This is a genomic window from Methylobacterium sp. UNC378MF (assembly GCF_900103195.1).
In the GTDB taxonomy this organism is placed as follows: Bacteria; Pseudomonadota; Alphaproteobacteria; order Rhizobiales; family Beijerinckiaceae; genus Methylobacterium.
In genome coordinates this window covers 57,414-266,826 of record NZ_FMWU01000005.1, presented here as the reverse complement: position 1 = coordinate 266,826, position 209,413 = coordinate 57,414, and the positions used below count along the sequence as shown (strand labels likewise).

Below are 209,413 nucleotides of genomic sequence, written 5' to 3'. Positions count from 1 at the left end.
TCAGTCGTTGATGGCGGCGACGACGCCGGCGCCGACGGTGCGGCCGCCCTCGCGGATGGCGAAGCGCAGCTTCTCCTCCATGGCCACCGGCACGATCAGCGCCACGTCCATGGTCACGTTGTCGCCCGGCATCACCATCTCGGTGCCTTCGGGAAGCGTGCAGATCCCGGTCACGTCCGTCGTGCGGAAGTAGAACTGCGGCCGGTAGTTGGTGAAGAACGGCGTGTGACGGCCACCCTCCTCCTTGGTCAGGATGTAGGCCTCGGCCTTGAACTTCGAGTGCGGCTTCACCGAACCCGGCTTGCACACGACCTGGCCGCGCTCCACGTCCTCGCGCTTCGTGCCGCGCAGCAGCACCCCGACGTTGTCGCCCGCCTGGCCCTGGTCGAGCAGCTTGCGGAACATCTCCACGCCCGTGACCGTCGTGGTCTGCGTGTCGCGGATGCCGACGATCTCCACCGTCTCGCCGACCTTCACGATCCCGCGCTCGACCCGGCCCGTCACGACCGTGCCGCGGCCCGAGATCGAGAACACGTCCTCGATCGGCATCAGGAACGGCAGGTCGATCGGACGCTCCGGCTGCGGGATGTAGGCATCCACCGTCGCCATCAGCGCCAGAACGGCCTCCTTGCCGATCTTCGGCTCCTTGTCCTCCAGCGCCATCAGCGCCGAGCCCTTGGTGATCGGGATGTCGTCGCCGGGGAAGTCGTACTTCGAGAGAAGCTCGCGCACCTCCAGCTCGACCAGCTCCAGAAGCTCCTCGTCGTCGACCATGTCGACCTTGTTGAGGAACACCACCAGCGCCGGAACGCCGACCTGGCGCGCCAGAAGGATGTGCTCGCGGGTCTGCGGCATCGGGCCGTCGGCCGCCGACACCACCAGGATCGCGCCGTCCATCTGCGCCGCGCCCGTGATCATGTTCTTCACGTAGTCGGCGTGGCCGGGGCAATCCACGTGCGCGTAGTGACGGTTCTGCGTCTCGTACTCCACGTGCGCCGTCGAGATCGTGATCCCGCGCGCCTTCTCCTCCGGAGCCTTGTCGATCTGGTCGTAGGCCGTGAACGTCGCCCCGCCCGTCTCAGCCAGAACCTTCGTGATCGCCGCCGTCAGAGACGTCTTGCCGTGGTCAACGTGACCAATCGTGCCAATGTTGCAGTGCGGCTTGGTGCGGGAGAACTTTTCCTTGCCCATGATTCCCATTCCTGCGGCCGGGACCACACGGGGGCCCCGAATCCTGGTCAGCCGCCCCGAAGTTCGGACAGGGGCGAAAAACGCGGTCCGCTTAGAGGGTCGGCCGCCAGGGATCAAGCTCCGTGGCGCGCGGGAGCCCGGCGACAGGTCCCGCTGTCAAGCCGCGGAAGAGAGTCTTGAACGCCGAAACATCAATGCTCCGCAGTAACGAAGACGCTTTGGCGCCACAGTGTGGCATCGCGGGCATAGCGGGATTCGCACGGCCGAGCTTAAGTGGCGGCAACAACGCATCACCTCGGACCCCCGCCATGATGAAGAAGTTCCTCCTCGCCACCGCCGCGACGGCCCTGGTCACGACGGCCGCCTCCGCCGCCGATCTGCCGCGCCGCGCCGCGCCGCCGCCGGCCTTCACGCCGGTGCCGGTCTTCACCTGGACGGGCTTCTACGCCGGTCTCGAGTCGGCCTACACCTTCACGGATCGCGAGCGCATCACGACCGTCGGCGTCCAGCCGGGCAACGCCGCCAACGTGGCGCTCGGCCGCCGTCCGTTCCTGACCTCGACCACGCAGGACGGCTTCGCCAACATCGGCGGCACGGCAGGCTACAACTACCAGTTCACGCCGGGCGCCGGCATCGTGGTCGGTGTCGCCAACAGCATCGACTGGACCGACATCACCAAGAACCGGGTCGTGCTCGGCACCGGCAACGTCGCGGGCGGCCCGCCGAACCTCAGCCAGTTCCGCCAGAGCCTCGACTGGCTCGGCACGCTCACGGGCCGCGTCGGCTACGCCTTTGACCGCGTCCTGGTCTACGGGATGGGCGGCCTCGCCTACGGCAACGTGTTCCACGACGCCAACTTCTTCACCCCCGGCGGCCGCCTGCAGTTCGCCGGCCGCTACGACGACTTCAAGACCGGCTTCGCCTACGGTGGCGGCATCGAGTTCGCGCTGCCGACCGACAGCTTCCTGAACACCTTCGCGCTCGGCCGCTACATCGGCATCAAGTACGACGCCATCACGGTGAAGGCCGAGTACCTGCATTACGATCTCGGCAGCCAGAACGTGCTCGTCGGCGCGATCCCGGGCGTCGGCAACGGCGGGTATATCTCGCGCTTCCGCACCGAGGGCAGCATCGTTCGCGCTGGCTTCAACTACAAGTTCGGCGGCCTCTAATCTTCCAAGTAGCGCCCGGGACAGGTGTCCCGGGCCGACCTGCAGGGCGCGTACCGGATCCGGTACGCGCCCTTTTTCATGGCCGAACGGCGCGTCCTATCGAGCACCGCCCTGTTCCCGGGTGCCGGCAGCGGCAGCACAGTGCGACCCGGCATCCAGTACAAGACGTCGTGAAGCACCCAACCTGATCGACCTGTGCCGTGGTGGGCTGCTTCCTGTGCCAGAGCCCGGATCGGGTTCCGCTTTGCTCCATCGGACCGGGAGAGAGCACGCGCGGCATGAGCCCGTACCGGCGGATCCCGCGGATAGCCGGCTCAGCAGCTGCGCAGATGCGCCACCAGACGTTCGGCGCCCGCCTCCGGAGCACCGGTGTTGAGGATCCTCAGATCCGCCTCGACCGGCACCTCCCGGGTGAGACGTGCTGCGAGATCGCCGTCCTGGGACCGGCCCCGGGCGGTGATGCGCCGCGCCAGGATCTCGGGCGGGGCCGTGACTTCGACGACGCTCACGCGCCGGCAGGTCCTCCGCGCCTCCGCGACGACCCGGCGCGAGACGTTGCAGATCACCACATGACCGTCTGCGGCGAGCCGGCCGGCCTCCGCAGGGAGGGCGTAGCCGAGGCCGTGGGCACGCCAGCTCAGGGTGAAGCGGGCCGCCGCGCAGCCCTCGGCGAAGGCGGCCTCGTCGATCTCGTCGTTGTCCTCGTCGGCCGAGGGCGGCCGGGTGACGAGGCGGCGCGGGAAGACGTAGCGCGGGTCGCCGGCCAGGGCCGCCCGGGCGAGCCGGATCAGCGTGTCCTTGCCGGCCCCGCTCGGGCCGACGACGAGGACGAGGCAGCCCGGCATCAGGCGACCCGCCGGCCGGCGCGCCAGACCTGGCGGACCACCGGCACCCCCTCGGCCCGCTGCACGCGCACGAGGTCAGCCCGCAACCCGGGCGCCAGGGCGCCGCGATCGGTCAGGCCGGTGGCGCGGGCGGGGTTGGCCGTGACGGTGGCGAGCGCCTGGGGCAGCGTGATCGCGGGCGCCTGTTCGGGCAGCAGGAAGGCCGCCATCAGCAGGCTCGCCGGCACGTAATCCGACGAGAGGATATCGAGGTGCCCGGCCTCGGCCAGCGCCAGGGCGGCGACGTTGCCGGAATGCGAGCCGCCGCGGATCAGGTTCGGTGCCCCCATCATCACGGTGATGCCCTGCCGGTGCGCGGCCTCGGCCGCCGCCAGGGTGGTGGGAAACTCGGCCAGCCGCACGCCCTCGCCGACCGCGAGGTCGACATCGGCCAGGGTGGTGTCGTCGTGGCTCGCGAGCGGGATGCCCATCTCGCGGGCGAACTGGACCAGAGCCGGCCGGTTCTTGGCGTTGAGCGCCCTTCCGTCGCGGATCTTGCGCTCGGTGTTGGCGTGGATCTCCTCCATGGGCCGGCCGCCCCGGGTGGCGTAGGTGTAGTACTTCTCCATGTCGCGGAACTGCCGCTGGCCGGGCGTGTGGTCCATCAGCGAGATCAGTCCGACCGGATAGCGGGCCGTGAAGCTCGCCACCGTGTCCAGCACGTCCGTGGAGGGCAACTCGCAGCGCAGATGGGTGAAGTGCTCGGCCCGGAACAGGTCGCCGGCCCGGGCGGTGGCGATGGCGCCGGCGAGCTGCTCCAGCTCGGAGCCGAGGCCGCTGCCGTCCGGGTCGCTGCCGGCGCGCAGCGAATCGAACACCGTCGTGATGCCCGAGGCGGTGATCTGCGCGTCGTAGGCGAGCACCGCGCCGAGCGGGTGCCAGCGCACCTTCGGGCGCGGCGCGTAATGGCTCTCCAGATGGTCCGTGTGCAGCTCGATCAGGCCGGGGATCAGGTGGTCGCCGCCGCAATCGAGGCCGCGCGCGGGCGGGCGCCCCTCGCCGATCTCGGCGATCGCACCGTCCGACACCGCGAGCCAGCCGCGTTGCACCCGGTCCGGCAGGACCAGGGTCGCGTTCTCGAGGATGAAGTCGTCCATCGTGAAGATCCTCAGGCTGCCCGGGCTTGCGGCGCGAAGCGGGTGACATCGACCACCCGGGTCGCCACAGCGTCGCGCATCTCGCTGTCGTGGAAGATGCCGAGCACGCCGGCCCCGGCCTGGAGCTTCTCGCGCACGAGCTCGGCCACCACGGCGCGGTTCTGCGCGTCCAGGGAGGCGGTCGGCTCGTCGAGCAGCAGCAGCGGCCGGTCGGCGATCAGGCCCCGGGCGATGTTGACCCGCTGCTGCTCGCCCCCCGAGAAGGTCGCGGGCGGCAGATCCCAGAGCCGCTCGGGCAGGTTGAGCCGGGCGAGCAGGTCCTTGGCCCGGGCGCGCGCCGCCTCTTCGGACAGGCCGCCCTCGCGGCCGGCCGCCTCGACCACGTCGAGGGCCGGGACCCGCGGGATGACCCGCAGGAACTGCGACACGTAGGCGATGACCCGCGCCCGCAGCGCCAGCACCACCCGCGGATCGGCACGCACCACGTCGACCACGGCCTCGCCGTCGCGGACCCGGATGGCGCCGGCATCGCAGCGGTAATTGCCGTAGGCCATCTTCAGGAGCGAGGATTTCCCCGCCCCTGAGGGTCCGCCCAGCACCACGCACTCCCCGGGCGCCACCGTGAAGCTGACGTCGCCCACCACCGGCAGCACGACACCGCCGCGCAGGTGCAGGGTGAAGCTCTTGGCGACGTTCTCGAAGGTCAGGAGCGCGGTCATGCGGCGAGCACCGAGGCGACGAGGAGCTGGGTGTAGGCGTGCTCGGGATCGTCGAGCACCCGGTCGGTCAGGCCGGTCTCGATCACGCGGCCGGCCCGCATCACGGCGATCCGGTGCGACAGCAGCCGCGCCACCGCGAGGTCGTGGGTGACGATGACCACGGCGAGACCGAGCTCCGCCGAGAGCCGCCGGATCAGGTCGAGGAGCCGGGCCTGGACCGAGACGTCGAGGCCGGACGTCGGCTCGTCCATCAGCACGAGGCGCGGCGCGGTGACGAGGTTGCGGGCGATCTGCAGGCGCTGGCGCATGCCGCCGGAGAACTGGCTCGGCGGGTCGTCCACGCGGCCAGCGTCGATCTCGACCCGGCCGAGCCAGTCGAGCGCCTGGCCGCGGATGCGGCCGTAATGGCGCTCGCCCAGGCCCATCAGCCGCTCGCCGACATTGCCGCCGGCCGAGACCGCCATGCGCAGCCCCTGGCGGGCGTCCTGGCGGACGAAGCCCCAGTCGGTGCGCATCAGCCGGCGCAGCTCCGCAGGGCCGAGATCGGCGAGGCTGCGCACCTGCCCGTCGCGCATCCGGTAGCGGATCTGGCCTGAATCGGGCGCCAGCTCGCCGGCAAGCAGCGACAGGAGCGTCGACTTGCCCGAGCCCGATTCGCCCACGATGGCGAGCACCTCGCCCTCCGTGACGTCGAGGTCGATGCCCGCGCAGGCGAGCCGGCTGCCGTAGGCCTTGGTCAGGCCGTGGGCGGAGAGGAGCGGCGGGCTCATCGGGCCGCCTCCGCGACGCGGGTCTCGCAGATGTCGGTGTCGGAGCAGATGAACATCCGGCCTCCGGAATCGTCGGTCACCACCTCGTCGAGGTAGTGGCCGCGGGCGCCGCACAGGGCGCAGGGCTGCGTGAATGCCTGCACGCGGAACGGGTGGTCCTCGAAATCGAGGCTGCGCACCCGCGTGTAGGGCGGCACCGCGTAGATCCGCCGCTCGCGGCCCGCGCCGAAGAGCTGGAGCGCCGGGCAGTCGTCCATCTTGGGATTGTCGAATTTCGGCGTCGGCGACGGGTCCATCACGTAGCGGCCCGCCACCTCCACCGGATACGCGTAGGTGGTGGCGATGTGCCCGTGGCGGCTGATATCCTCGTAGAGCTTCACGTGCATGGCGCCGTACTCGGCCAGCGCGTGGAGCTGGCGGGTCTCGGTCTCGCGGGGCTCGAGGAAGCGCAGGGGCTCGGGGATCGGCACCTGGTAGACCAGCGTCTGCCCCTCGGTGAGCGGCGTCTCGGGGATGCGGTGGCGGGTCTGGATCACCGTCGCCTCCGCGGTGCGGGTGGTGGTGGCCACCCCGGAGGTCTTGGCGAAGAAGCGGCGGATCGAGACCGCGTTGGTGGTGTCGTCGGCGCCCTGGTCGATGACCTTGAGCACGTCCGACCGGCCCAGGATCGCGGCCGTGACCTGCACGCCGCCGGTGCCCCAGCCGTAGGGCATCGGCATCTCGCGGGAGGCGAAGGGCACCTGGTAGCCCGGCACCGCGATGGCCTTGAGGATGGCCCGGCGGATCATCCGCTTCGTGCCCTCGTCGAGATAGGCGAAGTTGTAGCCCGGTTCGCTCTCCGGGCGCTGCGCGATCGCGGCGCTCATTCGGCGGCCTCCTGCATCTCGACGGCGTCGGATTTCCGCTCGAACTCGGCGCGTAGCCGGCGAACAAGTTCCAGCTCCGCCTGGAAGTCGACGTAGTGGGGCAGCTTCAGGTGCTCGACGAAGCCGGTCGCCTGGAGGCTGTCGCAATGGGCCAGAACGAATTCCTGGTCCTGGGCCGGGCTCGCCACCGGCTCGCCGAGCTCCTCCGCGCGGAGCGCCCGGTCGACCAGGGCCATCGCCATGGCCTTGCGCTCGCTCTGCCCGAAGCTCAGCCCGTAGCCGCGGGTGAATTGCGGCGGGGCCGCCCCCGAGCCCTTGAACTGGTTGACCATCTGGCACTCCGTGAGGCGCACCCGGCCGAGCGGCACCGCGAAACCCAGCTCCTCGGGCACGAACTCCACGGCCACCGTGCCGACCCGGATCTCGCCCACGAACGGGTGGGTGCGGCCGTAGCCGCGCTGCGTCGAGTAGGCGAGGCCGAGCACGAAGCCCTCGTCGCCGCGGGCGAGCGCCTGGAGGCGCAGGGCCCGGTCGGCCGGGTAATCCACCGGCTCGCGGGTGAGGTCGCCCACGGGCGTGCCGTCATCCCGGGGTGAGGGCTCGATCAGGCCGTCCTGGGCGAGCAGGTCGGTGACCCGCGGGCAGGTACCGGCATCCGCGCGGGGCTCGGCCTCGGCGGCGGGCTCGGACACGGTGTCTGCGGCGAGCGCGAAGTCGACCAGCCGGTGGGTGTAGTCGAAGGTCGGCCCGAGCACCTGGCCGCCGGGCAGATCCTTGAAGGTGGCGGAGATGCGCCGCTCGACCGCCATCGCGCCCGTATCGACCGGCGCGGAGGCGCCGAAACGGGGCAGCGTGGTCCGGTAGGCGCGGACCAGGAACACCGCCTCGACCACGTCGCCGCGCGCCTGCTTGAGCGCCAGCGCCGCGAGATCCGGATCATAGAGCGAGCCTTCCGTCATCACCCGGTCGACCAGAAGCGCCATCTGCTCGCGGATCTGCGCCACGGAGAGTTCGGGCACGGCTTGGTCGCCCCGGCGGGCCTCGGCGAGGAGTCGATGGGCGTTGTCGATGGCGGCCTCGCCGCCCTTCACGGCCACGTACATGAATCAGGCCTCCGTCACTGTCGTGGAGCGCGGGAGACCGGCCACGTGGCGGGGTGCGGTGAGGATCAGGTCGACTCCGAGGGGGAAACCGGCGCGATTCTCCGAGAGCTGCGCCACGAAGCCGTCCGGCAGAGGCGCCGGCGCGATCCGGGCGGTGCCCCGGATGCCCGGGCCGGAGAGGTGCAGCCCCTCCCCCTCCGTGAGCGCGTCGAGGGCGAGCACCAGGGTCGTGGCCGTGTCCGGATAGGCCGGCGTCCCGGGGGCGAAGCGGGCTAGCGGCGGGCAGCGCGCAGGCTCGCGGACCAGCGCGAAGGCCGCCTCGGCCGGGTCTTCGGTGAGCGGCGCGCCTGTGTGGAAGCGCAGATAGGCCGCGACCTCCGGCGCCGCGGCGAGGGCCGGATCCAGCCAGACCGGCGTGTCGGCGTCGGTGAGCGTCAGCGCGACGGCGGCCAGCTCCGGCGTCAGCGGCGCGGGCGGCGCGAGGTCGGCGACGAGCGGCCGGACGCGGCCGGGGCGGGCGAGCGCGTCCATGACGGCGCGGAAGGTGCCCTGCGCGTCGTGGACCGGATCGGCGAAGCCGGGGGCGAGCATGCTCAATCCTCTCCGCGGGCGAGGGTCAGGAAATCGACCCGGGTGGCGGCCGTGCGCCGGGCGGCCTGATCCCGGGAGGCCGCGAGCCGCCGGGCGGCGGGCTCCAGGGCAGCCTCGACCCGGGCGCGCCGCCCCGGATCCTGCCAGAGGGCGTCGAGGATCGCGGCGAGCCGCGCCTTCGCGCGGTCGCGGCCGAGGTGGTAGGCGAAGCCCGCCGGGCCGTCCGCGAGGCGGATGGCGGCCCGGGTCACGCTGACCTCGCCGACATTGAACGGGCGCCCGTCGCCGCCGATCCGGCCCGAGGCCATCACGAGGCCGGTCTCCGGCGGGCGCAGGTCCGCTGCCGCGGGCGCATCGAGGCCCGACAGGGCCGCCTCCAGATCCGCGCGGCTCGCCTCGGCACAGAGGGCCATGACGGCCTGGCGCGCCGCGGTGTCGCCCTCGGATCCCGGATCTCTCGGGGCCGTCGTCATCGCGAATCCCTCCGTCGCTCGGTTGTATAGGTGTATAGACAACTGGCGTGCGCCGCACAAATGAAGTTTGGATGACAGGATGGATGCGCAGGAGCAGGCGGCCGGCCTCGTCCGGGGGGAAGGGCTGACGGCGTGGCGGCAGATCGCCGACGCGCTGACGGCCGAGATCGCGGCGGGGCGCTACGCGCCGGGACAGCAACTCCCCGCCGAGGCCGCCCTGGCGACGCGCTTCGCGGTGAACCGGCATACGGTGCGGCGCGCCCTCGCGGCCCTCGCGGAGGGCGGCCTCGTGCGCGCCAGCCAGGGCCGGGGCACCTTCGTGGAGGAGGCGCCGCTCGCCTACCCGATCGGGCCGCGCACGCGCTTCTCCGAGATCGTCGCCGGGGCGGGGCGCGAGGCCTGGGGCGACCTCATCGCCTCGGCCACGATCCCGGCCGGGCCCGAGCAGGCGGCGGCTCTGGCGCTCGCCTCCGCCGCGCCGATCCTGGAGCTGCTGACGGTCCACCGGGCGGACAGCGCCCCGCTCTCGACGGCACTGACCTGGCTGCCGCTGCCGCGCTTCGCGGGCTTCGCGGAGGCCTATGCCGAGCGCGGCTCGATCACCCGGGCCTTCGCGGCCTGTGGCGTCCACGACTACACGCGGCTCTCGACACGCATCCGAGCCCGCCCCGCGGACGCCGCGGAGGCGCAGCGCCTCGACATCGCGCCGGGGCGGGTCGTGCTGGTCGTGTCGAGCGTCAACATCGATCCCGCCGGCGTGCCGATCCAGGCGAACCGCACCCTGTTCGCCGCCGACCGCGTGGAGCTGGTAATCGGGGGGTGACGCGGTGTCCGCTCGCCGGCCCCGGCACACCGTCCTTGCGAGCGGAGCGAAGTGATGACGGAGAGCCGAGGCGCCCGTCAGCGCGCCGCGGGCCCGATGATCGCCCGGCGCAGGCGGGTCGAGACCCAGTCGATCGCCGCCACGGTCACGAGGATCATCAGCACCAGGAAGGCGACCTGCTGCAGCTCCAGCACGCGGATCAGCTCGGTGAGGTACTGACCGATGCCGCCCGCACCGACGATGCCGATGATCGTCGCCGAGCGGGTGTTCGACTCGAAGAAGTACAGGACCTGGCTCGCCAGGACCGGCAGCACCCCGGGGATCAGCCCGAAGCGGATGCGGTGGAGCGCCGAGCCGCCCGAGGCGACGACGCCCTCGCCGGCGCGCTTGTCGCAGGTCTCGATCGCCTCGGAGAACAGCTTGCCGAAGGCCCCGAAATCCGAGCACGCGATGGCGAGCGCCCCCGCGAAGGGACCCAGCCCGACGACGTTGATCCAGATCAGCGCCCAGATCAGCACGTCGACCGAGCGCATCACGTCGAGGCCGCGGCGGACGGCGAACCGCGCGAACGGGTTCGGCACGACGTTCCGGGCCGCCAGGAACGCCACCGGGAAGGCGAAGATGGCCGCCGTCAGCGTGCCCAGGAAGGCGATGCCCAGAGTCTCGCCGAGCGCGTGCAGGAAGGTCCAGAACTGGCCCTCCGGCGACGGCGGCAGCATCAGCACCGCGAAGGAGCCGAGCCGCCCGAGACCGTGGACGATCCGCGCCACAGAGAAGTCGAGGCGCCAGTAACCGAGAGCCGCGAGCCCGACCAGGACGACGAGCAGGGCGGCGAGTCGCGCCCGCCCCGGCCAGTCGGTTCGGAACTGCGCCGGGTAGCGCGCGCGCAGGCGGGCGAGGTCGGCCCGGGCCGCCGCCCGCAGGGCCTCGGGACGCGCACTCATCGGGCCTGCTCCGGGCCGATCAGGCGGTGGCGGACCCGCTCGGTGGCGAGGTCGATGCAGAACACGGTCAGGATGATCAGCACGAGGATCGCGCTCACGTCCGCGTAGTAGAAGTTGCGGATCGCCACGAGGAATTCCTGGCCGATGCCGCCGGCACCGACGAAACCCATCACCCCGGCGCCGCGCACGTTGATCTCGAAGCGCAGCAGCGCGTAGGAGGCGAAGTTCGACAGCACCTGCGGCAGCACCGCGAAGCGCACCGTCTGGACCCAGGTGGCGCCGGAGGCCGACAGGCCCTCGACGGGTCGCATGTCGATGTTCTCGACCACCTCGGAGAACAGCTTGCCGAGCGCGCCCGTGGTGTGGATCGCGATGGCGAGGACGCCCACCATTGGGCCCAGGCCGAAGGCGATCACGAAGATCAGCGCGAACACCACCTCGGGGACGGTGCGGCACAGCTCCAGGAGGCGCTTGGCGCCGACGCGCAGCAGGCGCGACCGCACGAGGTTGGCGGCGGCCACGAAGCTGAGGACGAAGCCCGCCAGCCCCCCGAGCAGCGTCCCGAGATAGGCCATGAGCAGGGTCTCGCCCAGCAGGCCGAGCCATTTGGGCAGGCCCCAGTACCAGGCGCGGACGTCCTCGAGCGGGTGCTCGAGGCCGATCGGCGGCAGGATCTGCTGGATGTAGGCGGTGAACCTGCCGATATTCTCGGCGAAGACCAGCGGCCGCACCTCGGCGATCAGGCCGGCGACCACGGCGAGCGCCGCCGCAAGGGCGAAGCCCGCCAACGTGCGGCGGCGGGCGGCACCGGTCGCCGCCGCGTAGAGGCCGGAGAGGGCGGCTTCCCGCTCCGGCGACAGGGGTGTCAGACCGCGCAAGGCGGGCGGCTCCGGATCAGGACTTCCGGCGCTGCTCGTCGTTGAACCGCAGCATGTCGATGATCGGCTGGTAATCCTTGAGGGTCACCGGCGTGAGATCCTGGTCCTTGCCGTCGGAGAGCCGGTCGAACGCGGTCTTGTCGGCCTTCGGCAGGGCCACGAAGGCGTCGCGGATCTTGGCCTTCAGGTCGTCCGGCAGGCTCGTCAGCATGGCGAAGGGCCCTTCCGGCAGGAAGTCGGACTTGAACACGACCCGGAAGTCCGATTGCTGCATCGGCGTGCCGTCGGGCTTCTTGAGCATGCCCTTGGCGGCCATGCGGGTGACCATCGTGTCGGTCTCGGAATTCCACAGGTTGGCGGCGGCGTCGGCCGTGCCCTGAGTGAGCGCCAGGACGGCGTTCTCGTGGCTGCCGGCGTAGAAGATCTTGCTGAAGAACTTCTCGACGTCGTAGCCGGCCCGCTTCAGGAAGAAGCGCGGCGCCTGGTTGCCGGAGGTCGAGTTCGGATCGACCAGCGCGAGGTTCTTGCCCTTCAGATCCTCGACGGTCTTGTAAGGGCTGGAGGCCAGCACGTAGACCACCGAATAATAGCCCGAGGCGCCGGTCTCGTGCTTCTGGTTGACGATCGGCTCGATCTTCACGCCGGTCATCACGGCCCGCGCGAACGAGGCCGGCCCGTACCACGCGATCTGGATGTTGCCGGCCCGCTGGCCCTCGATCACAGCGGCGTAGTCGCTCGCGACCCGCAGCTTCACCGGCACGCCGAGGGTCTTGGTCAGGTAGGCGGTGAGCGGCGCCCAGCGGTCGGCGGTGCCCGAGGCGTTCTCGGCCGGGATCACGCCGAGCGTCAGTTCCGGATACTGGGCCTTCCAGTCCTGGGCGGCGGCCGGCAGGCCGAGGAGGGCGAGGGCCGCGGCGGCGCTGGCGAGGGTGCGTCGGGTGATCATCGTGTCGTCCTTCATGTCGGCGTAGGGCGGGAGTTCGGCCGGCCGCAGGCCGGTCGGGCGTTTCCCGTGTGGTGGTGTTGCGGCCCGGGGCCCGGATCAGGCGCCGAGGGCGGCCTCGCGGACCGGCCGCGCCGGCATGAGACCGGGCCGGCCCGGCATCGCGGCCCGCTGCTCCGCCTCGCGCTGCGCGGAATCGTCCAGCACCTCGCCGGCCTCCAGGCCGTAGAGCCGGCGCGCCACGTCCTCGGTCAGGTCGAAGGGGCCGCCCTCGAACACGACCCGTCCGGCCGCGAGGCCGACGAGGCGGTCGCAGTAGGCGCGGGCGAGGTCGAGGGAGTGCAGGTTGCACAGCACCGTGATGCCGTAGCGCCGGTTCACCTCGGCGAGCGCGTCCATCACGAGGCGGGTGTTGCGCGGGTCGAGCGAGGCGACCGGCTCGTCGGCGAGCAGGATCTCGGGCTCCTGCACGAGGGCGCGGGCGATGGCGACGCGCTGCTGCTGCCCGCCCGACAGGCCGTCGGCCCGCTGGCCGGCGAACTCGCCCATGTCGAAGCTTTCCAGGGCGGCGAGGGCCATGGCCCGGTCCTCGGCGGACCATTGCCGGAGCAGGGAGCGGTAGCTCGGCACGTGGCTGAGCCGGCCCATCAGCACGTTGGTCATGACGTCGAGCCGGCCGACGAGGTTGAACTGCTGGAAGATCATGGCGCAGCGGGTGCGCCACTCGCGCAGCGGGCGTCCCCGCAGGGTCGTGATCTCACGGCCCTCGTGGAGGATGCGCCCCGAACTCGGATCCGCCAGCCGGTTGATGAGGCGCAGCAAGGTCGACTTGCCGGCGCCCGACCTGCCGATCACCCCGACGAAGCTGCCGGGCTCGATCCGGAGCGACACGCCGTCGACGGCGCGCCGTTCGCCGTACCGGCGCGTGAGATCCTCGATAACCAGCATGCAACCATCCGCCGCGGAATGGGCGCACGTAAACGCCGGTTTCACGACGATTGGATGACGTATTACGGACAATTATATTTGCCGGCGCAACATTTCCGTTTTTCGATAGCCGACTTAATCTTCGTATCGCTCCAGGAATGCTTCGATGGGCAGGCCGCAGAAATCCGGCAGCGCCCGACGCAGCCGCTCGTGGTCCCAGTCCCACCAGGCGAGGCGCGTCAGGCGCGCGGCGATCGCCTCGGGAAAGCGGCGCCGGACCGGCCTGGCGGGATTGCCGACGACGATCGTGTAGGGTTCGACGTCGCGGGTGACGATGGCGCCCGCCCCCACCACCGCGCCGGTGCCGATGGTGCGCCCGGGCAGGACGACCACGCCGTGGCCGATCCAGACATCGTGGCCGATCGCCACCGGACTCGCCCGGCGCCGGTCGAAGAAGGCCGGCTCGTCCGCCTCCTCGGGCCAGTAGGCGCGCGCCCGATAGGTGAAATGCGCCTGCGCAGCGCGCTCCATCGGGTGGTTGCCGGGGTTGATCCGGACGCTGGCGGCGATCGAGCAGAACTTGCCGATCGCGGTGTAGATCACCTCGCCGTCCTGACCGATGTAGGAATAGTCGTCGAGGATTGTCTCGGTCAGGCGGGTGCGAGCGCCGACCTCGGTGTAGCGGCCGAGGCGGCTGTCGACGACCCGGGCGCTCGGATCGAGCGCGGGTTCGAGGCCGAGGGGGCGGTCAACCACGGGCATCTCCGAAGGGCAGGCGCGCCAGGAGCCGGAACGGCCCCGGCCCGTCCTGGGTGAGGAGGCTGACGGCGTCGATCCGCAGGGGCTCCGGTCCCACGGCGGCGTAGGCCTCCGACAGGCGCCGGTGCCAGAGGTCGCGATCCGCCTCCGGCAGGGCGTCGGTCAGGGTCATGTGGAAGCGGAAGGCCTCGAACACGTAGGGGTAGCCCCAGCGGTCGAGGAGCGCGCGGCCGCGCGGGTCGAGGCGCTCCGGCCGGCGCTTGGCGCGCTCGGCCTCCGTGAGCGGCGCCCGGAACGGGTCGAGGGCGGCGACGCACTCGGCGGCGAGGAGCCCGAGCTCCGGCGGCGGGGCCTCCGGCACCAGGGCGAGGAACGGCCCGAGGGCGGCGACCCGGAGCGGCCCCACCGCCACCGGCGGGTGCGCGGCCGCGAGGGCGCGGGTGGCGGCCACGAGGTCGGCCTCCCCGGTGCCCGGGGCGAGGCGCAGCGGCGCCTTGAGGGTGGCGTGGAACCCGTAGACCCGCGCGCCCGCCGTGACGGGTGCGAGATCGCCGAGCCCCTCCGGATGCGGCACCGGCGTCCCGGTCACGTTGTCGGTGCCGAGGATCGCCCGGCCGAAGGCCTCGAGGCGGGAGCCCGGGGCGGGCAGCCAGTAGAGGGCGTAGCGGCGCGACACGTCAGGGCCTCCGATCGTCGGGCGGTCAGGCCGTCGGCGCGTAGGAGCGCGCGTCGGCGGCCCGCCGCGGGCGCACGTCCATGGCGTTGCCCCGCCACACGATGGCGCTCCGCATCCAGGCGCCGACCCAGATCGCCGGGATCAGGACGTCGCGCGCCAGGAAGGCCGCCAGCATGCGGGGCGAACGGTGCCAGCCCGCGCGGAGAGCGAGCCGGTGCTCGGCGGCATAGCACAGGGCGGCGAGTCCGGCAGCGCCCGCGAGGCCCGCGAGGCTGCCGGCCCAGAGGGCGACGAGGAGCGCCGGCAGCAGGACGCCGCTGCCGATCTCGGGGGCGAAGAACAGCGGGAAGGTCACGCGGCGCAGCCGCGCCCAGCGCAGCTGCCGCGCCCAGACCTCCCGGAAGCCGCGCGGGCCGAGCGGCTGCTCGAACGGGCTCGCCACGAGGTGGACGCGCCGGCCGGCGGCGCGGACGAGCTTGGTGGCGGCCGCGTCCTCGGCGATCTCGGCCGCGAGCGCCTGGAGCCCGCCCTGCGCCTCCAGGAAGGGCTTGTGCCAGAGCATGCTCTTGCCCTGCGCGAAGCCCAGCCCGAAGGCCTCGGCGGCGTATTGCCAGCGGGCCTGCAGGGTATTGAGGAAGGCGCACTCCACCTCCGCCATGAAGCTGCCCGGGCGGGCGCCGGCCGGGGTGGAGCAGACGAGGCCGGTGTCGTCCCGCCACGCGGCCTGGAGCCGCTGGAGGTAGTCCGGCGGCATGGCCACGTTGGAATCGGCGAGCACCACCCAGTCGTGGGCGGCGGCACGCCAGCCACGCAGGCAGTTGTTGAGCTTCGGGTTCGCGCTGACGCGCTCGTCGCCGAGGATCAGGCGGGCGGGCACGTGCGGGTGGGCCTCGATCAGGCGCTCCACCATCGGGACGATCGGGTCCGCGGGGTCGGCGACGCAGAAGATCAGCTCGTAGGAGGGGTAGTCGAGGCGGAAGCTGCGAACGAGCATCTCCTCGCTGTAGGCCTCGACGCCGCGCAGCGGACGGACCAGGGAGACGGGCGCGCCGTCCGGAAACCGCGACGGCCCGTGAGTCCGCCCGAGGCGCCCGCCTGCCACGGCGATGCTGCCGATCTGGACGAGGGCCAGGAGCGCGCCGAGGGACAGGGCCGGCACCGTGGCGTCAATCATGCGGATCCCTCGTGCGATCGGGCGAGCGGTCCGGTCCGCTAGCGGCCAGACCGCGTCAGGCGTGTGACAGCGCCGCCGCCCGGCGCTCTCGGGCCGGGTCGCCGACGCGGGGCGTCAGGGTCCGTCGCGGCCCTGCCTTCGCCCGTCACCCAACCGTCACCGCTCCATTTTAATCCCGGCTCACCACCACGAAAAATTCCGCGAGGGTACATGTCCGATTCCGCCGTGATGCCGTCGGGGGCGGTGGGAGATCGGCCGGCGGGCGGCCCCCGCCTCGACCACGGGACGCATCTCGGCGGGGTGGTCGCGTTCCTCCTCGTCCTGGTGACGGGTCTCGGCTACGCGGTGGTGAGCCTCGTCGCGGACATGAACGCGGTCGGGGAGGCGCCCCTGGCCTACGGCGCCTTCGCGCTGCTCGGCCTTGCCCTGCTGATCGCCCTCGCCTTCGAATTCGTGAACGGCTTCCACGACACCGCCAACGCGGTCGCGACGGTGATCTACACCCACTCGCTGCCGCCGCTCGTCGCGGTGATCTGGTCGGGCGTCTTCAACTTCCTCGGCGTGATGCTGTCCTCGGGCGCCGTGGCCTACGCGATCGTGACTCTGCTGCCGGTCGAGCTGATCCTCAACGTCGGCTCGCATGCGGGCTACGCGATGATCTTCGCGCTCCTGTTGGCGGCGATCCTGTGGAACCTCGGGACCTGGGCCTTCGGGCTGCCGAACTCGTCGTCCCACGCGCTGATCGGCTCGGTGCTCGGCGTCGGCCTCGCCAACCAGCTGATGAACGGCGGCGACGGCACCGCGGGCGTCGACTGGAACCAGGCGCTCAACGTCTTCAAGGCGCTTCTGTTCTCGCCGGTCTGCGGCTTCGTGCTGGCGGCGCTGCTGCTGCTCGCCCTGAAATTCGCCGTGCGCCGCAAGGACCTCTACGAGGCGCCTAAGGGCGAGGCGCCGCCGCCCCTCTGGATCCGCGGCCTGCTGATCCTCACCTGCACGCTGGTCTCGTTCTTCCACGGCGGCAATGACGGGCAGAAGGGCATGGGCCTGATCATGCTGATCCTGATCGGCGCCGCCCCCACGGCCTACGCCCTCAACCGCACCATGGCGGACGACACGACGCCCGCCTTCGTGCAGGCCTCGACGGCGGCGAGCGGGGTGTTCTCCGCCCGAGCGCCGGGCGCAGCGGTGCCGGACGCCGCCGCCGCGCGCCGAACGGTGACCGAGGCGCTCAAGACCAAGGTCCTGAACGCGCCACCCGTCTACGCGGCGCTGGCGGCGCTCTCGGACGACATCGCCGCCAGCGTGAAGAATTACGGCGCGATCCGCACGGTGCCGGCCGCCCAGACCCAGAACCTCCGCAGCGACATGTATCTCGCCGCCGACGCAGTGCGCCTGCTGCCGAGCACCGGAGCCGATTTCTCGGAGGCCGAGAAGGCGGACCTGAAGCGCTACACGGGCCTGCTCAACGACGGCACGCGCTACATCCCGGGCTGGGTGAAGGTCTGCGTCGCCCTGGCGCTGGGTCTCGGCACCATGGTCGGATGGAAGCGCATCGTCGTCACCGTGGGCGAGAAGATCGGCAAGACCCACCTGACCTACGCGCAGGGCGCCTCCGCCGAGATCGTCGCCGCCGGTACGATCGGGCTGGCCGAACTCTACGGCCTGCCGGTCTCGACCACCCATATCCTGTCATCGGGCGTCGCCGGCACGATGGCGGCCAATGGATCGGGCCTGCAGATGGCCACCGTGCGCAACATGGCGCTCGCCTGGATCCTGACCCTGCCGGCGGCGATCACCCTCGCGGCCGTGTTGTTCTTCCTCCTGCGCCAGGTCTTCTGACGCGGGCTCCGCGTGTTCGGGCCGGAGACCGCGCTCCGTCCCCCCGGACAAAGCAACTCGGTCTCCGGCTTCCTGAGGCTCCCCCAGGCGCCTCAGGAATTTGCCATCGCCCGCACGAAGGCCAGGCAGGTTCGGCGCGCCGCCGAACTTTCAATCGCCACGAAGGCGGTGACCAGGTCGGCCGCCTGGGTGATGGCCGCGTCAGGCCGGTCGGCGTCCGGGAAGAAGCTCGCGACCGGCACGTCGAGGATTCCGGCAATGCGGCTCAGGGCGTCGGTTGCGCACGCGGCGCCCGGAGGCGGTTTGCGCGTCTGGGCCGAGCCCGCGGAGGTGTCGGGCCTCATCGCTCAGGCCGCCTTGTGGCCGAGCTGGATCGCCCTGGCGATCTCCGAGCGCCGCGCGGCGTAGCCCGGGGCGACCATCGGGTAATCGGCCGGCAGGCCGTACTTGGCCCGGTAGCGCTCGGGGGTGAGGCCGTGCGCGGTGAGATGGCGCTTCAGGGTTTGGTAGGACCGGCCATCAATGAAGCTGATCAGGCCCGTTTCCTGGATCGAGGCCTCGACCTGCGCGTCGCTCAGCCCGGCTCGGCCGAGACCCGACGGCGCGCAGCGGAGGACCGCGATGGCCGAGTGCACTTGGTCGATCAGTGCGGGCAGCGCCGTGACCTCGATCGCGTTGCGCGAGACGTAGGCTGCGACGATCGCGCCGACCTTCTCCAGCATGAAGGTTGAACGGTGGTCGGTAAGTTGGTCCATCTGAGACATCACTGTTGGAGGGCGTCCCACCATGCGGGCCTCCTCTTCGAAAGACCGGCGCGCACTGGTCTCGTGGAGAGGAAAGCCGAGCGACGGTTCAGCCGGCGGGACATTTCTACCTCAAGTTGATTTCGCTCCATTCCTTGAGGATGCAGATAATATACAATATGAGCGGGACGCGGTTTGTCTGGCGGCGAGAGGTTTCTTGCTCCGCCGCGCAACCGGCGCCATCTCCGGTTTGGTTACTGATGTGTTCACTGTTTTCGGCCGCGGAGATCGGCGCCAAAATCCGCCTTCGGGCGCTGTCGACTCCGGAGCTTCACGTCTGGAACGGCTGACCGGTACGGTCGTCCGGTGTGGGTGAAGGTCCCGCACAATCCGCGGGGCCCGGCGACGTTCCGCGGCCGGCCTCCCGTCTTCCTCCTCACCTCGGTGGCGCGGGGATCGAACCATGCAGACCCTGTTCTCGACCGCCGGCCTGCCGTCGACGGACAGCTTCCGACGCTGGAGGGAGGTCATCTCCGATCATCTGATGGCGGTGGAGCTTCGGTAGCTCCATGACGGCCCGTTCGCCGCCAAGCTGGAACAGGCGGTGATCGGCCCCCTCGTCGTGACGCATGCGGCGCGCGGCGCCACGCGGACCGCGGCGACGCACCGGACCGCCCGGAGGCACGACGGCCCCGATTCGCTGTTCGTGGTCCTGAAGCGCGCCGGCCGCTCGGTCATCCAGCAGAACGGCCGCGAGGCGGTGACCCAGTCGGGCGACCTCGTCGTGGTCGACCGGCAGCCGCTGGTGGAGATGACGGAGACGGACAGCCGCTGGATCGGAGCGCGTGCTCGGGCCGGCCCGCCTCTAGACGGCCCTGACCGTCGGCGCGGATCTCTCCTCCGCGAGCTTGGCGACAACCTTTTTCACCGAGCTGATGACCGTTCGCGACCGGCTCGGGGCGAACGCGGCCGCGCGCATGACGGGAAATCGTCATCGATCTGATCGTCGCCGGGCTCGCCGAGCGGATGGCCCCGGGAGGTGCCCCAATCGATCCACGGCAACGTCGTGGTTCAGCGCGCCAAGGCGTATGTCGAGGCCAACCTGAGTGATCCGCGTCTCGATCCGCCCCAGCTCCGGGCGCCCCGTAGGTCAGTCGACCCGGGACGCCCTGGGCGGGCCCGGTCAGGCCGCACGGTCGCTCCGGCGAAGGCTCGCCGGCATGGCAAAGAGCGCGAGCCCGGCGGCCACGAGGCACAGGACGCCGATGCCGTAGAGGGCGGGCGTGGTCGAGCCGGTGAGGTCCTTCACCCAGCCGACCATGACCGGGCTGACGATGCCGCCGAACTGGCCCAGCGTGTTGATCAGCGCGATCCCGCCCGCCGCGCCGACACCGGTGACGAGCTTGGCCGGCAGCGTCCAGAAGGTTGGGATGGAGGCGACGATGCCGGCGCCAAGCAGCGCAAGCGCGACCATCAGCGGCACGATATGCTTGTCGAATAACCCGGCGCCGAAGAAGCCGAGCGCGGCCGCGATGGCGAGACCGGCGACGAATTTCGGCCTCTCGCCCGACGCGTCGGAGAGGCGCCCGATCACCACCATGCTGATCGCCCCGCAGATGTAGGGAATCGCCGTGAGGAAGCCCACCGAGGCCGCTTGGCCGCCGCTCGCTGTCTTGATCAGGTCCGGCCCCCAGAAGTTCAGGCCGTAGGAGCCGATCTGGAGCAGGAAGTAGATCAGCCCGACCATCAGAAAGCCGGGCTGCCTGATCGCCCCGAGCAGCGAGTGGTCGCCGATCTCGCGGTTGTGGTGGGCGATGCGGCCCGACAGGAGCGCCTTCTCGGGCTCCGACAGCCAGCGCGCATCTGAGATGCGGTCGTCGAGGCGCGTCAGCACGAGCACGCCGAGCACGAGGCAGGGCAGGCCGCCGGCCAGGAACAGCCATTGCCAGCCGGCGAGGCCGCCGAGGCCGTTGAGGCCGCCGAGGATCAGGCCCGCCACCGGCGCGCCGAAGATGCCCGAGAAGGCCGAGGCCACGAACATGAAGGAGGTGATCCGGCCGCGATGCGAGGCGGGGAACCAGATGGTCAGGTAATAGAGGATGCCCGGCGCGAAGCCCGCTTCCATGGCGCCGATCAGGAAGCGCAGGGCGTAGAAGTGCCACTCGCTGCGGATGAAGATCATCAGCGCGGTGGCGATGCCCCAGGAGATCATGATCCTGGCGATCCAGCGCCGTGCCCCGACCCGGTAGAGGAACAGGTTCGAGGGCACCTCGAAGATCACGTAGCCGACCACGAACATGCTCGCGCCGAGCCCGTAGGCGACGTTGCTGAAGCCGAGGTCGCTCTGGAGCTGGAACTTGGCGAAGCTGATGTTGATGCGATCGAAGAACGCGAACATGTAGCAGATCATGATCAGCGGCATGAGCCGCCACGCGACCTTGCGAACGATTCCGTCCTCCGTCACCGCGCCGGCCTCGGCGGCCGCCGGTGAACCCGACAGGGCTGCGGTCATGGTTTCCTCCGTTTGGTGTTAGGGACTCGGATGAGCGGCGCCGCCTTCGGACGGGCGGCTTGAAGCGCTCGGCAATCTCGCATCGGCGGATCCGCGACGCTGGACGGCGATGCCGGCATCGCCGGACCAAGCGCGGGTCCCCTCTCCCGTGCGGGAGAGGGACAGGGTGCGGGGTGAGCGTTGTCCGGATCAGGCTCGCCTTGCGCCGCGATGGCGCGCGCGATCCCGAAGCGGCTGATCCCTCACCCCAACCCTCTCCCGTACGGGAGAGGGAGGACGGTGCATCTGTTCGAGACGACGGCGCCTCACTGTCGTGTACCCGCAGGTCGGGTCACCGTGAGCCTGCCCCATTCCGTCTCCGCTTCAGGCCGCTCTCGCGGGCGCCGGGTGGAGGTCACAGGGCCGGCCGGCCTTGGCGACTTGGCCGGGCACGTCGTGGCCGACGAGCCGCGGCAGGTCCCGCGACAGGCCGATCAGTGCCGGAAGGTCGAGCCCCGTCGGCACACCCATCTCGTGGGCCATACTGACGAGATCCTCGGTGCAGATGTTGCCCGTGGCGCCGGGCGCGAACGGGCAGCCGCCGAGGCCGCCGAGCGCCGCGTCGAAGCGGCGGGCGCCGGCATCATAGGCGGCCAGCACGTTGGCGAGGCCGAGGCCGCGAGTGTTGTGGAAGTGGAGCGTCAGGCGCCCGGGGCCGACAAGCGGCAGGATCCGCGCGACGAGGCGGCTCACCTGCCGGGGATTGGCCATGCCGGTCGTGTCGGCGAGCGTCACCCCGTCGATGCCGAGCGAGAGGTAGCGCTCCACCTGCGCGACGACTTTATCGGGCAGCTGGTCACCCTCGAACGGGCAGCCGAAGGCGGTCGCCACCGTGGCGTTGGTGCTCACCGGCGCGCCGCGCACCGAATCCATGATCCGGGCGAACCCGGCGATCGAGTCGGCCGGGCTCATGCCCATATTGGCGCGGTTGTGGGTCTCGCTCACCGAGGCCACGAGGTTGATCTCGTCGACCCGCGCGGCGAGCGCCCGCTCGGCGCCCTTCGGGTTCGGCACCAGGGCGACGTAGACGGTCCCGGGCCGGCGCCGGATCCCGGCAAAGACCTCGGCCGCGTCGGCCAGCGCTGGCACCGCCTTCGGCGAGACGAAGGACGAGACCTCGATCCGGCTGAGCCCGGTCTCCGACAAGGCATCGATCAGGCGGATCTTCTCCGCCGTCGGCACGAAGACCGGCTCGATCTGGAAGCCGTCCCGGGTCGCGACCTCCTGGACGATCAGCGTGTCGCCGCTCATGCCACGGCTCCCTTTTCGCGCAGGGCGGCGATGCGCGCCGCGTCGAGACCGAGTTCGGTGAGCACGGAATCCGTGTGGGCGCCGAGCGCCGGTCCCTGCCAGCGGACTTCGCCGGGCGTCTCGGAGAGCTTCGGCACGATGCCGGGCATCTTCACCGGGGTCCCGCCGGGCAGTTCCGCCTGCAGGATCATGTCGCGCGCCTGATAGTGCGGATCGGCCACGATATCGGCCACCGAGTAGATCCGGCCCGCGGGCACGTCGGCGGCGTCGAGCACGGCGAGCGCCTCCTCGACACTCTTGGTCTTGGACCAGCCGGCGATGAGCCCGTCCAGCAGGGCGGATTGCTTCGAGCGGCCCTCATTGGTGCGCAGCGCCGGGTCGTCCGCGAGGTCCGGACGACCGATCGCCGTCATCAGGCGGCGGAAGATCGGGTCGCTGTTGCCGGCGATGACCACGTAGCCGCCGTCGCGCGTCGGATAGGTGTTCGACGGCGTGATGCCCGGCAGGGCGCCGCCGGTGCGGGTGCGGACCTCGCCCAGCAGGTCGTATTCGGGGACGAGGCTCTCCATGACGTTGAACACGCTCTCGACGAGCGAGACGTCGATCACCTGACCGGCACCCTGCCCGGTCTTGACCCGCAGCAGCGCCATCAGTGCGCCGATCACGCCGTGGAGCGAGGCCAGGGTGTCGCCGATGCTGACGCCGACCCGGGCCGGCGGGGCCTCCGGGCTGCCGGTGGTGAAGCGGATGCCGCCCATCGACTCGCCGATGGCGCCGAAGCCGGGCCGGTCGCGGTAGGGGCCGGTCTGGCCGTAGCCGGAGATCCGGACCATCACGAGGTTCGGGTTGAGCGCGGAGAGGACGTCCCAGCCGATGCCGAGCTTCTCCAGGCCGCCGGGACGGAAGTTCTCGACCACGACGTCTGCGCTCCGGGCGAGCTGCTTGACGATCTCAAGGCCGTCCGGCGACTTCAGATTGACGGCGATCGACTTCTTGTTGCGCGATTGCAGGTACCACCAGAGCGAGGTGCCCTCGTGCATCTTGCGCCACTTCCGGAGCGGGTCGCCCTCGCCCGGGGGCTCGACCTTGATGACCTCAGCGCCGAATTCGGCCATCAGCCGCGTCGCGAAGGGCGCGGCGATCAGCTGACCGAGCTCGAGAACGCGGATACCGCTGAGCGGACCGGACACGGCTTTCCTCCATCGTTTGTTGCCCCGAGATAGGGCTCTTCCCGACGCGAAGTCCAAACGCGATGTACCAGCGTGCGTTCGCCGCCTGAGAACGCACGCTCAGCGCGCGGCGGCCCGGAGATGCTCCAGCAGGAGCGCCGCCGCCGGGGACAGCGCGCCCGGGCGGACGACAAGGCGGAGCGTGCGCACGGCCCAGGGATCGGTGAGCGGCACCGCGGCAAGCTGCATCGGCGGGCCCAGCAGGGCGTAGACGTGCTCCGGCACGGTCCCGAGGCCCAGCCCGACCTGCGCCATGCGGCAGATCGCGTCGAAGCTCGGCACGTGCATGCGCAGCCGCAGCGGCCGGCCGAGACGACGGGCCTCGTCGCGCAGGGCGGCGTAGATCGAACTCTCCGCATGCAGCCCGACATGGTCGTAGTCGAGGGTGTCGGCCAGCGCGACGGCGCCGCGGCCGCTCAGGGGATGGCCGGCCGGCATCACCAGGACGAGGCGGTCGCTCCGGTACGGGAAGGCGGTGAGGCTGCGGGTGTCGGTGTTGCCCGCGCAGAGGCCGAGATCGGCGAAGCCCTCCTCGACGCCGGCGACGACGCCGCCGCTCGGGCGCTCCTCGAGGTCGACCCGGATCCCATGCTGCGCCGCCAGGAAGGCCTGCAGGTCCTCGGGCAGGAACTCCACGATGGCCGAGAGGTTGGCGAGGACCCGCACGAAGCCGCGCACGCCCCGGGCGTGCTCGGCGAGTTCCAGGGCGATCTGCTCGGCGCTCGCCAGCATGCGGCGGGTGTGGTGCAACAGGGTCTCGCCCGCCGGCGTGAGGCGCATGCCGCGGGGCTCGCGGGTGAGCAGGGTGCAGCCGAGGGCGTGTTCCAGCTCGGCGAGCCGCTTGCTCACAGCCGACGGGGCGATCGCCGCCCGCCGCGCCGCGCCGTTCAGGGTCCCCTCCGCGCAGATGGCCGCGAATAGCCGGAGCGTCTTCAGGTCGAGGCGGCTCAGGGTCGCGGCCGCGGGCAGGTCGGCGGACATCCGGCGGCTCGGCTCGGGTGCGCCGTCAGTCGCGGGATCCGACCGGCTGGCCGTAGGTGCCGAGACCGGCCTTGGCCCCCTCCCGGTTGACGAGGCCGAAGCGCAGCACCGCCTGCTCCAGGTAGTCGATCGCGTCGACCAGATGGGCGCGCGCCTCGGCGATGCTCGCGTCCCCCTCCTCGGCCGGCGTCTCGGCGAGCTTCACGGCGGCGATCAGGACGCGGTCGCGCTCATCCTCGATCCGCGGATCGCGGGCGAGGTGGCCCCGGACCCGGACGTCGAACGTCTCGATGATCGACCAGGGCAGCGCGTCCTTGCCGGACGGCGCCCGGTACGCCAGGGCGTGACGGCGTGCGGCGGCGCTGGCGGCCCGGACGTGATCGGCGAGTGCTGCATCCATTTCCGGTCTCCGCGACGCCGCGCCGATGGGTCCGCTCGTTGGTCCGAACGTGCTCCGGCCCAGTCCGTTGCCGACGCCCATACCGGGCGGCGCCACAAACCTTCAAGGCCGCGGACACGGGGCCTTACCTTGGCGGTTCCGGCCCTTATCTCTCGTGTTCGTGATCAAGCGGCCGAGTCTCGGCCGGCAGATGGGGGACGATATGGGAACGACGCTGACGGCTGGCGCGGTGCGCCGCACATCGCCCGCGGTGCGCCTCCTCGGCGTGCTCTCGGTGATCCTGGTGGCCGCGGGTCTCTCCGGCTGCGGGGCGGTGAACCGGGTGCCGACGCTGCAGGAGCAGGCCAAATCCTCATGGAGCGAGGTGCAGAACCAGTACCAGCGCCGGGCCGACCTGATCCCCAACCTCGTCGAGACCGTGAAGGGCTACGCCCAGCAGGAGAAGGACGTGCTGATCGGCGTCACCGAGGCGCGCGCCAAGGCGTCGAGCGTTAAGGTCGATGCCTCGACGGTGAGCGACCCGCAGAAGTTCAAGGAATATCAGGACGCCCAGAACCAGCTCTCGGGGGCGCTCGGTCGGCTGCTGGTGACGGTGGAGAAGTACCCCGACCTCAAGTCGAACCAGAACTTCCTCGCCCTGCAATCCCAGCTGGAGGGCACCGAGAACCGCATCGCGGTGGCGCGGCGCGACTACATCACGGCCGTCCAGGCCTACAACACCGAGGTGCGCACCATTCCAGGGCGGTGGATCGCGGCGATCCTGTATCCGGACGCCAAGCCGATGGAGACCTTCACGGCGACGCCGAATGCCGACCGGCCGCCGAACGTGAAGTTCTAGGGTGCAACCGATGGGGCTGAGTTCGGGGCGGGCCACGGGCCGGGCCATGCCCGTCCGGGCGCGGCTTGCCCTGTCGCTCGCCGTCCTCGTCACCTGCCTGACGGTCTACGCGTTCGGGGCGCTGGCGGCCGAGCTGACCTTCCCGGCGCTGACCGACCGCGTGGTCGACGCTGCCGGCGTCCTCACGCCGGAGCAGCGCGGCACGCTCGAAGCCAAGCTGAAGGCGCACGAGGACAAGACCTCGGATCAGGTGGTCGTTGCCACGGTGCCGAACCTGCAGGGCACGACCATCGAAGACTATGCCAACCGCCTGTTCCGCGATTGGAAGCTGGGACAGGCCAAGACCAACAACGGCGTCCTGTTGCTGGTGGCGCCGAGCGAGCGGAAGGTCCGGATCGAGGTCGGCTACGGCCTCGAGGGCGCCCTCACCGACGCCCTGTCCAAGGTGATCATCGCCAGCGCCATCACCCCGCGCTTCAAGACCGGCGACTATTTCGGCGGCCTCAACGCCGGCATCGACGGAATCCTGTCGATCCTGGCCGGCGACGCGGAGGAATGGCAGCGCAAGCCCCAGGTGCGGACCGACGAGGTCGATCCCGCCCAGGTGGCGGTCTTCATCGCACTGTTCGTGATCGTGCTCTTCGTCGCCTGGCGCATGAGCCGGGGCGGAAGGGCCGGGCGTGGCGGCGGTATCGTGCTCCTGCCGGGCCCCGGCTCGGGCGGATGGGGCGGCGGCTTCTCGGATGGCGGGTCGTCGGGCGGCTTCGACGGTGGGTTTTCCGGCGGCGGCGGCTCGTCGGGCGGCGGAGGAGCCTCCGGTGACTGGTAGACGTGCGGATGTGCTGACTCCGGAGGCGCGGGACCGGCTCGCCCGCGCGGTGGCACGGGCAGAAGCCGGAACATCCGGCGAGATCGTCGTGATGGTGAGCCGGCGTGCCGGCGCCTATCGCTCGGTGGTCCTGCTCGCCACCCTGGCGGCGGCGCTGATCCTGCCCTGGCCGCTGATCGTCCTGACCGCCTGGAGCGCCGCGTCGATCCTGCTCGCCCAGGCGGGGCTGGTGGCCGCGATCCTCGTGGCGAGCCAGAACGAGCGGCTGCGCATGGCCCTGGTGCCGCGCAGCCTGCGCAGCGCTCGCGCCCGGGAGGCCGCCCGCCGAGCCTTCTGGTCCCGGGGCCTGAGCCTGACGCGCAACCGCACCGGTGTCCTGCTCTACCTGTCGCTCGCCGAACGGCACGCGGAGATCGTCACCGATCTCGGCGTCCTGCGGGAGATCCCGCCGACCGCCTGGGACGGAATCCTCGCCGAGCTGGTGCCGGCCCTCGGCCGCGGCGCCGTCGAGGCCGGCCTGACGGCGGCGGTCGAGCGTGTCGGGGCCTGCCTGGCGGAGCATCTTCCCGCGGGTCCGGGCGACCCCGACGAGTTGCCGAACCGGGTTGTCGTGGTCGACTGACAGCAGTCGCAACGCGTGATGGCCACCGGCACCCGACGCGCGACACCTGCAGCATACGACATTCCGATATTGCACCGTACCGCAACCGGATGCCATGGTGCGGTGCCGCACGAAGCATCCTTCGGTTGTGTAACTGTGCCGGACAGGCCGCGATTCTCCCTCTGAGTCCGGCGTGCCGGAGCCCCGGGGCACCTGCGCATGACGCCGCCGGGTTGCTGACCAGGGACGCCGCCGGCGCGACCGGCTGCGCGCAAGGAGGCCGTGATGAAGATCCTGATCGCCGCGACGCCGCTCACCGGCCACGTGAACCCGCTCCTCGCCATCGGGCGGGCGGCGGCCGCCCGAGCGGACGACGTCCTCGTGCTCACCGACCCGGCCTTCCGGTCGAAGGTCGAGGCGGCGGGCCTGCGCTTCACGCCCTACGCAGACAATCATTCGGCCGAGTACCGCGAGACCGAGCTGCCGGCCGGGCCGGAGCGCTACCGCCGCGAATTCGAGCGCCGGTTCGTGGATCCGATGGCGATCCAGGCCGCCACCTTGCGGGCGCTGATCGCCGCCGAGGCGCCCGACGTGATCCTGGCCGGCAGCATGTTCCTCGGGGTTCTGCCGCTGCTCCTCGACACCGCGCCGCGGCCACCCATCGTGACCGTCAATGTCAGCTTCCTGTTCCTCGACCGTCCCGACCACGCGCCCGTGGGCCTCGGCCTGCCTCCGGCCCGCGACCGGGAGGATCTGGTTCGCTATGCCGCCCTCAAGGCCGGCATGGACGCGGCCTTCGTCAATCCGGTGCGGGCCTATACGGACGCGAAGCTCGCAGAACTCGGCCGGCCGCCTCTGCCGGCCTCCCTCCCGCATTCCATCGTGATCCTGCCGGACCTGTTCCTGCAGCCGACCGTGCCAGGCTTCGAGTACGATTACGGCACCCTGCCGCCGGGCCTGCGCTTCATCGGCCTTCTCCAGCCGCCGACGCCACCCGCGCCGCTGCCGGACTGGTGGCCCGATCTGGAGCGGGCGAACGCGGCGGGCCGGCCCGTCGTGCTCGTGACCCAGGGGACGCTGGCCAACGCGGATTTCGGCGAGCTCGTCGAGCCGACTCTGACCGCCCTGGCCGACCGGGACGATCTGCTGGTTCTGGCCACCACCGGCGGGCGCCCGGTGGATGCGCTGACGGTTCCGGTTCCGGCCAATACCCGCGTGTCGTGCTTCCTGCCGTTCCGGGAGTTGCTGCCGCGCGTAAGCGTGCTCGTGACCAATGGCGGCTACGGGAGCGTCTCGCAGGCGCTCGCCGCCGGTGTTCCGATCGTCTCGGCCGGGCTGACCGAGGACAAGGCGGAGGTGAACGCGCGCATCGGCTGGTCCGGTGTCGGGATCAACCTCGGGACCAACGCCCCGAGCCCGGAGGCCGTCGGCACCGCGGTGGCGCGCGTGCTCGATGAGCCCGGCTTCCGGACGCGTGCCGGGGCATTGCGGGATGCCTTCGCGGCGCGCGACGCCATGGCCTCCATCCTGACGGCTCTGGACGATCTCGCGCGATCCGATGCCGAGGCCGGCGTCGCGCGCGCGCTGGCGAGGTCGGCATGAAGCCGGCTTCCGGCGCCGGGGTGCTCCGGGTCGTCGTGGATCTTAACCGCTGCCAGGGCTACGCCCAGTGTTGCTACGCCGCGCCGGACGCCTTCGCCATCCGCGGCCACGAGATCCTGTTCTACGATCCCGCGCCGCCGGCCGAACGGCGCGGCGCCATCGAGCGAGCCCTGCAGGCCTGCCCGGTCCGCGCCATCAGCCTTCAGGCCGGCCCCGATGACGGAGACGCTCCGTGACCCCCGAACCCGCCGGCATCGTCGTGGTCGGGGCCTCCCTCGCCGGCTTGCGCGGCGCCGAGGCACTGCGGCGGGGCGGCTATGACGGTCCGCTCACCCTGGTTGGCGCCGAGCCCTACCGCCCCTATGACCGCCCCCCCCTGTCGAAGCACGTGCTCGCCGGGGAACTTGCCGCCGACGCGACCCGCCTGCCGGAACTGACCGACCTCCGCGCACGCTGGCGCCTCGGGAGCCCCGCCGTTTCCCTCGACCGGGCTTCCCGCACGCTCCGGCTCGGCGACGGGTCCGTCCTGGCCTACGAGGCCCTGCTCATCACCACCGGCGCCGAGGCCCGGCCCTGGCCGGCCGAGACCGGCGGCGGTCTCGCCGGCATCTTCACCCTGCGCGGACGCGACGACGCGGCCGCCTTGCGGGAAGCCCTGGTCGCGCGGCCGCGCCAGGTGCTCATCGTGGGCGGTGGCCTGATCGGCTGCGAGGCGGCGTCCTGCCTGCGCGATCTCGGCCTGCCCGTGACCCTGGTCGATCCGAATCCGGCGCCCCTGGCCCGAGGTCTGGGAGGCTTCGTCGGCGGGGTGATCGCCGGGTGCCTGCGCGATTCCGGCGCCATGTTCCGCCCCGGCACGATGGTGCGCGCCTTCGAGGGCGATGCGGCGGGGCATGTGGCCCGGGCGCGGCTGGCGGACGGCAGCACCATCGAGACCAATCTCGTCATCGCCGCCCTGGGAGCGACCCGGGCGACGGGCTGGCTGCGGGGCGCGGGCCTGAGGGCGGATGCCGGTGGGGTGACCTGCGACGCGGCCTGCCGGGTCCTCGCCGCCGACGGGACGCCCTGCCCGGACATCTACGCCGCCGGCGATGTCGCCCGGTGGCCGATCGCGCTCTATGGCCATCGTCTGATCGCGGTGGAGCATTGGGGTAACGCCATCGAGCAGGCGGCCCATGCCGCGCGCAACCTGCTGGCCGGTCCCGGTGACCAGCGCCCCTACACGCATCTGCCAGCCTTCTGGTCGAGCCAGTTCGGGGTCAACATCAAGCTGGTCGGGCTCCCCGAGGGAGCCGATTCCGTCGCGGTCGTGCAGGGTTCGCGGGCCTCCCGACGCTTCCTTGCCGTCTATGGACGGGCCGGGCGCAGCATCGCGGCCGTCTCGTTCGATCAGGCGCGCTGGCTGCCCGCCTACGCGGAGGCAATCACAGCCGGCGCCCCGTTCCCGCCGATCAACGACGCCACCGACCGGCCCCGCATCGAGACGTCCGCCCCGGGCTTCCCGTCGCTGCGCACCGCCCCGGCACACCCCGCCGCCGAGACCGTCCATGTCTGACGATGCGCTGTTCGCAGCCGTGATGGATCCGGCCAACCGGGCCGATCCCTACCCGCTCTATGCCCGGCTGCGGGAGCGACCGGTCTCCCGCCAGCGCGACGGCAGCTACGTCGTCTCTACGCACGCGGCGATCCGCAGCCTGCTGTTCGATCCGCGGCTCAGCTCCGAGGACCTGCCGCCGCCCCGGCGCCCACGCACCGGCAACCCGCTCAAGGACCTGATCCTCAACCCGATCAAGAACCGCATCAGCGCGACGCACCGGCCGTTCATCTTCCGCGATCCGCCGGACCACGACCGGCTCCGCAGTTTGGTCATGCGGGAATTCTCCATCGCACGGGTGCAGGCGCTGCGGCCGCGGATCGCCCAGGAGGTCGACGCCCTGATCGACGCGTGCCGGGGACGCGGGGAGGTCTGCCTCGTCAGTGATCTCTCCTATCCCCTGCCGGTGACGGTGATCTGCGAATTGCTCGGCGTGCCGCGCGCGGACGAGCCGCGATTTCAGGCCTGGGCGACGCAGCTCGCCACCGCAGTGGAGCCGGACGCACGCCACGATGATGCGACCCGCCGCCAGATCGTCGGCGCCTTCGACGAGATCGCCGCCTATATGGGCGATCTCATCCGCGAGAAGCGTCGGCGGCCCACCGACGACATGCTGAGCGGTCTGGCCGCCCCCGGTCCGGGCGGCCGGAAGCAGATGAGCGACTTCGACCTCCTGTCCACGGCGGTTTTGCTGCTGGTGGCGGGTCACGAGACCACCGTGAACCTCATCACCAACGCCATGCTGACGCTGCTCCGGCACCCCGAGGAGCTGGAGCGGCTCCGGGCCGATCCGGAGCGCGCGCCGCGGCTGATCGAGGAGGTCTTGCGCTATGAGCCGCCGGTGCATTTTCGGACCCGGAAGGCGCTCGGCACAATCACCGTGGCCGGCGAGACGATTCCCAAGGGCGCGCCGGTGATCCTGCTCTTCGCCGCCGCGAACCGCGATCCATCCCGCTTCCAGGCGCCGGACCGCTTCGATCCCGACCGGGGCGACATCGAGCATTTCGGCTTCGGCGGAGGCTTGCATTACTGCGTCGGCGCCCCCCTGGCGCGGATCGAGGCCGAGATCGCCCTGGTGGCGCTGAGCCGCCGCCTCGTCGCCCCGCGCCTCGCGGTCGATCCGCCGCCTTACCGTCCGGGCGCGTCGCTCCGGGGGCCGGAGGAGCTGCGCATTGGCATCGACGGCACCGCCTGAACGGAATCGGCGCAACGGCGCGAGTCGTAAAGCGACGGTGAACGGAGCTGTTTCACGTGAAACAATTGTAAACCTCTGAGCCCGGGGGTGAGCGGACCACGCTCGGGCTGCCCCGCCCGACAGCCAACAGGCCGCAATCGGCCCTGGAACTTGGCCGTACCGGCGGGAGCTTTACGGGAGAACGGCCGAGGCGGCCGCAATCCCAAAAGCTCCTGGAGATCCTGCGATGAAGGCACTGTGCTGGCATGGCCGCAACGACATCCGCTGCGACACGGTCCCGGACCCGGTCATCGAGGATTCCCGCGACGTCATCATCAAGGTGACGAGCTGCGCGATCTGCGGCTCGGACCTGCACCTCATGGACGGGCTGATGCCGACCATGAAGAGCGGCGACGTCCTCGGCCACGAATTCATGGGCGAGGTGGTGGAGGTCGGGCAGGGCTTCACCAAGTTCAAGAAGGGCGACCGGATCATCGTGCCCTTCAACATCAATTGCGGGGAATGCCGGCAGTGCAAGCTCGGCAATTTCTCGGTCTGCGAGCGGTCGAATCGCAACGCCGAGATGGCAGCGGCGCAATTCGGCTACCCGACAGCGGGCCTGTTCGGCTACTCGCACCTGACCGGCGGCTATGCCGGCGGCCAAGCCGAATATGTGCGCGTGCCGATGGCGGACGTCGCGCCCATGAAGGTGCCGGACGGCATGGACGACGAATCCGTCCTGTTCCTCACCGACATCCTGCCCACCGGCTGGCAGGGCGCGGAGCATTGCGAGATCCAGGGCGGCGAGACCATCGCAATCTGGGGTGCCGGCCCGGTCGGCATCTTCGCCATCCAGTCAGCGAAGATCATGGGGGCTGAACGGATCATCGCCATCGAGACGGTGCCCGAGCGTGTCGCCCTCGCCAAGAAGGCCGGCGCCACCGACGTCATCGACTTCATGAACGAGGACGTGTTCGAGCGGATCAAGGAGATCACCAAGGGTCAGGGTGCCGACGGCGTGATCGACTGCGTCGGCATGGAGGCGAGCGCCGGCCATGGCGGTCTCACCGGCATGCTCTCCACCGTCCAGGAGAAGCTGACCGCCACCGAGCGCCCTTACGCGCTGGCCGAAGCCATCAAGGCGGTCCGGCCCTGCGGTATCGTTTCGGTGCCCGGCGTCTATGGCGGTCCGATCCCGGTCAATATGGGCTCGATCGTCCAGAAGGGCCTGACCCTCAAGAGCGGCCAGACCCATGTGAAGCGCTATCTCGAGCCGCTGACCAAGCTGATTCAGGAGGGCAAGATCGACATGACCTCCCTGATCACCCACCGTTCGCAGAACCTCGCGGACGGGCCGGACCTCTACAAGGCCTTCCGCGACAAGAAGGACGGCTGCGTGAAGGTGGTGTTCCACCTGAATTGAGACGCCGCGCGCCCCGGCCACGATCGGCTGGGGCGCATGCCGTCGGACCTGCTGGGCGCGGCGTCCCGGAAGCGTGTAGAGCCGGCTCCGTACTTACGAACCGTCCGGGACGTCCATGTGCAATCTCTACAGCCTGCGGACCGGTCCCGCGGCACTGCGCCAAGCCTTCGGGATCGCGCAGGACCATACCGGAAACCTGCCGCCGTTGCCGGCTATCTTTCCCGATCAGATGGCGCCGGTGGTCCTGAACGGCGAGGCCGGGCGGGACCTGGCGATGATGCGCTGGGGCATCCCGGGTCCGAAGGCGTTCGGCGCGCATCCGATCACCAACGTGCGCAACGTCGCGAGCCCGCATTGGCGGCCCTGGCTCGGCATCGCCCATCGCTGCCTCGTGCCGGTCACGGCCTTCAGCGAGTATGCGGATACCAAGCCGCGCAAGACGCCGGTCTGGTTCGCCCTCGATGAGGATCGGCCGCTCTTCGCCTTCGCGGGGATCTGGCGGTCCTGGACCGGCGTGCGCGGGACGAAGCGCGAGAATCCCGACCGGATTTCCGAGGAACACCGATTGTTCGCCTTCCTGACCACCGACGCGAACGGGGTCGTCGGGCCGGTCCATCCCAAGGCCATGCCGGTGCTGCTCACGAATCCGGACGAATGGGCGACCTGGCTCGAGGCGCCTACCGCGGAGGCGCTCCGGCTGCAGCGGCCGTTGCCGGATGCCGCGATGCGCGAGGTCGCCCGGGGACCGCGATCGGACGGGGCCGACACCGAGATTGGGGACTGACCGGCGTTACCCGCCCGCCGGGTCGCCGGAGGGAGAACCCACGGGGCCGGCCGTCACGCCGCGGGCCCGCCAGCGCGCCATCACGGCGGCGTTGAGCCGGGCGATCCGCGCCCGGTGAACCTCCCAGAACGAGCGCGGCGCGGCCGGGGCAGCGGCCACGCGCTCCCGGTGGACGGGTCCCGTGGGCCTGTCGACGAGGCGGAGCAGGGAGGCCGGGCGGGCGCTGACCCGAACAAGGCGTCCTTCGGGATCGGCCAGGACCGCCTGGGCGCGGGCGCAGTAGAGCTGCGACAGCGGTGACATCACCTCCGCCCCATGTCCGGCCCGGTACTTCATCAGGGCGCGACAGAGGTCGCCGTCGGCCCGGCGCCAGGCTTCGGCCAGGTAGCGCACGCCGTAGCGGACGTTCATCTCCGGCGCCGCCAGTTCCGCGAGGGTGCCGCGGAAGCCGAGCATCGCCGCGGTGGTCGGCCGGACCTGCATCAGCCCGACCTCGCCGACGCTGCCGACCACGGTGGGATCGTAGCCGCTCTCGATCCGCGCGACGGCATCGGCGACCGCGAGCGGCAGGCCGGTACCGGCAATCTCGCGGGCGATGAGCGGCAGGAAGCGGGCCCGCGCGTCGGCGGCGGGTGGCGCCGGCGCGGAAACCGGCGGGACCGGCGGCAGGGACGCCATGCCCAGCGCGTGCACTGCCAGGAAGGTGGCGGGCCGGGCCTGGGCGGGGGCCGCGCAGGTCAGCAGCAGGAGAAGCAACGGAGCGCGCATCGGCCGCCACGGGGAGGGTCCGCGAACCTGCTTACGCCCCTCGCCTCAACGAAGCCTTTCGCGGCGCCCGCTTCGCGATCGGGCGTTCACTGGACCGGGCCGCGGTCCCGCGCCTGCAGCAGCCGCAGGGCCTCGCCCAGGACGGCGTGGAGATCGGCCGCGCCCTGCGGGCTGAGCGGCAGGCCGATCCGCTGCCCGTGGATCGTATCGAGGACCAGCATGGCGAGATCCTCGCCGATCAGCAGGTTGGATCCCGGCAGGCAGAGCGGCAGGACGAAATCGCCCTCGACCTCGCCGAGGATATCGACCGCGTCGGCCGGCCGAAAGGGCGGTTTCCGATCGGTCATCGCTCCCCTCCTCGCGTTTCTCTCGTCACCGGCGGCCGGCAGCGGGGCTCAACCGCGGTCGCGGTCCGGCATCCGCACCGACCGCACCGTCAGCGTGTCGATCTCCAGCGTGCCAACCTCCAGGGAGCCGACGCGAGCGCGGCCCACCGAGAGGCGGCCGATCGCGAAGGCGCCCACCGCCACGACGCCGAGGGCCGCGGCCCCGAGGGCCAGCGCGCCCAGGGCCGACGCCCCGATTGTCCCCGCGCCGACAGCGCCCGAGCCGAGGATCGCGGCGTCGCGAGACGGATGGGGGCCCGCCCCGACCGCGCGGATCTCTGTCTCCGGAACCCTCAACTGCGCCATGCGGGCTTCACTCCGACCGGTCCATGTCCGGGACAGCTATACCCGACGTTAACTGCGTTTTCACGCCGCTTGGAGACGATGGCCCTCGATCCCGGCCGGCCCGGACAGCGGGTCCGCCGCCAGAGAGGACGTCGCCCGTGCAGCACCTGCTCCAGGCCGTCGCGATCTTCGCGTTCGGCTGCCTGCTGATCCATGTCGGCCGCGCCTATGCTCGGGCGACCACATTCCTGCTCTCGGCCACCGCGCTGATGTTGAGCGTGACTCTCGGCACCGTGCTCTGCCAGCGGATCGGTGTCCCCGGGCGCTCCGTCGCGCTCGCCCCGTCCTACACGGTGGCGCTCGGCCGGCCCGCTCAGTAAAGCCGCGTCCGGTAGGCATCGGCGATCGTGGCCTCGGCCTCCGCCACGTCGGCGGCCGCGGTCTGGTCGGACAGGATGCGGCCGAGGCTCGGGAAGGTGTCCCGCGCGACCTGGCCTGCCGGATCCCAGAGGCGGGAGCGGATCATCGCCTTGCCGCAATGGAAGAACGCCTCCCGCACCCGCACCACGAGGCCCGCGACCGGCACCTTGCCCTGGGCACGCAGGGGTTCGAGCAGCGCGGCGTCCTGCGTCATCGCCGCCGTGCCGTTCACCCGGAAGGTCTCGTCGATCCCCGGCACCAGGAAGATCAGCCCGAGTCCGGGCTTCTCGAGCAGGTTGAGAAACGTGTCGATGCGGTTGTTGCCGCGTCGGTCCGGGATCAGCAGGGTCCGGGAATCGACGACCGCGACGAAGCCCGGCGCATCGCCCCGTGGGCTGGCATCGACGTTGCCGGCCGCGTCCGCGCTCGCCACCACGAGAAACGGCGAGAGCGCGATGAAGCGGCGGCCGTAATCGTCGATGTGGTCGAGCACCTTGCGGGCCGCGAGCGGACCGATGGGACCGAACCGCCCGCGCAGCGCAGCGGCGTCACGAGACAGCGGCGTGTCGGCTTGCGCATCCATGCGAACCTCCTGGCCCTGGGCTGACGCGGTGGGCGCGCCGCGGTCAAGCGAGATCAGGGCCAGACGCGGATCGCCACCGGTCGGCGCAGCAGGTCCCGGTCGGACGTGATCGTGCAGCCCTCCGTGCGCAGACTCGCGTAGGTCAGCAAGGCGCGATCCCCGACATCGTCGAAGTTGCGACCCTGCGCATCCGGATCGAGCAGCGACGGATAGGCGATGAGCGGCGCCGTCGCCGTGCACGGGTCGTCGTAGAGGGTTGCACTCGCAAGGAGCAGCCGCGGGCTGTCCCAGGTGATCAGGTCGCGGGACGTCGTCCAGTAGAATCCGGATTGGGCGAAGCCTTCGCCCGCCTTGGCCATGAACACGGCGATCCAGACACCCGAGCCGCGGTGCCGGACCACGGCCCCGATCGGCCCTGGGAACGGTCCGACAGGTCGGCAGGTCGCAGGATTGGGGCGGGCGGCGCGATAGGGATCCGGGAAAGCGGCCGTGAAGCCGGTGCCCGTCCAGGCCCGCCAGCGGGTCGGGTCGGCGGGATCGTCGCTGCGGAACAGGCAGAGCCCCGCCTCCTGATCGCTGCCGGGCCGGGTCCAGCCCGTGGTCGAGGCGAGGAAATACCGCCAGCGCCCGACTGCCACGATGTTCGACGGGTTGAAGAAGCCCCGGTGATGGCCCTGATCGACCTCCTGCCGGAACGGGGCGCCGGCCACCACGACGGGTGGGTTCTGCCGCGTGAAGCTGCGCCCGCCATCCGTCGAGGCCGCCGCCGTAATCGTGTTGTACCAGCAGGCCATGTACGTCCCCGCCTTGCAGCGACCGGGATGCTCGTTGGCCTGGTACTCGTGGTGGAGGAGCGCGGCCACGCGGGCACCGTCCTCGGTCCAGGTGGCGGTGATCCAGGAGCGGTCGTCATAGGACGCCGGGTCGGGCTTCTCACCCGAATCGAGCACCACCGTGCAGTCGAGCTTGAGATGGCCGAGATCCGGACCGCGCAGCGCCCGGTTGCGGTAATGCATGCCGTAGAGCGCGACCGCACCGGAAACGTCCCGGAAGGCGCGCGCCGGCGCGTCCGGGACATCGGCCCCGTCGCAGGCGTCGCGGCCCGCCTTGAAGACGAGAGTGGGCGGACCGACGAGGGTCAGAGCGGAGAGGGGCGGCTCGGAGACGGCCGCCGCCGGAGGCGGCATGAGGATCAGGGCCGACAGACCGATCACGGATCCGAGGCGGGACGCCAAGCCCATCGTCGCTATCCAGCTGCGTCCCGGCCGCGCCTGGACAAACAGGCGGAGATTCGCTTGAGAACCATTACAGAGTGCTTGCCGCGGACTGGTCGCGCGCGGCCCGACTGAAAGTCTTCCATGGTTCTCCTGATCCTCGGGCTGGTGCTGTTCCTCGGCACGCACGCCTTCTCGATGGCCCGCACGAGGCGCGCCGCGATCGTCGGCCGGATCGGCGAGGGCCGCTTCAAGCTGGGTTACACCGCCCTGTCGCTTCTCGGGCTGGTGCTGATCGGAATCGGCTTCCACGATTACCGACTCAGCGGCTACATCCCGGTCTGGGATCCGCCGGTCTGGACCCGCCACCTCGCGCTGACGCTGGTCTGGGCCGCCTTCGTGTGCCTCGCGGCCGCCTACCTCCCGGGCCGCATCCGCGCCAAGACCAAGCATCCGATGCTGCTCGCCGTGAAGATCTGGGCGACGGCGCATCTCCTGGCCAACGGCGATCTCGGCTCGATCCTGCTGTTCGGGGGCTTCCTCGCCTGGGCGGTGGCGGCGCGGATCAGCGCCAAGCGCCGCGATCTTGCCCCCGGCGCCGTCGCTGCCCAGCACGGCGGCCCCGTGGCGGCCCCGCAGGGCTGGCGCAACGACATCCTGGCGCTGGTGATCGGGACGGCCGCGTGGTTCGTCTTCGCCCGCTACCTGCACTATCCGGTGATCGGCGTGCCGGTCTGGCCGGGCGCCGCCTGAGACGCCGCCTGAGCCACTGCCTGTCGCCAACCCCGCGCCTGTGTGTTAGGCGCGGGGCCCGATGGCGCTACGAGGTGGCCCGCTGACAGCATGCGGGCCGGGATAGAATGGCCGAGAACAACGAGTTCCTTCGCGAGGTCGACGAGGATTACCGCCGCGACCGGATCCTCCAGATCTGGAAGCGCTATAGCGGCGTGATCATCGCGCTCGCCGTGCTCGTGGTGGCGGGCGTCGCGGGCTGGCGCTACTGGCAGGCCCAGCAGCGCGCCGCGGCCGAACTGGCCTCGGTGCAGTTCGACGACGCCAACCGCCTCGCCAAGGACGGCAAGGCCGCGGAGGCCGACAAGGCCTTCGACGCCCTGGAGGCGCAGGGCCCGGCCGGCTATCGGCTGCTCGCCCGGTTCCGGGCGGCGGCCGAGACCGGCAAGCGCGACGCCGTGGCGGGCGCCGCGGAGTTCGACACGCTCGCCAACGATACCGGACTCGGTGACGGCCTGCGCGACCTCGCGCGCCTGCGCGCCGCGCTGCTGCGCCTCGACGGGCCGAACCCGGATCCGGCGCTGGCCAACCTCCAGGGCCTGGCCGCCGGGACGCCGTTCCGTCACACCGCCCGCGAGATGCTGGGCCTCGCCGCGCTGAAGAAGGGCGATTACGAAGAGGCCGGGCGCTGGTTCGACCAGATCGTGACCGATCCCGACACCCCGCGGAACCTGCGGGACCGGATCGAGGTCTACGCGGCAATCGTCGCGGGCGGTCCCGTGACGGTGACCGAGGCCAAGCCCGAGCCCGCCGCTCCGCCCCCGCCGATCACACGCTGATTTCTGTTCGGACTGTTTCGAGAACCACCATGGATATGCCGACCGTCGCGATCGTCGGGAGGCCGAACGTCGGCAAGTCGACCCTGTTCAACCGCCTCGTGGGCAAGAAGCTCGCGCTGGTCGACGACCGCCCGGGCGTGACCCGCGACCGGCGCGAGGGTGACGTGACCTTCGGCGGCCTCCAGTTCCGGGTGATCGACACCGCCGGGCTGGAAGAGGCCGACGCCGCCACCCTCACCGGCCGGATGCGCATGCAGACGGAGGCGGCCATCCTCGCGGCCGATGTGGTGCTGTTCGTGATCGACGCCCGCGCCGGGGTGCTGCCCGCCGACCAGCCCTTCGCCGAGCTGGTGCGCCGCGCCGGCTGCCCGGTGATCCTGATCGCCAACAAGGCCGAGGGCGGCAGCGGGCTCGCCGGGGCCTACGAGGCCTTCACCCTCGGGCTCGGCGACCCGATCCCGTTCTCCGCCGAGCACGGCGAGGGCCTGGGCGAGCTGCACGAGGCGCTCAAGGGCGCCCTGCCCCAGCGCGACGACGAGGAGGAGGACGCGGACGCCCCCGGCGGCCGCGCCCTGAAGGTCGCGATCGTCGGCCGCCCGAATGCCGGCAAGTCGACGCTGATCAACCGGATGCTCGGCGAGGAGAGGCTGCTCGTCGGCCCCGAGGCCGGCATCACCCGCGATTCGATCTCGCTGGATTGGGAGTGGCGCGGGCGCCGCATCAAGCTGCACGACACGGCCGGAATGCGCCGCCGCGCCCGGATCGACGACAAATTGGAAAAACTCGCGGTCTCGGATGGCTTGCGTGCCGTGCGCTTCGCCGAGGTGGTGGTGGTGCTCCTCGACGCCACGATCCCGTTCGAGAAGCAGGACCTCACCATCGTCGATCTCGTCGAGAGCGAGGGCCGCGCTCTGGTGATCGGCCTGAACAAGTGGGATCTGGTTGCCGACCAGCCGGGCCTGCTCAAGCAGCTGCGCGAGGATTGCACCCGGCTGCTGCCGCAGGTGCGCGGCGTCGCGGTCGTGCCATTGTCGGGTCTGGCCGGCGACGGCGTCGACAAGCTGATGCAGGCGGTGGTCCAGGCGTCGGAGGTCTGGGACCGGCGCATCTCGACCTCGCGCATCAACGACTGGCTGAACGAGGCGACCTCCCGCAACCCGCCCCCGGCGGTCTCGGGCCGGCGGATCAAGATCCGCTACGCCACCCAGGTGAAGAGCCGGCCGCCGCACTTCGCGCTGTTCGGCAACCAGCTCAACGCCCTGCCGAAATCCTACACGCGCTACCTCGTGAACGGCCTGCGCGAGGCGTTCGACCTGCCGGGCACGCCGATCCGCCTGTCCCTGCGGACCTCGCAGAACCCGTTCGACAAGGGCTGATCCACGCTCCGGTCGTCCTTGCGAGCGGAGCGAAGCAACCCAGTCGGCGCTACGTTCACGGATGTCGCGCAACCCTGGATCACTTCGCTGCGCTCGTGATGACGGCGCGGATGCGGCACCTCTCAGCGCGCCGCGTCGGCGATCCAGTCCACCGCGGCCGCCAGCGCGGCGCGCTCGTCCTGGGCCGCGGCGAGCGCGGCCTCGTAGGCCGCGATCTGCCCGTCGGCGCTGGTCCCGTCCGCCGCGATCGCCCGGGCCCGGGCCACGTCCGACGCGCAGCCGAGGGCGTCGGCATCCTCGGCCACGAGGGCGAGCACCGCCTCCAACGCCTCGGTGAACGGCACGGCCTCGCCCCGCGCCTCGTCGATCAGCGTCGCCTGCACGCCGCTGTGCTGGGCCCGCCACAGGTTCTCCGAGGCCAGCGCCCGCGAGACGCCGTCGAGACCGGCGTGAAGGTCAGGCCGGCGCACGCACAGGCGCACGAGGCAGCGGAACAGGGCGGCGATGCAGAGCGTATCGTCGAGCCGCGTGCAGGCATCGGCGATGCGCAGTTCCAGGGTCGGGAACTTGATGGAGGGGCGCAGCGACCACCACAGGAAGCTCGCATCCGCGATGGCCCCCGCGCCGGTCATGATGGCGACGAACCGCGCATGGGCGGCGGCGTCGGCGAAGAGTTCCGGCAGGCCGGTGCGCGGCAATTCCCCGAAGACGCTGAGCCGGTAGGCCCGCAGGCCCGTCGCCTCGCCCTGCCAGAACGGCGAGGAGGCCGAGAGCGCGAGCAGCAGCGGCTGGAACGGCAGCAGCCGGTTCATCAGGTCGATGCGGGCCTCCGGATCCGGCACCTCGACATGGACGTGCATGCCGCAGATCAGGGCCCGGCGCGCCGCGATGCCGACATCCGACAGGATGCCCTTGTAGCGTTCGCCGTCGGTGGCGGTCTGGCGCGACCAGCGGGCCAGGGGGTGCGTGCCGCAGGCCAGCAGCCTCAGACCGTTCTCGGCGGCGATCCCGGCGAGCCGCGCCCGCTGGCCGCCGAGATTGTCCCGGGCGGCCGCCGCGTCGGTAAGCGGCGGCGTGCAGACCTCGACCTGCGCGGCCACCAGCTCGCGGCCCGTCTCGGGCAGTTCCGCCTTCACCCGAGCGTGGAAGGCGGCGAGGTCGCCGCGCGGCGTCCCACGGGTCTCGGCATCGGCCAGGAAGTACTCCTCCTCGATGCCGAAGCGGTAGCTGGGGGCGCTCATCGTGGTCTCCGCAAAACGCGACGCGTGCGCGCCAACGCGCCGGCGGGGACGAAGGTGCCGCTCAGGCCGCGCGCAGCGGCCCGCCAACGAGCCATGCGGGATCGAACCAGCGGTCGGCCTCGCCGTCATAGGGCAGACGCGTGATGTCCCAGTTCTGGATGTACTTGGCGTAGACGTTCCACACCGCGATGCCGCCGCCGACGAAGATCCGCCGCCCGGGATAGCGCTTGAGCACCGCCTCCGGGTCCTCGTGGCTGCGGATCACGTCGATGGTGCGGTCCTTGAAGGCGAATTCAGGCACCGAGGCCACCGTCTTCGGCCCGGCGATCAGCACATGGCCCATGGTGAGCGCGAAGAAGCGCGTCACGTCCTCGACGAAGAGCGGGTCGGTGTTGCCCTCCCAGGGCAGGTGGCCATTGAGGCCGAGCTGGCCCCGCAGGCCGATCGCACAGATGCAGCGGACGTCGATCATCGTGAAGAACTCAGAGAGGAAGATCAGGCCCGTCCCATACAACCCCTCATCCTGAGGGGGGATGTGCGTTCGAATAACAGTGTACGGGCTCACTCGGGTGCGCGGAAACTCAGCACCCGGTCGGTGGGGAAATCGTAGAGCTTCCCGGTCTCGGCCCAGTCCGGGGACGCGAGCCGCACGAAATGGGGCGCGAGTTCCTCGGGCGTCCGGAGGGTCTCGGGGTCCTCGCCGGGCATGGCCGAGCGGCGCATGCCGGTTCGCAGGGGGCCGGGATTGAGCAGCATGGCCCGGATCGCCGTGGTCTCGTTCTCGGCCGCGTAGGTCCGCACCAGGGCCTCCAGCGCCGCCTTCGAGACCGAGTAGGGTCCCCAGTAGGGCCGGCATTTCGAGGCGGCCCCCGACGAGACGAAGATTGCCCGGCCGGCATCCGACATGCGCAGCAGCGGGTCGAGGGAACGGATCAGGCGCCAGTTGGCGGTGACGTTCACGTCCATCACCTGCCCCCAGATCTTCGGAGTGATGTGGCCGATGGGCATGAGGGCGCCGAGGATGCCGGCATTGGCGACCAGGATGTCGAGGCGCTTCCAGCGCTCGTTGATCGCCGCGCCGAGACGGTCGATCGCGTCGTAATCGGCGAGGTCGAACGGCACGAGGGTGGCGCTGGAGCCGGCCGCCCGGACGGCGTCGTCGAGCTCCTCCAGGGCGCCCACGGTCCGGGCCACCGCGATGACGTGCGCACCCGCCCCGGCCAGCGCCAGGGCAGCGGCGCGCCCGATGCCGCGGGACGCGCCGGTGACGACCGCGACGCGGCCTTCCAGGATTCTCTGAGACTCAGCCATGGCGAGGACCTAGCGCATTCTCGCCCGAAGGGTCGAGGAGGCTGGCTTCAGATAACCAGGGACCGGGCCCTTTCTTCCGTTCGCGGTTGATGACCTCGGCCGCACCGTCTTTGCGAGCGCAGCGAAGCAATCCAGGGATGCGCGAGGCTCGAAAACGTGGCGCATCTGGATTGCTTCGCTGCGCTCGCAAAGACAGCCGATGGGATCAACGGGAAGCAGCATCGCTGCTTTGCCGGGCGCGCCCGTCCGGCGCGGCTCAGTCCGCTTCGGCCAGCATGGCGAAGCGCTTCGGGCCGGCAATGGACAGGTCGGTCAGGCCGGTCGGGTAGTCGCCCGTGAAGCAATGGTCGGTATATTGCGGGCAGGCTGCGTCCCGCGCCTCCTCACCCATCGCCCGGTAGAGGCCGGGGATCGACAGGAAGGCGAGCGAGTCGGCGCCGATATACTTGCGCATCGCTTCGAGATCGTGGGTCGCGGCGAGGAGCTTCTCGCGCTCCGGCGTGTCGATCCCGTAGAAATCCGGATAGGTGATCGGCGGCGAGGCGATGCGGAAATGCACCTCCGCGGCGCCGGCCTCGCGCATCATCCGGACGATCTTCACCGAGGTCGTGCCGCGCACGAGGCTGTCGTCCACGAGGACGATGCTCTTGCCCTCGATCGCCGCGCGGTTGGCCGAGTGCTTCATCCGCACGCCGAGTTCGCGCACCGACTGGGTCGGCTGGATGAAGGTTCGGCCGACATAGTGGTTGCGGATGATCCCCATCTCGAACGGGATCCCGGTCTCCTGCGAGAAGCCGAGCGCCGCCGGCACCCCGGAATCCGGCACCGGCACGACGATGTCGGCCGCCACGGAGGCCTCGCGGGCCAGTTCCCGGCCGATCGCCTTGCGCACCGCGTAGACGCTCTTGCCGTTCACCACCGAGTCGGGCCGGGCGAAGTAGATGTACTCGAAGATGCAGGGCCGCATCGGCACGGCGTCGGCGAAGCGGATCGACTCGATCCCCTCCTCGGAGATCACCACGATCTCGCCGTTCTCGATGTCGCGCACGAACCGGGCGCCGATGATGTCGAGCGCGCAGGTCTCGGAGGCCAGCATGTAGCGGCCGTCGAGTTCGCCGAGCACCAGCGGGCGGATGCCCAGCGGGTCGCGGGCGCCGATCAGCTTCTTGTTGGTGAGCGCCACGATCGCGTAGGCGCCCTGGATCGCCTGCAGGGCGTCGATGAAGCGCTCGATGATCCGCGGCTTCCGCGAGCGGGCCGCGAGGTGCAGGATCACCTCGGTGTCGGAGGTGGACTGCGTGATCGCGCCGTCGCGCACGAGGTCGCGTCGGATCGACAGGGCGTTGGTGAGGTTGCCGTTGTGGGCGACCGCGAGTCCGCCGCTGGCGAGTTCCGCGAAGAGCGGCTGGACGTTGCGCAGGATCGTCCCGCCGGTGGTCGAATAGCGCACGTGCCCGATGGCGGCGCGGCCCTTGAGGCGGGCGATCGTGTCGCCGTCCGAGAAGGAATCGCCCACGAGGCCGGGCCGGCGCTCGGAATGGAAGACCGAGCCGTCGAAGGAGACGATGCCGGCCGCCTCCTGGCCCCGGTGCTGCAGGGCATGCAGGCCCAGGGCGACGATCGCGGAGGCATCGGGATGGCCGAAGATGCCGAAGACGCCGCACTCCTCACGGAGCGTGTCGCCGTCGAGATCGAAATCGGACAGGTCGGTGGAGGCGGCGGCGTGTGACATGAGGCTGTCGATCACTCACAGATCCCGGCGGCGACGGGCCGGCGCGCCGGTCGTCGCGGAAGCAATCCGTACACCACCGGAACCGCTATCTAGTCGTTCCGCACGACGAGACCTACGGCGAATACCGCAGATCAGCGTCGCGTCGGGGTCGGCGCGGTCTCGGTCCGGCGCTGGGGTGCCGCGTCGGTCTCGGCCGGGGCGTCGGCGGCCTCGTTCGGCGGCGTGGCGACCTTCGGCTTCTTGAACTGCTTCAGGAAGCCTTCCGGATTCTCGGGCAGCTGCGCCACCAGGGCGTCGCCGGACTTCTCCAGCATCGGGCGCGTGCGGGCCTGGGCGGCCCAGTCCGGCACCTTGCCCTGCACCAGCCAGGACAGGAACACCCAGCCGATCACGCAGATCAGGAAGCCGCGGGCCGCGCCGAACAGGAAGCCGAGGGAGCGGTCGACGGCGCCGATCCGCGAGTCGAGTACGACGTCGGAAATCTTCACCGTGATGATCGACACGATGATCAGGGTGCCGAGGAAGATCGCCGCGATCGAGGCGACGAGCGCCACGGTGTCGCTGTTCACGTGCTGCTTCACGGTGGGCAGCAGCATGGGGTGGAGCGTCCACGCGACGGCGGCAGCCGCCACCCAGGCGACAATCGCCAGGACCTCGCGGGTCACACCACGCACGGCCGCGAGCAGCGCGGAGACCGCGACGATGCCGAGCACGGCGAGATCCAGGACGGTAAACGGCATCGTTAAGCTTTTTGGTACCCGCGGGGATAGCGCGTCGGCCGTGCGGCTCCCCCGGACCGCGGTGGATTTATACCAAGCCCGACCTCGGCCGTCACCCTGGCGCGCCCGCCTGATCGCGCGGCTGTGCCGTCCGTGCATCAGCAGCGCCGCTCGCCGGGGCGCGTCCGGTGTTAACGACAGCCCGCGCTGCACCCGGGCGCCGTCCCGGTGCTATGGGTCCGGCCTGTGCTTCCGGGACTCCGGTGGCGAACAGATGGAGGCGGTCTGCGTGGCCGAGACCGGACCTGTGACGGAGATCGGCGCCCACGGCGCCCGGCTGACGATCGACCTCGGGGCGATCGTGGCCAACTGGCGGATCCTGGCGGCCCGCGGCGCGGGCGCCGGCTGCGCCGCCGTGGTGAAGGCCGACGCCTACGGCTGCGGCATCGGCCGGGTCGGACCGGCCCTGTGGGCCGCGGGCTGCCGGACCTTCTTCGTCGCGCACCTGTCGGAGGGCGTCGCCGCCCGGGCCGCCCTGCCGGAGGCGGAGATCTACGTGCTGAACGGCTTAGCACCGGGCGCCGCGGCGACCTTCGCGGCCCACGGGCTGCGCCCGGTGCTCGGCAGCGTCGAGGAGCTGTCGGACTGGGCGGCGTTCCCGGGGGACCGCCCGCCCGCGGCGCTCCACGTCGATACCGGCATGAACCGGCTCGGCCTGTCGGTGGACGAGGCGCTGGACCTCGCCGGGGATGCGCGGATCGCGGCCGCCGGGATCGACCTGCTGCTCAGCCACTTCGTCAGCGCCGAGAAGCCGGAGGACCCGGTCAATGCCCGGCAGATCGCCGATTTCGCCCGGGTCCGGGCCGCCTATCCCGGGCTCCGGGCCTCGCTGGCGAACTCGTCGGGAATCTTCCTCGACGGGGCCCGGCACGATCTCCTGCGGCCGGGCTACGCCCTGTTCGGCGGCAACCCGGTTCCGGGCACTGCGAACCCGATGCGCCCGGTGGTGCGGCTGGCGGCGACGGTCGTGCAGGTGCGCAGCGTCGCGGCCGGCGCCACCGCGGGCTACAACGGCCGCTGGACCGCCGCCGCGCCGAGCCGGTTGGCGACGCTCTCGCTCGGCTACGCCGACGGCCTCCCGCGGGCGATCAGCGGGCGCGGCCAGGCGCTGGTCGGGGGCGTCCCGTGCCCGATCCTGGGCCTCGTCTCCATGGACCTGATCATCCTCGACGTGACGGCGGCGCCCGCCGCCCGGCGCGGGGCGGAGGCGGTGCTGATCGGCGACAGCCTCGACATCGACACGGTCGGCCGCGCCGCCGGCACGATCGGGTACGAGATCCTGACGGGACTGGGTTCTCGTTATGTTCGAACCTATGTAGGGTAGCTCCCTCCCCTGACCGGAAGGCCGGTCGGCCGGCGCGCGGATTCGAATGGCTAAGATCCACCAGACCTTCGTCTGCCAGTCCTGCGGGGCGGTCTACAATCGCTGGCGCGGGCGCTGCGAGGCCTGCAACGGCTGGAACACGATCGTCGAGGAGGCGCCCTCGGCCCCCGGCCAGTCCGGCCCGGCCGCGACCCGGCCGTCGCGCAACCGCGGCCGGGTCTTCCCTCTCGAGGGCCTGACCGGCGAGGCCAAGGAGGCGCCGCGCATCCCCTCGGGGATCGGCGAGCTCGACCGGGTGACCGGCGGCGGCTTCGTGCGCGGCTCGGTGATCCTGCTCGGCGGCGATCCCGGCATCGGCAAGTCGACCCTGCTGATGCAGGCCTCCGCCGCCATGGCGGGCACGGGCGAGCGGGTCGCCTACATCTCGGGCGAGGAGGCGGTCGGGCAGGTGCGGCTGCGCGCCGAGCGGCTGGGCCTGAGCGCGCTCCCCGTGCAGCTCGCCGCCGAGACCAATGTCGAGGACATCGTCGAGACCCTGAGCCAGGGCCGGCCGCCCGCGCTGGCGATTATCGACTCAATCCAGACCATGTGGACCGAGACGGTGGAATCGGCCCCCGGCACGGTCACGCAGGTGCGCTCCTCCGCGCAGGCGCTGATCCGCTTCGCCAAGACCACCGGCACGGCGGTGATCCTGGTGGGCCACGTCACCAAGGACGGGCAGATCGCTGGCCCCCGCGTGGTGGAGCACATGGTCGACGCGGTCGCCTCCTTCGAGGGCGACCAGGGCCACCATTTCCGCATCCTGCGCGCGGTGAAGAACCGGTTCGGGCCTACCGACGAGATCGGCGTGTTCGAGATGACCGACGCGGGCCTCAGCGAGGTGCCGAACCCGTCGGCCCTGTTCCTGGCCGGCCGCGACCATCAGGCGGCGGGCACCGCGGTCTTCGCCGGCATGGAGGGGACGCGGCCGCTGCTGGTGGAGATCCAGGCCCTGGTGGCGCCCTCGTCGCTGGGCATGCCCCGGCGCGCCGTGGTCGGCTGGGACCCGAACCGGCTGTCGATGGTGCTCGCCGTGCTGGAGGCCCATGGCGGCATCCGGCTCGGCAGCCACGACGTTTATCTGAACGTGGCCGGAGGCCTGCGCATCACCGAGCCCGCGGCGGATCTGGCGGTGGCGGCCGCCCTGGTCTCGTCGCTGTCGGGGGCGGTGCTGCCGCCCGAGACGGTCTATTTCGGCGAGATCGGCCTGTCGGGGGCGATCCGGCCCGTGGCGCAGGCCGGCTCCCGGCTGAAGGAGGCCCAGAAGCTCGGTTTCGCCAAGGCGCTGATCCCGCAGGGCCGCGGTGAGGGCGAGAAGGCGCTCGCGGTGGAGACGCTGCGCCACATCGCCGACCTGGTGGCGGGAATCAGCGCGGGTGCACCCCGGCGGGGATCCGGCCAGCGCGGGCGGCAGCCGGCGCGCTACGCCGACGAGGAGATGTGACGCTCGCGTCTTTGCGAGCGGAGCGAAGCAACCCAGGGATGCGCTATATCCGGGAAGGGCCCGTGCCCTGGATTGCTTCGCTCCGCCCGCAAGGACGGGCGAGGCGTCAGCCCCCGGTCACGCTCATGTGCCGCGGCACGGCGGCCGGGCGCTGGCGCTCGATGACGAAGTCGTGGCCCTTGGGCTTGCGGGTGATCGCCTCGACCACCGCCTGCGCCAGCACCGCGTCGTCCGGGGAGGCGCGCAGGACCGCGCGCAGGTCGGCCGAATCCTCCTGGCCCAGGCACATGTAGAGCTGGCCCGTACAGGTCAGGCGCACCCGGTTGCAGCTCTCGCAGAAATTGTGGGTCAGCGGCGTGATGAAGCCGAGCTTCCCGCCGGTCTCCTCGACCCGCACGTAGCGCGCCGGGCCGCCGGTGCGGTCGGGCAGCGGCGTGAGCGTGTAGCGGGTCTCCAGGCGCTGCCGCGCCACCGACAGCGGCAGGAACTGGTCGGTCCGGTCCGCCTCGATCTCGCCGAGCGGCATGACCTCGATCAGCGTCATGTCCATGCCGAGGCCATGGGCCCAGGCGATCATGTCGGGGATCTCGTCGGCGTTGACGTCGCGGAGCGCCACCGCGTTGATCTTCACCTTCATCCCGGCAGCCCGCGCCGCCGCGATGCCGTCGAGCACCACCTTGAGGTCGCCGCGGCGGGTGATCTTCCGGAACTTGTCCGGGTCGAGGGTGTCGAGCGAGACGTTGATCCGGCGCACGCCGAAGCTCGCCAGCTCGGCGGCGTAGCGCGTGAGCTGGGTGCCGTTGGTAGTGAGCGTCAGCTCCTCCAGCGCCCCGGAATCGAGGTGGCGCGAGAGGCGGCGGAACAGGTGCATGATGTCGCGGCGCACCAGCGGCTCGCCGCCGGTGATCCGGAGCTTACGCACGCCCCGGGCGATGAACACGCCGCAGAGCCGGTCCAGCTCCTCCAGGGTCAGCAGGTCGCGCTTGGGCAGGAACTCCATGTGCTCGGACATGCAGTAGGCGCAGCGCAGGTCGCAGCGATCCGTCACCGAGATGCGCAGGTACGAGATCGCCCGCTGGAACGGATCGATCAGCGGCGCGGGCCCGGCGGGCGCGCCGAGCGCGGACGTCTGCGGCGTCAGGGAGCTGTCATCGAGCATCGTCCGGCATATGATGCCCCGGACGGTTGCGGGCAAGCCGGTCCCGCGCCGCAATCCCGGATTGCGTGAGGAGTGTGACCCGTGAGCGAGGATCTGTGGCCGACCGAGATCCGCCTGTCGGCCGACCGGCGGGTGCTCAACGTCGCCTTCGAGGACGGGGCGCGCTATGCCCTGCCGGCCGAGTACCTGCGGGTGTCGAGCCCCTCGGCCGAGGTGCAGGGCCACTCGCCGCTGGAGCGGAAAGTGATCGGCGGCAAGCGGTCCGTGGCGATCCTGGCGGTGCAGCCGGTCGGCAACTACGCGGTGAAGCTCGGCTTCGACGACATGCACGACACCGGCATCTACGGCTGGGGCTATCTCCACACGCTGGGCCGCGAGTACGAGACGCGCTGGAACACCTATCTCGGCGAGCTCGCCGAGCGCGGCCTCGACCGAGACACCGCGCGGCAGGCGCCCGTCAAGGGCAGCGGCAGCGGCGGCGGCTGCGGCTCGGGCTCGTGCGGCTGCCACTGAAGGGCAGCCGCTCCAGCTTACTCTGGGCCCGAGCCTCGTCTTTGCGAGCGGAGCGAAGCAATCCAGCGGCGCCACGATCTCAGAGGTCGCGTATCCCTGGGTCGCTTCGCTGCGCTCGCGATGACGGCACGGGTCGAACCGCGCCGTGGAGAAGGCCGGAGGCTTGCATCACGTTACGCGGGCATCTGCGCCCGCCCTCTCTGGAGCCGCCATGGCCTTCGCCTGCACCATCCCCGCCACGCCCACCGTCCAGCAGGACGACGCCGCCGTGCGCATCACGCGCTGGGATTTCCCGCCCGGCGGCGTGACCGGCTGGCACGAGCACGGCTGGCCGTATTTCGTGGTGATGCTGGTGGACGGGATCCTGCGCGTCCACGACGGCGCGGCGGTGAGCGAGACGGCGCTCGCGGCCGGCCAGTCGTACATGCGCCCCGCGGGCATCCGGCACGACGTGATGAACGGGTCCGACCACCCGATCGCGTTCATCGAGATCGAGGTGAAGCGCCCGGACGCCCTGGTGACCCTGCCCGCGGCCTGAACGCAGAAGGGCCGACCTCGCGGCCGGCCCTTCCGTCAAAACACCGAGCGGAGATTAGCGCTGGACGACGACCTTCGTGCCGACCTTGGCGCGGGTGTAGAGGTCCATGACGTCGTCGTTGGTCATGCGGATGCAGCCCGACGAGACGGCGGTGCCGATGGTCTCCGGCTCGTTCGAGCCGTGGATGCGGTAGATCGAGCCGCCGAGATACATGGCGCGGGCGCCGAGCGGGTTCTCGAGGCCGCCCTTCATGTAGCGCGGCAGGTCGGGGCGGCGCTTCAGCATGGTCGACGGCGGACGCCAATCCGGCCACTCACGCTTCATCGTGATGGTCTGCACGCCGCCCCACGTGAAGCCCGGCCGGCCGACGCCGACGCCGTAGCGCAGGGCCTGGCCGCCGCCCATCACGTAGTAGAGCCGCCGCTCGGCCGTGGAGACTACGATCGTCCCGGCGCCGTAGGGGCCGTTATAGGCCACGGTCTCGCGCGGGATCGCCGACATCTGCGGCACCGCCGCGTCGGCGCTCAACGGGTCGGCCGGGTTCAACGAGGCATTGGCCACCGGCACCGCGACGGTCTCGACGGCCTGCGGGCGGACGCGCACGGTGAGCGCGTCGTTCAGCGGCTGGCGGGTCAGCGGGTCAATCTCGTAGGCCAATGCCGGTGCGGCACAGGCAGCCGCGCCGAAAAGCCCGATCAGGGCGGGGAGGAAACGACGCATCAAAGCCTCTCGGGGCAGGCGCGGACTATGGCGGGAACGCGGCGAATACCGTGGCACGATGCCGTGCCGATCCTCGCCAAGGGGTAAACGCTCGCGCCTCAAATCCAAGCCTGAAACCGCCCCGCCGGGGCGGTTCCGCCCGCCCGTGACTCGATGGCAACACTGTGGCAGCTTGGCCGTTACACCCGGGATGTCGGGCGTGGGTCCCGGCCTTCGCGACCCGGGTCCGCAGCCGGTTCCGAGGACGGCGAGAAGGCCGTCCCGCGCCGCGCCGCGGCGCCCCGGGAGGGCCGCGCGGAGCCGCGTCAGGCCTCGTCGGCGGCGAGCCAGATGGCCGGCTCGCGCGGCGCCGGGCGGAGTGGGGCCGGCGCGGCGGGCAGGCCGCGCAGCTGGGCCAGTTCTGCGAGTTCCGGCGCCTGCTCGGTGTCGTCGGCGTTCAGGAACAGGCCCCGCGCCCGGGCGGCGCGGCCGAGATCGGCCCGGCTGGTCCAGACGCTCTGGGCCGGGCTCGTGAGCAGCGCCAGGGCGATCGGCGCCAGCCAGAGGGCGAGCCACGGGCTCCCGACGACGACCAGGGCGAACACCATCAGAGCACCGACCACCACAGCGTCGGCCTGGAGCCGGAAGGCCTCCGCCCAGGAGACCTGCCGGTCATCGCGATCCTGCGTCTCCCAGCGGACCACCCGGCCGAGGAAGGTCGAGACCACGGCGCCGGCGGTGAACAGGGTCAGGACCGGCCACAGGATCACCCACACCGCCTGCTCCAGGACGGCGCTCGCGAGAAGCGCCCGGGCACCGCCGAAGGCTGCCCGGCGCTCCGCGGAGCCGAGGACGTGGCCGAGGCTCAGGAGCTTCGGCAGCGCCTGCACGGCGACGCTGAGGGCGGCGAGCGCATGGGCGGCGGTGCCCTGCCCGGTCAGCCCGTAGGCCAGGAGGCCCAGATCGCCGGTCCGGGCGGCCTGCCAGGCGGCGAGGCCCAGGAAGGCGATCCAGAGCGGCAGAATTCCGTAGGAGAGGATGCCGACGAGGAGATGCCAGCGGCTCGCCGCGTGCAGGCCGGCCCAGGGCAGCACCCGCAGGTGCTGGAGATTGCCCTGGCACCAGCGGCGCTCCCGGCCGAGCAGGTCGATCAGGTTGGTGGGCATCTCCTCCCAGGTGCCGCCCATCTCGGGCAGGAGCCGCACCTCCCAGCCGGCGCGCACCATCAGCGCGCCCTCGACGATGTCGTGGCACAGGATCTCGCCGCCGAGCGGCTCCCGGCCCGGGAGCTTCGGGAGCTGCGCGTTCGCCGCGAAGGCCTCGATCCGCAGGATCGCGTTGTGGCCCCAGTAGCTGCCCTCCGGCCCCTGCCAGGTCTCCAGGCAGCGCAAAGCCAGCGGCGCGTAGAGGCGGACGGCGAATTGCTGGATGCGGGCGAACAGCGTGTCGCGGCCGGCCGCGTACGAGACGGTCTGGATCAGGCCGGTGCGCGGGCTCGCCTGCATCAGCCCGACGAGCCGGCTCATGGCCGCGCCGGTCATCAGGCTGTCGGCGTCCAGCACGATCATGAAGGCGTACTCGCCGCCGTAGGTGCGGCAGAACTCGCCGATGTTGCCGGCCTTGCGGCCGACATTCTCCGTCCGGCGCCGGTAGCGGATCCGCGGCAGCGCCGGGTCGGAGGCCGCCCAGGCCTGGATGCGGGCGTATTCGTGCTCCTCCACGGCGGCGATCGCACCGTCGCGGGTGTCGGAGAGGACGAAGATATCGATGCCCTGCGCCTCGGCGCGGGCGAGCGACCGGGCCATCACCCGCAGGCGGGCGAAGACCGCGACCGCGTCCTCGGCGTGGATCGCCACCACGGCCGCGGTGCGTCCGGCCTCGGTCGGCAGGGCGCCCGCCGCCTCGGAGCCGCGCTCCAGCACAGACTTCGCCCGGTCGCCCAGCAGGGCCGCGACGAACCCGTAGACGTATTGGCAGGCGACGAAACCCTGCCAGCCCATCACGAGGGCGAACAGCACCAGGACCGCCCAGGCGAGCGGGCTGGCGCCCGCCGGGTAGGCGAGCGCGGCGAGCCCCGCGAGGCCGCCGGCAGTGGCGAGGCTCGGGATGGCCAGGGCGAGACGCCGGGCGCGCAGGGCGCCGCGGGGCGCGCCGGTCCAGACTTCGCGAAGGGATGCGGCGACCGACGGATCGGGTATGGCGGGAGCCGCGTTCCGGTGCGACCGCTCGGCGGAGGAGGTGACGCGTGACGACATGGCGCGAGGAACTCGACCGTGGAAGGCTGCCGGCCGCCCCGCCGTCTAAGGCCGGGAACCGATGACCGTGGACACCGATATGCGGGGTGAGGATACGGAGCCGACCCGGCAGCCCAGGCCGCCGGAAGCCGAACGGATCAATCCCCCCTCCCGGCGCCGCATTCTTCGAACAGCTCTGGCCGCGGCTGCCGGCACGGTTCTACCTAGCGCGGCTGATCTGAATGGGTCCAGAACGTGGGCCGGGCCGGCGCTTCCGCCGCAGGGCGATGCGATGACCTTCGAAACCCTGTCTGCCCAGGCGGCGCAGCTTGCGGCCGCGCCCTACGCTGCACCGCCCGAGGATCTGCCGCCGGTGCTCGCCGGCCTCGACTACGACGGCTACCGGGCCATCATCTTCCGGCCGGACGCCAGCCTGCGCCTCGGCGCGCATTTCAGCGCCCAGTTGTTTCACCGCGGCTTTCTGCAACGCAAGCGCGTGGCGCTCTACTTCCAGCCGCTCCACGAGCCCGCACGCCTGATCCCGTACGAAGCCCGACTGTTCGATCTGGGCTCGCGGCTCGCCGGCCAGAGCTTCCCGGCGGATCTCGGCTTCGCGGGCTTCCGCCTGCACTACGCCTTCCCGGACATGCCGGTCTGGCGCCCGAAGGGCTTTCAGGAGGAATTCCTCGTCTTCCTGGGCGCCTCCTATTTCCGCCTGCGCGCGGCCAACCAGGAATACGGGCTCTCGGCCCGGGGGCTCGCCATCGGCACCGGTGCGCCCGAGGGTGAGGAGTTTCCCGACTTCGTCGCCCACTGGATCTGCGAGCCGGAGCCGGGCGCACGCACTTTGACGGTGCTCTCCCTCCTCGACAGCCCGAGCGTAGCCGGCGCCTACCGGTTCGAGATCGCGCCCGGCGACCCGGCCCGGATCGCCGTCACCGCGGCGCTCCATCCGCGCCGGGCGCTCTCGAAGCTCGGGCTGGCGCCGCTCACCAGCATGTTCCTGTACGGCCAGAACGGGCCCGGAGCGCGGGGCGCCGAGCCGTTCGACGATTTCCGGCCGCAGGTGCACGATTCCGACGGCCTCTGCGTCGCGGCCGGCGCCGATGCGGCGCAGGTCGATCGGATCTGGCGGCCCCTGGTCAACGGACGCAAACAGCCTCAGATCTCCGCCTTCGCGACCAGGCCGCTGGCCGGCTTTGGGCTGCTGCAGCGGGAGCGTAACTTCGCGGCCTATCTCGACGTGGAAGCGCGCCACGAGGCGCGGCCGGGCCTGTGGGTGGCCCCGGATTCTGACAGGGGCGCTTTCGCGGACGGCGCCGTGCAGCTCTTCGAGATCCCGTCGGACGAGGAGTACATGGACAACATCGTGGCGGCCTTCGTGCCGGCGGTCCCGGCGCAGCCCGGCGCGCCGCTGCACGTCGCCTACGGCCTGACCACCGTGGGGGCTGAGCCGGTGCCGGCGATCCCGGAGGCCGCCCTGGCCCGGGTGACATCGACGCGGTTCGGCTCGGCGGAGCGCCTGCGCCCGTTGAACCCGCCGAGCCCCCGGCGGCGGCTCTGCGTGATCGACTTCGCGGGACCGGCTCTCCCGAAGGATGCCGACGACGCGGTCGCCGCGGAGGTCTCGGCCAGCGCCGGCACGATGCACGATCCGGTGGCCAATTTCGTGCCGCAGACCGGCGGCTGGCGCATCTATGTCGAATGGCGCCCGCCGGACCCGGCGCCGCCGGGCGACGTCGTGCTGCGCGCCCGGCTGGTCCGCGGGACGGTCCCCCTCAGCGAGACCTGGGACGCCGCCGTTTAGATACGGTCCTCCGTCGCGACGGCGCGGGACGGTTCGGGCCGCTTCAGGCGGTCCGGCGCTCCTGCTCCAGGCGCCGCGCCAGACGGGTGGCGCCGTAGACCTCGCTCAGGCGGCGGCGGGCGGCGGAGATCGGCGGAGCCTGCCGTTCGACATGGGCGGCGGCGATGACGCGCAGGGCGGCCGCAACCGAACGCTCCAGGCGACGCTCGGCCTGGGCGGCCGCGTGCTGATGGTTGTCCAGCATGTGATGATCCCTCGTGCTGAGCCGTATCCGCCCTCTCGCGGGGCGGTGTCCGGCGGCACAGACAGATTTCACATCTGGCTTGACCGTATCAAGGCAGCTTGGCCGTAAGCCGCGGAACGTCGTTGCCGCATCTCCTCAGCGCAGCTCCTCGTGCCACGTGCGGCCGTCGCGCTCGATCAGCGCAATGGCGGCGGTCGGGCCCCAGCTCCCGGCCGGGTAGGGCCGGGGCGCCTCGGGCCGGTCGGCCCAGGCCTTGAGCACGCCATCCGCCCAGGCCCAGGCGGCCTCGACCTCGTCACGGCGCATGAACAGCGTCGCGTTGCCGCGGACCACGTCCATCAGCAGGCGCTCGTAGGCGTCAGGGTAACGCTGCTTGAAGGTCTCCTCGAAGGAGATGTCGAGGTCGGTCGGGCGCAGGCGCAGGCCGCCGGGTCCCGGATCCTTGGTCATCACCTCGAGCTTCATGCCCTCCTGCGGCTGCAGTCGGATCACGAGGCGGTTCGGCTCGCGGCCGAACGCCTCCTCGGGAAAGATCGAGAACGGCGAGGCGCGGAACTGCACCACGATTTCGGAGAGCTTCTGGGGCAGGCGCTTGCCGGTGCGCAGGTAGAACGGCACGCCGGCCCAGCGTCCGGACTGGATCTCAACCTTCATGGCCACGAAGGTCTCGGTCCGGCTCTCGTGGCCGAGTTCGGCGAGGTAACCCTCCACAGGCTTCCCGTCGACCGCGCCGGCCACGTACTGGCCGCGGACGGTCACGAGGGGGATGTCCTGGCTGGTGATCGGCTTGAGGGCGCGCAGCACCTTCAGTTTCTCGTCGCGGACCGAGTTCGCCTCGAGATTGAGCGGGCTCTCCATGGCGGTGAGGCAGAGGAGCTGCAGGATGTGGTTCTGCAGCATGTCGCGCATCGCGCCCGACGTGTCGTAGTAGCCGGCCCGGCCCTCGACGCCGACGGTCTCGGCGACCGTAATCTGGACATGGTCGATCACGTCCGACGTCCAGAGCCGCTCGAAGATTGTGTTGGCAAAGCGGAGTGACAGCAGATTCTGGACCGTCTCCTTGCCGAGATAGTGATCGATCCGGAAGATCTGCGATTCCGGGAAGACCTCGCCGACCGCGTCGTTGATCGCCCGGGCCGATTTCAGATCCTTGCCGATCGGCTTCTCCAGCACGACGCGGGACTTCTCGCCGACGAGCCCGTGGGCGGCGAGGTTGCGGCAGATCGAGCCGTAGAGGTCGGGCGAGGTGGCAAGGTAGTAGGGCCGGACCTGGTCGGGCCGCTCGTCGAGCTTGGCGACGAGGTCGGTCCAACCGCTGTCGCCGGCGCCATCGACCGCGACGTAATCGACGTGGTCGAGGAACCGCTCGAGCATGTCATCGGTCAGGTCGGCTGCGGGGACGAAACGCTTGAGCGCGTCGCGGGCGTGCTCGCGGAACGCGTCGAGGGACAATTCCGAGCGCGAGGCGCCGATGATCCGGCTGGTCTCGGGGATCTGGCCGTCGCGGAATCGGTAGAACAGCGCCGGCAGCAGCTTTCGCGCGGTCAGATCGCCGGTCGCGCCGAACACGACGCAGTCGAAGGAAGCGACGGGGATGATCGTGGCCAAGTGCGGCTCCCGGGTGTCGTGCGCTGGTCTCGTGCGGCGGCTGCGTCGCACTGACCTAGCCCGTGTGCAAGGGCTTCGCCAGACGAGGGGCGCAGGCCAGCGCTGTCCGGTTCAGGGGGCGGCTGGGACAGATCCGGGCAAGTCCACGCTGCCACGCTCCGTCCTTGCGAGCGCAGCGAAGCAACCCAGGGCAGCGCGGCGGCGCCGAAGGACAGCACGATGCGCGAGCCGGCCGTCTACATCATGGCGAGCCGCCGCAACGGCACGCTCTACACCGGCGTGACCTCGAACCTCGCCAGGCGGGTCTGCGAGCACCGGGAGGCGCTGCTTCCCGGTTTCACGAGCCGCTACGCTTGCGAACGCCTCGTCTGGTACGAGCGCTATCCGACGATGAATGAGGCCATCACCCGCGAGAAGCAGATCAAGGCGGGCTCACGGAAGAAGAAGCTCGCGCTGATCGAGGCGATGAATCCGGACTGGAACGACCTGTATCCCGATCTCGCGTGAACGGGTCCGGCGTCGCGGATCCCTGGATTGCTTCGCTGCGCTCGCAAAGACGGCGAACGCGGCATCCCGCGCAGTCACGCGACGGGTCTCGCTCCTCCGTCATCACGAGCGGAGCGAAGTGACCCAGGGCAGCGCGAGGCCGCGTGGGTCACCCCTCCATGTATCGCTTGAACGCCTCGGCATAGTCCGGATGCCAGCGCGACAGGGCGGGCCGGTTCTCGACGATGTCGCCGGCCGCCCAGGCGATCCGCTTCTGATCCTGGGCCCGCGTGGTCTCGTTGTCGGGGCAGAGGATGTAGAAGTCGCCGGCGGCGAGCCGCTCCAGCAGGAAGGCCACGGTCTCGTCGGGCGTCCAGGCCCCGGCGGGCTTCTCGGCGACGCCGCGCGCCTTCGTGAGACCCGTGTAGACGAAGCCCGGGATCAGCAGGTGGGCGGTGGTGTGGCAGCCCTCCCGGTTGCGCAGCTCGTGGGCGAGCGCCTCGGTGACCGCCTTCACCCCCGCCTTCGAGACGTTGTAGGGCGCGTTGCCCGGCGGCGTGGTGATGCCCTGCTTCGAGCCGGTGACGATGATCGCCCCGGGCTTGCCGCCTTCGATCATGCCGGGCGCGAAGGCGTGGATGCCGTTGACCACGCCACCGAGATTGGTGCCCAGGATCCGCGTCCAGGTGTCGGCGTCGGAGAACAATTTTCCGCCGGCCTCGATCCCGGCATTCAGCATCACCAGGGCCGGCGGTCCGGCCCGGCCGGCGGCGGCCGCCAGGGCCTCCATCGCTCCGCGATCCGACACGTCGGTGGGCACGGCCCGGACCTCGACGGCGGCGAGTTCGGCCACGGCGGCCCGGGCCGCGTCCAGGGCCGGCCCCGGCAGATCCGCGAGCCAGACATTCATGCCGGCCCGCGCGAAGGCCTGCGCGGCGGCGAGCCCGATGCCGCTCGCGGCGCCGGTGACGATCGCGCTGCGGCCCGGGCTGATCGCGGGGTGCTGGCTCATGACGGATCCTCGGCTGACTGGCGCCCTTCAGATGGGGCAACCCGACAGGAAGGCGAGTTGGCGGCCGGACCGCGCGCGCGCCGGCAGAACCAACGGATCGCCGCTGCGGCGGCTTCTGCTAGGGTGGCGGAACACCTCTCGGAACGAAGCACCCGGATGTCCCCTCCCCCGAGCCGCCGGTCGATCCTCGCCGGCGCGGCGTCCCTCGGCCTCGCCAACGCGGCGCGAGCGGCCGGCCCGGCGGGGTTCGGGCCCCTGGGACGGCCGTCCTGGTCGGGTGACAGCCTCCAGGCCGCCGCGGCCGCCAAGGGCCTGACGTACGGCTGCGAGGTGCCGTTCCACCGCTTCGACGCGACGCCCGCCTACCGTCAGGCGGTGGCGCGGGAATGTGGCATCCTCGTCTGCGGCACCGAGATGAAGATGGAGGAGGTCCTGCCGGCGCCCGGCAAGACCGACTTCGCCCGCGGCGATGCGATCCTGCGCTTCGCCAGGGGGAACGGCCAGCGCATGCGCGGCCATACGCTCGTCTGGCACGCGGCGCTGCCGCCCTGGGTCGGGCCGCTGCTCGGCCGGGCGAGCGCCGTCCAGGCCGAGGACTTCATGCGGCGCTGGATCGAGACGGTGGCGGGCCATTACCGGGGCCAGATCGTCGCCTGGGACGTGGTCAACGAGATCCTCGGCAACGAGGCCGACCCCGACCGCGGCGGCGGCCTGCGCGACTCCCCCTGGCTCGCCGCGATCGGCCCCGGCTACGTCGATCTCGCCTTCCGCATTCTGCACGAGACCGATCCGGCCGCCGCCGGCACGTGGAACGAGGACGCGGTGGAGCAGGGCGTCCCCTGGATGGAGGCCAAGCGCACCAAGGTGCTGCGCCGCCTGGAGGCGATGCGGTCCCGCGGCGTGCCGATCCGGCGTTTCGGGCTTCAGTCGCACCTCACCAGCACGATCCCGATCGACCAGGGCCAGCTGCGGCGCTTCCTGCGGGAGATCGGCCAGATGGGGCTCGGGATCGAGATCACCGAACTCGACATCGACGACCGCGCCTTCCCGTCCGACGTGGCGACCCGCGACCGGATGGTGGCCGATTACGCAAGGCGCTACCTCGACGTGGTGCTGGACGAGCCGGCCTGCCTCGACGTCCTGACCTGGGACATCTACGACCCGGACACGTGGCTGAACGACCACCCCTACCGCAAGCGGCCCGACGGCCTGCCGCAGCGGGCCCTGCCGCTCGACGCGCAGTTCCGGCGCAAGCCCCTGTGGCACGCCCTGAAGGCGGCCTTCGAGGCCGCGCCGGATCACAGGGCCGCCCGCGAGACGCTCAGGCGGGCGTGACCCCGGCTCGGCGGCCGCCCTCGGCCAGGCTCGGCTCCTGCGGCCGATCCGCCAGGAGGCGGCGGCGGAGGCGCGCGCAGGGGCGCTCGACGAGCCCGTACATCCCCCAGCACCACAGCAAGGTCACCGGGAAGGCCGCCAGCATCAGCCCGACGCCGTGCAGCCCGGGCCGCAGGTGCAGCACCAGGGCCACCACGGTCATGTGCGCGAGGTAGAAGCTGTAGGACCACAGCCCGAGCTGACGCATCGGCCGGCTCGCCAGCAGCCGCACCGCGGGCCCCTCGCCGTGGAGCAGGTACGCGAAGGGCACGAACAGGGCGGCGCTCTGGAGCGTGTAGCGCAGGCTCTCCCGGAACGCGGGATCGCGGATTGCCAGGGTCCCGAGGATGACCGCGAGGCTGGCCGCGACGTGCCAGAGCGTGGGGCGCCACGCCCGGTCGGCCGGGATCACCGGGTTGTTCCATAACCCGAGGCAGCAGCCGAACAGGATCGCGTCGATCCGGGTGTGGGTCCAGCTGTAGTTCAGGCTGTAATCCGGCAGCCGCCAGACGTTCACGCACCGGATCGCCAGGACCACCGCGCAGAGCCCCAGGCAGGCCAGCGCCGCACGGCGCGGCCGCAGGCGCCCGAGCCAGAGCACGAAGGCCAGCGGGAAAACGAGGTAGAAGTGCTCCTCGATGGCGAGGCTCCACAGCGGCACCGGCAGCACCGCCTCGGTGCCGAACAGGCCGGGATAGTTCGTCAGGAACGTCGCCTGTCCGAGGATCGCCGCCGGTTCAACCGGCATCCAGTCCAGCAACCCTGCGGCGTTGAGCGCGCCGGAGGCAAGCAGGGTCAGGTACATCGGCGGCAGGATGCGCAGGCTGCGCCGGAGGTAGAAGGCCGAGAGCGATACCCGGCCCGTCTGACCCCGCTCGATCCGCAGGAGCGTGGTGATCAGGTAGCCGCTGAGGAAGAAGAAGACGGTCACACCGAAGCCGCCCGGTACCAAGTGGCTGTAGCCACAATGGGCCGCGAAGACGATCAGGATGGCGACCGCCCGCACCCCGTCGAGCTGCGGCAGGTATGGCATCGTCTTCGGGACCAGGATTCCGGAATCCGGCATGGCGGAGGTCGATCTCGCGTCGCGCTTTGACCGCACAGCATAAGCGCGCTTTTCGCGCGCACCGACATCCGCACCGCCCGCTGAGCGCCTGAACCAGTGTCCGGATGGTGAATCCCTCCCTCGGAGCCCAAGAAAGACCGGAGGAGATTGGTAACCACGGCCGTCCATGATCCCGCCCGACCGCCCCGTCTCGGGCGCCGTCGGGAGTGTTGCGTATGGTCCCGGTCCAGCCCCGCCGTCACGCCCGCCCGCACGCCGCGCTCGGCGCGGGCCTGTCGCTGCTGGCGCTGCTCGGGGCACCGGTCGAGGCTCTGGCCCAGGGGACCGGCGCGGCCCAGGGCAGCCCGGTTCCGGTGCCGCCCCTGGCCGTTCCGGTCACCGTACCGCCCGCCGGCGCGGCGCTGGAGGCGGCCAAGGGGCAGGAATCTCGGACGCCGGAGGCGAAGGGCACGGCCGGCAAGGCGGGCGAGGCCAGGGGGGCCGATACCAAGCCGGCGGAATCCAAGGCGAGCGCGGCCGCCCCGGAGCCAAGCCCAGGGCAGGCCAAATCGCAGGATGCCAAATCCCAGCAGGCCAAGCCTCAGGAGGCGGCCAAGAAATCCCGCGAGCCGGCGCCTCTGGTCTACGCCAAGGTCTCCACCGATCCGAACCCGACGCTGACCCCCCGGACCTTCCTCGACACGCTCCGGGCGGCCGACCGCTACGCGGCCTTCGCGGAAGCCGGCGGCTGGGAGCGGCTGCCCGAGGATCTTGCACGCCTCAAGCCCGGTGAGCGCCATCCGGCGATCCCGGCCCTGCGCCATCACCTCACTCTCACCGGCGACCTGTCGGCGGATGCCCCGCCCAGCGACCGGCTCGATCCGCCTCTGGTGGCGGCGATCACGGCCTTCCAGGGACGCCACGGCTTGCCCGATAGCGGGATCCTTGGCCGGCTTACGATTAACGCGCTCAACGTGCCCGCATCAGTGCGCCAGCGCCAGCTCGCGGCCTCCGCGGCCAGGCTGATGGGCTCGAAATTCCCGTTCGGCGAGCGCTACGTCGTGGTCAACATCCCGTCCGCCGCCGTGGAGGCGGTGGAGAACGGGGCGGTGGCGCGCCGCTACGTCGCGGTGGTCGGCTCGCCCGACAAGGCGACGCCGGCGGTCGAGACGCGGATCACCGACATCAACTTCAACCCGACCTGGACCGTGCCGGCCTCGGTGGTGAAGAACGAGATCATCCCGCAGATGCGCAAGAATCTGGGTTATCTCGCCAAGAACCACATTCGGATCCTGGGGCCCTCCGGGGAAGTCGATCCGACCCGGATCGACTGGGCGGGCGAGAAGGCGGTCAACTACACGCTGCGTCAGGATTCCGGCTTCGACAATTCGCTGGGCCAGGTGCGGATCGACATGCCGAACCGCTTTGCCGTCTACATGCACGATACGCCGGCAAAATCGCTCTTCGCCGCGAGCGTGCGCTTCCACAGCCATGGCTGCGTTCGGGTCGGGCAGGTCAAGGAACTCGTGGGCTGGCTGCTGCAGGGCACCGATGGTCCGAACGGGCCGGGCACGAGCTGGGGACCGATCGAGATCGAGACCGGTATCGCCGATGGCGAGCGTCGCGACATCAAGCTCACCAAGCCGATCCCGGTGACCTTCGTCTATCTCACCGGCTTCGCCACGCCGGATGGGAAGGCGCATTTCCGCGACGACATCTACAACCTCGACACACCGGCTCCAGAACCGGCGGCCACCGGCGCGCTCCCGCACGTTGCGCCGGCGGGTGTCGATGCCGGCAGTGCGAAGCCGGCCCTCGCCAGTGCTCCGCCGGCTACGCCTCAGGCGGGCACCCCACACGACGCAAAAGCGGCTCCAGCGCGGGCAGCGTCGGCCAAGCCTGCGCCGATCCAACCTGCAACGGTCAAATCCGCGCCGGTGAAGTCAGCGCCGGCTCGGCCGGCCAGTGCGCCTTAGTTTGTCATCGCCGGATCGCCCCGCTGAGCCTGATCCGGCTCAGCGATTCTCGGAGCACCGGAACCTCACGGAGAGGCGGCGCGCCGAGCCATGGCATTGAACCGGCGGCGGCCTTGGACGGAGCGCCGCATCCCAAGCATACGTCCGAACAGCTCGACCGATCCCGACCGGAGCGATGTGCGGACGAACGCCGAGGGTCCGACGGAGCTGAATTCGGGCCTGTTCGCGCTCCGCGTCTGGACCAGGAACGTCCACCGGCACCGGACCGCATCTAGCTGGCGGCGAGATCGAGGTGCACCTTCACCAGACCCGGATCATCCGGATCGCGCCCCTGCGTGAAGCCCAGGCGCCGGCACACCGCCAGCATCGGTCGGTTCTCGGCCAGCACCGACCCCTCGACTCGCCCGATACCCTCGGAACGCGCCCAGTCGATCATGAGGCGCATCAACGCGAAGGCGAGGCCGGTTCCCCGGACATCGCGGCCCACCGCAATCGCGTACTCGCCGCTCTCGTGGTTGGCATCGGCGTGGAGCCGAACCGCGCCGAGCATGCGCTCGCCGCCGGCCGGTTCGATCTCCGTGGCCACGAACGCGATGGCGCGGGCATAATCGAGCTGCGTCAGACGGGCCAGGAAGGCGTGGCTGAACTCGCGCACCGGGCCGAAGAACCGCAGCCGCAGATCCTCCGGATCGAGTCCCTTGAAGAAGCTCAGGAACAGGCCCTCGTCCTCCGGACGCACCGGACGCACCCGCACGGTTCGGTCCTTGAGGTTGAGCGTCCGGACCCATTCGGCCGGATAGGGCCGGATCGCAAAGCGCGGATGGCCGCGGCCTTGGGCGCCGCGCTCGGCGCGGCCAATTCGGACCCGAGCGTCGAGGGCCAGCACGCCGGTCTCGTCGGCCAGGAGCGGGTTGATGTCGAGTTCGCGGACCTGCGGCAGGTCAGCGGCGAGCTGGGACAGCTTCACCAGCGTCAGCGCGATCGCCCCGAGATCGGCGGCGGGCACGTCGCGGTAAGCCTCGAGGCGCCGCGCGACCCGGGTGCGGGCGATGAGGTCGCGCGCCAGGGTCAGGTCCAGGGGCGGCAGGCCAAGGGCGCGGTCATCGATCACCTCCACGGCGGTGCCGCCCCGGCCGAAGACCACCACCGGACCGAACACCGCATCCTCTGCGAGCCCGGCGATTAGCTCCCGGCGCTGGCCGCGGCGGATCATCGGCTGCACGGCGAAGCCGGTCACCCGGGCGTCAGGCCGTTCCCGGCGCGCGCGCGACAGGATGCTGCGGGCGGCCGCCGCGACGTCGGCCTCGCTGGTGAGGTCGAGATGGACACCGCCGATATCGGATTTGTGCACCACGTCCGGCGAGACGACCTTCAGCGCCACCGCACCGCCTGCGGCGATGATCGGCCACGCGGCCGCCGCGGCCGCATCCTTATCGGGCGCCAGCGTGATCGGAACCGTCGGGATCCCGTAGGCCTCGAGGAGGCCGTTCACCGCCACCGGATCGAGCCAGGCGGCGCCCTGGCGCAGGGCGCCGGCGACGATCGAGCGGGCGCGCGCCGTGTCGGGGGAGAAGTCCCGCGGCAGCGAGTCCGGCGTGCGCATCAGGTCGTCCTGCGCCTCGCGGTAGCGCACGAGATGCAGGAAGCCCTCGATCGCCTCGGAATCGGTGGTGAAGTGCGGGATCCCGGCTTGCGCGAAGGTCTCGCGTCCCGCCTCCACGTCGCCCAGCGTGACCGCGAAGACCGGCTTCTTGCGGGTCTGGCCGGCGCGGGCAGCCCGGACGGCTCCGGCGATGGCCTCGGCCACCGCGCCCGCTTCCGAGCGGATGGTGGGCACGTGGATGGCGAGAACGGCGTCGCTCGTCCGGTCCGTCAGCAGCGGCGCCAGCGCGGCGGAGAAGGCGGGCCCGGCGGCATCGATGCCGAGATCGAGGGGGTTGCCCGGCGCGCGCCCCTCCGCCTCGGCCGGCGCCGCCAGGGTCCCGGCTCGCTCCATCAGCCGGTCCGCGGCAAGGAGGCCGATGCCGCGGCCGTTCGATACGATCGCCAGCCGGTGGCCTGGAAACGGCCGCTGGCGCCCCAGGGTCTCCACGGCGGAGAACATCGCGTCGAGGTCCGGCACGTCCAGCAGGCCGGCCCGGCGAAATGCCGCCGCATAGACCGCGTCCGGACGGGCCAGGGCGCCGGTATGGGTGACGGCGGCACGGGTGTCGGGGCGGTGCTGGCCGGCCCGCAAGACCACGACGGGCTTGGCCCGGGCGGCGGCACGGGCGGCCGACATGAAACGCCGGGCATCCGCGACCCGGTCCAGGCAGAGCAGGATCGCGCGGGTGCGATAATCGGCGGCGAAATGATCCAGGCAATCGGCCACGCCGATGTCGAGGACGTTGCCCAGCGACAGCACGGCCGAGAAGCCGGTCCCGTGACGGGCGCCCCAGGCGACGATGGCCGCCGCGACCGTGCCGGATTGCGAGACGAGGGCGAGATCGCCGGCCTTCGGCGCATGGGCGAACAGGCTGGCATTGAGCTTGGCACCCGGCACCGCGAGGCCGGCGCTGTCGGGTCCGAGCAGGCGCAAGCCGTGGGCGCGGGCGATCCGGTGGGCGACCGGACCGGGATCGTCCGGCCCGGAACCGAGCCGGGCCGTGAGGATCACGGCCGCACCGGCGCCGATCGCGGCCGCCTGCGCGACGACCTCTGGCACGCTCGGCGGCGGTACCGCGATCAGAACGAGGTCGGGGGCTGCGGGCAGATCCGCGACCCGCGGCACGCAGGGCAGCCCCTCGACGGTCGCGTGATCGGGCTGAACCGGCATGATCGCGCCGGGGAAGCCCGCGGCGCGCAGGCTGTCGAGCATGCTGCGCCCCAGCGATCCCTCGCGTGCCACCGCCCCGACCAGGGCGATCGAGCGGGGCGCCAGCAGCTTGTCGAACCGGTAGGTGCTCACGACCGGCGGCTCACGGTGCCGCCGTCACGGGATGAGGTCCCGCAAGCCGTTCGTGGCGGCACGCATCTGGTCACCCTTGCTCACGTTCGATCGGGCGAGGCCCATCGCGCACTCACCGCCCCCCCAGATGGCGCGATCCGGCACGCCTGCAACGCCTGAACGGCGCGCGACGACCGGAAATCGGATGGCAGGCTCGATGCAGCCGTCCAGACCGCCTTTTCTCCAATATCGATCGCCATTTATCCACTCTAAGACGACACTTGTGAGCGGGTGTAGATTGGTCTTGCTATTAAATTCACACCACCATAGTAACTGCGCCTTAACTACCCTGTATCGGGTTGAGCAGAAACAGATTCCGGCCGGCGCTGACGGTCGGCGGCCGGCTGGGAACGAGTGGAGGTTTTTGGGATGGACGCCACGGGTGAAGGGCAACCGGACTATCTCGCGCTGTCCGTCGACATCGTGTCGGCCTTCGTGAGCAACAATCCGGTCCCCGCGCCGGACCTGCCCGGGCTCATCGCGGCTATCCACGCGACGCTGCACGGTCTCGGCGAGCCCGCCGCCCCGCCGGCGGAGGAGCTGCGGCCGGCCGTGCCGGTCCGGCGCTCGGTCCAGCCCGACTTCATCGTCTGCCTGGAGGACGGCAAGAAATTCAAGTCGCTCAAGCGCCACCTGCGGACGCACTACAACCTGACGCCCGAGGAGTACCGGGGGAAATGGGGTCTTCCGCCCGACTACCCGATGGTCGCGCCGAACTACGCCGCGGCGCGATCCAGCCTCGCCAAGAGCATGGGCCTCGGCCACCAGCGCCGGAAGGGCTGACGCGCCGCCCGCATCCACAGCTTTCGGATCCGGGTTAGGCTTCGGGCAAGCCGCGCTTGCGAGGGTCAGGGGCCCGTCAGCGCCCCCGAGACCCGATGCCCGGCAAGCCCAATCCCGTCGCCCGCCTGTTCTGGACGGCCGTCATCGGCCTCCCGTTCGGGCTCTGGTACGGCCTGCCGGCGCTCGCCGCGACGGGACTTGCCCTCGTTCTCATCCTGCTCCGGCATCTCGGGCGCCCGCGCCGGTTCCGGTCCCGGGTGCGGCGGATCGCCCGGGCGCATGCCGACACCCTGGCGCTGCGGCGGCGTCAGGAGAGCTACTGCGATCCCTACGGCAACTGGATCGAGGACGGCTGGCTGCGCGAGCGGGACTACTTCCTCGACCGGACCGTCCTGCCGCAGCTCGGCCCCCGCTTCGCCGACCTCGCCGACGCGGAGCACGAGCGGATGCTGGCGATCATCGAGGCTGAGGCGGCCGCCGTCGCGCTACCCGATGAGGACGAGGCGCCCGGGGACGGGCTCGACTACGAGCGCTACTGCGCCGAGCGCCTGACCCGGGCAGGCTGGCGGGCGCACCGGACGCCTGCGAGCGGCGATCAGGGCGCCGACATCGTCGCGGTGCGGGACGGGCTGCGCCTCGTGGTGCAATGCAAGCGGCTGAGCAAGCCCGTCGGCAACGCCGCCGTGCAGGAAGTGGCCGCGGCGCTGCGCTACTGGGCTGGGGACCGGGCGGCGGTGGTCTCGAATGCCGGCTTCACGCCGGCGGCGCGCCGGCTCGCGACGGCCACCGGCGTACTCCTCCTGCATCACGACGCCCTCGAGGCGATCGACCTCGCGGAGGCGTGACGGCCGTCAGGCGAGCGGCCCGGGGATGGCGATCTCCGCCTCGTTGAGCAGGCGCGCCTCGTGGCGGCGCACGAAGAGCCACAGGGCCAGGCCGCCGAAAACCACGAGTGCCAGCAGCGTCAGCCCCACCGGGCCGACGATGTGCTCGATCTGGCGCCCGCAATAGTACGAGCCGATGCCCATGCTACCGGCCCAGACGATGCCGCCGAGGGCGTTGAAGGCGAAGAAGCGGCGGGCATCCAGGCGGTTCACCCCGGCGAGCAGGGCGGCGTAGGCGCGCAGCATCGCGGTGAAGCGGCCGAAGAACACGATCTTGCCGCCGTGCTGGCGGAACAGGTACTGGCCGAGCTTGAGCCGCCCGTGGTCGAGGGCGATGAGATGGCCGTAGCGCAGGAGCAGGGGCATGCCCCAGCGCCGCCCCGCCCAGTAGCCGACATTGTCCCCCAGGATCGCCGCCCCCGCGGCCGCGGCGATGACCAAGCCGATATTCAGGTTGCCGGTGCTGCCGGCATAGACGGCGGCCGAGATCAGCACCGTCTCGCCGGGGCACGGCACGCCGGCGCTCTCGAGGGTGATGATCACGAAGATCGCGATGTATCCGTAATTCGCGATCAGCTCGGCGATGGGCAGGTCGTTCAGGAAGGCCATGCGGTCCTCGGGGCCGGTCTCCGGGCAAAGCCCGGCGACACAAGCGGACGGAAGGTGGCCTTAAAAGGGCCGATCTGCGGCGCAGGGCGCCCTCAGAGGACCTTCAGCAGCGCCTCGGCACCCGAGGCCTCCGCCTTCGAGGGCGTCTCCTCGACGTTCAGGATCCGGACGACGCCGTCCTCGACCAGCATCGAATAGCGCTTCGAGCGGATGCCGAGACCGAAGCCCGTGCCGTCCATCTCCAGGCCAAGGGCCCTGGCGAAATCGGCATTGCCGTCGGCGAGGAATTCCAGCCCTTCCGCGCCGCTCGCCTTCGACCACGCGTCGAGCACGAAGACGTCGTTGACGCTCGTCACCGCGATGGCGTCGACGCCGCGGGCGAGGATCTCGTCCTTGTGGGTCACGAAGCCCGGGAGGTGGTTGCGGTGGCAGCTGGGCGTGAACGCGCCCGGCACGCCGATCAGGACCACGCGGCGGCCCTTGAACACGTCGTCGGTGGTGCGCGCGATCGGGCCCTCGGGGCCGATCACCCGGAAGGTGGCCTGGGGCAGGTGGTCGCCGACCTGGATCATCGCGGGTCCCTCGTTGTCGCGCGCTGGGATGGCACGCGTGAGCAGCGCGCCTGACCTAGCGTGGCAGGTGGTGCCTGTCGAGGATGCGGCCGATTCCGACGTACCGCGCCTTCAGGCTCCGAGGAGCTTGATGAAGGCTGCGCCGGCTCCAAAGAATGCCGCTCCTGCGGCCATGCCCGAGCGGGCGACGAGCGGCGCCGGTATTCTGGAGCATGGATTGGAACACGTACAAGCTTGAGGGAGGCTTGCTGCGTCCCTTTTGCCTGCTGGACAACCGGAGGACGGGGCGTAGCATGGATGCATGGCGCACCCTCCGCATCGCAGGCCCGATCGCTCATCGGCAGCGTCACCGCTCCGGACGGAGCTGTCGGGCCCGAATTTCCTCGACGGGCAGTTCCTTGTGGCGATGCCCGGCATGGCCGACGAGCGCTTCGCCCGGTCGGTGATCTATATCTGCGCCCATTCCGCGGACGGCGCCATGGGCATCATCGTCAACAAGGCGGCGACCGACATCAGCATGCCGGACCTCCTGGTTCAGCTCGATGTGGCGCCCGAGGCGGACGCGATTCGCCTGCGCGAGCGGGTTGGCCATATGCCGGTCCTGATGGGCGGCCCGGTGGAGGGACGGCGCGGCTTCGTGCTCCACAGCGACGATTTCCATATCCAGCAATCGACGCTGATCATCGACGACGGCATCTGCCTGACCGCGACGGTGGAGATCCTCCGTGCCATCGCCAGCGGCGAGGGGCCGGCGAGCGCCGTCCTGGCGCTCGGCTATGCCGGCTGGCAGGCGGGTCAGCTGGAGAGCGAGATCATGGCCAACGGCTGGCTCAACTGCCCGGCCGATCCCGCCCTGATCTTCAACGCTGACCTCGACGCCAAGTACGACCTCGCCCTGCGGGCCAACGGCATCGATCCGGCTATGCTGTCGATGACAGCTGGCCGGGCCTGATTGACCGGCCCGGCGCGTAGGCTCGGGCGTCTCCGCCTCCGCGAGCGGAGCACAGCAATCTGGCGGCACAACGCGTGCCGTCGTGGCGCGACCCTGGCTCGCCTCGCTGCGGGAGCGTCTATTCCGGCAGCGCGTCGCCGCCGCCCACCGCATCCGGGTTCATGCCCTCCACGGCCGGTTTGGGACGTGGCCTGCGGGGCACGACGGCCGCAGTGGGCGTCGCCGTGTTGGCGCCCAGCCGGGTTGCCAGGGCCAGGGCCCGGTTCTCCGTCACCCGCAGATGGCAGAACCCGTGCGTGCCCTCGCGCGCATAGGTGCGGCAGAGCTGCTCCCGGTCCGACGAGAAGGCCGCCTGCTCGCTGACGATCGGCCGCACGTCCTCGCGCCGGGCGCGCTGGGTCATCAGCTTGTAATTGTCCCGCACGGCCTTGTCGGCGACGCCGCGGGCCGTGTCGAATTCGCCGGCCCGCGGAAGCAGGGTAGCGGCAGCTGGCCCCCAGAGGCCCACCGGGGTCGTGGCGCAATCCGCCGCCGAGAAGGTGCAGACAGGTCCCGCGCCCAGGCTCGAGACCAGGATGCCCCCCTCGGTCACGTCGAAGCGCAGCGGGCATTCCGCCCCGGCGGCCTCGAAGCGCGGCACGCCTTCGGGCTTGCCCTCGGCGGTGAGCGTCACCGGATTGCCGCCGGCGAGCGGAACCGTGCAGGATTCCGCCGGCTGCGAGATCTTGGTCCCCGGCAGCTTGATCCGCGCCGTGACGGTAGTGCCGGACCGTTCCAGCTTCAGGGATCCGGCCAGGCCGTTGAGCTGGAGATCCTGGCCGATCACGCCTTCCTCGGAGGGCGTCTTCAGCACGACCGGGCGGGCCGGGGCCGGGGCCGGCCGGGGCGCCTCTGGGGCCGCGGGCGGACCCGGCTCGCCCGGTGCCGCTGGGGCGGGCGACGGCTCCGGCAGGCCGCGCGGCGGCATCGGCGGTCGCTCCGGCTTGATGCCGAACAGGCGCTCGAAGAAGTTCTGGGCCTGCGCCGGGGGCGCGGCGAGCATCCCGGGCGCCACGACGGCGACCGCCAGGAGCGGGAGCAGGAGGCTTCGGATCGGGCGCATCGGACTCTACGAAGGGGCACGAAGTGGCGGGGCCACGCGCAACCCCTTGTCGAAACGTTAACACGTCGTCGATGGCGCCGACGTGGCAGCGGAGCAACAAAATGCAGCCACGCCACCCGGCAGATGGGTGGCCTGCGGCGAGATCCTGCCGGAATGACAAGGAGATGGCGCGATTCCGGACGGCGCCCCCGCCGCGCAGGCTTCGCCTTGCGAGCCCGGAACGGGGTTCTTATATCGCCCTCGACGCGGGATTGCGCGCTGGGTTTCAGCCGTTCACGGCCCTTGATCCGGCCCGGGTCCCATACTCACATCACCCCCGTACACCGCCATGGGCCGAGCTGCTTCGGGGCTCGGCGGTCTGCTTGAACGCGACGAAAAGAGGGATCCCACCATGGGTAAAGTTATCGGCATCGACCTCGGCACCACCAATTCCTGCGTGGCCGTGATGGAAGGCACGCAGCCCAAGGTCATTGAGAATTCGGAAGGCGCGCGCACCACGCCGTCGATCGTCGCCTTCACGGATGACGGCGAGCGGCTCGTCGGCCAGCCGGCCAAGCGCCAGGCTGTCACGAACCCCGAGCGCACGTTCTTCGCCATCAAGCGGCTCATCGGCCGGACCTACGACGACCCGATGACCCAGAAGGACAAGGGCCTCGTGCCCTACAAGATCGCCCGCGGCGACAACGGCGACGCCTGGGTCGAGGCGGACGGCAAGAAGTACTCGCCCTCGCAGATCTCCGCCTTCACGCTGCAGAAGATGAAGGAGACCGCCGAGTCGCATCTCGGCCAGCCGGTCACGCAGGCCGTGATCACGGTGCCGGCCTACTTCAACGACGCCCAGCGTCAGGCCACCAAGGATGCCGGCAAGATCGCGGGCCTCGAGGTGCTGCGCATCATCAACGAGCCGACCGCGGCGGCGCTCGCCTACGGCCTCGACAAGAAGAAGTCCGGCACGATCGCGGTCTACGACCTCGGCGGCGGTACCTTCGACGTCTCGATCCTCGAGATCGGCGACGGCGTGTTCGAGGTGAAGTCGACGAACGGCGACACCTTCCTGGGCGGCGAGGACTTCGACAACCGCATCGTCGAGTACCTGACGGCCGAGTTCAAGAAGGAGCAGGGCATCGACCTGACCAAGGACAAGCTCGCCCTCCAGCGCCTCAAGGAGGCCGCCGAGAAGGCGAAGATCGAGCTGTCCTCGGCCACCCAGACCGAGATCAACCTGCCCTACATCACCGCCGACAACACCGGCCCGAAGCACCTCGCGCTGAAGCTCAGCCGGGCGAAGTTCGAGTCGCTCGTCGACGATCTGGTCCAGCGGACGATTGAGCCCTGCCGCAAGGCCCTCAAGGATGCCGGCGTCTCGGCCTCCGAGATCGACGAGGTGGTTCTGGTCGGCGGCATGATCCGCATGCCCAAGATCCAGGAGGTGGTGAAGTCCTTCTTCGGCAAGGAGCCCCACAAGGGCGTCAACCCGGATGAGGTCGTGGCCATCGGCGCCGCCGTGCAGGCGGGCGTGCTCCAGGGCGACGTCAAGGACGTGCTGCTCCTCGACGTGACCCCGCTGTCTCTGGGCATCGAGACCCTGGGTGGCGTGTTCACCCGGCTCATCGACCGCAACACCACGATCCCGACCAAGAAGTCCCAGACCTTCTCGACGGCCGAGGACAACCAGAACGCCGTCACGATCCGGGTCTTCCAGGGCGAGCGCGAGATGGCGGCCGACAACAAGCTGCTCGGCCAGTTCGACCTCGTCGGCATCCCGCCGGCGCCCCGCGGCATGCCGCAGATCGAGGTGACCTTCGACATCGACGCCAACGGCATCGTGAACGTGACGGCGAAGGACAAGGCGACCAACAAGGAGCACCAGATCCGCATCCAGGCCTCGGGCGGCCTCTCGGACGCCGATATCGAGCGCATGGTCAAGGACGCCGAGGCGAATGCCGAGGCCGACAAGAAGCGGCGCGAACTGGTCGAGGTGAAGAACCAGGGCGAGAGCCTGATCCACGCCACCGAGAAGTCGGTGTCCGAGTACGGCGACAAGGTGCCGGCCTCCGACAAGGGCGCGATCGAGACCGCGATGACCGCGCTCAAGACCGCGCTCGAGGGTGAGGATGTCGAGGCCATCAAGGCCCGCACCACGGACCTGATGCAGGCCTCGATGAAGCTCGGTGAGGCCATGTACGCCGCCAACCAGGCCGCCGGCCCGGATGCCGGTGCCGAGGCGGCCTCCGAGAAGAAGGACGACGTCATCGACGCCGACTTCCAGGAGGTCGACGAGAAGGACCAGAAGAAGCGCGCCTGAGGCGCGGTTCTGTTAAGACCGCGCGGGGCCGGAGCAATCCGGCCCCGCCTTTGCGTGGGCAGCGTATTCAGAAGCTCCGTCATTCCGGGAATGCGAAGCGGAGCCCGAAATCCACGATCGGCCGACAGATCGCGCTTCCGCGCCGTCGTCGCATCTGGATTCCGGGCTCGTCGGCCGCGCCCCGGAATGACGACTCGATGTTAGAAGCGTCGCGATCCGAGGTCGGGCCGGGACGAGAAGGCACCTGAGGGCGGGATGTCGAAGCGGGACTATTACGAGATCCTGGGGGTCACCAAGACCGCGTCGGAAGGCGAGATGAAGGTCGCCTTCCGCAAGCTCGCGATGACCTATCATCCCGACCGCAATCCCGGCGACAAGGACGCCGAGATCAAGTTCAAGGAGATCAACGAGGCCTATCAGTGCCTCTCCGACGGCCAGAAGCGCGCCGCCTACGACCGGTTCGGCCACGCGGCCTTCAGCCAGGGCGGGGGCGGCGGCCCCGGATTCGGCAACGAGTTCGGCGACTTCATGTCGGACATCTTCGACAATTTCTTCGGCGACGGCCGCAGCGCCGGTGGCGCCCGGGGTGGACGCGGCGGTGCGCCGGGGCGCGAGCGCGGGGCCGACCTGCGCTACAATCTCGAGATCACCCTGGAGGAGGCCTTCACCGGCAAGGCCGAGACCATCAAGATCCCGACTTCGGTGACCTGCGAGGCCTGCGACGGTTCCGGCGCCAAGCCCGGGTCGAAGCCGCGCACCTGCCCGACCTGCGCCGGCTACGGCCGGGTCCGGGCGGCGCAGGGCTTCTTCGCCATCGAACGCACGTGTCCGAACTGCCATGGCCGCGGCGAGATCGTCGACGATCCCTGCACGGCCTGCCAGGGCGCGGGCCGGGTCAACCGCGAACGCACCCTCTCGATCAACGTGCCGGCGGGTGTCGATGACGGCCTGCGCATCCGGCTCGCCGGCGAGGGCGAGAGCGGGCTGCGCGGTGGCCCGGCGGGGGACCTCTACGTCTTCCTGTCCATCAAGCAGCACGAGTTCTTCCAGCGCGACGGCGCCGACCTGTTCTGCCGTGTGCCGATCTCGATGGTCACCGCCGCGCTGTCGGGCGAGATCACCGTGCCGGTGATCGACGGCTCGCAGACCCAGGTGCGAATTCCCTCCGGCACGCAGACCGCCAAGCAGTTCCGCATCAAGGGCAAGGGCATGCCGGTGCTCCGCTCGCGGGAGGTCGGCGACCTCTACATCCAGGTCTTCGTCGAGACCCCGCAGAACCTGACCAAACGACAGCGCGAGCTGCTCCAGGAGTTCGATCAGTCCGCCTCTCCGGAGAATCATCCCGAATCCGCGGGCTTCTTCTCGAAGGTTCGGGACTTTTTCGGAAGCGCGGTCCGGCCATGAGGCCGGATCCGAAACCCGGGAAGACCTGTTATGCAAGCGGCCGGCGTGGCTTGCATACCCTAGGCGCGGCGCCGGCTTGACTGTAAGACAGCGCCGTTCTTTAGCCTTTCATTCTCATTCGGCATCAAGGAATCCAGGACTTGCCGCCGCTCCGCCGTCCCAACGCGAAGGCTCCTGCCGGCAGGAGCGCGATTTTCGGGCCGCGGCGCGACCCCCTGGAGGATGAAGCGCGGTTCCTGCGCTCGTGGTTCGAGCGTCCCCTCGTCACCGGCGCCGTGACGCCGTCGGGCAAGATGCTCGCGCGGACCATGGCCGCCTATGTCGACCCGCGGCTGGAAGGGCCGGTGGTCGAACTCGGTCCCGGTACCGGACCGGTGACCGAGGCGCTGATCCGGCGCGGCGTCGCGCCGGAGCGGCTGATCCTCGTGGAATTCAACCCCGATTTCTGCCGCCTTCTGACCCACCGTTTCCCGGGCGTCCAGGTGATCCAGGGCGACGCCTACAACATGCGCGCGAGCCTGAAGGACGTGCTGACGCAGCCCGCGGCCGCGACGATCTCGAGCCTGCCGCTGTTCACCAAGCCGCTGGAGCAGCGGCTGGACCTGCTCAACACCGCCCACGACCTGATGCGGCCGGGCGCACCGTTCGTGCAGTTCACCTACGCGGTCGTGCCGCCGATCCCGGCACGGTGCGAGGCCGGCAGCTACACTGCCGACCGTTCCAGTCGGGTCTGGCTGAACCTGCCGCCGGCGCGGGTGTGGGTCTATCGCCGTCCCTGAGCTGAACACGGCCTGAGCGAACAGCTCACAATTGCGTCAACTCAAAGGGCGCACACCTGAGACACGGCCGGATGCCCAGCGCGCCCGGCGTGGAACAGGAGAACGCCGATGTTCACCAAGACCGTACGGAATAGCCTGGCCGCCGCCCTGGCCTTCGGCGGCCTCGCCTTCGCGGCGCCCGCCATGGCCGCCCCCCTCAGCCGAGACGCCGGGCTGCAGCCGGGCTCCAGCGACATCCACACCGTCCAGTACGGGTACGGCCACGGCCACGGCCACGGCGGCTGGGGACATCGCGGCTTCGGCCCGCACCATCACCATCACGGCGGCTGGGGGCGCGGCCACCACTATGGCTGGCGCCACCACGGTTTCGGGCCGCGTCACCATCATCACGGTGGCTGGGGCCATCGCCACGGCCACGGCCGCTGGTGAGGCCGACGGGCACTCGCCCGCTTGTTGCCCCCGTAAAGGCGCCGACGTCCTGCACCGTCGGCTGAACGCCATCGACTTGCGCGCTCCTCCCCCCTCTGCGGGAGGGGCCGAACTGCCGCTCAGAGACGGATCTATGATCCGGCCACGCGCTCGATGACCGCCGGCCGGCCGACCGGCGCCTCGCCCATGCGGTAGGCAGCCCGCAACGCGGCCTCGGCGCGATCCGCGCCGGCCTCATCGGCGGCGTGGACGATCCCGAGCAGGCCGCCGGATGCGCCGGGAGCGGCAAGATCCGTGAAGCCGACGCGCGGATCGATCGGGTCCTCCGGCCGGGTTCGGCCGCCCCCGAGTCCGATCACCGCCAAACCCAGAGCCCGCGTCGCAACGCCCGCGACGGTTCCGTCCTGACGAACCGGACGCCGCACCGGCGCGGCGGGCAGATGTGAGGCGGGCTTCTTCAAAAGGTCACCCGGCCCGCCGAGAGCCGCGACCATACGGGCGAAACATTCGGCCGCCCGGCCCGACGCGAGGGCCTCCTCCAGTCGCTCCGCGGCGCTGTCGCGGTCCGGCGCCAGACCGCCGACAACCAGCATCTCCGCGCCCAGCGCCACCGTGACCGCGTGGAAGCGCGGCTCGCGGCGCGCACCCGTCAGGTAGTCGATCGCGTAGGCGACCTCGACGGCGTTGCCGGCCGCACTGGCCAGCGGCGCGTCCATGTCGGTGATCAGCGCGGCCGTCCGCAGGCCGGCGCCCTCCGCCACCGTGACGATGCTCTCAGCCAGCGCCCGCGCTTCCGCCACGCTCTCCATGAAGGCGCCGGAGCCCTGCTTCACGTCCATCACCAGCCCGTCGAGCCCGGCGGCGAGCTTCTTCGACAGGATCGAGGCGGTGATCAGGTCACGCGACTCGACCGTGCCGGTGACATCGCGGATCGCGTAGAGGCGCCGGTCGGCCGGGGCGAGATCGGCAGTCTGGCCGATGATCGCACAGCCGATCTCTTTGACGACCCGGCGGAACGCGTCGAGCCCCGGCGTCGCGTCGTAGCCCGGGATGCTGCCGAGCTTGTCCAGCGTCCCGCCGGTATGGCCGAGGCCGCGCCCGGAGATCATCGGCACGTAGCCGCCGCAGGCCGCCACCATCGGAGCGAGCGGCAGGCTCACCGCATCGCCGATGCCACCGGTCGAGTGCTTGTCGAGGACCGGCCCGGGCAGGTCCCAGGTGAGGACGCGGCCCGATTCCGCCATGGCGCGGGTCAGCGCCACCCGTTCCGGCAGCGACAGCCCGCGGAAGAAGACCGCCATGGCGAAAGCCGCCGCCTGTCCCTCTCCCACCCCGCCGTCGGTGAGGCCGCGGACAAACGTTTCGATCGCCTCCGGATCGAGGGCAAGCCCGTCGCGCTTGGCCCGGATTGTTTCCTGCGGCAGCCGCACGCTCACAGCTCCCGGGCCTGGATCAGGGTCTCGAACAGGCTGCTCGCCCCGAGACGAAAGGTCTTGGGGCTCACCCAGCCGGAGCCCATGATCCGGTCGGCCAGGGCGAGATAGGTGGCGGCGTCGGCAACGCTGCGCAGGCCGCCGGAGACCTTCAGGCCCGCGGGGCGACCGCTCGCGCGGATCTCGGTCAGCATCGCCTCGGCCGCCTCCGGCGTAGCCGAGACTGGGCTCTTGCCCGTGGAGGTCTTCAGGAAATCGGCGCCGGCCTCGAGGGCGATCCGGCAGGCCTGCCGGATCCGTTCGGGATCGGCGAGTTCGCCCGTCTCCAGGATCACCTTGAGGATCGCGGACCCGCAGGTGTCGCGCACGGCCTCGACCATGTCGCGGGCGATTGCCGCCTCACCCCGCAAAAGGGCTCGGTAGGGCAGGACGAGGTCGATCTCGTCCGCGCCGTCGCGCAGGGCCTCGGCGGTGTCGTCGGTGGCGCGGGCGCAATCCTCGTCGCCCTTCGGAAAGTTGATCACCGTGGCGGTCCGGATGCCGGTCCCGGCGAGCGCCCGCGCGCCCTGTTCGACGAAACGCGGCCAGACGCAGATCGCCGCGACCCCGCCGCGCTTCGCGTCCCGGCAGAGGACGTCGATCTTCGTCTCGGTGCAGGTCTCGCCGAGATCGGTGAGGTCGAGGAGCGGCAGGGCGCGACGGGCGATTGCGCCGGCTTCGGGGTCAGTCATAGGCTGTCTCTCCGTCGGGCAGGCCGGCCACGAAGGCCCCGACCAACCGGCCAAGATCCTCCGCGGCCCGGGCCGCCACCGCCTTCGTCTCCGCGTGGTGCGGCGCGCCGCCGGCGATGCCGGCCGCGAGGTTGGTCACCACCGAGACCGCCGCCACCGGCAGGTCGAGGAACCGGGCGAGGATCACCTCGGGCACCGTGGACATGCCCACGAGGTCGGCACCCAGGATGCCGGCCATCCGGACCTCCGCGGGTGTCTCGAAGCTCGGCCCCGAGAACCATGCGTAGACCCCCTCCTCCAGGGGCACGCCGCAGGCCTCGGCCGCCGCCCGGAGCCGCACCCGCAGATCCGGGTCGTAGGCCTCGGTCATCGGCACGAAGCGGGCGTCGCTCGCTTCGCCGATCAGCGGGTTCAAGCCGGAGAGGTTGATGTGGTCGGAGAGCAGCACGAGGCTGCCGGGCGCGGTCGCAGGCCGCAGCGATCCGGACGCGTTGGTGAGCAGCAAGCGCCGGGCGCCGAGATGCCGGGCGCAGGCGAGCGGCACCCGCATCACCGCCGGATCGCCCCGCTCGTAGGCGTGGGCCCGTCCCTCGAAGATCAGGACCGACCGCCCCGCGAGGCGGCCGCGGTGCAGCCGGCCGCCATGGCCGCTGACGCCCGGCCCGGGAAAACCCGGGATCGCCGCATAGGCGAGGGTGGCCGAATCCGTGAGAGCGTCCGCGATGCCGCCCAGCCCGGTGCCGGTCACAACCGCGCAGGAAAAGGGCCCCGCGAAACCGGCGGCGCGCAGGGCGTCGCGGGCGGCCAACTCACTCACCCAGCGTCTCCGGTCCGAAGGATTCCGGCAGCAGCTCCGCAAGGGTGAAGGTGCGGGCGACGCCGTCCGGTCCGGCGGCGTGGATCGGCGTGGCGGGCCCGGCGAATTCACGAATGCGCTGGCGGCAGGCGCCGCAGGGCGTCACCAGGCCGATGCCGTCGCCGCAGACCAGGATCGCCGCGATGCGCCGGCCTCCGGCCGCCACCATGGCGGCAATCGCGCCGGCCTCCGCGCAGGTCCCGACGGGGTAGGCAGCGTTCTCGACGTTGCAGCCGGCATGGATCGCGCCGCGCTCGTCGCGGAGTGCCGCACCGACCGGGAAACGGGAATAGGGTGCGTGGGCCCGCGCGCGCACCGCGCGGGCGGCCTCGAACAGGGCAGCGAGCCCGTCATCGTCCCGTGCTGAATCCGCGGCCCGCATGGCCGATCTTTCGCACCCGCCGGGGCGCCCTGTCGAGGGGCCCGAGGAGGCTTCAGCGCGCGGTCAGCGGATCGCCGGACCGGCGCCGAGCAGGCTCGCCGCCTGCCGCAGTTCCGCGTCGCTCCGCGGGCCGCTCAGGGCGTAGGCGGTGTCGCCCGCGTTCCACGCGACGACGTCGCCGTCATCCGAACCGGAAAGTGTCGTCGGCCCGCCGCGGATGCCGCGGGTGGCGAACAGCGACGCCTCGCCGAAATGTCCGGCCTCGAGGGCGACCTCGATCCCAGTGCCGTGCCGGGCGGGGAAGACCTGAATGTCGCGGACCCGCCAGCCGTCGGGCAGGGCCGGAAGATCGATCCCGGTCACAGAGCGGAGGCGCTCCCGATCGTAGACCGGTCCGTCGGCCTGACCACCGATGCTCTTGCGCAGCTGCGCCACGGCCCGAGCCTGCCGGGCATCCGCGATCAGTGCCGGATCCGGCGTTGCCGCCAGGGTATCGGGAACGCCGAACCGGCCGATCTCGTCATGGGCGAGCCAGCCCGCGCCCACGAGCACCGCGATGGCGGCGGCCCGCTTCAGGCGCGAGGCGACGCGGCGCCAGCGCAGGTTCCGGTCGAAGCGGCGCGCCAGGATCACGTTCCGGTCCGGCCCGGGCTCCGGAACGGGCTCGAAACAGGCCCGCAGGGCATCGCGATCGTGCATCTCGGCCATCACCCGGGCCGCCGCCTCGGGGTTGGCTGCCAGATGGGCCTCGACGTCGAGACGGCGCATCGGGTCGATCTGCCCGTCGACGAAGCCGATGAGATCGTCATCTGTGATCGGATCGATCATCGTGAAGTCCTCGAATCCAGCGTGCCCGGAGGCGATCCGCCGGTCGCAATCGTCAGTCGCCACCGGCGCCCTCGGGTGCCGGTCCTTCATCAACCTCGCCCTCAATCCTCTCCGACAGCGCGTCGAAGGGGCCAGGCGGACCGGCCCTTCGGTTCGTCGGACACGACCAGCCGAAGGGCGGAGGGCGGCCCGCGCCGCGTCTCGGATGTCCGCTCGGCTGGCCGGGGGGGCTCCGCCTCGCCGGAGGTCCGATCGGTTCGCGTTCCCTCCTCGAAGGCCCGCAGGGCCGCGCGGCCGCGGCCGAGACGGGACATCAGCGTGCCGATCGGGATTCCGAGCACGTCCGCCGCGTCGGCGTACGCCATGCCCTCCAGGGTGACGAGGTGGAGCGCGGCGCGCTGCTCCTCCGGCAGCCTGAGGAAGGCCTGCCGGATCTGGGCCAAGCGCACCTGTCCCTCCTGGGCCGGCGGCGCCATGTCCTCGGTCATCCGCACCAGTGTGTCGGCGTGCCGCGCCTCGACCTGCCTGCGGCGCTGCTCGTCGATGAAGGCGTTGTGCAGCACCGTCATCATCCAGGTGCGCAGGTTGGTGTTGGGCCGGAGCGTGCCCTGCATCTCCAGGGCGCGCACCAGCGTGTCATGGACGAGATCGTCGGCCCGCAGCGTGTCGCGGGTGAGCGATCGGGCGTAGCGCCGCAGCGGCACCAGCAGGTCGAGGAGGTCCGGGCGCTTGTTCTTGTCCGATGCCATAAGGTGCGAACGCGGGGCAGCGGCCCTTTAATCCCACGTGCCGGACCGGCGTCGACCTCAAGCTTGGTCGAGGGTCGTGGCGATGCCCGAAATGATCCGCGGATCGGTCGGCTCGACCTGCGTGGCGAAGGCCGCCGCGAGGGTCCCGTCCCGGGCGATCAGGTATTTGTGAAAGTTCCAGCGCGGCGTCTCGGCGGGCCGCTCGGCCGCAGCCCAGCGGTAGAATGGGTGGGCGCCCGGCATCTTCACCCGGGTCTTGGCCGTGAGCGGGAAGGTGACGCCGTGATTCTTCCGCGCAGCCTCCGCGATGGCCGGCCCGTCCAGCGGCTCCTGATTGCCGAAATCCGGGGATGGGACGCCCAGCACGATGAGCCCGCGATCGCCGAACCGCGTCCAGAGCGTCTGGAGCCCGGCGAGCTGCCCGGCATAGCCGCAGGCCGTGGCGGTGTTGACCACCAAGATCGGCTTCCCCGCATAGGCAGAGAGCGGCATGGGGCCGCCCTCCGGAGTGTCGAAGGCGAAATTCGTGGCCCGCATGGGTTCGGCGGCGCGGGCCGTACCGGCGAGGCCGGCGCCGATCAGGATCAGGGCTTCGCGACGCAGCAAGGTCATGACGGCAGCCTCGTCCGGGATACAACGCCCCGCAACGCGTCAAACGGGCCGGTGTTTCACCCACCGATCCGGTCGATTCGTCGCAGGCCTGCCTTGGACCGCCAGGGACGTTACCCTAAGCAGCCCGAACCGAATCGAGGAAGCGACGCACCTCCGCGTCGAGCCGTCGGGCCTCGTTGGACAAGCCGGCCGCCGAGCCCAGGAGCTGCGCGGCTGCAGCGCCGGCGCCCTCGGCGGCGCGGGCTACCCCCGCGATGCCGCCCGTCACTTGGTCGGTCCCGAGTGCCGCCTCCCCGACATTGCGGACGATCTCCTGGGTCGCCGCGCCCTGCTGCTCGACTGCGGACGCGATGCCGCCGGCCAGGACGCTGATCTCGTTGATGCGGCCCACCACCACCGCGATCGCGTCCGACGCCTCCCCGGTCCGGGATTGGATATCACCGATCTGCCGCGCGACCTCCTCGGTCGCCCTGGCGGTCTGGCCAGCCAGTTCCTTGACCTCCGTCGCCACCACGGCGAAGCCGGCTCCTGCCTCGCCGGCGCGTGCCGCCTCGATGGTGGCATTGAGCGCCAGCAGATTGGTCTGCGCGGCGATCCCCGAGATGAGGCCGACTACATCGCCGATCCGGGCAGCGCCCGCGCGCAGGGTCTGCATCAGGTCGGCGGATTTCCCAGCCTCCGTGACGGCCGAGCCGGCGAAATCCGCCGAGTTCTGGACCTGACGCCCGATCTCCGCCACCGTGGCACCGAGTTCCTCGGCCGCCGCCGCCACCGTGCTGACGTTTGCGGAGGCCTGCTCGGCCGCAGACGCCACCATGGTCGATTGCCGCGCGGTCTCGGTGGCGGCCGCGCTCATGCTCGCGGCTGTGGATTGCAGCTCGGTCGCCGCAGTCGAGACGGCGCGCACGACGCCGCCGACCGCGGTCTCGAACCCGTCGGCCATCTCGCGCATCGCGGCCTTACGCTGCGCCTCCAACGCCGCCCGCGTCTCGGCCGCCTCGGATTCCAGTGCCTTGGCTCGGGCGAGCCCATCCCGGAAGACCTGTACAACCTCGGCCATGGCGCCGATCTCGTCGCGACGTCCGACGCCTGGCACCGCGACCGACAGGTCGTCGGCGGCGAGGCGGATCATCGTCCCCGTTATGGCGCCGATCGGCCGGGCGATGCCGACCTGGAGGAGGAGCAGACTACCAAGCGCTGCGAGCACCATCAGTCCCAGCCCGACGTAGCTGGCAGCGCGCGACGAGGCGATGGCCGCCGCCGACGCGGCGGTGCGCGTCGTCAGCAAGTCCCGCTCGGTCGTCGCGATCTCGGTCGCCTTGGCACGCAGACCATCCATCGCGGCCTTGCCGACTCCCGAACTCTCGATGCGGCGCGCCTCATCCCGGGTCGCGGGATCCTTCATCAGAGCGATCTCGCGATCCGCGACGTTCCGGCTCCAATCCTCCGCCAGGGTGTTCAAGTCTGTCAGCCGCTGCTGCTGCGCGGCGTTGTCGGACGTTAGACTGCGCGCCACGTTCCAGGCCACCGCGAATGCCGCGCGGCCCGCTTGCTCGGGTTCGAGGAAGCGGGGATCCGCCGAGATCAGGTAGCCGCGCATGCCGGTCTCGCGGTTGATCATCGCGGCCGTCATCTGCTCGACCGCGGAGATCAGCTCGTGCGTGTGCGTCGCCCAGGCTTCCGTATCTTCGGTCAAATCGATATTCCGCAGTGAGATGACCGATACGCTGATCATGATGATCAGCATCACCGCCAGGATCAGCGCGATCTTCGCGCTGATCCTGAAATCGACCAATCGAACGCTCATGAACGACCTCTGCTCTGACGACGGAGCCCACCAGGGCAGCCATCTCGTCGGCACAAGTGGCCGGCAGAAGATAAAATCAAGATCAAAAAATTTCTGAAGATCCTCTCGGCGCGCCAATGCTGGAGTTTTATTTGCAGAAATCGGCTACTTATTCATGTTCAACTCCGTACTTGGATTACTTTTAGAAATTTTTAGCCCAAATATGTCGATAAGATCTAGAAAATACAAACGATCTACTGATATGCCTGCTGCAGGTCGATCGTGCAATCCTGGCCGATCCGCTCGTAATTCTCGGCGAGCCAAGCCTGCGCGGCGGCGCGGCCCTTGTCGCGCAGGCGCTTGAACACGGTCCAGCGGGCGTCGAGCTTGGACGCGGCGTTGTAATCCTCCAGCGCGTCGGTGCCGTCGATCCGGTGCACGAGAACCCGACGGTACTGGCCCTGGCCGAGAACGCCTTCCTCGATCAGCCCGTCGAGGAAATCGATCGCCCGCAATTCCCGCATCAGGTTGGCGTTGAAAGTGATCTCGTTGAGCCGGTCCCGGATCTCGCTCTCGGTGCGCGGGGTCTCGCGCCGCTCCACCGGGTTGATCTGCACGAGCACGATGTCGCGGGTCTGGGCGCCCCGGTGAAGCGGGTAGAGCGGCGGGTTGCCCAGATAGCCGCCGTCCCAATACGGCACGCCGTCGATCTCCACCGCCTGGAAGACGGTCGGCAGGCAGGCCGAGGCCATCAGGTGATCGACGGTCAGGCGTTCGCGCTCGAACACGGCGAGCTTGCCGGTCCAGACATTGGTGGCGGAGACGAACAGGCCCGCCGTGTCGGCCGCGCGCAGACGGTCGAAATCGACCTGCTCGGCCAGCGCCTTGCGCAACGGGTTGATGTTGAGCGGGTTCGACACGTAGGGGCTCGGCGCCAGCATCTTGGACCAGAACTCGGCAACCGGATTGCCCTTCCACAGGCTGAACAGGCCGCTGACGAGGTTGCGCTGGGCCGGCCCTAGGTCGCCGTCGAGGCTGACCTCGCGCCAGAAGCGCTCCAGACCCTCGCGCGCTCCGTCAGGACCACCCTTCAACCAGCCATCCACCAGGACGACGGCGTTCATCGCCCCCGCGCTCGCACCGGTCACCGCCTCGAAGCCGAGACGCCCATCCTCGATCAGGGCATCGAGAACGCCCCAGGTGAAGGCACCGTGCGCGCCGCCGCCCTGGAGGGCCAAGGCGACCGGCTTCTCGGCATTCGGCCCGGCCAGCATGTGGTTCGGCGCCTGCGCGGCCGGCACATCGATCGCATCCGAAACGGGCGCCTCGGGCACGGCAGTGACGGGATTGTGCGGCTCGGCGCCGCTGCATTGCTCGCTCATTTCGGCCTCCTGATCCGCGACAGAGATGGGATGCTGCAATGCAGCATCAACCGCGGACCAAGTTTGCGGGTGGCCTCACAGCTCGGATCCGCACCGAGCGAATCGGCAACAGACGCGGACGAAAACCCGCCAGCGGGGGCGGCGGCGCCTACGGGACGTGCAGAAAACTCGACATCTGCGCCCGGATACGACATGACAGCCGCGATGCTGTCATGCGCGATGCTGTCGTGCGCGGCGCCGGGTTGACGCGGCGCCGAGTCATCCGCAGCTAACCCGCGACAGCCCCGAAGTTCCGGCGAGGCGTGTCCCCGGGACCGGCCCGGCAGCCGTCACGGCTCCGGCACCCCGCGAGGCGCGCACGCGAAAGTCCACGATGGAAGTCATGGAAGCCACCCGTTCCGAAATCCCCGCCGAGACTCCGCTGGCCAGCGGCGGCCCGGAAATCGCAGGCCCCGCGCCGCGCCACCGCACCGTCGGCGTCACGGTCGGCGAGGGTGAAGGCGCGGTCACGGTCGGTGGTGGCGCGCCGATTGTCGTCCAGTCGATGACCAACACCGACACGGCCGACATCGACGCTACGGTGGCCCAGGTCGCCCAGCTCGCCCGGGTCGGCTCGGAACTGGTGCGGATCACGGTCGACCGCGACGAGGCGGCCGCTGCCGTTCCGAAGATCCGCGAGCGCCTCGACCGGATCGGCGTCCACGTTCCGCTGGTGGGCGACTTCCACTATATCGGCCACAAGCTCCTCGCCGACCACCCGGCCTGCGCCGAGGCGCTGGCCAAGTACCGGATCAACCCCGGCAATGTCGGCTTCAAGGACAAGAAGGACACCCAGTTCTCGGCGATCATCGAGCAGGCGATCAAGCACAACAAGACCGTGCGGATCGGCGCCAACTGGGGCTCGCTCGACGGCGAGTTGCTCACCCACCTGATGGACGAGAACGCCAAGGCGCCGCGGCCGATCGATGCGCGCGCGGTGATGCGCGAGGCGATGGTCCGCTCGGCGATCGGCTCGGCCGACCGCGCCGTGGAACTCGGCCTGCCGCAGAACAGGATCATCCTCTCGGCCAAGGTCTCGGCCGTGCAGGATCTCATCGCCGTCTACCGCGAGGTGGCGCGCCGCTCGGATTACGCGATCCATCTCGGGCTGACCGAGGCCGGGATGGGCTCGAAGGGTCTCGTCGCCGCCTCGGCCGCTATCGGCGTGCTGCTTCAGGAGGGTATCGGCGACACGATCCGCTACTCGCTTACCCCAGAGCCGGGCGGCGACCGGAGCGTCGAGGTGAAGGCAAGCCAGGAACTCCTGCAGACGATGGGATTCCGCACCTTCGTGCCGATGGTGGCGGCCTGCCCGGGCTGCGGACGCACGACCTCGACGACCTTCCAGGAACTTGCCCGCGACATCCAGAACTGGATCGTCACCTCCATGCCGGAATGGAAGAAGACCTATCCCGGCGTCGAGGGACTGAACGTCGCCGTGATGGGCTGCATCGTGAACGGGCCGGGCGAATCGAAGCATGCCGATATCGGCATCTCGCTGCCCGGAACCGGCGAGACTCCGACCGCGCCGGTCTTCATCGATGGCAAGAAGGCGATGACCCTCCGCGGCCCGACGCTGGCCAAGGATTTCGAGACGATCGTGATCGACTACATCGAGCGCCGATTCGGTCAGGGCGGGACGCGCACCGCGGCCGAGTGAGGGGCGCGGGGTCGGCACGGACGTCCTTCGACACCGAGGACTTGTTCGTCCGCACCGTCATTCCGGGGCGCCGAAGGCGCGCCCGGAACCCAGACGCACCGTCGGTGAAAGACGCCCCGCCTCGGCGGCTCTGGATCCCGGACTCCGCTGCGCGGGCACGGGATGACAGGGAAGCGGCCGCCCAGGCTGGCTCCGACGCGCCGCGTCAACGTCTATAGCCCAGTCCGTCGCGCCGAGACCCAGCTCCGCGATCTTCGCAGATGCACACGGTTTCCGGCTGCACGAGGGCATGATAGCAAGGCCGCACGATCCCGCGAGCGGTCGGCCCGGTGGCCGGCCCGCACGGTTCGGCGGAGTCTTCGCGTTTTCTGCCCGGCCCCGATTGGCCCCTGAGCCGAACCGCGAAGCGCCGGCCACGCCCGAGCTTCCGACATCCGCATGAGCCACACTTTCGCACCCGGCGTAGCCGCCCAGCCCGCGCCCGCAGCCCCCGACGCCGCGCGCGCGGCCGCACCGGCACCCGACGAGACCGGCGCCCCGGCGCCGATGCACGGGCCAGCCACCTCCGGCAGCCTCGACGCCCCCGAGAGGGGCGAGACCCAGCACGGTCATGCCGGCTTCTGGACGCTGCTGGTCGGCTCGGTCGGCGTCGTCTACGGCGATATCGGCACGAGCCCGCTCTACGCGTTCCGCGAGGCGCTTGTCCCGGCCAGGACCGACGGCATCCTGCTGCCCGAGGAGGTGATCGGCACGGTCTCGCTGATCCTCTGGGCGCTCTTCATGATCGTGACGGTGAAATACGTCGCGATCCTGCTGCGCATGGACAACAACGGCGAGGGCGGCATCCTCTCGCTGATGGCGCTGGCGCGAAAGGCGCTCGGCGGCTCGCGTATCGTGTTCATGCTGGGCCTGCTCGGGGCGTCGCTGTTCTACGGCGACGCGGTGATCACGCCGGCGATCTCGGTGCTCTCGGCGGTGGAGGGGCTGAAGCTCGTCACACCCGCCCTCGACGATTACGTCCTGCCGATCACCGTGGTGATCATCGTCGCGCTCTTCCTCGTGCAGAACCGCGGCACCGGGAAGGTCGCAGCCTTCTTCGGGCCGATGACCATCGTGTGGTTCCTCGCCATGGCGCTTGCGGCGCTGCCGCACATCGCCCTGCACCCGGAGGTGTTCCGCGCGGCCAACCCCGTGCACGCCGTGGTCTACCTCCTCGGTCATGGCACCGGAGCCCTGGTGGCGCTGGGCGCCGTGTTCCTGGCGGTCACCGGCGCGGAGGCCCTGTTCGCCGATCTCGGCCATTTCGGCCGCAAGCCGATCCAGGTGGCCTGGATCGGCCTCGTCTTCCCGGCGCTCGCCCTGAACTATCTCGGGCAGGCCGCCCTGGTGCTGGAGAAGCCCGACACTGCCGACCCGTTCTTCCAGCTGGTGCCGGCCTGGGGCCTGCTGCCGATGGTGCTGCTCGCCACGCTGGCCACCGTGGTGGCGAGCCAGGCGGTGATCACCGGCGCCTTCTCGCTGTCCCGGCAGGCGATCCAGCTCGGGCTGCTGCCGCGGCTGGAGATCCGCCACACGTCCGAGTCGCATGCCGGCCAGATCTACCTGCCGCAGATCAATTCGCTGCTGATGATCGGCGTGGTGCTGCTGGCGGTGCTGTTCAAGACCTCGTCGTCGCTCGCCTCGGCCTACGGCATCGCGGTAACCGGGACGATGCTGCTCACCGCCTCGCTGACCTTCCTGGTGATGTGGCGGATGTGGAAATGGTCGCCGGTGGCGGCGGCGGCCGTGATGCTGCCCTTCATCGTCCTCGAGTTCCTGTTCCTGCTGTCCAACCTGATCAAGGTGGTGGAGGGCGGCTACGTCCCTCTGCTGCTGGCCGGCGGCCTGATCATCCTGATGTGGACCTGGGTCCGCGGGGTGACGATCCTGTTCAACAAGACCCGCAAGACCGACGTGCCCCTGGTGGAGCTGGTCGGGATGCTGGAGAAGAGCCCGCCCCACCACGTGCGCGGCACCGCGGTGTTCCTGACCAGCGATCCCGAGATCGCCCCCGCGGCGCTCCTGCACAATCTCAAACACAACAAGGTGCTGCACGAGAAGAACGTGATCCTGACCGTCGAGACGGTGGACACGCCCCGCTCGAACGAGGCCGACAAGGTGCGCATCGAACCGGTCGGCCCGCATTTCTACCGGGTCGTGATGAAGTTCGGCTACATGGAGACGCCGAACATTCCGAAGACCCTGGTGCTGCTGCGCCGCCAGGGCTTCAAGTTCGACATCATGGCGACCTCGTTCTTCCTGTCGCGCCGCTCGATCCGGCCGGCGGCGCATTCGAACATGCCGCTCTGGCAGGACCGGATCTTCATCACGCTGGCCAAGAACGCCAACGATGCCACGGACTTCTTCCAGATCCCCACCGGGCGGGTGGTGGAGGTCGGGACGCAGGTGACCGTGTAGGTGGGCGACTTCGGTCAGACACAGTAAACCCGATTGATATTTCAGGCCAATGCCACTCGCTCACCGGAAATAATTACATAGACGCACGACACTACGAATCCATTTCTCCGAATTGACGTCTCGTCTATGCGCCTGGGTCTAGGCTGCGTCCAGGCAACATTGCGGCCTACGATCTGCGGAGTCGCCGAACGATTCCTTGCAGCATCGCGAGGTCGAGCCATGGTGATCGCGGAGCGGTCCCTGTCGATACAGGACGGATACGAGCCCAAGGCGTGCAAGATTACGATGCACGCACCTGAAAACGCGGACGGGATGTGGATCTGCCGCTATACGATTGGATGGCCGAATGCTCCGGAAGAGAGCTTCGGCGCTGGCGTGGATGCCTTTCAAGCGCTCCACCTCACGCTCCAGAAGATCGGCATCACGCTTTATGCCAGCGCCTATCACAAGGCGGGCATCCTGGTGTTCGACAAGCCCGGGAGAGGCTACGGCTTCCCCATGCCGAAGAACGGGCGTGACCTTCTGATCGGAGACGACAAGATCTTCGACGGGTGAGCACCGGACTCGCGTCGCTGCGGGATTGCTTCTCCCTCAGACCGGGATCCGGGCCTGTGATCGGCCGGTTGATCCTGCAACACTCGATGGCACGGCCTGACAGGCCGCGCCGGCTGAGCGGACACAATCTCCGGCTGTTCCCACAGCTACTCACCGCATGTGCGGCGCCGCACGCGGCATGACCTGAGCGCAAGCAAGCGAGGATGACCGGCCGTGTCCGTGCGTTGCGCCCGGCAGGGGGCCTGCTTTAGAATATTTATTATTCTGAGCTTGAGCGTTTGCCCGGCGATCTCCCCCGCATCGGCACGCGTGAGCCGGCACTGCCGGCCTTGGCCTCAGGCCCGGCTCGGACCCGACTGAACGCCGCTCCGGCGCCGCCAGACAGGACGCAACGATGATCAAACTCACCGTGAACGGGGCTGCGCGCAGCTTCGACGGCGACCCCGACATGCCGCTGCTGTGGTACCTGCGGGACGAGCTCGGGCTCACCGGCACCAAGTTCGGCTGCGGCGTCTCGCTCTGCGGCGCCTGCACCATCCATCTCGGCGGCGCGGCGACCCGCGCCTGCATCACGCCGGTCTCGGCGGCTGCGGGCCAGGAGGTCGTCACCATCGAGGGGCTGTCGCCGGACGGCAACCACCCCGTGCAGGTGGCGTGGCGCGACCAGAACGTCTCGCAGTGCGGCTTCTGCCAGTGCGGCCAGATCATGCAGGCCGCGGCGCTTCTGAAGGATACGCCGAAGCCGACGGACCAGGACATCGACGACACGATGAGCGGCAATATCTGCCGCTGCGGCACCTACCCGCGCATCCGCACCGCGATCCATCAGGCCGCCGGCCAGACGACGCCCGCCAGCAAGGGAGAGCGCCTGTGATTCACGACGCCAAGCTGAGCGCTGAGCTCGCCAAGACCAAGCCGGCCCTCGACAATGTCAGCCGCCGCGGCATTCTCGGCGGCGCCGGCGCCCTGGTGCTGGCCCTCTCGCTGCGCCCCGCCCGGGCCGACGAGACCCAGACCCAGGAGCAGAAGGAGCAGAAATTCGGCGCCGACGGCATGCCGCACGGCTGGCGCGACGACCCGAAGGTCTTTGTCGCCATCGCGCCGGACGGCACCGTCACGGTGACCAACCACCGCTCCGACATGGGCCAGGGCATTCGCACCTCGGTGGCCTTCACGGTGGCCGACGAGTTGGAGGCCGACTGGTCGAAGGTGAAGGTGGTCCAGGCCTGGGGCGACGAGACCCGCTTCGGCAACCAGGACACGGACGGCTCGCGCTCGACCCGCCACTTCTTCCAGCACTTCCGCCACGCCGGCGCCGCCGCGCGGCTGATGCTGATCCAGGCCGCCGCCAAGCAGTGGGGCGTGCCGGCCTCCGAGGTCACGGCCGTCAACCACACGCTGACCCATGCCAAGTCGGGCCGGAGCCTCGGCTACGGCGCGGTCGCCAAGGCCGCCGCCGAGCTGCCGGTCCCGACCGACGTCAAGCTGAAGGACCCCAAGGACTTCCGCTATATCGGCACCGGCAAGGTCGGGCTGATCGACAATTTCGACATCACCACCGGCAAGGCGATCTACGGCCTCGACACCAAGCTCGACGGGATGCTGTACGCGGTCGTCGCGCGCCCGCCGGTCTATGGCGGCAAGGTGAAGTCCTTCGACGACAGCGAGGCCAAGAAGGTCGCGGGCGTCGTGAAGATCTTCAAGATCGACGGCGGCGAGATCCCGTCCGAGTTCATGCCGCTCGGCGGCGTGGCGGTGGTCGCCAAGAACACGTGGTCGGCCATGAAGGCGCGCGACGCCCTCAAGATCACCTGGGACGACGGCCCGAACGCCGGCTACGACACCGACGCGTTCCGCAAGGAGCTGGAAGCCGCCGCCCGCAAGCCCGGCAAGGTCGTGCGCACGCAAGGGGACGTCGACGGCGCCCTGGCCAAGGCCAAGACCAAGGTCCAGGCCGAGTATTTCGTGCCCCACCTCGCCCAGGCGCCGATGGAGCCTCCGGCAGCGGTCGCCCGCGTGAAGGACGGGTTCTGCGAGGCCTGGGCCTGCGTCCAGGGTCCGCAGGCGGCCAACGACCGCCTGATGAAGGCGCTCAAGCTCCCCGACGACAAGGTCAAGGTGAACGTGACGCTGCTCGGCGGCGGGTTCGGGCGCAAGTCCAAGCCCGACTACGTGGTCGAGGCGGCACTGTGCTCGCAGGCCGTGGGCGGCGCACCGGTGAAGCTCGCCTGGACCCGCGAGGACGATCTCCACCACGGCTTCTACCACACGATCTCGGTGGAGCACCTGGAGGCCGGCCTCGACGAGAAGGGCATGCCGGTGGCGTGGCTGCACCGCTCGGTGGCGCCGACGATCGGCTCGATCTTCGCGCCGGATCCCAAGCACGAGCTGCCGTTCGAGCTCGGGATGGGGCTGGTCAACACGCCGCTCAACATCCCGAACATGCGGCTTGAGAACCCCGAGGCCGCCGCCCATGTCCGCATCGGCTGGTTCCGATCGGTGTCGAACATCCCGCACGCCTTCGCGATCCAGTCCTTCGTGTCGGAGCTGGCGCACGCCGCCGGCCGCGAGCCGAAGGAGTACCTGCTCGACCTCATCGGACCCGATCGCAAGATCGACCCGACCCAGATCGGCGACGTCTGGAACTACGGCGAGGATCCGAAGCGCTACCCGATCGAGACCGGCCGGTTGCGCGGCGTGATCGAGGCCGCCGCCAAGGGCGCGGGCTGGGGACGGCAGATGCCCAAGGGCACCGGTCTCGGCATCGCCGGCCATTACAGCTTCGTCACCTACACGGCGGTGGCGGCCGAGGTGGAGGTCGACGACAAGGGCCAGGTGAAGGTCAAGGTGATCGACATCGCGGTCGATTGCGGGCCGCAGGTGAACCCGGAGCGCATCCGCTCGCAGATGGAGGGCGCGGTGGTCATGGGGATGGGGCTCGCGCTCACCTCCGAGATCACCTTCAAGCAGGGCCGGGCGGTGCAGAACAACTTCGACGGCTACGAGGTCCTCCGGATCGACGCCGCCCCGAAGGCGGTCCGCGTGCACCTCGTGCCGACCGGCAACTGGGACGGGCCGCTCGGCGGCGTCGGAGAGCCCGGTGTGCCGCCGGTGGCGCCGGCCATCGCCAACGCGATCTTCGCAGCCACGGGCCGCCGGGTCCGGCAATTGCCGATCCGCGATCAGCTGAGCGCCTGAACCGTCACCCGTCGCGAGACGTTGGGGCCGTGGGGGAACCCGCGGCCCCATATTTTTGGAAAGTACTTGACCCGATGATGCGTCCCGCCCTGACGGCCTGCCTGACCCTGATCCTGACGGCGGCCCCCGCCCTCGCCTCGCCCTGCGGCGACCGGATCGACGGCGTGTCGAAGCGCGTCCAGTCCGAGGTGAGCCAGTCGATCTCGGCCAATACCAGCGGCCAGGGCAACGCCGCCAAGCGCGGCGGCGAAGGGCTGACCGGCACGGAGGGCCAGCGGGCGAACGAGTCGCCGCAGGCCCCGCCGGAAAAGGCGGCCCAGGCCGGCCAGGGGGCGGATGCCGCCCAGCAGGCCAAGGTCGCCCTGGAGGAGGCCCGCACGGCCGAATCCAAGGGCGATACGAAGGCGTGCGAGGCGGCGCTCAACCGCGCAGAGCAGCAGCTGAAGAAAGCGCCGTGAGGGGTTTGGCAGAACACGCCGAGGCTGGGTAAGCGCGCCTCGACATTTCCAGCGGTCCAACCCTCCACCCTCATCCTGAGGTGCCGGAGTGCAGCGGAGGCCTGGATGAAGCCCTTCAGAGGCCACGCGATCACTGGAACTCTCCTTTGAGGCCCGCTGCGCGGTCATCTCAGGATGAGGGGGAGGGTTGGACGAACGTCTGTCCGGCCCTGCCCCTATCGCTCCAGCGCGCTGATCTCGATCACGAACTTCCGCCGCAGCGCCCGCGAAAAATCGCCGTAGCCGGCGGCCGCCAGCAGGAACGCCCCCGGGCCGCCGAGGACGTGGGCGCGGTACCATTGCTCGAGGCTGGTGCGGTCCTTCGGCAGCGGCGTCGGAAGCAGGCCGTAGCCCGGCGCCCGGTAGGCGCCGGCCCCGACCACGTCGTTCTCGCCGGGCACGAGGATCGGCAGGCCGTTCACGGTGGCGCCGGTGGCGAGCAGCGCCGCGTGGGCCTCCGCGAGACCGTCAGCATCGGTGCAATTGTCGATCCCGTCCCCCGAGACGTCGATCACCACGCGTTCGGCCGGTAGTGGCAGAGCCGGCAGCACGCCGGCCGTGACCGTCCGGAACATCTGCCCGAGGCAGGTGAATTCGCCCGCCTGCCGCGGCGTGGCCCGGACCAGAGCGGCGACGGCCGCCGCGTCGTCCCGGCCGGCGATCCGCCGCCAGCCGACGGCGAGATGCGCCCGGTCCGCCCAGGTCACCATCGCGAACAGGATCCCGCCCGGATTTCCGGTGATCGCGCCGATCACCGACGGATCTTCGAGGGCCTCGGCGACGCCCTCCATCTGCAGCCGGAAGCGGACGTCGTCGACGGATTGCGACACGTCGACCGAGACGACCAGTGCGGTGGCAACACTCTCGGGTGCGGCTGCGGCCGGCGCGAGCCCGAGGAGCAGGATGCCGGCGAACCGCGGCACGCCGCGGCGGATCCATCCCGATCCCGTCCGCTTCATCGGCATCGGCGCCCCTGGAAGGCGCGGCCCTGCGGCCGTCGCGCATCCGTTAGGCCATGTTTCGGCATCGCGCGAAACCGGCCTTTTGGGGGGCCTCGCGAGGTCCCGCCGGTCGGGCCGACGCGCGGACGGAATCCCGAATGCGCGTCGGCAGGTCTCGATCGGGCTCGAAGCCCGGCCCCGGTGAGGAAGGAAGGTTCACTCCGGCGGCGATGTCCCGCTCATCTCGGAGGTGACCCGTCCGCCGGCCCCATCCCTAGGCCGGCCGCGGGGCAGTCGAGGGCAGCCTCAGCCGCCCCGGAGGGTGGTTCAGGCCGCCGCGGCGGCGAGCGCGTGCGGGTTGCCGTTCAGGCCGGCGCAGAGATCGTCGATCTCGGCGAGGTCCAGCGCCTCGCCGGCCCGGCCGGCGATGGTGTCGATCAGGTGATCCTGACGGGGATCGAACGGATGCCCCTGCATCCGGTAGAACTGGTAATAGCGCAAAGCCGCCAGAACGGTGTCACGCTCGCGGTCGGTTACGGTGAAGTGCTGCATGGGTAGTTGCTTCCCCTTGTGGCTTCAACGAACGCTCGGGTGGGCCGCGACGCCGAGCCCAAGCTTGACTGTTGTAACCCGTGGGCAACTGCCCGACCAGTTCTTGACAGCTCGCGGGGACGTGATTCGCGTCATTTAAGATTTTGATCCTTGCCCGAGACGGCAGGCCGCGGATCGAAAATTGTTTTCTTCACAACAACTTGTCTGATGGGGCCGTGGACAGCGCGCGGCCTGATCCGTCCGTGGCTCGCCCTGGATCCCCTCGGGGACCCGCGCCACTGCCGGTCCGGCGCCTGTCTAAAGGCCGAGCTCGGCCAGGTAGCGCGGCAGCACGGCGCTCGCCGGCCCGTAGCGGGCGTCGTCGAAGGCGGCGGCATTGTCGGACGGCTCCAGGTTGATCTCGCAGGTGGGGATGCCGAGGACCCGGGCCTGCCGCACGTAGCCCGCCGCCGGGTAGACCGCGCCCGACGTCCCCACCGCCACGAACAGGTCCGCCTTGGCCAGCGCCGCCTCGACCGCGTCGAGGTGCATCGGCATCTCGCCGAACCAGACCACGTCCGGCCGCATCCGGCCCAGCGTGAAGCAGGCGGGGCAGCGATCCGCCCGGCTCAGATCGGCGTGCCAGGGCGTGACCGAACCGCAGGCGCAGCAGCGCGCCTTGAGCAGCTCGCCGTGCATGTGGGTGACCGCCCGCGAGCCGGCCCGCTCGTGCAGGTCGTCGACGTTCTGCGTGCACAGGAACAGCCGCCCGCCCCGCGCGGCGCACCGCGCCTCGGCCTGCGCCAGGGCGCGGTGCGCCGCGTTCGGCTCGGCCGCGATCACGCCGCGGCGGCGATGATCGTAGAAATCGAGCACCGTGTCGGGGTCGGCCGCGTAGGCCTCGGGGGTGGCGAGCTTCATCGGGTCGAACCGCGCCCAGATGCCGCCGCGGTCCCGGAACGTGCCGAGCCCGCTCTCGGCCGAGACGCCGGCCCCGGTCAGCACGAAGATCGTCTTGGGATGGTCCGTCACACGCGACTCCTGTTCGCCTGAGAATGGCCGGATATGTCCGCTGGTTGGCGGTGCGGTTTCTTTCCCGCTGCGTCCGACCGGTGAATGCTGCGGCTCGCTTCACCAAGCGGGAGACACGAAATGTCCCATGTTGCGCTGCTGGTCATCGATGTCCAGGAATCCTTCCGGCACAGGCCCTTCTGGAACGACGCCGATGTCCCACCCTTCACCGAGCGCCTGCAGACGCTCATCGACGGTGCCGCCGCGCGCAAGATCCCGATCCTGCAGGTCTTCCACGTGGCCGAGAGCGGCCCGTTCTCCCGCGCCTCCGGACATGTCCGCACCCTGGAGCCGGTCGTGATCGCGCCGACGGCCTTCTTTCACAAGCGCCGGCACAGCGCGCTGGTCGATACGGGATTGTCAGACTGGCTGACGCAGCACGGCATCCGCCGGCTGATCGTGTCGGGCATCCGGACCGAGCAATGCTGCGAGACCACGACCCGCCACGCCTCCGACAGCGGCTGGGAGGTCGATTTCGTGAGCGAGGCGACCCTGACCTTCGCCATGACCCATCCGGACGGCCGCCGGTTCAGTGTCCACGACATCAAGGCCCGCACCGAACTGGTGCTGACGGACCGGTTCGCCCGCATCGCCACCGTGGCGCAGGCCCTCGCCGCCCGGGACCTGCCGGTCGCCACATGAGCGGAATGGCGCGGCGCATCGCATTTCTCGTCATCCTGCCGCCGCGCACGCTGCTGCTCGACCTCGCCGGCCCATTGGAGGTCCTGCGGATTGCCGGCACCGTCCAGGATCGGGTCGGCTTCGCGGTAAGCTACGCGGCGCCGCAGGGCCTCACCCGCTGCTCGATCGGCCTCGATCTGGGCGGCGCCGGGACGCTGCCGGCGACGATCGCGGATGGCACGGTCGTGCTCCTGCCGGGCTCGGCGACGCGGGTGCTCGGCGATGCGCCGGACCGGGCGGAGGATGCCGCCGCCGAGGCCGAGATCGTCGCGTGGCTGCGCGCCGTCATCCGGCCGGGCCATAGCGTGGTGACGGTGTGCGAGGGCGCGCTGCTGGCGGCGCGGGCCGGACTTCTGGACGGCTACGCCTGCACCACCCACCATGCCAGCTGCGAGCGCCTGCTGGCGGCGGCGCCCCGGGCTCGGGTTCTGGAGAACCGCCTGTTCGTGCAGGACCGCGACCGGTTCAGCAGCGCCGGCGTCACGGCCGGCATCGACCTTATGCTTCACCTCGTGGCGGAGTGGGCGGGCCCGGAGACGGCGGTCGCCGTCGCGCGGACGCTCGTCGTGTACATGCGGCGCGGGCCCGACGATCCCCAGCTCTCGCCCTGGCTCGAGGGGCGCAGCCACCTGCACCCGGCGGTGCACCGGGCCCAGGACGCGATCGCCGGCGACCCCGCGCGGGACTGGTCGCCGGCCCTGCTCGGCCGGGTCGCGGGAGCGAGCCCGCGCAACCTCGCGCGGCTGTTCCGGCTCCACGCGGGCATGACGGTGACGGACGCGGTCAACCGGTCCCGCATCGCGCTCGCCCGGGACCTGATCGCCCAGAGCGATCTCGGCCTGGAGCAGGTCGCCGAGCGGGCCGGCTTCGGCTCCGCCCGGCACATGCGGCGGGTGTGGCGGCAGTTCCACGCGGCGGCGCCGTCGAGCCTGCGCTCCGGATCCTCGGATGAGGCGTCCGGGCCGGTCATCCCGCAGCCTGTCGGCCGAGGTCCTGCACTGAACCCCTCGGAGCACCCGTCCTTGCGAGCGGAGCGAAGCAATCCAGGATAGCGCTCCGCTTACCGGCGTCGCGCAGCCCTGGGTCACTTCGCTGCGCTCGTGATGACGGGGAGAGCGACGACGGCCGAAGTCTTCGACCGGAACCGCGTGCGTCAGGCCGTTCCGCTCGCACGGCCCGCTGGACCCGAACGGCTGCCTGTGACCTCCTGCCGTGCCGACCCGTCCGCCCGAATCGGCGCGGACCGTGCATCGGCCCGGCGCGCCCGACGGCGCGGAGGAGTGAGCGGCATGCCCGAATTCGACCTTGCCATCCGGGGCGGTACGGTGGTCACGGCGAGCGACACGGTCCGGGCCGATATCGGCGTGCGCGGCGGCCGGATCGTCGCGGTGGCCGAGGGCATCGCCGACGCCGCCCGGGTGATCGACGCCTCCGGCCTGCTGGTCCTGCCCGGCGGCATCGACAGCCACGTCCACATCGCCCAGGAATCCGGCCCCGGCATCGTCATGGCCGACGACTTCGCCAGCGCCACCCGGGCGGCGGCGGCCGGCGGCAATACCTGCGTGATGCCCTTCGCGCTCCAGCCCCGGGGTGCCTCGCTGCGCGGGGCGGTCGACGCCTACCGGGCCAGGGCCGAGGGTCAGTGCCACGTCGACGTGGCGATCCACATGATCATCTCGGACCCGACCGAGGCGGTGCTCGGCCAGGAGCTGCCGGCGCTGGTGGCCGACGGCTACACCTCGTTCAAGGTCTTCATGACCTACGACGACCTCGTGCTGAACGACCGCCAGCTCCTCGACGTGTTCCACGTCGCGCGGCGGCAGGGTGCCCGGGTCATGGTCCACGCCGAGGGCTACGACGCGATCCGCTACCTCAGCGAGCGGCTGGAGCGGGCGGGCGAGACCCGGCCCTACGGCCACGCCCTGTCGCGCCCCGAGGTGGTCGAGCGGGAGGCGGCCCACCGGGCGATCAGCCACGCCGAGCTGATCGACCTGCCGATCGTGATCGTCCACGTCTCGGGCCGCGAGGCCACCGAGCAGATCGCGTGGGCGCAAGCGCGGGGCCTGAAGATCCGGGCCGAGACCTGCCCGCAATACCTGACCCTGACGGCCGAGGACATGAAGGGGCTCGGCCAGGAGGATCCCATGGCGGGGGCGAAGTACGTCTGCTCGCCGCCGACTCGAGACGTCGAGAGCCAGGAGGCGGTCTGGTCGGGGATCCGGCGCGGGATCTTCGACGTGGTCTCCTCCGACCATTGCCCGTTCCGCTACGATGACCCGCAGGGCAAGCTGAACCCGCGCGGAAAAACCTCCTTCCGCTGGATCCCGAACGGCATCCCCGGCATCGAGACGCGGCTGCCGGTGTTCTTCTCGGAAGGGGTCTCGAAGGGGCGGATCAGCCTCAACCAGTTCGCCGCGCTGACCGCCACGAACCACGCCAAGCTGTACGGGCTCTACCCGCGCAAAGGCTCGATCGCCCCGGGCTTCGACGCCGACCTGACCCTGTGGGATCCGAGCCGTCGCGAGACCATCCGCCAGGCGAACCTGCACCACGGCTCCGACTACACGCCCTGGGAGGGTTTTGCGGTGACCGGCTGGCCGGTCATGACCATCGCGGGCGGGCAGGTCATCGCCGAGGACGGCCGGGTCCTGTCCGAGCCGGGCCGCGGGCGTGTGCTCGACCGGGCGGTCGATCCGGCCGAGCGGCGGGAGGCCTGAGGGCGACCCTGGCCCGCCGCTTGCCTGCAGCCTCCGGGGGGAGCACCGCATGGATGTCGAGCTGATCGGCCTGACCAAGCGCTACGGCGCGGCCACCGCGGTCGACGGCATCGACCTCAAAGTGCCGTCCGGCGCCTATTGCTGCCTGCTCGGCCCCTCCGGCTGCGGCAAGACCACGACGCTGCGGATGATCGGCGGCCACGAGCGCGCCAGCGCCGGCGACGTGGTGATCGGCCCGAAGGCGGTGGGCGACGCGGCTCCGGCCGCGCGCGGCACCGCTATGATGTTCCAGAGCTACGCGCTGTTCCCGCATCTCGACGCGCGCGACAACGTCGCCTTCAGCCTGAAGATGCGCAGGATCGGCAAGGCGGAGCGCCGCGCCAAGGCGATGGCGATGCTCGACCTCGTGCAGATGGGCCACCTCGCCGGGCGCCTGCCGGCCCAGCTCTCGGGCGGCCAGCAGCAGCGCGTGGCGCTCGCCCGCGCCCTGGTCACCGGCCCGAAGGTGCTGCTGCTCGACGAGCCGCTCTCGGCCCTCGACCCGTTCCTGCGGGTGCGGATGCGGGTGGAGCTGAAGCGGATCCAGACCGAACTGGGGCTCACCTTCATCCACGTCACCCACAGCCAGGAGGAGGCGATGGCGCTCTCCGACCTCGTGGTGGTGATGAATGCCGGCCGGATCGAGCAGGCCGCCGACCCGCGCACCGTGTTCGAACGGCCGGCCACCGCCTTCGTGGCCCGGTTCATCGGCGGCCATAACGTGATCCGGCTGCCCGAGGGGCTCGTCGCCGTGCGGGCGGACCGGATGCGCCTCGGTGCGGAGGCCGGCCCCGCCGCGCTGCCGGCCCGGGTGGTGGCGGTCGAGTACCAGGGCACCAGCGTCCATGTCGGCCTCGACGCCGACGGGTTGGAGCGCGCCCCCGAGAGCCCCGCCACCCTCACGGCAATCGTCAGGGATGCGGAGTTCGCGGCCCGCCCGCTGCGCCCCGGCGACACGATCCCGGTCGGCTGGGATGCGGCCGCCGCCCACTACCTCGACGCGTAACAGGTACGGAGACGACCATGGACCTCCCCTCGAAGCCGAGCCGGCGCACGCTCCTGAAGGGGGCCGCGGCGCTGGCCGCGACGCCGGTGACCGGCTTCCCGGCGGTGCACGCCGCCGAGCCCGTGACCCTGCGCTACCTCGGCACCGCGGTGAACCAGTCCGCCGATATCGCCAGGAAGGTGAAGGAGGATCTCGGCATCACCATCGAGTACATACCGGTGGTGACCGACGAGGTGACCAAGCGGGCAGTCACCCAGCCGAACTCCTTCGACCTGATCGACACCGAGTATTTCAGCCTCAAGAAGATCCTGCCCTCGGGCAACCTGCAGGGCATGGACGCCAAGCGGATCACCCTCGCCGACAAGATTTCTTCCGTTTTCACCAAGGGCGAGGTGGCGGGCAAGAAGATCGGCGACCAGGGCACCGCGCCCAAGAAGGTCTTCTACCTGGAAGGCCAGGACTCGAAGAAATTTGCCGGCGAACAGACCCAGTGGATCTCGCTGATCCCCACGGTCTACAACGCCGACACGCTGGGCATCCGGCCGGACCTGATCAAGGTGCCCGTCACGAGCTGGAAGGAGCTCCTGAACCCGGCCTTCAAGGGCAAGGCCTCGATCCTCAACATCCCGTCGATCGGCATCATGGACGCCGCCATGGTGGTGGAGGCCACCGGCGACTACACCTACGGCGACAAGGGCAACATGACGAAGCCCGAGATCGACCGCACCATTAAGGTGCTGATCGAGGCCAAACGCGCCGGCCAGTTCCGGGCCTTCTGGCAGGACTTCAACGAATCCGTGAACCTGATGGCCTCGGGCGAGACGGTGATCCAGTCGATGTGGTCGCCCGCCGTCACCAAGGTGCGGGCGCAGGGGGTGCCCTGCACCTACCAGCCGCTGAAGGAGGGCTACCGGGCCTGGGCTTCGGGCTTCGGCATCCCCAAGACCCTGAGCGGCCGGAAGCTCGACGCGGCCTACGACTTCATCAACTGGTTCCTGTCCGGCTGGGCCGGGGCCTACCTCAACCGGCAGGGCTACTACTCGGCCGTGCTGGACACTGCCCAGGCGAACATGCTGCCCTACGAGTGGGCCTTCTGGATGGAGGGGAAGCCCGCCGAGAAGGACATCCTCGGCCCCGACGGCACCCTGATCGAGAAGGCCGGCGCCACCCGCGACGGCGGCTCGTTCGACGCGCGGATGGGCGCGGTCGCGTGCTGGAACGCCGTGATGGACGAGAACACCTACATGGTGCGCAAGTGGAACGAGTTCATCGCGGCGTGAGCGGTGTCGCTTCTCCCCTCCCCCTCGTGGGGAGGGGTGGGGGTGGCGCAGAAGGCACCGCCACGCTCGATCCTGCACCACCCCCACCTCCGGCTCCTCCCCACAAGGGGGAGGAGAGTCGCGTTGCGCCTCTCCGCCGGCGCCGCGCCCTCGCCTACCTCCAGGCCGCGCCGCTGGCCCTCGTCTTCCTCATCTTCCTCGTGATCCCGCTGGTCCTCACCGGGATCGTCTCCCTCTGGGAGTACAACGAGTACGAGATCATCCCGGCGCTGACCCTGCAGAACTACGCCGACGTGTTCGACGGCTGCCTGTCGGCCGACCTCTGCACGACTTTGCGCACCTACATGTCGACGGTGAAGTTCGTCGTGCTGACGCTGGCGATCACCCTGCCGCTGGGCTTCGCCATCGCCTACTTCCTGGCCTTCCACATCCGCTCCGGCACGGTGCGGATGGGCCTGTTCCTGCTCTGCACGATCCCGTTCTGGACCTCGAACGTGATCCGCATGATCTCGTGGATCCCGCTGCTCGGCCGCAATGGCCTCGTCAACGACACGCTCCGCACCCTCGGGCTGATCCGCGCGCCGATCGACGGTCTCCTCTACTCCGACTTCGCGGTGGTCCTGGCCTTCGTGCACCTCGACACGGTGTTCATGATCGTGCCGATCTTCAACAGCCTCGCGCGCATCGACCGGCGCCTGATCGAGGCGGCGCGCGACAGCGGCGCGTCCGGCGCGCAGATCCTCTGGAACGTGATCCTGCCGCTCGCCAAGCCCGGCATCGCCATCGGGACGATCTTCGTGACCACCCTGGTGATGGGCGACTTCGTCACCGTCGGCGTCATGGGCGGCCAGCAGATCGCCAGCGTCGGCAAGGTGATCCAGGTGCAGATGTCCTACCTGCAATTCCCGGCCGCCGCCGCCAACGCCGTGGTGCTGCTCGCCGCCGTGCTGCTGATGATCCTGGGGCTCACCCGGATGATCGACCTCCGGCGGGAGCTGTAGCGATGGACCAGCCCCGCGGCCGCGCCTTCTACCTGCTGGCGGCGGTCTTCGCCCTCTACGTCCTGTTCCTCTACGGGCCGACGCTGACCATCCTGGCCCTCAGCTTCCAGGGCCCGTCCGGTGGCCTGACCTTCCCGATGAACGGCGTCTCCACCCACTGGTTCGCCAAGCTGTGGGCGGGCGTCGGCGTCGTCGATATCTGGGCGGCCTTCCGGCGCTCCCTGGCCCTCGGCCTCGTGGTGATGGCGCTCACCGTGGGAATCGCGTTCTACGCCGGCCTCGCCTTCCGGAAGGGATTTCGCGGGGCCGGCCTCGTCTTCGCCCTGGCGGTGTCGAGCCTGATCGTGCCCTCCATCGTGGTCTCGCTGGGCATCGGCCTGGAGTTCCGACTCCTCGACGACGGCATCAAGGTGCTGGCTGCCGCCACCGGCTGGGAGTTCCTGCAGGATCACGGCACGCTGATGGGCCTCTACACGTCGGCGCTGGGCGCGCACCTCACCTGGACGCTGCCCTTCGGCCTGCTGATCATGTTCGCGGTGTTCAACCGGTTCGACCCGGCCTACGAGGAAGCCGCCCGCGACCTCGGCGCCAGCGGCCCGCAGACGCTGCGCCACGTGGTGGTGCCGATCCTCGCGCCCGCGCTCGTGGGCGTGGCGCTGTTCGGCTTCACCCTGTCGTTCGATGAGCTCGCCCGCACCAGCCAGGCGATCGGCGGCCGCAACACCCTGCCGCTGGAGCTGCAGGGCCTGACCACCACGGTGACGACGCCAGAGATCTACGCGCTCGGCACGGTCACCACGGCCGTCTCGGCGCTGGTGATCGGCACGGCGCTCGGCCTGACCCTGTGGCTGCAGAAGCGCCGGGCGCGGCGGGCGCTCGCCGGCCTGTGATCGATGCCGGACGGCCGGGCCGCCATGGGGTCGGCGGCGCATTGCCAATCCGCCCCCATCCGTGTATGCGCACGGCGCGCCCCCGAGACACCCTTGGAGGCAGGGGCGCGCCGGGAAGGATGTGGCCGCCCGCCAGAGGCGGCCTTTTCATTTTCCGGCTCCAGCAATCGTAAAGGATCACGCCATGAGCGCTGTGAAGACGCTTGAGGCCGTGGCACGCGACCGGGTCGGCAAGGGGGCCGCCCGGGCCGTTCGTCGCCAGGGCCAAGTTCCCGCCGTCATCTACGGGGGCGGCCAGCCGCCGCAATCCATCGCGGTCGACCTCGTTCGCACCCGAACCCTGATCTATGCCGGTGGGTTCAAGACCACGCTGTTCGAAATCAACGCGGGCGGCAAGAAGGTCCGCGCCATTCCGCGCGACTTCCAGCTCGACCCGGTGACCGGCGTGCCGCTGCACGTCGACTTCCTGCGCGTCGTCTCGGGCCAGACCGTCACGGTCGAGGTGCCGGTGCACTTCGTCAACGAGGACGCGGCCCCCGGCATCAAGAAGCTCGGTGGCACCCTCAACATCGTGGCCCACACGCTGAGCCTCGACGTCGCTCCCGACCAGATCCCGGACGCGATCGAGGTCGACCTGACCGGCCGCGCGATCGGCGACGTCATCCACGTCTCCGACATCAAGATCCCAGCCGGCACCTACACCGGCGAGGCGACCGACCCGGTGGCCAACATCGTGCCGCCGACCGTGCTGGGCGCCGAGGTCGAGGCCGAGGAGGCTGCCATCGCCGAGGCGCAGTCGGCCGGGGCCGCCGAGGAAAAGGCCGAGGAGGCCTCCGAGGACGAGAAGAAGGACGGCGAGGACGCCTGAGCCTCGTCGCTGCCTGTCAGGCGAAGCGAGAGCCCCGGCCCTGCCGGGGCTCTCTTCGTTTCTGCTGTGGTCAGGGATAGAGCCGCGCCCGGCTCCAGCCCTCGCCGGTCCGGGTGAAACGAACCCGGTCGTGCAGGCGGAAATCGCCGTTCTGCCAGAACTCGATGCTCACCGGCGCGATCCGGAATCCGGTCCAGTGCGCGGGCCGGGGGATCGGCCCGTCCCCGTAGCGCTCGGACAGCTCCGCCACCGCTTTCATCAGCGTGGCGCGGTCGGCGAGCGGGCGGGATTGCTGGCTGGCGATCGCGCCGAGGCGGCTCTCCCGGCGACGACTCTGGAAATAGGCATCCGCCTCCTCGGCGGTCACCGGCGCGATCGGTCCCCGGGCCCGCACCTGCCGGCGCAGGCTCTTCCAGTGCAGCACCAGGGCCGCCTGGGGGTTCTGCGCCAGCTCCTCGCCCTTGGTGGACTGGGTGTTGGTGTAGAACACGAAGCCGCGGGCATCGAAGCCCTTCAACAGGACCATCCGCACGTCCGGAAGGCCGTCCGACCCGGCGGTGGCGAGCGCCATCGCGTTCGGATCCTCGGGCTCGGCCGCCTCGGCCTCCGTCATCCACGTGGCGAACAGCGCGACAGGGTCTTCGCTCAGCGTGAAGTCCACGCGCTTCGGGTCATCGGTCCTTAACTGATCCACGCCAAGACTCCTGCCTGCCGCGTCCAGGGCCTGAGGGGGCACCGACATCGGCGTGTTCGGTCGAGCGAATAGCCCGTCGTGAGTCAGGTGTAATGCGGCGATGCGCGTGTAAAGGGCCAAGCCGGCGGTCGCGCATCTGCGCGTCCGTGTCGGGCCTGGCGATGGCGATGGCCCTGTGCGGCTGCGGTCAGCCGCTGCTGGTCTTCCGGGGCGATCCTCCAGCGGGGACGCCCGTGGTCGAGGAACCGACCGTGACCGGCAGCATCGAGAAGCGGCCTGTGGGTTTCGGGGACGACCTCGCCGAGGAGGATTGGCGCCGAGCACGCGCCGCCCTGAGCGTCGCCCTGGATCCGCAGGGTAACGGGCGCCCGGTAAAATGGGACAATCCGGACACGGGACTTCACGGGTCGATCAATCCGACCGGACTGCCCTTCGTCTCGGATGACCTGATCTGCCGCAACTTCCTCGCATCCGTGATCGGATCGAAACGCAGCCGCTTCGTCCGCGGCACCGGATGCAAACTCTCGGGCGGACCGTGGACGCTCAAGCGCGTCCGGACCGCGAGCGGCGCCGGACACTCCTGAACCATACGGTCAAGCGGCTTCCCCCTGCCATCACGGCAGCGGGAGAGCCGCAGCGCCGCTCTTAGTAGGGCTGGCCGTAATAGGGCCGCATGCGGAGACGCGGCTGTGCCGCCGGCGGGGCGGCGTAGCGGGCCGCAGCCTCCGGATCGTAGGTGCGGATATACGGGTCGAGGGCCGGATCGCGGTAATTGCCGTTGTTGACGCCAGCCGAGCGATCATTGCCGCTCAGCGCCGCGTAGGGCGAGAGACCGCTGCCGCTATCGCCGCCGCCGCCACCACCGCCGCCCCAGGCGAAAGCCATCCCCGGAACGGCGGCGAGGAGCATCGCCGCGAGGGGCATCATCAGCGTCTTGCGCGTCATGTCCTGATCTCCGCACCACGTCATTGTCTGGCGAACGGTCCAGCTGGAGGTGGGGTTCCCCTGCGCGAACCACCATGGCGTCGCGACATTGTATCACCGGCTTCCAACACGCGTTTATCTGATGCGGTGAATTTCGCTTTTTCCGGTTCACCGCCCAGAAATCGCCTCGTGCGTTAAGCTTGTACCGGTAGACAGCCATCCGGCCGTGCTTGATCGTGGCGCGGCGTAACAGCATTCGAGCCTGCGGCGACCGTATCGACGGCCGACGTCGGGCGCATCCCAGGTCTTGCCGCCGTGAACGTCGATACGAAACCCGGCATGCGAGGCGTGAGGCCGGCCGGCTGATGGAGCGGGCGATCGGAGGCGCGGACTGGCCGTCGGCGGCCGGCGGTCGGGCTCCCGCCCGGGCGGAGCCGTCGACTTCCGGGACGCCCGCCCGCATCCGGACCGTCACTGTGCGGCTCGACCGCCGGGCGCTACGCGGCTGGCACATCCGCCTCCTCGACCATCTCGGGCAGCGGCCTGACCACCGGATCCGGGTCGCCTGGGTCGATCATGCGGAGGGTCTGCCGCCGAACGCGGAACTGCTGTTTCGACTGGAAGCCGCCATTCACGGTCTGCCGCGGCCGGGTCTGGCCACCGCGGCGGAACCGGTGGCACTCGCCCCCTACGAGGCCATCCCCGATGGCGAGGAGCCCCGCGGGAGCGACGCCGACCTCGTCCTCGACCTCTCGGGCAGTCCCGCGGAACCGGGATCGGAGCCGGCCTGGCGGCTCGATTACGACGGGATGCCGGGTGAGGCGGGCCTCCTCGCCGCCCTGTTCACCCACGGCGCGCCGGTGGCGGCCCTGCGCGGGCCGGACGGAAAGCCGGTGGCGATGGGGCGCCTGGGCGCGGAATCGCATACGGTGATGCTCGCGGCCTTCGAAGGCTACCTCGCGCGGACCATCACGCTGATCCTCGCCGCCCTCGACGGCGCCGCCTCGACGGAGCTTCCCGACGGCGCCGGGGCGCCCCTTCAGCCCGCAATCGCCTACGACCTCGGCGGCCTGGGCGCCCGGCGGCGGGCCGCCGGGGGGCTGGCCCGGCAGATCGCCCGCAGGCTCTACGCCCTCTGCTTCCACGGCCCGCACTGGCGAGTGGGCTGGCGGCGGATCGTCGGCCCCGACCTGATCGACCTGCGTCGGCATCCCGAGGGCGGCTGGCAGGTCCTGCCTGACGACGGACGGCGCTTCTACGCCGATCCCTTCGCGATCGCCCGCGACGGCGCCGTGACGCTGTTCGTGGAGGAGTTCGACTACCGCCGCGGCAAGGGTGTCATCGCCGCGGTCGGGTTCGGGGCGGACGGGCCGCGCGGCCGGCCGGAGCCGGTCCTCGAACTGGAGACCCACCTCTCCTACCCGTTCGTCTTCGAGGCGGACGGGCAGGTTTGGATGATCCCGGAATCCCACGCCTCCGGCACGGTCGACCTCTACCGGGCCACCGACTTCCCGCGCGGTTGGGTCCACGAGGCGGTGCTCCTCGACGGCGTAGTGGCCGGGGATGCGACCCTGCTGCAGCACGGCGGCCGCTGGTGGATGTTCGCCACGGTTCGGGCGGGCGGGGGCAGCTACTCCGACACCCTGCATCTCTGGCACGCGCCGCATTTCCGTGGGCCCTGGACTCCCCACCGGCACAACCCGGTCTTGATCGATATCGGTTCGGCCCGGGCCGCGGGTCCGATCGTGGCCCGCGACGGCGGCCTGATCCGGCCCGTCCAGGATTGCCGCCAGGGCTACGGCGCGGCGCTCGGGCTCGCGCGGATCCTGCGCCTCGACGAGGAGGCTTACGCGCAGCAGGTCGAGACGCGCCTGTGCCCCGGCGCGGCCTGGCCCGGCACACGCCTGCACATGCTGAGCGCGGCCGGCGGCTTCGAGTTCATCGACGGCTCGCACCGGGCCCGGGCACGGCTCCCGGGTTGAGCCCGGGCCAACCGCGGATGGAGCACCCGCGGGGACCCCGGTGCCGAACGGCACCTGCCGACGGCTCGCATCCCGGCGCCGCGCGCGCTAAGCGGGGGCTCCACCTGCGCCCATCGAGCCGAACGCCGGGACGATCACCATGGCGAGCCCCGTCGAACATGCGAGCTTCCTGCCGCCGGTCCTGACCTTCCTCACGGCGGCGGTGATCGGCGTGCCGATCTTCCGGCTGATCGGCCAGAGCGCCGTGCTCGGCTATCTGGTGGCCGGCGTATTGATCGGGCCCTCCGGCCTGTCGCTGATCGCCGAGCCCGAGACGGCGGCGAGCGTCGCCGAGATCGGGGTGGTGCTGCTGCTGTTCATCGTCGGGCTGGAGCTGCATCTCTCGCAGCTCGTCTCGATGCGGCGCGACATCTTCGGCCTCGGCACCGCCCAGCTCGTCCTCTGCGCGCTGGTGCTCGGCGGCGCCGGCGTCCTGGCGGGCCTCAGCGTCGGCGCCGCCGCGGTGATCGGCCTCGCGCTGGCCCTCTCGGCCACCGCGGTGGCCCTGCAACTCTTGGAGGAGCGGGGCGACCTCGGCAGCGCCTATGGCGGGCGGGCCTTCGCGGTCCTGCTGTTCCAGGATCTCTCGGTGGTCGGCATCCTGGCGCTGATGCCGCTCCTGGCGTCGGCGGGCGAGGCGACCGACGTCTCCTGGCTCGGGGAGGCGGCTATCTCCACCGGCAAGGCACTCGCGGCAATTCTCGCGGTGGTCTTGGTCGGCCGCTACGGCCTGAACCCGTTCTTCCGGCTGCTGGCGGCGAGCGGCGCCCGCGAGGTGATGACGGCTGCAGCGCTTCTCGTGGTGCTCGGCACCGCGCTGCTCATGGAGCAGGTCGGCCTGTCGATGGCGATGGGCGCGTTCCTCGCCGGCATCCTGCTGGCCGAATCGAACTTCCGCCATCAGCTGGAGGCCGATATCGAGCCGTTCCGCGGCATGCTGCTCGGCCTGTTCTTCATGAGCGTCGGCATGTCGATCGACGGCAACCTCGTGCGCGAGGTCTGGCCCGCCCTGTTCGGCGCGACCCTGGCGGCGATCCTGGTCAAGGTCGCCATCGTGGCCGGCCTGTTCCGGCTGTTCGGCTCTGACACGCTCGGGGCCCTGCGGGGCGCGGCGGTGCTGGCGCCCGCGGGCGAGTTCGCCTTCGTGCTGCTGCCCCAGGCCCAGGATCTCGGCCTCACCGGCGTCACGGCGACGCGCTTCGCGGTGGCGCTGGCCGCGCTGACCATGCTGATCGGGCCGATCGCCGCCAAGGGCCTCGACAAGCTGATCGAGCGGCGCAACGCCCGCAGCACCCTCGATCTGGAGGAGCCCGCCTCCGAACTCGCCGAGAGCGGCGAGGCGCGGGTGCTGGTGATCGGCTTCGGCCGCTTCGGTCAGGTGCTGACACAGGTGCTGATGGCCGAGGGCATCCCGGTCACCGTGATCGACAAGGATGTGGAGCAGCTGCGCGCGGCCTCGCGCTTCGGCTTCCGCATCTATTACGGCGACGGCACCCGGCTCGACGTGCTGCGCGCGGCCGGGATCGGCCGGGTCGAGCTGGTCTGCATCTGCGTCGACGACCGGGAGGGCGCCCTCAAGATCGTCGACATCGTCCACGAGGAATTCGCCAGCGTGCGCACCTTCGTGCGCGCCTATGACCGACTGCACGCGGTGGAGCTGATGAACCGGGACGTGGACTACCAGATCCGCGAGACCGCCGAATCCGCCCTCGCCTTCGGACGGGCAGCGCTCGAAGGGCTCGGCCTGTCGCCGGAGGCCGCAACGGCGCGGGCCGACGACGTGCGTAAGCGCGACATCGCCCGCCTCGTCCTGCAGCAGGCAGGAGCCCTGCCCGACGCCAGTTGGATGCGCGGCGCGGCGGCGGGGCTGAAGCCCGAGCCGCTGACCGCTCCCGTCCGGCCGGCCCGGGCGCTCAGCACCGAGACCCGCGACCTCGTGGGCAGCGACCGGCGCGAGGCCGCCGAGCGGCTCCTGGAGAAACCCGCTCTCGCGCCGCAGGAACCCGATGCGGCAGAGGGGGAGGCCGATCCGGAGGCGGAACTGGAAGCGGAAGGCAGCGCCCGGAATGCGTGACGGCCCGGATGTCTGAGGGATCCGACGGCCCGCCCCTGGGGGAAACGGGCCGCTTCGTCACAGGCTCGATCCTCCGGCACGTAGTGGTGATGGCCGCCACCGGGTCGGTGGGGCTGATGGCGATCTTCGTCGTCGACCTGCTGTCGCTGTTCTACGTTTCCACGCTCGGCGACCCGAACCTGACGGCAGCGGTCGGCTTCGCCGGCATCGTGCAGTTCTTCGCCACGGCGGTGAATATCGGCCTGATGATCGCCGCCGGCGCCCTGGTCGGAAAGGCCGTCGGCGCGCGCGACCGCGCGGCGGCGCGGCGCCTCTCGACCTCCGCGCTGGTCCTCGGCAGCCTCGTGGCCAGCCTCATCGCCCTGCTGATCGCGCTGCTGGCCGACCCGCTCCTGGCCCTGATCGGCGCGAAGGACGAGTCGCTGCGGGTGGCCGTCCTGTTCCTGCACGTCACCCTGCCGTCGAACCTGCTGCTCGCCGCCGGCATGCTGTTCACCGGCCTGCTGCGCGCGGTCGGCGAGGCGCGGCAGGCGATGTCGGTGACCCTGGCGGGCGCCGTCGTCACCGCGCTCCTCGATCCGCTGCTGATCTTCGGGGCCGGCCTCGGCGTCACGGGCGCGGCGATCACCGTCTGCGTCGCGCGCGCGACCTTCGTGGCGGTGGGAATCCGCGGCGTCGCCCGGCACGGGCTCCTGGGCCGGCCGCACCTGACCGACCTGCCCGCCGACGCGGCCGCCCTGGCCGGCGTCGCGGGACCGGCCGTGCTCACGAACCTCGCGCCCTCGGTGGCGAGCGCCTTCCTGGCCCGCCTGTTCGCCGGTTACGGAGCCGATGCCGTCGCGGCGGCGTCGGTGATCGACCGCCTGACGCCGGTGGCCTTCGGCGGCCTGTTCGCACTGTCGGGGGCGATCGGCCCGATCCTGGCTCAGAACTGGGGCGCGGGCCTGTTCGACCGGATGCGCGGCGTGCTCGGCGCGGCGATCCGGGTGACGCTGGCCTACTGCGCCGCGGTCTGGCTCCTCCTGGCACTGGCCCGGGGGTGGCTCGCCACCCTGTTCGGCCTGCAGGGGGGCGCGGCCGAGCTGTTCGGCTTCTTCTGCCTCGTCGGCGGCGCGATCTGGTTCTTCAACGGGCTGCTGTTCCTCGGCAACGCCGCCTTCAACAATCTCGGCTTCCCGCTGCGCTCGACGCTGCTGAATTGGGGACGGGCGACGCTCGGCACGATCCCGCCGGCGATGCTCGGCGCGACGCTCTACGGCCCCCGCGGGGTGGTGGCCGGGATGGGGATCGGCTCCCTGGTCTTCGGGGCGCTCGGCATCCTGCTGGCCCGCCGCACGGTCGACCGGCTGGAGGGGTTCGGCCCGCGTCGGCCGGCGCCGAACATCGCCGCGGGGGCGCCCCAGCGGGCGGCGCCCCTGCCGCCGGGGCACGCCCATCCCGAGCCGTTGAGCTGAGGCGGCGGCGGCAAGGCACAAGTTCCGCGGGTGGGAACTGGTATTTCCCCGCGCAAAGGGTCACGATGCCTTGTCCCGGGCGGTCCCGACCGGGACAGGATCGAGGCGTCATGTTCAACCCGCTCGAGATGTTCCAGGCGCAGGGCGAGGCCGGGCTTCAGGCCATGGGCCAGCCGTTCGGTCTGACCGCCGAGCAGACGGCCCGCGCCTTCGAGGCGCTGATGCCGGCCCTGACGCTCGGCCTCCAGCGCAGCGTCGGCATGGACCCGACCGGCTTCGCCCGGATGTTCGGGCTCGAGGCCGCCAAGCCGGCGCCGGCGCAGGGGTTCGAGGCCCTCGGCCAGATGTTCGGGTCCGCGCAGCTGATGCAGGCGGTGCTGCGGCAGGCCTCGGCGACGAGCGGCGTCGGCGCGCAGGTCCTGCGCCAGATGCTGCCGATGATGGCGGGCGCCGTGGTGGCGAGCATCGTCCACGTCATGCTGAACCAGCCGCAGGCCGAGGCCGCGCGGCCGAGCCCGCCGCCGCCGCCCGTGCCGTTCCCGTTCGCGCCGGCCTGGGCCGAGATGGCCAGGGCGATGATGCCCGCGGTCGAGCCGCCGGCCCCGCCGAAGCCGGCCGCCAGACCCGCCGCCAAGCCACCCCAGGCGGGCGCGGGCGAGGCCGGCTCCGACATGTTCCAGCAGATGCTGCGCACCGGGGCCGAGGTTCAGGGCAACAACATCCGGGCGATGCAGGAGCTGTTCGAGACCTTCTGGCCCGCCTCCGGCACGCCGGCTGGGAGCGGCATGAACCCGACGGGCACCCCAACCCGTCCCGATCCGGCGCCGGCCGACCCCGCGGCCGGCAAGGGCCGGCGCGGTCGCCAGCCCGGCGGGACCGGTTGACGCGGGGACAGGATCCGGGCGGGCGCTGCCCCGACGAACCGGAGCGGCAACCTGCCGGCGAGGAGACCCGTCGATGAGCGACCACCTGACCGCCTGGGGCCACCGCGCCGAGAGCGTCGGCGGGAACGGCGTCACCAAGCGCACGATCCCGGGCTCCGGCGCGAGCCTCGTGCGCGTGGTGGTGCCGGCGGGCGTCTCGGCACCCGCCCACAGCCACGATTACGAGCAGTTCGTGCAGGTGCTCTCGGGCTCGGGGATCCTGAAGACCGAGCAGGGCCGCGAGCCGTTCTCGGCCGGCAGCGTGTTCCACTTTCCGGCCGGGGCGTGGCACGCGGCCGCGTTCGAGACCGAGACGGTCCTGATCGAGACGAACCTCGCGACGCAGGTCTGAAAGGAGTCCGGCGGGCTTGGCCGGCCCGGCGCCGAGGATGATCCCGGATCAGTCCGCTCCGGGGCCGAGCTGCCGCTCGAGTTCCTCGGCCGCGGGCACCGTCTCGCGCGCGTACCGGACGGCCTGATCGGCGGTCAGCAGGCGGCCCTCCTCCGGATAGAAGGCGAGCCCGTCGACCAACTTCACGCAGGCCGTGATCGCCATCACGGCGCCGATCGATTCCGCGATGGTGCCGAACCAGAACGCGTACACGCATGGCCAGGAGCCGGCGAAGTCGGTCTCCGGATAGGTGTCCTTCAATTCCGAGAACGGGATGAGCGCGCACTCGAAGCCCGAGGCCCGGCCGCGCCGCAGGGCCGGCAGATGCCCCGACGAGGCCGGCGGGATCGCCGTCCCGCGAAGCTGCAGATCGAAACCGAGCGCGTCCAGGCCGGTCTGCCAGTCCGACACGCCGGCGAGCGGCCGCGGACACAGGGCGTAGGCTTCCATGCTCATGCGACCACGACTCCGATAGCGACGGTGACAGAGACGCGGCCCTTGACGGAGATGCCGCGGAGCAGGTGGATCTCGATGATCGGGACGCTGTCGTCGACACCTGCGCCGGCCCGCAGGGCACGGATACGGCGCGGCGACAGGCCCGTTTCACCGGTCTTGATGTCCCAGATCGCCCGGATCGGCGCCGCGCTGGTTCGGCCGTCCCGGAGAAGAACATCCGTGCGTATGCTGCCCGACAGGCCGTGACGGACGATGTCGCCGGTGACGAAGCTCTGCTCGACGCCGTGCCGGCCGATCCCTGGAAGATCCAACTCGCGCAGGCGGGCCGCCAGCCTCGCGTGGATCTGGGTCCCGTACAGGAAGCCCTCGCCCGGCTCGGTGCTCTCGACGACTTCGTTCAGGACATCGAGGATCTCGTCGGTCTTCGCGTCAATCCGAGGATCACCCGTTCGATCCTTGCGAATGACGGTGAGCGAACCGCCCTCGCCGCACCATCGGCCGTCGCAGCCCCGTGGCTGATCCGGTCTGAATCCAGCTTTGATGTCCAGAAGTTCCAGGGTGACGAAAGCCAGGCTCAAGCGAAGTTGCGCGAGGGAGTACGCCAAGATCACATCGGGCTCGTGAGCTCGCATCGCGTTGTCACCCGTCACCTATGTTCATGTTTTATTCGATGATTCTTTTCCTTATGTCAAGCGAACGGGCGGCGGATTAGGAAAACATGTCGGCCCTGCCGGCGCCGCCGCCGCCCCACCTGCGACAAATTATTCTTGGCGCGCGAGCAAAATGCCTGTGCTTGGCCTGAGCCTTCGGCGCGTGTAGGAATCCCACCTTGAACGCCCGCCCGTGCACGCCGACGAAAGGCCGGGCATCGCCCCTACCAGAACAGAGGCAGACCATGAGCGCCGGTACCGCCGCCGACAAGCACTTCTCCAACAGCTTCTTCGCCGCCCCCCTGACGGAAGCCGACCCCGAGATCGCCGAGGCGGTGGCCAAGGAGCTCGGCCGTCAGCAGCACGAGATCGAGCTGATCGCCTCGGAGAACATCGTCTCCCGCGCCGTGCTGGAGGCTCAGGGCTCGGTGCTCACCAACAAGTACGCGGAAGGCTATCCGGGCCGGCGCTACTACGGCGGCTGCCAGTTCGTGGACATCGCCGAGGACCTCGCCATCGAGCGCGCCAAGCGCCTGTTCGATTGCGGCTTCGCCAATGTGCAGCCGAATTCCGGCTCCCAGGCCAACCAGGGCGTGTTCCTGGCCCTGATGCAGCCCGGCGACACCTTCCTCGGCCTCGACCTCGCCGCCGGCGGCCACCTCACCCACGGCGCCCCGCCGAACGTCTCGGGCAAGTGGTTCAAGCCGGTCTCCTACACGGTGCGCCGCGAGGACCAGCGGATCGACATGGAGCAGGTCGCCCAGCTCGCGCAAGAGCATAAGCCGAAGGTGATCATCGCCGGCGGCTCGGGCTACCCGCGTCATTGGGACTTCGCCAAGTTCCGCGAGATCGCCGACTCGGTCGGAGCCTACTTCATGGTCGACATGGCCCATTTCGCGGGCCTCGTGGCGGCCGGCGTTCATCCGTCGCCGTTCCCGCACGCCCATGTCGCCACCACGACGACGCACAAGACCCTGCGTGGCCCGCGCGGCGGCATGATCCTGACGAACGACGAGGCGCTCGCCAAGAAGTTCAACTCGGCGATCTTCCCCGGCATCCAGGGCGGCCCGCTGATGCACGTCATCGCCGGCAAGGCCGTGGCCTTCGGCGAGGCGCTGAAGCCCGAGTTCAAGATCTATGCCCGCCAGGTGGTGGAGAACGCCCGGGCGCTTGCCGACACGCTGATCTCGGGTGGCTACGACATCACCTCGGGCGGCACCGACAACCACCTGATGCTGGTCGATCTGCAGCGGAAAGGCCTGACCGGCAAGGCGGCGGAAGCCGCGCTGTCGCGGGCGCACATCACCTGCAACAAGAACGGCGTCCCCTTCGACACCCAGAAGCCGACCATCACCTCGGGCATCCGTCTGGGCACCCCGGCCGGCACCTCGCGCGGCTTCGGCGTGGCCGAGTTCAAGCAGATCGGCGGCTTCATCGTCGAGGTGCTGGACGGTCTCGCCGCCAAGGGTGAGGCGGGCGACAGCGCGGTCGAGGCCGACGTCAAGACCCGCGTCCATGCACTGACGGACCGGTTCCCGATCTACGGCTGAGCAAGACGGGGCCCTTGAGCCGGGCCGGCCTTCCGAGGCGGCCATGCGTAGTCTAGGAAACGGCCGCGGATCCGCTTGATCCGCGGCCGTTGCCATGTCCGAGATCCAGATCCATGCGGTGTCCCTATTGCGGCGGCTCCGAGACCCAGGTGAAGGACTCGCGGCCCTCCGAGGACGGCGCCGCGATCCGGCGCCGCCGCGTCTGCCCGGATTGCGCCGGCCGCTTCACCACCTTCGAGCGGGTGCAGCTGCGCGAGGTCGTGGTGCTCAAGCGCTCGGGCAAGCGCGTGCCCTTCGACCGGGACAAGCTCCAGCGCTCGATCGACGTGGCGCTCCGCAAGCGGGCCGTCGATCCGGAGCGGATCGAGCGGCTGGTCAGCGGCATCACCCGGCAGCTCGAGAGCGCGGGCGAGCCGGAGGTGACCTCCGAGGCGATCGGTGAGCTGGTAATGGCGGGGCTGAAAGGCCTCGACGACGTGGCCTATGTCCGCTTCGCCTCCGTCTACAAGAACTTCCGCGAGGCCAAGGACTTCGAGGATCTGCTCGGCACGCTGAGCGACGGCACCCCTGTGTCGGCGGCAGGGCCGGAGGCGGATCCGGAGCCCGAGGCATCGGGGCGCCGCCGCGCCGGACGCCCATGAGCGACGACACGCACTTCATGCGCCTCGCCCTGGCGCTGGGCCGGCGCGGGCTCGGCACCACTTGGCCGAACCCGTCGGTCGGCGCCGTCGTGGTCGAGCCCGAGACTGGGCGAATCCTCGGGACGGCGGCGACGGCGCCGGGCGGGCGCCCGCACGGGGAGCCCCTGGCGCTCGCCGCCGCGGGCGAGGCCGCCCGCGGCGCGACCCTCTATGTGACCCTGGAACCCTGCTCACATCACGGCCGCACGCCGCCCTGCACGGATGCGATCGTGGCGGCCGGCATCGCCCGGGTGGTCAGCGCCGTGGAGGACCCGGATCCGCGGGTCGCCGGGCGCGGCCATGGCCTGCTGCGGCAGGCGGGCGTGACGGTCGAGACCGGTCTGATGCGGGAGACGGCGGCGCGCGACCATGTCGGCCACATCACCCGGGTGACGCGCGGCCGCCCCGCCCTGCACCTGAAGCTCGCCCGCACCCGCGATGGCTTCTGCGCCTCCGCCGGGCCGGAGCGCCTGCGGATCACCGGGCCGGTGGCGGACGGAGCGGTCCATCTCTGGCGAGCCCATGCTGACGCGATCCTGATCGGCATCGGGACCGCCCGGTCCGACGATCCGTCGCTCACCGTGCGGCTGCCGGGCCTGGCGGCGCGCTCGCCCCTGCGGATCGTCCTCGACACGCATCTGCGGCTCTCCCCGGCCAGCGTGCTGGCCCGGACCGCCCGCGACACGCCGACCCTGGTGCTCACCACACGCTCCGCCCCGGCCCATGCGCGGCGCGCCCTGGAGGCCCTCGGCGTCGAGGTCGCGCCCGTGCCGGCGGATGCGGCCGGCGGGATCGATCTTCCGGCGGCCCTGGCGCATCTGGGCGAGCGCGGCCTCACCCGCCTGTGCAGCGAGGGCGGCCCCCGCCTTGCGGAGGCGCTCGCCCGGGCCGATCTGATCGAGGCCTGCACGCTGGTCACCGGACCGGTGGAACTGGGATCGGCCGGCGGCCTGCCGGCGCTGGGGCCGGTCCTCGCGGAAGCCCTGGCAGGCGAAAGGTTTCGGGAGGCCGAGCGGCTCCGGCTCGGGCCCGACGAGGCCGTGACCTACGAACGCAGCAGGACGTAAGCGATGTTCACCGGGTTGGTCAGCGCCGTCGGTACGGTCGTCTCGGTTTCGGGGGCGGGCGACCTGCGCCGGATCGTGATCCGCGCGCCCTACGATCCGGCCACGATCGCGCTCGGCGCCTCGATCGCCTGCGCGGGCCCGTGCCTCACGGCGGTGTCGGTGGAGCCGGCCGAGGGCGGCTGCAGCTTCGCGGTGGATGCCGCCGCCGAGACGCTGGCGCGCACCACCGTGGGCAGCTGGGCCGCGGGCACCCGGATCAATCTCGAACGCTCCCTGAAGATCGGCGACGAACTCGGCGGCCATCTGGTCACCGGCCATGTCGACGGCGTCGCCGAGATCGTGGCGCGCGAGACCGTCACCGCGGGCGCCTGGGGTCCGAGCGAGCGCTTCACCCTGCGGGCCCCGGTCGCCCTGGCGAAGTTCATCGCCGAGAAGGGCTCGGTCTGCCTCGACGGGACCTCGCTCACGGTAAACAGCGTCGCGGACGACCTATTCTCCGTGCTGCTGATCCCTCACACGCTGCAGGTCACCACCTGGGGTGAGCGGCGCGACGGGGACCGGCTCAACCTGGAGGTCGACCTGATCGCCCGCTACGCCGCGCGGCTGACCGAGGCGCGGGCCGGCTGATCCGGATTCCTTCGTCTGTGCGAGCGGAGCGAAGCAACCCAGCGGCGCCACGTTCGCCGATGTTGCGCTGCCCGGGATTGCTTCGCTCCGCTCGCGAAAAACGGCCCGGGATTCCGTTTCAGCGCGGTGGGATCGAGTAGGTGCCGGTGGCGTGGCAGACGAGGTCCGGGTTGCCGTCGGCGGTGATCCGCACCTCGCCGACGGCCAAGCGCCGGCCGAGCTTGAGCAGCCGGCACTCCGCCACGAGATCCCCCGAGGCGGGCTTGCGCAGGAAGTTGAAGGTCAGGCTCGTCGTCACCGCGAGCGCCACCGGGCCGAGATTGGCGAGGATCGCCGCGTAGAGAGCGTAGTCGGCGAGCGCCATCATGGCCGGCCCCGACACGGTCGCGCCGGGCCGGAGGAAGCGCTCATGGGCCTCCAACCGCATCCGGGCCGAGAGCGGACCGACATCCTCGAGATGGTAGGCCCGCCCGCCCGCCTGCATCTGGGGAAACTCGCGGTCGAGGAAGTCGCTGGTCTCGGCGAGGGTCAGGATCGTGACGGCCATGGCCTCTTGCAGCACGGGCGCGACCGTGAGGCAATCCGCGGCCCCTCTCGCCCGTCCTCCTCATACGGAGGTGTTCGGGTATGATCAGCCGTCTCTCCGAGCCGATCAGAAGAAGATCGGCCGCGCGCTGGCGGTGATCTCGCCCAGCACCGTGCCGGTCGCCGGCTCGATCTCCTTGAGCACCACGTCGTAGCCCCAGAGGTCGGCGAGGTGCTGCAAAACCCGCTTGGCGTCGTCCTTCTGCAGGGTGATCTTGTTGATCGCCTTGTGATGGAGGATGAGACGCCGGTCGCCCTCCAGGTCGACGTCCACCACCTCGATGTCCGGGTCGAGCCAGGCGACGTCGTACTGGCGCGCGAAGGCCCGGCGCAGCTTGCGGTAGCCACGTTCGTCGTGGATCGCCTCGACCCGCAACTCCGGCTCCTCCGGATCGTCGACCACGTGGAACAGGCGCAGGTCGCGCATCAGCTTGGGCGACAGGAATTGCTGGATGAAGCTCTCATCGCGATAATTCTCCCAGCAGTCGCGCAGCACCGCCATGGCGTCGCCGGTGCCGGCAATCTCGGGGAACCACTCTCGGTCCTCGCCGGTCGGCTGCTCGACGATGCGGGCGATGTCCTGCATCATGGCGAAGCCGATCGCGTAGGGATTGTGGCCGCCATAGGAGCGGTCGTCGTAGTTCGGCTGCCGGATGACGTTGGTGTGCGATTGCAGGAACTCGAGATAGGCCGCCTCGGTGATCTGCCCTGATTCCGACAGGGCGTTCATGATCCGGTAGTGGCAGTAGGTGGCGCAGCCCTCGTTCATCACCTTGGTCTGGCGCTGCGGGTAGAAATACTGCGCCACGAGGCGGACGATGCGGAGGATCTCCCGCTGCCACGGCCGCAGGCGCGGCGCGACCTTCTCCAGGAAGTACAGGATGTTCTCCTGCGGCAGTTCGAGCAGCGCCTTGCGCCGCTCCGCCGCCAGGTCCGGGCGCACCGTGCCGATCTTCTGCGGCAGGGTGCGCCAGAGATCGTTGTAGATCTGCTCGCCGTGCTCGATCCGCTCGCGCTCGCGCCGCTGCTCGGAGGCGAGGTCCGGCCGCTTCTTGCGCGGGTAGCGGTGGACGCCCTGGCTCATCAGCGCGTGGGCGGCGTCGAGCACCTGCTCCACCGCCTGGTGGCCGTAGCGCTCCTCGCAGCGGCTGATGAAGCCCTTGGCGAAGTCGAGATAGTCGAGGATGCCTTCCGCGTCGGTCCACTGCCGGAACAGATAGTTGTTCTTGAAGAAGTGGTTATGGCCGAACGCGGCGTGCGCGATGACGAGCGTCTGCATGGTCGCCGTGTTCTCCTCCATGACGTAGGAGATGCACGGGTCGGAGTTGATGACGATCTCGTAGGCGAGGCCCATCAGGCCGCGGCGGTAACCGGCCTCGTGCTGGGCGAAGTGCTTGCCGAAGGACCAGTGCTTGTAGAACAGCGGCATGCCGATCGACGCGTAGGCGTCGAGCATCTGCTCGGCCGTGATGATCTCGATCTGATTCGGGTACCAGGATAGGCCGAGTTGAGGCCCGGCCACGGCCTCGCAGGCATCGTGGATGCGGCGGATCGTATCGAAATCCCAGTCGTTGCCGGTGAACAGGGGTTTGTCGGCCTTGACGGTCGGCGCGCTCACCTTGGATCGGCTCAGGCTGGTCACCATGAAACCCTCATCACATTCTCCCCTCCCCTTGTGGGGAAGGGCCGGGGTTGTCCGGTCGGCACCGCGGCGATCCGGTCCGCCCCCACCCGTCCCCCTCCCCACAATGGGAGAGGGGGCGGTCTCACCCCTCCACCTCCGCCCGCGCATCCTTGCGGCCGAACAGCTCGCGGAAGACCGGGTAGATCTCCCGCCGGTGATTGACCTTGCGCATGGCGATCGGCCCGCCGGCCTTGGTGATCGCCTCGTAGGTCCGCCACAGGGTGGTGCGGTGCTCGACGAAGCCGGCGCGCGGGCCGTTCTCGTCTCCCACTTCGAGATAGGCGAAGTGCTGGCAGGCCGGCAGGATGTGCGACCGCAGCAGCTCCGTCGAGGTCGGCCCGTCGGAGGAGACGTTGTCGCCGTCGGAGGCCTGGGCGGCGTAGATGTTCCAGTCGTTCGGGTCGTACCGCTCGGCGATGACGCGCTTCATCTCCACCAGCGCCGAGGAGACCAGGGTGCCGCCGGTCTCGCGGGAGCCGAAGAAGGTCTCCTCGTCCACCTCGGTGGCCCGGTCGGTGTGGCGGATGAACACGATCTCCACGTGGCGGTAGCGGCGTGTCAGGAAGATGTGCAGCAGGATGTAGAACCGCTTGGCGAGGTCCTTCATGTGCTCGGTCATCGAGCCGGACACGTCCATCAGGCAGAACATCACGGCCTGCGCGATCGGCCGGGGATAGGGCTCGAAGCGGCGGAAGCGCAGGTCGATCGGATCGACGTAGGGGATGCGCTTCGCGCGCTCGCGCAGCTTCAGGAGCGCCTGCTCCAGCTCAGCTCGTTCGGGGTCGCCCGCCGGCAGAGCGTCGAGCCGCGCCTCCACGGCCGCGACCTCCTCGGGCTTCGGGCGCTTGAGGGCGATCCGCCGCGACATCGAGTTGCGCAGCGTCCGGGTGAGCGCGAGGTTGGCCGGTGAGCCGGTCACCGTGTAGCCCGCGCGGCGCAGGCCCTCGGTCTCCACCACCGCGAGGCGGCGCTTGGCAAGGTCTGGAAGCTCAAGATCCTCGAGGAAGAGTTCCAGGAACTCCTCGCGGGTGAGAACGAAGCGGAACGCGTCCTCGCTGTTCTCGCCGCCCTCCCCGCCTTCGCCGGCGCCGCGCCCGCCGCCGCTCCCCGGCGGCCGCTCGATCGTGTCGCCTTCCACGTAGGTCTTGTTGCCGGGCAGGATATGGTCCTGAAGGCCGGTGCCGGGCTGGCGGGAGAAGCGCGGCTCGCGCACGCCGTCCGCCGGCACGCTGACCCGGCCGTCCTTGCCGAGATCCTTGATGTCCTTCTCGCGGGCGGATTCCCGCACGGCGCGCTGGGCCACGTCCTTCACGCGGCGCAGGAAGCGCTGGCGGTTGGGGAGACTTTTGCCACCCGGGTTCAAACGTCGGTCGACGATGTGCATCCGCTGCGAAAACCCTCGTCCGCGTGTGCCGGCCGGGTCCGGACCCTGATCGTACCATGCTGCCGGCGGAGGAATGGATCCCTCTTTCGCAGCTGGGCCTCAGATCTTCACCGGCTGGTCGTCCGAAACTGTGGCGGCGGAGGGTCAAACCCTGGCCCGGCCGGATTGGACCCGGCCGGGCGCCCGGCGCCTCAGCCGGCCTGTTTCACTCGCATGTACCATTCCACCAGGCGGCGGACCTGCCGCTCGGTGTAGCCGCGCGCGACCATGCGCTCGACGAACTCGCCGTGCTTCTTCTCGGTGTCGCCGTCCTTCTTGGAGCCGAAGGAGATCACCGGCAGCAATTCCTCCACCTGGGAGAACATCCGCCGCTCGATCACCTCGCGCAGCTTCTCGTAGCTGGTCCAGCTCGGGTTGCGGCCACCGTGCTGGGCCCGGGAGCGCAGGGCGAACTTCACAACCTCGTTGCGGAAATCCTTCGGGTTGGCGATACCCGCCGGCTTCTCGATCTTGGTCAGCTCCTGGTTCAGGAGTTCGCGGTTCATGAGCTGGCCGGTCTCGGCATCCTTGAAGTCCTGGTCCTCGATCCAGGCATCGGCATAGTCGATGTACCGGTCGAACAGGTTCTGTCCGTAATCGTGGTACGATTCGAGGTAGGCCTTCTGGATCTCGTGGCCGATGAACTCCGCATAGCGCGGAGCCAGCTCGGTCTTGATGAATTCCAGGTACTTCTTCTCGGTCTCCGGCGGGAGCTGCTCGCGCTTGAGCGCCTGCTCCAGAACGTACATCAGGTGCACCGGGTCGGCCGAGACCTCGGTGGTGTCGTGGTTGAAGGTCGCGGCGAGCACCTTGAAGGCGAAGCGGGTCGAGATCCCGTCCATGCCCTCGTCGACGCCGGCCGTATCCTTGTACTCCTGCATCGAGCGGGCGCGGGGATCGACCTCGCGCAAGCTTTCGCCGTCATAGACCCGCATCTTCGAGAAGACGTTGGAATTGGCGTGCTCGCGCAGGCGCGACAGCACCGAGAAGCGGGCCAGCATCTCCAGCGTGCCGGGCGCGCAGGCCGCGTCCGACAGTTCCGAGCCGGAGATCAGCTTCTCGTAGATCCGCTGCTCCTCGGTGACGCGCAGACAGTACGGGACCTTGATCACGTAGATCCGGTCGATGAAGGCCTCGTTGTTCTTGTTGGTCTTGAAGGTCTGCCACTCGGCCTCGTTCGAGTGGGCCAGGATCACGCCGGTGAACGGGATCGCGCCGATATTCTCGGTGCCGACGTAGTTGCCCTCCTGCGTCGCGGTGAGCAGGGGATGCAGCATCTTGATCGGCGCCTTGAACATCTCGACGAATTCGAGGATGCCCTGGTTCGCCCGGTTCAGGCCGCCCGAGTACGAGTAGGCGTCGGGATCGGCCTGCGACAGGGTCTCCAGGCGGCGGATGTCGACCTTGCCGACCAGCGAGGAGATGTCCTGGTTGTTCTCGTCGCCCGGCTCGGTCTTGGCGATCGCGATCTGGCGCAGGCGCGAGGGCCGGACCTTGATCACCTTGAAGCGCGAGATGTCGCCGTTGAACTCGTCGAGGCGCTTCAGCGCCCACGGGCTCATCAGGCCGGTGAGGCGCCGGCGCGGGATGCCGTAGCGGCGCTGAATCTCCTCGCCCATCGTCTCGGGGTCGAACAGGCCCAGCGGGCTCTCGAAAACCGGCGAGACCTCGTCCCCGGCCTTGAGGACGTAGACGGGGTGAACCTCCATCAGCAGCTTCAGCCGCTCGGCCAGCGACGACTTACCGCCGCCCACCGGGCCGAGCAGGTAGAGGATCTGCTTGCGCTCCTCCAACCCTTGAGCGGCGTGGCGGAAGAACGAGACGATCCGCTCGATCGTCTCCTCCATCCCGTAGAACTCGCGGAAGGCCGGGTAGGTGCGGATCGTCCGGTTCATGAAGATCCGGCCGAGGCGCGAATCCTTGGCGGTGTCCACGAATTCGGGCTCGCCGATTGCCGCGAGGATCCGCTCGGCGGCCGAGGCGTACATCAGCGGTTCGTCGCGACAGGCATCGAGATACTCGGAGAGCGTCATCTCCGTGTCGCGGCGGGCCTCGTAGCCTCGGGCGAAGCTCTGGAAAAGGTCGTTCGTCGCATGCATGGGCATTCGATAACCCTCTCAGACCGTGACAGCTTCATCCTGTCTCGGCTCGGATGCAACCGACAGGCCCGCTTTTGTCGCAGTGCGGCGAGCATGGCGCCCGGCATGTCGATTGCTTGCAACACTCCCGAGCGCTGAAGGCGGCACGGGCGAGACTCCGTGCCGCGCCCGAACGGCTGCCCGGGCCTCAGAACTAAGCAGACACCGCGTGGCCCGGCCCCTGCTCACAAATCGGTACCCTCTTTCTTGCCCTCGTCTCCCGATTTGGCGCCGGCCGCCCCGACCGTGATCTTGACGGTGTGCGTCTGGACTTGTCCGTCGGAGCTCTTGACCTCGAACGTCACCTCGTCGGTGCCGGTGAAGCCGCTGTTGGGCTGATAGAACAGCGCCTGGACGGCGGCCTCCTTGTTGGGGCAGCGATAGCTCGCCGGCGTCTTCAGCTTGCCAACCTTGGTGATCACCGATCCGTTCTTCGGCGATCCGGAGACCTTGAACTCGGGCATCGGCCCAGGAGAACAATCCTTCTTGAGATTCGGCGCGATCTCGAGCCGCACCGTCTTGCCGGGCGCCACCGTCTTGGTTCGGCTGGCCGGTGCCTGGGCCAGTGCCGGCGCGGCGAGGGCCATACTCCCGGCGATCAGCGCGGCGAACGGACGAAGGGCAATCATGGCAGCGTCTCTCCAGTGCCGACCCGGGACCAGCCTTCGGACGCGCGTCCGGAAGCCCCGTTCATCGGTGGAGACCATGTGGGGACGCCCTGCACGGGCGTCGAGGGCCCAAGCGGCGGCTTAATTCTGGAGCGCGGCCGCGACGATCCCGGTGATGCGCGCGATCTGCGCCCCGTCGAATTCGCCGGCCAGGGCGGCGGCGAGCCGCGCCTCGACCCGCGCCCGCTCCCCGGCATCGGCGATCGGAATGGTGGGTATCTCGTCCTCCGCCAGACGGCAGACCCGGCGGATCGTCTCGGCGGCGGCCAGGAGTTTCTCCCGATCGGTGGGACCCATCTCCCAGAGTGGATTGCGCAAGCGGCTGATCACCCGCTTGGCGTCGCGGTACTCCCGGTCGACGCTGGTGGCCGCCTCGATCTGGCTGACGAGGAACATCAGTTCCAAGACTTCGGAGGCCGCCTCCGGGCAGGAGCGGACGATCCGCATGATGCGGGCCATCAGTTCCTGGCTGGGTGTCAGCTTGGATTTGGGCGCGGCCATGCGGGCGACAACGCGGGTTGTTGCCGGAAAGTTCGCTCGCCGCGCTGAGCGCAAGACCAGGTATGGCCACAGGACCGAGCCCGCGGGCCCTGTCGGGTGTCAGATGCCCGCGGCGACACCGTGCAGCCCGTCGAGCAGGGCGCGGCAGGCCTGAAGCTCCTCCAGAGCCTCCGCCAGGGACGCCCGGTCCGAGTTCCCGAGCGCGCCGCTTCCACCTCCCGCCTCGACCTCCTGGACCATGGGCGCGGCCGCTACGGCCTCGCCGCGCCCCACGGCCTGGACGAAGCGGACGCCGTTCTCCTTGAGCACCCGTTGCGCCCCCGCGATGGTGTAGCGCCGCACGTGGAGAAGATGGCGGATGCCGGCGACGAGTTCGACGTCCTGGGGCCGATAGTAGCGCCGCCCCCCGGCCCGCTTCACGGGGCGGATCTGGCCGAACCGGCTCTCCCAGAACCGCAGCACGTGCTGGGGCACGTCGAGTTCCTCGGCCACCTCGCTGATCGTGCGGAACGCATGCGCACTCTTCTCGCCGGCTCCGCCCGAGGGTTCGACGGTCTCTTCGGCGGCGAGGGGTGCGGGCATGGCGGTCTTGCTGATCGGCACGGGATGGCCCGATCTTGCCGGGTCACAGGGCCGCACTCAAGCCTGATGGCTGCAGGAATCCGGCGGCGTTCCGGGACGCGGCGCCGGAAACGCCGCGCGGCGCCTCTCCCCGCTCAATCGTCGTCGTGCGCGCCGGCGCCGTTCAGACCGTTGATCTTGGCCTTGAGCACGTTGGAGGGCTTGAACACCATCACCTGCCGCGGCTCGATCGCCACCTCGACCCCGGTTTTGGGATTGCGGCCGACACGCTTGCCCTTGCTGCGCACAACGAAGGAGCCGAACGAGGACAGCTTTACCGTCTCGCCGCTCGCCAGGCAGGCGCAGATCTCCGACAGCACAGTCTCGACGAGGGCTGCCGACTCGGTCCGCGACAGGCCCACCTGATGGTAGACGGCCTCGCTCAAGTCGGCGCGCGTCACCGTCTTGCCTGCCATGCCGTGTCCCCTCGCCCGCATCGTTCGCCCCATCACGCATGGCGCGGTCCAGACGGCCGCGCCAAACGCTCAAGGCGTATCCCTATGATCCGGCACGCTAATCGGCGCTCTGCCCATGGTCAACCACGCCGGGGCAGCGAATTGTTTCAGGTGCGCCGCCGGCGGCGTTACCAGCGGATGAGCGCCGCCCCCCAGCTGAAGCCGCCGCCGATCGCCTCGATCATCACGAGGTCGCCCGCCTGGATTCGGCCGTCCCGCCGCGCCACGTCGAGCGCCAGGGGAATCGAGGCCGCCGAGGTGTTGCCGTGGCGGTCCACCGTCAGGACGATCTTGTCCCGGGCGATCCCGAGCTTGTCGGCGGATGCCTCGATGATGCGGCGGTTCGCTTGGTGCGGCACGAACCAGTCGAGGTCCTCCGCGGTCGTGCCGGCCTGCTCGAACGCCTCGACGATCACGTCGGTGACTTGTCCGACGGCGAACCGGAACACGTCGCGTCCCTCCATGCGCAGGCGCCCGGTGGTGCCGGTGGAGCCGGGGCCGCCGTCAACGTAGAGCTTCTCCCGGTGGCGGCCGTCCGAGCGCAGGCTCGTGCTGAGGACGCCGCGGCCCTCCGCCGCCTCCTGCGCCTCCTGCGCCTCCAGCACGATGGCGCCCGCCCCGTCGCCGAAGAGGACGCAGGTGGTGCGGTCCTCCCAATCGACAATCCGCGAGAAGGTCTCGGCGCCGACCACCAGCGCCCGGCGGGCGGCCCCGGTGGTCAGGAACTTGTCGGCGGTCGAGACCGCGAAGACGAAGCCGGCGCAAACCGCCTGGAGGTCGAAGGCCGCCCCCTGGTGGATGCCCAGCCCCGCCTGGATCTGGGTCGCGGTCGACGGGAATGTGTGGTCCGGCGTCGAGGTGGCGCAGATGACGAGGTCGATGTCGTCCGCCGTCAGCCCCGCGTCCTGCAGAGCGGCGCGAGCGGCCTGCGTGCCGAGCACCGACGTGGTCTCGCTCTCGTCCGCGATGTGCCGCTGGCGGATACCGGTGCGCTGGACGATCCATTCGTCGGAGGTGTCGACCCGCTCGGCGAGGGCGGCGTTCGTCACCACCCGCGCGGGCAGGCTCGACCCGGTCCCGACCACCACCGAGCGCAGCTTCGGGGCGCGCCGGGACTGCTCGGGATCTGTGCGGAGGGTTGCCATCTGTGTCCTTCCCGGACGGTAGCGGCTTCACAATTCTCAGGTGTGATGCCGCGACCGTCCGATTTCCATCCCGTCCGGTGACGGGCTCTCAAGCCAGCACCGGCCGTTCAGGCCGGCGCCAGCGCCGCGGTCTGGTCGAGCATCTCGCGGATCGTGCGGATCATGTCGTGACGCGCCATGTCGTGCGCCAGATCGATCGCCGCAGCGAAGCCCTGCGCGTTCTCCGAACCGTGGCTCTTGATGACGATGCCCTCCAGGCCGAGGAACACGCCGCCATTGGCCCGGCTCGGATTCATCTTGTCCTTCAGCGCCCGGAAGGCTTGCCGGGCGAACAGGGCTCCGATCTTGGCCGCCAGCGTCCGGGTCATGGCGGCGCGGAGATACGTGCCGATCTGCTTGGCGGTACCCTCGGCGGTCTTGAGGGCTATGTTGCCGGTGAACCCCTCGGTCACCACCACGTCCACCGTGCCGCGCCCGAGATCCGTGCCCTCGACGAAGCCGTGATAGGTGAGGCCCGGACTCTCCATCTCGCGCAGGATCCGGGCGGCCTCCTTGACCGCCTCGTTGCCCTTCATCTCCTCGGTGCCGACGTTGAGCAGGCCGACGGTGGGACGCTCGAGGTCGAACACAATGCGCGCCATGGCCGAGCCCATCACGGCCATCTCGACCAAGTGCTCGGCATCCGTGCCGATGGTAGCGCCGACGTCGAGCACGATGCTCTCGCCGCGCACGGTCGGCCACAGGCAGGCGATCGCCGGGCGCTCGATGCCCGACATGGTCTTGAGGCAGATCTTCGACATCGCCATCAGGGCGCCGGTATTGCCGGCCGATACGCAAGCATCGGCCTGGCCATCGCGGACGGCCTGAATCGCCTGCCACATGGATGACTTGCCCCGGCCCTGGCGCACCGCCTGGCTCGGCTTGTCGTCCATGGCGACGGACACGCTGGTGTGGCGGATCTCGACGGCGTCCTTGAGCCGGGGCTCCTTGGCGACGAGCGGCGCGATCACGGCCTCGTCGCCGAACATCAGGAAGGTGGTCTCGGGATGGCGCTCGCGGGCCAGCGCCGCTCCGGGCACGACCGTAGTGGGCCCGTGGTCGCCGCCCATGGCGTCGAGCGAGATGCACACGCGTTGGGACATATCGGTAGCGGGTCGCGGGTCTCAGCGGGGGGATATGGCGGGGCAGGGTCCGTCAAGCGCGGCGGACCATAGCGATACCGGCCCGGCGGGCAAATGAATTCGGGCGCTGCGCGGTTCCGTTCTCCGACCGGGAAGCAGCCCCAGCAAGGTGTTTGGCAGAATGCGCCGCGCGATCACGTCCCGTTTGACCCGGGACGCGCCGAGTCCCGGACGCCTGGAACGCAGTGGCGGGCGGTCCGGGATCCAGCACACAGGCCGGCCGCATCAGCAGCACAGGTTGCTTCATCGGGACGCTTCGCGACCGCCTGCGCTTGGATCCCGGGTCGCCCTCTGCTGGCGTTCCATGCGCCCGGGAAAGCGACAGCCTGCTCGATCCGCTCGACACCGCGAACGAGCCGGGCCTACGCCTCCCCGTCACGGATCCGGCGCAGCTTATCGAACGGCCCCGAATCGTCGCCTGCTACCACCGGCTCGAAGGTGATGCCGGGCTTGCGCGGGTAGGGATCGAGACCGAGCGCCAGGAATTCGGCGGTGAGCGCACCGAAATCGATGCGGCCGCCGACCAGCGGGTCGGGGATATCGGCATCCTCGGCATCGGTACCGGCGAGCTGGTCGGTATCGGTGAACACCACCTCGACCGGCTCCCGGACCGGCGCCTCGAAGGGTTCGAGACTGACGGTGCAGACCTGCGTCACCAGGGCCTCCACGGTGCCGGTCACGGTGAGGCGGCTGGTCGGCCCCTCGATGGCGAAGCGCCCGACCAGATCGCGAATCCCAGGGATGCCGAAATCGGCGGCCAGCGCCGCGCACTCGGCCGGGCTCGCCTCCACGGTGACGGCGCCGCGCCCCTGGGGCAGTCGCTCGACACTGACCCAGCGCGCGAGGGGAAAGCCGTCCGGGCTGGTGTGGCGGGTCATGGGTTTCCTCCATCTCCAGCATGGTCCGATATCGGCGCGAAGCCGTCCGGCTCCGGGAAGGGCGGACCGGACCCGAGCAGCCCGTCGAGATCGGCCCCGGCGAGGGCGGCATCGGCGGCTTGCACGTAGGCGGAGAGTGCGCGCCCGTCACCCTCGCCGCCCAGCACGTTGCGGACGAGAACGGCGCGCAGCGCCGCCGTATCGCCGGCCTCCAGGGCGACATCGTAGCCCTCGGCCCGACCATAGAAGGCTGCACCGAGCTTCTTCATCCGCTTAGACACGCCCATGTCGCCGACGCCCAGTTCGCGCAAGGACGCGTCGAGCTGGGTGAACACCGAATTCACGAGATCCTGCGCCACCTCGGCGGCGGGTGCCGGCAGCCGGTTCAGCCGGCGCAGGACCAGGATGGCGTGCAGGCACAGGGATTCGAACCGGCCCTCGACGGTGTCGGGCACGCCAAGGCGCGTGTAGAGGCCCGGCCGGCGTGCGGCCTGGCTCAGGGCCAGGTGCAGCCCTTCGACGGCGCGGCGGCGTGCGCGCGCGCGCCGGAACAACCCGGCGATCATCGGTGCCGAACCCCGGCCATCTGTGGCCAAGCTTGCCTTGTCAAAGCCATAACCCCGCGGTACGGCAACCCACGCCCAGGGCGCAAGCGCCGTCGGAGCCCCGTGTCGGCGGCGACGGTTGCGCCCCGTCCGTCAACACGCTCTCTGGGGGCCCGATGCGGCGCCGTTTCGTCCAGTCCTTCGCGCGCCTCGCCCTGCTCGGCCTTGCGGCAACCGGTCTGTCCGGCTGCATCGGCGAGGAGCTGCGTCACGGCTATCAGGTCGATCAGGCGGCACTCGCCACGATCAAGCCCGGCATGAGCCCCGAGCAGGTGCTGCAGATCCTCGGCACGCCCTCGACCGTGTCCACCGTGGGGAACAAGTCCTGGTACTACATCTCGCAGAACACCCGCCGCACGATCATGTTCCTGGGTGAGCAGGTCGAGGACCAGAAGGTGACGGCGGTCTATTTCTCGTCCGCCTTCAAGGTCGAGCGGGTGGCGCTCTACGGCCTGCAGGACGGCCGGATCTTCGACTTCATCGAGCGCACGACGCCGACGAGCGGCGCCGACCGCGCCTTCCTGAGCCAGCTGTTCCGCGGCCTGACCCGCTACGAGCCATTCGGCAGCGGCAGCGGCACCAGCGTCGTGCCGGGCGCAAATCGCGGCCTGTGATCGGCCGCGCCCGCCACGAGGCGGGCGATCTCCCCGGGCTCCGAAAACAGGTGCTCGGGGCCGAGGGACGCGAGGGCCTGCGGGTCGGTGTAGCCCCAGGCCACGGCCCCGAACGGACAGCCGACGGCGCGCGCCGCCTCGAGGTCGCGGATCTCGTCGCCGATGCAGAGAGCCCGGCCCGGCGGCACGCCGGTCCGCGCGAGCAGGGCCCGCAACCGACGCGCCTTCCCGAAGATCGAGGCTCCGCAGGCATAGGCGCCGATGCGGGCGGCGTTGTCCGGCCCGAGCACCCGCCGCACCGTCTCGGCGCGGTTCGACGACAGGATCGCCAGCGGGACGCCTCCCTCCGCGATCGCGGCCAGCATCGCCGGGATACCGGGAAACAGGGCGATCTGCGCGGCGTCGCGCGCGGCCAGCATGTGCATGTGGCGGGCGATGAGCGGTAGCTTCCAGCGCGGGATGCCGAGATGGGCGACGATCGCCCGCGCGCCCTGAAGCCGCAGTTCCTCCACCTCGTGGGCTTCGACCCGGCGGAAACGGTAGCGGTCGGCGACGCCGTTCAGCACCGAGCAGAACCACGCGAAGCTGTCGGCCAGCGTACCGTCGAAATCGAGGACGACGAGCCCTGGTCTGGGCGCGCCCGGCGGCCGGGCCATGTCAGGTCCGCAGGTTCTCGAGCGGGACGCTGAGCCGCATCAGGAGACCACCCGGCGCCCAATCGTGCTCCAGCACGCCGTCGAGCTGGCCGGCAACGCTGCGCTCCGCCAGCACCGTGCCGAAGCCCTTCCGGGACGGCGCGCCGGTGACCTGCGGGCCCCCCTCCTCTCGCCAGGTCAGCGTGTAGCGGTCCGCCTCCCGGATCCCGCTCAGCGAGACGCCGCCCGCGCGCGTCGAGAGGCCGCCATACTTGACCGCGTTGGTAGCCTGCTCGTGCATGATCAGCGCGAGGGCCGTGGCGGTGCGCTCGCCGATCTCGGCATCGTCGCCGCTGATCATCACGCGCGAGCGGCCGTCCTCCTCGTAGGCGGCCATGATCAGGCGCATCAGCCCGAGCACCGTCTGGCCGGCGACCGGCGGGGCGCTGTCGGGAGAATGGGGACGGACATATTCGTGGGCCCGGGCCAGCGCCCCGAGCCGCTCGCGGAACGCCGCCACGAACGGCTTGGCCGCGGGATCGCTCCGGGCGGTCAGGGCGGCGAGGCCGCCCACCACCGCGAAGATGTTCTTGATCCGGTGCGACAGCTCGCGGATCAGCAGGTCGCGGGCCTCCTCGGCGCGCTTGGCCTCGCGCAGGTCGCGGGTCACGGTGGCGTAGCCGATCTCCGCCCCGGTCGGGTCGCGCACCGGGAAGATGTTGTAGAGCACCGACACGGGCTCGCCGGTGACGAAGTGCCGGAAGGCGAGTTCCCCCTCCCAGAACCCCTCCCGACGTACCGCCGGCATCACGGTCTCGGCCAGCACCCGCCGGCTATCGTCGGTGAAGAAATCGTGAACCTTGCATGCGCACGCGGCTGCGAGATCGGGCAAGCCGACCAGGGTCAGCGCCGCCTCGTTGAGATGCGTGATCGCGCCCTCGAGGGTGGAGAGTCCGATGAAATCCTTGGAGGTCTCGACGATCACCGCGAGCTTGCGGGCCTCGGCCTCGGCGCGCTTCAGATCGTCGATGTCGGTACAGGTCCCGAACCAGCGCTCGATTCGCCCCTCGGCGTCCCGGATCGGCATGGCGCGCCCGAGGGTCCAGCGATAGTCGCCGCTGTGATGGCGCAGGCGATACTCGATTTCGTACGGCTCGCCGGTCGCGAGGCAATGGCGCCAGCGCGTCCAGGCCCGCTCCTGGTCCTCGGGATGGAACATCCCGTTCCAGCCCTCGCCGTCGGTGGAGCCGTAAGGGACGCCGGTGAACTCGTACCAGCGGTCGTTGTAATAGTCGTGGAAACCGTCCGGCCGGGTGGTCCAGACCATCTGGGGCATTGCGGCGGTCATCACGCGGAAGCGGCGCTCGCTCGCAGCGAGTTCGGCCTCGCGTGCGGCGACCTTCGCCAGCGTCCGGCGATGCTCCAGCAGGCTCGAGATCTGCCGCGCCAGCGCCAGTAGCGTCGCTGTTTGCTCCGGATCGAGCCCGTCGGGCCGCGGGACGCGGTCCAGCACGCACAACGCGCCGAGCGGGATGCCGTAGCTGCCCCGGATCACCGCGCCCGCGTAGAAGCGGAAGGCCGGCGCCCCGGTCACCAGGGGATTTTCCGTGGTCCGCGGATCTGCCGTCAGATCCGGGATGATGAGCAGATCGCCGGCCTCGATCGTGTGGGCGCAGACCGAGCAGGTGATCGGTAGCTCGCGTTTGCCGAGGCCCACCTCCGACTTGAACCATTGCCGCTCGGCATCCACCAGGCTGACCAGCGCGACTGGCGCTCGGCAGACATAGGCGGCGACCCGCACGAGATCGTCGTAGAGCGGCTCCGGCTCGGAATCGAGGATCGCGAGGTCGCGCAGTTCCGCGATCCGGTCCGCGGCGCTCCAGCGCCCGTCGGTCGGTCCGGCTTCCGCGAGCGCGTGAGGTGCAGGCACATCCATGGTCCTGCCCTCACATAGGCGCGCGACGGTCCGCTGCCTAGGGACCGCCACGCTTTGCCGCCGCGCCTGTCCGGAGCGCGGCGGCAAAACCTGGCCGCCGCGCCTCAGGCGGCGCGGGACTCGGTCAGGGTCGGGTAGTCGATGTAACCCTTCGGGCCCTGGCTGTACCAAGTCGCAGCGTCGTCCTTGTTGAGCGGCGCCCCCTTGGCGATCCGCTCGACAAGGTCCGGATTGGCGATGAAGGTCCGGCCGAACGCGATCGCGTCGGCCTCGCCGGCATCCAGCACCTTCTGGCCGCTGATCCCGTCGTAATCGGCGTTCAGGATCATCGGGTTGCGGAACACGCGCCGCATCGCCGGCGCGATCGGCGGGTGATCGGCCTTGCCGAAGGTGCCGTTCGGTCCCGGCTCGCGCATCTCGAGGAAGGCGATCCCGGCATCGGCGAGCGCCTGGGCGGCAGCCACGAACAGCGGCTCCGGATTCGAATCGTTGCAGCCCTGGATCGCGCCGTTCGGCGAGAGACGCACGCCGGTGCGCTCCGGCCCGACGACCTTGGCCACCGCCTCGGTCACCTCGCGCAGCAGCCGCACGCGGTTCTCGATGGAGCCGCCGTACTGGTCGGTGCGATGGTTGGTGCCGTCGCGGAGAAACTCGTCGATCAGGTAGCCGTTCGCCGCATGGATCTGCACGCCGTCGAAGCCGGCCGCCACGGCATTGGCGGTGGCCCGCTCGTAATCGGCGAGCAGCCGCGGGATCTCGGACACCTCGAGGGCGCGCGCCTCGCCGTAGGGCTTCTTGCCGGAATAGGTGTGGGCCTGGTCGGGCGCCGTGGTGGCGGAGGACGAGACCGGCTTGGCGCCGCCGAGGAAATCCGGATGGACCAGCCGGCCCATGTGCCAGATCTGGCAGACGATCTTGCCGCCCCGGTCGTGCACCGCCTTCACGATCGGTCGCCACGCATCGACCTGGGCGTCGGACCAGATGCCCGGCGCGTAGGGCCAGCCGAGCCCCTCCTGGCTGATGCCGGTCGCCTCGGTGAGGATCAGGCCGGCGCCGGCGCGCTGGGCGTAATACTCGGCCATGATCGGGGTCGGAACGTGCTCTCGGGTGCCGCGGCCGCGAGTGAGCGGGGCCATGAAGATCCGGTTCTTCGCCTCGATGGCGCCGATGCGGATCGGGTCGAGCAGGGACGGCATGGGTTACCTCGTGCAGGTGCGGCGCAGGCCGCGTCCGGTTTTATTCCGGCGCCGAGGTGGCGCTGCGGCACCGCGATGCCAAGGTGCTGCGCCGCGGGACTGACCGGCGCGTGCGGGGGCGCACACAGCGAGCCGCGCAGGGCCGCACACCTTCTCGAAGAGCGCACAGGCGACGATCGACACTGGGCTGAGACGAGCGCGGCCTCCGGGTCTTTCCACAGGCGTCGGTTGCGGCTGATCCAGGCGAAGAACCGGTCAACGCCCCCCGACCTGGATGCACGGCAAGGCCGACCTGATCGAGCGGCTTGCGCGCGCTCTCGAGGGCGATGATCGTGGCGGCCTCCGGCCCGTCACCAGCGTAGCGGCCCCTCAACCCCGCACAGGACGCCTGCCGGACGCGCTCTGAGACAGACATTTCAGGTGAGGCATCAATGGCGCACGTCGTTCTCCTCGGCGACTCCGTCTTCGACAATGCGGCCTATGTCGGCGTGGGGCCCGAGGTCGTGCAGCAGCTTCGCTCGGCGCTGCCCGACCCATGGCAGGCGACGCGCCTCGCCGTCGATGGGAACGTCACGGCGGATGTCCGCCGTCAACTTGGAGGCATCCCACCCAACACCACCCACCTTGTGGTGAGTGTCGGGGGCAACGATGCGCTGCGTGCGTCCGGTGTGCTCGAACGGACCGTCCGTTCGGTGGCCGACGCCCTGGGCCTTCTGGCCGAGGTGCGGGAGCGCTTCCAGGCCGAGTACGCGGCCATGCTGGATGCGGTCCGGTCGGTGGCACGGCCAACGGCCCTCTGCACGATCTACGATCCGCGCTACCCGGATCCGCAGCGCAGGCTCCTGGCGAGCACGGCGCTCACCTTGCTCAACGACGTCATCACGCGCGAGGCTTTCGCCCGCGGCCTCGACATCCTTGATCTGCGTGTTCTCTGCAGCGAGAACGCCGACTTTGCCAATCCGATCGAGCCATCGGTACAGGGCGGGCGCAAGATCGCCGAAGCCATCCGCGCCTTCGTTGAAGCGCAACCCGAGCAGCGCGACAGCAGGGTTTTTGCCCGCGTGCGACAGGGATGAGGCAGTCTTGTCCGACGCAATTCACCGGCTCGAGGGGCGATCCGCACGCCCTCGGTCGCGCCGCGTCGGGCTGGTATCGGCCGAAGAGGCCGGATGGGGCTGTACGTGGCCCAGACCGGGCGCACGGGGCGAGCACCCCGTAGGCGCAGGCCGACCGCGATCAGCCTGGGTCGATAGCTCCACTGGCGAGGAGACGGAAGCGCCGGCCAGCGTCACTCAGGCGCTGTGCTTGTCGATCAGGTCGGCGGCCACGCGGATATACGGAGTATCAGGACCGGCCAGCTTCGTCAGATTGCCCGTATTGTCGAAGACGACCGGCAGGCGCCCGCTTTTCAGAATCTTGGTCAGTTCGGCGATCCTGTCGGGAGGTCTGGATGCAGTCTTCCACAGTCGCGCTGCAAATCGACTGGCAAGCCCAACTCTGTTCCTGAGTTCCGATGGAGAAGTCCTGATCAGGAGGCTGCTCCCCAGGTACGCCCCACCATGATAAGGAACCATACTGCCGCGATGCACGGCTTCATCGGGATCGCTCGTTACGGATGGACGATCAGGAGCCACGGATGGCGGATACGCGGGCGCCAGCCGAGGAAATCGTCCGCAGCACCCTCGCGATCCTGGCGGCCGACGTGGTGGGCTACTCGCGACTGACCGAGATCGCCGAAGAGGACACGCACACGCGGCTGCGCGCGCTCAGGGTTCGCACGATCGACCCCTGTGTCGTCTCTTTCCGTGGCCACATCGTCAAGAACACCGGCGATGGCTTGATCGCGTCCTTCGACTCGCCGCTCGACGCGGTTGCGTGCGCGCTACATCTGCAGGACGAGGTCGCCGCCACTGAGCGCGCCCAGTCGAGCGAGCGCAAGATCAGGTTCCGGATCGGCGTCAACGTCGCCTCCACGATCATCGATTCCGGCGACGTGTTCGGCCGCGGCGTCAATATTGCGGCGCGCTTGCAGGAAATGGCGCCGCCGGACGGCATCATCATCTCCAAGCCCGTCTTCGACTCGATCGCGCCACGCGCGAAGATCAAGGCGGTCGATCTCGGTCCGGTCCACCTCAAAAACATGGCGATACCGGTGCGGGCTTATTCGGTGCTGGGGAGCCAGCCCGAATCCGATCCAGCGGCGCGACCGCTGCGTCGGCGGAAGGCCAAGGTCCCCTCGATCGCGGTGCTGCCCTTCCATACCGATGGGAAGGCCATCGGCTCGGACTACATCGGGATGGGGCTGGCCAACGACCTCATCGTGGCGCTGCAAAGCGTGCGCGGGTTGCTGGTCATCGCGCGTAGCTCCACCCTGCCGTATCAGGGCCGCAGCATCGACCGCCGGCGGGTCAGCCGCGAACTGGGCGTGCGCTACGTGCTCAGCGGGTCCGTGGCGGTGAACAGGGCGAAGCTGCGGATCAACGCCAGCCTCGCCGATCAGGAGACCGGTGCGGTCATCTGGGCCGACCGTTACGACGGATCGACCTCCGACATCTTCGCAATGCAGAGCCGCATCGCCACTCGCATCTTGTGGAGCATCGCCCCCCATGTCCGCGAGGCCGAGCTGAAGCGCGCGCTTCGTAAGCGCTCCGAGAACCGGAACGCCTACGAGCTCGTGCTGCAGGCTGTCGACGCGATGTACCTCATGCGCAGTCCTGAGTTTCCGAAAGCCCGTGAACTTCTGCAGGACGCCATGCGGGCCGACGAGACCTACGCGACGTCCTTCGCGTACGCCGCTCTGTGGCACATCCACAACGTGGCGCAGGGCTGGGCCACGGACGTAGCCTCCGAGGCCGAGGAGGCGACACGCCTCGCGGTCGCCGCTGTCGAGCGCGACCCGGCAGACGGGTTCGCGCTCGCAGTCCACGGTCACACCCAGGCGCTCTTCTTCCGCGAATACGACAAGGCGATGCTGATCTTCGAGCGCGCCCTTGAAGCCTCGCCCGGCAACGCGATGGCCTGGACCCTCAGTAGTGGCGTTTACGGCTATGTCGGACAGGGAGACGCGGCCGTCAGCCGTGCGGAGCAAGGGCTGCGCCTCTCTCCGGTCGACGTGCAATCCTATTTTTACCTTATGTTCCTGGGACAGGCACATTATCTTAATAAGAACTACGAAGAGGCGCTCGTATGGTCCCAGAGGACCTACACCCTTAATCAAAGGCTCAGCGCAAACCTGAGAATACTTGCGGCGACGCTGGTTGCCCTAGATCGAATTCCGGAAGCCAAGCGCGTCGCGCACGCAATCCTCTCAGTTCAGCCAGATTTCCGCCTGAAAGCTTATTCCGCCAGGTGCCCCTTTTCACGAATGCTGTTAGAAGAATTTATAGACAGGCTGGAGAGGGCCGGGCTGCCGCAATAGGGCCGGAGTCTGCGCCATGGCGGATCGGGGAGCGGGCGATGGGAGGCAACTGGTTCGACGCGCTGGGCGGCAACTGGAATAGTCCGATGGGCGGCAATTGGGCGGACACCGCGACGTCTCCCGGTCCGCAGGTCTTCGCCATGCGCGCCGACCATCCGCTCGCGGAGATCCCGGTTCCGGCCAATCTCACCGCCACCTTTCGGGCCTCCGATTGGGATCCTGACCTGCTCGCGCTCGCCATCATGCCGCAATTCATGAAGGCAAAGGTGGGCACCAAGACCTGGGATGCCGCGATTGCGCTGCCGGGGCCGGCCGCCATCACCCAGGCGATGATCGACGATCTGTTGATTCTGGCGATCACCGAGCGTCCGGACGCACTCTCGGAGATCGTCCAGCAGAACCAAAACTTCCAGACCTCCTGGCTGCAGTTGCTGAACATCAGCAGGGCCTCGCATCCGCAGACCTATTTGCTGATGAAGCTGATCGCGCGTTGCGGCGAGCTGGCGATGATGATGCTGAAGCTGCGCAACCCAACACGGCCGCGGCCATCCCAGGTCTGCCCGATGCTCTACCCGCCGGTTCCGGTGCCGGGTCACGCCTCCTATCCGGCCGGTCACGCTCTGATCGGGAGCTTTACCTCCGCCTGCCTGGCGGAACTTGTTCCGGCCCACGCCCAGGCCCTGGAGGCGCTGGCCGCGCGAGTTGGCTTCAACCGCGTCATTGCGGGCCTGCACTTCCGTCAGGACGTCGATGTCGGCCTCCAGGTGGGCCAGCAGCTGAAGCCCTTCATCAAGCAGTGCCAGCTCTACAAGGACACGCTGGTGGCGGCGCAGGCGGAATGGGTCTGACCATGCACCGCCGAGGCGGACATCGCTTCGGCAGCGCCTGATCGCGCGGCGAAGAATGGAGGCGTCCGTGGCGCGCAATGTACCGCAATCCGGATTCCGTCGCGTTCTCTGGGAAAGGCCGCGCGACCCGTCCCTGGTGCGGACCGCCGAAAGTCTGTCCGCGCGCGAGGCACCCAACCGCTGGCTCAGCGCGCATCGGGTCCCGGATGGGGTGAAGCTCGACGGTGATTTCGGGGCGATCCCGATCGGCGCGGGAGCGTCCGCGCGGGAGATCCCTCCCATGGCCTTCGACTCACGCCGGTCGGATCGGTTCCTGGTGCGTGCCACCATCCCCGTGCCTGCCTCCGGAGAGATTCCCGCCACGCTCGATGGGGGTGCGATCTATTCAGATGCCGAGATCGGTACGACCCTGACCTGCGGCAGCAGCCGGGCGGCCGGAACCGCGGCGGATGTGCGGACGCGGCTCGACACGGGCGTGCTCGCCCGGAACGGCCTCGACGGCACGGGCGTGGCGATCGCCATCGTGGATGTTGGGATCTCCCTGGCGCGGCTGAGCGCGCGGCTCGGCACGCCGCCGCTCCTCAACGCCGACCAGTCCTGGTCGCCCCCGGCCATCGTCTCCGTACCCGGCATGCACCGGGTCGGGCACGGGACGATGTGCGCCTTTGACGCGCTGATTGCGGCGCCGAAGGCCACCCTGCTGGACATCCCGGCCCTCACCGCCCGCGCGGCTGGCGATCACACGGCTGCGGGGACGGTTGGAGCGGCCATCCAGGCCTACTGGTTCCTGATCACTCGCTGGGTGCTCGACGGGCCGCCCGCCGGGCACGACGCGCTCGTCGTGAGCAACAGCTGGGGCATCTACCACCCGAGCCTCGACTTTCCTGAAGGTCATCCCGGCCGCTACGTCGACAACCCGAACCATCCGTTCCGGTCCTTCGTGCGCGCCCTGACGCTCGCCGGAATCGACGTCGTGTTCGCGGGCTCGAATTGTGGGCCCGAATGCCCAGCAGCTCCCTGCCTCAAGCGGGCGACGGGTGCGATCATGGGGGGCAATGCCTATCCGGAGGTGCTCACCCTTGCCGCCTGCACGGTCGCTGGGGAGCGGCTCGGCTATTCCGCCAAGGGACCGTCGATCGCCGGGATGATGCCGCAGAAACCGGACCTGACGGCCTACAGCCATTTCCTGGGCTCGCTCAGCCGGAGCCGGTTCGTGCCCGATGGGGGAACCTCAGCGGCCTGCGCGGTCGCGGCCGGCTGTGTCGCAGCGCTTCGTACGGGCGCGAAGCCGACGGCCACCACGGCCGCGTCGATGGTGCAGACCCTGCGCGCGACCGCCCTGCAATCCGGACCTGCAGGATGGAACGCCGAGTTCGGCTACGGCGTCCTGCGGCCCGTCGAAGCCGGCCGCAGCCTGGGGCTGATCCCTTGATGCCCATGGCCGCGGGCCGGGCATGAGAACTCTGCCGCAGCGAATGACATGCGTGACTGATCCGTCTCACACCATCGGATACTGGGCACAGCTGTTCCCATGGCCGGTTGGCCGACATCTGGGAGGCTTCGAGCACCACCGCGGCCTGAACCCGTCGGGATCCGGGTCGATGCAAATTAAACGGCCTGCCCCATGATCGTTCGCGGGCAGAGCAGGAGGAGTCGTATCAAGGACGCTTGACGGCATGTCTCCGTCTTATCGAACATGCTGCGCAGGTGAGCGCGTGCCGTGTTCAGCGTGATCCCTCGATGGATCGCACAGGCGGCTAGGTCGTTTCCGGCGAGCATCTCGAGGGCGAGCGCGGCTTCGGTGTGGGTGAATCCGAACTGTGCCCGCAGCGCACTCTCACTCGGCAGCAGAGCAGTCGCAGGATTGATCAGTCGCAGAAGCACAGATGTCTCTAATTTCGAATTGTTCTTGAACGGAATTGCGCTCGCTGCGATCAGCAACGTACTGCAGTCGGACACGAGACGAAGCGAGCCACCGCAATTCTTGACTGCACAGTCGTCGATCATCTTGCGGAGCGCCATGCTGCCGCTCGACGAATTCGCACGCAAATATCCGTCTAGAAGGCGCAAATGAGCGCCGTCCAGAATCTGTTTGGCAGCGGCATTGAGGAACAGCGCCCGCCCACACTTGTCGACAACCGCCAACCCCTCCTCGAACTGATCAACGAAGGTGCGAAGCGCGCCCTCGACAGCGTCCGGGTTTGGAGATCCGTATTGGCGACCGCTGGCCATGCCTTTCCAATTCGAGAAGGCGTGGGCCGGATCCTTGAGCGCCGGCGAAGACAGGTCGGGCCTGAAAGGCTTCTGGTCTGGGGCAGTTTGCATGAGCAGCCTCTCATCAGGCTTAGGGCGAAGCACCTCGTGGGAGCGGAGATTGTAAAGTTGATCGGCTCGCAGCACGTGTGACGGTCATCACACGTGTAGAGGCCGCGGCATCGTCCGGGATCCGCACACTCTGCGCCTTACCGCGAGCGACATCGCGGACGCCTCGACAGCGGCGCGCGTCGATCGCCGCTCGACGACGCCGTCGCCCGGAGCATCAGATCATCGACCGATTCTCCGGGCATTCCGATCCGAGCGGGCTATCAGGTCCCAGCGTGCGAGATATCCTTTTACAGAATTCACCCGCCGCGCTATCGTGTGCATGCCGCTCACGAACCACGAATACGGTATCTTTCATCAGCGGCATGCATTGGATGCGGCGGAATATGCGAGATCCTGAACGCTACGGATTTTCGCCGCGCAGCGATTCGATGCTGTGCTTCAGGAAAGCGAGCAGGAGCCCGGCGCGTGCGGTCCGGTAAAGCCGGCTCGATTGTCGATAAGCGTGCCATGCTGTCGCGGCACAAGCTGTTCTGGGATGCTCCGCAAGCGGTCCTCGACCGGCTCGCACTCCGCGCGCAGCCTCTCACATTCCGCTGCGGTCAGCGCATCTTCTGTCGGGGAGACGAGAGCCATGGGCTGCTTGCTGTCGTCAGCGGTCACGTCCGAATCTCGGCGCCCGGTCCAGAGGGCCGGTCGGAACTGGTGATGAATCTCATTGGCCCGGACGAGGTTTTCGGTGAGATCGCTTTGCTCGATGACGGGCCCCGGACGGCGGACGCGATCGCGGCGACCCGCTGTTGCCTGCTGCTGCTCGAACGGCGCGACCTGCTTCCTCTTTTCGATGACTTCCCCGTTCTGGCAGTCCGATTGCTCGCAATCCTGAGCGGACGACTGCGCCGGACAAGCCAGCAATTAACGGATCAAGCCTTCGCAGGCGCAGAACAGCGTCTGGCCAAGGTGCTGATCACGCTGGCTGGTGGCTCGGACCGGGATGGCACTCGTGTCCTGACCACGCAACGCGAACTCGGGCATATGGTCGGTCTCTCGCGAGAGGGCACCAACCGGCATCTCTCAGCTTGGCAGCGGAAGGGTTATATCTCTCTGGTGCCGGGCGCCTGCACGATCTACGACCACAAAGCTTTGCAGAAGATCGCGCAAGGCCATACGGCAAGCGAGATCTGACTCGCATGGCACCCGATTTCCATCTCAGATCGCACAGGATTTTCGCCCTAAGTATTCGCATGCCTTGAGACGCAGGCACGATCCGCGTGTATTCACGTCAGTCTCTTCCAGATCGGTACGCGTCTGTGCCCGCATCGCGGAGCGGATGTGAGGCGTATCACACCTCCCACAACCGGGATCCGATTAGGTAAGTCGCATTCACGACGCGGAGGCCGTCGATGCTGCGCTTCCTGCTGGACCTGCTGGTGGCACAAGCCCGGATTCGGAGCAGTCACCGCATTCTGCTGCAGTTCACCGATCGCGAACTGGAGGATGTCGGCTTATTGCGGATCGACATACCCGACCGACCATGATGATGGCAGCCGCGCCGGCTGCACACCACCAAGGTTCCAGTTCTTGCGGGATTGCGCGCGCTGGGGCGCCGTTCTGATGTCGCAGCAGGATGGCCAAGAGCCTGTGCTGTAGATCCTACGGCGGCGTTTCTGCATTGGGTCCACAAAGGTCGACCGGTTGCCCCAGAACAGCCGATCGCGTGCCGCTCAGCATCGTTCCTTTCAGAACGGAGGCACAAAACGCATGCTGCGCCCGATGTGTCAGGCGAAGACAATCCCTAACCGCCCAGCGGGTTCGTTTGCTAGTTGTTAACCTATCCATCCCCTCCTGCGCGATCACGAAGTCGTGGCTCGAAGTGCAGGTTGATAGTGTTGACGTTCGCTGACCGTTATCGCGCGGCGCTCTTTGCCGGGATGGCGCTCTCTATGCCGGCCACGGCCGGCCGCGCCGAGGGTGTCGCCTGGAGTCTCTATTCAGACAAATCGACCAGCATCACCATCCCCTACACCTCCCCCATCGTCTTCGCGGCGACGAAACCCGATGGTTCACCCAACGCAGGTGCGACGCTGAGCATCAGCTTCGGCTCGAGCAACACGTCGAGCCCCTTTCAGGTCGATACAGGGTCCACCGGCATCGCCATCGGCAAAGATTCGGCGGCGTGGCAGCCCGCTCCTGGCCAACGTCCCATTGGACCAGGAATGATCAATTACAGCAGCAGCAACCGCTACTTATATGGTGATCTCTATGAGATGACCGTCAACCTCTACGACCCGGACAAGCAACAGTTCGTCGCCTCCACGCGTGTCCCGATATTGCGGGTGACGTCGGAAACGAAGAACGGGGTTGCCGTGACCGGTCCGATCACCACGCAGATGTTCGGTATCGGCTTCGGCCGCGAGGCGTCCGGCTTTCCGAATGGAACGCCCGACGCCAATCCATTGCTCAATATCGATTGGATCGCCACGGGCGACGCCTCCAAGCTTGTACGCGGCTACATCGTCACCCAGAAAGGCATCGAGCTTGGCCTGACGGCTGCCAATACGCAGGGGACGACGTTCCTGAGATTGACCGCCGGTCCGAATGCCGGGACGGCCATCGAATGGCAGATGACACCGGGTGATCTGCAGGCCGGGGGCGCCATCGGTTCCGGGACCGTTCTGCCCGACACCGGCGTCTACACGGCCTATATCAAGCTCCCGGATGGCAGCAGCATCAAAGACGGCGAGAACATCCCCAAGGGAACGCTCGTGACCGTCTACATGCCGGGGCGTACGAGCCCGCCCGTGGCCCTTTACAGCTTCAGGGTCGGCGACACGAACAATCCGCTCGCCCCCGTCGGCGACGTCTTTGCCGAGAGTAAGAAGACCGGCGACACCGGCGCAACCTACATCAACACGACGATCACCATCCTCCGTGGCTTCAATCTGATTTATGACGCCGATAGCGGGTTCGCAGGTTATCAGCGCATTGCCCCCGAAAGCGCGGATCTCATCGCCCGGCCGATGATCGCGCTGCAGGGCAACCTGAGCCTGGCCTCTCAATTCACGACCGGCCTCCCCGTCTTCCTGATGGGGACGACAGCCCTGACCCCGCTGGATGTCGCGAGTTTGAGCGGTGACATTTCCGGGCCCGGGGGCCTGATCAAGACCGGGCTGGGCACGCTGGAACTCGCCGGCACCAACACCTATGCCGGCGGCACCGCCGTCTACGGCGGCACGCTGGCCGTCTCCCGCGACGCCAATCTTGGCGCCGCCGGCACCGGCCTCACCCTCGGCAGCGGCACCCTTGAGGTCCTCACCGACGGCTTCACCACCGCCCGCCCCTTCACCCTCGCCGGCGCCGGCACCCTGCAGATCGACCTCGGCACCGCCACCTTCGCCGGCGCGATCGCCGACGGCAGCCAGCCGGGCACCCTCGTCAAGACGGGGCCCGGCACCGCGATCCTGTCGGCGGCCAACACCGTCACGGGCGGCGCCATCGTCGGCGCCGGCACCCTGGCCCTGACCGCCACCGGCAGCCTCACCGCCCCGGTCCTCGTCGGTGCGGGCGCGAGCTTCCTCAATGCCGGTCTCGTCTCCGGCAGCATCGCCAATCTCGGCACCTTCGCCAACAGCGGTACCCTCACGGGCGGCCTGACCAATGCCGGACTGACCCTCAACACCGGCACGATCATCGGCGGCGCGACCAACAGCGGCACCTTGAGCAACGCCGGCACGATCGTCGGGGCCGTAGCCAACAGCGGCTCCTTGAGCAACGCCGGCGCCCTCACGGGCGGCCTGACCAATGCCGGCCAAGCGCTCAATACCGGCACTCTCGCGGGTGGCGTGGCCAACAGCGGCCTCCTCGCCACCAGCGGCACAATCGGCGGCGGCCTGACCAATGCCGGCACCGTGCTGGCCAGCGCCGGCCGCATCGACGGCGCCATCGCCAATAAGGCCGGCCTGCTCGCGGTCTCCGGATCCGTGGCCAGCGATGGCGCTCTCGCCAACGCCGCTGGCGCCACGCTGGCCGTCATAGGCGGAGGCCGCTACAGCCTCGTCGGACCGCTCAGCAATGCCGGCACCGTCATCCTCGCCCCCACCGCCAGCCTCACCGCGCCCGCGGGCCTCAGCAATGCCGGCCTCATCACGAGCGACGGAAGCCTCACCACCAACCTGACCAACACCGGCCTCGCCCAGCTCTCCGGCCAGCTCAACGGCGCGCTGATCAACCAGGGCCTCCTCCAGATCACCGGTCCGCTCACCGGCCTCACCAGCCTGACCAATACGGGCGCCCTCGACCTCGGCGGCGGCGCCCTCGCGGTCCCGAGCCTGTCGGGCACCGCCACCGCCGTCCTGGGCAACGGCAGCCTCACGGTCACGGGTGCGGCCTCCTCGGCTTACGCCGGCGCCATCCTGGAGACCGCCAGCCTGACCAGCCTGACCAAGGCCGGCACCGGAACGCTGTCCCTCACCGGACTCGGCCGCTTCTCCGGCCCGACCACGATCCAGGCCGGCGCGCTCGCGCTCAACGGCGTCTGGACCTCCCCCGTCACGGTCGCGCCCGCCGGCACGCTGCGCGGCATCGGCACCATCGCGGCCCCGGTCACGGTCGCCGGCGCACTGCGGCCGGGCAACTCCCCCGGCACCCTCACGGTCCTCGGCCCGGTGGCGTTCACCCCCGGCGGCAGCCTCGGCCTCGACCTCGACGGAGCGGCCACCGGCACCGGCGCGGGCAGCTACGCCCGGCTCCTGGCGCTCGGGCCCACCGGCACGGTCGCGGCCAGCGGCACCCTGGTGCCGGTCCTGCGCGGCATCACCGGGAACGCCACCAACAGCTTCACCCCGGCGCTCGGCCAGCGCTTCGGCGTGCTCGCCGCTCAAGGCGGGCTGTCGGGCTCCTTCACCGGGCTGGCCCAGCCGGGATCGGGCCTGCCGGCCGGCACGCGCTTCGACGCGATCTACGCCGCCAACGGCCTCGACCTCGTGGTCACGCCTTCCGTCTACGGCAGCCTCGCCGGCCTGGGCCTGGCGCAGACCGGCAATGCCCGGGCGGTGGGCGCCGCCCTCGACCTGGCGCGCCCGGAAGCCGGCACCCGACCGGACGCGGCACGGGCGCGGGTGTTCGACCCGCTCTACGCGGCCAGCCCGGCGGCCCTGCCGGCCGGCCTGGCGAGCCTGTCAGGCCAGAGTTACGGCGACGCGCTCATGGCCGATCTCGCCGCGCGCCGGCTGCTGGCCGACACGATCGACCGGCACCAGCGCGGGCTGGGCGGGGGCGCGGCGGCATTCAGCGCGGGCGATCCGGGCCTGGGCCCGAACCGCACGGCGCTGCAGCTGCATGGCGGCGCCGGGGCGGCGGAGCGGCCCCTGGCGGTGGGCGAGGGCCGGGTCTGGGCCGAGGCGCTGTACGGGTTCGGCGCGCGGACCGGCGACGCGGCGGCGTCGGGCGCAGGGTTCGACGCCGGCGGGCTGCTCCTGGGCGTCGACCGGCAGGTTGGGGCGGACACGCAGGCGGGTGGGGCGTTCAGCTACCTGCGCGCGGGCGGCACGTCGCGGGGCGCCGGCCTGGGGCGGTTCGCCACCGACAGCTACGGCGGCAACCTGTACGCACAGACACGCCTGGGCGCCGTGGTGCTGCGGGGCACGGCGGGGGTGTCGTACGCGGACGGTCGGATCGACCGGACGGTGGCGCTGGGCTCGGCGGTGACGCAGGCGAGCGGCCTGTCGTCCGGCTGGAACGGCGGGGTGTCGGGCTTTGCCGGGTACGCGCTGGCGGTGGGCCTGCCGGTCGAGCTCGTGCCGGAGGTGGGGTTCAGCTATGATCGCCTGGTACGGGGGCGGGTGTCCGAGCGGGGCGGGCTGGTCAACCAGGGCTTCGGCGGCCAGGGCTTTGCCGCTGCGGATCTGGAGGCGGCGCGCGGTCTGGTGGGCGGGCGCGTGACGCGCATGGCGGGGGTTGCGGATCTGCGTCTGGAGGGCCGGGCGTACTGGGCGCACGAGCTGGCCGACACCGACGCGACGGTGCGCTCGGGCCTGTTTGGAGCGAGGTTTTCGACCCGGACGAGCCGGCTGGGGCGGGACGGAGCGGTCCTGGGCGTGAGCCTGACCGGCCCGGTCGCCCCCGGCGTGCAGCTGTCGCTGGGCTATACCGGCGACCTGCGCCCCGGCGCCACCGCACAGCTCGTCTCCGCCGGCCTGCAGGCCGCGTGGTGAACACCGACGACCCGGTCCGGCCAGCACAGCGAGACCGCAGGCGCGCGAGCCGGATCCGGGCGGTTGGCTGACTGCCACCTTCGGAGAGCGTCCGAGAGCGGCAGCCGTTACCATGCCGAACGGCGCGGCCCCGGAGGTGCGGCAGGGTGGCGCGCGCTCCTGCCGATCCCGCTGCCGTGACGGGCCGGCCCGTCACGGCAGGACCCATGGCCAGGACACATCCGCCGCAAGTCATGCCTGAGCCCCGGAGCGCACCTGCGCGCTACGCACGCGCACGACGATTAATCCACCCGGTCGGGTGGCGCGCCTGGATTTTCCTCGTCTGCAGCTTTTCAGCGGCCACATCCGCACAAACTGTAATGATCGTCCGGGATTCATCAGAGCCACAGCTTGACGGCTCGTCCTGGATCAAAGAGATCTGCCTGTCAGAGTGCCACGGTGAAGGGCACGCCGCGCAAGCGGAAGCTTGGAGAGGAAACGATGGTCTTCGCAGGTCGCGCGGCAGCCGCGGTGCTGTTGTTCACGCTATTATCGACCTCCGCAAGGGCTGCGGACCCGATCAAGATCGGGCTGACCGGCCCCTATACCGGCGGCTCGTCTTCGATGGGCGTCTCGATGCGCGACGGCGCCAAGCTCGCCGCCGCCGAGATCAACAAGGCCGGCGGCGTGCTCGGCCGCCCGATCCAGCTCGTGGAACGCGACGACGAGGCCAAGAACGAAGTCGGCGCGCAGGTCGCGCAGGAACTCATCAACAAGGAAAAGGTGGTCGCCACCGTCGGGTTCATCAATACCGGCGTCGCGCTCGCGGCCCAGCGCTTCTACCAGGAGGCCGAAATCCCGGTCTTCAACAACGTCGCCACCGGGACGATCATCACCAACCAGTTCAAGGAGCCGGATTACGAGGCGAACTACGTCTTCCGGAACTCCGCCTACGACGTGCTCCAGGCCGGCCTGATGGTCGACGAGGCCCTGGCCCAGGGCCACAAGAAAATCGCCATCCTCGCCGACTCGACCAATTACGGCCAGCTCGGACGCGAGGATATCGAGAAGTACCTCGCCACGAAGAACGTGAAGCCCGTCGCGGTCGAGAAGTTCAACATCAAGGACGTCGACATGACGGCCCAGCTGCTCAAGGCGCAGCAGGCCGGCGCCGAGGTGATCCTCGCCTACGGGATCGGTCCGGAGCTGGCCCAGATCACCAACGGCATGGCCAAGCTCGGCTGGAAGGTCCCGATGATCACCAGCTGGCCCTCCTCGATGCAGAGCTTCATCGATATCGCCGGCGCGAACGGCAACGGCGTGATCATGCCGCAGACCTTCATCGAGGATCAGACCCTGCCGAAGCGCAAGGCATTCCTGGAGAACTACTACAAGACCTACGGCGTCACGAAGATCCCGACCCCCGTGGCCGGCGCCCAGGGCTACGACTCGATCTACCTCCTCGCCGCGGCGATCAAGCAGGCCGGCAGCACCGACGGCGTGAAGATCCGCACGGCGCTCGAGAGCCTGAACGAGAAGGTCGAAGGTGTGGTCACCACCTACGACAAGCCCTTCACCGCCAAGGACCACAACGCGATCTCGCGCAACATGGTCGTGTTCGGGAAGGTGCAGGACGGCAAGATCGTCTACGCCAAGGACGAAGACGCCAAGAACGCGGGCGTCGTCCGCGTCAAGGAGAAGTCCTCGAACTGAGGTCCCTCACGACCGCGCGGGCTTGCCTCGGCGCGGCCGTCCGCGAGCTGCCCAGCGATCCCGCGGCGTCCGCTGCGGGATCGGCCGCCCCTCCGGTGACAGTAGACCCATGGCCATCCTGCTTCAGCTCATCGCTTCAGGCGTCGCGGTCGGCATGATCTACGCCGCCATCGCCTTCGGCTATCAGCTCACCTTCGCGACCTCGAAGACGCTGAATTTCGGCCAGGGCGAGGCGCTGGCGCTCGGGGCACTGTTCGGCCTGACCCTGGTGCCGTTCATCGGCTATTGGCTGATGATCCCCCTGGTCCTGGTCTTCGGCTTCGCCCTCGGGGCGGTGGTCGAGCGCCTCGGCGTGCGCCCGGCCGTGAAGATCAAGTCCGAGTACGGGTGGATCATGGCGACGATCGCACTCGGCATCATCTTCAAGAACGTCGCCGAGAACGTCTGGGGCCGCGACGACCTGAAATTCCCCTCGCCGCTCCCCGAGACCGCCCTGCAGGTCGGCGGCGTGCGCATCCTGCCGATGGAGCTGCTGATCGTCGCGGGCGCACTGCTGATGATGCTCGCGGTCGAAATCTTCAATCGCAAGTCGATCTGGGGGAAGGCGGTCGTCGCCACCTCCAACGACATCGACGCCGCCGGCCTGATGGGCATCAACACCCAGAAGGTGATCACCCTGTCCTACTCGATCAGCGCGATGACGGCGGCCTTCGCGGGCGTGCTGGTGGCGCCCGTCACCCTGACCGGCGCCACGATGGGCTCCGTGCTGGCCCTGAAGGCCTTCGCGGTGGCGATCATCGGCGGCCTCGAATCCGGCCTCGGCGTCATCGTCGGCGGCCTGATCCTGGGCGTCGCGGAGACGCTGACCGGCTTCTACATCTCGACCGGCTACAAGGATGTGCCGGGCCTGATCCTGCTCCTCGTCGTCCTCTCCATCCGCCCCGTCGGCCTGTTCGGCAAGGCGGTCATCAAGAAGGTCTGAGCTTGACCTCCCGCGCATCCTTCACGGCAGCCTGAGCCATGGCGCAGACCCTCGCCCCCGCCCAAGCGCCCGCCCCGGCCGCCGCTCCGAGCCTGTCGCGCCACGTCGGCGTCCTCGGCGCCGTGCTGCTGGTGGTGTGCCTCGCCGCCTTCCCGCACGTGGTCACGAGCTCGTACTACATCCACCTGATGGTGGTGATCGCCATCTACGCGATCCTGATCCTCGGGCTCGACATCGTGGTCGGCTATACCGGGCAGGTGAGCCTCGGCCATGCCGGCCTGTTCGGCGTCGGCGCCTATTCGGCGGCGGTGCTGTTCCTCCACTTCAAGCTCGGCCTGTGGTGGGGCATCCTGGCCGGAATCGGCGTCACCTCGGCCTTCGGCGTGCTGCTCGCCGTGCCGGCGCTGCGCGTCACCGGTCCCTATCTCGCCATGGTGACGCTCGCCTTCGGCACCATCGTGCAGATCTTCATCAACGAGCTGACGCCGCTGACGAACGGCCCCCTGGGCATCACCTTGCCGCCGGCCCGGGTCCTCGACTTCTCGCTCCTCGGCCTCCAGGCCCCCTGGGGCGCGGCCGGGCGCAAGCTCGAATTCTACTATCTCGTCTGTCTCGCGCTGCTGGCCACGATCCTGGTCGTCAACCGCGTGGTGCGCTCGCCCTACGGCCGCGCCTTCGAGGCGCTGCGCGATTCGCCGATCGCCTGCGACTGCATGGGCGTCAGCGTCTACCGCTACAAGGTCTACGCCTTCGTGATCTCGGCGGCTTTGGCCGGCCTCGCGGGCGCGCTGTTCGCGTGGTCGGAGCGCTACGTGGCGCCGAACTCCTACGGGTTCGAACTCACGGTGCTGTTCCTGCTCGCCGTCACGATGGGCGGGCGCAAGTCGCGGGCGGGGCCGATCATCGGCTCGGCGATCATCGTGATGATGCCGAACGTGCTCGCCGATATCGGGCTCGTGCGGATCATGGCGGGAATCATCGCCCTCGCAGCTTTGGTTGTGGGCGTCCTCGCCTTCCTGCGCCGCCAGGAGAACCGGTTCGCCCTGCTGGTGCCGGTCGGGCTGTGCCTCGCTTTCTTCCCCGCGACCCTGCTGCTCGAATCCGTCACCGACTTCCGCCTGACGGTGTTCGGCCTGATGATCCTGTTCGTGGTGTACTACCTGCCGGACGGAATCGTCGGCTTCGTCCGCGAGATGATCCCGGCCCTGCGCCCGGCCCACACCGCCGAGGGCAAGAGCCTGCACGCCGAGGGCGCGGCGCTGAGCGTCCAGAGCGGCGGCAAGGGCGCCGACCCGCTGCTCACCGTCGATCAGGCCCTGATGCAGTTCGGCGGCCTCAAGGCGCTCGCCGGCGTCGACCTCACGGTGCGGCCGGGGACGATCCACGGGCTGATCGGGCCGAACGGCTCCGGCAAGAGCACGATGATGAACGTGCTCACCGGCATCTACCGGCCGACCGGGGGCAGCGTGACCCTGGCCCGCGGCCAGGGCACGAAGCGCCTCGACGGGCGCACCCCCTCCGAGATCGCCGCCGCCGGCGTCGCCCGCACCTTCCAGAACGTGCAGCTCTTCCGCGAGATGACGGCGCTGGAAAACGTGCTGGTCGGGCTCCACCACAGCTTCCGCGGCACGCTGTTCGACGCGATCCTCGGCACGCCGCGCCGCCGCCGGGAGGAGCGCGAGCAGCGCGCCCGCGCCATGGCGATGCTCGATTTCGTGGGCCTGGGCGCCCTGGCGCAGGTGGAGGCCCGCAACCTGCCCTACGGCAAGCAGCGGCTCCTCGAGATCGGGCGCGCGCTCGCCCTCGACCCGGTCCTGCTGCTCCTCGACGAGCCGGCCGCGGGTCTCACCGCCCCCGATATCGCCGAGCTGACGACGATCATCCGCAAGATCCGGGATGCCGGGATCACGGTGATCCTGATCGAGCACCACATGGACGTGGTGATGGGCCTGTGCGACCGCGTCAGCGTCCTCGATTTCGGCCACAAGATCGCCGAGGGCAGCGCCCGTGAGGTGCAGGCGGATCCGAAGGTGGTCGAGGCCTATCTCGGCAGTCCCGTCGCCGACGAGGAGATGGCCCATGCTTGAGGTCACGGGTCTGTCGGCCGGCTACGGCCAGGTCGAGGTGCTGCACGGGCTCGATTTCGCGGTCCCGAAGGGGCAGGTCGTGGCGCTGATCGGCTCCAACGGCGCCGGCAAGACCACGACGATGCGCGCCCTGTCGGGCATGATCCGCCCGCGCTCCGGCTCGATCCGCCTGAACGGCCGTGAGATCGGCGGCCTCGAGAGCCATGACGTCGCCCGGTTCGGCCTCGCGCATTCCCCGGAGGGACGGCGCGTGTTCCCGACGCTCTCGGTCGAGGACAACCTGACGCTCGGCGCCTTCCCCCGGCTGACGGGCTCGCGACCCAAGGGCGACGTCGCGGCCGACCGCGCACGGGCCTTCGAGCTGTTCCCGCGCCTGAAGGAGCGGCGCACGCAGCTCGCCGGCACCCTGTCGGGCGGCGAGCAGCAGATGCTCGCCATGGGCCGGGCCCTGATGCTGCGGCCCGAGATCCTCCTCCTCGACGAGCCCTCGATGGGGCTCGCCCCCAAGCTCGTGGAGGAGGTGTTCCGGATCATCCGCCTCCTCAAGGCCGAGCAGGTGACGATGCTGCTCGTCGAGCAGTTCGCGATGGCGGCGCTCGGCGTCGCCGACCACGCCTACGTGCTGGAGAACGGCCGGATCCGCTTCCAGGGGCCGGCGCAGCAGATGCGCAACGATCCGGCCGTGCGGGCGGCGTATCTCGGCGGCAGCCACTGAGGTCACGGCCCGCCGGGTCGGACCGGATGACGGGGGGCCAAGGGCCGACAAGCTGGGCCGACAAGCTGGGCCGGCGGCTCGCCCTGCGCATCCTCAAGGCGGAGCGGACGAATGTCGGCCGACATGGCGGATCCGCTACCCGCGCCGATCCGCCAGGGGTGGATGGGCGGCAATCCGCGAAGGGGCCCAGGCGGATTCGGGTGTCTGAGCCCGAAACACCCTCCCGGAGACGGAAGGCAGGGTGACTGGCATCCCGGCGCCAGGAGAGCGCCAAGATTCCGCAGAGGTCCCTGCCGGTCCCAGCTGGACCGGCACCGCGACAGCAGGCTGGCTCCCATACCCGGCCGCGTCGCTAAGCTGCACGAACCTCGTCCAGGAAGCTGCGGACGGCTCGACTGAGGTCGTCGGACCGCACCGCAAGGGTGCGCGCGGCTCCGAGAACCTGCGTCGCCGCCGATCCTGTATCGCTTGCCCCCTCGCGCACCGAGCCGATATGGCCCGTGACCTGCTGGGTCCCGTGTGCGGCCTCCTGCACGTTCCGCGCAATCTCCCGCGTGGCCGCCCCCTGCTCCTCGATCGCCGACGCGATGTGGGTGGCGATGCCGGACATGTCGTCGATCGTGCGGCTCACGCCCTGCACCGCCTCGACCGCGTCGCGCGTGGCGGACTGGATCGCATCGATCCGAGCGGTGATCTCTTGCGTCGCCTTTGCTGTCTGCTCGGCCAGCGTCTTGACCTCCGCGGCCACCACAGCGAAGCCGCGTCCCGCTTCACCCGCGCGCGCCGCCTCGATGGTGGCATTGAGGGCGAGCAGGTTGGTCTGACCCGCCACGCCCGAGATCAGGCCCGCCGCGGCGCCGATCCGTTCGGCGCTGTCGGACAACTCTCGGATGATGCAGCCCGTCTCCTGCGCGCGCGCGATGGCCGAGGTCGCAATCGCGACCGAATGCGTCACCTGTCCGCTGATCTCCTGAACGGAGGCCGCCATCTCCTCGGTCGCGCTCGCCACCCGCTGCACGTTGCCCGATGTCTGCTCCGCCGCGGCCGAGACGCTGACGGCGAGGGTGTTGGTGTGCGCCGCGATCTCCGTCATCGATGCGGCGGTCGCCTCCATCTCCGTAGCGGCTTCTGTCAGTTCATCGGTGAGCGCACCGGCCTCCCTCTCGAAGCCGCGCGTGATGCGGTCGAGAAGTTCGGCGCGGCGCATCTTGGCGGCGTCGGCTTCGGCCTGCAGCGCGGCCAGCCGGCGCGCCTCGATTCCCGCCTCCTTGAACACCTGGACGGCGTCGGCGATCTGGCCAATCTCGTTCCGTTCGCCCTGATGCGGGATCGCGACGGCGAGATCGCCGGCCGCAAGCTGCCGCATCGGCCCCAGCACGGCGTGGACACTGGCGGCGATGCTGCGCACGATCACTGTCCCGAGCACGGTGGCAAGCACGAGCGCGACCGCGCCGATCGCAAGCATGAACCGCTTGGCACCGGATGCGGTGCTTGCTCCTTGCGCGACCGCCGCCTCCCCCTTGGCATTGTCCAGCGCTACGATCTCCTCGAGAGCCGTGGAGGCCGCCTTGATATGGGGACGGATGCCGATGAGGCTCTCGCGCAGCGCCTGTTCCTTGCGGCCGGTCCGCGAGTGTTCCAGCACGCCGGGGATGGCCGCGAGATAGCGTTGCCATTCCCGGTCGAACACATCGAACAGTTCACGCTCCCGCGCAGTGTCGATCAACGGCGCGTAATGGCGCATCGCGGCGGCCACGGCCTCTGTCTTCTGCGACAAGGCAGCTTCCTCGGCCTGCATCTGCGCGGCTTCGGGGTAGAGGATGTGGTTGACGACGCTGACGCGCACATCGATGACGTCGCCGCGCAACTCACTGGCATACCGCACGCTGGGCAGCGTGTTGCTGCCGAGGCTGCTCTGGTCGGCAGCGAGGGTGCCGACCGCATGAAGCCCGACGCCATCGACGAGAAGCAGACCGGCGATGAGGATGCCGAGTGCGCCGACAAGCCGGTGCTTGATCGAAAGTGTCGAGAACCAAGCCTTCATCGTCCGAACGCAGCTCCAAAGCGAAGTTGAAGCTATGGATGAGCGGGCATAAAATCCAGTTAACCGGCCTGTTTCTGGATTTCTTTCAAAGAGATCCGCATGAATCAATTTTCGGTTGAACTGACGACCTTCTTCATTCGTCTACGGACGCATATCCCCTCCGCCAAGATCACGCACGCCTGTACCCTTTCCACACGCGACGATACGGGTCCAGCAACGCTCTCGCCAGCGTCAGGCTCGCAGACCTCCGGATCTGGCTCAGGGCTTACTGAGGCCACGATCCAAGGTACGGCCCGGCCTGCGCCCGGACCGTGACCCGCTCATGCTCCGTTCAGGCAGGCGGAATGATTGTCTGAACAGTCAAGCTAAAAACAAGTATTTCTGATTTGTAACTGCGCGTAACTTTGAGAAAATTCGCATAAGCTGGGCCATTAGAAGATTAAAATTGGCTGAATATGCAGTTCAGAGCCGATTAAATCCGTCGCTCCTACCAGCGGTGCCGGAAGGCGATGCGACGCGCCTTCGCCGAACCGACCGGGACAGCGGTCCGGCGGACGGCCGGGCCCTCGGGGCCGCATCGCGGACGGCAGGGGGCGTGACCATGTCAGGGACCGAGCACGACCAAGCGGGTCCGGACCCGGCCGGGACCGTCGCCGCGGCCTCCTCCTGCCCGGCACCCCGCCCGGCGCGACCGGACCGCCGCCCTGGCCGAACGATCGACGACGCGGCGCGAGACCGAATCGGGCGCGGTCTGCGCCTGCACTATGCCGGCGTCCTGGCCCTGCCGATTCCGGACCGGCTCCGGACGCTGCTCGACGATCTCGCCGCCTGCTCCGACACGGAGGCCTCGCAATGACCCTGATGCTGCAAGCCGCTCCCGCGGGGAGCGGATCCGGCCCGGCCCCCCTGGGCGTCGACGCCGAGATGCGCGACCTCCTGCTGGGAGCGATCCCGGCGCTGCGGGCCTTCGCGTTCTCGCTGACCTACGATCTCGACCGCTCGGACGACCTCGTGCAGGACACGCTGGTGCGCGCCTGGGTCAATGCCAACAGCTTCCGCCGCGGGACCAACCTGACCGCGTGGCTGTTCACGATCCTGCGGAACCTGTTCTACTCGGAGCAGCGCAAGCGCAAGCGCGAGGTGGAGGATGCCGACGGCGTCCATGCCGGGCGCCTGACCGCCCTCCCCGAGCAGGAGATCCGGATGGAGATGGCGCAGTTCCAGAGCGCTCTGAACCGCCTGCCGTCGGCCCAGCGCGAGGCGCTGGTCCTGGTCGGCGCCCAGAGCTTCACCTACGAGGAGGCTGCGGCGATCTGCGGCGTCGCCGTGGGCACGATCAAGAGCCGGGTCAGCCGCGCCCGGACGCGCCTGATCGAGGTGCTGGGCATGAACGGCACCGACGATATCGGCCCCGACGCACAGACCCGGGCGGCCTTGGACGGTCCCTAGACCGCCTTCCGCCGAAGCGGATGCCGGTTCGGCGAATTGCGCGTCGCGACAAGGGCCGGGATCCGCGCCGACGGCTACTTGATGAGCTTGACGACGTCGCGGAACCGCTCGTGCCGCGCCGTGCCGAGCCACTCGAACACCACCATCTCGGTGGTGACGATCTCGGCGCCGTGGGCCGCCATGCGGGCGAGCGCCGTCTCCCGGTTCGCGATCCGCCGCGAGCCGACGGCATCGGCCACCACGTAGGCGCGGCGCCCGGCCTCGCGCAGCCCGAGAACCGTCTGCAGCACGCAGATATGCGCCTCGCAGCCCGTGACCACGAGATCGCGATCCGCGGGCAGTCGCTCGAGGAAACCCGGCGTCCGGGTGGCGCCGAAGCTCATCTTCGGGACGGCCGTCCCGGCCTCGGGCGCCAGCGCCGGCACGGTCGGCCCGAGCCCGCCGGCATTCTGCTCGGTGACCAGGACCGGAACGTCGAGCAACTGCGCGGCGGCGACGAGGCGGCCGGTATTGGCGATGACCCCGTCCCCCTCGGCGATCGCCGGCATCAGCCGGACCTGGACGTCGATGACGAGGAGGAGCGAACGGGCGGGATCGATCAGGGGCATCGGTCTGTGAAACCTGAGGACGGGCCCGGTCAAGAACGGGCGAGCCCATCCTCGCCGCATCCGAACCGGTTGGGACCGCGTCCACCGGCATGACAGATGCGCGTCAGGACCGCGCTCCCGCTCCGGGTCAGCGCCCTAGCGGCGTGCGATGTCGCCGGGGGCCTTCGTCGCATCGGCGCCACCGGCCGCCTTCTCGAACCACAGCCGGGCGATGGCATAATCCTGCTTCACACCCTGGCCGTTGACGGAGCGGACAGCGCGATCTTCTGCGGATATGTTGACGGCCACGCCCCGCGCGGGAGCCGGCTCCGAGCATCTTCGGCAATGCTGATCGCTGCCGCCCCGGATCCAGCCCTTGTCGATTACAGTCGTCCGGGAGCAACGCTACCCGGAACGACTGCGCTGAACCGATCGGCGATCTATCCGGGCGCGGCGCGGCTTCATGGACCAAAACGCACGCTTGGCCCGCGTTGAGGACTCGCCCCACAGGCCGGCGACGGTTTCGCGCGCGGCGGAGCCCCGTGGGCTTCCCGGGCTTGATCGGGGCGGGATGATCTTCCGGGACCGGTGACCGGCCCGCGTGATACCCCTTCGCCGAGCCTGACGGCGCAGCCGCGCGCTCCTCACGGGCTCGCGGTGGCGGCCGTCGCGCGGCACGCCGGACCGCGGGGGCCTGATCGGGTCGAGCGAGCCGTCGGGGCCACGTCGCGGCGGGGAGGCACTCCCTAATAGGTCGCGAACAGCCGCGCCACAGCCTCGGGCTCGCTCGTGACGGTCAGTGCCAGGGCGAGCAGGATCCGGGCCTTCTGCGGGGTGAGGTTGTCGGCACTGAGGATGCCGCGGCTGCGCAGCCGGGAGGTGAGCGGGACCACGCCGCTGCCGGCCCGGGTCGACATCACCACCACGATCCCGGCGTCAGCCGCCGCCTCCAGGGCCTCGGCCTCGGCCGGCGGTGTCATGCCCGGAGCGAGGCCGGCCGAGACGAGGCCGCGCGCGCCGGCGGACCGGAAGGCCCGGACCGCGGTGCCGTCCGCATCGGCGTACCCATAGGCGATGTCGACCCGCGGCAGCGCGGACAGAGTGCGGATGTCGAAGGGCGTGCCCGGCGCATGGGCGCGCTCGGAGCGGCGATAATAGTGGACGCTGTCACCGTCGACCTGGCCGAGCACACCGAAATCCGGCGTCCGGAACGTCTGGAGCCGGGCTACCGAGCTCTTGGTCACCTCGCGCGCCGCCTGGATCTCATCGTTCAGCACCACCAGCACGCCGCGTCCGCGGGAGGCCGGCGCCGCGGCCGTGCGGATGGCGGCCACGAGGTTCAGCTTGGCATCGGTGGAGAGGGCGCTCATCGGCCGCTGCGAACCGACCAGCACCACCGGCAGGTCGATCGTCAGGGTCAGGCTGAGGGCGTAGGCGGTCTCCTCCAAGGTGGCGGTGCCGTGCCCGATGACGATGCCGGAGAGATCCGGGTGCTCGGCCGCGACGCGCTCGCACAGCCGGACGAGGTCGCGCCACTCGGCGAACCCGATCGCCGGGCTCGGGACCGCCCGGAACGGCACCGGCACCACGGCGGCCACGGTTGCGAGTTCCGGAACCGCGTCCAGGATGGCGCCGGCCTCGAGGCGCCGGTCGGTGGCGCTGTAGTCGAGGATGTCGAGGGCGTCGCGGCCGAGGGACGCGATCGTCCCGCCCGTGCCGATGAACGCGACCTTGGACAATCCGGTCCCCGAACCTGCCGCCATGCCGTGCCTCCCGACCCTGTCCGGTCGCGCGAATGCGAGGGCGGAGTGATGCCGCGTCGCGCGGCCGGGGTCGACCCCGGCCGCACGCAGACGGGCGATGCGTCTGGCGGAACGCCCCCGGCCGACCGCACGCGCAGCGCCGGCTCAGCTCCGGAAGTCGACCAGCAGGGCCGAGATGGTGCTGCTGCTGTTGGTGGTGCCGCTTGCTCCATAGCTGGCGCTGCCCGACTGGCTGCTCTGGAGTTGCTGGATGAAGGTCGAGAGCAGGTCCTTCGCCGGCTGCGTGACGGAGGTGGAGGACGAGGTCCCGCTTCCGGTGTCTCCGGATGCAGCGTTCCCCGGCAGCGAGCCGGGCGGAGGCCCGGGCGGCGGGCCGTCTGGACCGGCGACGTCGCTGGTGGCGTCGGCGCTTTGGGTGCTCTGGCCGTGGCTGGCGAACAGGTTCTTCAGCTCCGTGGCCTGGTCGGCGGTGAGACTGCCGCTGCTGACCTGATCGGCAATCAGGCCGTCGATCCGCTCCTTCATGGAAGACGGGGCGAGCTTGGCCTGCGTTGTGGTGCTGCCGGAGGCCGAGCGGTCCGACGAAAGGCTCGAATCGATGCTGCTCAGCGCGCTCGTGAGCGCCGTGGCGTCGCTGCTGCTGATCGTGCCGGCCGACAGCGCGCTGCTGATCGTATCGGAAATCTGGGTCTTGGGTGACGGAGGTGATGACCATCGCTGCGCGGAGAGCTGCGACGTCGCGGTAGACGAGACGGTACTCATGAGGGGATTTGGGTCACGGATGAGCCGGATTCGCCCGGCGGCGGGTCCGTGTGCAAATTACCCACGCGGTTCTTAAAGCCGCGTTTCCGGGATCGCCCGGATCCCCGTCGTGGTTCTGGCTGCCGGGACCGTCCGGCAGCCGAGGCGCGACCGGGAACCCCGGTCGCGCCGCTCAGAGGCTCGCGGCCATGCGCAGCGGCGCCGATTCGGCCGGGCGCGCCACGGCCTCGGCGTGGCCGTAGAGGCCGCGGTGCTTCGGGTTCGGCGAGAGCCTGTCGGTCAGGCCGATCACCGTCTCGGCGGCGCCCAGCAGGAGCGCGCCCCCCGGGGCGAGCTGCGCCGCGAGCCGCGCCAGGACGTCCGACTTGGTCGGGGCGTCGAAGTAGATCAGCACGTTGCGGCAGTAGATCACGTCGAACTGGCCCAGCGAGGCGAAGCTGTGCAGCAGGTTGAGCTGGCGGTAATCCACCATGCTGCGCAGGCTCTGCGCGATCTGCCACTGCTCGCCGACCTGCGTGAAGTACTTGATCAGCCACTGCACCGGCAGGCCGCGCTGAACCTCGAAATGGCTGTACAGCCCGAGCTTGGCCTTCTCGATCACCTCGGTGGACAGGTCGGTGGCGACGATCTCCACCTGCCAGCCGGCGAGCCGCGGCGCCGCCTCTTGGAGGAGCATGGCCAGCGAGTACGGCTCCTGCCCGGTGGAGGCCGCCGCGCACCAGATCCGCAGCCGGCGCCGGCCGGCATTGCGCGCCAGCACGTCCGGCAGGAGCGTGTCGCGGAACAGGTCGAAGGGGATCCGGTCGCGGAAGAAGAAGGTCTCGTTCGTGGTCATGGCCTCGACCACGGCCCGCTCGATCGCCCCGTTCTGGCCGAGCTTCAGGGCGCCGATCAGGTCACCGAGGCTGGCGAGGCCGAAGCGGCGGCAGACCGGGGTCAGCCGACTCTCCACGAGGTAGCGCTTCTCCGGGGTCAGCGCGAGGCCGGAGCGCTGCTTCAGGAAGGTGCGCAGGAATTCGAACTCGAGCTCGGTCATGCCGGCTGCCCCGTGATCAGGGCGCGCAGCGCCGTCGCGAGTTCGGGCAACGGCAGCACAGCCTCGGCGAGCCCGGCCCGCGCGACGCTGCCCGGCATGCCCCAGACCGTGCTGGTGGCCTCGTCTTGGGCGAGAACCGGGCCGCCGGCCTCGGTGAGCGCCCGGGCGCCGTTGGTCCCGTCCGAGCCCATGCCGGTGAGGATCACGGTTGCGGTGGCGGCGCCGAACACCACCGCCGCATCCTTGAACAGGACGTCGACCGCGGGGCGGCAGAAATTCACCGGCGGCCCGTCGGTGAGCTTGATGATCGGGCCGCCGGCCCCGGCGGCCAGCCCCATGTGTCGGCCGCCCGGGGCCACGTAGATCCGCCCGGGCTCGACCCGCTCGTCGGCCTTGCCCTCGGCGGCCGGGATCCCGGTGCGGGTGGACAGGTGCTCGGCGAAGACCGCCGTGAAGATCGGCGGCATGTGCTGGACGATCAGGACCGGCAGGCGCCGCAGGGCGGCCGCGCCGATACCCTCCAGCATCTCGCCCACCGCGCGGGGCCCGCCCGTGGAGGAGCCGATCAGCAGGGCCCGGGGCTGGGTCCGGTTGCGGACCTTGGGCCGCAGCGTGAACGGGGTTGCCGGGCGCGGCGTGGCCGGGGCCGGATGCGCGGCGGCCGCGGGCACGGGCGCGGGCGCGGCATGGTGCCCCGGAGCATGACTAGCGGAGGCCGGGCGCCGGGTCCGCGTGCGGGCCGAGCCGAACACGCGGACGCGCTCGATCAGCTCGACCCGGAACGTGTCCGAGGTGGTGACACCGCGGCTGCTTTCGGGCTTGGCGATGTAGTCCACCGCCCCGAGGGCGAGGCATTTCAGCGAGATGTCGGCGTTGCGCGTCGTCAGCGTCGACATCATCACGACCTGCACGCTCGGGCTCATGGCGAGCATGCGCGGCAGCGCGGTCGTGCCGTCGAGTTCCGGCATCTCGATGTCGAGCAGAACCACGTCCGGGTCGTGCTTGGCCATCAGCTCGAGGGCGATCCGCCCATTCGAGGCCGTGCCGACGAGCTCGAAGCCGGCCTCGCCGATCCAGCGGGCCACGAGGCCGCGCACCACGGCGGAATCGTCGGCGACCAGAACCCGGATCGCGGTGGCCGATGAGGTCGTGCTCTGGGTTGGCGGCGTACGCAGCGGGGCAACCGCGGGACTCAGGGCCATGATGATTGCCTCGGGTGCAGGGTCGCGGGGCTAGGATCGCGGGGCTAGGGCCGCGGGTCGGGAGGCTTGCGATCAGGCCGCGTCGGCGACGAGTCCGACCTGTTCGAGCTTGGCCGTCAGGATGTCGCGGTCGAAGGGCTTCATGATGTACTCGTCCGCCCCCGCCCGGAGGGCGCGGGCGATGGCCCCGACATCGTTCTCGGTGGTGCAGAACAGGACCTTCGGCACGCCCCCGCCCTCGCTCTGGCGCAGGGCCTGGAGGAACGCGTAGCCGTCCATGTTCGGCATGTTCCAGTCGAGCAGGATCGCGTCGGGCATGCTGGCCGCGCAGGCTTCGAGGGCGGCGCTGCCGTCCTCGGCCTCGCTGACATTCATGCCGAGATCCTCGATGATCCGCCGGGCGACCTTCCGGATCACCGCGGAATCGTCCACCACCAGGCAGGTGGTCTCGTGCGGCGCCTTCATCGACCTCTCCCTCAAGCCGCCTTGGCGCCGGCGGGCGTGAAGCCGAGGAGCGCGTCCACGTCGAGGATGACCAGGAGCCGCCCGTCGAGGCGGTGGACGCAGGTGGCGAGATCGCGGAAGCGCGGATCCAAGTTGATCGGCACCGCCTCGCGGCTGTCGGCCCCGAGCTTGAGCACCTCGCCGACGCCGTCGACCACCAGCGCGAAGGTCTCGCCGGCCTGCTCCAGGCCGATCGCCATCTTCGGGCTGGCCTTGGTGCCGTCCGCCTCGGCCTCCGCGTCGGGCAGGCCCAGGCGCCGGCGCAGGCTCATGGCCGTCACGACCCGGCCGCGCAGGTTCAGAAGGCCCACGATCTCGGCCGGCGCAAGGGGGACCGGCGTCACGCCCGAGGGCACGAAGACGTCGTGGACCCGCTCGATCGCCAGCCCGAACAGCGTCTCGCCGACATAGACCGTGACGAAGTCGTCGGTGGCGCCGGTCTCGACGCCGTTGGTGGGGGCGCCGCTGGTGTTGGCGTTGGCAGCCTGCATCGGAACTCTCCGGATTCGTTCGTCGCGATCGTCGCGATCGGCGTGGGGCGGGCGGCGCGCAGAGGCTCAGGCGGCTTTCGACACCGTAGCGGCGCCGATCTCGGCCAGCGCCGAGATCAGGCCGCTGCGGTCGAACTTCGCCACGAGATCGCTGATCGCCAGGGACCGGGCCCGTTCCACCGCGTCGGCACCGATCGCGCCGGTGAGGCCGATCACCGGAAGACCGGCGAGACGCGGCTCGGCGCGCCGCATGGCGGCGACCAGATCGAAGCCGCTGCGGCCCGGCATCTCCAGGTCGGTGACCACCACCTCGATCTGCGGATCGGACTGGAGGGCCGCCAGCGCCGCATCCGCGCTCGCCGCCGTGATCACCTGGTAGCCCGCCGCCTTCAGCACCGGGCTCAGCATGTCGCGGAAGAAGGCCGAGTCGTCGACCAGCAGGATCGTGGAGATCTGCTCGGGCCGCTTCAGGCCGCGTGCCCAATCGTCGTAGGCCAGCGGCAGGAAGTGGGCGATGTTGATGATGTCGGTCGCCCGGCCCCGCAGGACCGCCGAGCCGATCAGGTCCGACCGGTCGGCCGCGATCTCGATGTCGAGGCGCTCCTCGACGATGTCGACGATCTCGTCGACCACGAGGCCCATGGCGCGCTCGCCGTCGGAGAACACCACCAGGGCCTGCGTCCCCTCCGACTTGATGGTGATCGCCGCGTCCGCCGGGACGAGCGGCATCAGGCGCCCGCGGTACTGGATCAGCGCGCGGCCGCCGAGCCACTCGACCTTGGCGCACTCGATCTCCTCGAGGCGGGTGACGAGCGACAGCGGCACTGCCTTGAAGCTGCCCTGGCCGCCCTTGAACACCAGGAGCGTGGTCTTGGTGTCGGCCATCTCCACCGCCTCGTCGGCGTCGGAGTCGATGTGGCCGCCGCTGCCCTGGACGCCCTGCGCCACCTGGCGGGCCACGCCGTTGGGATCGACGATCAGCACCACGGCGCCGTCGCCGAGGATCGTGTTGCCGGCAAACATCGGGATGTGCCGCAGCTTCACCGACATCGGCTTCACGACGATCTCCTCCGTGTGGAAGACCTCGTCGACGAGGATGCCGAAGCGCTCGCGCCCGACCTGGGCGACCACCACGAAGCCCGCCTGGTCCGTCTCCGCGCCCGGGCTCGACTGGCCGAGCAGGCCGGTGAGCGAGACGATCGGCAGGAGCCGCTCGCGCAGGCGCAGCACCGGCGCGCCGTTGATGTGCTCGACCCGCTGCGCCCCGGCATCGACCCGCACCAGTTCCAGCACGGCCACCTGCGGCAGGGCGAAGCGATGCTCGCCGGCCCGCACGATCAGGGCGGCCACGATGGCCAGCGTCAGCGGGATCTTGATGGTGAAGGTGGTGCCGCGACCCGCCGTGGTGGCGATGTCGATCAGGCCGCCGATGGTCTCGATGTTGGTCTTGACTACGTCCATGCCGACGCCGCGGCCCGAGACCGAGGTCACCGCCGCCGCCGTCGAGAAGCCGGCGTGGAAGATGAACTTGGCGACCTGGGCGTCGGTCATCCGCTCGATATCGGCCTGGGAGGCGAGCCCGCGCTCCGCCGCCTTCTTGCGGATGGCCGCGAGGTTCAGGCCCTTGCCGTCGTCGGCGATCTCGATCGTGATCGTGCCGCCCTCGTGGTAGGCGGCGAGCCGGATCGTGCCGCGGGCGGGCTTGCCCGCCGCCACGCGCTCGGCGGTCGATTCGAGGCCGTGATCGGCCGAGTTGCGGACCATGTGGGTCAGCGGGTCCTTGATGACCTCAAGGACCTGCCGATCGAGCTCGGTCTCGTTGCCGACCATCACGAGGTCGATCTGCTTGCCGAGTTCGGCCGAGAGGTCGCGCACCACGCGCGGCAGCTTCTGCCACGCATTGCCGATCGGCTGCATGCGCGTCTTCATGACGCCTTCCTGCAGCTCGGCGGTGACGTGCGACAGGCGCTGCAGCGGGACCTTGTAGCTCGAATCCTCGTGCCGGCGGGCGATCTCGAGGAGCTGGTTGCGGGTCAGCACCAGCTCCGAGACCATGGTCATCAGGTGCTCGAGCGTGTCGACGTTCACCCGGATCGTCTGGTTCTTGGCGGCGGCGGTCGCCTCACCCTCGGCGCCCTCAACCTTCTCGACGCGGGCCGGCTCGGGCTTCTCGGCCTCGACCGGTTCGGCCTTCGCTTCGATCTTCGCTTCGATCTTCACCTCGGCCTTCGGCGCCGCCGGGGCGACGGCTGCCGGAGCGGCGGGTGCCGGCGTCGGAGCCGGAGCCACGGGGGGCGGCGGCGCGAGGAAATCGGATTCGTCCGGCCCCGGGGCGGACATGAAGGCGGCCTCCAGATCTTCCAGGGAGACCTCGCCGGGCTTCAGTTCGCGGACCACCGGATCAGGCAGGACCGGCTCCGGCGGCGGGGCGGCGGCCACGGGCTCGTGCGGCCCCTCGGACATGCGCTCCAGGGCGGAGATGAGGTCGTCATCCGAGCCGGAGGGCTCCGTTCCGGTGGCTTCCAGATCGGCCAGGATCGCCTTGAGCCGGTCCAGCGTGAGCAGGATCAGGGTGACGGAAGCCGAGGTGGCGGGCAGCCCGTCGCGGAAGCGACCCATCAAGGTTTCCGCGGCATGCGCCAAGGCTTCGAGCCGCGGGAGGCCGAGAAATCCGCAGGTTCCCTTAATCGTGTGCACGAGACGGAAAATGTTCCGTAGAATCGTCTCGTTGTTCGGATCTTGCTCGAATCGCACCAGTTCTGCATCGACCGTGTCGAGATGCTCCCCGCTCTCGGTCAGAAACTCGCGAAGCAGGTCGTCCATAGTCGCTACTCGTTACGCGGAGAAGGTCTCGCGCAACCTACTTACTGGCGCGGGGTTAGGGAAGCGTTTCCATCCCGGCCCCGCGTTTTGGTTTTTCAGAATTTCAGGCCAGCGCCGTGTCCGAAGCCTCGCCGCCAGGAATTTCAGGCAGGCTGATCACTGTGGGCGTGGCGGTGATAGTCACTTCATCGCCCTCAATGGCGAATCGCACATCCATGGCGGCGGCCCGCGCCACGAGGCCCGCGTAGAACGGCAGGATGCCGTGGGCATCGACGGTGCCGCTCTCAGGGCTTCCGGCCATCAACTCCTCCACATGGGGCGGGATGCGGGCATGCGAGCCCTTGGCCTTGAGCACGAGCGTGGGCGCCTCGGCATCGCCGGAGACGACGACGTCGATCAGGCCGCCCCGGGGAATCGCCGAGGTGGCGACCATCACGAGGTTCAGGAGCAGCTTGACCTTGTTCTTCGGGAACAGGGCCTGCGGCGCGCTCCAGGTCAGCTTGGTCTTCTCGTCGGAGAACATGCCCTTAGCCACGCTCTCGGCGTCGGCGAGGTCGATCGAGGCACCGGCCGAGCCCGCGGCCCCGAAGGCGATGCGGGCGAATTTCAGCCGCGCCGAGGCCTGACGGGCACTCTTGCCGATCAGCTCCAGAGCGAAGGTCCGCATCGATTCGTCCTGGTCGTCCTCCAGGACCTCGAGCCCGTTCACGATCGCGCCGACAGGGCTGATCACGTCGTGGCAGACGCGGGAGCAAAGCAGGGCGGCGAGGTCGAGGCCGTCGAGATTCAGGGTGGGCGAGGTCGGGGAGGACATGGTGCGCTCCGGGCGGGCGGATCTGAAATGCGGACGTCTGCGGGCCGGGGACCCGGTTGGGGCTGCCGGTTCCCGGCCGCCCGATTCTCGGCCGCCCAGTTCTCGGCCGCCCCTGCGGCGATCGAGTCGCCCGAAGGAATCCCACACGGCCTGCGGGTCGGACCGGGGGCGACGACCGGTCCGCACGGATAGACGCCACGGTCGGCTTTGAAAAGCGTTACCGAACAGGACGGAGGGCCGGGCGCCTCCCGATTCCGCGTCGGAACCCGGCGCAAGACGTCAGGCGCGCGGGGCCGGACAGCGGCGGCCCGGATCGGCTATGATGCCGCCCCGTCGCGCCAGGGAGGATGCGGCATGAGACACGAGATCGATCCTTGGAACGGATCGGCCGCCGCCAGCCGGTGGATCCCCGGGCGCGACGCCCGGCAGGCACGCTGACGCGGGGAAGGCCCGATGCAACCTGCCCCGACCCTGCGGGAAGCCCTGGCTCCCCGCCTCCGCCTCGCCGATCCCGCCACCGCGCAGGCCCGGCTCGCCGAGATCGCCCCGGCCCTCCCGGCCGGCTTCCTGACGCCACCCTGCCGGGACCTGCTCCTCGGCCTCGCGGACCACTCGCCCTTCCTCTGGCGGGCGGCCACCCGGTCGCCGGACCGGCTCGTCGCCCTGCTGGAGCAGCCGCCGGACACCGCGAGCCACGCCATCATCGCCCGGCAGCGCGCGGTCGGCACGGCCTGCGGGGTGACGCCCGACCTGGCCGAGGTCGGCCGGCGGCTGCGCGCCAACCGGGAGGAGCACGCCCTCCTGGTCGCGCTGGCCGATCTCGGCGGCGGCTGGGACCTCGACGCGGTGACCCAGGCCCTGTCGGCCTTCGCCGACGCCTCGGTGAGCGCGGCGGTCGAGGCGCTGCTCCGTCAGGGAATCGCGGCCGGTCGGTACCGGCCCGCGAATGCGGAGGCGCCGCAGGACGGGTCCGGCCTGATCGTCCTGGGTCTGGGCAAGCTCGGCGGCTGCGAGCTGAACTATTCGAGCGACATCGACCTCGTCGTCTTCTACGAGGCCGAGCCCGCCGCCGCGGCGACCGGCGGCGATCCGAAGCCCTTCTTCGTCAAGCTCGCGCAGGGGCTGGTGAAGCTCCTGGCCGACCGGACCGCCGACGGCTACGTCCACCGCATCGACTACCGGCTGCGGCCGGATCCGGGCTCGACCGCGGTGGCGCTCTCCACCGGCTTCGCCTTCGACTATTACCAGACGCTCGGCCAGAACTGGGAGCGCGCGGCCTTCATCAAGGCCCGGCCGATCGCCGGCGACATACCGGCCGGCGCGGCGTTCCTGGCGGAACTCGCGCCATTCATCTGGCGCCGGCACTTCGATTTCCCGGCCATCGCCGAGATCCACGCCCTGAAGCGGCAGATCCACATGGTCCGCGGCCACGAGACCATCGCGGTCGGCGGCCACGACATCAAGATCGGCCGCGGCGGCATCCGGGAGATCGAGTTCTTCGTCCAGACCCAGCAGCTCGTCTTCGGCGGCCGCAAGCCCGCCCTGCGGGGCCGCCGCACCGTCGCGATGCTCGCCGAACTCGTCGCGGAGGGCTGGATCGACGGGCAGGCCCGGGACGAGCTGAGTGCGGCCTACGCGTTCCTGCGCACCCTCGAGCACCGGATCCAGATGATCCGGGACGAGCAGACGCAGCGCCTGCCCACCGGGACCGAGGCGCTGACCGCGCTGGCCCTGTTCGCGGGCTTCCCCGACCTGCCAGCCTTCGAGGCGGCCCTGCTCCACCATGCCGGCCGCGTCCAGGCGCATTACGCTCTCCTGTTCGAGGCCGGATCGGAGGCCGGCGCGGACGGGGCCGCCCTGGTCTTCGGTGAGAGCGAGCCGGATCCCGAGACGCTGGCGCGGCTCGGCGCCTTCGGGTTCCGGGATCCGCCCCTGGCCTGGGGGACCGTCCAGGGCTGGCATCTCGGGCGCCGCCCGGCCCTGCGGACCGGCCGGGCCCGGGAGATCCTCGCCGAGGTTCTCCCGGCCCTGTTGCGGGCCCTCGGCGGGACCGCCGACCCGGACGCGGCGCTGCTCGCCCTTGACCGGGCCTTCGCGCGGATGCCCGCGGTGGCGGAACTCCTCGCCATCCTGCGCTCGCACGAGCGCCTGCGCCTGCTCTTCGCCGACATCCTGGGGACGGCGCCGCGCCTCGCCGACACGGTGGGCCTGAGCCCGCACGTCCTCGACACCGTGCTCGACGCCGATTTCGTGACGCCGACCACGGATCCCGACCAGGTCCGCGCGCAGTACCGGGCGCTCCTGGGACAGCCGGCGAGCCACGAGGAGAGCCTCGACCGCTGCCGAGACGCCACGCGGCAGATGACCTTCGTCACCGGGGCCCGCCTCCTGTCGGGCATCCTCACCCCGCGCCAGGCCGGTGAGGCCTACACGGCGATCGCCGAGGCGACGGTGGCGCTGAGCCTGGAAGCGGAGGAGCGCCGGTTCGCCCTGGACCACGGGGCGGTGCCGCAGGGACGCTGCTGCATCCTGGCCCTGGGCCGCCTCGGTTCCCGGCAGCTCAGCGCCGAATCCGACCTCGACCTCGTCTTCCTATACGATTTCGACCCGGAGAACCGCACGAGCGACGGCCGGCGCCCGCTCGACGCCGTGGTGGCCTACAATCGGCTGGCGCAGCGGGTCTTCGCGGCGCTCACCACGGCGACGCGACGCGGGCGGCTCTACGCGGTCGACCTGCGGCTGCGGCCCTACGGCAGCCACAGCCCGCCAGCGGTGCAGCTCAGCGGCTTCTCGGCCTATCACCGCGGCGAGGCGGAGCCCTGGGAGCACATGGCGCTGGCCCGCGCCCGGGTCGTGGCCGGCGACGCCACCCTGGCGGCCGCCGTCACGGCCGAGATCGCCGCGGTGCTCCGGCAGCCGCGCGCGGCGGCCGCCGTCTGCGCCGAGGCGGGCGCGATGCGGGCGCTGGTCGCCCAGGAGCGGGGCCATGCCGGCCCCTTCGACCTGAAGCTCGCGCCGGGCGCGCTGTTCGACCTCGATTTCCTGGCCCAGGCCATCGTGCTGAGCCAAGCCCATGACTGGCCCGGCTGCATCGGCCTCGATGCGGAGACCCTCTTCCGGGAGGCGGCGGCGCGCGGCGTCCTGCCCGCGGCGGCGGGCGAGCCCCTCGCCGAGACCTACGGGTTCCTCGACGCCGTCTATCAGTGGCAGCGCCTCGTGATGACCGATCCCGCCGCGGAGCCGTCCGAGACCGCTTCCCGGCAGATCGCCAAGGCCGTGGGCCTCCCGGACGCGCGCAGCCTGGCGGCGGAGCTGCGGCGCCATCGCCGCCGGAGCCAGGCGCTGCTGGCGCGGATCCGGCGGCGTGTGCGGCCGCGCCCTGTCGACGGACCGCCGGAGCGCAGGTGACGAAGCACCCCGTGCCGAAAGCCGTCGACATTCGTCCCCTGCTCGGGCATTCAGGGCAGCCTCGGGAGGGATCATGACGGGCGCGGCAACGATCTCGGGGCCGGAGCGCGAGCGGATTGCCGCAGCGCTCGCCGAGATCGCCTGCGCGGCGGGCGCGATCCTGCGCCGGTATCACCGGGGCCCCTGCCCCCACGCCCTGAAGCCGGACGGCTCACCGTCGAGCGCCGCCGACATCGAGGCGGAGGACCTGATCGTCGCTGCCCTCACCGAGCGCTTCCCGGGCATCACGGTCGTGGCCGAGGAGCGCGCCCAGGGTGACACCGCGCGCCCGGCCGATCTCTTCTTCCTCGTCGATCCCCTGGACGGCACCCGCGACTTCCTCGCCGGGACGCCGGACTACTCGGTCAACATCGCGCTGGTGTCCGGCGCCCGCCCGGTGGCCGCCGCGCTGGCGGCCCCGGGACTCGGCCGGGTCTGGTGGGCGGGGGCGGCGACGCTGGAGGCCCCCGTCGTTGCGGATCGACCGGGGGCCGGGCGGCCGGTTCATGCGCGGCCGGTACCGGCGGCGGGCCTCGTCGCCCTGGGCAGCCGGCGGCACGGCGATTCCGAGACCGCCACCTGCCTCGCGGCGCTGCCCATCGCGGAGACGCGGCAGGTCGGCTCGGCCTTGAAGTTCGCCCTGATCGCCGCCGGCGAGGCGGATATCTACGTGCGCTGCGGCCCGACCATGGAATGGGACACCGCCGCGGGGGACCACATCGTCGCGGCGGCGGGAGGCTGCGTGGTGGTGCCCGGGGGCGGCCCGATCCGCTACGGCCAGCACGGGCCCGACCACCGCAACGGGCCCTTCGCGGCCCTGGGCGATCCGGCCCTGGCGCCGCACCTCGCGCTGCCGACCTGCGCGGACGGCAGGGCGACGGCACCGCTCAGCGCGGCGCATCGGTAGGCGGGACGTCCTGCAGGGCCCGCAGGCCCGGCCAGGCCGCCTCGGCCTGCCGGGCCAGTCCGGGCTCCGCCAGGAACCGGGCCCGCCGTTCGGAATTCCGGAACAGGTAGAGGCGCTCGCCGATCACTGCGAAGACCAGCGGATCGGCATCCACCAGCCGGCCCTCCAGGATCCCGGCGGCATCGTAACCGCCGAGGCGCGGGGCGTAGGCCGGCGGATCGTCCCGGAAGGCCTCGCGGTTGGCACCACTGGAGAAGCGCCAGACCCGGCCGTCCCAGGACAGCTCGAACCGCGCCGTCCCGGCCTCCGGCCCGCCCTCCAGGAAGTAGCTGACCGGATCGAAGCCGTTGAGCGTCAGAAGCTCGATCCGCGTCCGGGACGGCAGAGCGACCTCAGCCGCTGCGAGGCCGGAGCCGCCCCCCGGCCAAGGGGCCAGCCAAGGGGCCAGCATGGCCGCCAGCGTCGTCACCAGTGCCGCACCCGTCATGATCGCGCGCCCCGGCCGCGGTCCACGCGCCGCGCCGGATGCGGGTTCAGGGCGCGTTAACCACATCTTGCGGATTCCCTCAGAAGCTGGTCCGACTCATCCACCCGGGTCCGCAGGACGAGGGACCGGATGGATGGCGGTGCCCTGTCCGGTTCGGGCCGCCGACGCGGCGGGACGAGCGCGGCACAGGTCCATCGCACGAACCGTTAATCGAACCGGGCGAGGAAGCAACGATGACGGCACGAGACGATCGCGGCACCGACCGCCGCACCCTCCTGCGCGCGGGCCTCGGTCTGGCGCTGGGTTCCCCCCTCGCCAGCCTTGGCACCGCAGGGATGGCCCTGGCGGCGGGCGAGGATCTCGACACGCCCGAGACCTTCCGACCCGGCGAGATCGTGGAATCGGGCCACCGGTTCTTCGGCACCGTGTCGCGCGGCCTCGCGCTCACCGTCGAGGAGGCGGGCCGGCGCTGGGGCGAGCCCAACGGCTACATCCTCGGCCAGGAGGGCGGCGGCGCCGTGGTGGCGGGCGTCCGCTACGGCGAGGGCACCCTCTACACCCGCAATGCCGGCAAGCGGCGCATCTACTGGCAGGGCCCGTCCCTCGGCTTCGACGTCGGCGGCGACGGCGCCCGCACCATGATGCTGGTCTACAACCTGCCCAACGTGCGCGACCTGTACCGCCGCTTCGCCGGCGTCGACGGCTCGGCCTATCTCGTGGGCGGTTTCGGGATGACCGCGGTGGTCAACGACCGGATCATCGTCGTGCCGATCCGCAGCGGCGTCGGTGCGCGCCTCGGGATCAATGTCGGCTATCTGAAGTTCACCCGTGAGCCGACCTGGAACCCGTTCTGATCCGGAACGCGTTCTGATTGACGGGTGCCGCAGGATTTCACCCCCGCGGCCAACCTGGGCTAGAATGGGACTGGGTCGGGTCTTCCGGCCGGATGCGCGGGCTGCACCCTCGTGATCGAAACGGTGATGATCTTCGCGCTGGGTTTCCTGGCGGCGAGCCTGTGCGGCCTCCTGCTGCTGCCGGCCCTGAACGCGCGTGCCGCGCGCCTGGAGCGGCGCCGGGCCGAGGCGCGCCTGCCCCTGTCGCCGGCCGAGATCGCCGCGGAACGCGATTTCCTGCGCGCGCAATTCGCCGTTCAGCAGCGCCGCCTGGAGCGCCGGGTCGAGACCGTCGAGGCGCGGCGGCAGGCCGATATGGCGGCGATCGGGGCCGGGACGATGCGGGTCGCCGCCCTGGCGCGCGACGTCGCGGCCCGCGATGCCGAGATCGCTCAGGTCCAGTCCAAGGCCCGGGAGCTCGAGGCCGAATTGGCGGCTGCCCGCGAGGACGGAAGCGCGAGCCTGGCCACCCTCCAGACTCTCGAAGATGCCCATGCCGACCTGCTCGACAGCCTCCTGGCGCTTCGGCAGGCTGCTGCCCCGGCGGCGACCCCGGACGCCACGACCCCGGACGCTGCAACGCTGGCAGCCGAACGCGACGATCTGCGCGCGAGCCTGAAGGCGGCCGAGGAGGCTCTGGCTCTGGCTCTGGCCGACCGGCAGCCGGACCGGCAGGCCGGCATCGAGCGCGAGAACGCCGATCTGCGCCGGCGAATCGTCGAGGTCGCCGACGCCCTCGCAAGTCCAGGCCGGATGCCACGCGCCGCCGCGCCCATGCCGCAGCCCGAGCGCGTGTGAGCGGATCCGCCTCCGAGACGGGCTTTTGGCCGCCGAAACGGAACTGAAAACCTGCGACGACTGCCTTGTTTCGACCACGCAAAGGCATCATCGCAACGCCGACGCGTTCTGCATTCACAACTTCGATAGATGGTACGGATAGCCATGCGCCTGAAGCCGATCGTCCTCGCCGTCGCGACGGCCGTTGTCCTGACGCTGCCGGCAGCGGCGCAGCAGACGAAGCGCGGCAACGAGACTCTGAAGAAGTACTGCACCGGCGATTATCTGACCTACTGCGGCAATCTGGCCCCCGACGATCCGGCCACCGATGCGTGCTTCCAGAAGAACTGGAAGAAGCTCAGCGAGAACTGCCGCCGGGCGATCGACGCCTACGAGGCCGAGCAGGAGCAGAACGCCCCCGCCAAGAACCGTCAGGGCTCGCAGGGCGCCCGGGAGCGGCGCGGCTGACGGCTCCGGGCGAGAGCCCGCAGGCCGAGGGCCAAGCGGCCTGTGGCGGACGCGCGCTCGCGCCGGAGCGCGGCAACGGCTAAGGTAGCGCTCCCGCCGGCCCTCGCGTGCCGGTGCCGAGCCCGCCGGACCTTCGCGCGATGTTGTCGAAACCCGCCCTGAAACTCCTCGCCTTGTCCGGCCTCGTGGCCCTGGCGGTCTCCGCCTGCGGGCGGCGGGGCGCCCTGGAACCGCCGCAGACGGCGGCACCGGCCGCCGCGCAAACCGGCCCGGACGCGGCGACCGGGCGGCGGACGCTGCCGGTCTCCATCGGGCTCGGCGGCGGCGCCCCGGAGCCGGATGCGGCCTCGGTGCGTGCCGGCGACGAACTCTCCGTGGCGGCGGTGCCGCCCGGCGGCACCGAGGCGCCGGTGGAGACCAGTCGCGGCGCGCGGCGGGGCTACCGTGTGCCGAAGGAGCCTTTCATTCTGGATCCGCTGCTGTAGAGGGCTGAGGCCGGCACCGCGCGCGAGCGCCGCCGGCACGCCGTCCTGGTGCCCCCCCGCGCCAGTGACCCGGTCGGATCCGGCCTTGAGCGTAGGCTCCTCCGGCCTGCGGCGGAATGTTTCACGGGAAACAGGCCGCGCTCCGGCGCGCCGACGAGACACGGCCGAGATGCACCATTTCCACTATCGCGACGGCCGCCTGCACGCCGAGGATGTTGACCTGACCGGTCTCGCCGCGGAGGTCGGAACGCCGTTCTACTGTTACAGCACCGCCACCCTGGAGCGGCATTACCGCGTCTTCGCGGAGGCCTTCGCGGCCGATGACGCGCTGGTCTGCTTCGCCATGAAGGCGAATTCGAACCAGGCCGTGCTGCGCACCCTCGCGGCCCGGGGCGCCGGCATGGACATCGTCTCGGGGGGCGAGCTGCATCGGGCACTGGCGGCCGGGGTGGACCCCGGCAAGATCGTGTTCTCGGGCGTGGGTAAGTCCCGCGCCGAGATGGAGGCCGCGCTCAAGGCCGGCATCTTCTGCTTCAACGTCGAGAGCGAGCCCGAACTCGCGGTCCTGTCCGAGGTGGCTATGGGCCTCGGGCTCAAGGCCCCGGTCTCGATCCGGGTGAACCCCGATGTTGATGCCGGCACGCATGCCAAGATCTCCACCGGCAAGTACGAGAACAAGTTCGGCATCCCGATCACCCGGGCGCCGGCGGTCTACGCCGCCGCGGCCGCCCTGCCGGGGATCGCGGTGCACGGCGTCGACATGCATATCGGCAGCCAGATCACCGACCTGGCGCCTTTCGCCGACGCGGCCCGGCTGCTGGCCGGCCTCGCCCGGGAGCTGATGGCGGCCGGCCACCCCCTGCGCCACATCGATTTCGGCGGCGGCCTCGGGATCCCCTACCGCGACGACAACGCGCCGCCTCCGGATCCGGCCGCGCTGGCGGCGACCCTGCGGCCGCATTTCGCTCCCCTTGGCCTGCGGCCGGTCTTCGAGATCGGCCGGATGATCGTCGGCAATGCCGGGATCCTGGTGACGCGGGTGCTTTACGTGAAGCACAGCGAGGGGCGCACCTTCGTGATCGTCGACGCGGCGATGAACGACCTGATCCGACCGACCCTGTACGAGGCCTATCACGGCCTGCGCCCGGTCATCGAGCCGGGCCCCGAGACGCCGCGCCTCGTCGCCGACGTGGTCGGCCCGGTCTGCGAGAGCGGCGACTATCTCGCCCTCAACCGCGAGATGCCGACGGTAGCGGCCGGCGACCTGATCGCCGTGATGAGCGCCGGCGCCTACGGCGCGGTGCAGTCCTGCACCTACAACACGCGTCCCCTGGTGCCGGAGGTTCTGGTAAGGGGGGACCGGGCAGCGGTGGTGCGTCCGCGCCTCGACGTCGACGCGCTGATCGCCCTGGACCGGGTGCCGGACTGGCTGGCGTGAGCCGCGCTCCCGCGGGCAGTTCCGCATCCGCGTCGGCAGCCGGATCCGGCGAGTGCCTGCCGCTGTCGGTCTTCATCATCGCCCACAACGAGGCGGACCGGATCGGCGCGACGATCCGGGCCGTTCGCGACCTGACGGACGACCTCGTGGTGGTCGATTCGGGCTCCACCGACGGCACGCAGGCCCTCGCAGAATCGCTCGGCGCGCGGGTGCTGCACAATCCGTGGCCGGGCTACGGCCCGCAGAAGCGCTTCGCCGAGGATCAGTGCCGGCACGTCTGGCTCCTGAACCTGGACGCCGACGAGGTGGTGCCGGAGGATCTCGTCCGGGAAATCCGGGCCCTCTGGGCCGGGGGCGAGCCGCGCCGGCCGGCATGGCGGATCGGCATCGCGGAGATCTTTCCCGGCGAGGGCCGCCCTCACCCGCTCGCCTATACGCTGACGCCGGTCCGGCTCTACCGGAAGGACCGGGGCCGCTACTCCGCCTCGCCGGTCCACGACCGGGTGGCGCTGGAACCCGGAGTGAATCCGGGGCGGCTCAGGGGCATGATCCACCATTTCTCGGTGCGCTCGCTCGGCGACCAGCTCGACAAGCTGAACCGCTACTCCGACCAGCAGGCGGACGACCTGGAGATGCGGGGCGTGGTGATTCCGACTTGGCGGGTGTTCGTTGAGCTGCCGGGCAATTTCCTGAAGGCGTATCTCGGCCGCCGCCATTTCGTGCGCGGTACCTACGGCTTCCTGACGGCGATGAACTACGCGATCTCGCGGCATCTGCGCGTCGCCAAGCATGTCGAGCGCCGCCGCGCGGCCGCCACCCGCCAGGATCGGGTTGACCCGCCGGATCCGACCTTCTAGAGCCAGAGCGCCGGAGACGTGGCCGAGCGGCTGAAGGCACTCGTTTGCTAAATGAGCATACCCAGAAATGGGTATCGAGGGTTCGAATCCCTCCGTCTCCGCCAGCAGATTTTATGCCGTAAAAGCAATTAGTTAGATTGGCATCTGCTAGGCACTTTGTAGTTTCTTTGTGGTTCTCGCTTTGTAGGGGAAAGCCGAGAAATAGCGCGGCGGCCGTAGGGGCGGTGGAAAACCGAATCGCCGCCCATCATCCAGAAACCCTAAATCGGGATGCACCTCGTGATTGGTAGGCGGGCCGGCGCGTGCGTTTTGACGACGCAGAGCAGGTGCCACTTAAGCCCGTAGCTCACTTCGAGCTCGGCCTCGTCGCTGGCCGCGGACGCCTATTTCCGAGCGCGACAACCTGAAGGTGTGAAGGCTGTAGCCAGGACCAACCAGCTTGTGCTGAATAGGTCCAACGAAAGGCTGCATGATGCCCAGGCGTCTGCGGCGAGCCGGCAGCACGGTCTCTGTTTGCTATCGCCCCTCCCCTTCGGCACTGCGGCCCGGCCGCAGATCATGGCAGACGAGCTAGGCCGGAGCCTTGCCGGCTTGAGCCAGGGCGAGCGTATGGTCGTCCTTGGCGTCGGCCGCGACGTCATCGGCGCCCTCATCTCAGCTGAAACTGAGCGTAGCGCGCTGCTGGTCGTAAGCGGTGGCCAACTCACAGCCGAGGCGCTCATCGACCGGCTTCTCGACGACCTCGCCGCGTTGGCTCTCGAAAGCTGGCCGCGTTGGAGCAGCCGCGGTGCGCCTCTTACCCCGGTCACCGCCGATCCATGGCTGAAGGCGGCATCTAAGCGTGCCCAGCTCGGCCTGATGCCGCGCTTCCGCAAAATGGGGCGAGACGTCGAGTTCCGCCGGCTCTCCCGATTGATCGATACCGCCGGCATCGTTCTGGTCTGGGAGGTCGATCCAGCATCGGCAACGCGCGCGCACCCCGCGATCGAGGCCCTCGAATGGTGCACCCGGCAGGGCGCCGTAGTAGTCGCAGCGCTGCCCGTCGAGCCGCCCGAGACCGCCCCCTATGATCGCATTCTCTACGGCGCTTATGAGTTCATCCGATCGGAAGGCGCGGCGGCTACGCGCTTCATCGCGCCAATTGGGGCGCACCACGCGAGCGTTGTCGAGCGGCAGGTCGCGGACGCATTGGCACAAGATGCCGACCTCAGGGGCCTGTTTGTCTGCAATGCACCCGTGCCGGTGGGCGCCTGGGGTGCGAGGCCCCGCGTCGACCTGCTCTGCCGCGAGCACCGCATCGTCGTCGAACTCGACGGACCCGAGCACCGGGCTGAACCCAAGTTCGGCAACGATCGCCACCGGGACTACGAGTTGCTGACGGCGGGCTACCTCGTCCTGCGCTTGACCAACGAACAGGTCGCGGCCGACCTTCCCTTGGCGATCGAGAAGATCCGGACCGTCGTCCGCCTCCGGCGCGGTTCGCAGGAGGGTTGAGTCGATGAGCGTGACGCCGACGCCGAAGCAGGCGCTGATCTTGTGGTGCCTGCTCGGCCGGCATGGGAGCGCCCTGCAGAGCGCGATCACGCCGCGCATCGATAAAGCAGATCGGGAAGCCCTGATCGCGGGCCGCTACCTCGAGGCCGTGCGGGAGGGGCGCTCGCTGCGCTTGACCGTCACGGACGGGGGCTGGAACTGGGCGGGTGCGCATATGCGCGAGCCCCTGCCGCCGGGCTTCCGGGTGCTGCAGGACTGGCTGGAACGTCTCCAGGTCGATCTGGCCACGACAGGCCGGACGCTCGCCGATCTCGTTGGGACCGCTCCCGAAGAGCCGGCATCGGTGGTGCGCGCCCCGCGTGCGCGCAAGCCGGCTGCCAAGGGACCGCGGAAGCCCGGACCCAAACAGCTTCGGGCGCGCATCGAGGCAGCCTATCTCGCCCTGACCGGCGGAGAGAGGGCCAGGGCCGTCCGCCTCAGCGCCCTCCGGACCCACCTCGGCGATCTCAACCGTGCGACCGTCGATGCTGGACTTGCCGCGATCCTGCGTGGCGACAGGACCGCGCGGCTGAGCCAGTTCAGCGATCCCAAGTCGCTCGATGCCGCCGAGCGCGAGGCGGCGTTCAGCCCCGCGGGCGAACCCTTCCATATCCTCTGGATCCAATCATGACCGATGCCCTCGACGCCCTGCGCCGGGTCGATTTCGACTGGGTGCGCACGCTCGACAGCATCTGGATCGATACGACGCCGACCGGCGGCCCGAACGAGCGGCTCGTCCCGGACATCGTCGCCGATCTGCACCGCAAGGCGCGTCAGCCGGCCGACCGTGCCCTGGGCCGCGTGCTCGTCGGCCAATCCGGGATCGGCAAGACCCACCTCGTCGGACAGCTCCGGCGCGAGGCCTGGCGCACGGGTGCGTGGTTCGTGCCTCTCGACGTGCTCGGGCTGACGGATTTCTGGCGCAGCGCGGCCCTGAGCTTCGTGACCGCCCTGCTTCAGACGATGCCGGATGGGCGGCGGCAATCGGATGCCGTGCTCGCCGGCGTGGCGCGCCGCTTCCGGGTCGAGGCGCAGGTCGAGGCTGCGTTCAACACCCCGAACATGGACGCGCGCCGGATCGTCGACGTGCTGGTCCGGGCGCTGATGAGCGTCGATGCCGGCCGGGCGCTCAAGCACCTCGACGTCTTCCGCGCGCTATGCCTCCTGCGCTCACAGGATCTCGCCGTTGTCGGGCTCGCCCATGCCTGGCTGCAGGGCTACGACGCCGACCCTACGGAGCGGGCCGCCCTGGGCTTCAAGACGCCGCCACCGGCTCCCGTCGAACTCGTGCGTGGCATGTGCTGGATCATGGCGCTGAGCGGGCCGACGCTCATCGCCTCGACCAGATTGACGGGGTCATCGAGACTGGACGGCTCGCGGCCGAGGACGGGATCGACGCAGAGGCGGGTCTCGCCGAGGTGCTGGCCGCGGGGCTCCTGGAGGTCAACATCGTCTGCGATCGCAGCATGACGGCGGTGACGTGCCTCCAGGAATCCTGGGCGCGGCTTGGGGCCCGGGGTCTCCGGCCGATGCTGGACCGCTTCGCGGAGGCGACAGGCCTCGTGGGCATGAACGAGCGGGCTGCGGCTGCCGCTCTCGTGGCCAGTCGTCTCGAGCCAGCCTACGCAGATGCCGGCTACGTGCCCCAGTTCCCAACTTGGCCGTTCAGCGAGCGCGCCCTCGCCGACGCGGCGGCTGCAGGTATGATGCCCCGCACTCTGCTGATGCGCTGCGACGCCTTCCGCCGCCGCTGCCTTGCGGAGGGCGCGGTCTCGGTTTGTGACAGTCTCAGCGCGGCCGGTGCGCCTCAGGAAGACTTGCCCCAGGACGCCGAGTTCGACCTCGCAGCCGCGTGTCGAGAGGCCGACACCGCGGGCATCCGCAGCGATGATGATACCTGGCTCGGCCAGCTGCTGCGCGACACCTTCGACCTCTACGCTCTGGAGGACGATCCGGACGACACACTTGACGTTGCCAGCAAGGGCGAGCCCGACCAAAGGATCCCGCCGCTCCACGGGAGGCTGATCTACATCCACCGGGACGAGAACGACCGCGAGCGGCACGTCTGCTACCGAGCGCTGCAGCACCAGAACGCCATTGCTTTCCAGGCCCGCCTCCGGGCGGCGCTCACAGCCTCCGGCATCTCGGCGCGCATCCCCGACCGGGAATTGCTGCTGATCCGCCGTGGGCCTATGCCAGGCGGAGCCAAGACGAAGCAGCTCGTCGACGCGTTCACGGCGGCCGGGGGCCTTTCAATCGACCCCTCAGATGCGGATCTCCGCGTCTTCGTCGCACTGCGCGAACTCCACTCGCGAGCGCAGGAAGATGGCGCATCCGATCGGTTCGAACGTTGGATCCGTGCCGAGCAGCCGCTCGTGAACACGGCGTTCTTCCGGGATGCGGGCCTCGCCCATGCGGCGAAGGTCGGGCAAGCTCAGGGAACGGCTCACGTTGCCGGCGAAAGGCCCGCGCCTCCAGTTCGCTCGCCAGTCCTCGAAGGTCAGGCAGCCGCCGAGAGCTTCGCTGTCGCGAAAGAACCCGCTTCGCCCAAAGCGGCTCATGCTGAAGCAGGAAAGACTGTCCAGCCTGATCAGCGCACCCCCAGGCAATTGGCGCCGGATGCTGAAGTGGTTGCGATACCAGTCGGACATCGCCTTAGCCCTGATGCGCCTGGCGTGAGCCTGCCGCTGCGCCTTCTGCCCCGCCACACTGCGATCATCGCCGGCTCCGGTTCCGGTAAGACCGTGCTGCTGCGGCGCCTTGTTGAGGAGGCCGCGCTGGCGGGAATCCCAGCCATCGTAATCGACCCCAATAACGATCTATCCCGACTGGGTGATCGATGGCCCGAGCGGCCGCGGGGCTTTGCCCCGGAAGACGATCGCAAGGCGGCGCTCTACGCCGAGCGGGTCGAGGTTGTGATCTGGACCCCGGGCGTCCATGCCGGCAACCCGCTGTTCCTCTCGGTCCTGCCCGACTTCGCGGAGCTGGGGGAGGACCGGGACGAGCGCCAGCAAGCGATCGAGATGGCGGCCGAGACCCTCGGGCCGCTTGCTGGGGCCAAGACCAACCTCCAGCGTGGGGTGCTAGCCGATTCGCTGCGCTGCTTCGCGGAGCGCGGCGGCGGTAACCTCGCAGCCTTCATGGCGCTGCTGGCAGACCTGCCCGACGGGATCAGCCAGATCGGCAGCGCCGCCAAGCTCGGGCTCGGCATGGCTGACCAGCTCCACGCCGCGATCGCCACGAACCCGCTCCTGAAGGTGGAGGGCACGGTGCTTGACCCGCGGCACCTGTTCTTCGGGCGCGACCCGGCGCGCACCCGCATCTCGGTGATCAACCTGTCGGGTCTCGCATCGGACGCGGCCCGCGAGGATTTCGTGAACCGGCTCCAGATGACGCTGTTCGGCTGGATCAAGAAGAACCCGTCCCCGCGCGGCATGCTCTACGTCGTCGACGAGGCGCAGACGTTCCTGCCGGCCCAGAGGGCGTCGCCGAGTCTCGGAAGCGGCATCAAGCTCGTGGCCCAGGGCCGCAAGTATGGGCTCGGGATGATCGTGGCGACGCAGGTGCCGCGCGGCATCCACAACCAGGTCGTCTCCAACTGCACCACGCAGTTCTTCGGGCGACAGAGCGCGCCCGCGACGATCGCGGCCGCCCAGGAGATCCTGGCGGCGAACGGAGGCGCGGCCGCCGACATCGGCAAGCTGGCGGCAGGGGAGTTCTACTTCGCCACCGAGGGCTCCGGACGGCCAGCTAAGCTGCGCACGCCGCTCTGCCTCTCCTACCATCCGGCCAATCCGCCGACGCCGGAGGAGGTCATCCGTCAGGCCAAGCGCTCCACTGAGCCGGGAACCTGCGCGCGGGCTTCATGACTGCACCGTCTCGAAGCTGGCGCTGCTGTGATCACGGCGTCGATATCAGAGGGACCGCTTCGGTCGCGCCCGCTTTGATCTCCGAGACGGTGGATTGGCCCCATCGTTCATCGTAGCGAGAATAGCCATCACGTCCGCGCTTGAGATCGGAATCAGTGATGCTTCGGCTATCGCATCGCCGTAGAGGGCAGCGGCAAGCGAGTGCCGGACCGGCAACGGCTGCCCGTGAGCGGCAGCCTCAACGCAGAGCGTGACTGCCTCCGCATCCGGTTGCACGACGATGCCAAAGCCTGCGTAAAACGGACCGGCGTCGAACACGCGCATGGCGATCACAAGACCTTCGGATGCAGAAGCCTCCAGGCCCTCGTCCATCAGCCAGATGCGCCGGCGGGCTTGAGAAGGTCGTCCAGCCAGACGCCGCCGGCTTCGTGCCAGTCGGCGACGCGGAAGATCGAGAAGAACGCCGCGGCAAGCTTGCGGACCATTTCGCGAGCGGTTGGGCTTAGGGTCTCGACATGCTTTTGGAGAAAGGCGTCCATGACGCGGCGCCCGCGCTGATTGGGCTCGAACAGCGCGACATCACAGAGCATGGCGAAGTTCGCTTCGTCGTTGAGCTGTTCCTCATCGATCAGATCGAGGTGCTTGGCGGCCCGGTCGAGATCCGGCTTCTTGCACTGCTTCACGGCTTCGAGGAGCGCAGCCTGGATTGAGGCGCGGATCGGGCGGTAGCATGCGAGCATCTCTTCGCGACTTCGCGTTGTTCCTTCGGTCAAGGTTGGCCTCCGGATCCGGGATGAGGTCCTCGCATGAGCGGGATCCGAGATAGGCTGCGCGGCAAGTGGCGCATCACCGAGACCGGCACATGGGACAATGACTATCTAGATCTCGTTGAACCTGCCTTCATCGCCTTCGAACAGCCGGGTGTCAGGAGCGAGTTTCGCTTTGGGACCATCGTCGCATCCCTGAACTGCGCCTACAGCCAGACCGATGTCGGCTTTGAGTTTCATGGCTCCGACGAGGGCACGGAGGTCCGGGGCGACGGTTGGGCCGAGATGGACGGGCCGGCCGAGATCCATGGCGAGATCGCGTTCCACAACGGCGACGAAACCACGTTCAAGGCGCGCCGTTGGTAACCGCCTTAGTCCATTGTCAGACCGAGATCGACGTCGATGGATACGCCGCATGCCGCCGCAGCAACGGAAAGGCGCGTTCGCACGTCGGGATTTGCGGGCGCAATCATGTAGCCTGTCGCGCGATCGCCGATCATGATTGAGGCATCTCGAGGCGCCGCAAGCCAGTGCAGTCCAATCAGGGCGCAGAGAACAGCATCGAGTCGATCCTGATCGGCTTTCCGAGGGGTGGATATCTGAGCGAGTTCGTCAGCCCATTCCGACAGCCCTGCGACAGCCTCTAGGTCAGCAAGACGACGCACCGCCCCGATAACCCCGTGCCAACCGGTTAGAGTGAAGGTCTTGCGCCGGGCCGGGTTGTAACGTGGTCCGAGTAGCCGTCCGCAAAAGACTGGATCAAGAGATGGCAGCGCAAGGGCCGGGAACACTTCCATTAGGAACAGCCCAGCCGTTGCCTTGCGGGATGTTTCGGGATCTTCGACAGCCCCGAGCTGCTCCTTGAAGCGCCAGATCGGTGCAGCATCGTCAAACATCCCGATTTTCGAGCGGTTGGCCGGCTGCACACCACCGCCAAGCCAGGAGATCAGCGAAGCTGCGACACGATCGACGGGACGCATGCCAAAGGCGTTCGGCACAATCGTCGGCTGATCAATGGCGATGATCCGCAGAGGAGCGGTGTTAGCCCTGATTTCGCCCAGCGCTTCATCGAAGGATACAAGGTGCGGCGGCACGAGCCAGCGTTCGCCTGCTAGGTTCATACGGATTATACACAGAGCACCGGGCGCTTTTGGGTTGTCGGTCCAAGCAGAGTCGAAGCCTACGATACTGATGTCACTTGCAGCTTTTTCGTGAAATTTCCTGTCGAATTGCATCTCGCATCCAAGCTATCGCTATTTATCGAACAAACAAGAATACTAGCACGACATCATCAAATATAGAAAGACTATAATGAACGCCCCATCCAATCAATCATTCAGTCGATTATTGGGCTGTGCACAGCTCGCGATGTCGATATGGTCAGACATAGCTATTCCACAGAAGCGTCTGCATGCCCAAACGTTCCCGCCTTTAATTTTTCTTTTATCTTTACAAGAGGACCCTTCAACGCCTTGTCCAGCCTGTTCATGGCGTCGCTCAATTTCTCGGTCAGAACAGGCCAGCTTTCGCGATCGAAGACATTAGCCGCCACTTCGAACCTCAACCTACAAGCCCGTTTGTCCTCAAGGCGCTGCCATTCCAAAGACTGACCAAAGTCAGCCTCTATGACAGATTTCGCTTCAAGAAGATCGTCGTAAATAAGTTCATTCATAGCCTTTTCGCCCCGGTCGATATAAAGTTCAACTCTACCGCAGGTTTCCGTTGCGACGAAATTCAAACCGAGACCTCGCACTCCCGAAGACGCAGAGATCCAGCTATATCTTTGCGGACTAACAGAGGCATAAAGCGGCGATAGAGAATTCATCTTCTTAATTAGTCGACCCCAAAATTCTCTACGTAGGGAATGACGTCCTTTCTCTGCCTCAGCGTCACCCACCTCATCCAACGCTTTTGTGGCAAGTCCAACCATGAATTCTTCGGCGTCTTTGGTCGGGATTATCTGCTCGACGCTCAAAAACAAATTATCCCCAAACCGATAGGCCTGAGTTCTAAAACATTGAAGTCTTATTTTGAAATTCATCAGCCACATGACTGTCGATGTGACTTCTTTACGAAACTTTGCTGCAACGAGTATGATTCGCTGCGTCACGCCTTTGTTTAGGGCGAGCTCATCAATATTTTCAACTTCGAAGAATTCACATATCTTATCGTCGGCGCTATCCGAGCTTGAGATCTTCATGAGATAATCCTGAAATATTCGCCTAATATCATCTCGAGACAACCGGGAGCAGTAAGACGCATATTTGAGAGCCTGCCAAGTAACGTCACGGCCCGCATCATCAAGCTTGTTCTCAATGAGAACTAATGCACCGTCTTTGTCCAAAGCAAGCAAATCAAGGCGCTCATTCGTATCAGAGAAGCCGGAAAACTCCTTCTGAATTATAAGCAACTCTTCCCCCAACACATCTGGCTGGTTAGCAATCCATTCCTGTATATTGCTCCGCTCCTTAAATCCGAGTTCCGAAAAGGTAGGCGCCTCTAGTGCAATTATGCGATTAGCCTCTTTATCAATCTTATACATAATTTCTGAATGCCTTGTCTGTCGTATTTTGGGAGTCGGCGGTGCGGAAATCTTGGGGCAACCTCAAGAAATATGCGAGATTTTTCGGGCATCCCCAAGAACGCGCCTTGATCAACATTTGATCAGCATGGTCCGCAAAAGAAATCATCGCTCACGCAGCACGTCGCCTAAGCGCTTGCGATCTGTGGTCCGGATCCAGTCGCCGTGTCCGGTCGAACTCCGCCCCTTCACGAGCGCGGAGGCCGGAGATGGACTCGTGAAAGCGATATCCTTGGTCAGGCGCATGCAACCATCGTGCGGCACGAGGGCATTCTCCGCGAGGAGTTGTTCGCGAAGTTTGCCAACATTAGCTGGCAAGCTGTCTGTGGCATTTGCGCTAATAAGCGAGCCGGCGCGTAGCACATAGCCGTCGCCAAGCATGTCGAGGTAGGCCTTGTGACTGTCACTTCGAGGCTGCGCGCTCGTAAAGAAGCTCTGCGACACTTCGGCCATCGCGTGTGCGACCGCCTCCCCCAGAGACTCTGCCGCCACCCCGCTCGGCTCCTCGAAGAACGCAAAGCCCAGGGCCTCCAGCACGTAGATCATGTTGCCGAGGAACGTGCCCATGCTAGCAGTCTCGGCTTCGGGCAGCTTTGATCCAGTCGGCGTCGAGCGATTGGCGAGTTGCACCCTGCCCTCGGCCCGACTGAGCAGCTCCCAAACCTCACGCTCGAGCCACTTCACGTGGGCGCGGGTCAGGTTGTCGTCCTTGTTGGTGAACACGACGAAGCTGTCGAAGGCGATCGGGAACGGCGACGCTGCATAGCGCTGGACGAAATCGTCGCTCTCACCGACGTAAACCTCAGGGAGATCGTCACTGCCAGCGCTGCGGATGAGCAGATAGATGCAGGAACGCGACAGCTCCTCGCGAGCGAGCGCCTTCTTGAAGTAGGACCGCCGGCCCATCACGGCCATGCCCCACCAGTTGTCGAGCTCCACCGTGCGCAGCGAGCGCGGGTCGTCGCCAGTGATGAACAGCTTGATGAGGCGCCCGGTAACGCGACCTGCAGCCATCGGCTCTCCCGCTCCCCATCCCTGCTTTGATCTAGCGGATCGGATACGCGCCCGGTGTCACGCGGGTGCAACCTTAAGCAGAAATCACCCCGCAGCCGGATCTGCCGATTGCCGCCTCGCGGACGCCCGTGACACAAGCGGCGCCAGGAGGATCGGCATGCTCACGGGCGAACTGCGCAACAAGATCGACACGGTCTGGAACGCCTTCTGGTCGGGCGGCATCGCCAACCCGCTCGAGGTTATCGAGCAGATCACCTATCTGCTGTTCATCCGCGGTCTCGACGACGCGCATACCCGCGAGGAGAACAAGGCGAACCGCCTGGGCAAGCCGATGGAGCGGCGGATCTTCCCCGAGGGGAAGGACGACATCGGCAAGGCGGGCGGCCTCGCTTACGAAGAGATGCGCTGGTCGCGGTTCCGCAACCGGGCGCCGGCGCAGATGTTCGAGATCGTCGCCGACCACGTCTTCCCGTTCATCCGCACCATGGCGGGCGTCGACACGGCGCACGCGGCGCACATGAAGGACGCGCGCTTCACGATCCCAACGCCGGGGCTGTTGGCGAAGGTGGTCGATCTCCTGGCTGACATCCCAATGGAGGACCGCGACACCAAGGGCGACCTCTACGAATACATGCTCGGGAAGATCGCGAGCGCGGGCCAGAACGGCCAGTTCCGCACGCCGCGGCACATCATCGAGCTGATGGTGGCAATGACGGCGCCCGGCCCGAAGGATGTGATCTGCGATCCAGCCTCGGGCACCTGCGGCTTCCTCGTCGGCGCGGGCGAGTATCTGCGCGACAACCACCCCGAAATTTTTCGCGACGAAAAGCTGCGGCGCCACTTTCACGAGGGCATGTTCCACGGTTTCGACTTCGACGGCACGATGCTGCGCATCGGCTCGATGAACATGCTGCTGCACGGTGTCGACCGGCCGGACATCCGCTACAAGGACTCGTTGGCCGAGGAGCATGGCGGCGATGCCAACCGCTACTCCCTCGTGCTCGCCAACCCGCCCTTTGCCGGCTCGCTCGACTACGAGACCACGGCCAAGGACCTTCAGAAGATCGTCAAGACGAAGAAGACCGAGCTGCTCTTCCTCGCGCTGTTCCTCAAACTCCTGAAGCCCGGCGGCCGCGCGGCTGTCATCGTGCCGGACGGTGTGCTGTTCGGCTCCTCTACGGCGCACAAGGCGATCCGCAGGATGCTGGTGGAGGACCACCGGCTCGACGGCATCGTGAAGCTGCCCTCGGGCGTGTTCCGGCCCTATGCCGGCGTCTCGACCGCGATCCTCCTCTTCACCAAAACAGATTCCGGCGGCACGGACTTCGTGTGGTTCTACGACCTGAAGGCCGACGGTTTTTCGCTCGATGACAAGCGCAACGCCCTGCTGCTGGTGGACAGGCTCGGCGTGGTCCCCGGCAAGGATGCCAGGACCGTCGCCGGCTTCAAGCTGACGGACGACGAGGCCGCGAAGAACAACCTGCCGGACGCCGCCGCGCGCTGGGCTGAGCGGGCGCGGACAGAGCGGGCGCGGGCGCGGACCGAGCAGAGCTTCTGTGTGCCCAAGGCCGAGATCGCGGCGGCCGATTACGACCTCTCGATCAACCGCTACAAGGAAGTGGTGCACGCGGCGACGAAGCACCGGGCGCCGAAGGAAATCGTCGCGGAGTTGAAGGCGCTGGAACAGGAAATTGCGGAAGGGCTCGACGAGCTGGAGGCAATGCTTTGATGATTACCGTCGCCCTCGGTGATGTCGTCACTATCAAAGGCGGTGGCACGCCATCGAAGGCGAAGCCTGAATTTTGGGGCGGTGATATACCCTGGGTATCTCCCAAAGACATGAAAAGATGGGAAATATATAGCGCCGAGGACAATATTACAGGGGCAGCGATACGAGAGAGCTCGACCAATTTAATTCCGGTCAACTCTATACTTGTTGTAAATCGATCCGGAATTTTGAAGCATACACTGCCCGTCGGGCTCACTCGGCGGCCAGTAGCAATCAATCAAGACATAAAGGCGCTCATATGTTCGCCAGAATCGCATCCTGACTACATAGCTCATATCTTAAAGGCGGCCGAACCGATCGTGCTTAAGTGGGCTCGTGCGACAACTGTCGATAATTTTTCAGTCGACAACCTGAGAGAACTAAGAATTCCCCTCCCGCCGCTAAATGAGCAGCGGCGGATTGCGGCCCTTCTTGACAAGGCGGACGCGTTGCACCGCAAGCGCAAACGCATCATCGAACTCGTCCGCAGCATACCGCAATCTCTGTTCCTGGAGATGTTTGGCGATCCGCAAGCAAACCCTGGCCGCTGGAACCGGACGAGTCCGCTGTCCGACGTCGCCGAAATTGGCTCTGGCATCACGAAGGGACGGAAAGAACCCTCGACCGCGCTTCGCACAGTCCCATATCTAGCGGTAGCAAACGTTCAAGATCGTGCGCTCGATCTGACTAACGTCAAGACCATCGACGCAAGCGAAGAGGAGATTGACCGGTTCCGCCTGAAGTCCGGAGATCTTGTTTTGACCGAAGGCGGCGACCCCGATAAGCTTGGAAGGGGAACAGTTTGGCGAGACGAATTGCCAGAAGTGATCCACCAAAATCACATTTTTCGTGTTCGAGTTAACGCCAATGAAATCGACCCCCTTTATTTAAATTTCCTTGTTGGAAGCGAATACGGTAAAAAATACTTTCTACGTTCTGCTAAGCAAACAACAGGAATAGCGTCGATCAATAAGGCGCAGCTATCTCGTTTTCCCGTTCTGCTTCCTCCGCTAGCGCTGCAAAGGAAATTTTCGTTCGAGGTTGAACGTCTCGCTATTTCGCAGAGACAAGCAGGTCGAGCAGATGAAGCAATGCTTGAACTTTTTACCTCTCTCCGACATCGCGCATTTTCTGGTCAACTGTGAGCAAGCCCGGCCTTTTTGCGACTGGCTCGATTGCAAGCCTCCACAGAGTGCGACCTGCAACTTAATTTCCTTCTGGGGAAGGTCAGCCTGACGTCATGTCCAACTTCGCCTTCCTCCTCCCGGAATTCCCACATGTCCATGAGGCGGCGGTCGAGGCGGAGCGGCAGGCGCTGGCCTCGGCCACGGCGGGGGCATTCTTTGCCGGCAAGACGGTGGAGGTCGCAGTCAAATGGGCGTTTCGCAACGATCCCGGCTTGAGCCTGCCCTATCAGGACAACATCGCCGCGCTCCTGCATGAGCCGAGCTTCAAGCGCCTCGCCGGCCCCGCGGTGTTCGCCAAGGCGAAATACATCAACACCCTGCGCAATCGCGCGGTGCATGAGGAGAAGGTGATCTCGGCCGGCGACGCTGCGGGCGCCGTGAAGGAGCTGTTCCACGTCTGCTTCTGGTTCGCACGCACCTATGCTCGGGGCCAGCGCCCGGCGAACGGGCTCGCCTTCGATGCGAGCCAGCTGACCCGCAGGGACGATGTTGTCCGCCGGGCCTTCGCGCAACTCCAGAAGCAGCAGAAGGACCTGGATGCCAAGGACGGCGAACTCACGGCACTCCTCGTCAGCCGGACGGAGCTCGACGCGGAGCTGACGCGCCTGCGCACCGAGGTAGCGGCCGCGCGCAAGGCGAACGCGGCCGTCCCGGACACGCACGATTACGGTGAGGCCGAGACCCGTGACCGCTTCATCGACCTCCTGCTGAAGGAAGCCGGCTGGGCACTGGACCGTGGGGAGGACACCGAGTTTGAGGTCGCGGGCATGCCGTCGGAGAGCGGTGTCGGCTTCGTCGACTATGTGCTGTGGGGCCTCGACGGCAAGCCGCTCGGCCTCGTCGAGGCCAAGGCGACCAAGCACAGCGCCCAGAAGGGGCGGCAGCAGGCAAAGCTCTATGCCGACGCGCTGCAAGCGCGGTTCGGCCAGCGACCGGTGATCTTCCTCTCCAACGGCTACGAGCATTGGATCTGGGACGATCTCCACTACCCGCCCCGCGAGATCGGCGGCTTCTACAAGCGCGACGAGCTGGAACTGGTGATCCAGCGGCGCACGAGCCGGAAGGTGCTGGCCGAGACCAAGCTCAGCGCCAAGATTGCCGGGCGCCCTTACCAGCAGCGCGCCATCCGTGCCCTCGCCAAGAGTTTTGACGACCAATCCGAGCGCAAGGGCCTGCTCGTCATGGCGACCGGCTCGGGCAAGACGCGCACCGTGATCGCGCTGGTCGACCTGCTGATGCGCGCCGGCTGGGTGAAGCGGGTGCTGTTCCTCGCCGATCGCGTCAGCCTCGTGCGGCAGGCCGCGAACGCTTTCAAGACGCACCTGCCGGATTCGGCGCCCGTCAACCTTGTGACCGAGAAGACGGCCGAGGGGCGGGTCTTCCTCTCGACCTATCCGACGATGATGAACCTGATCGACGGCAAGGCGCAGGGGAAACGGAGCTTCGGGCCCGGCCATTTCGACCTCGTGGTGATCGATGAGGCGCACCGCTCCGTCTACCAGCGCTACCGGGCGATCTTCGACTACTTCGACAGCCTGCTCGTCGGCCTGACCGCGACGCCGCGCGAGGATGTCGACCACGACACATATGCGCTGTTCGACCTCGAGGACGGCGTGCCGACCGACGCCTACTCACTCGACGAGGCTGTGCGCGACGGCCATCTCGTGCCCCCCGAGGCGATCTCGGTGCCGTTGAAGATCATTCGCTCCGGCTTACGCTACGACGAGCTCTCCGAGGACGAGAAGACCCAGTGGGACATGCTGGAGTGGGGCGAGGACGAGATCCCCGACAGCGTCGAAGCGGCCGAGGTCAATAAGCGGCTGTTCAACGTGGACACGGTCGATCACGTCATCGCGCACTTCATGAAGAAGGGCGTGAAGGTCGAGGGCGGCGACCGGCTGGGCAAGACGATCGTGTTTGCTAAGAACCAGGATCATGCCGAGTTCATCGAGAAGCGCTTCAACGCGGCCTATCCGCACTATGCCGGGCACTTCGCCCGCGTCGTCACCTACAAGACTGACTACGCCCAGAGCCTGATCGACGACTTTTCGGAGAAGACCAAGGTGCCGCATATCGCGATCTCGGTCGACATGCTCGACACCGGCATCGACGTGCCGGAGGTTGTCAATCTCGTGTTCTTCAAGGCGGTGCGTTCCAAGACTAAGTTCTGGCAGATGATGGGCCGCGGCACGCGGCTCTGCCCCGACCTGTTCGCGCCTGCGGACGACAAGACGTTCTTCCGCGTGTTCGATTATTGTGGGAACCTCGAATTCTTTGGGGCTGACCCCGAGATGAAGGACCCGGGCGCCGCGGCGTCCCTGTCCGAGCGCCTGTTCGCGGCGCGGCTCGATCTGGTGCGGGCGCTCGACGACAAGCTGGCGAAGGCCCCGGGCTTCGCCGAGGATCCGGCGCCGTATGATTCCGGCGTGCCTGCGCCGCCGACCGAGGAGGAGGTCCGCGCCGACGCGGTCGCGCAACTGCGCGAGACCATCGCCGGCATGAACCTCGACAATTTCGTCGTCCGGCAGCGCCGGCGGGTGGTGGAGAAGTATCTCAACCTCGCCGCCTGGATCGCCATCGACGCGGAGGCCCGCGACGAGCTCGTCGAGCAGGTCGCGCCGTTACCGACCGCCAAGCGTCACGGGACCGAGGAGGCGAAGCGGTTCGACCTCTTGATGTTCTCGCTCCAGCTCGCGCTGCTGAGAGGCTCGAAGCGCTTCGCCACGCTCAGGAAGCAACTCCTCGAAATCGCCTCCGCACTTGAGGAGCAGAGCGCCATCCCCGGCATCGCGGCGCAGGCGGCGCTGATCGAGGAGATCCAGACCGATCCGTGGTGGGAGGGTGTGACCGTCCCGCTGCTTGAGCTCGTCCGGATCCGGCTCCGCGACCTCATTCAGCACATCGAGACGCGCAAGCGCGCGATCGTCTACTCCGACTTCGCCGACGAGATCGGGGAGGGGGTCGCCCATGACCTGCCGCAGGTCGGCGAGGTCGACTTCGTGCGCTTCAAGGCCAAGGCGCGAGCCTTCCTGAAGAAGCACGAGGACCATATAGCGCTCAGCCGGCTCCGACATGGAAAGGCGCTCACGCCCACCGATCTCGCTGAGCTGGAGAAGATGCTGGTGGATGCCGGAATCGGTGACGCTGAGGCTATCGAACGCGCGCGTGAAGCGAGTGCCGGATTTGGCCGTTTCGTGCGGTCGCTAGTCGGTCTCGAGAGGCAAGCGGTCAACGGCGCGTTCGCCGAGTTTCTCGCTAGCGGAACGGCGACGCGCGAGCAGATCGAGTTCGTTGGCCTCGTTGTCGATCACCTCACCGCCCAAGGCGTGATGGAGCCTGGCCTGCTCTATGAGAGCCCCTTCACGGACGTAGCGCCCCAGGGACCGGAGCAGGTCTTCGACGACGCCAAGACAAGCCGGCTGTTCGAGGTGATCGAGGCGCTGAACCGGAGTGCGGTGGCGTAGGTCTGGTGCTGCGTAGCTCAAAAAATCCCGGGGCCGACTCGCTATAGAGAGCGAGACACCGAACGGTGGCAACGCAGCACCACGAAGAAGGACCCAACAGATGATTGTCTCATCTGATCGCCTCCGCATGCCTGACGAACTCCTGGACCGGTCGAGCCTCAAGAACAGGACGGCCGACATGATCCGTGCGGCCAAGCACATGCGTCCGGAGGATTGGCGCGTCGAGCGCGATCTGTCGATGAGGAAATGGTTTGACTACCGTTTCATGTCGCCACTCGACGCGACCTTGCAGTTTGTGGAGGACTACAAGGTCGTCTTCCGCGCCAAGTGGAGGAGTGACTTCGACGCGGCCACGGCCGATTTGAAGCGCGGAACGGCCAAGGAGGGGCTGTTCGCAGACCGCCGGGAGTTCAGCACGTTCTGGAACGCGCGTGTCTGCGCCGACACGCTGGGCGTGCGCTACCGCTTCTTCATCTTCACGACGATGGAGGCGGCGTTGCGTCGTGGGAAGTGGAAGCGCGTCCCCCGTCCCGGACAGCTCTGGAACAAGCCCGACTGCCTCACCGCGGTCGAGACCAAGTGGGAGGAGGAGCTGGCTGGCCGCCAGGCGGTCTCGGCGCTGGCGCATTATCGACCCGAGAACTTCCTGGGCCTCCCGCACCAGCTCAATCATCAGCGGCACGTGCTCGAGGTCGCCAAAAAGCGGTCGAACTTGAAGCACGCTCTCGGGAGCTACATCGACATCGACCGCCTCGTGAGCGTTGAGCAGGCCGAAGCCGTCTATGGTGCCCGGGTGGTGCAGATGGCGCGGGAGGCGGTCAGCAGGACTGCCGTGCCCGTGCAGCCGGACCTGCTTCCGCTCGTCCAGCTGCTACCGTCCTGCTTCGGACTGCCGGTTGCCGTGGACCGCGCGCTCCCGCTTTGTGCGACCTGCCCGCTGGTCGACCGGTGTGCGAACGCATCCGCGATCGCCCAGACCACGTCGGTCAAGCTCTACGGCGATGACCCTGTGGCCGCGCATAAGCGGGCGCTGTCGCGCGCCCGGTCTCGCCGATATCGAGAGCGCGGTCGTGATGGCCGGGATGCCGCCGGCACTGCCTCGCAGACCCGGACCCAGTCTGGAGCAGGGACAGCCGCTGCCTGACCTCCCCACACATCCGGCGGCACGCCTTATGAGCCGGGGCCTGCTTCTGGTTCTCGTCACGCTTTCCATAAGTTTAATACACCTTGAAGGAGTATTAGACGGAACGGAAAGCGTGACGTGGATCTGCTTCCGGGGGAGGATGGTCCCGGGGTGGAGAGGTCCCGGAACATGAAGGACGCGGACGAGGCTCCGGGACACGGCGGCGCCGCGGCGTTTGAGGGCTCGGCCACCGCGACGCAGAGCCGCTCAGCGCCCCCGGACGACTAAGCCCTCGATGGACGCCCCGTTTGGCCCGAACAGCGCCTCGATCGTCTCGCAGGAGAGGTTCGCGTTCGTGAAGCGCCAAGTGGCGACTTCCCGCCGGATCTCGTCGACGAGCGGAGGCTTGCCGAGGGCGTCAGCGTGGAAGTTGTTGGCGGCTACGGCGATCTGCACAGCCTTCCAATCCGGCCGGAGCGTCTGGCAGTTCGACTCTACGAAGGCGGCCGCGCCCGCGAGTAACGCGACGCGCTTTACAGGGTCAGCAGGGAGGGTGCCGTTAATTGCCTCCTCTGCCGCCGCTGGGCAGGCGGCCAGCATGAGAGCAAGGGCGAGTGCGCGCATTGTCGAATGCTCCCTTGCTCGTATCAGCGCTTGTGGGTGAGGAGATTGGGGAGGACGTCGCCGTGCTCGCCGTAGTGCTTCCAGGCGAGGCCGCACCCGTCCGGGTTGGCGCTATAGACGCGGATCCGCATGTTGATATCGGCATCCATTGAGTCGTCGTAGAGGGCCTCCTTCTTGATCCCGAGCCCGATGAGGGCGTTCCAGGCGGCGCTCCTGTCGACGTCGAGGGCCGGGCAGGATCGGTGGACGTAGATCGTCGCGCCGCGGATCGAGGCGGCCCTATCCTCGGGCGAGCCGATCGGGAAGCGGCCACCGAGAAACCTCTTGTCCTCGCGCGGCTTGACCAGGTCGCGGACGAGCTTGCCGTTGGGACCGTAGTTCGTCTCGATGTCGCGGCAGGCGGCGTCTTGGTGCTCGCGGCTGCTTGTGAGGAGCTCGTTCACGTCCGCCCGCAGGATCGGGTCGGACTTGAGGGCGTCCGTCCAGCCCAAGCCCTTCAGCGTCGCCTCCGCGACCGGCGCGTTCACGATGACGTTCGGGCAGATGTTGTCAGCCATGAAGGTCGCAACGGTGAACTGGACGAGCTTCTCCTCGCGAGAGCCAGGCTTCGACTGCATCGCGCACGCCGGGGTGGCGAGCGCCGCGACTAGTGTGAGAGCGACGGTGAAGGCTCGCATGCTCGAAATCGTCCTTGCTCGGATCAGCGCTTTTTGGTGAGGACGCGAGGGGTCACTTCGCCGTCCATGCCGTAGCGCTTCCACGCCAGGTCACAGCCGTGTGGGTCGCCCTCGTAGGCCTGCACCTTCTGGTAGGCGTCGAGGGCGAACGCCGGGCTGTATAAGGCGTCGTGGCTGACATGGAGGGCGCTTAGGGCTGCGGCGCTGATCTCGTCGTCGACCGCCAAGCTCGAGCAGTGGTTGTTCACGAAGGTGCTGGTGGCGACAAGCAGGGCCGCCTTGCTCTCGGCCGAGCCAGCCGGGAAAGAGCCTTCGACCGGCTTTTTCGGCACCGCCCTGGGCCGAACAAGGCCGCGAATCTGATCGCCGTTGGGGCCGAAGCCAGTCTCGATCGCGCGACAGGCGGCAGCCATGTCCTTGCCGTAGGACGCAGTCAGCTCGTTGATATCCGGCCCGTAGCGCTTGTCCACCAAGTCGTTGTCCGTGATGCCGAACTCCTTCATCGCCGCCTCTACGCCGGCGCTGTCTGGCTCGATGTTCGGGCAGGCGAAGTGCGCCATGACGTTGACGACGGTGATCTGGACCACTTTCGCGTCTCTGGTGCCGGGCTTGAACTCCAAGGCACTCGCTGTGGAGGTGATGGCAGGGGATACAGGTAGGGCCACAAGCATGGCGAGAGCAGCGAGCTGGCGCTTCATTCTTCGGTTGTCCCTTCGCCGAACCGTGATGACCGAATGGGCTCACACGCTCAAGCTCGATGCCGGTGTATCACTCTGTTAGACGTTCGTTCGACAGAGTGTGACATACGGAGCGGGGCGCGGTCTGGCGCATGAACCAAGGCAAGTTCGTCGCCCACTACCGGGTCTCGACCGACCGACAGGGCCGCTCTGGCCTGGGGTTCGAAGCTCAGCAGGAGACGGTGCGTGCCTTCCTGAATGGCGGATCCTGGAGCCTCGCCGGCGAGTTCATCGAGATCGAGAGCGGCCGTTCCTCAGATTGGCCGGAGCTGATCAAGGCGCTTACGCAGTGTCGGATCAGGGGCGCTACGCTGATCGTCGCCAACGTCTCGCGTCTCACCCGCTCCGTGGCCTTCCTGTCCAGGCTTCTTGAGGCTGGTGTTGAGGTGCGCTTCTGCGACCTGCCGCAGATCGAGGGTCCGACCGGTCGGTTCATGCTCCAGCAGATGGTCGCTGTGGCCGAGCTCGAAGCCGGTCTCATCGGAGACCGGACCCGTAAAGCCTTGGCCGCTGCAAAGTCACGGGGGAAGAAACTTGGCACCCCAGCGAACTTGCAGCGCCAGGATGTGGCCGCGAGCGCGGACGAGCGGCTCGCACACGCAGCGCCGATGCGAAGGCGCTCGATCTAGTCGAGACCATCAAGGATGTGCGTTCTCTGGGGGCCTTATCGCTGCGAGAGATTGCGGCCGGCCTCAATGACCACGGCATCCCAACGGCACGCGGCGGAGCGTCATGGTCCGCTACGCAGGTGCAGCGCGTGCTAGCCCGTTCGAGCTAAACGTTGGTATAATCGCAGAAATCAGTGCAATACAAATAAGAAAATCTAGCGTTCTCAATAAAAGTGATGCGCATCATGACAGATCAGGGCAAAACCGCCGTAGGGACAAAACCGCAAGATTTGGAAGATTTCCACATTCCATTCTCTATGCGAAGAACACCACTAGAAATGAGTCTTGAGGAACGAAAAATTGAACTTGCTCTTCGTATGTTTGTTAACATAGCGGATCAAGATTATGTTACGGCCCGCTGGGGATTTCAAAATGGGCTCTTCCATACGTTCTATTGGTCTGGCGCACAAGCGATAGAAAAATACCTAAAAGCGGCAATATTATTTAGAGGAGAGTCTGTTGAAAATTATGGGCATAACTTAAAATCACTCTTTGCAAGAGTCAGACATCTTACTGGCGTGGACGATCTACCTAAAAAGTTGAAAATACCTAAGACCACTGCACGCGGCAGGGAGATGTGGAATGGAAAAAGTATTGAGCACTATGTCGACTATATGAATGTTTTTGGATCACCTGATAATCGCTATGCATTTGAAGGCTTGCATATTAATGGTCCAGTTCTTCATGCTCTGGATTTTACGTGCTTGCATCTTAGAAAAACAATGAATAATAATAATGTTCTTTCCGAAAATTTATTCAGATACAGAAACCAGGACCAGTATACCATAAAAAAGGGGAAAAAAGCACCGGCCTGGATGATTGATGCCGATTTTTTCTTAGAGCGCCTCTATTTGAAGCACTTTCATGTCGGAGAAAATAAGGAAACCCGCAAAGCGTTTCGCACGATGAATTTGGCATTCTTTACAGACAAGCATAAACATGCGGGTAGTTTTGGCGGATACATAAGAAACGGGTCCGCGCTGCATACCTACTTGGTGTGGCATAGGAATAGCGAACTTCCTGGTCAATCCAAAGAAAATGAGGCTATCATAGATCAACTGCGAGATTGGGTCGGCGAGAATATGCAGCTTGGAGACAGAGCACGAAAGGCAGTTGGACTGCCGCCGAAGAATAAATAGATTTCTCACCTTATCCAAGATATATAATCACGCTACAAATCTATGTCTGTCGACCTGTGTCTCTGCATTGCCGGCTACGACAGTGCAGAGCTTGTCTTCACAGGACATTGGCACAGATATCTCTAGGCCACTGGCACCTCTACGGTCGCTGCTTCGACAAGAGTAGTCACCTCGGCATGAAGATCGACAGTCTGACCTGGTGCTGAGATGGATACTACGAGCGCGTAGCGGCCCTTAGAGTTCATGCGCTTCTGACCCAGATGCGACTTCCACCAGCCACCGACGGGATAGACGGCGAGGCCGTCGTGTCCTGCAAGATCGACCGCGTAGCCTCTCCATAGGTCGCAATGGAGCGAGCCCGCTTCGACGGCTTTAGATCCCAATAGCCAGTCGTCTCTCTCCTGCTGGCTGACCGTGCCATCCTTCGCCTGGCTGGCGTTGATCCGGGCGCGGAAACTCGGCTCACTGTCGCTGCGCTTTTTCATGGCGAAGCGTAACCCGTAGGAGCGGTAGGTGTCGGGCCGGGTGGCGGCCTTTCCGCTCAGATTGGGTTCTATGAAGTAGGACAGGGTCACCTTCATGGTGACGATCTCGTTCTCAAGTGTCTGCAAGGCCAAGCGGGGCCAAGGCAGCTTGTAGAAGTGCATCTCGTTGAAGACGGCGCCGTTCCGATCCTCGTTGAGGGCGAAAGGCTGGATCTCGGCCTGGGCGATCAAAGTCACGTCGTTGCGTGATGACATGACTGCGCGTTCCAAATCCGGCACGCCGTAGCCGAACTCGCGCAAGAGCCGCTGCTTCTGCCGCTTGGTGCCGGTTTTCCAGTGAGCACCGGTGCCAATCAGCTTGGCCCGGATCGGCTGTGGCCATGTCGCAGAGTCGACCGTGAGAGCGCGGTGCGTTTCGGGCCAAAGGTCCGGGAGCGCGGCCTGCAAGCGCCCGGCGAAGTTGCCGGCCATACCCACGGCGGCGCTCGTTGCCCAGAACGGCATCAGCGGCCCCGCGATGACATCGGACCCGGTGGTCAACAGGGCTACGCTATCGTGCCCGTCACAGTGACCAGAGGCATCAGCGACCATGTTGCCGGCCTCGAACAATACCTCGGGCTTGATGGGTGTCAGGTCGTAGGGGAGCGCGTGGGAGCCGAGGCTGAACGGGCTGCGGTGGTTCGCCGGCACGACCGGCGTCAAACCGCGTGGATGCTTCGGCGGCGTGTCCTTGCGGGTGAAGCCGCCGACCGTAAGCGCGTTCCAGCTCTGGGCAGGGTCCTCGAGGGGCTGCAAAGCCTCGACCTCAGTGCGGTGACCGGGCTGCACGTTCCCGGTCGCTACGAGGATCAACCGCCTCAAGCGGTTATTGTCAGGCCCATTGTCACCGACCTCGCCCCTCATGACGCCGGCCGCGATCTGATCGAGCGCTCCGCTCCAGCTCGAGGGACGGCTCGGCGGGAAGTAGGTCGCGGAGTTCGCCAAGCAGAAGCTGCGCAGGATGCCCGGCCGCTCGATCTCCGCGGAGGCAACAGCGCCTTGGGTGAAGATCCCCCAGCTTCGCGGTGGCGTCTCAGGAATGCCGGGCGGCGGAAGGAGCTTCATCGACTCCGCGCTGTGGGCCAGCACCACCGGCGCGGCGCTGTTCATCAGCAACTCAAGATCACCATAGAGCGCCAAGCCGACTAAGCCGGTGCCATGACCACCATGCCGATGGTGATCATCGACGCCCCAGACTTCGTTGTAGGCCCACGCTCCTTGCAGGCCGGGCGCCAGCAGCGGATGAGCGGCACTGACCCCGGTGTCGAGCACGCAGACGGTCGGGGCTTCAGTGGGCGGTGGAGTGACACGGCCGACTAGGTCTTCGACGAAGTCGTGCTGCCCGATCTTCCCGTCTCGCTGGTCCAGAAAGGGCTCAATCGTGCCCATCGCGCGGCGAACTTCGGTGATCGCACCGGGGACTTGGCTCGCAAATACGAGGAGCGCGGCGACGGTGGCATGGACGTAGAGCACGGTCGTGTCCGGGAACTCGAGCGTGTCGGGGTGGACGTCGAAGTTGGCAGCGCGGGCATGTGCGGCGAGGCTGGCCACCAGAGGCTTTTGTCCGCGCACCCACAGCTCCCACCAGAAGGTGTCCGGGGCAGAGAAGTCGACGGCACCTGTAAAGAGCAGCGCGGGTGCTGCTGCGTCCAAACTCTCAATGAGCTCGAACTTCTCGACGTCAGGTCGCTCCCGATTACCAGGGTCGCGGCCGTATTGCTTGATGCGGTTCTCCAAGAACGCCTGTGCATCGTCCGGCACGAACCACACAGCATGTTCCGTGCGATCATCGCGGCGCTCAGTCCGCAGGATCACGATCCCCTGCTTGAGAAAGTCCAATCCAGACGGCACCTTAGCCGCCTTCGTGCGAGATTTCTCGTCGGGCGCTCTCGTTGCTATCTCAACAAGCGCGCCGGGTTTGAGATTAGCGATTTGAAGCCTAGGGCCGCCGCCCGAGGGCAAGCTCGCCATTGCGGCGGCAAGCTGGTCGATGAGCGAAGCGGCGTGCGCGGCGTAGTCGGAACGAAGAGGCTCTCGATTTTGCTCTCTCGTCGGCGGTTTGAATTTGAAAGTTTCTCTAAATTTTCCGATTGCAATGTGCTGTAGATCTCGAGCGCTGTAACTATCATCAGCCATCAAATTAAATTCCTATAACGTATGTCCCTATATTTGTATGAAAACAATATTCGATGCTAAGAGGTTGAAGCTCGCCTAAATTTGCCCCTGAGAGTCTGTCGATCTTGAAGGGCCGAGCGCAATGCAGCGGTTTCCACGGTGAGAGTGCCTTCGAGAATGGCGTCGCGAATAACGGCATCCGCCGCCCGGACAAGCTCGGCCTGGCTCAGCCCTTCATAGGCTGGTTTGAGGGTCGACCAGGACTTCGCATTCAGTTTGTAACGACCCAGGCGACGCTCCAGCAGGCTCTTGGCTGCGGCTGGATCAGGTAGTCCATACTCGATCACCTCCTCGAACCTGCGCGCAAGGGCTTCGTCGAGGATCTCGACATGATTAGTCGCTGCTAGCACGAGGCTGTCAGTCGCGTTCGGCTCCTCCATGAAGGTCAGCACGGAGTTGAGCACGCGGCGGATCTCACCGACGTCGTTCGGCTCGCCACGCCGAGCCCCAAGAGCGTCGAACTCATCGAGGAGGTAGACCCCGCGGGTCTGAGCCACCTGGTCGAACAAGACCCTTAGCTTCGCGGCTGTTTCACCTAAGAAGCGGCTGAACACGGACTCCAGGCGAACGGTGAAGAGTGGGAGCCTCAGCTCACCGGCCAAAGCTGCGGCCGTCATCGTCTTGCCGGTGCCAGGCGGCCCCACGAGGAGGATGTGAGCGGGCGGTGTCTGACCGTGCTCACGAAGAGCGGCGCGCTCCTGCTGCTGCCGCACGATGCGGCTCAGCCGAGCGCGCGCACTGTCAGCCAGCACCATGCTCGCCAACGTCACCTTGGGGTAGGTGCTCTCGACGAGGCCCTGAAGCTCACCACGTGGGCGGGCCATCGGGATCGGCGTTTGCCCTGACACAGGTCGCCCGATCCGCTGCTGATCGCGAGCCTTCTTCACAAGCCGCTTCAGCTGCTCGGCTTCGTCGGTCCGGCCCTGCCGCGCTTCTTGGGCGGCCACCTGCAGCGCGATGGAGAGAACCTGCTCGTCGTCACCATCGACGTGCGAGCTCAGAAGGGCGAGTAGCTGCTTGGTCGACATAGCCCTCCCCTTCTGACCGCGTCATCCCCGTATACCTAGCGTGATCCTAACAGGCCGTGCACGAGAACAAAACACTAACAAATCGCCCGATGCAGGCCGGTGTCTCCTTGCGCGGCAGACACTTAGCTTCGCCTGATATCAGATGGCGCTGAAATGGCCGAGTGGCTCGACCGCGGTGCTGGCAGCAGTGCGCCCGTCCAGCGCCGCTCGAGTGCGACGGAGGAAGGGGCCGCTACCAAGCAGCCACGCTCTCCAGTTCCCCACCAGATCCTCGGGTGTGACCGCGTCGACGAGCCGAGCAGCCAAGGCGAATTTCGGGATCAGCGCTCGCAAATTTTGTCGGGCCCGGCAGGAAGACCTTTTTCGCTCATTCGCACATGGGCGAAAAGTAGAATGCGAGCATGCTCTCCTAGGTGACCGCCTCAATCAGGCTACATCCAACTTGTCCGTTTTGGTGATAAATCACGATCGCAGCGGACATCTAGGGGACACCTAGGGGACACGCGGGGGACAAAACCGGACAAAATCGCATTGGTCGTATTTAGCTCTTCAGGACACTAGGGGGACACGTTGTCCGCCTGCTAGACAACTTGGAGACTTGGAAGCGTGGCGAAGCCCATCCCGATCTGCCCCCGCTGTGGGCAACCGGCGACCCAGACACTGACACCGAAGGGCCGGAAGAGCCGCTGTGAGCCGTGTGGGTTGTGGTCAAACGGCAGCAAGCCACTCCGCGACGAGGCTGGTCACCAAGCTCATGGCGCACGCGTCCGTGCCAGGCAGAACGCCCACCGCTTCTTCGATCCGCTCTGGAAGGAGGGCCTTGTCGATCGGGAGATCGCCTACACGCTGCTCGCCCAGGAGCTGGGCATTGAGCGAGACGCCTGCCACATGAGCCTGATGGAGGCCGAGATTGCCCGACGCGTTCCTCGCGCCGTCAAGGCAATCCGGGCCTCCCTCTTGAAAGGCTGAATGCGTTCATACTGGACGTGGACAAGCCGACGCGTGCCTAGACTGTCCTGCAACTCTCGTTGGCTCGAGCGTGTAGAAGCCGTCCGTGGCGAGCTTCCTCAGGCCAGAACCGGTCGGCTCTGCGGATCCACCACTTGCCCTGCTCTCCTAGCCTGCACGACCGCGAACAGCTCCTCGACCCGTTGCTGCTCCTCGGCTGCGTGCGGCAGCAGGTAGGCGCAGGCCACGTAGATGAGCACGTTGACGGCGAGGCCAAAGCAGCCGGAGGTCAAGCCGTAACCGAACGGCAAGTGGCCGCCATAAGCGAGCTCCAGCCCGACCGCCGTGATGAACCCGAGGATCATGCCGGCGAATGCGCCGTGTCGGTTCCCGCGCTTCCAGAAGATGCCCAGGAACTGCGGGATCGAGAGTTGGATGATGCCCTGGTAGGCCAGCACCGCCAGCGAGAACAGCGCCGGCAGCGTCAGGGTGGCAAGCCAGGACGCGAGCAGGGTCAGCAGCAGCATGCCGATCTTGGCGATGACGATCATCTGGCGCTGGTCAAGGGCGACGTAGTTGCCGACGAGGTCGTTGGCGAGCTGCGCGCCGTAGGCTTGGATGTTGCCGTCCGTATGCCCCATCGAGGCGGCCAGCAACACGACGCCGGCCAGTCCCAGGAGCACGAGGCCACCAGCCTGCTCGGAGACGATGAACCAGACGTCGTCGGGCTTGGCCACCGCTTCCGGCACCTTGGACGCGAGCATGCCGAAGATCAGCAGCGCAACACCGAACAGGAAAGTCAGCGGCACGGCGAGGGCGGCCGACTTCTTCAGGCTGTGCACGCCGTCGGCCGTGAACAGGCGCACGAAGATGTAGGGCCAGCACCAGCCGCCGAGCGCGCCGGTGAACATCAACGCGAACAGGTAGAGCGGGCCCTCCTTGGAGCCGAAACTCGGGATCGCGAACATCTTGGGATCGAGCGTGGCGAGCGTGCTGCCCCGGGCTACCACCAGCCAGACGATCAGGCCGAGGAGCATCAGGCCGCCGCCGATGTAGGCGACGATCCCTTGCAGATAGTCGGAAATGACGACGCCGCGCATGCCCATGCGCACCGTCCAGACCTGCCGCAGGGCGATGACGAGCACGCCGATCACGACTGAAGCCGAGAAGGACAGCACACCGAGCGACATGGCTTGGAACAGGTTGCCAAGCGCCTGCATGCCCAGCACCAACCAGGGCAGGCCCGAGACGATGCCGATCAGGGCCGCGATCGTTCGGATGTGGCGTGAGCCGTAGCGCAGCGCGAACAGGTCGCCCTGGGTGCGCAAGTCGTAGGCCTTGCCCCAGATCCAGACGGGCCGGGCGAGGACGAACAGCAGCACCACGGTCAGGAGCGAGTAGGACAGGACGTAGAACGACATCACACCGGCCGTGACCGACAGCGCGCCGAAGGCGGTGAACATCGAGCCGGGATACCAAGTGTTGAGGAACGACATCGCCTGGTAGCGCGCGCCGAACGAGCGCCCCCCCACGGCATAGTCGGTGAAGGACTGATCGACGGTGCGGTTGCGCTGGAGCACCCAGACGACGCCGACGAAGAACAGGGCGAGCAGGCCGAAGGTGATGATCATGCCGCGCTCTCCTCGTCGGCTGTATCGAGCAGGTAGGCAGCGATCAGGCTCGCGGTGATGCAGAGGCTGACGGCCAGGAAGTAGAAGAGCGCCACCGGGATCCCGGCGATTGGGGCGGTGCGGCCGTTTGCTGCCCAGTAGAGCGGCGGAGCCAGCGCGACGACGGCGTCAAGCGCGAACCATAGCTTGACGATCCCGCGCCGGAGCGGCGCAGGTGAGCCTTGTTTCGACATGGCGTTTCCTCGTTTTCGTTTTCTAGTGGAGCAAGGGTTCGAGCTTGTCGAAGCAGCTCGGCCAATCCTCCCGGTAGGCCTCGCGGATGTCCGCACGGGCGATCCGCCTGTGGGTCAGGCGCATCTCGCTGGTGCCGTCATCTCGTGGGGTGAAGTCGATCTGGAGCAACGTCTCCTCGCCGCGCAGCAGGTCGAGGGGGCCGTCATAGATCCAGGTCTGGACGATGCGCCGGCCCGGTTCGAGCACCTGATAGCGGCCGCTGATGCGGTGCTGCGCGCCGTCAGGCCCGCGGGTCTGCAACTGGAACCGGCCACCGACGCGCAGGTCCGTCTCGGCGTGCTCTACGACGTTCGCGCCCGGCGCGAGCCAACGCTGGAGCATCACGGGGTCGGTCCAGCCTTGGTAGAGCTTGTCGCAGGAGGCTCGGAAGATACGCTCAATGACGACGGCGGGCTCAGTGTCGGTCATCGTCGTCCTCGGAGTTCAGAAGGCCCTCGAGAGCATCGAGGCGTTCGTCCCAAAACTCTGTGTAGGTGCGCAACCAGGAGAGAGCCTGCTGAAGCGGCAGCCGCTCGAGCGAGCAGTGATGCACCCGTCCCTCGATCTCCCGGCGAATTAGGCCGGCTCCCTCCAGGACCTTCACGTGCTTGGAGGCGGCGGCCAGCGACATGGCGTGGGGCTCGGCGAGTTCGGATACGGTGCGCTGGCCAGACGCGAGTTGGCGGACCATAGCCCTGCGAGTCGGATCCGCGAGGGCATGGAAAACGCCATTCAAACCTGGATGCGATTGCTCAACCATCTGGTTGAGCATTTCAGGCTTCGATGGTTCACGCAAGAGGCAACGGTGCCGCCTGAAATCGCCATGGTTGTCGCAAGGACGGGCGCACCTCCCAGACAATCATTGCGTGCTTTCGAGAGAGGCGATTGGCGTGGGATCAGCCAACGTGCCACGCCAGTGAAGCTCGTTGAATGGCGCCATCCTACCACCAGCCTGCCGATGCAGACGTAGCTCATCCGATTTCAGAGGTTCGACAGCGTTCGTCCCCGGGCTGCTTCGATGACCTCGTGCGCGGGGACGGTGATCCAGATATCGCCGCCTATGCTCACGTTCGTTTCCAGCCAATCTCCCACGATGCGGTAGCCGAGGGTATAGCCGAGCCAGCGCGGATACCGACCCCCGAAGCCGAAGAACCAAGCTCGGTGATCGTGGCCGTTGCATACGAGTGTCGCGTTGTCCGGCAAGTTGGCCGCGAGCACCTCGTCGGTCACGGCGCATTCCCACGGCTCTGGCGGTGAGTTGAACAGGCGGCTGACGAACTGCCCCGCCAAGCCCTCGCTCACAAGGGCCTCACCCAGCGTCCAGCCGTAACCGGGACCGGCCATGCGCATGCAGTGGTGGGCTTCGTGCGCTACGGTCCGGCGTAGATCCCCATCACGCAGCGCGCGCGCGAAGTTGGGGTTGTCGGGATCGATGGTGAGGAAAAACAGGCCAGCACGCATGGCCTGTCCCGTCGTGCCTGTTTCCGGGATCACCGCGCCGGGCAAGCGCTGCACGAGGATGTCGAGCGGCGATATTGGCAGCACGCCCGCCACAGCCTTCCGAGCGATCTCGACCTCCTCGGCGATGGTGCTACGCCAGGGCCCCAGATCGCCGGATGCCTCAAGCCAGTGTAGTTGCCAGGACATCGGACCGCCTCGCTGGATGTGCCAAACGCCCATCTCTGCTGCGTGCTGCATGGCGAGCCAACGTCGCCTTCGAGCCCGTAGAAGAATGGCAGCACAGAGTGGATCTTGGCTGTTCCGCTTTCGGGCAGCAACGCGAAAGAGCGGACGTTGCTGCCGCGCCCGTCGGCGGCATCCGATAGGGTGTTCTCGACGCGCCACTTTACGACCACAGCGTCATTCGTCTGGAACTGGTGGACATGGCGGGGCCGTGAAGTCCGGCACGTCACTCGGCTTCATGGCCATAAACGCGTCGTAGCTAGCTAGGCTCTCCTCGGTCGGAACGGTCCGATCCGTCGCGAGCGCCCGGATGCCGTCGCCAAACGATCGGCGGGTGACCTCGTCCAAGATCGCGAAGTCGTTTGAGAGTTCGTAGGACATCGAGCCCGTCCACATGTCGATCCGGGCGTAGCCGGGCGCCCGGGCGAACAGCTTCGGGCGGCCCGAGACTTCGTGCTTGGCGAGCGCCACGCGCAAGAATTCAAGCTGTCGGAAGAGCACGTGTGTGCGCGCCAGGTCGTTCTCGATGTCCTTCGTGATCCCCGGGTTCCCGATGATGCGCCGGAGCGCGCGAGCGAAGGCGTCGCGTCCGAGGTTCAGGTCGCTTGGCTTACCCTTCTCCAGCGCGGCCGCCTTAAGTTCGAGGCCGCCGTTGGCCTTCCACTTCAAGACGTCCTTAGCGCGCTCGCGCCACGTCCGCAGGAGCTCGTATACGGCGAAGAGCCACTGCTGGCTAAGCGCGTTCAGTAGCATCGCGTGGCCGATGTCGATGCCCTCGTCAGCGGAGCGGTAGGCGCGGGCTTCGCTTTCCAACGGCATAAGGAAGCCGTCTACGAGCGCGACGTTCGTGGCCTGCATGCCGAGGTAAGGATCATCGCCGAGCAGCGTCAGTCCGCGTAGGGCTTCGTCGAGTTCGCGCGTCTCGATCTCCTCTGGTTCGCGCGGAATGGGCTCGTCGTGTTCGTCGTCATCGTGATCCTCGCCCTCATGCATCGCCGCCTCGCTTTGATAGTGGAACGTCTGCTGCCGAGCGCGCAGCCAACTTCTGCGGAGGATGCGAACCCAACGCTCGCATCACACCCAGTGAATGTCCGCGGTCCACCCTGAGCTCAGGTTGTCAGACATCCGGCGAACGGCCGCTTTCGGAAAGAGTCGATGGCTGTCTCTACGGCTGGCATGGATCGCTTTCGGAATGGCCGCTCCGGGTAATTTTCCGCGGATCCGCATTCGGCCAGCAATCCAAAAAAATGGACGTTGTCGCCGCGCCCGTTCACGACTCGACGCAGACCTCAGCTCATGGCGCATGTCGCGCCCTACGGCTCCTCGGTTAGGGCTCGATGCAAGTCGGCGATTAGGTCCGCGGGCTCCTCAAGGCCAACGTTGAGCCGCACGATCCGACCGTCATACCCCCTCCGCACCCGCGGCAGCGGCGGATAGGCCATGACGAGGCTGTGCGTGCCGCCCCAACTGAACCCCAGCTGGAACAGCCGCAGCGTCTCTGCGAAGCGCGCCACCCGCGCTGTGTTCCAGTCTGATCGGAATACGATCGAGAATACGCTCGCCGAACCGGTGAAGTCGCGTCGCCAGACCTCGTGCCCAGGGCAGTCGGACAACGCCGGGTGCAGCACAAGCTCAATCTCGGGCCGCGCCTTCAGCCATCGCGCCACTTCCAGCGCAGTCACCGCCAGCCGGTCCAAGCGCACAGCCAGCGTCTCCAACCCGCGCAGGGCAAGCGCGCAGTCGTCCGGCGACACCGCCAAGCCCAGAAGCCGATGCGTCGCTCCCACCCGTTCGCGCGCCTCTTCCGAGCCGGCCGACACGGTGCCGAGTAGGAGATCAGAGTGGCCGCCAACATACTTCGTCAGCGCCTGCATGCTCACATCCACGCCGTGCGCGAAGGCGTCGAACAGCACGCCCGCAGCGTAGGTGTTGTCGAGTGCCACCGGAACGCCGGCGGCGTGAGCGGCTCCGACGATGGCGGGCACATCCTGCACCTCCATCGTGATCGTGCCGGGGCTCTCGCACCAGATCAGGCGCGTATTCGGCCGGATCAGCTTGGCGATGTCGGCTCCCAGCAACGGGTCGTAGGCTTCCACCTCAATGCGGAGCCCGCTGAGCAGCTCGTCAGCCAACTCGCGGTTGGGGCGGTAGGCACTCTCGGGGATCAGCGCGTGGTCGCCCGCACGACAGTAGGTGAGATAGATCAAGGCGATGGCCGCCTGCCCGCCCGGCACGACGAAGCTGGCCCGAGCACCCTCTAAATCGGCAATGCGCAGGGCAAGCTCGCGGGTGGTTGGAGTGCCGTAGAGGCCATAACTGTAGCCCTCGCTGCGCCAGTCGTCGCGGGCGTCGGCCACGCGGTCGAACACCACGGTCGAGCCCCGATGGACGGCCGGGACGAGGGCCCGAAAGTCTTGGGACGCGGCAACCTTCGGGTGGACGAGCTTGCTTCGCCAGCGCCGGGCGGTCTTACCGTCGGTCATGATGCTCACCGAAGCTGGCGGAGTGCAGACAGCCTCTGCATATTTAGGGCGACTGCAGCCTTTCAACCTATCCTGCGCGAGCGTGCTGGGCAGAGTCGACCGGGCTTTGGATGACTTGGTTTTGTTTCGCTAGCTCCCATTCGGGCCCGCAGCCAACAGCTGCATCGAGTGGCCAGACAGACGAAGCATCCGACATCATGCCACCCGCCAAATGGCCTTTGCGTTCAGCGGACCGTTCACAGATCGGGAGCGGCTGTCCGAGCGATAGGAGCCGAACGCGGGTTCTGGCGCGAGGCGCCGTCAGCGGACGTGCTATCTCTGGCCTGCCCATGCGATCTATTTACTGACAGTGCAGTGCCAGACGCATAAGGCGATGACGCTGAAGAATGCCCCGATCGCGCAGACGCCAATCCAGCCTGCGAGGGCGAAGGCGGTCGTCCCCGCGAGGCCGCCTATACCGCTTCCGGCAGAATAGAACGCCATGTAACCGCCTACGAGCCGGCTGCGCGCCTGCGGATGCCGTGCGACGATCACGCTCTGATTGGTGACATGCACGGCCTGCACGGCGAGATCCAGGACGAGGACGCCTCCGATCACGGCGGGGATCGAGACCGGCAGCAGAGCGATCGGAGCCCAGGCGACCAGCAGCAATGCGAGCCCGAGGCCGGTGGTCCGATGTCCCAGGCCTCGATCGGCCAAGCCTCCAGCCTTGGCCGCCGCTAGGGCACCGGCAACCCCCACCAGCCCGAACAGACCGATCTGCGTGTGAGAGAAGTGGAATGGTGCCGCACTCAACGGCAGCACGAGTGCCGTCCAGAAGGTGCTGAAGGTAGCGAAGATCAGAAGCGCTAGCAGGCCACGAAGGCGCAGGACGGGGTCGCCCAAAAACAGGCGGGGAATGGAGCCGACAGTCGCGCGGTAGCTCGCAGTCCCCGGAACAGACCTACGGCCTGGGAGCACGCGTGCCAGTGCCACCGCCAGGACCGCGCTCAGACCCGCGGAGGTCAGGTAGACAGCCCGCCAGCCGCCGAGATCCGAAAGGACCCCAGCAGCGATACGGGCGCTCAGGATGCCGATGACGACACCGCCACTCACCGTGCCGATAACCTGCCCGCGTCTGTTGGAGTCGGCCAGCGCGGCTGCATAGGCGACCAGAACCTGGACGACGACCGCCAACAGGCCGACGACCACCATCGCAGCGAACATGACGGTTGCCGTCCGAGACGTCGCCACGATCGCGAGTGCGACCGCCGACAAGGCGGATTGCGTGACCGCGAGTGCACGCGGGTCGATCAGGTCGCCGAGCGGCACCACGAGGATCAGACCGAGCGCGTAGCCGAGCTGCGTTAGCGTCACGACGAGGCCGACCGCCGCCGGTGCGATCCCGAACTCGTGTGCCATCGCGTCGAGCAACGGCTGGGCGTAGTAGATGTTGGCCACCGAGAGCCCGCATCCGATCGCGCAGACGGCGATCGTCGCCGGCTTCAGCTCTACGTCGTCACGGGAGGGTGCACCGTTGGCGGCGCTCGATCGACAGGCGGTCTCCACGGTCATAAGGCCTCTCCCACAGATGGTCCTGTCATGAGACCATTGTGCGGACGGTCGATCTAGTTCTAAGTTAGAACCAGGTCAGACGGGACTAGTGGGACACGGTTATGGTGAAGCGGGTCAGTCTTATGGGCGCGGATTGCCCGGTCGCCCGCGCGCTCGACGTGATCGGCGACTGGTGGTCCCTGCTGATTATCCGCGACGTGTTCGACGGACGGCGACGCTTCAGCGAACTCCAGTCCGGTCTTGGCATCGCCAAAGGTATGCTGGCGGTCCGCCTGCGCGACCTCGTGGGGCGCGGTGTCCTAACGACCGCGCCAGCCTCGGACGGATCAGCCTACCGGGAATACGCGCTGACGGAAAAGGGAAGCGGGCTGTTCCTCGTCATCGTTGCCCTTCGCCAGTGGGGCGAGGATCACCTGTATCGGCCGGACGAGCAACACTCGGTTCTGGTCGACATCGAAACGAGCTGCCCCGTTGATCGTCTATCCTTGCAATCGACCGACGGACGGCGGCTTGGGTGGCGTGAGACGGAAGTCCGTGCCGTAGGCGCTGCCTGAGCCCTTTCATTTGTCGCATGGGACGCGATTTTCTGACCTGAAGCGGATGTCCAAACCGCCCGTCAAGGTCCGAAGAGATTGGTAGCGGTTACTCGCCATGGCAACTTAGACCGAGGCCCAGCGCCGAGAGG

General features: G+C 69.0%; 197 protein-coding genes, 1 tRNA gene and 2 pseudogenes (1 of these 200 running past the window's edge). 92 read left to right on the top strand and 108 right to left on the bottom strand.

The genetic code is table 11. The annotated features are described in order from the left end of the window. Window positions 1–1,191, bottom strand: a complete 1,191-nt coding sequence (tuf, locus tag BLT59_RS07620) for an elongation factor Tu (protein ID WP_091778141.1) — start codon at window positions 1,189–1,191, stop codon at window positions 1–3. Window positions 1,192–1,499: 308 nt separating this feature from the next. Here tuf and BLT59_RS07615 point away from each other — a divergent pair, with 308 nt between their 5' ends. Then, the gene (locus tag BLT59_RS07615; protein WP_091778097.1) at window positions 1,500–2,363 is read left to right on the top strand and encodes an outer membrane protein; all 864 of its coding nucleotides are present in this window, start codon (window positions 1,500–1,502) and stop codon (window positions 2,361–2,363) included. A gap of 314 nt (window positions 2,364–2,677) precedes the next feature. Here the strand turns inward: BLT59_RS07615 and phnN are convergent, their stop codons facing one another. Genes phnN through phnG form a run of 8 tightly spaced genes read right to left on the bottom strand, consistent with a single transcriptional unit; the run spans window position 2,678 to window position 8,866 of the window. Next, entirely contained in the window at window positions 2,678–3,208 is a 531-nt protein-coding gene (gene phnN / locus BLT59_RS07610; protein ID WP_175543961.1) for a phosphonate metabolism protein/1,5-bisphosphokinase (PRPP-forming) PhnN, read from the bottom strand. After that, the gene (locus BLT59_RS07605) at window positions 3,208–4,344 is read right to left on the bottom strand and encodes an alpha-D-ribose 1-methylphosphonate 5-triphosphate diphosphatase (protein WP_091778090.1); all 1,137 of its coding nucleotides are present in this window, start codon (window positions 4,342–4,344) and stop codon (window positions 3,208–3,210) included. The genes phnN and BLT59_RS07605 overlap by 1 nt, the downstream gene beginning before the upstream one ends. A gap of 11 nt (window positions 4,345–4,355) precedes the next feature. Further along, complete coding sequence (gene phnL, locus BLT59_RS07600) at window positions 4,356–5,063, bottom strand: phosphonate C-P lyase system protein PhnL (RefSeq protein WP_091778086.1); 708 nt, start codon at window positions 5,061–5,063, stop codon at window positions 4,356–4,358. After that, on the bottom strand, window positions 5,060–5,833 hold the full coding sequence (gene phnK / locus BLT59_RS07595) for a phosphonate C-P lyase system protein PhnK (RefSeq protein WP_091778083.1): 774 nt from the start codon (window positions 5,831–5,833) through the stop codon (window positions 5,060–5,062). The genes phnL and phnK overlap by 4 nt, the downstream gene beginning before the upstream one ends. Then, entirely contained in the window at window positions 5,830–6,699 is an 870-nt protein-coding gene (locus tag BLT59_RS07590) for an alpha-D-ribose 1-methylphosphonate 5-phosphate C-P-lyase PhnJ (protein ID WP_091778080.1), read from the bottom strand. Before BLT59_RS07590 ends, phnK begins: the two co-directional genes overlap by 4 nt. After that, on the bottom strand, window positions 6,696–7,802 hold the full coding sequence (locus BLT59_RS07585; protein ID WP_091778076.1) for a carbon-phosphorus lyase complex subunit: 1,107 nt from the start codon (window positions 7,800–7,802) through the stop codon (window positions 6,696–6,698). Before BLT59_RS07585 ends, BLT59_RS07590 begins: the two co-directional genes overlap by 4 nt. A 3-nt stretch (window positions 7,803–7,805) precedes the next feature. Then, window positions 7,806–8,393 carry a phosphonate C-P lyase system protein PhnH gene (phnH, locus tag BLT59_RS07580; protein WP_091778072.1) on the bottom strand — a complete coding sequence of 196 codons (588 nt, stop codon included), beginning with the start codon at window positions 8,391–8,393 and terminating at the stop codon, window positions 7,806–7,808. A gap of 2 nt (window positions 8,394–8,395) precedes the next feature. Further along, window positions 8,396–8,866, bottom strand: a complete 471-nt coding sequence (gene phnG / locus BLT59_RS07575; RefSeq protein ID WP_091778068.1) for a phosphonate C-P lyase system protein PhnG — start codon at window positions 8,864–8,866, stop codon at window positions 8,396–8,398. 79 nt (window positions 8,867–8,945) lie between these two features. On the opposite strand from phnG, the gene phnF reads away from it, so the two are divergent. Further along, complete coding sequence (gene phnF / locus BLT59_RS07570; protein WP_091778064.1) at window positions 8,946–9,689, top strand: phosphonate metabolism transcriptional regulator PhnF; 744 nt, start codon at window positions 8,946–8,948, stop codon at window positions 9,687–9,689. Window positions 9,690–9,766: 77 nt separating this feature from the next. On the opposite strand, the gene phnE (BLT59_RS07565) is transcribed toward phnF, so the two are convergent. The 7 genes from phnE (BLT59_RS07565) to BLT59_RS07535 all read right to left on the bottom strand — a co-directional run bounded on the left by phnE (BLT59_RS07565) (window position 9,767) and on the right by BLT59_RS07535 (window position 15,990). Then, the gene (phnE, locus tag BLT59_RS07565) at window positions 9,767–10,633 is read right to left on the bottom strand and encodes a phosphonate ABC transporter, permease protein PhnE (protein ID WP_091778062.1); all 867 of its coding nucleotides are present in this window, start codon (window positions 10,631–10,633) and stop codon (window positions 9,767–9,769) included. Next, entirely contained in the window at window positions 10,630–11,511 is an 882-nt protein-coding gene (gene phnE / locus BLT59_RS07560) for a phosphonate ABC transporter, permease protein PhnE (protein ID WP_091778060.1), read from the bottom strand. Before phnE (BLT59_RS07560) ends, phnE (BLT59_RS07565) begins: the two co-directional genes overlap by 4 nt. A gap of 16 nt (window positions 11,512–11,527) precedes the next feature. Further along, window positions 11,528–12,457 (bottom strand): phosphonate ABC transporter substrate-binding protein, encoded by a 930-nt coding sequence (gene phnD / locus BLT59_RS07555; RefSeq protein ID WP_091778139.1) that lies wholly within the window; start codon window positions 12,455–12,457, stop codon window positions 11,528–11,530. 96 nt (window positions 12,458–12,553) lie between these two features. Further along, entirely contained in the window at window positions 12,554–13,402 is an 849-nt protein-coding gene (gene phnC / locus BLT59_RS07550; RefSeq protein WP_091778058.1) for a phosphonate ABC transporter ATP-binding protein, read from the bottom strand. Window positions 13,403–13,516: 114 nt separating this feature from the next. Beyond that, window positions 13,517–14,137 (bottom strand): LbetaH domain-containing protein, encoded by a 621-nt coding sequence (locus tag BLT59_RS07545; protein WP_175543960.1) that lies wholly within the window; start codon window positions 14,135–14,137, stop codon window positions 13,517–13,519. Continuing rightward, on the bottom strand, window positions 14,130–14,816 hold the full coding sequence (locus BLT59_RS07540; protein WP_091778054.1) for a DUF1045 domain-containing protein: 687 nt from the start codon (window positions 14,814–14,816) through the stop codon (window positions 14,130–14,132). The genes BLT59_RS07545 and BLT59_RS07540 overlap by 8 nt, the downstream gene beginning before the upstream one ends. A 25-nt stretch (window positions 14,817–14,841) precedes the next feature. Next, entirely contained in the window at window positions 14,842–15,990 is a 1,149-nt protein-coding gene (locus tag BLT59_RS07535) for a ceramide glucosyltransferase (RefSeq protein WP_091778052.1), read from the bottom strand. A 210-nt stretch (window positions 15,991–16,200) separates the two neighbouring features. Between BLT59_RS07535 and BLT59_RS07530 the strand changes: the two genes are divergently transcribed. After that, window positions 16,201–17,829 carry an inorganic phosphate transporter gene (locus tag BLT59_RS07530; RefSeq protein ID WP_091778050.1) on the top strand — a complete coding sequence of 543 codons (1,629 nt, stop codon included), beginning with the start codon at window positions 16,201–16,203 and terminating at the stop codon, window positions 17,827–17,829. Window positions 17,830–17,921: 92 nt separating this feature from the next. Here the strand turns inward: BLT59_RS07530 and BLT59_RS07525 are convergent, their stop codons facing one another. Both BLT59_RS07525 and BLT59_RS07520 read right to left on the bottom strand, forming a co-directional pair. After that, on the bottom strand, window positions 17,922–18,173 hold the full coding sequence (locus tag BLT59_RS07525) for a hypothetical protein (protein WP_091778047.1): 252 nt from the start codon (window positions 18,171–18,173) through the stop codon (window positions 17,922–17,924). A gap of 3 nt (window positions 18,174–18,176) precedes the next feature. Continuing rightward, the gene (locus BLT59_RS07520; RefSeq protein WP_175543959.1) at window positions 18,177–18,584 is read right to left on the bottom strand and encodes a Ros/MucR family transcriptional regulator; all 408 of its coding nucleotides are present in this window, start codon (window positions 18,582–18,584) and stop codon (window positions 18,177–18,179) included. A gap of 568 nt (window positions 18,585–19,152) precedes the next feature. Here BLT59_RS07520 and BLT59_RS07515 point away from each other — a divergent pair. Beyond that, window positions 19,153–19,575 (top strand): annotated as a pseudogene (locus tag BLT59_RS07515) (hypothetical protein); the annotation flags it as partial. Window positions 19,576–19,755: 180 nt separating this feature from the next. Here BLT59_RS07515 and BLT59_RS07510 read toward each other — a convergent pair. The 5 genes from BLT59_RS07510 to BLT59_RS07490 form a co-directional block, all read right to left on the bottom strand. Then, a complete protein-coding gene (locus BLT59_RS07510) occupies window positions 19,756–21,084 on the bottom strand; it encodes an MFS transporter (RefSeq protein WP_091778042.1) in 1,329 nt (442 codons plus the stop codon). A 363-nt stretch (window positions 21,085–21,447) separates the two neighbouring features. Further along, window positions 21,448–22,374: a hydroxymethylglutaryl-CoA lyase gene (locus tag BLT59_RS07505; RefSeq protein ID WP_091778040.1), complete on the bottom strand. Its 927-nt coding sequence runs from the start codon at window positions 22,372–22,374 to the stop codon at window positions 21,448–21,450. Beyond that, window positions 22,371–23,564 carry a CaiB/BaiF CoA transferase family protein gene (locus BLT59_RS07500; protein WP_091778038.1) on the bottom strand — a complete coding sequence of 398 codons (1,194 nt, stop codon included), beginning with the start codon at window positions 23,562–23,564 and terminating at the stop codon, window positions 22,371–22,373. Before BLT59_RS07500 ends, BLT59_RS07505 begins: the two co-directional genes overlap by 4 nt. Before the next feature lie 99 nt (window positions 23,565–23,663). Continuing rightward, the gene (locus BLT59_RS07495) at window positions 23,664–24,584 is read right to left on the bottom strand and encodes a LysR family transcriptional regulator (RefSeq protein WP_091778036.1); all 921 of its coding nucleotides are present in this window, start codon (window positions 24,582–24,584) and stop codon (window positions 23,664–23,666) included. A 25-nt stretch (window positions 24,585–24,609) separates the two neighbouring features. Continuing rightward, on the bottom strand, window positions 24,610–24,984 hold the full coding sequence (locus tag BLT59_RS07490; RefSeq protein WP_091778034.1) for a hypothetical protein: 375 nt from the start codon (window positions 24,982–24,984) through the stop codon (window positions 24,610–24,612). 202 nt (window positions 24,985–25,186) lie between these two features. On the opposite strand from BLT59_RS07490, the gene BLT59_RS07485 reads away from it, so the two are divergent. The 9 genes from BLT59_RS07485 to BLT59_RS07445 all read left to right on the top strand — a co-directional run bounded on the left by BLT59_RS07485 (window position 25,187) and on the right by BLT59_RS07445 (window position 33,829). Further along, complete coding sequence (locus BLT59_RS07485; RefSeq protein WP_091778032.1) at window positions 25,187–25,822, top strand: LemA family protein; 636 nt, start codon at window positions 25,187–25,189, stop codon at window positions 25,820–25,822. Between the two features lie 10 nt (window positions 25,823–25,832). Further along, a complete protein-coding gene (locus BLT59_RS07480) occupies window positions 25,833–26,651 on the top strand; it encodes a TPM domain-containing protein (RefSeq protein ID WP_091778030.1) in 819 nt (272 codons plus the stop codon). Next, the gene (locus BLT59_RS07475) at window positions 26,641–27,273 is read left to right on the top strand and encodes a TPM domain-containing protein (protein WP_091778028.1); all 633 of its coding nucleotides are present in this window, start codon (window positions 26,641–26,643) and stop codon (window positions 27,271–27,273) included. The genes BLT59_RS07480 and BLT59_RS07475 overlap by 11 nt, the downstream gene beginning before the upstream one ends. 264 nt (window positions 27,274–27,537) lie before the next feature. Further along, window positions 27,538–28,854, top strand: a complete 1,317-nt coding sequence (locus BLT59_RS07470) for a nucleotide disphospho-sugar-binding domain-containing protein (protein ID WP_091778026.1) — start codon at window positions 27,538–27,540, stop codon at window positions 28,852–28,854. Next, entirely contained in the window at window positions 28,851–29,090 is a 240-nt protein-coding gene (locus BLT59_RS07465) for a ferredoxin (RefSeq protein ID WP_091778024.1), read from the top strand. The genes BLT59_RS07470 and BLT59_RS07465 overlap by 4 nt, the downstream gene beginning before the upstream one ends. Then, complete coding sequence (locus tag BLT59_RS07460; RefSeq protein ID WP_091778022.1) at window positions 29,087–30,409, top strand: NAD(P)/FAD-dependent oxidoreductase; 1,323 nt, start codon at window positions 29,087–29,089, stop codon at window positions 30,407–30,409. Before BLT59_RS07465 ends, BLT59_RS07460 begins: the two co-directional genes overlap by 4 nt. Further along, window positions 30,402–31,643 (top strand): cytochrome P450, encoded by a 1,242-nt coding sequence (locus tag BLT59_RS07455; RefSeq protein ID WP_091778020.1) that lies wholly within the window; start codon window positions 30,402–30,404, stop codon window positions 31,641–31,643. The genes BLT59_RS07460 and BLT59_RS07455 overlap by 8 nt, the downstream gene beginning before the upstream one ends. 226 nt (window positions 31,644–31,869) lie before the next feature. Then, window positions 31,870–33,045, top strand: coding sequence for a zinc-dependent alcohol dehydrogenase (locus BLT59_RS07450; RefSeq protein ID WP_091778018.1), 1,176 nt, complete (start codon window positions 31,870–31,872; stop codon window positions 33,043–33,045). Between the two features lie 115 nt (window positions 33,046–33,160). Further along, the gene (locus BLT59_RS07445) at window positions 33,161–33,829 is read left to right on the top strand and encodes an SOS response-associated peptidase (protein WP_091778016.1); all 669 of its coding nucleotides are present in this window, start codon (window positions 33,161–33,163) and stop codon (window positions 33,827–33,829) included. Between the two features lie 6 nt (window positions 33,830–33,835). Here BLT59_RS07445 and BLT59_RS07440 read toward each other — a convergent pair whose 3' ends face one another. From BLT59_RS07440 to BLT59_RS07430, 3 genes are all read right to left on the bottom strand, one after another. After that, window positions 33,836–34,597 carry a lytic transglycosylase domain-containing protein gene (locus BLT59_RS07440; protein WP_091778014.1) on the bottom strand — a complete coding sequence of 254 codons (762 nt, stop codon included), beginning with the start codon at window positions 34,595–34,597 and terminating at the stop codon, window positions 33,836–33,838. Between the two features lie 86 nt (window positions 34,598–34,683). Then, a complete protein-coding gene (locus BLT59_RS07435) occupies window positions 34,684–34,944 on the bottom strand; it encodes a hypothetical protein (RefSeq protein ID WP_091778012.1) in 261 nt (86 codons plus the stop codon). 48 nt (window positions 34,945–34,992) lie between these two features. Beyond that, window positions 34,993–35,289 (bottom strand): hypothetical protein, encoded by a 297-nt coding sequence (locus tag BLT59_RS07430; RefSeq protein WP_175543958.1) that lies wholly within the window; start codon window positions 35,287–35,289, stop codon window positions 34,993–34,995. A 137-nt stretch (window positions 35,290–35,426) separates the two neighbouring features. Here BLT59_RS07430 and BLT59_RS07425 point away from each other — a divergent pair, with 137 nt between their 5' ends. After that, complete coding sequence (locus BLT59_RS07425) at window positions 35,427–35,648, top strand: hypothetical protein (protein WP_091778010.1); 222 nt, start codon at window positions 35,427–35,429, stop codon at window positions 35,646–35,648. Here the strand turns inward: BLT59_RS07425 and BLT59_RS07420 are convergent. Continuing rightward, window positions 35,642–36,271 carry an MSMEG_1061 family FMN-dependent PPOX-type flavoprotein gene (locus BLT59_RS07420; RefSeq protein WP_091778008.1) on the bottom strand — a complete coding sequence of 210 codons (630 nt, stop codon included), beginning with the start codon at window positions 36,269–36,271 and terminating at the stop codon, window positions 35,642–35,644. The genes BLT59_RS07425 and BLT59_RS07420 overlap by 7 nt on opposite strands. Before the next feature lie 53 nt (window positions 36,272–36,324). Then, complete coding sequence (locus tag BLT59_RS07415; protein ID WP_244513892.1) at window positions 36,325–37,512, bottom strand: hypothetical protein; 1,188 nt, start codon at window positions 37,510–37,512, stop codon at window positions 36,325–36,327. Window positions 37,513–37,629: 117 nt separating this feature from the next. On the opposite strand from BLT59_RS07415, the gene BLT59_RS07410 reads away from it, so the two are divergent. The 3 genes from BLT59_RS07410 (at window position 37,630) to der (ending at window position 40,432) form a co-directional block, all read left to right on the top strand. Continuing rightward, window positions 37,630–38,238 (top strand): NnrU family protein, encoded by a 609-nt coding sequence (locus BLT59_RS07410; protein WP_091778006.1) that lies wholly within the window; start codon window positions 37,630–37,632, stop codon window positions 38,236–38,238. Window positions 38,239–38,345: 107 nt separating this feature from the next. Continuing rightward, window positions 38,346–39,056 carry a tetratricopeptide repeat protein gene (locus BLT59_RS07405; protein WP_091778004.1) on the top strand — a complete coding sequence of 237 codons (711 nt, stop codon included), beginning with the start codon at window positions 38,346–38,348 and terminating at the stop codon, window positions 39,054–39,056. A 29-nt stretch (window positions 39,057–39,085) separates the two neighbouring features. Further along, the gene (der, locus tag BLT59_RS07400; RefSeq protein WP_091778003.1) at window positions 39,086–40,432 is read left to right on the top strand and encodes a ribosome biogenesis GTPase Der; all 1,347 of its coding nucleotides are present in this window, start codon (window positions 39,086–39,088) and stop codon (window positions 40,430–40,432) included. A 122-nt stretch (window positions 40,433–40,554) separates the two neighbouring features. On the opposite strand, the gene BLT59_RS07395 is transcribed toward der, so the two are convergent. The 5 genes from BLT59_RS07395 to BLT59_RS07375 all read right to left on the bottom strand — a co-directional run bounded on the left by BLT59_RS07395 (window position 40,555) and on the right by BLT59_RS07375 (window position 45,456). Then, window positions 40,555–41,673, bottom strand: coding sequence for a carboxylate-amine ligase (locus tag BLT59_RS07395; RefSeq protein WP_091778001.1), 1,119 nt, complete (start codon window positions 41,671–41,673; stop codon window positions 40,555–40,557). 61 nt (window positions 41,674–41,734) lie between these two features. Then, entirely contained in the window at window positions 41,735–42,145 is a 411-nt protein-coding gene (locus tag BLT59_RS07390) for a dihydrofolate reductase (RefSeq protein WP_091778133.1), read from the bottom strand. 89 nt (window positions 42,146–42,234) lie between these two features. Then, window positions 42,235–42,984 carry an SDR family NAD(P)-dependent oxidoreductase gene (locus BLT59_RS07385; RefSeq protein WP_091777999.1) on the bottom strand — a complete coding sequence of 250 codons (750 nt, stop codon included), beginning with the start codon at window positions 42,982–42,984 and terminating at the stop codon, window positions 42,235–42,237. A gap of 256 nt (window positions 42,985–43,240) precedes the next feature. Continuing rightward, entirely contained in the window at window positions 43,241–44,716 is a 1,476-nt protein-coding gene (gene purF / locus BLT59_RS07380; RefSeq protein ID WP_091778131.1) for an amidophosphoribosyltransferase, read from the bottom strand. 131 nt (window positions 44,717–44,847) lie between these two features. Then, window positions 44,848–45,456: a CvpA family protein gene (locus tag BLT59_RS07375; protein ID WP_043357783.1), complete on the bottom strand. Its 609-nt coding sequence runs from the start codon at window positions 45,454–45,456 to the stop codon at window positions 44,848–44,850. 253 nt (window positions 45,457–45,709) lie between these two features. Between BLT59_RS07375 and alr the strand changes: the two genes are divergently transcribed. Continuing rightward, window positions 45,710–46,819 (top strand): alanine racemase, encoded by a 1,110-nt coding sequence (alr, locus tag BLT59_RS07370; protein ID WP_139174016.1) that lies wholly within the window; start codon window positions 45,710–45,712, stop codon window positions 46,817–46,819. Between the two features lie 46 nt (window positions 46,820–46,865). Continuing rightward, the gene (gene radA / locus BLT59_RS07365; protein WP_091777997.1) at window positions 46,866–48,302 is read left to right on the top strand and encodes a DNA repair protein RadA; all 1,437 of its coding nucleotides are present in this window, start codon (window positions 46,866–46,868) and stop codon (window positions 48,300–48,302) included. Between the two features lie 106 nt (window positions 48,303–48,408). On the opposite strand, the gene moaA is transcribed toward radA, so the two are convergent. Beyond that, a complete protein-coding gene (moaA, locus tag BLT59_RS07360; protein WP_091777995.1) occupies window positions 48,409–49,461 on the bottom strand; it encodes a GTP 3',8-cyclase MoaA in 1,053 nt (350 codons plus the stop codon). Window positions 49,462–49,542: 81 nt separating this feature from the next. On the opposite strand from moaA, the gene BLT59_RS07355 reads away from it, so the two are divergent. Further along, window positions 49,543–49,974 carry a gamma-butyrobetaine hydroxylase family protein gene (locus BLT59_RS07355; protein WP_091777993.1) on the top strand — a complete coding sequence of 144 codons (432 nt, stop codon included), beginning with the start codon at window positions 49,543–49,545 and terminating at the stop codon, window positions 49,972–49,974. Window positions 49,975–50,185: 211 nt separating this feature from the next. Continuing rightward, complete coding sequence (locus BLT59_RS07350) at window positions 50,186–50,512, top strand: cupin domain-containing protein (RefSeq protein WP_012320831.1); 327 nt, start codon at window positions 50,186–50,188, stop codon at window positions 50,510–50,512. A gap of 54 nt (window positions 50,513–50,566) precedes the next feature. On the opposite strand, the gene BLT59_RS07345 is transcribed toward BLT59_RS07350, so the two are convergent. Next, window positions 50,567–51,232, bottom strand: coding sequence for a L,D-transpeptidase (locus BLT59_RS07345; RefSeq protein ID WP_091777991.1), 666 nt, complete (start codon window positions 51,230–51,232; stop codon window positions 50,567–50,569). Window positions 51,233–51,537: 305 nt separating this feature from the next. Then, entirely contained in the window at window positions 51,538–53,466 is a 1,929-nt protein-coding gene (gene mdoH / locus BLT59_RS07340) for a glucans biosynthesis glucosyltransferase MdoH (protein WP_091777989.1), read from the bottom strand. A gap of 271 nt (window positions 53,467–53,737) precedes the next feature. Here mdoH and BLT59_RS07335 point away from each other — a divergent pair, with 271 nt between their 5' ends. After that, entirely contained in the window at window positions 53,738–55,252 is a 1,515-nt protein-coding gene (locus tag BLT59_RS07335) for an OpgD/OpgG family glucan biosynthesis protein (protein ID WP_091777987.1), read from the top strand. Between the two features lie 43 nt (window positions 55,253–55,295). Here the strand turns inward: BLT59_RS07335 and BLT59_RS07330 are convergent, their stop codons facing one another. Together BLT59_RS07330 and zwf are read right to left on the bottom strand one after the other, a co-directional pair. Further along, window positions 55,296–55,496: a hypothetical protein gene (locus tag BLT59_RS07330; RefSeq protein ID WP_091777986.1), complete on the bottom strand. Its 201-nt coding sequence runs from the start codon at window positions 55,494–55,496 to the stop codon at window positions 55,296–55,298. A 135-nt stretch (window positions 55,497–55,631) separates the two neighbouring features. Beyond that, entirely contained in the window at window positions 55,632–57,104 is a 1,473-nt protein-coding gene (zwf, locus tag BLT59_RS07325; RefSeq protein WP_091777984.1) for a glucose-6-phosphate dehydrogenase, read from the bottom strand. A gap of 219 nt (window positions 57,105–57,323) precedes the next feature. On the opposite strand from zwf, the gene BLT59_RS07320 reads away from it, so the two are divergent. Continuing rightward, entirely contained in the window at window positions 57,324–57,611 is a 288-nt protein-coding gene (locus BLT59_RS07320) for a GIY-YIG nuclease family protein (protein WP_091777982.1), read from the top strand. Between the two features lie 148 nt (window positions 57,612–57,759). On the opposite strand, the gene BLT59_RS07315 is transcribed toward BLT59_RS07320, so the two are convergent. Then, window positions 57,760–58,602 (bottom strand): SDR family NAD(P)-dependent oxidoreductase, encoded by an 843-nt coding sequence (locus tag BLT59_RS07315; protein ID WP_091777980.1) that lies wholly within the window; start codon window positions 58,600–58,602, stop codon window positions 57,760–57,762. Between the two features lie 156 nt (window positions 58,603–58,758). On the opposite strand from BLT59_RS07315, the gene BLT59_RS07310 reads away from it, so the two are divergent. Then, window positions 58,759–59,937 (top strand): endo-1,4-beta-xylanase, encoded by a 1,179-nt coding sequence (locus BLT59_RS07310; protein WP_091777977.1) that lies wholly within the window; start codon window positions 58,759–58,761, stop codon window positions 59,935–59,937. Here BLT59_RS07310 and BLT59_RS07305 read toward each other — a convergent pair. Next, a complete protein-coding gene (locus BLT59_RS07305; protein WP_091777975.1) occupies window positions 59,924–61,042 on the bottom strand; it encodes an acyltransferase family protein in 1,119 nt (372 codons plus the stop codon). The two genes, BLT59_RS07310 and BLT59_RS07305, sit on opposite strands and share 14 nt — an antisense overlap. A gap of 215 nt (window positions 61,043–61,257) precedes the next feature. Between BLT59_RS07305 and BLT59_RS07300 the strand changes: the two genes are divergently transcribed. Next, window positions 61,258–62,997 (top strand): L,D-transpeptidase family protein, encoded by a 1,740-nt coding sequence (locus tag BLT59_RS07300; protein ID WP_091777973.1) that lies wholly within the window; start codon window positions 61,258–61,260, stop codon window positions 62,995–62,997. A gap of 271 nt (window positions 62,998–63,268) precedes the next feature. On the opposite strand, the gene BLT59_RS07295 is transcribed toward BLT59_RS07300, so the two are convergent. After that, the gene (locus tag BLT59_RS07295; RefSeq protein WP_091777971.1) at window positions 63,269–65,944 is read right to left on the bottom strand and encodes a bifunctional acetate--CoA ligase family protein/GNAT family N-acetyltransferase; all 2,676 of its coding nucleotides are present in this window, start codon (window positions 65,942–65,944) and stop codon (window positions 63,269–63,271) included. A gap of 408 nt (window positions 65,945–66,352) precedes the next feature. Between BLT59_RS07295 and BLT59_RS07290 the strand changes: the two genes are divergently transcribed. Continuing rightward, window positions 66,353–66,766, top strand: coding sequence for a Ros/MucR family transcriptional regulator (locus BLT59_RS07290; RefSeq protein ID WP_091777969.1), 414 nt, complete (start codon window positions 66,353–66,355; stop codon window positions 66,764–66,766). A gap of 95 nt (window positions 66,767–66,861) precedes the next feature. After that, entirely contained in the window at window positions 66,862–67,611 is a 750-nt protein-coding gene (locus BLT59_RS07285; protein WP_091777967.1) for a restriction endonuclease, read from the top strand. A gap of 6 nt (window positions 67,612–67,617) precedes the next feature. On the opposite strand, the gene BLT59_RS07280 is transcribed toward BLT59_RS07285, so the two are convergent. Together BLT59_RS07280 and BLT59_RS07275 are read right to left on the bottom strand one after the other, a co-directional pair. Next, window positions 67,618–68,259 (bottom strand): DedA family protein, encoded by a 642-nt coding sequence (locus BLT59_RS07280; protein ID WP_091777964.1) that lies wholly within the window; start codon window positions 68,257–68,259, stop codon window positions 67,618–67,620. Between the two features lie 92 nt (window positions 68,260–68,351). Continuing rightward, window positions 68,352–68,831 carry a peroxiredoxin gene (locus BLT59_RS07275; RefSeq protein ID WP_091777962.1) on the bottom strand — a complete coding sequence of 160 codons (480 nt, stop codon included), beginning with the start codon at window positions 68,829–68,831 and terminating at the stop codon, window positions 68,352–68,354. 301 nt (window positions 68,832–69,132) lie between these two features. Between BLT59_RS07275 and BLT59_RS07270 the strand changes: the two genes are divergently transcribed. After that, window positions 69,133–69,783 (top strand): YqgE/AlgH family protein, encoded by a 651-nt coding sequence (locus BLT59_RS07270; RefSeq protein WP_280141037.1) that lies wholly within the window; start codon window positions 69,133–69,135, stop codon window positions 69,781–69,783. A 118-nt stretch (window positions 69,784–69,901) separates the two neighbouring features. On the opposite strand, the gene BLT59_RS07265 is transcribed toward BLT59_RS07270, so the two are convergent. After that, on the bottom strand, window positions 69,902–70,885 hold the full coding sequence (locus BLT59_RS07265) for a hypothetical protein (protein WP_091777961.1): 984 nt from the start codon (window positions 70,883–70,885) through the stop codon (window positions 69,902–69,904). A 391-nt stretch (window positions 70,886–71,276) separates the two neighbouring features. Here BLT59_RS07265 and dnaK point away from each other — a divergent pair, with 391 nt between their 5' ends. The 4 genes from dnaK to BLT59_RS07245 all read left to right on the top strand — a co-directional run bounded on the left by dnaK (window position 71,277) and on the right by BLT59_RS07245 (window position 75,802). Further along, window positions 71,277–73,190 (top strand): molecular chaperone DnaK, encoded by a 1,914-nt coding sequence (gene dnaK / locus BLT59_RS07260; protein WP_091777959.1) that lies wholly within the window; start codon window positions 71,277–71,279, stop codon window positions 73,188–73,190. 255 nt (window positions 73,191–73,445) lie between these two features. Further along, window positions 73,446–74,594, top strand: coding sequence for a molecular chaperone DnaJ (gene dnaJ, locus BLT59_RS07255; RefSeq protein WP_091777957.1), 1,149 nt, complete (start codon window positions 73,446–73,448; stop codon window positions 74,592–74,594). Between the two features lie 140 nt (window positions 74,595–74,734). After that, a complete protein-coding gene (locus tag BLT59_RS07250) occupies window positions 74,735–75,373 on the top strand; it encodes a class I SAM-dependent methyltransferase (RefSeq protein ID WP_091777955.1) in 639 nt (212 codons plus the stop codon). 108 nt (window positions 75,374–75,481) lie between these two features. After that, on the top strand, window positions 75,482–75,802 hold the full coding sequence (locus BLT59_RS07245; protein WP_091777953.1) for a hypothetical protein: 321 nt from the start codon (window positions 75,482–75,484) through the stop codon (window positions 75,800–75,802). Window positions 75,803–75,933: 131 nt separating this feature from the next. On the opposite strand, the gene deoA is transcribed toward BLT59_RS07245, so the two are convergent. From deoA to BLT59_RS07200, 9 genes are all read right to left on the bottom strand, one after another. Then, window positions 75,934–77,232 carry a thymidine phosphorylase gene (gene deoA / locus BLT59_RS07240; protein ID WP_091777951.1) on the bottom strand — a complete coding sequence of 433 codons (1,299 nt, stop codon included), beginning with the start codon at window positions 77,230–77,232 and terminating at the stop codon, window positions 75,934–75,936. Between the two features lie 2 nt (window positions 77,233–77,234). After that, the gene (deoC, locus tag BLT59_RS07235; protein ID WP_091777949.1) at window positions 77,235–77,966 is read right to left on the bottom strand and encodes a deoxyribose-phosphate aldolase; all 732 of its coding nucleotides are present in this window, start codon (window positions 77,964–77,966) and stop codon (window positions 77,235–77,237) included. Beyond that, a complete protein-coding gene (locus BLT59_RS07230) occupies window positions 77,959–78,783 on the bottom strand; it encodes a purine-nucleoside phosphorylase (protein WP_091777947.1) in 825 nt (274 codons plus the stop codon). The genes deoC and BLT59_RS07230 overlap by 8 nt, the downstream gene beginning before the upstream one ends. Continuing rightward, window positions 78,776–79,204: a cytidine deaminase gene (locus tag BLT59_RS07225; RefSeq protein WP_091777945.1), complete on the bottom strand. Its 429-nt coding sequence runs from the start codon at window positions 79,202–79,204 to the stop codon at window positions 78,776–78,778. The genes BLT59_RS07230 and BLT59_RS07225 overlap by 8 nt, the downstream gene beginning before the upstream one ends. 63 nt (window positions 79,205–79,267) lie before the next feature. Further along, entirely contained in the window at window positions 79,268–80,032 is a 765-nt protein-coding gene (locus tag BLT59_RS07220; protein ID WP_091778125.1) for an anti-sigma factor family protein, read from the bottom strand. 101 nt (window positions 80,033–80,133) lie between these two features. Then, on the bottom strand, window positions 80,134–80,781 hold the full coding sequence (locus tag BLT59_RS07215; protein ID WP_091777943.1) for a sigma-70 family RNA polymerase sigma factor: 648 nt from the start codon (window positions 80,779–80,781) through the stop codon (window positions 80,134–80,136). Window positions 80,782–80,838: 57 nt separating this feature from the next. Next, window positions 80,839–81,393 carry a glutathione peroxidase gene (locus BLT59_RS07210; RefSeq protein WP_091777941.1) on the bottom strand — a complete coding sequence of 185 codons (555 nt, stop codon included), beginning with the start codon at window positions 81,391–81,393 and terminating at the stop codon, window positions 80,839–80,841. Window positions 81,394–81,508: 115 nt separating this feature from the next. Next, window positions 81,509–83,200 carry a methyl-accepting chemotaxis protein gene (locus BLT59_RS07205; protein ID WP_091777939.1) on the bottom strand — a complete coding sequence of 564 codons (1,692 nt, stop codon included), beginning with the start codon at window positions 83,198–83,200 and terminating at the stop codon, window positions 81,509–81,511. Window positions 83,201–83,433: 233 nt separating this feature from the next. Further along, window positions 83,434–84,561, bottom strand: a complete 1,128-nt coding sequence (locus BLT59_RS07200) for a patatin-like phospholipase family protein (RefSeq protein WP_091777938.1) — start codon at window positions 84,559–84,561, stop codon at window positions 83,434–83,436. A gap of 373 nt (window positions 84,562–84,934) precedes the next feature. Here BLT59_RS07200 and ispG point away from each other — a divergent pair, with 373 nt between their 5' ends. The 6 genes from ispG (at window position 84,935) to BLT59_RS07170 (ending at window position 92,928) form a co-directional block, all read left to right on the top strand. Beyond that, window positions 84,935–86,260 (top strand): flavodoxin-dependent (E)-4-hydroxy-3-methylbut-2-enyl-diphosphate synthase, encoded by a 1,326-nt coding sequence (gene ispG / locus BLT59_RS07195; protein WP_091777936.1) that lies wholly within the window; start codon window positions 84,935–84,937, stop codon window positions 86,258–86,260. A 438-nt stretch (window positions 86,261–86,698) separates the two neighbouring features. After that, window positions 86,699–88,717, top strand: coding sequence for a potassium transporter Kup (locus tag BLT59_RS07190; protein ID WP_091777934.1), 2,019 nt, complete (start codon window positions 86,699–86,701; stop codon window positions 88,715–88,717). 219 nt (window positions 88,718–88,936) lie between these two features. After that, window positions 88,937–89,272 (top strand): DUF6968 family protein, encoded by a 336-nt coding sequence (locus BLT59_RS07185; protein WP_091777932.1) that lies wholly within the window; start codon window positions 88,937–88,939, stop codon window positions 89,270–89,272. A gap of 394 nt (window positions 89,273–89,666) precedes the next feature. Next, entirely contained in the window at window positions 89,667–90,146 is a 480-nt protein-coding gene (locus BLT59_RS07180; protein WP_091777930.1) for a (2Fe-2S)-binding protein, read from the top strand. Beyond that, window positions 90,143–92,470: a xanthine dehydrogenase family protein molybdopterin-binding subunit gene (locus BLT59_RS07175; protein WP_091777928.1), complete on the top strand. Its 2,328-nt coding sequence runs from the start codon at window positions 90,143–90,145 to the stop codon at window positions 92,468–92,470. Before BLT59_RS07180 ends, BLT59_RS07175 begins: the two co-directional genes overlap by 4 nt. A 74-nt stretch (window positions 92,471–92,544) precedes the next feature. Beyond that, window positions 92,545–92,928, top strand: a complete 384-nt coding sequence (locus BLT59_RS07170; protein ID WP_091777926.1) for a hypothetical protein — start codon at window positions 92,545–92,547, stop codon at window positions 92,926–92,928. A gap of 215 nt (window positions 92,929–93,143) precedes the next feature. Here BLT59_RS07170 and BLT59_RS07165 read toward each other — a convergent pair whose 3' ends face one another. From BLT59_RS07165 to BLT59_RS07155, 3 genes are all read right to left on the bottom strand, one after another. Further along, window positions 93,144–93,926: a DUF1194 domain-containing protein gene (locus BLT59_RS07165; RefSeq protein ID WP_091777924.1), complete on the bottom strand. Its 783-nt coding sequence runs from the start codon at window positions 93,924–93,926 to the stop codon at window positions 93,144–93,146. A 309-nt stretch (window positions 93,927–94,235) separates the two neighbouring features. After that, on the bottom strand, window positions 94,236–94,460 hold the full coding sequence (locus tag BLT59_RS07160) for a hypothetical protein (protein ID WP_012320868.1): 225 nt from the start codon (window positions 94,458–94,460) through the stop codon (window positions 94,236–94,238). A gap of 297 nt (window positions 94,461–94,757) precedes the next feature. Further along, a complete protein-coding gene (locus tag BLT59_RS07155; RefSeq protein WP_091777922.1) occupies window positions 94,758–95,471 on the bottom strand; it encodes an SIR2 family NAD-dependent protein deacylase in 714 nt (237 codons plus the stop codon). A gap of 120 nt (window positions 95,472–95,591) precedes the next feature. On the opposite strand from BLT59_RS07155, the gene BLT59_RS07150 reads away from it, so the two are divergent. From BLT59_RS07150 to BLT59_RS07115, 8 genes are all read left to right on the top strand, one after another. Further along, entirely contained in the window at window positions 95,592–96,152 is a 561-nt protein-coding gene (locus BLT59_RS07150) for an isochorismatase family protein (RefSeq protein ID WP_091777920.1), read from the top strand. Continuing rightward, window positions 96,149–97,243: a GlxA family transcriptional regulator gene (locus BLT59_RS07145; protein ID WP_091777918.1), complete on the top strand. Its 1,095-nt coding sequence runs from the start codon at window positions 96,149–96,151 to the stop codon at window positions 97,241–97,243. Before BLT59_RS07150 ends, BLT59_RS07145 begins: the two co-directional genes overlap by 4 nt. A 237-nt stretch (window positions 97,244–97,480) precedes the next feature. Beyond that, window positions 97,481–98,908 carry a dihydropyrimidinase gene (hydA, locus tag BLT59_RS07140; protein ID WP_091777916.1) on the top strand — a complete coding sequence of 476 codons (1,428 nt, stop codon included), beginning with the start codon at window positions 97,481–97,483 and terminating at the stop codon, window positions 98,906–98,908. A 49-nt stretch (window positions 98,909–98,957) separates the two neighbouring features. After that, complete coding sequence (locus BLT59_RS07135; protein WP_091777914.1) at window positions 98,958–99,953, top strand: ABC transporter ATP-binding protein; 996 nt, start codon at window positions 98,958–98,960, stop codon at window positions 99,951–99,953. Window positions 99,954–99,970: 17 nt separating this feature from the next. After that, window positions 99,971–101,233, top strand: coding sequence for an ABC transporter substrate-binding protein (locus BLT59_RS07130; RefSeq protein ID WP_091777912.1), 1,263 nt, complete (start codon window positions 99,971–99,973; stop codon window positions 101,231–101,233). Then, window positions 101,230–102,234, top strand: a complete 1,005-nt coding sequence (locus tag BLT59_RS07125; protein ID WP_244513891.1) for an ABC transporter permease — start codon at window positions 101,230–101,232, stop codon at window positions 102,232–102,234. Before BLT59_RS07130 ends, BLT59_RS07125 begins: the two co-directional genes overlap by 4 nt. 2 nt (window positions 102,235–102,236) lie before the next feature. Beyond that, the gene (locus tag BLT59_RS07120; RefSeq protein ID WP_091777910.1) at window positions 102,237–103,124 is read left to right on the top strand and encodes an ABC transporter permease; all 888 of its coding nucleotides are present in this window, start codon (window positions 102,237–102,239) and stop codon (window positions 103,122–103,124) included. A gap of 184 nt (window positions 103,125–103,308) precedes the next feature. Next, window positions 103,309–103,992, top strand: a complete 684-nt coding sequence (locus BLT59_RS07115; protein WP_091777908.1) for a 50S ribosomal protein L25/general stress protein Ctc — start codon at window positions 103,309–103,311, stop codon at window positions 103,990–103,992. A gap of 70 nt (window positions 103,993–104,062) precedes the next feature. Here BLT59_RS07115 and pdxH read toward each other — a convergent pair whose 3' ends face one another. Further along, window positions 104,063–104,686, bottom strand: a complete 624-nt coding sequence (gene pdxH / locus BLT59_RS07110) for a pyridoxamine 5'-phosphate oxidase (protein ID WP_091777906.1) — start codon at window positions 104,684–104,686, stop codon at window positions 104,063–104,065. Between the two features lie 92 nt (window positions 104,687–104,778). Here pdxH and BLT59_RS07105 point away from each other — a divergent pair, with 92 nt between their 5' ends. Next, complete coding sequence (locus BLT59_RS07105; RefSeq protein ID WP_091777904.1) at window positions 104,779–105,270, top strand: RT0821/Lpp0805 family surface protein; 492 nt, start codon at window positions 104,779–104,781, stop codon at window positions 105,268–105,270. A 61-nt stretch (window positions 105,271–105,331) separates the two neighbouring features. Here BLT59_RS07105 and BLT59_RS07100 read toward each other — a convergent pair whose 3' ends face one another. Beyond that, window positions 105,332–105,631, bottom strand: coding sequence for a hypothetical protein (locus BLT59_RS07100; RefSeq protein ID WP_091777902.1), 300 nt, complete (start codon window positions 105,629–105,631; stop codon window positions 105,332–105,334). A gap of 344 nt (window positions 105,632–105,975) precedes the next feature. Here BLT59_RS07100 and BLT59_RS07095 point away from each other — a divergent pair, with 344 nt between their 5' ends. The 5 genes from BLT59_RS07095 (at window position 105,976) to BLT59_RS07075 (ending at window position 112,434) form a co-directional block, all read left to right on the top strand. Continuing rightward, the gene (locus BLT59_RS07095) at window positions 105,976–107,592 is read left to right on the top strand and encodes a glucosamine inositolphosphorylceramide transferase family protein (protein WP_091777900.1); all 1,617 of its coding nucleotides are present in this window, start codon (window positions 105,976–105,978) and stop codon (window positions 107,590–107,592) included. 139 nt (window positions 107,593–107,731) lie between these two features. Continuing rightward, on the top strand, window positions 107,732–109,705 hold the full coding sequence (locus tag BLT59_RS07090) for a monovalent cation:proton antiporter-2 (CPA2) family protein (protein WP_091777898.1): 1,974 nt from the start codon (window positions 107,732–107,734) through the stop codon (window positions 109,703–109,705). 8 nt (window positions 109,706–109,713) lie between these two features. Further along, complete coding sequence (locus BLT59_RS07085) at window positions 109,714–111,159, top strand: MATE family efflux transporter (RefSeq protein WP_091777896.1); 1,446 nt, start codon at window positions 109,714–109,716, stop codon at window positions 111,157–111,159. A 110-nt stretch (window positions 111,160–111,269) separates the two neighbouring features. Further along, a complete protein-coding gene (locus BLT59_RS07080) occupies window positions 111,270–112,043 on the top strand; it encodes a DUF937 domain-containing protein (RefSeq protein WP_091777894.1) in 774 nt (257 codons plus the stop codon). 73 nt (window positions 112,044–112,116) lie between these two features. Beyond that, entirely contained in the window at window positions 112,117–112,434 is a 318-nt protein-coding gene (locus BLT59_RS07075) for a cupin domain-containing protein (RefSeq protein WP_091777892.1), read from the top strand. A 48-nt stretch (window positions 112,435–112,482) separates the two neighbouring features. Here BLT59_RS07075 and BLT59_RS07070 read toward each other — a convergent pair whose 3' ends face one another. After that, window positions 112,483–112,929: a hypothetical protein gene (locus tag BLT59_RS07070; protein ID WP_091777890.1), complete on the bottom strand. Its 447-nt coding sequence runs from the start codon at window positions 112,927–112,929 to the stop codon at window positions 112,483–112,485. Continuing rightward, on the bottom strand, window positions 112,926–113,534 hold the full coding sequence (locus BLT59_RS07065) for a hypothetical protein (protein ID WP_139174011.1): 609 nt from the start codon (window positions 113,532–113,534) through the stop codon (window positions 112,926–112,928). The genes BLT59_RS07070 and BLT59_RS07065 overlap by 4 nt, the downstream gene beginning before the upstream one ends. A 290-nt stretch (window positions 113,535–113,824) precedes the next feature. On the opposite strand from BLT59_RS07065, the gene glyA reads away from it, so the two are divergent. The 4 genes from glyA (at window position 113,825) to BLT59_RS07045 (ending at window position 117,503) form a co-directional block, all read left to right on the top strand. Then, window positions 113,825–115,129 carry a serine hydroxymethyltransferase gene (gene glyA / locus BLT59_RS07060; RefSeq protein WP_091777886.1) on the top strand — a complete coding sequence of 435 codons (1,305 nt, stop codon included), beginning with the start codon at window positions 113,825–113,827 and terminating at the stop codon, window positions 115,127–115,129. A gap of 113 nt (window positions 115,130–115,242) precedes the next feature. Further along, window positions 115,243–115,770, top strand: coding sequence for a transcriptional regulator NrdR (nrdR, locus tag BLT59_RS07055; protein ID WP_091777884.1), 528 nt, complete (start codon window positions 115,243–115,245; stop codon window positions 115,768–115,770). After that, on the top strand, window positions 115,767–116,876 hold the full coding sequence (gene ribD / locus BLT59_RS07050) for a bifunctional diaminohydroxyphosphoribosylaminopyrimidine deaminase/5-amino-6-(5-phosphoribosylamino)uracil reductase RibD (protein ID WP_091777882.1): 1,110 nt from the start codon (window positions 115,767–115,769) through the stop codon (window positions 116,874–116,876). The genes nrdR and ribD overlap by 4 nt, the downstream gene beginning before the upstream one ends. Window positions 116,877–116,879: 3 nt before the next feature. Further along, window positions 116,880–117,503, top strand: a complete 624-nt coding sequence (locus BLT59_RS07045; RefSeq protein WP_091777880.1) for a riboflavin synthase — start codon at window positions 116,880–116,882, stop codon at window positions 117,501–117,503. A 118-nt stretch (window positions 117,504–117,621) separates the two neighbouring features. Here the strand turns inward: BLT59_RS07045 and BLT59_RS07040 are convergent, their stop codons facing one another. The 12 genes from BLT59_RS07040 to BLT59_RS06985 form a co-directional block, all read right to left on the bottom strand. Beyond that, the gene (locus BLT59_RS07040; protein WP_091777878.1) at window positions 117,622–118,050 is read right to left on the bottom strand and encodes a PaaI family thioesterase; all 429 of its coding nucleotides are present in this window, start codon (window positions 118,048–118,050) and stop codon (window positions 117,622–117,624) included. A 105-nt stretch (window positions 118,051–118,155) separates the two neighbouring features. Continuing rightward, window positions 118,156–119,733 (bottom strand): SpoVR family protein, encoded by a 1,578-nt coding sequence (locus BLT59_RS07035; RefSeq protein ID WP_091777876.1) that lies wholly within the window; start codon window positions 119,731–119,733, stop codon window positions 118,156–118,158. A gap of 121 nt (window positions 119,734–119,854) precedes the next feature. After that, window positions 119,855–121,156 carry a YeaH/YhbH family protein gene (locus tag BLT59_RS07030; protein WP_091777874.1) on the bottom strand — a complete coding sequence of 434 codons (1,302 nt, stop codon included), beginning with the start codon at window positions 121,154–121,156 and terminating at the stop codon, window positions 119,855–119,857. Window positions 121,157–121,347: 191 nt separating this feature from the next. After that, window positions 121,348–123,300 (bottom strand): PrkA family serine protein kinase, encoded by a 1,953-nt coding sequence (locus tag BLT59_RS07025; RefSeq protein WP_091777873.1) that lies wholly within the window; start codon window positions 123,298–123,300, stop codon window positions 121,348–121,350. Between the two features lie 218 nt (window positions 123,301–123,518). Further along, the gene (locus BLT59_RS07020) at window positions 123,519–123,962 is read right to left on the bottom strand and encodes an Ig-like domain-containing protein (protein WP_091777871.1); all 444 of its coding nucleotides are present in this window, start codon (window positions 123,960–123,962) and stop codon (window positions 123,519–123,521) included. Window positions 123,963–124,082: 120 nt separating this feature from the next. Further along, complete coding sequence (locus BLT59_RS07015) at window positions 124,083–124,502, bottom strand: hypothetical protein (protein WP_091777869.1); 420 nt, start codon at window positions 124,500–124,502, stop codon at window positions 124,083–124,085. 99 nt (window positions 124,503–124,601) lie between these two features. Further along, entirely contained in the window at window positions 124,602–125,084 is a 483-nt protein-coding gene (locus BLT59_RS07010) for a MerR family transcriptional regulator (RefSeq protein WP_091778123.1), read from the bottom strand. A 134-nt stretch (window positions 125,085–125,218) separates the two neighbouring features. Continuing rightward, the gene (locus BLT59_RS07005; protein WP_091777867.1) at window positions 125,219–125,539 is read right to left on the bottom strand and encodes an integration host factor subunit alpha; all 321 of its coding nucleotides are present in this window, start codon (window positions 125,537–125,539) and stop codon (window positions 125,219–125,221) included. Window positions 125,540–125,706: 167 nt separating this feature from the next. Further along, window positions 125,707–126,723: a beta-ketoacyl-ACP synthase III gene (locus BLT59_RS07000; RefSeq protein ID WP_091777865.1), complete on the bottom strand. Its 1,017-nt coding sequence runs from the start codon at window positions 126,721–126,723 to the stop codon at window positions 125,707–125,709. Window positions 126,724–126,830: 107 nt separating this feature from the next. Beyond that, window positions 126,831–127,865 carry a phosphate acyltransferase PlsX gene (plsX, locus tag BLT59_RS06995; protein WP_091777863.1) on the bottom strand — a complete coding sequence of 345 codons (1,035 nt, stop codon included), beginning with the start codon at window positions 127,863–127,865 and terminating at the stop codon, window positions 126,831–126,833. A gap of 401 nt (window positions 127,866–128,266) precedes the next feature. Continuing rightward, window positions 128,267–128,782 carry a YceD family protein gene (locus BLT59_RS06990; RefSeq protein ID WP_091777861.1) on the bottom strand — a complete coding sequence of 172 codons (516 nt, stop codon included), beginning with the start codon at window positions 128,780–128,782 and terminating at the stop codon, window positions 128,267–128,269. Continuing rightward, on the bottom strand, window positions 128,779–129,348 hold the full coding sequence (locus BLT59_RS06985) for a ubiquinol-cytochrome C chaperone family protein (RefSeq protein WP_091777859.1): 570 nt from the start codon (window positions 129,346–129,348) through the stop codon (window positions 128,779–128,781). The genes BLT59_RS06990 and BLT59_RS06985 overlap by 4 nt, the downstream gene beginning before the upstream one ends. Window positions 129,349–129,503: 155 nt before the next feature. Here BLT59_RS06985 and bamE point away from each other — a divergent pair, with 155 nt between their 5' ends. Further along, window positions 129,504–130,001: an outer membrane protein assembly factor BamE gene (bamE, locus tag BLT59_RS06980; RefSeq protein WP_091777857.1), complete on the top strand. Its 498-nt coding sequence runs from the start codon at window positions 129,504–129,506 to the stop codon at window positions 129,999–130,001. Here bamE and BLT59_RS06975 read toward each other — a convergent pair. From BLT59_RS06975 to BLT59_RS31750, 4 genes and pseudogenes are all read right to left on the bottom strand, one after another. Further along, window positions 129,938–130,657, bottom strand: coding sequence for an HAD hydrolase-like protein (locus BLT59_RS06975; protein WP_091777855.1), 720 nt, complete (start codon window positions 130,655–130,657; stop codon window positions 129,938–129,940). The genes bamE and BLT59_RS06975 overlap by 64 nt on opposite strands. Window position 130,658: 1 nt before the next feature. Continuing rightward, window positions 130,659–132,572: a PAS domain S-box protein gene (locus BLT59_RS06970; RefSeq protein ID WP_091777853.1), complete on the bottom strand. Its 1,914-nt coding sequence runs from the start codon at window positions 132,570–132,572 to the stop codon at window positions 130,659–130,661. A 104-nt stretch (window positions 132,573–132,676) separates the two neighbouring features. After that, the gene (locus tag BLT59_RS06965; RefSeq protein WP_091777851.1) at window positions 132,677–133,768 is read right to left on the bottom strand and encodes an alkene reductase; all 1,092 of its coding nucleotides are present in this window, start codon (window positions 133,766–133,768) and stop codon (window positions 132,677–132,679) included. Window positions 133,769–133,950: 182 nt separating this feature from the next. After that, window positions 133,951–134,129, bottom strand: a pseudogene (locus tag BLT59_RS31750) (IS5/IS1182 family transposase); the annotation flags it as partial. A gap of 70 nt (window positions 134,130–134,199) precedes the next feature. On the opposite strand from BLT59_RS31750, the gene BLT59_RS06955 reads away from it, so the two are divergent. Further along, complete coding sequence (locus BLT59_RS06955; protein WP_091777848.1) at window positions 134,200–134,844, top strand: SGNH/GDSL hydrolase family protein; 645 nt, start codon at window positions 134,200–134,202, stop codon at window positions 134,842–134,844. Window positions 134,845–135,060: 216 nt separating this feature from the next. Here BLT59_RS06955 and BLT59_RS30585 read toward each other — a convergent pair whose 3' ends face one another. After that, a complete protein-coding gene (locus BLT59_RS30585) occupies window positions 135,061–135,357 on the bottom strand; it encodes a hypothetical protein (RefSeq protein ID WP_139174008.1) in 297 nt (98 codons plus the stop codon). Window positions 135,358–135,404: 47 nt separating this feature from the next. Between BLT59_RS30585 and BLT59_RS06950 the strand changes: the two genes are divergently transcribed. From BLT59_RS06950 to BLT59_RS06940, 3 genes are all read left to right on the top strand, one after another. Next, the gene (locus BLT59_RS06950; RefSeq protein WP_091778121.1) at window positions 135,405–137,186 is read left to right on the top strand and encodes an adenylate/guanylate cyclase domain-containing protein; all 1,782 of its coding nucleotides are present in this window, start codon (window positions 135,405–135,407) and stop codon (window positions 137,184–137,186) included. Between the two features lie 38 nt (window positions 137,187–137,224). Next, a complete protein-coding gene (locus tag BLT59_RS06945; protein WP_091777846.1) occupies window positions 137,225–138,034 on the top strand; it encodes a phosphatase PAP2 family protein in 810 nt (269 codons plus the stop codon). Window positions 138,035–138,314: 280 nt separating this feature from the next. Further along, window positions 138,315–139,466: a S8 family serine peptidase gene (locus BLT59_RS06940; RefSeq protein WP_244513890.1), complete on the top strand. Its 1,152-nt coding sequence runs from the start codon at window positions 138,315–138,317 to the stop codon at window positions 139,464–139,466. A 176-nt stretch (window positions 139,467–139,642) separates the two neighbouring features. On the opposite strand, the gene BLT59_RS06935 is transcribed toward BLT59_RS06940, so the two are convergent. Then, window positions 139,643–140,359: a helix-turn-helix transcriptional regulator gene (locus tag BLT59_RS06935; RefSeq protein ID WP_139174005.1), complete on the bottom strand. Its 717-nt coding sequence runs from the start codon at window positions 140,357–140,359 to the stop codon at window positions 139,643–139,645. A gap of 465 nt (window positions 140,360–140,824) precedes the next feature. On the opposite strand from BLT59_RS06935, the gene BLT59_RS06930 reads away from it, so the two are divergent. The 7 genes from BLT59_RS06930 to BLT59_RS06905 all read left to right on the top strand — a co-directional run bounded on the left by BLT59_RS06930 (window position 140,825) and on the right by BLT59_RS06905 (window position 152,044). Next, window positions 140,825–141,541: a Crp/Fnr family transcriptional regulator gene (locus BLT59_RS06930; RefSeq protein WP_139174003.1), complete on the top strand. Its 717-nt coding sequence runs from the start codon at window positions 140,825–140,827 to the stop codon at window positions 141,539–141,541. Window positions 141,542–141,759: 218 nt separating this feature from the next. Continuing rightward, entirely contained in the window at window positions 141,760–141,894 is a 135-nt protein-coding gene (locus BLT59_RS30580; RefSeq protein ID WP_139174000.1) for a DUF1127 domain-containing protein, read from the top strand. Between the two features lie 678 nt (window positions 141,895–142,572). Continuing rightward, window positions 142,573–146,568: an autotransporter domain-containing protein gene (locus BLT59_RS06925; RefSeq protein WP_210185967.1), complete on the top strand. Its 3,996-nt coding sequence runs from the start codon at window positions 142,573–142,575 to the stop codon at window positions 146,566–146,568. A 480-nt stretch (window positions 146,569–147,048) separates the two neighbouring features. Further along, window positions 147,049–148,260 carry an ABC transporter substrate-binding protein gene (locus BLT59_RS06920; RefSeq protein WP_091777838.1) on the top strand — a complete coding sequence of 404 codons (1,212 nt, stop codon included), beginning with the start codon at window positions 147,049–147,051 and terminating at the stop codon, window positions 148,258–148,260. 109 nt (window positions 148,261–148,369) lie between these two features. Beyond that, a complete protein-coding gene (locus BLT59_RS06915) occupies window positions 148,370–149,242 on the top strand; it encodes a branched-chain amino acid ABC transporter permease (protein ID WP_091777836.1) in 873 nt (290 codons plus the stop codon). A gap of 38 nt (window positions 149,243–149,280) precedes the next feature. Further along, the gene (locus BLT59_RS06910; RefSeq protein ID WP_091777834.1) at window positions 149,281–151,329 is read left to right on the top strand and encodes a branched-chain amino acid ABC transporter ATP-binding protein/permease; all 2,049 of its coding nucleotides are present in this window, start codon (window positions 149,281–149,283) and stop codon (window positions 151,327–151,329) included. Further along, the gene (locus BLT59_RS06905; RefSeq protein ID WP_091777833.1) at window positions 151,322–152,044 is read left to right on the top strand and encodes an ABC transporter ATP-binding protein; all 723 of its coding nucleotides are present in this window, start codon (window positions 151,322–151,324) and stop codon (window positions 152,042–152,044) included. Before BLT59_RS06910 ends, BLT59_RS06905 begins: the two co-directional genes overlap by 8 nt. Window positions 152,045–152,396: 352 nt before the next feature. Here the strand turns inward: BLT59_RS06905 and BLT59_RS06900 are convergent, their stop codons facing one another. Beyond that, window positions 152,397–154,088 carry a methyl-accepting chemotaxis protein gene (locus tag BLT59_RS06900; RefSeq protein WP_091777831.1) on the bottom strand — a complete coding sequence of 564 codons (1,692 nt, stop codon included), beginning with the start codon at window positions 154,086–154,088 and terminating at the stop codon, window positions 152,397–152,399. A gap of 601 nt (window positions 154,089–154,689) precedes the next feature. On the opposite strand from BLT59_RS06900, the gene BLT59_RS06895 reads away from it, so the two are divergent. Next, on the top strand, window positions 154,690–154,944 hold the full coding sequence (locus BLT59_RS06895; RefSeq protein WP_091778117.1) for a NepR family anti-sigma factor: 255 nt from the start codon (window positions 154,690–154,692) through the stop codon (window positions 154,942–154,944). Then, entirely contained in the window at window positions 154,941–155,537 is a 597-nt protein-coding gene (locus BLT59_RS06890; protein WP_091777829.1) for a sigma-70 family RNA polymerase sigma factor, read from the top strand. Before BLT59_RS06895 ends, BLT59_RS06890 begins: the two co-directional genes overlap by 4 nt. Window positions 155,538–155,611: 74 nt before the next feature. Here the strand turns inward: BLT59_RS06890 and BLT59_RS06885 are convergent, their stop codons facing one another. The 9 genes from BLT59_RS06885 to BLT59_RS06845 all read right to left on the bottom strand — a co-directional run bounded on the left by BLT59_RS06885 (window position 155,612) and on the right by BLT59_RS06845 (window position 165,519). Next, window positions 155,612–156,145 carry an isochorismatase family protein gene (locus BLT59_RS06885; RefSeq protein ID WP_091777827.1) on the bottom strand — a complete coding sequence of 178 codons (534 nt, stop codon included), beginning with the start codon at window positions 156,143–156,145 and terminating at the stop codon, window positions 155,612–155,614. Window positions 156,146–156,870: 725 nt separating this feature from the next. After that, window positions 156,871–157,887 (bottom strand): asparaginase, encoded by a 1,017-nt coding sequence (locus tag BLT59_RS06880; RefSeq protein WP_091777825.1) that lies wholly within the window; start codon window positions 157,885–157,887, stop codon window positions 156,871–156,873. Window positions 157,888–158,031: 144 nt separating this feature from the next. Further along, on the bottom strand, window positions 158,032–158,649 hold the full coding sequence (locus BLT59_RS06875; RefSeq protein WP_091777823.1) for a hypothetical protein: 618 nt from the start codon (window positions 158,647–158,649) through the stop codon (window positions 158,032–158,034). Between the two features lie 172 nt (window positions 158,650–158,821). Continuing rightward, the gene (locus tag BLT59_RS06870) at window positions 158,822–159,685 is read right to left on the bottom strand and encodes a CheR family methyltransferase (RefSeq protein WP_091777821.1); all 864 of its coding nucleotides are present in this window, start codon (window positions 159,683–159,685) and stop codon (window positions 158,822–158,824) included. After that, the gene (locus tag BLT59_RS06865) at window positions 159,682–160,887 is read right to left on the bottom strand and encodes a protein-glutamate methylesterase/protein-glutamine glutaminase (protein ID WP_091777819.1); all 1,206 of its coding nucleotides are present in this window, start codon (window positions 160,885–160,887) and stop codon (window positions 159,682–159,684) included. Before BLT59_RS06865 ends, BLT59_RS06870 begins: the two co-directional genes overlap by 4 nt. 72 nt (window positions 160,888–160,959) lie before the next feature. After that, entirely contained in the window at window positions 160,960–161,352 is a 393-nt protein-coding gene (locus BLT59_RS06860) for a response regulator (protein ID WP_043352407.1), read from the bottom strand. An 11-nt stretch (window positions 161,353–161,363) separates the two neighbouring features. Continuing rightward, window positions 161,364–161,882 (bottom strand): chemotaxis protein CheW, encoded by a 519-nt coding sequence (locus BLT59_RS06855; RefSeq protein WP_091777817.1) that lies wholly within the window; start codon window positions 161,880–161,882, stop codon window positions 161,364–161,366. 66 nt (window positions 161,883–161,948) lie between these two features. Continuing rightward, window positions 161,949–164,705: a hybrid sensor histidine kinase/response regulator gene (locus BLT59_RS06850; RefSeq protein ID WP_091777815.1), complete on the bottom strand. Its 2,757-nt coding sequence runs from the start codon at window positions 164,703–164,705 to the stop codon at window positions 161,949–161,951. Between the two features lie 103 nt (window positions 164,706–164,808). Then, the gene (locus BLT59_RS06845) at window positions 164,809–165,519 is read right to left on the bottom strand and encodes a histidine phosphotransferase ChpT (RefSeq protein WP_091777813.1); all 711 of its coding nucleotides are present in this window, start codon (window positions 165,517–165,519) and stop codon (window positions 164,809–164,811) included. 453 nt (window positions 165,520–165,972) lie between these two features. Here BLT59_RS06845 and BLT59_RS06840 point away from each other — a divergent pair, with 453 nt between their 5' ends. Both BLT59_RS06840 and BLT59_RS06835 read left to right on the top strand, forming a co-directional pair. Further along, on the top strand, window positions 165,973–168,927 hold the full coding sequence (locus tag BLT59_RS06840) for a bifunctional [glutamine synthetase] adenylyltransferase/[glutamine synthetase]-adenylyl-L-tyrosine phosphorylase (RefSeq protein WP_091777811.1): 2,955 nt from the start codon (window positions 165,973–165,975) through the stop codon (window positions 168,925–168,927). A 73-nt stretch (window positions 168,928–169,000) separates the two neighbouring features. Next, the gene (locus tag BLT59_RS06835) at window positions 169,001–169,873 is read left to right on the top strand and encodes a 3'(2'),5'-bisphosphate nucleotidase CysQ family protein (RefSeq protein ID WP_091777809.1); all 873 of its coding nucleotides are present in this window, start codon (window positions 169,001–169,003) and stop codon (window positions 169,871–169,873) included. On the opposite strand, the gene BLT59_RS06830 is transcribed toward BLT59_RS06835, so the two are convergent. Further along, the gene (locus tag BLT59_RS06830; protein ID WP_244513889.1) at window positions 169,854–170,360 is read right to left on the bottom strand and encodes a YHS domain-containing (seleno)protein; all 507 of its coding nucleotides are present in this window, start codon (window positions 170,358–170,360) and stop codon (window positions 169,854–169,856) included. The genes BLT59_RS06835 and BLT59_RS06830 overlap by 20 nt on opposite strands. Window positions 170,361–170,593: 233 nt before the next feature. On the opposite strand from BLT59_RS06830, the gene BLT59_RS06825 reads away from it, so the two are divergent. From BLT59_RS06825 to BLT59_RS31735, 11 genes are all read left to right on the top strand, one after another. Continuing rightward, window positions 170,594–171,214, top strand: a complete 621-nt coding sequence (locus BLT59_RS06825; RefSeq protein WP_091777805.1) for a DUF1134 domain-containing protein — start codon at window positions 170,594–170,596, stop codon at window positions 171,212–171,214. 126 nt (window positions 171,215–171,340) lie between these two features. Beyond that, window positions 171,341–172,051 carry a hypothetical protein gene (locus BLT59_RS06820; RefSeq protein ID WP_091778115.1) on the top strand — a complete coding sequence of 237 codons (711 nt, stop codon included), beginning with the start codon at window positions 171,341–171,343 and terminating at the stop codon, window positions 172,049–172,051. Window positions 172,052–172,195: 144 nt separating this feature from the next. Further along, complete coding sequence (locus BLT59_RS06815) at window positions 172,196–172,498, top strand: 3',5'-cyclic-nucleotide phosphodiesterase (protein ID WP_091777803.1); 303 nt, start codon at window positions 172,196–172,198, stop codon at window positions 172,496–172,498. Window positions 172,499–172,638: 140 nt separating this feature from the next. Further along, window positions 172,639–172,983, top strand: a complete 345-nt coding sequence (locus BLT59_RS06810; RefSeq protein ID WP_091777802.1) for an LPS translocon maturation chaperone LptM — start codon at window positions 172,639–172,641, stop codon at window positions 172,981–172,983. A gap of 169 nt (window positions 172,984–173,152) precedes the next feature. Beyond that, entirely contained in the window at window positions 173,153–174,421 is a 1,269-nt protein-coding gene (gene lysA / locus BLT59_RS06805) for a diaminopimelate decarboxylase (RefSeq protein WP_091777800.1), read from the top strand. Beyond that, complete coding sequence (locus BLT59_RS06800; protein ID WP_244513888.1) at window positions 174,418–175,278, top strand: glycosyltransferase family 2 protein; 861 nt, start codon at window positions 174,418–174,420, stop codon at window positions 175,276–175,278. Before lysA ends, BLT59_RS06800 begins: the two co-directional genes overlap by 4 nt. A gap of 12 nt (window positions 175,279–175,290) precedes the next feature. After that, window positions 175,291–175,382 (top strand) — tRNA-Ser (locus BLT59_RS06795). A gap of 487 nt (window positions 175,383–175,869) precedes the next feature. Next, window positions 175,870–176,772, top strand: a complete 903-nt coding sequence (locus BLT59_RS06790) for an endonuclease domain-containing protein (RefSeq protein ID WP_244513887.1) — start codon at window positions 175,870–175,872, stop codon at window positions 176,770–176,772. 4 nt (window positions 176,773–176,776) lie between these two features. Then, complete coding sequence (locus BLT59_RS06785) at window positions 176,777–177,442, top strand: hypothetical protein (protein WP_091777798.1); 666 nt, start codon at window positions 176,777–176,779, stop codon at window positions 177,440–177,442. Beyond that, the gene (locus tag BLT59_RS31740) at window positions 177,439–178,281 is read left to right on the top strand and encodes a P-loop NTPase family protein (RefSeq protein ID WP_244513886.1); all 843 of its coding nucleotides are present in this window, start codon (window positions 177,439–177,441) and stop codon (window positions 178,279–178,281) included. Before BLT59_RS06785 ends, BLT59_RS31740 begins: the two co-directional genes overlap by 4 nt. Beyond that, window positions 178,278–180,680: an ATP-binding protein gene (locus BLT59_RS31735; protein WP_348272281.1), complete on the top strand. Its 2,403-nt coding sequence runs from the start codon at window positions 178,278–178,280 to the stop codon at window positions 180,678–180,680. The genes BLT59_RS31740 and BLT59_RS31735 overlap by 4 nt, the downstream gene beginning before the upstream one ends. Window positions 180,681–180,725: 45 nt before the next feature. On the opposite strand, the gene BLT59_RS31730 is transcribed toward BLT59_RS31735, so the two are convergent. Both BLT59_RS31730 and BLT59_RS31725 read right to left on the bottom strand, forming a co-directional pair. Then, window positions 180,726–181,052 (bottom strand): hypothetical protein, encoded by a 327-nt coding sequence (locus BLT59_RS31730; RefSeq protein WP_244513885.1) that lies wholly within the window; start codon window positions 181,050–181,052, stop codon window positions 180,726–180,728. Continuing rightward, window positions 181,052–181,453, bottom strand: a complete 402-nt coding sequence (locus BLT59_RS31725) for a DUF7986 domain-containing protein (RefSeq protein ID WP_244513884.1) — start codon at window positions 181,451–181,453, stop codon at window positions 181,052–181,054. Before BLT59_RS31725 ends, BLT59_RS31730 begins: the two co-directional genes overlap by 1 nt. A 33-nt stretch (window positions 181,454–181,486) precedes the next feature. Here BLT59_RS31725 and BLT59_RS06770 point away from each other — a divergent pair, with 33 nt between their 5' ends. Further along, entirely contained in the window at window positions 181,487–181,813 is a 327-nt protein-coding gene (locus BLT59_RS06770) for a hypothetical protein (RefSeq protein ID WP_091777796.1), read from the top strand. Between the two features lie 5 nt (window positions 181,814–181,818). Here the strand turns inward: BLT59_RS06770 and BLT59_RS06765 are convergent, their stop codons facing one another. From BLT59_RS06765 to BLT59_RS06755, 3 genes are all read right to left on the bottom strand, one after another. Continuing rightward, the gene (locus BLT59_RS06765; RefSeq protein ID WP_091777795.1) at window positions 181,819–182,682 is read right to left on the bottom strand and encodes a DUF429 domain-containing protein; all 864 of its coding nucleotides are present in this window, start codon (window positions 182,680–182,682) and stop codon (window positions 181,819–181,821) included. 155 nt (window positions 182,683–182,837) lie between these two features. After that, window positions 182,838–183,989: a DUF4268 domain-containing protein gene (locus BLT59_RS06760; RefSeq protein WP_091777793.1), complete on the bottom strand. Its 1,152-nt coding sequence runs from the start codon at window positions 183,987–183,989 to the stop codon at window positions 182,838–182,840. Between the two features lie 144 nt (window positions 183,990–184,133). Next, a complete protein-coding gene (locus BLT59_RS06755; protein ID WP_091777791.1) occupies window positions 184,134–185,042 on the bottom strand; it encodes a DUF4357 domain-containing protein in 909 nt (302 codons plus the stop codon). A gap of 157 nt (window positions 185,043–185,199) precedes the next feature. Between BLT59_RS06755 and BLT59_RS06750 the strand changes: the two genes are divergently transcribed. The 4 genes from BLT59_RS06750 (at window position 185,200) to BLT59_RS06735 (ending at window position 192,605) form a co-directional block, all read left to right on the top strand. Next, window positions 185,200–186,771 (top strand): type I restriction-modification system subunit M, encoded by a 1,572-nt coding sequence (locus BLT59_RS06750; RefSeq protein WP_091777789.1) that lies wholly within the window; start codon window positions 185,200–185,202, stop codon window positions 186,769–186,771. Continuing rightward, a complete protein-coding gene (locus BLT59_RS06745) occupies window positions 186,771–187,955 on the top strand; it encodes a restriction endonuclease subunit S (RefSeq protein WP_091777787.1) in 1,185 nt (394 codons plus the stop codon). Before BLT59_RS06750 ends, BLT59_RS06745 begins: the two co-directional genes overlap by 1 nt. A gap of 95 nt (window positions 187,956–188,050) precedes the next feature. Further along, a complete protein-coding gene (locus BLT59_RS06740) occupies window positions 188,051–191,461 on the top strand; it encodes a DEAD/DEAH box helicase family protein (protein WP_091777785.1) in 3,411 nt (1,136 codons plus the stop codon). A gap of 127 nt (window positions 191,462–191,588) precedes the next feature. After that, complete coding sequence (locus tag BLT59_RS06735; RefSeq protein WP_139173997.1) at window positions 191,589–192,605, top strand: hypothetical protein; 1,017 nt, start codon at window positions 191,589–191,591, stop codon at window positions 192,603–192,605. A gap of 246 nt (window positions 192,606–192,851) precedes the next feature. Here the strand turns inward: BLT59_RS06735 and BLT59_RS06730 are convergent, their stop codons facing one another. The 3 genes from BLT59_RS06730 to BLT59_RS06720 are packed head-to-tail and all read right to left on the bottom strand — an operon-like array spanning window position 192,852 to window position 194,583. Next, window positions 192,852–193,208 (bottom strand): hypothetical protein, encoded by a 357-nt coding sequence (locus BLT59_RS06730; RefSeq protein ID WP_091777782.1) that lies wholly within the window; start codon window positions 193,206–193,208, stop codon window positions 192,852–192,854. A gap of 23 nt (window positions 193,209–193,231) precedes the next feature. After that, complete coding sequence (locus BLT59_RS06725) at window positions 193,232–193,885, bottom strand: hypothetical protein (protein ID WP_091777780.1); 654 nt, start codon at window positions 193,883–193,885, stop codon at window positions 193,232–193,234. A 23-nt stretch (window positions 193,886–193,908) separates the two neighbouring features. Beyond that, window positions 193,909–194,583, bottom strand: a complete 675-nt coding sequence (locus BLT59_RS06720; RefSeq protein WP_139173994.1) for a hypothetical protein — start codon at window positions 194,581–194,583, stop codon at window positions 193,909–193,911. A gap of 131 nt (window positions 194,584–194,714) precedes the next feature. Here BLT59_RS06720 and BLT59_RS06715 point away from each other — a divergent pair, with 131 nt between their 5' ends. Then, entirely contained in the window at window positions 194,715–195,251 is a 537-nt protein-coding gene (locus tag BLT59_RS06715; RefSeq protein ID WP_244513883.1) for a recombinase family protein, read from the top strand. Window positions 195,252–195,475: 224 nt separating this feature from the next. Then, the gene (locus BLT59_RS06710; RefSeq protein ID WP_175543957.1) at window positions 195,476–196,429 is read left to right on the top strand and encodes a HEPN domain-containing protein; all 954 of its coding nucleotides are present in this window, start codon (window positions 195,476–195,478) and stop codon (window positions 196,427–196,429) included. A gap of 122 nt (window positions 196,430–196,551) precedes the next feature. Here the strand turns inward: BLT59_RS06710 and BLT59_RS06705 are convergent, their stop codons facing one another. Together BLT59_RS06705 and BLT59_RS06700 are read right to left on the bottom strand one after the other, a co-directional pair. Beyond that, window positions 196,552–199,089, bottom strand: a complete 2,538-nt coding sequence (locus tag BLT59_RS06705; protein WP_091777774.1) for a S8 family peptidase — start codon at window positions 199,087–199,089, stop codon at window positions 196,552–196,554. A gap of 56 nt (window positions 199,090–199,145) precedes the next feature. Continuing rightward, window positions 199,146–200,156 (bottom strand): AAA family ATPase, encoded by a 1,011-nt coding sequence (locus BLT59_RS06700; protein ID WP_091777772.1) that lies wholly within the window; start codon window positions 200,154–200,156, stop codon window positions 199,146–199,148. 606 nt (window positions 200,157–200,762) lie between these two features. Between BLT59_RS06700 and BLT59_RS06695 the strand changes: the two genes are divergently transcribed. Continuing rightward, window positions 200,763–201,125, top strand: coding sequence for a zinc-finger-containing protein (locus BLT59_RS06695; protein WP_091777770.1), 363 nt, complete (start codon window positions 200,763–200,765; stop codon window positions 201,123–201,125). A 98-nt stretch (window positions 201,126–201,223) separates the two neighbouring features. Here the strand turns inward: BLT59_RS06695 and BLT59_RS06690 are convergent, their stop codons facing one another. The 8 genes from BLT59_RS06690 to BLT59_RS06655 form a co-directional block, all read right to left on the bottom strand. Next, complete coding sequence (locus BLT59_RS06690; RefSeq protein ID WP_091777768.1) at window positions 201,224–202,735, bottom strand: sodium:solute symporter family protein; 1,512 nt, start codon at window positions 202,733–202,735, stop codon at window positions 201,224–201,226. Continuing rightward, window positions 202,732–202,968 carry a hypothetical protein gene (locus BLT59_RS06685; RefSeq protein ID WP_091777766.1) on the bottom strand — a complete coding sequence of 79 codons (237 nt, stop codon included), beginning with the start codon at window positions 202,966–202,968 and terminating at the stop codon, window positions 202,732–202,734. Before BLT59_RS06685 ends, BLT59_RS06690 begins: the two co-directional genes overlap by 4 nt. 22 nt (window positions 202,969–202,990) lie before the next feature. Further along, window positions 202,991–203,437: an SRPBCC family protein gene (locus tag BLT59_RS06680; protein ID WP_091777764.1), complete on the bottom strand. Its 447-nt coding sequence runs from the start codon at window positions 203,435–203,437 to the stop codon at window positions 202,991–202,993. Then, window positions 203,424–203,780, bottom strand: a complete 357-nt coding sequence (locus BLT59_RS06675; protein WP_091777762.1) for an ArsR/SmtB family transcription factor — start codon at window positions 203,778–203,780, stop codon at window positions 203,424–203,426. The genes BLT59_RS06680 and BLT59_RS06675 overlap by 14 nt, the downstream gene beginning before the upstream one ends. A gap of 209 nt (window positions 203,781–203,989) precedes the next feature. Further along, the gene (locus BLT59_RS06670; protein WP_091777761.1) at window positions 203,990–204,655 is read right to left on the bottom strand and encodes a DUF2268 domain-containing putative Zn-dependent protease; all 666 of its coding nucleotides are present in this window, start codon (window positions 204,653–204,655) and stop codon (window positions 203,990–203,992) included. A 213-nt stretch (window positions 204,656–204,868) separates the two neighbouring features. Further along, window positions 204,869–205,684 (bottom strand): hypothetical protein, encoded by an 816-nt coding sequence (locus BLT59_RS06665; protein WP_091777759.1) that lies wholly within the window; start codon window positions 205,682–205,684, stop codon window positions 204,869–204,871. A 320-nt stretch (window positions 205,685–206,004) separates the two neighbouring features. Then, a complete protein-coding gene (locus BLT59_RS06660) occupies window positions 206,005–207,174 on the bottom strand; it encodes a cystathionine beta-lyase (RefSeq protein WP_091778110.1) in 1,170 nt (389 codons plus the stop codon). 336 nt (window positions 207,175–207,510) lie between these two features. Then, window positions 207,511–208,728 carry an MFS transporter gene (locus BLT59_RS06655; protein ID WP_091777757.1) on the bottom strand — a complete coding sequence of 406 codons (1,218 nt, stop codon included), beginning with the start codon at window positions 208,726–208,728 and terminating at the stop codon, window positions 207,511–207,513. A 101-nt stretch (window positions 208,729–208,829) separates the two neighbouring features. On the opposite strand from BLT59_RS06655, the gene BLT59_RS06650 reads away from it, so the two are divergent. After that, window positions 208,830–209,282 (top strand): winged helix-turn-helix transcriptional regulator, encoded by a 453-nt coding sequence (locus BLT59_RS06650; protein ID WP_091777755.1) that lies wholly within the window; start codon window positions 208,830–208,832, stop codon window positions 209,280–209,282. Between the two features lie 88 nt (window positions 209,283–209,370). Here BLT59_RS06650 and BLT59_RS06645 read toward each other — a convergent pair whose 3' ends face one another. Then, window positions 209,371–209,413 carry the final stretch of a hypothetical protein gene (locus BLT59_RS06645; RefSeq protein ID WP_091777753.1) on the bottom strand. Its footprint extends 266 nt past the window's final position, so only the last 43 of its 309 coding nucleotides appear in the window; the start codon falls outside the window, past its right edge; the stop codon is at window positions 209,371–209,373.

Coding starts and splice junctions, on each gene's coding strand:
- BLT59_RS06660 (WP_091778110.1), bottom strand. CDS start 207,174: ATGACCGACGGTAAGACCGCCCGGCGCTGGCGAAGCAAGCTCGTCCAC.
- plsX (WP_091777863.1), bottom strand. CDS start 127,865: ATGTCCCAACGCGTGTGCATCTCGCTCGACGCCATGGGCGGCGACCAC.
- BLT59_RS06925 (WP_210185967.1), top strand. CDS start 142,573: ATGATCAATTACAGCAGCAGCAACCGCTACTTATATGGTGATCTCTAT.
- BLT59_RS07440 (WP_091778014.1), bottom strand. CDS start 34,597: ATGCGCGCTCCGTTGCTTCTCCTGCTGCTGACCTGCGCGGCCCCCGCC.
- BLT59_RS06955 (WP_091777848.1), top strand. CDS start 134,200: ATGGCGCACGTCGTTCTCCTCGGCGACTCCGTCTTCGACAATGCGGCC.
- BLT59_RS07395 (WP_091778001.1), bottom strand. CDS start 41,673: ATGAGCGCCCCCAGCTACCGCTTCGGCATCGAGGAGGAGTACTTCCTG.
- BLT59_RS07190 (WP_091777934.1), top strand. CDS start 86,699: ATGAGCCACACTTTCGCACCCGGCGTAGCCGCCCAGCCCGCGCCCGCA.
- BLT59_RS07450 (WP_091778018.1), top strand. CDS start 31,870: ATGAAGGCACTGTGCTGGCATGGCCGCAACGACATCCGCTGCGACACG.
- BLT59_RS31735 (WP_348272281.1), top strand. CDS start 178,278: ATGACGGCGGTGACGTGCCTCCAGGAATCCTGGGCGCGGCTTGGGGCC.
- BLT59_RS07535 (WP_091778052.1), bottom strand. CDS start 15,990: ATGATTGACGCCACGGTGCCGGCCCTGTCCCTCGGCGCGCTCCTGGCC.
- BLT59_RS07375 (WP_043357783.1), bottom strand. CDS start 45,456: ATGCCGTTTACCGTCCTGGATCTCGCCGTGCTCGGCATCGTCGCGGTC.
- BLT59_RS07090 (WP_091777898.1), top strand. CDS start 107,732: ATGGCGAGCCCCGTCGAACATGCGAGCTTCCTGCCGCCGGTCCTGACC.
- BLT59_RS07000 (WP_091777865.1), bottom strand. CDS start 126,723: ATGGCAACCCTCCGCACAGATCCCGAGCAGTCCCGGCGCGCCCCGAAG.
- BLT59_RS06705 (WP_091777774.1), bottom strand. CDS start 199,089: ATGGCTGATGATAGTTACAGCGCTCGAGATCTACAGCACATTGCAATC.
- BLT59_RS06935 (WP_139174005.1), bottom strand. CDS start 140,359: ATGCAAACTGCCCCAGACCAGAAGCCTTTCAGGCCCGACCTGTCTTCG.
- BLT59_RS07330 (WP_091777986.1), bottom strand. CDS start 55,496: ATGCTGGACAACCATCAGCACGCGGCCGCCCAGGCCGAGCGTCGCCTG.
- BLT59_RS06730 (WP_091777782.1), bottom strand. CDS start 193,208: ATGCGCGCACTCGCCCTTGCTCTCATGCTGGCCGCCTGCCCAGCGGCG.
- phnH (WP_091778072.1), bottom strand. CDS start 8,393: ATGCTCGCCCCCGGCTTCGCCGATCCGGTCCACGACGCGCAGGGCACC.
- phnE (WP_091778062.1), bottom strand. CDS start 10,633: ATGAGTGCGCGTCCCGAGGCCCTGCGGGCGGCGGCCCGGGCCGACCTC.
- phnK (WP_091778083.1), bottom strand. CDS start 5,833: ATGAGCCCGCCGCTCCTCTCCGCCCACGGCCTGACCAAGGCCTACGGC.
- BLT59_RS06910 (WP_091777834.1), top strand. CDS start 149,281: ATGGCGCAGACCCTCGCCCCCGCCCAAGCGCCCGCCCCGGCCGCCGCT.
- BLT59_RS07120 (WP_091777910.1), top strand. CDS start 102,237: ATGGACCAGCCCCGCGGCCGCGCCTTCTACCTGCTGGCGGCGGTCTTC.
- BLT59_RS07280 (WP_091777964.1), bottom strand. CDS start 68,259: ATGGCCTTCCTGAACGACCTGCCCATCGCCGAGCTGATCGCGAATTAC.
- BLT59_RS06890 (WP_091777829.1), top strand. CDS start 154,941: ATGACCCTGATGCTGCAAGCCGCTCCCGCGGGGAGCGGATCCGGCCCG.
- BLT59_RS06860 (WP_043352407.1), bottom strand. CDS start 161,352: ATGAAGGCGCCGCACGAGACCACCTGCCTGGTGGTGGACGATTCCGCG.
- BLT59_RS07085 (WP_091777896.1), top strand. CDS start 109,714: ATGTCTGAGGGATCCGACGGCCCGCCCCTGGGGGAAACGGGCCGCTTC.
- BLT59_RS07270 (WP_280141037.1), top strand. CDS start 69,133: ATGGCGCACCCTCCGCATCGCAGGCCCGATCGCTCATCGGCAGCGTCA.
- BLT59_RS06810 (WP_091777802.1), top strand. CDS start 172,639: ATGTTGTCGAAACCCGCCCTGAAACTCCTCGCCTTGTCCGGCCTCGTG.
- BLT59_RS30580 (WP_139174000.1), top strand. CDS start 141,760: ATGCTGCGCTTCCTGCTGGACCTGCTGGTGGCACAAGCCCGGATTCGG.
- nrdR (WP_091777884.1), top strand. CDS start 115,243: ATGCGGTGTCCCTATTGCGGCGGCTCCGAGACCCAGGTGAAGGACTCG.
- dnaJ (WP_091777957.1), top strand. CDS start 73,446: ATGTCGAAGCGGGACTATTACGAGATCCTGGGGGTCACCAAGACCGCG.
- hydA (WP_091777916.1), top strand. CDS start 97,481: ATGCCCGAATTCGACCTTGCCATCCGGGGCGGTACGGTGGTCACGGCG.
- phnD (WP_091778139.1), bottom strand. CDS start 12,457: ATGATCACCCGACGCACCCTCGCCAGCGCCGCCGCGGCCCTCGCCCTC.
- BLT59_RS07485 (WP_091778032.1), top strand. CDS start 25,187: ATGGGAACGACGCTGACGGCTGGCGCGGTGCGCCGCACATCGCCCGCG.
- BLT59_RS07345 (WP_091777991.1), bottom strand. CDS start 51,232: ATGCGTCGTTTCCTCCCCGCCCTGATCGGGCTTTTCGGCGCGGCTGCC.
- BLT59_RS07490 (WP_091778034.1), bottom strand. CDS start 24,984: ATGGATGCAGCACTCGCCGATCACGTCCGGGCCGCCAGCGCCGCCGCA.
- BLT59_RS07285 (WP_091777967.1), top strand. CDS start 66,862: ATGCCCGGCAAGCCCAATCCCGTCGCCCGCCTGTTCTGGACGGCCGTC.
- BLT59_RS31740 (WP_244513886.1), top strand. CDS start 177,439: ATGACCGATGCCCTCGACGCCCTGCGCCGGGTCGATTTCGACTGGGTG.
- BLT59_RS06745 (WP_091777787.1), top strand. CDS start 186,771: ATGATTACCGTCGCCCTCGGTGATGTCGTCACTATCAAAGGCGGTGGC.
- dnaK (WP_091777959.1), top strand. CDS start 71,277: ATGGGTAAAGTTATCGGCATCGACCTCGGCACCACCAATTCCTGCGTG.
- BLT59_RS06870 (WP_091777821.1), bottom strand. CDS start 159,685: ATGACCGAGCTCGAGTTCGAATTCCTGCGCACCTTCCTGAAGCAGCGC.
- BLT59_RS07045 (WP_091777880.1), top strand. CDS start 116,880: ATGTTCACCGGGTTGGTCAGCGCCGTCGGTACGGTCGTCTCGGTTTCG.
- BLT59_RS07160 (WP_012320868.1), bottom strand. CDS start 94,460: ATGCAGCACTTCACCGTAACCGACCGCGAGCGTGACACCGTTCTGGCG.
- ispG (WP_091777936.1), top strand. CDS start 84,935: ATGGAAGTCATGGAAGCCACCCGTTCCGAAATCCCCGCCGAGACTCCG.
- BLT59_RS07115 (WP_091777908.1), top strand. CDS start 103,309: ATGAGCGCTGTGAAGACGCTTGAGGCCGTGGCACGCGACCGGGTCGGC.
- phnG (WP_091778068.1), bottom strand. CDS start 8,866: ATGACGACGGCCCCGAGAGATCCGGGATCCGAGGGCGACACCGCGGCG.
- BLT59_RS06885 (WP_091777827.1), bottom strand. CDS start 156,145: ATGCCCCTGATCGATCCCGCCCGTTCGCTCCTCCTCGTCATCGACGTC.
- BLT59_RS06685 (WP_091777766.1), bottom strand. CDS start 202,968: ATGTCGAAACAAGGCTCACCTGCGCCGCTCCGGCGCGGGATCGTCAAG.
- BLT59_RS07035 (WP_091777876.1), bottom strand. CDS start 119,733: ATGGTGACCAGCCTGAGCCGATCCAAGGTGAGCGCGCCGACCGTCAAG.
- BLT59_RS07405 (WP_091778004.1), top strand. CDS start 38,346: ATGGCCGAGAACAACGAGTTCCTTCGCGAGGTCGACGAGGATTACCGC.
- phnC (WP_091778058.1), bottom strand. CDS start 13,402: ATGCTGGTTATCGAGGATCTCACGCGCCGGTACGGCGAACGGCGCGCC.
- BLT59_RS07585 (WP_091778076.1), bottom strand. CDS start 7,802: ATGTACGTGGCCGTGAAGGGCGGCGAGGCCGCCATCGACAACGCCCAT.
- BLT59_RS07420 (WP_091778008.1), bottom strand. CDS start 36,271: ATGGATGCGCAAGCCGACACGCCGCTGTCTCGTGACGCCGCTGCGCTG.
- BLT59_RS07430 (WP_175543958.1), bottom strand. CDS start 35,289: ATGGCGCAGTTGAGGGTTCCGGAGACAGAGATCCGCGCGGTCGGGGCG.
- BLT59_RS07015 (WP_091777869.1), bottom strand. CDS start 124,502: ATGGCCGCGCCCAAATCCAAGCTGACACCCAGCCAGGAACTGATGGCC.
- BLT59_RS06945 (WP_091777846.1), top strand. CDS start 137,225: ATGGGAGGCAACTGGTTCGACGCGCTGGGCGGCAACTGGAATAGTCCG.
- BLT59_RS07150 (WP_091777920.1), top strand. CDS start 95,592: ATGTCCCATGTTGCGCTGCTGGTCATCGATGTCCAGGAATCCTTCCGG.
- BLT59_RS07180 (WP_091777930.1), top strand. CDS start 89,667: ATGATCAAACTCACCGTGAACGGGGCTGCGCGCAGCTTCGACGGCGAC.
- BLT59_RS07215 (WP_091777943.1), bottom strand. CDS start 80,781: ATGGCATCGGACAAGAACAAGCGCCCGGACCTCCTCGACCTGCTGGTG.
- BLT59_RS07615 (WP_091778097.1), top strand. CDS start 1,500: ATGATGAAGAAGTTCCTCCTCGCCACCGCCGCGACGGCCCTGGTCACG.
- BLT59_RS07075 (WP_091777892.1), top strand. CDS start 112,117: ATGAGCGACCACCTGACCGCCTGGGGCCACCGCGCCGAGAGCGTCGGC.
- BLT59_RS07410 (WP_091778006.1), top strand. CDS start 37,630: ATGGTTCTCCTGATCCTCGGGCTGGTGCTGTTCCTCGGCACGCACGCC.
- BLT59_RS06815 (WP_091777803.1), top strand. CDS start 172,196: ATGCGCCTGAAGCCGATCGTCCTCGCCGTCGCGACGGCCGTTGTCCTG.
- bamE (WP_091777857.1), top strand. CDS start 129,504: ATGCGGCGCCGTTTCGTCCAGTCCTTCGCGCGCCTCGCCCTGCTCGGC.
- BLT59_RS06680 (WP_091777764.1), bottom strand. CDS start 203,437: ATGACCGACACTGAGCCCGCCGTCGTCATTGAGCGTATCTTCCGAGCC.
- BLT59_RS06835 (WP_091777809.1), top strand. CDS start 169,001: ATGACGGGCGCGGCAACGATCTCGGGGCCGGAGCGCGAGCGGATTGCC.
- purF (WP_091778131.1), bottom strand. CDS start 44,716: ATGTCACACGCCGCCGCCTCCACCGACCTGTCCGATTTCGATCTCGAC.
- BLT59_RS07030 (WP_091777874.1), bottom strand. CDS start 121,156: ATGCACATCGTCGACCGACGTTTGAACCCGGGTGGCAAAAGTCTCCCC.
- BLT59_RS07025 (WP_091777873.1), bottom strand. CDS start 123,300: ATGCCCATGCATGCGACGAACGACCTTTTCCAGAGCTTCGCCCGAGGC.
- BLT59_RS06670 (WP_091777761.1), bottom strand. CDS start 204,655: ATGTCCTGGCAACTACACTGGCTTGAGGCATCCGGCGATCTGGGGCCC.
- BLT59_RS06825 (WP_091777805.1), top strand. CDS start 170,594: ATGACGGCACGAGACGATCGCGGCACCGACCGCCGCACCCTCCTGCGC.
- BLT59_RS07305 (WP_091777975.1), bottom strand. CDS start 61,042: ATGCCGGATTCCGGAATCCTGGTCCCGAAGACGATGCCATACCTGCCG.
- lysA (WP_091777800.1), top strand. CDS start 173,153: ATGCACCATTTCCACTATCGCGACGGCCGCCTGCACGCCGAGGATGTT.
- BLT59_RS07165 (WP_091777924.1), bottom strand. CDS start 93,926: ATGAAGCGGACGGGATCGGGATGGATCCGCCGCGGCGTGCCGCGGTTC.
- BLT59_RS07135 (WP_091777914.1), top strand. CDS start 98,958: ATGGATGTCGAGCTGATCGGCCTGACCAAGCGCTACGGCGCGGCCACC.
- BLT59_RS07205 (WP_091777939.1), bottom strand. CDS start 83,200: ATGAGCGTTCGATTGGTCGATTTCAGGATCAGCGCGAAGATCGCGCTG.
- ribD (WP_091777882.1), top strand. CDS start 115,767: ATGAGCGACGACACGCACTTCATGCGCCTCGCCCTGGCGCTGGGCCGG.
- BLT59_RS06880 (WP_091777825.1), bottom strand. CDS start 157,887: ATGGCGGCAGGTTCGGGGACCGGATTGTCCAAGGTCGCGTTCATCGGC.
- BLT59_RS06770 (WP_091777796.1), top strand. CDS start 181,487: ATGAGCGGGATCCGAGATAGGCTGCGCGGCAAGTGGCGCATCACCGAG.
- BLT59_RS07520 (WP_175543959.1), bottom strand. CDS start 18,584: ATGGACCAACTTACCGACCACCGTTCAACCTTCATGCTGGAGAAGGTC.
- glyA (WP_091777886.1), top strand. CDS start 113,825: ATGAGCGCCGGTACCGCCGCCGACAAGCACTTCTCCAACAGCTTCTTC.
- BLT59_RS07350 (WP_012320831.1), top strand. CDS start 50,186: ATGGCCTTCGCCTGCACCATCCCCGCCACGCCCACCGTCCAGCAGGAC.
- BLT59_RS06750 (WP_091777789.1), top strand. CDS start 185,200: ATGCTCACGGGCGAACTGCGCAACAAGATCGACACGGTCTGGAACGCC.
- BLT59_RS07200 (WP_091777938.1), bottom strand. CDS start 84,561: ATGAGCGAGCAATGCAGCGGCGCCGAGCCGCACAATCCCGTCACTGCC.
- BLT59_RS07100 (WP_091777902.1), bottom strand. CDS start 105,631: ATGACGCGCAAGACGCTGATGATGCCCCTCGCGGCGATGCTCCTCGCC.
- BLT59_RS06740 (WP_091777785.1), top strand. CDS start 188,051: ATGTCCAACTTCGCCTTCCTCCTCCCGGAATTCCCACATGTCCATGAG.
- BLT59_RS06650 (WP_091777755.1), top strand. CDS start 208,830: ATGGTGAAGCGGGTCAGTCTTATGGGCGCGGATTGCCCGGTCGCCCGC.
- phnN (WP_175543961.1), bottom strand. CDS start 3,208: ATGCCGGGCTGCCTCGTCCTCGTCGTCGGCCCGAGCGGGGCCGGCAAG.
- BLT59_RS07275 (WP_091777962.1), bottom strand. CDS start 68,831: ATGATCCAGGTCGGCGACCACCTGCCCCAGGCCACCTTCCGGGTGATC.
- BLT59_RS06970 (WP_091777853.1), bottom strand. CDS start 132,572: ATGGATGTGCCTGCACCTCACGCGCTCGCGGAAGCCGGACCGACCGAC.
- BLT59_RS06700 (WP_091777772.1), bottom strand. CDS start 200,156: ATGTCGACCAAGCAGCTACTCGCCCTTCTGAGCTCGCACGTCGATGGT.
- BLT59_RS07185 (WP_091777932.1), top strand. CDS start 88,937: ATGGTGATCGCGGAGCGGTCCCTGTCGATACAGGACGGATACGAGCCC.
- BLT59_RS06760 (WP_091777793.1), bottom strand. CDS start 183,989: ATGTATAAGATTGATAAAGAGGCTAATCGCATAATTGCACTAGAGGCG.
- BLT59_RS07020 (WP_091777871.1), bottom strand. CDS start 123,962: ATGATTGCCCTTCGTCCGTTCGCCGCGCTGATCGCCGGGAGTATGGCC.
- BLT59_RS07290 (WP_091777969.1), top strand. CDS start 66,353: ATGGACGCCACGGGTGAAGGGCAACCGGACTATCTCGCGCTGTCCGTC.
- BLT59_RS06905 (WP_091777833.1), top strand. CDS start 151,322: ATGCTTGAGGTCACGGGTCTGTCGGCCGGCTACGGCCAGGTCGAGGTG.
- mdoH (WP_091777989.1), bottom strand. CDS start 53,466: ATGTCGTCACGCGTCACCTCCTCCGCCGAGCGGTCGCACCGGAACGCG.
- BLT59_RS06665 (WP_091777759.1), bottom strand. CDS start 205,684: ATGCATGAGGGCGAGGATCACGATGACGACGAACACGACGAGCCCATT.
- BLT59_RS07005 (WP_091777867.1), bottom strand. CDS start 125,539: ATGGCAGGCAAGACGGTGACGCGCGCCGACTTGAGCGAGGCCGTCTAC.
- phnL (WP_091778086.1), bottom strand. CDS start 5,063: ATGACCGCGCTCCTGACCTTCGAGAACGTCGCCAAGAGCTTCACCCTG.
- der (WP_091778003.1), top strand. CDS start 39,086: ATGGATATGCCGACCGTCGCGATCGTCGGGAGGCCGAACGTCGGCAAG.
- BLT59_RS06735 (WP_139173997.1), top strand. CDS start 191,589: ATGCCTGACGAACTCCTGGACCGGTCGAGCCTCAAGAACAGGACGGCC.
- BLT59_RS06990 (WP_091777861.1), bottom strand. CDS start 128,782: ATGACCCGCCACACCAGCCCGGACGGCTTTCCCCTCGCGCGCTGGGTC.
- BLT59_RS07225 (WP_091777945.1), bottom strand. CDS start 79,204: ATGCGGGCCGCGGATTCAGCACGGGACGATGACGGGCTCGCTGCCCTG.
- BLT59_RS07455 (WP_091778020.1), top strand. CDS start 30,402: ATGTCTGACGATGCGCTGTTCGCAGCCGTGATGGATCCGGCCAACCGG.
- BLT59_RS06875 (WP_091777823.1), bottom strand. CDS start 158,649: ATGAGTACCGTCTCGTCTACCGCGACGTCGCAGCTCTCCGCGCAGCGA.
- BLT59_RS07010 (WP_091778123.1), bottom strand. CDS start 125,084: ATGCCCGCACCCCTCGCCGCCGAAGAGACCGTCGAACCCTCGGGCGGA.
- BLT59_RS06845 (WP_091777813.1), bottom strand. CDS start 165,519: ATGTCCTCCCCGACCTCGCCCACCCTGAATCTCGACGGCCTCGACCTC.
- radA (WP_091777997.1), top strand. CDS start 46,866: ATGGCTAAGATCCACCAGACCTTCGTCTGCCAGTCCTGCGGGGCGGTC.
- BLT59_RS06765 (WP_091777795.1), bottom strand. CDS start 182,682: ATGCAATTCGACAGGAAATTTCACGAAAAAGCTGCAAGTGACATCAGT.
- BLT59_RS07415 (WP_244513892.1), bottom strand. CDS start 37,512: ATGGGCTTGGCGTCCCGCCTCGGATCCGTGATCGGTCTGTCGGCCCTG.
- BLT59_RS07530 (WP_091778050.1), top strand. CDS start 16,201: ATGTCCGATTCCGCCGTGATGCCGTCGGGGGCGGTGGGAGATCGGCCG.
- BLT59_RS06850 (WP_091777815.1), bottom strand. CDS start 164,705: ATGGACGACCTGCTTCGCGAGTTTCTGACCGAGAGCGGGGAGCATCTC.
- BLT59_RS07265 (WP_091777961.1), bottom strand. CDS start 70,885: ATGCGCCCGATCCGAAGCCTCCTGCTCCCGCTCCTGGCGGTCGCCGTC.
- BLT59_RS06920 (WP_091777838.1), top strand. CDS start 147,049: ATGGTCTTCGCAGGTCGCGCGGCAGCCGCGGTGCTGTTGTTCACGCTA.
- BLT59_RS06820 (WP_091778115.1), top strand. CDS start 171,341: ATGATCTTCGCGCTGGGTTTCCTGGCGGCGAGCCTGTGCGGCCTCCTG.
- alr (WP_139174016.1), top strand. CDS start 45,710: ATGGAGGCGGTCTGCGTGGCCGAGACCGGACCTGTGACGGAGATCGGC.
- BLT59_RS07470 (WP_091778026.1), top strand. CDS start 27,538: ATGAAGATCCTGATCGCCGCGACGCCGCTCACCGGCCACGTGAACCCG.
- BLT59_RS07040 (WP_091777878.1), bottom strand. CDS start 118,050: ATGGCCGTCACGATCCTGACCCTCGCCGAGACCAGCGACTTCCTCGAC.
- BLT59_RS06965 (WP_091777851.1), bottom strand. CDS start 133,768: ATGCCGTCCCTGCTCGACCCGATCCGCATCGGCGCCATCGAGGCGAAG.
- BLT59_RS07510 (WP_091778042.1), bottom strand. CDS start 21,084: ATGACCGCAGCCCTGTCGGGTTCACCGGCGGCCGCCGAGGCCGGCGCG.
- BLT59_RS06725 (WP_091777780.1), bottom strand. CDS start 193,885: ATGCGAGCCTTCACCGTCGCTCTCACACTAGTCGCGGCGCTCGCCACC.
- BLT59_RS06785 (WP_091777798.1), top strand. CDS start 176,777: ATGAGCGTGACGCCGACGCCGAAGCAGGCGCTGATCTTGTGGTGCCTG.
- BLT59_RS07335 (WP_091777987.1), top strand. CDS start 53,738: ATGACCTTCGAAACCCTGTCTGCCCAGGCGGCGCAGCTTGCGGCCGCG.
- BLT59_RS06720 (WP_139173994.1), bottom strand. CDS start 194,583: ATGAAGCGCCAGCTCGCTGCTCTCGCCATGCTTGTGGCCCTACCTGTA.
- BLT59_RS07080 (WP_091777894.1), top strand. CDS start 111,270: ATGTTCAACCCGCTCGAGATGTTCCAGGCGCAGGGCGAGGCCGGGCTT.
- BLT59_RS06975 (WP_091777855.1), bottom strand. CDS start 130,657: ATGGCCCGGCCGCCGGGCGCGCCCAGACCAGGGCTCGTCGTCCTCGAT.
- BLT59_RS07320 (WP_091777982.1), top strand. CDS start 57,324: ATGCGCGAGCCGGCCGTCTACATCATGGCGAGCCGCCGCAACGGCACG.
- BLT59_RS07170 (WP_091777926.1), top strand. CDS start 92,545: ATGATGCGTCCCGCCCTGACGGCCTGCCTGACCCTGATCCTGACGGCG.
- BLT59_RS06690 (WP_091777768.1), bottom strand. CDS start 202,735: ATGATCATCACCTTCGGCCTGCTCGCCCTGTTCTTCGTCGGCGTCGTC.
- BLT59_RS07095 (WP_091777900.1), top strand. CDS start 105,976: ATGGAGCGGGCGATCGGAGGCGCGGACTGGCCGTCGGCGGCCGGCGGT.
- BLT59_RS07525 (WP_091778047.1), bottom strand. CDS start 18,173: ATGAGGCCCGACACCTCCGCGGGCTCGGCCCAGACGCGCAAACCGCCT.
- BLT59_RS07435 (WP_091778012.1), bottom strand. CDS start 34,944: ATGACCGATCGGAAACCGCCCTTTCGGCCGGCCGACGCGGTCGATATC.
- BLT59_RS07505 (WP_091778040.1), bottom strand. CDS start 22,374: ATGAGCGGCGACACGCTGATCGTCCAGGAGGTCGCGACCCGGGACGGC.
- BLT59_RS07300 (WP_091777973.1), top strand. CDS start 61,258: ATGGTCCCGGTCCAGCCCCGCCGTCACGCCCGCCCGCACGCCGCGCTC.
- BLT59_RS07390 (WP_091778133.1), bottom strand. CDS start 42,145: ATGATCGACGTCCGCTGCATCTGTGCGATCGGCCTGCGGGGCCAGCTC.
- BLT59_RS06655 (WP_091777757.1), bottom strand. CDS start 208,728: ATGACCGTGGAGACCGCCTGTCGATCGAGCGCCGCCAACGGTGCACCC.
- BLT59_RS07130 (WP_091777912.1), top strand. CDS start 99,971: ATGGACCTCCCCTCGAAGCCGAGCCGGCGCACGCTCCTGAAGGGGGCC.
- BLT59_RS31730 (WP_244513885.1), bottom strand. CDS start 181,052: ATGGACGAGGGCCTGGAGGCTTCTGCATCCGAAGGTCTTGTGATCGCC.
- BLT59_RS07480 (WP_091778030.1), top strand. CDS start 25,833: ATGGGGCTGAGTTCGGGGCGGGCCACGGGCCGGGCCATGCCCGTCCGG.
- BLT59_RS07105 (WP_091777904.1), top strand. CDS start 104,779: ATGCGGCGATGCGCGTGTAAAGGGCCAAGCCGGCGGTCGCGCATCTGC.
- BLT59_RS07070 (WP_091777890.1), bottom strand. CDS start 112,929: ATGAGCATGGAAGCCTACGCCCTGTGTCCGCGGCCGCTCGCCGGCGTG.
- BLT59_RS07245 (WP_091777953.1), top strand. CDS start 75,482: ATGTTCACCAAGACCGTACGGAATAGCCTGGCCGCCGCCCTGGCCTTC.
- BLT59_RS07210 (WP_091777941.1), bottom strand. CDS start 81,393: ATGACCTTGCTGCGTCGCGAAGCCCTGATCCTGATCGGCGCCGGCCTC.
- BLT59_RS07465 (WP_091778024.1), top strand. CDS start 28,851: ATGAAGCCGGCTTCCGGCGCCGGGGTGCTCCGGGTCGTCGTGGATCTT.
- BLT59_RS07145 (WP_091777918.1), top strand. CDS start 96,149: ATGAGCGGAATGGCGCGGCGCATCGCATTTCTCGTCATCCTGCCGCCG.
- BLT59_RS06915 (WP_091777836.1), top strand. CDS start 148,370: ATGGCCATCCTGCTTCAGCTCATCGCTTCAGGCGTCGCGGTCGGCATG.
- BLT59_RS06755 (WP_091777791.1), bottom strand. CDS start 185,042: ATGGCTGCAGGTCGCGTTACCGGGCGCCTCATCAAGCTGTTCATCACT.
- BLT59_RS06950 (WP_091778121.1), top strand. CDS start 135,405: ATGGCGGATACGCGGGCGCCAGCCGAGGAAATCGTCCGCAGCACCCTC.
- BLT59_RS06940 (WP_244513890.1), top strand. CDS start 138,315: ATGGCCTTCGACTCACGCCGGTCGGATCGGTTCCTGGTGCGTGCCACC.
- BLT59_RS07495 (WP_091778036.1), bottom strand. CDS start 24,584: ATGTCCGCCGACCTGCCCGCGGCCGCGACCCTGAGCCGCCTCGACCTG.
- BLT59_RS06675 (WP_091777762.1), bottom strand. CDS start 203,780: ATGCTCAACCAGATGGTTGAGCAATCGCATCCAGGTTTGAATGGCGTT.
- BLT59_RS06895 (WP_091778117.1), top strand. CDS start 154,690: ATGTCAGGGACCGAGCACGACCAAGCGGGTCCGGACCCGGCCGGGACC.
- BLT59_RS07310 (WP_091777977.1), top strand. CDS start 58,759: ATGTCCCCTCCCCCGAGCCGCCGGTCGATCCTCGCCGGCGCGGCGTCC.
- BLT59_RS06840 (WP_091777811.1), top strand. CDS start 165,973: ATGCAACCTGCCCCGACCCTGCGGGAAGCCCTGGCTCCCCGCCTCCGC.
- BLT59_RS06900 (WP_091777831.1), bottom strand. CDS start 154,088: ATGAAGGCTTGGTTCTCGACACTTTCGATCAAGCACCGGCTTGTCGGC.
- BLT59_RS07220 (WP_091778125.1), bottom strand. CDS start 80,032: ATGATCGATCCGATCACAGATGACGATCTCATCGGCTTCGTCGACGGG.
- BLT59_RS06710 (WP_175543957.1), top strand. CDS start 195,476: ATGACAGATCAGGGCAAAACCGCCGTAGGGACAAAACCGCAAGATTTG.
- deoC (WP_091777949.1), bottom strand. CDS start 77,966: ATGACTGACCCCGAAGCCGGCGCAATCGCCCGTCGCGCCCTGCCGCTC.
- BLT59_RS07385 (WP_091777999.1), bottom strand. CDS start 42,984: ATGGCTGAGTCTCAGAGAATCCTGGAAGGCCGCGTCGCGGTCGTCACC.
- BLT59_RS06855 (WP_091777817.1), bottom strand. CDS start 161,882: ATGCAGGCTGCCAACGCCAACACCAGCGGCGCCCCCACCAACGGCGTC.
- BLT59_RS06715 (WP_244513883.1), top strand. CDS start 194,715: ATGAACCAAGGCAAGTTCGTCGCCCACTACCGGGTCTCGACCGACCGA.
- moaA (WP_091777995.1), bottom strand. CDS start 49,461: ATGCTCGATGACAGCTCCCTGACGCCGCAGACGTCCGCGCTCGGCGCG.
- BLT59_RS07590 (WP_091778080.1), bottom strand. CDS start 6,699: ATGAGCGCCGCGATCGCGCAGCGCCCGGAGAGCGAACCGGGCTACAAC.
- phnF (WP_091778064.1), top strand. CDS start 8,946: ATGGATGCGCAGGAGCAGGCGGCCGGCCTCGTCCGGGGGGAAGGGCTG.
- BLT59_RS07315 (WP_091777980.1), bottom strand. CDS start 58,602: ATGAGCCAGCACCCCGCGATCAGCCCGGGCCGCAGCGCGATCGTCACC.
- BLT59_RS06830 (WP_244513889.1), bottom strand. CDS start 170,360: ATGACGGGTGCGGCACTGGTGACGACGCTGGCGGCCATGCTGGCCCCT.
- tuf (WP_091778141.1), bottom strand. CDS start 1,191: ATGGGCAAGGAAAAGTTCTCCCGCACCAAGCCGCACTGCAACATTGGC.
- BLT59_RS07445 (WP_091778016.1), top strand. CDS start 33,161: ATGTGCAATCTCTACAGCCTGCGGACCGGTCCCGCGGCACTGCGCCAA.
- BLT59_RS06985 (WP_091777859.1), bottom strand. CDS start 129,348: ATGATCGCCGGGTTGTTCCGGCGCGCGCGCGCACGCCGCCGCGCCGTC.
- BLT59_RS07605 (WP_091778090.1), bottom strand. CDS start 4,344: ATGGACGACTTCATCCTCGAGAACGCGACCCTGGTCCTGCCGGACCGG.
- BLT59_RS06865 (WP_091777819.1), bottom strand. CDS start 160,887: ATGGCCCTGAGTCCCGCGGTTGCCCCGCTGCGTACGCCGCCAACCCAG.